232 protein-coding genes, 8 tRNA genes and 1 riboswitch (2 of these 241 running past the window's edge) are annotated in these 230,686 nt (G+C 46.8%); of the genes, 152 read left to right on the forward strand and 88 right to left on the reverse strand.

Annotated elements, in window-relative coordinates:
- The 10 genes from grpE to ACN0TF_RS01080 all read left to right on the forward strand — a co-directional run.
- Positions 1–528: the 3' portion of a nucleotide exchange factor GrpE gene (gene grpE / locus ACN0TF_RS01035; protein WP_417440408.1), read on the forward strand. The gene continues 138 nt to the left of window position 1, outside the view; the window shows 528 of its 666 coding nt (coding positions 139–666); its start codon lies off the left edge, out of view; the stop codon is at positions 526–528.
- Positions 529–633: 105 nt separating this feature from the next.
- On the forward strand, positions 634–2,562 hold the full coding sequence (gene dnaK, locus ACN0TF_RS01040) for a molecular chaperone DnaK (RefSeq protein WP_153848979.1): 1,929 nt from the start codon (positions 634–636) through the stop codon (positions 2,560–2,562).
- A gap of 102 nt (positions 2,563–2,664) precedes the next feature.
- Entirely contained in the window at positions 2,665–3,819 is a 1,155-nt protein-coding gene (gene dnaJ, locus ACN0TF_RS01045; RefSeq protein ID WP_417440409.1) for a molecular chaperone DnaJ, read from the forward strand.
- Between the two features lie 51 nt (positions 3,820–3,870).
- On the forward strand, positions 3,871–4,707 hold the full coding sequence (locus ACN0TF_RS01050; RefSeq protein WP_417440410.1) for a M48 family metallopeptidase: 837 nt from the start codon (positions 3,871–3,873) through the stop codon (positions 4,705–4,707).
- 129 nt (positions 4,708–4,836) lie between these two features.
- Positions 4,837–6,069 carry a dicarboxylate/amino acid:cation symporter gene (locus ACN0TF_RS01055; protein WP_417440411.1) on the forward strand — a complete coding sequence of 411 codons (1,233 nt, stop codon included), beginning with the start codon at positions 4,837–4,839 and terminating at the stop codon, positions 6,067–6,069.
- Positions 6,069–6,875 (forward strand): 4-hydroxy-tetrahydrodipicolinate reductase, encoded by an 807-nt coding sequence (dapB, locus tag ACN0TF_RS01060; protein ID WP_417440412.1) that lies wholly within the window; start codon positions 6,069–6,071, stop codon positions 6,873–6,875. The genes ACN0TF_RS01055 and dapB overlap by 1 nt, the downstream gene beginning before the upstream one ends.
- 158 nt (positions 6,876–7,033) lie before the next feature.
- A complete protein-coding gene (gene carA / locus ACN0TF_RS01065) occupies positions 7,034–8,179 on the forward strand; it encodes a glutamine-hydrolyzing carbamoyl-phosphate synthase small subunit (protein ID WP_417440413.1) in 1,146 nt (381 codons plus the stop codon).
- A 58-nt stretch (positions 8,180–8,237) separates the two neighbouring features.
- On the forward strand, positions 8,238–11,462 hold the full coding sequence (gene carB / locus ACN0TF_RS01070; protein ID WP_417440414.1) for a carbamoyl-phosphate synthase large subunit: 3,225 nt from the start codon (positions 8,238–8,240) through the stop codon (positions 11,460–11,462).
- Positions 11,459–11,935 (forward strand): transcription elongation factor GreA, encoded by a 477-nt coding sequence (gene greA, locus ACN0TF_RS01075; RefSeq protein ID WP_417440415.1) that lies wholly within the window; start codon positions 11,459–11,461, stop codon positions 11,933–11,935. Before carB ends, greA begins: the two co-directional genes overlap by 4 nt.
- Positions 11,936–12,093: 158 nt before the next feature.
- Positions 12,094–12,642, forward strand: a complete 549-nt coding sequence (locus ACN0TF_RS01080; protein ID WP_417440416.1) for a hypothetical protein — start codon at positions 12,094–12,096, stop codon at positions 12,640–12,642.
- Here ACN0TF_RS01080 and yhbY read toward each other — a convergent pair.
- Positions 12,617–12,913, reverse strand: a complete 297-nt coding sequence (gene yhbY / locus ACN0TF_RS01085; RefSeq protein WP_011234228.1) for a ribosome assembly RNA-binding protein YhbY — start codon at positions 12,911–12,913, stop codon at positions 12,617–12,619. The genes ACN0TF_RS01080 and yhbY overlap by 26 nt on opposite strands.
- A gap of 91 nt (positions 12,914–13,004) precedes the next feature.
- Here yhbY and rlmE point away from each other — a divergent pair, with 91 nt between their 5' ends.
- The 17 genes from rlmE to ACN0TF_RS01170 all read left to right on the forward strand — a co-directional run bounded on the left by rlmE (position 13,005) and on the right by ACN0TF_RS01170 (position 30,321).
- Positions 13,005–13,631: a 23S rRNA (uridine(2552)-2'-O)-methyltransferase RlmE gene (gene rlmE, locus ACN0TF_RS01090; RefSeq protein ID WP_414018511.1), complete on the forward strand. Its 627-nt coding sequence runs from the start codon at positions 13,005–13,007 to the stop codon at positions 13,629–13,631.
- A gap of 41 nt (positions 13,632–13,672) precedes the next feature.
- Positions 13,673–15,619 (forward strand): ATP-dependent zinc metalloprotease FtsH, encoded by a 1,947-nt coding sequence (ftsH, locus tag ACN0TF_RS01095; protein WP_417440417.1) that lies wholly within the window; start codon positions 13,673–13,675, stop codon positions 15,617–15,619.
- A gap of 70 nt (positions 15,620–15,689) precedes the next feature.
- Positions 15,690–16,505 (forward strand): dihydropteroate synthase, encoded by an 816-nt coding sequence (gene folP / locus ACN0TF_RS01100; protein WP_417440418.1) that lies wholly within the window; start codon positions 15,690–15,692, stop codon positions 16,503–16,505.
- On the forward strand, positions 16,502–17,842 hold the full coding sequence (gene glmM, locus ACN0TF_RS01105) for a phosphoglucosamine mutase (protein WP_110012621.1): 1,341 nt from the start codon (positions 16,502–16,504) through the stop codon (positions 17,840–17,842). The genes folP and glmM overlap by 4 nt, the downstream gene beginning before the upstream one ends.
- Before the next feature lie 87 nt (positions 17,843–17,929).
- Positions 17,930–18,688: a triose-phosphate isomerase gene (gene tpiA, locus ACN0TF_RS01110; RefSeq protein ID WP_417440419.1), complete on the forward strand. Its 759-nt coding sequence runs from the start codon at positions 17,930–17,932 to the stop codon at positions 18,686–18,688.
- Positions 18,689–18,692: 4 nt separating this feature from the next.
- Positions 18,693–19,028, forward strand: a complete 336-nt coding sequence (gene secG / locus ACN0TF_RS01115; RefSeq protein WP_417440420.1) for a preprotein translocase subunit SecG — start codon at positions 18,693–18,695, stop codon at positions 19,026–19,028.
- Between the two features lie 6 nt (positions 19,029–19,034).
- Positions 19,035–19,121 (forward strand) — tRNA-Leu (locus tag ACN0TF_RS01120).
- Positions 19,122–19,196: 75 nt separating this feature from the next.
- Positions 19,197–19,273, forward strand: a tRNA-Met gene (locus tag ACN0TF_RS01125).
- 176 nt (positions 19,274–19,449) lie between these two features.
- Positions 19,450–19,908: a ribosome maturation factor RimP gene (rimP, locus tag ACN0TF_RS01130; RefSeq protein WP_253619683.1), complete on the forward strand. Its 459-nt coding sequence runs from the start codon at positions 19,450–19,452 to the stop codon at positions 19,906–19,908.
- Positions 19,909–19,934: 26 nt separating this feature from the next.
- Positions 19,935–21,431, forward strand: coding sequence for a transcription termination factor NusA (gene nusA, locus ACN0TF_RS01135; RefSeq protein ID WP_417440421.1), 1,497 nt, complete (start codon positions 19,935–19,937; stop codon positions 21,429–21,431).
- A gap of 29 nt (positions 21,432–21,460) precedes the next feature.
- Entirely contained in the window at positions 21,461–24,151 is a 2,691-nt protein-coding gene (gene infB / locus ACN0TF_RS01140) for a translation initiation factor IF-2 (RefSeq protein ID WP_417440422.1), read from the forward strand.
- An 18-nt stretch (positions 24,152–24,169) separates the two neighbouring features.
- A complete protein-coding gene (gene rbfA / locus ACN0TF_RS01145) occupies positions 24,170–24,556 on the forward strand; it encodes a 30S ribosome-binding factor RbfA (protein ID WP_034820154.1) in 387 nt (128 codons plus the stop codon).
- The gene (gene truB, locus ACN0TF_RS01150) at positions 24,556–25,488 is read left to right on the forward strand and encodes a tRNA pseudouridine(55) synthase TruB (RefSeq protein ID WP_417440423.1); all 933 of its coding nucleotides are present in this window, start codon (positions 24,556–24,558) and stop codon (positions 25,486–25,488) included. The genes rbfA and truB overlap by 1 nt, the downstream gene beginning before the upstream one ends.
- 97 nt (positions 25,489–25,585) lie before the next feature.
- The gene (gene rpsO / locus ACN0TF_RS01155; protein WP_011234216.1) at positions 25,586–25,855 is read left to right on the forward strand and encodes a 30S ribosomal protein S15; all 270 of its coding nucleotides are present in this window, start codon (positions 25,586–25,588) and stop codon (positions 25,853–25,855) included.
- Between the two features lie 180 nt (positions 25,856–26,035).
- Positions 26,036–28,186: a polyribonucleotide nucleotidyltransferase gene (gene pnp / locus ACN0TF_RS01160; RefSeq protein ID WP_417440424.1), complete on the forward strand. Its 2,151-nt coding sequence runs from the start codon at positions 26,036–26,038 to the stop codon at positions 28,184–28,186.
- Between the two features lie 124 nt (positions 28,187–28,310).
- A complete protein-coding gene (nlpI, locus tag ACN0TF_RS01165; RefSeq protein ID WP_114981542.1) occupies positions 28,311–29,195 on the forward strand; it encodes a lipoprotein NlpI in 885 nt (294 codons plus the stop codon).
- Between the two features lie 10 nt (positions 29,196–29,205).
- Positions 29,206–30,321, forward strand: a complete 1,116-nt coding sequence (locus tag ACN0TF_RS01170; RefSeq protein WP_417440425.1) for a peptidase — start codon at positions 29,206–29,208, stop codon at positions 30,319–30,321.
- 10 nt (positions 30,322–30,331) lie between these two features.
- Here the strand turns inward: ACN0TF_RS01170 and ACN0TF_RS01175 are convergent, their stop codons facing one another.
- From ACN0TF_RS01175 to ACN0TF_RS01280, 22 genes are all read right to left on the reverse strand, one after another.
- Entirely contained in the window at positions 30,332–30,724 is a 393-nt protein-coding gene (locus tag ACN0TF_RS01175) for an MAPEG family protein (protein WP_414018503.1), read from the reverse strand.
- 16 nt (positions 30,725–30,740) lie between these two features.
- Complete coding sequence (lipA, locus tag ACN0TF_RS01180; RefSeq protein WP_417440426.1) at positions 30,741–31,709, reverse strand: lipoyl synthase; 969 nt, start codon at positions 31,707–31,709, stop codon at positions 30,741–30,743.
- On the reverse strand, positions 31,693–32,358 hold the full coding sequence (lipB, locus tag ACN0TF_RS01185) for a lipoyl(octanoyl) transferase LipB (RefSeq protein WP_417440427.1): 666 nt from the start codon (positions 32,356–32,358) through the stop codon (positions 31,693–31,695). Before lipB ends, lipA begins: the two co-directional genes overlap by 17 nt.
- Positions 32,359–32,402: 44 nt before the next feature.
- Entirely contained in the window at positions 32,403–32,669 is a 267-nt protein-coding gene (ybeD, locus tag ACN0TF_RS01190) for a DUF493 family protein YbeD (RefSeq protein ID WP_011234209.1), read from the reverse strand.
- A 12-nt stretch (positions 32,670–32,681) separates the two neighbouring features.
- A complete protein-coding gene (locus ACN0TF_RS01195; protein WP_417440428.1) occupies positions 32,682–33,839 on the reverse strand; it encodes a serine hydrolase in 1,158 nt (385 codons plus the stop codon).
- 62 nt (positions 33,840–33,901) lie between these two features.
- Complete coding sequence (locus tag ACN0TF_RS01200; protein WP_417440429.1) at positions 33,902–34,729, reverse strand: septal ring lytic transglycosylase RlpA family protein; 828 nt, start codon at positions 34,727–34,729, stop codon at positions 33,902–33,904.
- Positions 34,716–35,687, reverse strand: a complete 972-nt coding sequence (mltB, locus tag ACN0TF_RS01205; protein ID WP_417440430.1) for a lytic murein transglycosylase B — start codon at positions 35,685–35,687, stop codon at positions 34,716–34,718. Before mltB ends, ACN0TF_RS01200 begins: the two co-directional genes overlap by 14 nt.
- Positions 35,688–35,701: 14 nt before the next feature.
- A complete protein-coding gene (gene rodA / locus ACN0TF_RS01210; protein WP_417440431.1) occupies positions 35,702–36,820 on the reverse strand; it encodes a rod shape-determining protein RodA in 1,119 nt (372 codons plus the stop codon).
- Entirely contained in the window at positions 36,807–38,702 is a 1,896-nt protein-coding gene (gene mrdA, locus ACN0TF_RS01215) for a penicillin-binding protein 2 (protein WP_417440432.1), read from the reverse strand. The genes rodA and mrdA overlap by 14 nt, the downstream gene beginning before the upstream one ends.
- 8 nt (positions 38,703–38,710) lie before the next feature.
- Complete coding sequence (rlmH, locus tag ACN0TF_RS01220; protein WP_417440433.1) at positions 38,711–39,181, reverse strand: 23S rRNA (pseudouridine(1915)-N(3))-methyltransferase RlmH; 471 nt, start codon at positions 39,179–39,181, stop codon at positions 38,711–38,713.
- A gap of 3 nt (positions 39,182–39,184) precedes the next feature.
- Complete coding sequence (gene rsfS, locus ACN0TF_RS01225; RefSeq protein WP_011234202.1) at positions 39,185–39,502, reverse strand: ribosome silencing factor; 318 nt, start codon at positions 39,500–39,502, stop codon at positions 39,185–39,187.
- A gap of 63 nt (positions 39,503–39,565) precedes the next feature.
- On the reverse strand, positions 39,566–40,195 hold the full coding sequence (nadD, locus tag ACN0TF_RS01230; RefSeq protein WP_417440434.1) for a nicotinate-nucleotide adenylyltransferase: 630 nt from the start codon (positions 40,193–40,195) through the stop codon (positions 39,566–39,568).
- On the reverse strand, positions 40,192–41,274 hold the full coding sequence (holA, locus tag ACN0TF_RS01235) for a DNA polymerase III subunit delta (RefSeq protein ID WP_417440435.1): 1,083 nt from the start codon (positions 41,272–41,274) through the stop codon (positions 40,192–40,194). Before holA ends, nadD begins: the two co-directional genes overlap by 4 nt.
- 12 nt (positions 41,275–41,286) lie before the next feature.
- Complete coding sequence (gene lptE, locus ACN0TF_RS01240) at positions 41,287–41,772, reverse strand: LPS assembly lipoprotein LptE (protein WP_417440436.1); 486 nt, start codon at positions 41,770–41,772, stop codon at positions 41,287–41,289.
- A 3-nt stretch (positions 41,773–41,775) separates the two neighbouring features.
- On the reverse strand, positions 41,776–44,352 hold the full coding sequence (leuS, locus tag ACN0TF_RS01245) for a leucine--tRNA ligase (RefSeq protein ID WP_417440437.1): 2,577 nt from the start codon (positions 44,350–44,352) through the stop codon (positions 41,776–41,778).
- Positions 44,353–44,388: 36 nt separating this feature from the next.
- Complete coding sequence (locus ACN0TF_RS01250) at positions 44,389–44,586, reverse strand: hypothetical protein (RefSeq protein WP_011234197.1); 198 nt, start codon at positions 44,584–44,586, stop codon at positions 44,389–44,391.
- 88 nt (positions 44,587–44,674) lie between these two features.
- Positions 44,675–46,186 carry an apolipoprotein N-acyltransferase gene (gene lnt / locus ACN0TF_RS01255; RefSeq protein WP_417440438.1) on the reverse strand — a complete coding sequence of 504 codons (1,512 nt, stop codon included), beginning with the start codon at positions 46,184–46,186 and terminating at the stop codon, positions 44,675–44,677.
- The gene (gene corC / locus ACN0TF_RS01260) at positions 46,186–47,073 is read right to left on the reverse strand and encodes a CNNM family magnesium/cobalt transport protein CorC (protein ID WP_417440439.1); all 888 of its coding nucleotides are present in this window, start codon (positions 47,071–47,073) and stop codon (positions 46,186–46,188) included. Before corC ends, lnt begins: the two co-directional genes overlap by 1 nt.
- On the reverse strand, positions 47,070–47,561 hold the full coding sequence (gene ybeY, locus ACN0TF_RS01265; protein ID WP_417440440.1) for an rRNA maturation RNase YbeY: 492 nt from the start codon (positions 47,559–47,561) through the stop codon (positions 47,070–47,072). The genes corC and ybeY overlap by 4 nt, the downstream gene beginning before the upstream one ends.
- A complete protein-coding gene (locus ACN0TF_RS01270; protein ID WP_114981534.1) occupies positions 47,561–48,550 on the reverse strand; it encodes a PhoH family protein in 990 nt (329 codons plus the stop codon). The genes ybeY and ACN0TF_RS01270 overlap by 1 nt, the downstream gene beginning before the upstream one ends.
- A gap of 15 nt (positions 48,551–48,565) precedes the next feature.
- On the reverse strand, positions 48,566–50,005 hold the full coding sequence (miaB, locus tag ACN0TF_RS01275) for a tRNA (N6-isopentenyl adenosine(37)-C2)-methylthiotransferase MiaB (RefSeq protein WP_417440441.1): 1,440 nt from the start codon (positions 50,003–50,005) through the stop codon (positions 48,566–48,568).
- A 79-nt stretch (positions 50,006–50,084) separates the two neighbouring features.
- Positions 50,085–50,954, reverse strand: a complete 870-nt coding sequence (locus ACN0TF_RS01280) for a DMT family transporter (RefSeq protein ID WP_417440442.1) — start codon at positions 50,952–50,954, stop codon at positions 50,085–50,087.
- 106 nt (positions 50,955–51,060) lie between these two features.
- On the opposite strand from ACN0TF_RS01280, the gene ACN0TF_RS01285 reads away from it, so the two are divergent.
- The gene (locus ACN0TF_RS01285) at positions 51,061–52,203 is read left to right on the forward strand and encodes an FAD-dependent oxidoreductase (RefSeq protein WP_417440443.1); all 1,143 of its coding nucleotides are present in this window, start codon (positions 51,061–51,063) and stop codon (positions 52,201–52,203) included.
- 77 nt (positions 52,204–52,280) lie between these two features.
- On the opposite strand, the gene ACN0TF_RS01290 is transcribed toward ACN0TF_RS01285, so the two are convergent.
- From ACN0TF_RS01290 to ACN0TF_RS01320, 7 genes are all read right to left on the reverse strand, one after another.
- Positions 52,281–52,367, reverse strand: a tRNA-Leu gene (locus tag ACN0TF_RS01290).
- 14 nt (positions 52,368–52,381) lie between these two features.
- Positions 52,382–52,456: transfer RNA gene (locus tag ACN0TF_RS01295), tRNA-Gln, on the reverse strand.
- 37 nt (positions 52,457–52,493) lie between these two features.
- Positions 52,494–52,568 (reverse strand) — tRNA-Gln (locus ACN0TF_RS01300).
- 20 nt (positions 52,569–52,588) lie between these two features.
- A tRNA-Leu gene (locus tag ACN0TF_RS01305) sits at positions 52,589–52,673 on the reverse strand.
- A gap of 19 nt (positions 52,674–52,692) precedes the next feature.
- Positions 52,693–52,769: transfer RNA gene (locus ACN0TF_RS01310), tRNA-Met, on the reverse strand.
- Positions 52,770–52,913: 144 nt separating this feature from the next.
- Entirely contained in the window at positions 52,914–53,582 is a 669-nt protein-coding gene (locus ACN0TF_RS01315; RefSeq protein WP_417440444.1) for an SDR family oxidoreductase, read from the reverse strand.
- 24 nt (positions 53,583–53,606) lie between these two features.
- The gene (locus ACN0TF_RS01320; protein WP_417440445.1) at positions 53,607–54,989 is read right to left on the reverse strand and encodes a class II fumarate hydratase; all 1,383 of its coding nucleotides are present in this window, start codon (positions 54,987–54,989) and stop codon (positions 53,607–53,609) included.
- A gap of 195 nt (positions 54,990–55,184) precedes the next feature.
- On the opposite strand from ACN0TF_RS01320, the gene ACN0TF_RS01325 reads away from it, so the two are divergent.
- Genes ACN0TF_RS01325 through ACN0TF_RS01340 form a run of 4 tightly spaced genes read left to right on the forward strand, consistent with a single transcriptional unit; the run spans position 55,185 to position 59,410 of the window.
- Positions 55,185–55,841, forward strand: a complete 657-nt coding sequence (locus ACN0TF_RS01325; RefSeq protein ID WP_417440446.1) for a methylamine utilization protein — start codon at positions 55,185–55,187, stop codon at positions 55,839–55,841.
- Complete coding sequence (locus ACN0TF_RS01330; RefSeq protein WP_417440447.1) at positions 55,841–58,132, forward strand: EAL domain-containing protein; 2,292 nt, start codon at positions 55,841–55,843, stop codon at positions 58,130–58,132. The genes ACN0TF_RS01325 and ACN0TF_RS01330 overlap by 1 nt, the downstream gene beginning before the upstream one ends.
- A 6-nt stretch (positions 58,133–58,138) precedes the next feature.
- Positions 58,139–58,993 (forward strand): DUF3034 family protein, encoded by an 855-nt coding sequence (locus tag ACN0TF_RS01335; protein ID WP_417440448.1) that lies wholly within the window; start codon positions 58,139–58,141, stop codon positions 58,991–58,993.
- Between the two features lie 9 nt (positions 58,994–59,002).
- The gene (locus tag ACN0TF_RS01340; protein WP_417440449.1) at positions 59,003–59,410 is read left to right on the forward strand and encodes a group I truncated hemoglobin; all 408 of its coding nucleotides are present in this window, start codon (positions 59,003–59,005) and stop codon (positions 59,408–59,410) included.
- Positions 59,411–59,454: 44 nt separating this feature from the next.
- Here the strand turns inward: ACN0TF_RS01340 and ychF are convergent, their stop codons facing one another.
- The 6 genes from ychF to lolB form a co-directional block, all read right to left on the reverse strand.
- Complete coding sequence (gene ychF / locus ACN0TF_RS01345) at positions 59,455–60,546, reverse strand: redox-regulated ATPase YchF (protein WP_253619648.1); 1,092 nt, start codon at positions 60,544–60,546, stop codon at positions 59,455–59,457.
- A 6-nt stretch (positions 60,547–60,552) separates the two neighbouring features.
- The gene (pth, locus tag ACN0TF_RS01350; RefSeq protein ID WP_034820237.1) at positions 60,553–61,149 is read right to left on the reverse strand and encodes an aminoacyl-tRNA hydrolase; all 597 of its coding nucleotides are present in this window, start codon (positions 61,147–61,149) and stop codon (positions 60,553–60,555) included.
- Positions 61,150–61,163: 14 nt separating this feature from the next.
- Positions 61,164–61,829 carry a 50S ribosomal protein L25/general stress protein Ctc gene (locus ACN0TF_RS01355; RefSeq protein ID WP_417440450.1) on the reverse strand — a complete coding sequence of 222 codons (666 nt, stop codon included), beginning with the start codon at positions 61,827–61,829 and terminating at the stop codon, positions 61,164–61,166.
- Positions 61,830–61,967: 138 nt separating this feature from the next.
- Positions 61,968–62,915 carry a ribose-phosphate pyrophosphokinase gene (locus ACN0TF_RS01360; RefSeq protein WP_016341307.1) on the reverse strand — a complete coding sequence of 316 codons (948 nt, stop codon included), beginning with the start codon at positions 62,913–62,915 and terminating at the stop codon, positions 61,968–61,970.
- Between the two features lie 15 nt (positions 62,916–62,930).
- On the reverse strand, positions 62,931–63,791 hold the full coding sequence (ispE, locus tag ACN0TF_RS01365; RefSeq protein WP_417440451.1) for a 4-(cytidine 5'-diphospho)-2-C-methyl-D-erythritol kinase: 861 nt from the start codon (positions 63,789–63,791) through the stop codon (positions 62,931–62,933).
- The gene (gene lolB, locus ACN0TF_RS01370; RefSeq protein WP_417440452.1) at positions 63,782–64,408 is read right to left on the reverse strand and encodes a lipoprotein insertase outer membrane protein LolB; all 627 of its coding nucleotides are present in this window, start codon (positions 64,406–64,408) and stop codon (positions 63,782–63,784) included. Before lolB ends, ispE begins: the two co-directional genes overlap by 10 nt.
- A 132-nt stretch (positions 64,409–64,540) precedes the next feature.
- Between lolB and hemA the strand changes: the two genes are divergently transcribed.
- From hemA to ACN0TF_RS01420, 10 genes are all read left to right on the forward strand, one after another.
- On the forward strand, positions 64,541–65,812 hold the full coding sequence (gene hemA, locus ACN0TF_RS01375) for a glutamyl-tRNA reductase (RefSeq protein WP_011234177.1): 1,272 nt from the start codon (positions 64,541–64,543) through the stop codon (positions 65,810–65,812).
- Between the two features lie 4 nt (positions 65,813–65,816).
- The gene (gene prfA / locus ACN0TF_RS01380; protein WP_011234176.1) at positions 65,817–66,911 is read left to right on the forward strand and encodes a peptide chain release factor 1; all 1,095 of its coding nucleotides are present in this window, start codon (positions 65,817–65,819) and stop codon (positions 66,909–66,911) included.
- On the forward strand, positions 66,908–67,753 hold the full coding sequence (gene prmC, locus ACN0TF_RS01385; RefSeq protein WP_417440453.1) for a peptide chain release factor N(5)-glutamine methyltransferase: 846 nt from the start codon (positions 66,908–66,910) through the stop codon (positions 67,751–67,753). The genes prfA and prmC overlap by 4 nt, the downstream gene beginning before the upstream one ends.
- Before the next feature lie 2 nt (positions 67,754–67,755).
- Positions 67,756–69,228 (forward strand): DUF3369 domain-containing protein, encoded by a 1,473-nt coding sequence (locus ACN0TF_RS01390; RefSeq protein WP_417440454.1) that lies wholly within the window; start codon positions 67,756–67,758, stop codon positions 69,226–69,228.
- Between the two features lie 24 nt (positions 69,229–69,252).
- Positions 69,253–69,627, forward strand: coding sequence for a SirB2 family protein (locus ACN0TF_RS01395; protein WP_417440455.1), 375 nt, complete (start codon positions 69,253–69,255; stop codon positions 69,625–69,627).
- A 15-nt stretch (positions 69,628–69,642) separates the two neighbouring features.
- Entirely contained in the window at positions 69,643–70,914 is a 1,272-nt protein-coding gene (locus tag ACN0TF_RS01400; RefSeq protein WP_114981524.1) for a DUF819 domain-containing protein, read from the forward strand.
- A gap of 15 nt (positions 70,915–70,929) precedes the next feature.
- Complete coding sequence (kdsA, locus tag ACN0TF_RS01405) at positions 70,930–71,772, forward strand: 3-deoxy-8-phosphooctulonate synthase (RefSeq protein ID WP_417440456.1); 843 nt, start codon at positions 70,930–70,932, stop codon at positions 71,770–71,772.
- Between the two features lie 10 nt (positions 71,773–71,782).
- Positions 71,783–73,270: a TrkH family potassium uptake protein gene (locus ACN0TF_RS01410; protein ID WP_417440457.1), complete on the forward strand. Its 1,488-nt coding sequence runs from the start codon at positions 71,783–71,785 to the stop codon at positions 73,268–73,270.
- 116 nt (positions 73,271–73,386) lie between these two features.
- On the forward strand, positions 73,387–74,013 hold the full coding sequence (locus ACN0TF_RS01415) for a TetR/AcrR family transcriptional regulator (RefSeq protein ID WP_011234169.1): 627 nt from the start codon (positions 73,387–73,389) through the stop codon (positions 74,011–74,013).
- Positions 74,014–74,076: 63 nt separating this feature from the next.
- On the forward strand, positions 74,077–76,416 hold the full coding sequence (locus ACN0TF_RS01420) for an acyl-CoA dehydrogenase (protein WP_417440458.1): 2,340 nt from the start codon (positions 74,077–74,079) through the stop codon (positions 76,414–76,416).
- 31 nt (positions 76,417–76,447) lie between these two features.
- Here the strand turns inward: ACN0TF_RS01420 and ACN0TF_RS01425 are convergent, their stop codons facing one another.
- Positions 76,448–77,785 carry a S41 family peptidase gene (locus ACN0TF_RS01425; protein ID WP_417440459.1) on the reverse strand — a complete coding sequence of 446 codons (1,338 nt, stop codon included), beginning with the start codon at positions 77,783–77,785 and terminating at the stop codon, positions 76,448–76,450.
- A gap of 130 nt (positions 77,786–77,915) precedes the next feature.
- On the opposite strand from ACN0TF_RS01425, the gene nagZ reads away from it, so the two are divergent.
- Positions 77,916–78,908: a beta-N-acetylhexosaminidase gene (gene nagZ / locus ACN0TF_RS01430; protein WP_417440460.1), complete on the forward strand. Its 993-nt coding sequence runs from the start codon at positions 77,916–77,918 to the stop codon at positions 78,906–78,908.
- Between the two features lie 15 nt (positions 78,909–78,923).
- Here the strand turns inward: nagZ and queC are convergent, their stop codons facing one another.
- Positions 78,924–79,580 carry a 7-cyano-7-deazaguanine synthase QueC gene (gene queC / locus ACN0TF_RS01435; protein ID WP_417440461.1) on the reverse strand — a complete coding sequence of 219 codons (657 nt, stop codon included), beginning with the start codon at positions 79,578–79,580 and terminating at the stop codon, positions 78,924–78,926.
- 62 nt (positions 79,581–79,642) lie between these two features.
- Here queC and queE point away from each other — a divergent pair, with 62 nt between their 5' ends.
- From queE to ACN0TF_RS01510, 15 genes are all read left to right on the forward strand, one after another.
- The gene (queE, locus tag ACN0TF_RS01440) at positions 79,643–80,314 is read left to right on the forward strand and encodes a 7-carboxy-7-deazaguanine synthase QueE (protein ID WP_153849269.1); all 672 of its coding nucleotides are present in this window, start codon (positions 79,643–79,645) and stop codon (positions 80,312–80,314) included.
- Between the two features lie 155 nt (positions 80,315–80,469).
- A complete protein-coding gene (locus ACN0TF_RS01445) occupies positions 80,470–80,709 on the forward strand; it encodes an addiction module protein (RefSeq protein WP_417440462.1) in 240 nt (79 codons plus the stop codon).
- Positions 80,706–81,005 carry a type II toxin-antitoxin system RelE/ParE family toxin gene (locus tag ACN0TF_RS01450; protein WP_417440463.1) on the forward strand — a complete coding sequence of 100 codons (300 nt, stop codon included), beginning with the start codon at positions 80,706–80,708 and terminating at the stop codon, positions 81,003–81,005. The genes ACN0TF_RS01445 and ACN0TF_RS01450 overlap by 4 nt, the downstream gene beginning before the upstream one ends.
- A 155-nt stretch (positions 81,006–81,160) precedes the next feature.
- A complete protein-coding gene (locus tag ACN0TF_RS01455; protein WP_417440464.1) occupies positions 81,161–81,439 on the forward strand; it encodes a Flp family type IVb pilin in 279 nt (92 codons plus the stop codon).
- Positions 81,436–82,659, forward strand: a complete 1,224-nt coding sequence (locus ACN0TF_RS01460) for a TadE/TadG family type IV pilus assembly protein (RefSeq protein WP_417440465.1) — start codon at positions 81,436–81,438, stop codon at positions 82,657–82,659. Before ACN0TF_RS01455 ends, ACN0TF_RS01460 begins: the two co-directional genes overlap by 4 nt.
- Entirely contained in the window at positions 82,649–83,185 is a 537-nt protein-coding gene (locus ACN0TF_RS01465; protein WP_016341304.1) for a hypothetical protein, read from the forward strand. The genes ACN0TF_RS01460 and ACN0TF_RS01465 overlap by 11 nt, the downstream gene beginning before the upstream one ends.
- A gap of 2 nt (positions 83,186–83,187) precedes the next feature.
- Positions 83,188–83,688 carry a hypothetical protein gene (locus ACN0TF_RS01470; RefSeq protein ID WP_417440466.1) on the forward strand — a complete coding sequence of 167 codons (501 nt, stop codon included), beginning with the start codon at positions 83,188–83,190 and terminating at the stop codon, positions 83,686–83,688.
- A 106-nt stretch (positions 83,689–83,794) separates the two neighbouring features.
- Positions 83,795–84,301, forward strand: a complete 507-nt coding sequence (locus ACN0TF_RS01475) for a hypothetical protein (protein ID WP_417440467.1) — start codon at positions 83,795–83,797, stop codon at positions 84,299–84,301.
- Positions 84,302–84,485: 184 nt separating this feature from the next.
- Positions 84,486–85,193, forward strand: a complete 708-nt coding sequence (gene cpaB / locus ACN0TF_RS01480) for a Flp pilus assembly protein CpaB (RefSeq protein ID WP_417440468.1) — start codon at positions 84,486–84,488, stop codon at positions 85,191–85,193.
- Positions 85,178–86,392 (forward strand): type II and III secretion system protein family protein, encoded by a 1,215-nt coding sequence (locus ACN0TF_RS01485; protein WP_417440469.1) that lies wholly within the window; start codon positions 85,178–85,180, stop codon positions 86,390–86,392. Before cpaB ends, ACN0TF_RS01485 begins: the two co-directional genes overlap by 16 nt.
- Positions 86,389–87,612: a CpaF family protein gene (locus ACN0TF_RS01490; RefSeq protein WP_417440470.1), complete on the forward strand. Its 1,224-nt coding sequence runs from the start codon at positions 86,389–86,391 to the stop codon at positions 87,610–87,612. The genes ACN0TF_RS01485 and ACN0TF_RS01490 overlap by 4 nt, the downstream gene beginning before the upstream one ends.
- Before the next feature lie 131 nt (positions 87,613–87,743).
- Positions 87,744–88,445, forward strand: coding sequence for a type II secretion system F family protein (locus ACN0TF_RS01495; RefSeq protein ID WP_417441101.1), 702 nt, complete (start codon positions 87,744–87,746; stop codon positions 88,443–88,445).
- Positions 88,442–89,230 carry a type II secretion system F family protein gene (locus ACN0TF_RS01500; protein WP_417440471.1) on the forward strand — a complete coding sequence of 263 codons (789 nt, stop codon included), beginning with the start codon at positions 88,442–88,444 and terminating at the stop codon, positions 89,228–89,230. The genes ACN0TF_RS01495 and ACN0TF_RS01500 overlap by 4 nt, the downstream gene beginning before the upstream one ends.
- Positions 89,227–89,619: a DUF192 domain-containing protein gene (locus ACN0TF_RS01505; protein WP_417440472.1), complete on the forward strand. Its 393-nt coding sequence runs from the start codon at positions 89,227–89,229 to the stop codon at positions 89,617–89,619. The genes ACN0TF_RS01500 and ACN0TF_RS01505 overlap by 4 nt, the downstream gene beginning before the upstream one ends.
- Positions 89,573–90,085, forward strand: a complete 513-nt coding sequence (locus tag ACN0TF_RS01510) for a hypothetical protein (RefSeq protein WP_417440473.1) — start codon at positions 89,573–89,575, stop codon at positions 90,083–90,085. Before ACN0TF_RS01505 ends, ACN0TF_RS01510 begins: the two co-directional genes overlap by 47 nt.
- On the opposite strand, the gene smpB is transcribed toward ACN0TF_RS01510, so the two are convergent.
- Entirely contained in the window at positions 90,027–90,506 is a 480-nt protein-coding gene (gene smpB / locus ACN0TF_RS01515) for an SsrA-binding protein SmpB (RefSeq protein ID WP_034820895.1), read from the reverse strand. The two genes, ACN0TF_RS01510 and smpB, sit on opposite strands and share 59 nt — an antisense overlap.
- Positions 90,507–90,613: 107 nt before the next feature.
- Here smpB and ACN0TF_RS01520 point away from each other — a divergent pair, with 107 nt between their 5' ends.
- From ACN0TF_RS01520 to sixA, 3 genes are read left to right on the forward strand one after another with little or no spacing between them, the layout of a single operon-like run.
- Entirely contained in the window at positions 90,614–91,057 is a 444-nt protein-coding gene (locus ACN0TF_RS01520; RefSeq protein ID WP_417440474.1) for a type II toxin-antitoxin system RatA family toxin, read from the forward strand.
- A complete protein-coding gene (locus ACN0TF_RS01525; protein ID WP_417440475.1) occupies positions 91,050–91,415 on the forward strand; it encodes an RnfH family protein in 366 nt (121 codons plus the stop codon). Before ACN0TF_RS01520 ends, ACN0TF_RS01525 begins: the two co-directional genes overlap by 8 nt.
- Positions 91,412–91,894 carry a phosphohistidine phosphatase SixA gene (gene sixA / locus ACN0TF_RS01530; protein ID WP_114981509.1) on the forward strand — a complete coding sequence of 161 codons (483 nt, stop codon included), beginning with the start codon at positions 91,412–91,414 and terminating at the stop codon, positions 91,892–91,894. The genes ACN0TF_RS01525 and sixA overlap by 4 nt, the downstream gene beginning before the upstream one ends.
- A 3-nt stretch (positions 91,895–91,897) precedes the next feature.
- On the opposite strand, the gene smrB is transcribed toward sixA, so the two are convergent.
- Complete coding sequence (smrB, locus tag ACN0TF_RS01535; protein ID WP_153849008.1) at positions 91,898–92,461, reverse strand: endonuclease SmrB; 564 nt, start codon at positions 92,459–92,461, stop codon at positions 91,898–91,900.
- An 86-nt stretch (positions 92,462–92,547) separates the two neighbouring features.
- On the opposite strand from smrB, the gene prmB reads away from it, so the two are divergent.
- Genes prmB through ACN0TF_RS01560 form a run of 5 tightly spaced genes read left to right on the forward strand, consistent with a single transcriptional unit; the run spans position 92,548 to position 96,404 of the window.
- Complete coding sequence (gene prmB / locus ACN0TF_RS01540) at positions 92,548–93,477, forward strand: 50S ribosomal protein L3 N(5)-glutamine methyltransferase (protein ID WP_417440476.1); 930 nt, start codon at positions 92,548–92,550, stop codon at positions 93,475–93,477.
- Positions 93,477–94,565: a chorismate synthase gene (gene aroC / locus ACN0TF_RS01545; protein WP_417440477.1), complete on the forward strand. Its 1,089-nt coding sequence runs from the start codon at positions 93,477–93,479 to the stop codon at positions 94,563–94,565. Before prmB ends, aroC begins: the two co-directional genes overlap by 1 nt.
- Positions 94,566–94,571: 6 nt before the next feature.
- A complete protein-coding gene (locus ACN0TF_RS01550; RefSeq protein WP_417440478.1) occupies positions 94,572–95,120 on the forward strand; it encodes an elongation factor P hydroxylase in 549 nt (182 codons plus the stop codon).
- A gap of 10 nt (positions 95,121–95,130) precedes the next feature.
- Complete coding sequence (locus tag ACN0TF_RS01555; protein WP_110012565.1) at positions 95,131–95,259, forward strand: entericidin A/B family lipoprotein; 129 nt, start codon at positions 95,131–95,133, stop codon at positions 95,257–95,259.
- Positions 95,260–95,261: 2 nt separating this feature from the next.
- Positions 95,262–96,404: an ATP-NAD kinase family protein gene (locus tag ACN0TF_RS01560; protein ID WP_417440479.1), complete on the forward strand. Its 1,143-nt coding sequence runs from the start codon at positions 95,262–95,264 to the stop codon at positions 96,402–96,404.
- Positions 96,405–96,416: 12 nt separating this feature from the next.
- Here the strand turns inward: ACN0TF_RS01560 and ACN0TF_RS01565 are convergent, their stop codons facing one another.
- Entirely contained in the window at positions 96,417–96,737 is a 321-nt protein-coding gene (locus ACN0TF_RS01565; protein ID WP_417440480.1) for a 2Fe-2S iron-sulfur cluster-binding protein, read from the reverse strand.
- A 108-nt stretch (positions 96,738–96,845) separates the two neighbouring features.
- On the opposite strand from ACN0TF_RS01565, the gene ACN0TF_RS01570 reads away from it, so the two are divergent.
- On the forward strand, positions 96,846–98,138 hold the full coding sequence (locus ACN0TF_RS01570; protein WP_034820332.1) for an NCS2 family permease: 1,293 nt from the start codon (positions 96,846–96,848) through the stop codon (positions 98,136–98,138).
- Positions 98,139–98,145: 7 nt separating this feature from the next.
- Complete coding sequence (gene gpt / locus ACN0TF_RS01575; RefSeq protein ID WP_034820335.1) at positions 98,146–98,631, forward strand: xanthine phosphoribosyltransferase; 486 nt, start codon at positions 98,146–98,148, stop codon at positions 98,629–98,631.
- Between the two features lie 80 nt (positions 98,632–98,711).
- Here the strand turns inward: gpt and ACN0TF_RS01580 are convergent, their stop codons facing one another.
- Both ACN0TF_RS01580 and tsaA read right to left on the reverse strand, forming a co-directional pair.
- Complete coding sequence (locus ACN0TF_RS01580; RefSeq protein ID WP_417440481.1) at positions 98,712–100,415, reverse strand: proline--tRNA ligase; 1,704 nt, start codon at positions 100,413–100,415, stop codon at positions 98,712–98,714.
- Between the two features lie 78 nt (positions 100,416–100,493).
- Positions 100,494–101,201, reverse strand: coding sequence for a tRNA (N6-threonylcarbamoyladenosine(37)-N6)-methyltransferase TrmO (gene tsaA, locus ACN0TF_RS01585; RefSeq protein WP_417440482.1), 708 nt, complete (start codon positions 101,199–101,201; stop codon positions 100,494–100,496).
- 211 nt (positions 101,202–101,412) lie between these two features.
- Between tsaA and ACN0TF_RS01590 the strand changes: the two genes are divergently transcribed.
- Positions 101,413–102,054, forward strand: coding sequence for a hypothetical protein (locus tag ACN0TF_RS01590; RefSeq protein WP_417440483.1), 642 nt, complete (start codon positions 101,413–101,415; stop codon positions 102,052–102,054).
- On the opposite strand, the gene rcsF is transcribed toward ACN0TF_RS01590, so the two are convergent.
- The 11 genes from rcsF to ACN0TF_RS01645 all read right to left on the reverse strand — a co-directional run bounded on the left by rcsF (position 102,051) and on the right by ACN0TF_RS01645 (position 116,051).
- Positions 102,051–102,419, reverse strand: coding sequence for an Rcs stress response system protein RcsF (gene rcsF, locus ACN0TF_RS01595; protein WP_417440484.1), 369 nt, complete (start codon positions 102,417–102,419; stop codon positions 102,051–102,053). The two genes, ACN0TF_RS01590 and rcsF, sit on opposite strands and share 4 nt — an antisense overlap.
- 110 nt (positions 102,420–102,529) lie before the next feature.
- A complete protein-coding gene (locus ACN0TF_RS01600) occupies positions 102,530–102,946 on the reverse strand; it encodes an H-NS family nucleoid-associated regulatory protein (RefSeq protein ID WP_417440485.1) in 417 nt (138 codons plus the stop codon).
- A gap of 324 nt (positions 102,947–103,270) precedes the next feature.
- On the reverse strand, positions 103,271–104,920 hold the full coding sequence (locus ACN0TF_RS01605) for an electron transfer flavoprotein-ubiquinone oxidoreductase (RefSeq protein ID WP_417440486.1): 1,650 nt from the start codon (positions 104,918–104,920) through the stop codon (positions 103,271–103,273).
- Between the two features lie 17 nt (positions 104,921–104,937).
- Positions 104,938–107,154, reverse strand: coding sequence for a putative bifunctional diguanylate cyclase/phosphodiesterase (locus ACN0TF_RS01610; protein ID WP_417440487.1), 2,217 nt, complete (start codon positions 107,152–107,154; stop codon positions 104,938–104,940).
- 3 nt (positions 107,155–107,157) lie between these two features.
- Positions 107,158–109,101, reverse strand: coding sequence for an acetoacetate--CoA ligase (locus tag ACN0TF_RS01615; protein WP_417440488.1), 1,944 nt, complete (start codon positions 109,099–109,101; stop codon positions 107,158–107,160).
- A 22-nt stretch (positions 109,102–109,123) separates the two neighbouring features.
- Positions 109,124–110,023: a hydroxymethylglutaryl-CoA lyase gene (locus ACN0TF_RS01620; RefSeq protein WP_417440489.1), complete on the reverse strand. Its 900-nt coding sequence runs from the start codon at positions 110,021–110,023 to the stop codon at positions 109,124–109,126.
- Between the two features lie 32 nt (positions 110,024–110,055).
- Positions 110,056–112,026 (reverse strand): acetyl/propionyl/methylcrotonyl-CoA carboxylase subunit alpha, encoded by a 1,971-nt coding sequence (locus tag ACN0TF_RS01625; RefSeq protein ID WP_417440490.1) that lies wholly within the window; start codon positions 112,024–112,026, stop codon positions 110,056–110,058.
- A 14-nt stretch (positions 112,027–112,040) separates the two neighbouring features.
- Positions 112,041–112,826, reverse strand: coding sequence for an enoyl-CoA hydratase-related protein (locus ACN0TF_RS01630; RefSeq protein WP_417440491.1), 786 nt, complete (start codon positions 112,824–112,826; stop codon positions 112,041–112,043).
- A 16-nt stretch (positions 112,827–112,842) separates the two neighbouring features.
- Entirely contained in the window at positions 112,843–114,450 is a 1,608-nt protein-coding gene (locus ACN0TF_RS01635) for a carboxyl transferase domain-containing protein (RefSeq protein ID WP_417440492.1), read from the reverse strand.
- Positions 114,451–114,465: 15 nt separating this feature from the next.
- The gene (locus tag ACN0TF_RS01640) at positions 114,466–115,635 is read right to left on the reverse strand and encodes an isovaleryl-CoA dehydrogenase (RefSeq protein WP_417440493.1); all 1,170 of its coding nucleotides are present in this window, start codon (positions 115,633–115,635) and stop codon (positions 114,466–114,468) included.
- On the reverse strand, positions 115,632–116,051 hold the full coding sequence (locus tag ACN0TF_RS01645; RefSeq protein WP_417440494.1) for a MerR family transcriptional regulator: 420 nt from the start codon (positions 116,049–116,051) through the stop codon (positions 115,632–115,634). The genes ACN0TF_RS01640 and ACN0TF_RS01645 overlap by 4 nt, the downstream gene beginning before the upstream one ends.
- Positions 116,052–116,129: 78 nt before the next feature.
- Between ACN0TF_RS01645 and ACN0TF_RS01650 the strand changes: the two genes are divergently transcribed.
- Complete coding sequence (locus ACN0TF_RS01650) at positions 116,130–117,311, forward strand: acetyl-CoA C-acyltransferase (protein ID WP_417440495.1); 1,182 nt, start codon at positions 116,130–116,132, stop codon at positions 117,309–117,311.
- Positions 117,312–117,319: 8 nt separating this feature from the next.
- Here ACN0TF_RS01650 and ACN0TF_RS01655 read toward each other — a convergent pair whose 3' ends face one another.
- Complete coding sequence (locus tag ACN0TF_RS01655; RefSeq protein WP_417440496.1) at positions 117,320–118,198, reverse strand: EamA family transporter; 879 nt, start codon at positions 118,196–118,198, stop codon at positions 117,320–117,322.
- Between the two features lie 68 nt (positions 118,199–118,266).
- Between ACN0TF_RS01655 and ACN0TF_RS01660 the strand changes: the two genes are divergently transcribed.
- The 9 genes from ACN0TF_RS01660 to rlmM all read left to right on the forward strand — a co-directional run bounded on the left by ACN0TF_RS01660 (position 118,267) and on the right by rlmM (position 126,882).
- The gene (locus tag ACN0TF_RS01660) at positions 118,267–119,766 is read left to right on the forward strand and encodes a CoA-acylating methylmalonate-semialdehyde dehydrogenase (protein WP_417440497.1); all 1,500 of its coding nucleotides are present in this window, start codon (positions 118,267–118,269) and stop codon (positions 119,764–119,766) included.
- A 12-nt stretch (positions 119,767–119,778) separates the two neighbouring features.
- Positions 119,779–120,936, forward strand: a complete 1,158-nt coding sequence (locus ACN0TF_RS01665; protein WP_417440498.1) for an acyl-CoA dehydrogenase family protein — start codon at positions 119,779–119,781, stop codon at positions 120,934–120,936.
- Between the two features lie 9 nt (positions 120,937–120,945).
- Positions 120,946–122,067, forward strand: a complete 1,122-nt coding sequence (locus tag ACN0TF_RS01670; RefSeq protein WP_417440499.1) for an enoyl-CoA hydratase/isomerase family protein — start codon at positions 120,946–120,948, stop codon at positions 122,065–122,067.
- A gap of 27 nt (positions 122,068–122,094) precedes the next feature.
- Positions 122,095–122,991, forward strand: a complete 897-nt coding sequence (mmsB, locus tag ACN0TF_RS01675; RefSeq protein ID WP_417440500.1) for a 3-hydroxyisobutyrate dehydrogenase — start codon at positions 122,095–122,097, stop codon at positions 122,989–122,991.
- A 20-nt stretch (positions 122,992–123,011) separates the two neighbouring features.
- Positions 123,012–123,776, forward strand: a complete 765-nt coding sequence (locus tag ACN0TF_RS01680) for an SDR family oxidoreductase (protein WP_011234117.1) — start codon at positions 123,012–123,014, stop codon at positions 123,774–123,776.
- A 97-nt stretch (positions 123,777–123,873) separates the two neighbouring features.
- Positions 123,874–124,773, forward strand: a complete 900-nt coding sequence (locus tag ACN0TF_RS01685) for a transcriptional regulator GcvA (RefSeq protein ID WP_417440501.1) — start codon at positions 123,874–123,876, stop codon at positions 124,771–124,773.
- A complete protein-coding gene (locus ACN0TF_RS01690; RefSeq protein WP_417440502.1) occupies positions 124,773–125,396 on the forward strand; it encodes an alpha/beta fold hydrolase in 624 nt (207 codons plus the stop codon). The genes ACN0TF_RS01685 and ACN0TF_RS01690 overlap by 1 nt, the downstream gene beginning before the upstream one ends.
- Positions 125,393–125,773, forward strand: a complete 381-nt coding sequence (locus tag ACN0TF_RS01695; protein ID WP_417440503.1) for a DUF423 domain-containing protein — start codon at positions 125,393–125,395, stop codon at positions 125,771–125,773. Before ACN0TF_RS01690 ends, ACN0TF_RS01695 begins: the two co-directional genes overlap by 4 nt.
- Positions 125,773–126,882 carry a 23S rRNA (cytidine(2498)-2'-O)-methyltransferase RlmM gene (gene rlmM / locus ACN0TF_RS01700; RefSeq protein WP_417440504.1) on the forward strand — a complete coding sequence of 370 codons (1,110 nt, stop codon included), beginning with the start codon at positions 125,773–125,775 and terminating at the stop codon, positions 126,880–126,882. Before ACN0TF_RS01695 ends, rlmM begins: the two co-directional genes overlap by 1 nt.
- A gap of 44 nt (positions 126,883–126,926) precedes the next feature.
- Here the strand turns inward: rlmM and ACN0TF_RS01705 are convergent, their stop codons facing one another.
- The 5 genes from ACN0TF_RS01705 to ACN0TF_RS01725 form a co-directional block, all read right to left on the reverse strand.
- Positions 126,927–127,931, reverse strand: coding sequence for an isocitrate dehydrogenase (locus ACN0TF_RS01705; RefSeq protein ID WP_011234112.1), 1,005 nt, complete (start codon positions 127,929–127,931; stop codon positions 126,927–126,929).
- A 105-nt stretch (positions 127,932–128,036) separates the two neighbouring features.
- A complete protein-coding gene (locus tag ACN0TF_RS01710; RefSeq protein ID WP_417440505.1) occupies positions 128,037–129,560 on the reverse strand; it encodes a hypothetical protein in 1,524 nt (507 codons plus the stop codon).
- Positions 129,557–129,943 (reverse strand): DUF3192 domain-containing protein, encoded by a 387-nt coding sequence (locus tag ACN0TF_RS01715; RefSeq protein WP_034820394.1) that lies wholly within the window; start codon positions 129,941–129,943, stop codon positions 129,557–129,559. The genes ACN0TF_RS01710 and ACN0TF_RS01715 overlap by 4 nt, the downstream gene beginning before the upstream one ends.
- Positions 129,944–129,950: 7 nt before the next feature.
- Positions 129,951–131,306 (reverse strand): nucleotide 5'-monophosphate nucleosidase PpnN, encoded by a 1,356-nt coding sequence (gene ppnN / locus ACN0TF_RS01720; protein WP_417440506.1) that lies wholly within the window; start codon positions 131,304–131,306, stop codon positions 129,951–129,953.
- 74 nt (positions 131,307–131,380) lie between these two features.
- The gene (locus ACN0TF_RS01725; RefSeq protein ID WP_417440507.1) at positions 131,381–132,904 is read right to left on the reverse strand and encodes a GGDEF domain-containing protein; all 1,524 of its coding nucleotides are present in this window, start codon (positions 132,902–132,904) and stop codon (positions 131,381–131,383) included.
- Between the two features lie 151 nt (positions 132,905–133,055).
- Here ACN0TF_RS01725 and ACN0TF_RS01730 point away from each other — a divergent pair, with 151 nt between their 5' ends.
- Positions 133,056–134,843: a M61 family metallopeptidase gene (locus ACN0TF_RS01730; protein WP_417440508.1), complete on the forward strand. Its 1,788-nt coding sequence runs from the start codon at positions 133,056–133,058 to the stop codon at positions 134,841–134,843.
- 4 nt (positions 134,844–134,847) lie between these two features.
- Here the strand turns inward: ACN0TF_RS01730 and queF are convergent, their stop codons facing one another.
- Positions 134,848–135,672, reverse strand: coding sequence for an NADPH-dependent 7-cyano-7-deazaguanine reductase QueF (gene queF, locus ACN0TF_RS01735; protein ID WP_417440509.1), 825 nt, complete (start codon positions 135,670–135,672; stop codon positions 134,848–134,850).
- A gap of 59 nt (positions 135,673–135,731) precedes the next feature.
- On the opposite strand from queF, the gene syd reads away from it, so the two are divergent.
- The 3 genes from syd to ACN0TF_RS01750 all read left to right on the forward strand — a co-directional run bounded on the left by syd (position 135,732) and on the right by ACN0TF_RS01750 (position 137,381).
- Complete coding sequence (gene syd / locus ACN0TF_RS01740; protein WP_417440510.1) at positions 135,732–136,283, forward strand: SecY-interacting protein; 552 nt, start codon at positions 135,732–135,734, stop codon at positions 136,281–136,283.
- Positions 136,284–136,380: 97 nt separating this feature from the next.
- Complete coding sequence (locus ACN0TF_RS01745; protein WP_417440511.1) at positions 136,381–137,061, forward strand: GNAT family N-acetyltransferase; 681 nt, start codon at positions 136,381–136,383, stop codon at positions 137,059–137,061.
- A gap of 5 nt (positions 137,062–137,066) precedes the next feature.
- Complete coding sequence (locus tag ACN0TF_RS01750; protein ID WP_417440512.1) at positions 137,067–137,381, forward strand: Mpo1-like protein; 315 nt, start codon at positions 137,067–137,069, stop codon at positions 137,379–137,381.
- Here the strand turns inward: ACN0TF_RS01750 and ACN0TF_RS01755 are convergent.
- Complete coding sequence (locus tag ACN0TF_RS01755) at positions 137,355–137,663, reverse strand: DUF3301 domain-containing protein (protein ID WP_417440513.1); 309 nt, start codon at positions 137,661–137,663, stop codon at positions 137,355–137,357. The two genes, ACN0TF_RS01750 and ACN0TF_RS01755, sit on opposite strands and share 27 nt — an antisense overlap.
- Positions 137,663–138,694: a DUF3549 family protein gene (locus ACN0TF_RS01760; RefSeq protein ID WP_417440514.1), complete on the reverse strand. Its 1,032-nt coding sequence runs from the start codon at positions 138,692–138,694 to the stop codon at positions 137,663–137,665. The genes ACN0TF_RS01755 and ACN0TF_RS01760 overlap by 1 nt, the downstream gene beginning before the upstream one ends.
- Before the next feature lie 93 nt (positions 138,695–138,787).
- Between ACN0TF_RS01760 and ACN0TF_RS01765 the strand changes: the two genes are divergently transcribed.
- Positions 138,788–139,132: a YqcC family protein gene (locus ACN0TF_RS01765; RefSeq protein ID WP_011234101.1), complete on the forward strand. Its 345-nt coding sequence runs from the start codon at positions 138,788–138,790 to the stop codon at positions 139,130–139,132.
- 2 nt (positions 139,133–139,134) lie between these two features.
- On the forward strand, positions 139,135–139,845 hold the full coding sequence (gene truC / locus ACN0TF_RS01770) for a tRNA pseudouridine(65) synthase TruC (protein ID WP_417440515.1): 711 nt from the start codon (positions 139,135–139,137) through the stop codon (positions 139,843–139,845).
- 3 nt (positions 139,846–139,848) lie between these two features.
- On the opposite strand, the gene dapD is transcribed toward truC, so the two are convergent.
- Genes dapD through map form a run of 3 tightly spaced genes read right to left on the reverse strand, consistent with a single transcriptional unit; the run spans position 139,849 to position 144,131 of the window.
- Positions 139,849–140,673, reverse strand: a complete 825-nt coding sequence (gene dapD / locus ACN0TF_RS01775) for a 2,3,4,5-tetrahydropyridine-2,6-dicarboxylate N-succinyltransferase (RefSeq protein ID WP_417440516.1) — start codon at positions 140,671–140,673, stop codon at positions 139,849–139,851.
- Positions 140,674–140,682: 9 nt separating this feature from the next.
- Entirely contained in the window at positions 140,683–143,322 is a 2,640-nt protein-coding gene (glnD, locus tag ACN0TF_RS01780) for a [protein-PII] uridylyltransferase (RefSeq protein WP_417440517.1), read from the reverse strand.
- 20 nt (positions 143,323–143,342) lie between these two features.
- Positions 143,343–144,131: a type I methionyl aminopeptidase gene (gene map, locus ACN0TF_RS01785; RefSeq protein ID WP_417440518.1), complete on the reverse strand. Its 789-nt coding sequence runs from the start codon at positions 144,129–144,131 to the stop codon at positions 143,343–143,345.
- 285 nt (positions 144,132–144,416) lie between these two features.
- Between map and rpsB the strand changes: the two genes are divergently transcribed.
- The 16 genes from rpsB to ACN0TF_RS01865 all read left to right on the forward strand — a co-directional run bounded on the left by rpsB (position 144,417) and on the right by ACN0TF_RS01865 (position 160,128).
- Positions 144,417–145,145, forward strand: coding sequence for a 30S ribosomal protein S2 (gene rpsB / locus ACN0TF_RS01790; RefSeq protein WP_011234096.1), 729 nt, complete (start codon positions 144,417–144,419; stop codon positions 145,143–145,145).
- 15 nt (positions 145,146–145,160) lie between these two features.
- Positions 145,161–146,039, forward strand: a complete 879-nt coding sequence (gene tsf / locus ACN0TF_RS01795) for a translation elongation factor Ts (RefSeq protein WP_417440519.1) — start codon at positions 145,161–145,163, stop codon at positions 146,037–146,039.
- A 103-nt stretch (positions 146,040–146,142) separates the two neighbouring features.
- Positions 146,143–146,877, forward strand: coding sequence for a UMP kinase (gene pyrH / locus ACN0TF_RS01800; RefSeq protein ID WP_016341299.1), 735 nt, complete (start codon positions 146,143–146,145; stop codon positions 146,875–146,877).
- 31 nt (positions 146,878–146,908) lie between these two features.
- Complete coding sequence (frr, locus tag ACN0TF_RS01805) at positions 146,909–147,466, forward strand: ribosome recycling factor (RefSeq protein WP_011234093.1); 558 nt, start codon at positions 146,909–146,911, stop codon at positions 147,464–147,466.
- 82 nt (positions 147,467–147,548) lie between these two features.
- Entirely contained in the window at positions 147,549–148,322 is a 774-nt protein-coding gene (uppS, locus tag ACN0TF_RS01810) for a polyprenyl diphosphate synthase (RefSeq protein WP_011234092.1), read from the forward strand.
- A 3-nt stretch (positions 148,323–148,325) separates the two neighbouring features.
- Positions 148,326–149,189: a phosphatidate cytidylyltransferase gene (locus tag ACN0TF_RS01815; protein ID WP_011234091.1), complete on the forward strand. Its 864-nt coding sequence runs from the start codon at positions 148,326–148,328 to the stop codon at positions 149,187–149,189.
- A gap of 4 nt (positions 149,190–149,193) precedes the next feature.
- A complete protein-coding gene (gene ispC / locus ACN0TF_RS01820) occupies positions 149,194–150,387 on the forward strand; it encodes a 1-deoxy-D-xylulose-5-phosphate reductoisomerase (RefSeq protein WP_417440520.1) in 1,194 nt (397 codons plus the stop codon).
- On the forward strand, positions 150,384–151,739 hold the full coding sequence (gene rseP / locus ACN0TF_RS01825; protein ID WP_417440521.1) for a sigma E protease regulator RseP: 1,356 nt from the start codon (positions 150,384–150,386) through the stop codon (positions 151,737–151,739). The genes ispC and rseP overlap by 4 nt, the downstream gene beginning before the upstream one ends.
- A gap of 31 nt (positions 151,740–151,770) precedes the next feature.
- Positions 151,771–154,272, forward strand: a complete 2,502-nt coding sequence (gene bamA, locus ACN0TF_RS01830; protein WP_417440522.1) for an outer membrane protein assembly factor BamA — start codon at positions 151,771–151,773, stop codon at positions 154,270–154,272.
- A gap of 44 nt (positions 154,273–154,316) precedes the next feature.
- Positions 154,317–154,832: an OmpH family outer membrane protein gene (locus tag ACN0TF_RS01835; protein ID WP_417440523.1), complete on the forward strand. Its 516-nt coding sequence runs from the start codon at positions 154,317–154,319 to the stop codon at positions 154,830–154,832.
- A gap of 3 nt (positions 154,833–154,835) precedes the next feature.
- A complete protein-coding gene (gene lpxD / locus ACN0TF_RS01840; protein WP_417440524.1) occupies positions 154,836–155,861 on the forward strand; it encodes a UDP-3-O-(3-hydroxymyristoyl)glucosamine N-acyltransferase in 1,026 nt (341 codons plus the stop codon).
- 14 nt (positions 155,862–155,875) lie between these two features.
- Positions 155,876–156,331, forward strand: coding sequence for a 3-hydroxyacyl-ACP dehydratase FabZ (gene fabZ / locus ACN0TF_RS01845; protein WP_011234085.1), 456 nt, complete (start codon positions 155,876–155,878; stop codon positions 156,329–156,331).
- On the forward strand, positions 156,332–157,099 hold the full coding sequence (lpxA, locus tag ACN0TF_RS01850; RefSeq protein ID WP_417440525.1) for an acyl-ACP--UDP-N-acetylglucosamine O-acyltransferase: 768 nt from the start codon (positions 156,332–156,334) through the stop codon (positions 157,097–157,099).
- Complete coding sequence (lpxB, locus tag ACN0TF_RS01855; protein ID WP_417440526.1) at positions 157,099–158,238, forward strand: lipid-A-disaccharide synthase; 1,140 nt, start codon at positions 157,099–157,101, stop codon at positions 158,236–158,238. The genes lpxA and lpxB overlap by 1 nt, the downstream gene beginning before the upstream one ends.
- A 94-nt stretch (positions 158,239–158,332) precedes the next feature.
- A complete protein-coding gene (locus ACN0TF_RS01860; protein WP_417440527.1) occupies positions 158,333–159,295 on the forward strand; it encodes a glutathione S-transferase family protein in 963 nt (320 codons plus the stop codon).
- Complete coding sequence (locus tag ACN0TF_RS01865; protein ID WP_417440528.1) at positions 159,292–160,128, forward strand: pirin family protein; 837 nt, start codon at positions 159,292–159,294, stop codon at positions 160,126–160,128. Before ACN0TF_RS01860 ends, ACN0TF_RS01865 begins: the two co-directional genes overlap by 4 nt.
- Here the strand turns inward: ACN0TF_RS01865 and ACN0TF_RS01870 are convergent.
- The gene (locus ACN0TF_RS01870; RefSeq protein ID WP_417440529.1) at positions 160,125–161,768 is read right to left on the reverse strand and encodes a response regulator; all 1,644 of its coding nucleotides are present in this window, start codon (positions 161,766–161,768) and stop codon (positions 160,125–160,127) included. The two genes, ACN0TF_RS01865 and ACN0TF_RS01870, sit on opposite strands and share 4 nt — an antisense overlap.
- Before the next feature lie 84 nt (positions 161,769–161,852).
- Here ACN0TF_RS01870 and ACN0TF_RS01875 point away from each other — a divergent pair, with 84 nt between their 5' ends.
- Complete coding sequence (locus ACN0TF_RS01875; protein WP_417440530.1) at positions 161,853–162,821, forward strand: NAD(P)H-quinone oxidoreductase; 969 nt, start codon at positions 161,853–161,855, stop codon at positions 162,819–162,821.
- 37 nt (positions 162,822–162,858) lie between these two features.
- Here the strand turns inward: ACN0TF_RS01875 and ACN0TF_RS01880 are convergent.
- A tRNA-Tyr gene (locus tag ACN0TF_RS01880) sits at positions 162,859–162,943 on the reverse strand.
- A 111-nt stretch (positions 162,944–163,054) separates the two neighbouring features.
- On the opposite strand from ACN0TF_RS01880, the gene ACN0TF_RS01885 reads away from it, so the two are divergent.
- From ACN0TF_RS01885 to ACN0TF_RS01915, 7 genes are all read left to right on the forward strand, one after another.
- The gene (locus ACN0TF_RS01885; RefSeq protein WP_417440531.1) at positions 163,055–163,540 is read left to right on the forward strand and encodes a VC2046/SO_2500 family protein; all 486 of its coding nucleotides are present in this window, start codon (positions 163,055–163,057) and stop codon (positions 163,538–163,540) included.
- 100 nt (positions 163,541–163,640) lie between these two features.
- Positions 163,641–164,543 (forward strand): site-specific tyrosine recombinase XerD, encoded by a 903-nt coding sequence (gene xerD, locus ACN0TF_RS01890; protein ID WP_417440532.1) that lies wholly within the window; start codon positions 163,641–163,643, stop codon positions 164,541–164,543.
- A gap of 55 nt (positions 164,544–164,598) precedes the next feature.
- The gene (dsbC, locus tag ACN0TF_RS01895; protein ID WP_417440533.1) at positions 164,599–165,330 is read left to right on the forward strand and encodes a bifunctional protein-disulfide isomerase/oxidoreductase DsbC; all 732 of its coding nucleotides are present in this window, start codon (positions 164,599–164,601) and stop codon (positions 165,328–165,330) included.
- A gap of 3 nt (positions 165,331–165,333) precedes the next feature.
- Positions 165,334–167,046 carry a single-stranded-DNA-specific exonuclease RecJ gene (gene recJ, locus ACN0TF_RS01900; protein WP_417440534.1) on the forward strand — a complete coding sequence of 571 codons (1,713 nt, stop codon included), beginning with the start codon at positions 165,334–165,336 and terminating at the stop codon, positions 167,044–167,046.
- 39 nt (positions 167,047–167,085) lie between these two features.
- A protein-coding gene (gene prfB, locus ACN0TF_RS01905; protein ID WP_417440535.1) for a peptide chain release factor 2 occupies positions 167,086–168,184 on the forward strand; the annotation gives its coding sequence in 2 pieces (ribosomal slippage) (positions 167,086–167,160 and positions 167,162–168,184; 1,098 coding nt in all).
- A 36-nt stretch (positions 168,185–168,220) separates the two neighbouring features.
- The gene (gene lysS, locus ACN0TF_RS01910; protein ID WP_417440536.1) at positions 168,221–169,732 is read left to right on the forward strand and encodes a lysine--tRNA ligase; all 1,512 of its coding nucleotides are present in this window, start codon (positions 168,221–168,223) and stop codon (positions 169,730–169,732) included.
- Between the two features lie 107 nt (positions 169,733–169,839).
- Entirely contained in the window at positions 169,840–170,322 is a 483-nt protein-coding gene (locus ACN0TF_RS01915) for a methylated-DNA--[protein]-cysteine S-methyltransferase (RefSeq protein WP_417440537.1), read from the forward strand.
- Between the two features lie 81 nt (positions 170,323–170,403).
- Here the strand turns inward: ACN0TF_RS01915 and slyD are convergent, their stop codons facing one another.
- Both slyD and ACN0TF_RS01925 read right to left on the reverse strand, forming a co-directional pair.
- Complete coding sequence (gene slyD, locus ACN0TF_RS01920; RefSeq protein WP_034820491.1) at positions 170,404–170,886, reverse strand: peptidylprolyl isomerase; 483 nt, start codon at positions 170,884–170,886, stop codon at positions 170,404–170,406.
- A 4-nt stretch (positions 170,887–170,890) separates the two neighbouring features.
- Positions 170,891–171,784, reverse strand: coding sequence for a YgfZ/GcvT domain-containing protein (locus tag ACN0TF_RS01925; protein ID WP_417440538.1), 894 nt, complete (start codon positions 171,782–171,784; stop codon positions 170,891–170,893).
- A gap of 80 nt (positions 171,785–171,864) precedes the next feature.
- On the opposite strand from ACN0TF_RS01925, the gene ACN0TF_RS01930 reads away from it, so the two are divergent.
- Positions 171,865–172,137 carry a succinate dehydrogenase assembly factor 2 gene (locus ACN0TF_RS01930; RefSeq protein WP_417438136.1) on the forward strand — a complete coding sequence of 91 codons (273 nt, stop codon included), beginning with the start codon at positions 171,865–171,867 and terminating at the stop codon, positions 172,135–172,137.
- A gap of 11 nt (positions 172,138–172,148) precedes the next feature.
- Positions 172,149–172,418 carry a hypothetical protein gene (locus ACN0TF_RS01935; RefSeq protein WP_417440539.1) on the forward strand — a complete coding sequence of 90 codons (270 nt, stop codon included), beginning with the start codon at positions 172,149–172,151 and terminating at the stop codon, positions 172,416–172,418.
- Here the strand turns inward: ACN0TF_RS01935 and nadB are convergent.
- Positions 172,415–174,016, reverse strand: a complete 1,602-nt coding sequence (nadB, locus tag ACN0TF_RS01940; protein WP_417440540.1) for an L-aspartate oxidase — start codon at positions 174,014–174,016, stop codon at positions 172,415–172,417. The two genes, ACN0TF_RS01935 and nadB, sit on opposite strands and share 4 nt — an antisense overlap.
- Positions 174,017–174,161: 145 nt before the next feature.
- Between nadB and rpoE the strand changes: the two genes are divergently transcribed.
- The 14 genes from rpoE (at position 174,162) to mazG (ending at position 187,413) form a co-directional block, all read left to right on the forward strand.
- The gene (rpoE, locus tag ACN0TF_RS01945) at positions 174,162–174,740 is read left to right on the forward strand and encodes an RNA polymerase sigma factor RpoE (protein WP_011234067.1); all 579 of its coding nucleotides are present in this window, start codon (positions 174,162–174,164) and stop codon (positions 174,738–174,740) included.
- A gap of 18 nt (positions 174,741–174,758) precedes the next feature.
- The gene (locus ACN0TF_RS01950) at positions 174,759–175,337 is read left to right on the forward strand and encodes a sigma-E factor negative regulatory protein (protein ID WP_417440541.1); all 579 of its coding nucleotides are present in this window, start codon (positions 174,759–174,761) and stop codon (positions 175,335–175,337) included.
- 4 nt (positions 175,338–175,341) lie between these two features.
- Positions 175,342–176,307, forward strand: a complete 966-nt coding sequence (locus tag ACN0TF_RS01955; RefSeq protein WP_417440542.1) for a MucB/RseB C-terminal domain-containing protein — start codon at positions 175,342–175,344, stop codon at positions 176,305–176,307.
- Complete coding sequence (locus ACN0TF_RS01960; protein WP_417440543.1) at positions 176,307–176,750, forward strand: SoxR reducing system RseC family protein; 444 nt, start codon at positions 176,307–176,309, stop codon at positions 176,748–176,750. Before ACN0TF_RS01955 ends, ACN0TF_RS01960 begins: the two co-directional genes overlap by 1 nt.
- A 103-nt stretch (positions 176,751–176,853) precedes the next feature.
- The gene (gene lepA / locus ACN0TF_RS01965; RefSeq protein WP_417440544.1) at positions 176,854–178,665 is read left to right on the forward strand and encodes a translation elongation factor 4; all 1,812 of its coding nucleotides are present in this window, start codon (positions 176,854–176,856) and stop codon (positions 178,663–178,665) included.
- Positions 178,666–178,668: 3 nt separating this feature from the next.
- Positions 178,669–179,589 carry a signal peptidase I gene (lepB, locus tag ACN0TF_RS01970; RefSeq protein WP_417440545.1) on the forward strand — a complete coding sequence of 307 codons (921 nt, stop codon included), beginning with the start codon at positions 178,669–178,671 and terminating at the stop codon, positions 179,587–179,589.
- Positions 179,586–180,275, forward strand: coding sequence for a ribonuclease III (gene rnc, locus ACN0TF_RS01975; protein WP_417440546.1), 690 nt, complete (start codon positions 179,586–179,588; stop codon positions 180,273–180,275). The genes lepB and rnc overlap by 4 nt, the downstream gene beginning before the upstream one ends.
- A complete protein-coding gene (era, locus tag ACN0TF_RS01980; RefSeq protein ID WP_011234060.1) occupies positions 180,272–181,189 on the forward strand; it encodes a GTPase Era in 918 nt (305 codons plus the stop codon). The genes rnc and era overlap by 4 nt, the downstream gene beginning before the upstream one ends.
- A 3-nt stretch (positions 181,190–181,192) precedes the next feature.
- The gene (gene recO, locus ACN0TF_RS01985; RefSeq protein ID WP_114981460.1) at positions 181,193–181,897 is read left to right on the forward strand and encodes a DNA repair protein RecO; all 705 of its coding nucleotides are present in this window, start codon (positions 181,193–181,195) and stop codon (positions 181,895–181,897) included.
- A 38-nt stretch (positions 181,898–181,935) separates the two neighbouring features.
- Entirely contained in the window at positions 181,936–182,664 is a 729-nt protein-coding gene (gene pdxJ / locus ACN0TF_RS01990; RefSeq protein ID WP_011234058.1) for a pyridoxine 5'-phosphate synthase, read from the forward strand.
- Positions 182,664–183,044, forward strand: coding sequence for a holo-ACP synthase (acpS, locus tag ACN0TF_RS01995; RefSeq protein ID WP_114981458.1), 381 nt, complete (start codon positions 182,664–182,666; stop codon positions 183,042–183,044). Before pdxJ ends, acpS begins: the two co-directional genes overlap by 1 nt.
- 27 nt (positions 183,045–183,071) lie before the next feature.
- Complete coding sequence (gene rlmD / locus ACN0TF_RS02000) at positions 183,072–184,424, forward strand: 23S rRNA (uracil(1939)-C(5))-methyltransferase RlmD (RefSeq protein WP_417440547.1); 1,353 nt, start codon at positions 183,072–183,074, stop codon at positions 184,422–184,424.
- 3 nt (positions 184,425–184,427) lie between these two features.
- Positions 184,428–186,617 carry a GTP diphosphokinase gene (relA, locus tag ACN0TF_RS02005; protein WP_417440548.1) on the forward strand — a complete coding sequence of 730 codons (2,190 nt, stop codon included), beginning with the start codon at positions 184,428–184,430 and terminating at the stop codon, positions 186,615–186,617.
- A 22-nt stretch (positions 186,618–186,639) separates the two neighbouring features.
- Positions 186,640–187,413: a nucleoside triphosphate pyrophosphohydrolase gene (mazG, locus tag ACN0TF_RS02010; RefSeq protein ID WP_417440549.1), complete on the forward strand. Its 774-nt coding sequence runs from the start codon at positions 186,640–186,642 to the stop codon at positions 187,411–187,413.
- Positions 187,414–187,462: 49 nt separating this feature from the next.
- Here the strand turns inward: mazG and ACN0TF_RS02015 are convergent, their stop codons facing one another.
- The gene (locus ACN0TF_RS02015) at positions 187,463–187,954 is read right to left on the reverse strand and encodes a DUF2938 domain-containing protein (RefSeq protein ID WP_417440550.1); all 492 of its coding nucleotides are present in this window, start codon (positions 187,952–187,954) and stop codon (positions 187,463–187,465) included.
- A 79-nt stretch (positions 187,955–188,033) separates the two neighbouring features.
- On the opposite strand from ACN0TF_RS02015, the gene ACN0TF_RS02020 reads away from it, so the two are divergent.
- From ACN0TF_RS02020 to ACN0TF_RS02040, 5 genes are all read left to right on the forward strand, one after another.
- Entirely contained in the window at positions 188,034–188,429 is a 396-nt protein-coding gene (locus tag ACN0TF_RS02020; protein WP_417440551.1) for a helix-turn-helix domain-containing protein, read from the forward strand.
- A gap of 30 nt (positions 188,430–188,459) precedes the next feature.
- A complete protein-coding gene (locus ACN0TF_RS02025) occupies positions 188,460–188,861 on the forward strand; it encodes a GFA family protein (protein WP_417440552.1) in 402 nt (133 codons plus the stop codon).
- Positions 188,862–189,089: 228 nt separating this feature from the next.
- Entirely contained in the window at positions 189,090–189,692 is a 603-nt protein-coding gene (locus ACN0TF_RS02030; RefSeq protein ID WP_417440553.1) for a hypothetical protein, read from the forward strand.
- Positions 189,693–189,709: 17 nt separating this feature from the next.
- Positions 189,710–190,144: a GNAT family N-acetyltransferase gene (locus tag ACN0TF_RS02035; RefSeq protein WP_417440554.1), complete on the forward strand. Its 435-nt coding sequence runs from the start codon at positions 189,710–189,712 to the stop codon at positions 190,142–190,144.
- A gap of 142 nt (positions 190,145–190,286) precedes the next feature.
- A complete protein-coding gene (locus ACN0TF_RS02040) occupies positions 190,287–190,607 on the forward strand; it encodes a hypothetical protein (protein ID WP_417440555.1) in 321 nt (106 codons plus the stop codon).
- A gap of 88 nt (positions 190,608–190,695) precedes the next feature.
- Here the strand turns inward: ACN0TF_RS02040 and ACN0TF_RS02045 are convergent, their stop codons facing one another.
- Positions 190,696–191,589 (reverse strand): ZIP family metal transporter, encoded by an 894-nt coding sequence (locus ACN0TF_RS02045; RefSeq protein ID WP_417440556.1) that lies wholly within the window; start codon positions 191,587–191,589, stop codon positions 190,696–190,698.
- Complete coding sequence (locus tag ACN0TF_RS02050; protein ID WP_417440557.1) at positions 191,586–192,194, reverse strand: superoxide dismutase; 609 nt, start codon at positions 192,192–192,194, stop codon at positions 191,586–191,588. The genes ACN0TF_RS02045 and ACN0TF_RS02050 overlap by 4 nt, the downstream gene beginning before the upstream one ends.
- 96 nt (positions 192,195–192,290) lie before the next feature.
- Here ACN0TF_RS02050 and ACN0TF_RS02055 point away from each other — a divergent pair, with 96 nt between their 5' ends.
- Positions 192,291–192,734, forward strand: coding sequence for a hypothetical protein (locus tag ACN0TF_RS02055; RefSeq protein WP_417440558.1), 444 nt, complete (start codon positions 192,291–192,293; stop codon positions 192,732–192,734).
- Between the two features lie 78 nt (positions 192,735–192,812).
- Here the strand turns inward: ACN0TF_RS02055 and yiaY are convergent, their stop codons facing one another.
- Together yiaY and ACN0TF_RS02065 are read right to left on the reverse strand one after the other, a co-directional pair.
- Entirely contained in the window at positions 192,813–193,961 is a 1,149-nt protein-coding gene (gene yiaY, locus ACN0TF_RS02060; protein WP_417440559.1) for an L-threonine dehydrogenase, read from the reverse strand.
- A gap of 190 nt (positions 193,962–194,151) precedes the next feature.
- Positions 194,152–196,323, reverse strand: a complete 2,172-nt coding sequence (locus ACN0TF_RS02065; protein ID WP_417440560.1) for a TonB-dependent siderophore receptor — start codon at positions 196,321–196,323, stop codon at positions 194,152–194,154.
- 169 nt (positions 196,324–196,492) lie between these two features.
- Between ACN0TF_RS02065 and ACN0TF_RS02070 the strand changes: the two genes are divergently transcribed.
- Positions 196,493–197,671 (forward strand): DUF3179 domain-containing (seleno)protein, encoded by a 1,179-nt coding sequence (locus tag ACN0TF_RS02070; protein ID WP_417440561.1) that lies wholly within the window; start codon positions 196,493–196,495, stop codon positions 197,669–197,671.
- Positions 197,672–197,690: 19 nt separating this feature from the next.
- Here ACN0TF_RS02070 and ACN0TF_RS02075 read toward each other — a convergent pair whose 3' ends face one another.
- A complete protein-coding gene (locus tag ACN0TF_RS02075; RefSeq protein WP_417440562.1) occupies positions 197,691–198,179 on the reverse strand; it encodes a hypothetical protein in 489 nt (162 codons plus the stop codon).
- 122 nt (positions 198,180–198,301) lie between these two features.
- Positions 198,302–200,632 (reverse strand): glucose/quinate/shikimate family membrane-bound PQQ-dependent dehydrogenase, encoded by a 2,331-nt coding sequence (locus tag ACN0TF_RS02080; RefSeq protein ID WP_417440563.1) that lies wholly within the window; start codon positions 200,630–200,632, stop codon positions 198,302–198,304.
- Between the two features lie 114 nt (positions 200,633–200,746).
- On the opposite strand from ACN0TF_RS02080, the gene ACN0TF_RS02085 reads away from it, so the two are divergent.
- The 20 genes from ACN0TF_RS02085 to ACN0TF_RS02180 all read left to right on the forward strand — a co-directional run bounded on the left by ACN0TF_RS02085 (position 200,747) and on the right by ACN0TF_RS02180 (position 221,483).
- Positions 200,747–201,613, forward strand: a complete 867-nt coding sequence (locus ACN0TF_RS02085; protein ID WP_417440564.1) for a delta-class carbonic anhydrase — start codon at positions 200,747–200,749, stop codon at positions 201,611–201,613.
- Positions 201,614–201,706: 93 nt separating this feature from the next.
- The gene (locus ACN0TF_RS02090; RefSeq protein WP_417440565.1) at positions 201,707–202,636 is read left to right on the forward strand and encodes a hypothetical protein; all 930 of its coding nucleotides are present in this window, start codon (positions 201,707–201,709) and stop codon (positions 202,634–202,636) included.
- 28 nt (positions 202,637–202,664) lie between these two features.
- A complete protein-coding gene (locus tag ACN0TF_RS02095) occupies positions 202,665–203,693 on the forward strand; it encodes a DUF2157 domain-containing protein (protein ID WP_417440566.1) in 1,029 nt (342 codons plus the stop codon).
- Between the two features lie 5 nt (positions 203,694–203,698).
- A complete protein-coding gene (locus ACN0TF_RS02100) occupies positions 203,699–204,196 on the forward strand; it encodes an arsinothricin resistance N-acetyltransferase ArsN1 family B (protein ID WP_417441102.1) in 498 nt (165 codons plus the stop codon).
- A gap of 20 nt (positions 204,197–204,216) precedes the next feature.
- Positions 204,217–205,269: an alpha/beta hydrolase gene (locus ACN0TF_RS02105; RefSeq protein WP_417440567.1), complete on the forward strand. Its 1,053-nt coding sequence runs from the start codon at positions 204,217–204,219 to the stop codon at positions 205,267–205,269.
- Between the two features lie 198 nt (positions 205,270–205,467).
- A complete protein-coding gene (locus ACN0TF_RS02110) occupies positions 205,468–205,833 on the forward strand; it encodes a cupin domain-containing protein (RefSeq protein WP_417440568.1) in 366 nt (121 codons plus the stop codon).
- Between the two features lie 186 nt (positions 205,834–206,019).
- Complete coding sequence (locus tag ACN0TF_RS02115; RefSeq protein ID WP_417440569.1) at positions 206,020–206,646, forward strand: HAD-IB family phosphatase; 627 nt, start codon at positions 206,020–206,022, stop codon at positions 206,644–206,646.
- A gap of 28 nt (positions 206,647–206,674) precedes the next feature.
- The gene (locus ACN0TF_RS02120) at positions 206,675–207,319 is read left to right on the forward strand and encodes a class I SAM-dependent methyltransferase (protein ID WP_417440570.1); all 645 of its coding nucleotides are present in this window, start codon (positions 206,675–206,677) and stop codon (positions 207,317–207,319) included.
- Positions 207,320–207,366: 47 nt separating this feature from the next.
- Positions 207,367–207,771 (forward strand): SecDF P1 head subdomain-containing protein, encoded by a 405-nt coding sequence (locus ACN0TF_RS02125; protein WP_417440571.1) that lies wholly within the window; start codon positions 207,367–207,369, stop codon positions 207,769–207,771.
- A 196-nt stretch (positions 207,772–207,967) separates the two neighbouring features.
- On the forward strand, positions 207,968–208,678 hold the full coding sequence (locus ACN0TF_RS02130; protein WP_417440572.1) for a hypothetical protein: 711 nt from the start codon (positions 207,968–207,970) through the stop codon (positions 208,676–208,678).
- Between the two features lie 37 nt (positions 208,679–208,715).
- A complete protein-coding gene (locus tag ACN0TF_RS02135; protein ID WP_417440573.1) occupies positions 208,716–210,686 on the forward strand; it encodes a hypothetical protein in 1,971 nt (656 codons plus the stop codon).
- A 25-nt stretch (positions 210,687–210,711) separates the two neighbouring features.
- Positions 210,712–211,713 (forward strand): hypothetical protein, encoded by a 1,002-nt coding sequence (locus tag ACN0TF_RS02140; protein WP_417440574.1) that lies wholly within the window; start codon positions 210,712–210,714, stop codon positions 211,711–211,713.
- Positions 211,714–211,768: 55 nt separating this feature from the next.
- A complete protein-coding gene (locus tag ACN0TF_RS02145) occupies positions 211,769–212,095 on the forward strand; it encodes a hypothetical protein (protein WP_417440575.1) in 327 nt (108 codons plus the stop codon).
- Positions 212,096–212,144: 49 nt separating this feature from the next.
- On the forward strand, positions 212,145–213,392 hold the full coding sequence (locus ACN0TF_RS02150; protein ID WP_417440576.1) for a TolC family protein: 1,248 nt from the start codon (positions 212,145–212,147) through the stop codon (positions 213,390–213,392).
- Positions 213,389–214,294, forward strand: coding sequence for an efflux RND transporter periplasmic adaptor subunit (locus ACN0TF_RS02155; RefSeq protein ID WP_417440577.1), 906 nt, complete (start codon positions 213,389–213,391; stop codon positions 214,292–214,294). Before ACN0TF_RS02150 ends, ACN0TF_RS02155 begins: the two co-directional genes overlap by 4 nt.
- A 10-nt stretch (positions 214,295–214,304) precedes the next feature.
- Entirely contained in the window at positions 214,305–217,436 is a 3,132-nt protein-coding gene (locus tag ACN0TF_RS02160) for an efflux RND transporter permease subunit (protein WP_417440578.1), read from the forward strand.
- Positions 217,437–217,592: 156 nt separating this feature from the next.
- The gene (locus tag ACN0TF_RS02165; RefSeq protein WP_417441103.1) at positions 217,593–217,730 is read left to right on the forward strand and encodes a DUF6404 family protein; all 138 of its coding nucleotides are present in this window, start codon (positions 217,593–217,595) and stop codon (positions 217,728–217,730) included.
- A 152-nt stretch (positions 217,731–217,882) separates the two neighbouring features.
- Positions 217,883–219,520 (forward strand): CTP synthase, encoded by a 1,638-nt coding sequence (locus tag ACN0TF_RS02170; RefSeq protein WP_317496729.1) that lies wholly within the window; start codon positions 217,883–217,885, stop codon positions 219,518–219,520.
- A 39-nt stretch (positions 219,521–219,559) separates the two neighbouring features.
- Positions 219,560–220,852, forward strand: coding sequence for a phosphopyruvate hydratase (gene eno, locus ACN0TF_RS02175; protein ID WP_417440579.1), 1,293 nt, complete (start codon positions 219,560–219,562; stop codon positions 220,850–220,852).
- The gene (locus ACN0TF_RS02180) at positions 220,806–221,483 is read left to right on the forward strand and encodes a hypothetical protein (RefSeq protein ID WP_114981418.1); all 678 of its coding nucleotides are present in this window, start codon (positions 220,806–220,808) and stop codon (positions 221,481–221,483) included. The genes eno and ACN0TF_RS02180 overlap by 47 nt, the downstream gene beginning before the upstream one ends.
- Here the strand turns inward: ACN0TF_RS02180 and thiH are convergent.
- The 10 genes from thiH to ACN0TF_RS02230 form a co-directional block, all read right to left on the reverse strand.
- Complete coding sequence (thiH, locus tag ACN0TF_RS02185) at positions 221,434–222,576, reverse strand: 2-iminoacetate synthase ThiH (RefSeq protein WP_417438106.1); 1,143 nt, start codon at positions 222,574–222,576, stop codon at positions 221,434–221,436. The genes ACN0TF_RS02180 and thiH overlap by 50 nt on opposite strands.
- Positions 222,573–223,343 (reverse strand): thiazole synthase, encoded by a 771-nt coding sequence (locus tag ACN0TF_RS02190; RefSeq protein WP_417440580.1) that lies wholly within the window; start codon positions 223,341–223,343, stop codon positions 222,573–222,575. The genes thiH and ACN0TF_RS02190 overlap by 4 nt, the downstream gene beginning before the upstream one ends.
- Before the next feature lie 3 nt (positions 223,344–223,346).
- The gene (gene thiS / locus ACN0TF_RS02195) at positions 223,347–223,547 is read right to left on the reverse strand and encodes a sulfur carrier protein ThiS (RefSeq protein WP_417440581.1); all 201 of its coding nucleotides are present in this window, start codon (positions 223,545–223,547) and stop codon (positions 223,347–223,349) included.
- Complete coding sequence (locus ACN0TF_RS02200; protein ID WP_417440582.1) at positions 223,531–224,289, reverse strand: HesA/MoeB/ThiF family protein; 759 nt, start codon at positions 224,287–224,289, stop codon at positions 223,531–223,533. The genes thiS and ACN0TF_RS02200 overlap by 17 nt, the downstream gene beginning before the upstream one ends.
- Positions 224,279–225,799: a thiamine phosphate synthase gene (thiE, locus tag ACN0TF_RS02205; protein WP_417440583.1), complete on the reverse strand. Its 1,521-nt coding sequence runs from the start codon at positions 225,797–225,799 to the stop codon at positions 224,279–224,281. Before thiE ends, ACN0TF_RS02200 begins: the two co-directional genes overlap by 11 nt.
- Positions 225,799–227,505, reverse strand: coding sequence for a phosphomethylpyrimidine synthase ThiC (thiC, locus tag ACN0TF_RS02210; RefSeq protein ID WP_417440584.1), 1,707 nt, complete (start codon positions 227,503–227,505; stop codon positions 225,799–225,801). The genes thiE and thiC overlap by 1 nt, the downstream gene beginning before the upstream one ends.
- A gap of 83 nt (positions 227,506–227,588) precedes the next feature.
- Positions 227,589–227,707, reverse strand: a riboswitch (TPP riboswitch).
- A gap of 40 nt (positions 227,708–227,747) precedes the next feature.
- Entirely contained in the window at positions 227,748–228,392 is a 645-nt protein-coding gene (locus ACN0TF_RS02215; protein WP_417440585.1) for a DUF6488 family protein, read from the reverse strand.
- Entirely contained in the window at positions 228,385–229,137 is a 753-nt protein-coding gene (locus ACN0TF_RS02220; protein WP_417440586.1) for a formylglycine-generating enzyme family protein, read from the reverse strand. Before ACN0TF_RS02220 ends, ACN0TF_RS02215 begins: the two co-directional genes overlap by 8 nt.
- A gap of 10 nt (positions 229,138–229,147) precedes the next feature.
- A complete protein-coding gene (locus tag ACN0TF_RS02225; protein WP_417440587.1) occupies positions 229,148–230,305 on the reverse strand; it encodes a multicopper oxidase domain-containing protein in 1,158 nt (385 codons plus the stop codon).
- A 33-nt stretch (positions 230,306–230,338) separates the two neighbouring features.
- Positions 230,339–230,686, reverse strand: partial view of a c-type cytochrome gene (locus ACN0TF_RS02230; RefSeq protein ID WP_417440588.1) — the 3' portion only. The gene runs 45 nt beyond the window's last position; the window shows 348 of its 393 coding nt (coding positions 46–393); the start codon falls outside the window, past its right edge; its stop codon occupies positions 230,339–230,341.

The raw sequence follows: 230,686 nt of genomic DNA on the forward strand, positions 1-230,686 counted from the left end.
ACTGCGGGACAGTCATCGGATCAAACAGATCGCATTGCTGAACTGGAGCTGGCTTTGAGTAAAGCCGAAGCTAAAGTGAATGATCAGCGCGACTCGGTACTGCGCACTCAGGCTGAAATGGAAAACGTGCGTCGTCGTGCCAGTCAGGATGTTGAAAAAGCACATAAGTTTGCGCTGGAAAAGTTCGCTAATGAGATACTGACTTCGGTAGATAACTTAGAGCGTGCTTTACAGCTGGCTGATAAAGAAGACGAAGCGAACAAAAACTTTGTTGAAGGCATTGAGCTTACCTACAAAAGTTTAACCTCAACTCTGGAAAAGTTCGGTGTAAAAGCAATTGGTGCAGAAGGCGAAGCCTTTAATCCGGATCAACACCAGGCCATGTCGATGCAGGAATCTGATGAGCATCCGAACAATACTATTATGGCGGTAATGCAAAAAGGGTACGAGCTGAATGGACGCCTGTTGCGTCCGGCAATGGTGATGGTTGCGCGTAACTCGAACTCGGGTGTGGATACAAAAGCGTAACAAAATCGAAAATTATCCCTGTGTTGGGTATTGAAATTCGAACATAGGCACCCCAGATAAGGGGTAACGAAACAAATTACATGAATCAGAAGTTGGAGACGAATCATGGGTAAAACGATTGGTATAGATTTAGGTACAACAAACTCTTGCGTTGCTGTACTCGATGGTGGCAAAGCTCGCGTTATTGAAAATGGCGAAGGCGACCGTACAACGCCGTCAGTAGTTGCATTTACTGACGATGGCGAAATTTTGGTAGGTTCACCGGCAAAACGCCAGGCAGTAACCAACCCAAATAAAACCTTGTTTGCGATTAAGCGCCTAATTGGCCGTCGCTTTCAGGACGAAGAAGTACAGCGTGATATCGGCATTATGCCTTACAAAATTGTTAAGGCTGACAACGGTGACGCATGGGTAGAAATTGATGGTGACAAAAAAGCGCCACCACAAATTTCTGCGGAAGTCCTGAAAAAGATGAAAAAGACCGCCGAAGAATTTCTGGGCGAGAAAGTAACGGATGCGGTAATTACTGTACCGGCATACTTTAACGATGCTCAGCGTCAGGCGACAAAAGACGCCGGTAAAATCGCGGGTCTTAATGTCAAACGTATTATTAACGAGCCAACAGCCGCAGCTTTGGCATACGGTATGGACAAGAAGTCCGGCGACAACGTGATTGCTGTGTATGACTTAGGTGGTGGTACATTCGATATCTCTATTATTGAGATTGACGAAGTTGAAGGTGAGCATACCTTCGAAGTACTGGCAACTAATGGCGATACGCATTTAGGTGGTGAAGACTTTGATAACCGCTTAATCAACTACTTAGTTGAGCAGTTCCAAAAAGATCAGGGCATGGACTTACGTAAAGATCCGCTGGCGATGCAGCGCTTAAAAGAAGCTGCAGAGAAAGCGAAAATTGAACTGTCATCTGCGCAGCAGACCGAAGTGAACTTGCCGTACATTACGGCAGACAACGCTGGTCCTAAGCACATGGCCATTAAAGTGACCCGTGCGAAGCTGGAATCACTGGTTGAAGACTTGATTAAGAAGTCACTTGAGCCACTGAAACAGGCGTTAGCCGATGCGGATCTGTCTGTCAGCGACATTCAGGATATCATCATGGTCGGTGGTCAGACTCGTATGCCGAAAGTACAGGCTGCGGTAACGGACTTCTTCGGTAAAGAACCACGTCGCGATGTGAACCCTGACGAAGCTGTTGCAGTGGGTGCTGCGGTTCAGGCTGGCGTATTGCAAGGTGACGTTAAAGACGTATTGTTGCTGGATGTTTGTCCTCTGTCGCTGGGTATCGAAACCATGGGCGGCGTAATGACGAAACTGATTGAGAAGAACACTACGATTCCGACTAAAGAATCGCAAACCTTCTCAACGGCTGAAGATAATCAGTCCGCGGTAACCATTCATGTTATTCAGGGTGAGCGTAAACGCGCAGGGGATAATAAATCTCTGGGGCAGTTTAACCTGGAAGGTATTCGTGCGGCATCGCGTGGCGTACCACAAATTGAAGTGACTTTTGACATTGATGCGGACGGCATTCTGCACGTATCAGCCAAAGATAAAGACACAGGTAAAGAGCAGAAGATTACTATCAAAGCTTCTTCTGGTCTGGATGAGTCTGAAGTCGATAAAATGGTTAAAGATGCCGAAGCGCACGCTGAAGAAGATAAGAAGTTTGAAGAAATGGTGCAGGCGCGTAACCAGGCGGACGGTTTGGTTCATGCAACCCGTAACCAGCTGAAAGAAGTTGGCGATGCCTTGTCTCAGGAAGACAAAGACGCTATTGAGAAAGCTTGTGAAGAACTTGAGCAAGCGTCTAAAGATGGCGACAAAGAAGCCATTGATGCGAAATCTCAGGCGTTGATGGAAGCATCACAAAAACTAATGGAAGCAGCTCAGCAGCAACAGGCACAACAAGGTGCTGAAGGTGCCGCTGGCGGTGAACAGCAGTCTTCCAAAGCGGATGACGATGTCGTTGATGCTGAATTTGAAGAAGTCAAAGACGACGATAAGAAGTAAGCATTAAGGCAACTTCGCAAAAGCACACGGGTGTTGCCGCAAGGTAATACCCGTGTATTTGTATCAGGCTGACAAACAGCACAGATAGAAGACGAAGAAATTATGGCGACGCAAGATTTTTATCAGGTTCTCGGCGTATCGAAAGACGCCAATGAACGTGACATTAAAAAAGCCTACAAACGTATGGCGATGAAGTATCACCCGGACAGAACCGAGGGTGATAAAGATATGGAAATTAAGTTTAAAGAGATTAAGCAGGCGTACGAAGTTCTTTCTGATCCCCAGAAACGCCAGATGTATGATCAATATGGGCATGAAGCTTTCGAACAGGCACGCCAGGGCGGAGCTGGTCATGGTGCCGGCGGATTCGGCGGTGGTGGTGCTGATTTTGCTGATATCTTTGGTGATGTCTTCGGTGATATTTTTGGCGGCGGCAGACGTCAGCAAGCCCGCGCGCAACGTGGCGCTGATTTGCGCTACAACCTGGATATGTCGCTGGAAGAAGCGGTTCGCGGTAAAACCGTTGAGCTTGAAATTCCTACCTTAGTGGAATGTCGAGACTGCAACGGCAGTGGCGCGAAAAAAGGCAGCAAGCCTCAGACTTGTGGTCATTGTCATGGCTCAGGTCAGATTCAGATGCGCCAGGGCTTTTTCGCTGTGCAGCAAACCTGTCCTCAATGCCGTGGTACGGGTACTATTATTAAAGATCCTTGCCGTACATGTCATGGCCATGGCCGTAAAGAAGAAACTAAAACGTTGTCGGTTAAAATCCCGTCGGGGGTAGATACCGGTGACCGTATTCGTTTAGCGAATGAAGGTGAAGCCGGTGAACACGGAGCGCCTGCGGGTGATTTGTATGTTCAGGTTCACGTACGGGAGCATCCTATTTTTGCCCGTGATGGCAATAACTTGTTCTGTGAAGTCCCTGTAAGCTTTACTAAAGCGGCTCTTGGTGGTGACATTGAGGTGCCAACTCTGGAAGGTAAAGTGAAACTGAAAGTGCCTAAAGAGACGCAAACGGGTAAACACTTCCGGTTACGTGGTAAAGGCGTTAAGTCAGTTCGCACGGGTGAAGTTGGCGACTTAATTTGCAAAGTGGTGATTGAAACCCCGGTCAACCTGTCATCTAAGCAACGTGACATGCTGGAAGAGCTTGAAGATTCAATGGGAACGGGTGATGAAGCTGCAAAATTTCGACCCAAAGAGAAAGGTTTTTTCGACGGCGTGAAACAATTCTTTGATGACTTACGTAGCTAGATTGTCTATCACTATAGTAAGTGTATGAGATAAAAAAATCGGAGGCAGTCAATGAATTGGAAGACCGTGACGTTAAGTGCCTGCATGTTGGTAGTATTGGCCAGTTGCGCTAAATCTCCGACGGGACGCTCGCAGTTGCAACTTTATTCAAGTAGCGAATTGAATAAAATGGGGGCTGCCTCCTACGAAGAAATGCGCGAAGAACAGAAAATTAATGACGATGCTGAGGTCAATGCTTACGTGCGTTGTGTCAGCGATGCTTTAATAGAAAATTTGCCAGGAAATTATAGTCAGATGGACTGGCAAGTTACTGTTTTTGCAGAGCCTACGGTCAATGCTTTCGCTCTGCCCGGTGGTTATATTGGCGTATACGACGGCCTGATAGAGGTTGCCGAAAACCAACACCAGCTTGCTGCGGTTATCGGGCATGAAATTGGCCACGTGATTGCTGAACACAGTAATGAGCGTATCTCCAGTAATATGATGGTCGGACTTGGTTTGCAGCTTGGTGGCATTCTTGCCAGTACTCAGTTGGATAACGATAAAGCCGGCCTATTAATGGCTGCTTTAGGTGTAGGGGCTCAGGTTGGTATCCTGCTACCTTATTCACGTACCCATGAATCAGAATCGGATGAACTGGGTATGGAATATATGGCCGATGCTGGGTTCAAACTGGAAGAGGCGCCTGAGCTTTGGCGCAATATGCAATCGGCTTCAGACGGTGAATCGCCTCCTGAACTGTTGTCGACTCACCCGAATCCCCAAACTCGGATTAAAGACCTTGAAGCGCTGATTCCGTCGTTGCAAGAGCGTTATTCTGCGGCTCGTGCCGCGGGGAATACGCCAGACTGTCAACGTCCGGCATCGGTTGGCAGTTCAGACACATAAAGTAACAGAGGGAATGACTCCGTTCCCTCTGCCTTTCAAAAGGTTATAACCTAGTTCAATTTATTCTTTTTGACCTTCTCTTTAACGTTTTACCCTAGCTCCCATTTTTTATAAAGCGGCTGGGGAATTATGTTTAAAGCGTGGTTTGCAATTCCATTTTGGCAACGAGTTTTAGGTGCCTTTGTATTAGGCATGCTTATAGGTGGGCTGGCTCCCGAAGTTGGCGTTGCGCTTAAGCCTCTTGGTGATTTATTTATAAAAGCGATTAAGATGCTGGTTGCGCCGCTTATTTTCTGTGCCATTGTTAGTGCCATTACGGATCTGAATGATGGGAAGAAATTAGGTCGCTTGGGTGCTAAAACCATTGGTTTATTTATGCTGACGGCAGTGGTAGCCAGTGCTATTGGCTTAACTCTGGCCAGTTTAATTGACATGAGCCCTGCAGCTACGTTGACCGCAACTGAGCAAAACGAAAAGCAAATTCCTGGTATAGCCCAAGTCTTCCTCAATTTTGTGCCCAGTAATCCTTTCGCGGCTTTAACCGAAGGTAATGTACTGCAAATAGTTGTTTTCGCTGCTTTGGTCGGTATTGCTATTCAGCGCTTAAAAGACAAGGGTGAGCCTTTGCGCAGAACGATAAAATCAGGCGCCGAAGTTATGTACGAAATTACCCGTATGGTGTTGCAGTTAACACCTGTTGGTGTACTTGGTTTAATGTCCTGGGTTATCGGTGAATACGGTTTTAGTACCTTGCTACCACTGGCGAAATTTGTTGGTGTTATTTATTTGGCTTGTCTCATCCATATTGTGGTGGTTTACGGCGGTTTAATTCGCACCGTAGGCGGCATGAGTCCCTGGCAGTTTTTCAAAGCTATATTTGATGCACAGATTGTCGCCTTTACCACTTGCAGTTCGTTTGGCTCATTACCGGCAGCGCATCGGGCTGTCACCGAACGTTTGGGTGTCTCGAAGGATTACGCCAGTTTTGTTTTGCCTTTAGGCGCCACCATTAATATGGATGGTTGCGGTGGTATTTATCCGGCTGTTGCTTCTATTTTTATTGCACAGCTCTACGGAATACCGTTAGAGTGGATGGATTATGGTTTGATCATGCTAACAGCGACGCTTGCTTCGGTGGGAACTGCGGGCGTACCGGGTACTGCTCTGGTAATGTTAACTGTTACCCTGAATGTTATTGGATTGCCCTTAGAAGGCATTGCGTTTATCGCTGCTATTGACCGCATCATTGATATGGCCCGAACCCTGACCAATGTGACTGGCGATATGATGGTTTCCCGAGTTGTTGCGCGTAGTGAAAACCTGTTGCAGGATCAAACTCATTTAGCGACGGAGTCAAAATAATGATCAATGTGGGCGTATTCGGAGCCTCTGGAAGAATGGGGAAAGCGGTTATTCAGGCTCTGGCGGATGATAACGAAGCTAAGCTGGGTGCAGCCATTGTCAGAAAAAGTAGTAGCAGTTATGGTGACAGTGCGACAGAGAACGAGCCCGTTCACTTCATTAGTGCCGATGAGCTGCAGCCCGAGCAGGTAGATGTTCTTATTGATTTCTCTTTGCCTGAAGCACTCACTGAAAACCTGAAACGTGCTGAACAATATCAGTTACCTATTGTTGTTTGTACGACGGGGTTAAACGACGAACAGAGAGAACGTCTGGCTCAGGCGGCCGAGACCGTGCCGGTACTGTATGCCAGTAATACCAGCATCGGCATTGCTTTACTGGAACAGCTGGTTGGTTTAAGCAGTGCTGCATTACCCAATGCTGATATTGAGATCTTTGAGGCGCATCATCGGCACAAAAAAGATGGCCCGTCAGGAACGGCGCTCAGTTTGGGGCAGGCAGCAGCAAAAGGCCGGCAGCAAAACTGGGAGCAGATTAATGACGGTATCCGCGCCGACGGGCTTCGCAGCGACAATGGCATTGGCTTCTCTGTAATGCGGGCAGCGGATATTATCGGTGAACATCAAGTCACTCTGGCGGTTGCGGGTGAACGCATTGAGATTGGACACCGTGTCAGTAATCGAAAAACTTTTGCCGACGGAGCCTTACGTGCCGCTAAGTGGCTGGACGAACAAGCGCCCGGTTTATATAGCCTGCAGGACACCTTGAATTTGCAGGACATACTGCAACGCATGCTCAAGCAATAAATACCGCTGGACGGTTTTCGTAATATTTCGTAGAATGGCGGGAATTTGCCTGAATCAGTCCGAAGGCCGGCGTGATTTGGCAAAACGCGCGGTTCAGGACGCAAGACGGGGAAGTCAAATTATTGATTTACCCGTTTTTTTATGTACGGAGGTTGCCCTTGAGTATTCTAGCGAGTCAATCCGCTAAACGAGCGATTCTGGTGCTTGCTGACGGGACCGTGTTTCGCGGAACCGCTATCGGAGCCGAAGGCTCTGCAGTCGGCGAAGTGGTCTTCAACACGGCCATGACAGGTTACCAGGAAATTCTTACTGACCCATCTTATACAGAACAAATCGTTACTCTCACTTATCCCCATATAGGCAATACCGGTATTAACTCTGAAGACGCAGAGTCTGATCAGGTTTGGGCGAAAGGACTTATCATTAGAGATTTGGCAATGAAAGCCAGCAATTTCCGTAGCGAGGAAACGCTAAGCGCTTACTTGCAACGTCACAATGTGGTGGGTATTGCAGATATTGATACGCGTCGTTTAACTCGCATTTTGCGCGAAAAAGGTGCGCAAAATGGCTGCATTATGGTTGGCGAGCTGGATGAAAATAAAGCGCAGGAACTGGCTCAGAAGTTTCCGGGCTTAAAGGGAATGGACCTTGCAAAAGAAGTTTGCTGCGATAAGCCCTACGACTGGCAGGGCGGCAGTTGGCAGCTGGGCGAAGGCCACACCAAACCAGAGCAGAATAAATACCATGTAGTCGCTTACGATTATGGTTGTAAACACAACATTCTGCGTTTGCTGGCGGACCGAAACTGTAAGATTACAGTCGTACCGGCTCAAACGTCGGCCGAGGATGTACTGGCATTAAAACCCGACGGTATTTTCTTATCTAATGGTCCGGGCGACCCCGAGCCTTGCGATTACGCGATTACAGCAATCAAAGCTTTATTGGATAAAGATATTCCAATTTTTGGTATTTGTCTTGGGCATCAGCTATTAGCTATTGCCAGTGGTGCCCGCTCAATAAAAATGAAGTTTGGTCATCACGGTGCTAACCATCCGGTACAAGATTTAAAAACGAAACGGGTGATGATTACCAGCCAGAACCATGGCTTTGCCGTTGATGAGAAACAGCTGCCGGATAACCTGGAAGTGACTCACGTGTCTTTGTTCGATGGAACACTGCAGGGTATTCGCCGTAAAGATAAGCCGGCCTTTAGTTTTCAGGGGCACCCTGAAGCAAGCCCGGGGCCGCACGATGCCAGTGAACTGTTTGACCAATTTATTGAATTGATGCAGGCCAAAGCCTGATTCGTCGAATGATATTCGATGCCGTCATCCGTAGCGAAAGGACAGATAGAGCGACTTTATGCCAAAACGTACCGACATTAAAAGCATTCTGATTCTGGGTGCAGGCCCTATTGTTATCGGCCAGGCCTGTGAGTTTGATTACTCCGGCGCTCAAGCGTGCAAAGCGCTGCGCGAGGAAGGTTACCGAGTCATTTTGGTTAATTCTAACCCTGCTACCATTATGACTGACCCTGAAATGGCCGATGCAACTTATATCGAGCCAATTCACTGGGAAGTAGTAGAGAAAATTATTGAGCGTGAGCGTCCTGATGCGGTGTTACCGACCATGGGTGGTCAAACCGCTTTGAACTGTGCGCTGGATTTAGACCGCCACGGTGTGCTGGAACGCTACAAGGTTGAAATGATTGGCGCTAATGCCGATGCGATTGATAAAGCGGAAAACCGTGATCGCTTCGACAAAGCGATGAAAGCGATTGGTCTGGAAACACCAAATGCTGAAATGGCTCATAGTCTTGATGAAGCCTTTGATGTGCTTAGCCGACTGGGTTTCCCTTGTATTATCCGACCGTCCTTCACTATGGGCGGCAGTGGCGGTGGTATTGCCTATAACCGCGAAGAATTTGAAGAAATTTGCCGCCGGGGTCTGGACTTGTCGCCAACCAATGAGTTGTTAATTGACGAATCGCTACTGGGCTGGAAAGAGTACGAAATGGAAGTTGTGCGCGACAAAAGCGATAACTGCATCATTGTTTGTACTATTGAAAACTTTGACCCTATGGGTATTCACACCGGTGACTCAATTACGGTTGCGCCTGCCCAGACTTTGACAGACAAAGAATTCCAGCTAATGCGTGATGCGGCAATGGCCGTTCTGCGCGAAATTGGTGTGGAAACTGGTGGTTCAAACGTACAGTTCGGTGTTAACCCTGATACCGGGCGTATGGTCATTATCGAGATGAACCCACGGGTTTCCCGTTCATCCGCTTTGGCATCAAAAGCTACAGGCTTCCCAATTGCTAAGGTTGCAGCGAAACTGGCGGTTGGTTATACGCTGGATGAACTGGAGAATGAGATAACTGGTGGTAAAACACCGGCATCTTTCGAGCCAGCGTTAGATTACGTAGTCACCAAAATACCGCGCTTTAACTTTGAAAAGTTTGCTAACTGCAATGACCGGCTGACCACGCAAATGAAGTCGGTTGGTGAAGTCATGGCTATTGGCCGTAACTTCCAGGAGTCGGTGCAAAAAGCGCTACGTGGTCTAGAGCTTGGTGCCTCGGGTTTTGACCCTATTGTGGACTTAGAAGCTAAAGATGCCCGTTCAAAAGTTATCCGTGAATTAAAAGAACCGGGTGCAGAGCGTATTTGGTATATCGCCGACGCTTTCCGCTTAGGTATGACGGTACGCGAAGTCTTCGAGCTAACGCGTATAGACGAGTGGTATCTGATTCAAATTGAAGAGCTTGTAAACCTTGAAAAAGAGGTTGATGAACTTGGTTTAGCCGGGCTCACCGCAGACGTTATGACGGTGTTGAAACGCCGTGGCTTTGCTGACTCTCGTATAGCCGATGTTCTGCATGTGAGTGAAGCAGAAGTTCGTAAAAAGCGTTATAAGTATAAAATTCATCCCGTTTACAAACGTGTTGATACCTGTGCGGCTGAATTCGCCTCTGGCACAGCTTACATGTATTCAAGCTACGATGAAGAATGCGAAGCGGCACCGACGGACAATGACAAAATTATGGTTATTGGTGGCGGACCAAACCGTATAGGGCAGGGCATTGAGTTCGATTATTGCTGTGTGCATGCCTCGCTGGCGCTGCGTGAAGACGGTTACGAAACCATAATGGTCAACTGTAACCCGGAAACAGTATCTACTGATTATGACACGTCAGATCGTCTTTACTTTGAGTCTATTACACTCGAAGACGTCCTCGAAATTGTTCGTATTGAAAAGCCTAAAGGGGTTATTGTTCAATACGGCGGTCAGACTCCGTTGAAGCTGGCGCGTGAGCTTGAAGCTAATGGTGTGCCAATTATCGGTACTTCGCCTGACGCTATTGACAGAGCGGAAGACAGGGCGCGTTTTCAGACCGCCGTACGCCGTCTGGGATTAAAACAACCCGAGAACTCAACAGTTACAGGTTTCAACGAAGCTTTGACGGAGGCTAAACGTATTGGTTATCCGTTAGTCGTTCGTCCATCCTATGTTCTGGGTGGCAGGGCAATGGAAATTGTCTATGACGAAGCGGATTTGCAACGTTATCTGACTGATGCGGTCAAAGTTTCAAATGACGCGCCGGTACTGCTGGATCGTTTCCTTGATAACGCGATAGAAGTTGACGTTGATGCTATCTGCGATGGTACTGACGTTCTGATTGGCGGCATTATGCAGCATATAGAGGAAGCCGGGGTTCACTCGGGTGACTCTGCGTGTTCATTGCCTCCGTACTCATTGAGTGACATTATTCAGGCTCAATTACGTGAACAAATGCGTAAATTAGCCTTTGAATTGAATGTGAATGGCTTGATGAACGCTCAGTTTGCGGTTAAAGATGATGAAATTTATCTTATTGAGGTAAACCCAAGAGCTGCGAGAACCGTACCTTTTGTTTCTAAAGCGACAGGTGTGCCGTTAGCCAAAGTGGCAGCCCGAGTAATGGTTGGCCAGTCACTGCAAGAGCAGGGCTATGTAAAAGAAATTATTCCACCTTATTACTCGGTGAAAGAAGTGGTCATTCCTTTTGCTAAGTTCCAGGGGGTCGACCCTATTCGCGGACCTGAAATGCGTTCAACCGGCGAAGTTATGGGTGTGGGTGAAAGCTTTGAAGAAGCTTATGCTAAAGCGAACCTGGGGGCTGGCGAAGCGCTGGCTAAAAAAGGTAAAGCACTCATTTCTGTAAAAGACAGTGACAAGCAACGTTTGATGGACTTAGCTCGCGGCTTATTGGCATTAGGCTTTAGTTTAGAAGCAACGCGCGGTACGGCGAAAATGCTTGCTGAAGAAGGTATTGACTGCAGTATTGTAAATAAACTGCAAGAAGGCCGTCCAAATATTGTTGATGCGATTAAAAACGGCGAATATTGCTATATTATAAATACAGTAGAAGGCCGCCAGGCGATTGAAGACTCGGTCTATATTCGCCGCGAAGCACTATTGAATAAAGTTATTTACACGACGACATTGAATGCTGCGTTTGCGACAGTAAAAGCAAATACAGCGGATGATCGGGCTCGGGTGAGCTCGGTACAAGAATTACATAAAAGGGTATCGTTAATATGAACCAGATTCCAATGACGGAACATGGCGCGCAATTATTACGTGATGAGCTTAAACGTTTAAAAACGGTAGAGCGTCCGCGCATTGTTGAAGCTATTGCTGATGCTCGCGAGCATGGCGATTTAAAAGAAAATGCGGAATATCATGCCGCCCGTGAGCAGCAAGGTTTTTGTGAAGGTCGTATTCAGGAAATTGAATCTAAGCTTTCCAACGCGCAGATTATTGATGTAACCAAGGTGCCAAATAACGGAAAAGTTATTTTTGGCTCTACGGTTACCATTTACAATACGAAAACGGACGAAGAAGTTACCTATAAAATAGTCGGCGATGATGAAGCGGATATTAAATCAAATTTAATTTCTGTGAACTCACCCATTGCGCGTGCACTTATTGGCAAAGAAATTGATGATATTGCGACAGTAACGACACCTAACGGTGAAGTTGAGTACGAGGTGGTTGCAGTACAATATAAGTAATATCAAAAATAAGTTTGTAAAAGGCTGGAAACGTAAGTTTACCAGCCTTTTCTTTTTATTGGCTTTTGAAATATATTCTTGTTTGTTTTTTATACGATATATTGTATAGTTTGCTCTTAACTTATTTTCTAACATTAAATTTACAAGAGAAGATGACAATGGACAAGGAACAGTCACTATCATTTAACACTCTTCAACATACACCTCTTGATGAACTTACTGTCACGGAGTGCTTCGAACGTTTAAAACTCATCTCACAAAAGGCAACTTATAAAGATGTTTCTGTCTGGTTAGGCCGCAACGCCAACGATTATGCCAACTGGAAACGTAGTAACAAACTACCTTTTGCCGAAATTATCCGGAAGCTACTGCAGGAAAGAATTTCTCTTAACTGGTTTTTCGCTCCGGGGTATACCTTGCACGAACCCAGCTACGCTTATACTCAGGGCGATTATGTTAAGAGCAGCGTGGTAGAGGAAGAACGCAAACGCCGAATTGAATTTTTAAAAGCACACAAAAAGATAGAGCCGTTATTGAAAGCCTACGGGCTGCAAGATGATGAACAATGTATGACTTTGATGCTGGATGCTTATTTTTCCACTACAGACAAGTGGATGGAGAAATCGCAGGCATTAGAGTTAGTAGCGAAAGCATTAGCTCTTAAGCCTGCGATTCAAAAAGTTAACCGCGTGGAAGACGAATCTTAGGTTCTTCTGCCGCGCGGTATATCACTTGTGTTTTACCGATAATTTGCACTTCAGCGGCACCTGTTTCATGTACAATGGTTGCCATAATTTGCTTTCTGAGCTCGCGGTCTTCTTCCGGAACTTTTATTTTAATCAGTTCATGGTGGTCAAGTGCTTGCTCGATTTCTGCAAGAACACCTTCAGTAAGGCCGTTAGCCCCAAGTAGTACGACGGGTTTAAGCGGATGTGCTAAACCTTTTAAATGCTGTTTTTGCTTATTACTTAATGACATTCGATAATATCCGTTTTAGAGCTTGATTTTTTAACATTGTAACGCCAGATCAGGTATTCAGGCCAGACAATTAAGGAAACTTCGTTAAATCATGGGAAAAAAACGCAGTGTGAGTAGTCAGCGCTGGCTGAAAGAACATTTTGACGATCAGTTTGTCCAAAAAGCACAGAAGAAGGGATTACGCTCCCGCGCTGTTTTTAAATTGGAAGAAATACAAAAACGGGACAAACTGATCAAAAAAGGTCAAACCGTCGTTGATCTAGGAGCGGCCCCGGGCGGGTGGTCACAATACGTTGCCGACTACTTTAACGGCGACGGTCAAATCATTGCTTGTGATATTTTAGCGATGGACCCAATCGCCGGAGTCGATTTTCTTCAGGGCGATTTTCGTGAAGAATCGGTACTGGAAGCTTTATTACAACGTATCGATGGTAAAAATGTTGATGTGGTACTGTCTGACATGGCACCTAATATGAGTGGTAATGGCACGGTAGACCAGGCGCGCTCTATGTATCTGGTAGAGTTGGCTCTGGATATGTGCCATCAGGTTTTGAAACCCGGCGGAAGTTTCGCCGTCAAAGTGTTTCAGGGGCAAGGTTTTGAATCTTTCCTGAAAGATGTACGAGCAGCGTTTAACGATGTGAAAACGAGAAAACCAGAGTCCTCGAGAGCACGTTCGAGAGAGGTCTACTTGGTAGCGACAGACTATAAACTGTAGTACCCTGTTGGGTAGTTGATTTTTAATAGAGGTAATAGGCTTTGAGCGATATGGCAAAGAATCTCATCTTGTGGCTTGTAATAGCCGTCGTACTGATGAGCGTTTTTCAGAGCTTCAGTCCGAGCGGAACGTCATCATCAACCATGGTATACAGCGAATTTGTATCTCAGGTTAATAATGGCAACATTCGTCGTGCTGAATTTGGTGATGATGGACGCACTATTTCAGGTATGACTCGCAATGGTCAGTCTTATAAAACCGTTGTACCAACTCAATATGATCCAAAAATTCTGGATGATTTGTTGGCAAACGATGTAGAAACACAAGGTACTCCGCCGGAAGAGCAGAGTATTCTGGCATCAATCTTTATTTCGTGGTTCCCGATGCTGCTATTAATTGGTGTATGGATATTCTTCATGCGTCAGATGCAGGGCGGTGGTGGCCGTGGGGCTATGTCGTTTGGTAAAAGCAAAGCCAAGCTGATGAATGAAGAGCAATCAAAAACAACGTTCAAAGACGTTGCTGGTTGTGATGAGGCCAAAGAAGAAGTCTCAGAGCTTGTGGATTACCTGAAGGATCCTTCTAAGTTTCAGCGTCTGGGCGGAAAAATACCGAAAGGCGTTCTTATGGTCGGCCCTCCGGGTACGGGTAAAACCTTGCTGGCAAAAGCTATTTCGGGCGAAGCCAAAGTACCGTTCTTTAGCATTTCAGGGTCTGATTTCGTTGAAATGTTCGTCGGTGTTGGTGCTTCCCGTGTTCGTGACATGTTCGAACAAGCGAAAAAAGCCGCGCCATGCATTATCTTTATTGATGAGCTTGATGCAGTGGGTCGCCAACGTGGAGCCGGACTAGGTGGTGGCCACGATGAACGTGAGCAGACACTGAACCAGATGCTGGTTGAAATGGATGGCTTTGAAGGTAATGAAGGCATTATCGTTATTGCCGCTACTAACCGTCCAGATGTCTTAGACCCTGCATTATTGCGTCCGGGCCGTTTTGACCGTCAGGTTATTGTTGGTTTACCGGATGTTCGTGGTCGTGAGCAAATTCTTAAAGTGCACATGCGTAAAGTACCACTAGGCGATGACGTTAAACCGTCAGTAATTGCTCGTGGTACACCGGGCTTTTCTGGTGCGGACTTAGCCAACTTAGTAAACGAAGCTGCATTATTTGCTGCACGAGGCGACAAGCGTGTGGTTTCAATGGAAGAGTTCGATAAAGCAAAAGACAAGATCATGATGGGGGCAGAGCGCCGCTCAATGGTAATGACGGATGATGAAAAAGCGATGACAGCTTATCATGAAGCCGGCCACGCCATTGTTGGTCGCCTTGTACCGGAACATGATCCAGTCTACAAAGTCTCGATTATTCCACGAGGCCGCGCACTGGGTGTGACCATGTACCTGCCAGAACAGGATCGTGTCAGCCACAGTAAGCAGCATCTTGAAAGTATGATTTCAAGCTTGTTCGGTGGACGTCTCGCAGAAGCCATTATTTATGGAAACGATAAAGTGACCACTGGCGCTTCTAACGACATTGAACGTGCAACTGAAATTGCTCGTAAAATGGTTACCCAGTGGGGGCTTTCAGAAAAAATGGGGCCGTTGCTGTACGCCGAAGATGAAAATGAAGTATTTCTCGGACGCTCGGTAACTCAGCACAAGCACATGTCAGATGACACGGCGCGCGCTATTGATGAAGAAGTTAAATCAGTTATTGATCGTAATTACCAGCGTGCAAAAAAATTGCTGGAAGAAAACGAAGATATTTTGCATTCAATGAAGGACGCATTAGTTCGATATGAAACTATTGATGCCGACCAAATTGATGATTTGATGAACCGTCGCGATGTTCGTCAGCCAAAAGACTGGGATGACAGAGACAGTGGTGGTAACGATTCTGACGGTGGGGCTGCTAAGGCAGAGAACACCGAAGAACGTCCGGATCGCCCCATCAATGTTGATAAACCCGGGGATGCAACTTCTTAACGTTGATTCTTTTAAAAAGCCACCGAGAGGTGGCTTTTTTGTAGGACACAGTTATTAGTGGAGCTAAGCCATGCCGAAAAATCCAAAGCCGTTGCGAGTTATGGGAATTGTTAATGTCACTCCGGACTCATTTGCAGACGGAGGGCAGTATAACCGGCTAAATGATGCAATAGATCACGTTGCACAGCTGATCAAAGACGGCGCTGACATTGTGGACATTGGAGGGGAATCAACCCGCCCTGGAGCTTATTCGGTTGCTGAACAGGAAGAATTGGATAGAGTTGTTCCTTTGGTAAAAGCGGTAAGAGAGCGCTTTGATGTTGCTATTTCAGTGGATACAACCAAACCCAAAGTAATGACTGAGTCGATAGAAGTCGGTGCAAACATAATTAATGATGTGAATGCTTTGCGTGAGGAAGGTGCTTTGGAATCGCTGGCTGCGACAAACGCAGAAGTGTGTCTGATGCACATGCAGGGTGAGCCACGAAGTATGCAGCACAACCCTAATTACGATGATGTTGTTTGCGACGTTAAGACTTTTTTACAAGAGCGTGTCATAGCGTGTGAAAAAGCAGGTATAGGACGCGAGAGGATTTGGTTGGATCCTGGCTTTGGTTTCGGCAAGTCGCAGCGACATAACTATCAGTTATTGCAACGCTTGCAGGCGTTTCACGAGTTGCAGTTACCGTTATTGGTGGGAATGTCACGAAAAAGCATGATAGGTCATATTACTGGACGTGAAGTAAAAGACCGCTTAGCAGGCAGTTTAGCGGCTGCAACCATTGCAGCTATGAAAGGAGCACGTATAATTCGCGTTCATGATGTTAAGGAGACGGTTGATGCGATGAAAGTGGTTGCAGCAACTATAGAAGGAGAACACCTTTGAGTGAGCGTAAATATTTCGGCACCGATGGCGTGCGCGGACGTGTCGGGCAATTCCCGATAACCCCTGAATTTGCTGTGAAGCTTGGCTGGGCCGCCGGGCGCGTACTTGCTGCTAAAGGTACCAGTCGCGTATTAGTGGGCAAAGACACCCGGGTTTCTGGTTATATGCTTGAGTCTGCACTGGAAGCCGGTTTAGCCGCTGCTGGTGTTGGCGTGGACTTCTTAGGTCCTATGCCCACCCCGGGAATTGCTTACCTTACACGCACGTTCAGAGCCGCTGCCGGAATTGTGATCAGCGCCTCTCATAACCCATATTATGACAACGGTATTAAGTTCTTTGCTGATAACGGACATAAGCTTCCAGACGCGGTTGAGCTGGAAATTGAACGTTTGTTGGACGAGCCTATGGACTGCGTTATTTCCGAAGAGTTAGGGCGGGCAAAACGCATTAATGATGCCGCAGGCCGTTATATTGAGTTTTGTAAAAGCGTATTCCCCAACGAAATGACGCTGGAAGGGCTTCACATAGTGGTTGACTGCGCTCATGGCGCTACTTACCACATTGCGCCTAATGTGCTTCGGGAACTCGGTGCTGAAGTGACCGAAATAGGCACGCAGCCCAATGGACTGAATATTAATAAAGAGTGTGGTGCAACGCACTTAACGGCATTGCAGAATAAAGTACTGGAAACCAAAGCCGACCTTGGTATAGCGCTTGACGGCGACGGTGACCGCATCATGATGGTGACTGAGAACGGACGCCCCATTGATGGTGACGAAATTCTTTATATGCTCGCTGTTACTGCGCAGAACCAGGGACAGCTTCAGGGCGGGGTTGTTGGTACTTTGATGACTAACTTTGCTTTGGAGAAGGAGCTGGATAAACGGCGTATTCCCTTTGTTCGCGCGAAAGTCGGCGACCGTTATGTTATTGAGGAGCTAGTTAAACGTGACTGGTATCTGGGTGGAGAGAATTCCGGCCACGTTATAAACCGTCAACATCACACTACTGGAGACGGTATTATCGCCGGCCTGCAGGTACTAGCGGCGATGTATCAGGAACAAAAATCTCTGGAAAAACTGAGCTGCGACTTTCATAAATTGCCTCAAGTACTTATTAATGTTCGGTTCGAGAGCGATAAACAGCCTCTGGAATCTGCAAATGTAAAAAGTGTTGTTCGCGAAGTGGAAGCTGCTCTTGCGGGTAGCGGACGAGTGTTATTACGTAAGTCTGGTACTGAACCTTTAATTCGCGTAATGGTTGAGGGCGAGAACGAAGCAAAGGTAAAAGCTTTTGCTCAACAAATTGCGAATGAGGTCGAAGCGGCCACAAATTAAACAGTTAGCGGGTAGTGATGAAAATCTCGCTTGTAAGTTGGCGAGTGTTTCGCTACTATTCCCGCGCTCTGGAGTAGAGGACAAACTATGCCTAATGCATCACTAGTGATTGCAAATTGGAAAATGAACGGAAATCGCGAGCTAACGAAAACAATGTCGGCGGCTTTGCGAGAAAAACTTAATCAGCTTCAGCAAGTTAAGTTAGTTATTTGTCCTCCGTTCACCCTTATTAGCGAGCTGGCTAATCAATGTTATTACGATGACATTGCCATTGGTGCTCAGAGTGTATCTGAACACACTGGCGGCGCCTTTACCGGTGAAATTTCAACCGCGCAGCTACAGGAATTTGGTGTTAGCTACGTGCTAGTGGGACATTCAGAACGTCGGCAGTTGTTCGCAGAAACCGACAAAATGGTGAATGAGAAAACCCTGGCTACGGTTAATGCCGGTATGACAGCGGTAATTTGTGTTGGTGAGAATAAAGCACAACGCGATGAGGGAAACACCTGGGAAGTTGTAGCAGAGCAAGCGCAAGCGGCTTTGGCAGACATTCCTAAAGAGCAAGCCGGTAAAATTGTTTTGGCCTATGAGCCAGTTTGGGCAATTGGTACCGGAGAAACGGCTTCACCAGAACAAGCACAGGACGTTCATGCAAAATTAAGAGCGTTACTGGTAGAGCAATTTGGCGCGATTGGTGAGAAAATGCCGTTATTGTACGGCGGCTCAGTTAAAGCTGACAACGCTGCCGAATTATTTGCGCAAAAAGACATTGATGGCGGCCTGATAGGTGGCGCAAGTTTGAAAGAATCAGACTTTGTTGCTATTTGCCAAGCTGCTCAAGGGTAAAATTATGTACGAAATTTTGATGATCGCATTTCTCGTTGTCGCTTTGGTCTTAATTGGCTTTATCATGCTGCAACAAGGCAAAGGCGCAGACATGGGCGCATCTTTTGGTTCAGGCGCATCGAACACTGTTTTTGGTTCATCAGGTTCAGGTAACTTCCTGACCCGCGCAACAGCCGGGTTGGCGGTAGTGTTTTTCATTCTGAGCCTGGTATTAGGTAACTTATCGACCTCTACTGATGAGTCGTCAAATGACTTTTCAGACCTTTCAGTTCCGGCTGAAGAGCAAGAGTTACCTCCAGCGGATGATAAGTCAGAATCTGACGTGCCGCCAATTGACTAAGATTTTGCAGAAGTGGTGGAATTGGTAGACACGCTACCTTGAGGGGGTAGTGCTCTTACGGGCGTGCGGGTTCAAGTCCCGCCTTCTGCACCAAAATTAGCTCTCTGATTGTTGCCTCAGAGGTTGAAAATAAACGAAAAATACGTATAATGTGCAACAAGTTTCGGACGCGGGGTGGAGCAGTCTGGTAGCTCGTCGGGCTCATAACCCGAAGGTCGTAGGTTCAAATCCTGCCCCCGCAACCAATTTTAGTAGCAGCGTTTCGCATTAAGACGTCGCTTTTGCTAAAATAACTGACAAAGGGTCCAGTGTTCAGAAAGCCCCGCAGCAGCTCGGGGCTTTTTGCTATGCGGCCTTAGCTATCTTAGGATAGCCAGAACACTGGGCGCTTGCGCCCTTTTTTTGTTTCAGGAGGCAGTAATTGGCAAATTTGCAAGAACGGTTAACCGATATAATTCGCCCAGCGGTAGAAGCGCTGGACTTTGAATTGTGGGGCGTAGAGTTTATTCGCGCCGGTAAGTTTTCAACATTACGGGTATATATCGATCATCCGGAAGGTATCAGTGTGGATAACTGTGCAGACGTGAGTTATCAGGTCAGCTCACTACTGGATGTTGAAGACCCTATTAATGTTGAATACAACCTGGAAGTGTCCTCTCCGGGAATGGAAAGACCGTTTTTTAATGCCCAACAAATGCAGCCTTATATCAATGAAACCGTTGCTTTTGAGTTAGTAGCGGCGCAAAAAAACAAAAGAAAATTTAAGGCAGAATTGATTGCGGTTGAGGGCGAAGAACTGACCCTTGCCGTTGATAACGATACCCTTCAGGTGAATATGCGTGATGTGAAAAACGCTCACCTGGTTCCGGCATTTGATTAAAAGATTGCGTTGGCGAGGCAGCACTCATGAGTAAAGAAATACTGTTAGTCGCAGAAGCGGTTTCAAACGAAAAAGCAGTACCACGCGAAAAAATATTTGAAGCGTTAGAGTCAGCATTGGCTCATGCGACCAAAAAGAAGTACGACGGCGATATTGAAGTTCGTATTGATATCGATCGTACCACCGGCGAATTCGATACATTCCGTCGTTGGTTAGTCGTTGAAGACACGGATACCGGATTGGAACATCCTTACCGTGAAATTAGTTTGTCAGCAGCGCAATACGAAGATCCATCGGTACAGGCCGGTGACTACGTAGAAGAGCAAATTGATTCGATACAGTTCGACCGTATTACGACCCAGACTGCAAAACAGGTTATTGTACAGAAAGTACGTGAAGCCGAGCGAGCTCAGGTTGTTGATGAATACCGCGAACAAGTGGGTGAAATGGTCAGCGGTATTGTGAAGCGTGCGAATCGGGAACACGTTATTCTGGATTTAGGTAATAACGCAGAAGCGATTATTTATCGTGACGAAATGTTACCGCGTGAGTCGGTACGTCCAGGTGACCGCATTCGTGGCTTGCTTTATGACGTTCGTCCAGAAGCTCGTGGTGCACAACTATTTGTAAGCAGAACCAATCCTAACTTCTTGTTGGAATTGTTCCGTATCGAAGTGCCTGAAATAGGTGAAGAGATGATTGAGCTACGCGGTGCTGCCAGAGACCCGGGGTCGCGTGCTAAAATTGCAGTTAAGAGTAATGATAAGCGTATAGATCCTGTTGGGGCTTGCGTTGGTATGCGCGGCGCACGAGTTCAGGCGGTATCCGGTGAGCTTGGTGGCGAGCGCGTAGACATTGTGCTTTGGGATGATAACCCGGCACAGTACGTCATTAACGCGATGGCACCTGCTGAAGTAGCGTCTATAGTTGTGGATGAAGATGCACACACTATGGATATTGCGGTTGCGGCAGATAACCTGGCTCAAGCTATTGGTAAAGGTGGACAGAATGTTCGCCTTGCCAGCCAGCTAACAGGCTGGACGCTGAACGTTATGACCGAAGACGAGTTCAACGAAAAAAATGAAGCTGAAACTCAGCGTCTATTGAACTTGTTCGTATCGACTTTAGATATCGATGAAGATTTTGCAAATGTACTGGTTGATGAAGGCTTCTCTTCACTTGAAGAAGTGGCTTATGTCCCGGTTGCAGAATTCCTTGATATCGAAGGGATGGACGAAGATATCGTAGAAGAATTACGTAGCAGAGCACGTGCTTATTTAACCACGAAAGCTTTGGCTACCGAAGAATCTCTGGAATCGGCTGAACCAGATGACACACTGTTGAACCTGGAAGGAATGGAGCGTCACCTGGCTTATGTATTAGCCAGCAAAGGCGTGACAACTCTGGAAGAGTTAGCGGAACAGGGCGTTGACGACTTAGCCGATATTGAAGAATTAAATGAACAGCAGGCTGGCGATTTAATTATGAAAGCCCGCAATATTTGCTGGTTCAATGAAGAATAGTAGAACGATCAGCGGAGGTACAACAGACTATGGAAGAAGTAACGCTCGATAAGCTGGCCAAAGATGTCGGTACAACAGTTGATCGTCTGGTTCAGCAGTTCGCTGAAGCGGGCATGACCAAGAAAGCGGGTGATTCTGTTAACGAAGATGAAAAACAGAAATTACTGGCTCACTTGAATCGTCAGCACGGTGGTGGCGGCAGCTCTGAACCCAGCAAAATGACTTTAAAGCGTAAAACAAAAAGTACGTTAAGCGTTGGCGGCGGAAGAGACTCTAAATCCGTTCAGGTAGAAGTGCGTAAAAAGCGTACTTACGTGAAACGTTCAGCAAGCGAAGAGCAGGAACGTGAAGAACAAGAACGCTTAGCACAAGAGAAAGAAGCGGAAGAAGCGAAGCTTCGCGAAGAAGAAAAACAGCGCGAAGAAGAGCAGCAGCGTAAAGAAGCCGAAGCGAAAGCTAAGGTTGAGCGCGAGAAAGCTGAGAAAGAAAAAGCTGAAAAAGAGAAACTGCGTAAAGAAAAAGAGAAAGAGCGTCAAAAAGCAGAAGCTGAAAAGCGCGCTGCGATGACTCCTGAAGAGCGTGAAGCGGCAGACAAAGCGAAAGCCGATGCTGAAAAGCTGAAGCGTCAACAGGAAGAAGAAGCTCGTAAAAAAGCGGAAAAAGAAGCGGAAGCGCAAGCGGAAGAAGCTCGTAAACTGGCGGAAGAGAACGCAAAACGCTGGGAAGAAGAAGAGCAGAAACGTAAACAGCAAGAAAAAGAAGACGTGCACTTTACAACGTCATCTACTGCACAAGAAGCTGAAGACGCACAGGACTTTGACGAAGAGCGTAAAAGCCGTAAGCGCGGTAAAAAACGTCGTCGTAAAGATGAAGAAAGCGATGATACTCCACGCCGCGAGAAGCGTCGTAAAGGTGCTCGTCGCGGCTCGTCGCTGCAACAGGGCTTTAATAAACCAGCTCAGCCAGTTGAACGTGATGTGAAAATTGGTGAGACCATTACCGTTGGTGAACTTGCTAACCGTATGGCAGTTAAAGCCAGTGACCTTATCAAGACCATGATGAAAATGGGCGAGATGGTCACCATTAACCAGATTCTTGATCAAGACACAGCTGCTCTGGTGGTTGAAGAGCTGGGTCATAAACCTGCGTTAGTGAAAGATAATGCGCTGGAAGAAGAAGTGCTTTCTGACCGCCAGGAAGGCGGAGAAGAGGCACCTCGTGCACCAGTCGTTACTGTTATGGGTCACGTTGACCATGGTAAGACATCGTTGCTGGATTACATTCGTAAAGCCAAAGTTGCATCAGGCGAAGCGGGTGGTATTACTCAGCACATCGGTGCATACCACGTTGAAACGGGTCACGGCATGGTGACTTTCCTGGATACTCCGGGACACGCCGCCTTTACTTCTATGCGTGCACGTGGTGCAGGCGCAACAGATGTTGTTATCCTGGTAGTTGCTGCGGACGATGGTGTTATGCCGCAAACCAAAGAAGCGGTTCAACATGCTAAAGCCGCTGGTGTACCTCTGGTTGTCGCTGTGAACAAGATGGATAAAGAAGGCGCAGATCCAGATCGTGTTAAAAACGAGTTGTCGCAGCTGGAAGTTATTCCGGAAGACTGGGGTGGCGATGTGCAGTTCATTCCACTGTCTGCTCACACCGGTGAAGGTATTGATGAACTGTTAGAAGCCATCTTGCTGCAATCTGAAGTATTAGATTTACGTGCAGAAAAAACTGGCATGGCGTCAGGCATTGTTGTTGAATCACGTCTGGATCGCGGTCGTGGTCCGGTAGCAACAGTATTGGTACAGCGCGGTCTGTTGAAGCAGGGCGATGTTGTACTTTGTGGTCTTGAATACGGTCGTATTCGTGCGATGCGCGATGAAACCGGTAAAGAAATTAAAGAAGCTGGCCCATCTATTCCAGTAGAAATACTTGGTCTGTCCGGTGTTCCTCAGGCAGGCGACGAAGCAACGGTTGTCAGAGACGAGCGTAAAGCGCGTGAAGTTGCTAACTACCGTCAGGGTAAATACCGTGACGTGAAATTAGCCAAGCAACAGAAAGCGAAACTGGAAAACATGTTTGCGGACATGGCCGAAGGTGATGTTGCTGAGCTTAATATCGTACTTAAGTCTGACGTACAAGGGTCACTGGAAGCGATTTCTGATGCCTTAACCAAACTGTCGACTGATGAAGTGAAAGTGAACATCATCGGTAGCGGCGTTGGTGGTATCACCGAAACCGATATTTCTCTGGCCAGTGCTTCAAATGCCATTGTTGTTGGTTTTAACGTTCGTGCTGAAGCTGCAGCCAGAAAACTGGTTGAACAGGAAAGTGTCGACTTACGCTATTACAGCGTTATTTATGACTTAATTGACGAAGTTAAAGCGGCAATGAGCGGTATGCTTCAGCCTGAGTTTAAACAGCAGATCATTGGTTTGGCCGAAGTTCGTGATGTCTTCAAATCACCTAAGATTGGTGCGATAGCTGGTTGTATGGTTACTGAAGGTATTGTTAAGCGTTCAGCACCAATTCGTGTATTGCGTGATAACGTTGTTATCTACGAAGGCGAGCTGGAATCTTTACGTCGCTTTAAAGATGACGTTCAGGAAGTTCGTAACGGCATGGAATGTGGTATCGGCGTTAAGAACTACAACGATGTCAAAGAAGGCGACCAAATCGAAGTCTTCGAAACCATTCAGATTGAACGTACGCTGTAATCAAGGACACAGTAATTTATGGCTCAAGAGTTTAGCCGTACCGAAAGGGTACGGCATCAGCTACAACGAGAAATCGCTATGATCCTGCAACGTGAGATAAAAGATCCTCGCGTTAGCATGGTCACAGTATCCGACGTGGAAGTTTCTCGTGACTTAGCTTATGCCAAAGTGTTTGTTACTTTTTTCCAAGATGACCCTGAGCAAATAAAACAGGCGTTAAAAGTGTTGAATGAAGCCTCAGGTTTCATTCGCTCTTTATTGGGTAAGCGCATCAAAGCACGCATTGTTCCGCAACTAAAATTCCAGCACGACGCTTCTTTAAATGAGGGGATCCGTATGGGCAAATTGGTTGCGGAAGCTCGTGAACGAGATAAGAAAAGCAGCGAAAACAGCGGAGACGATTAATGTCTAAAGCTCGTCTACGCAAAGGCCGTGCTGTCACGGGCGTAGTATTATTGAATAAACCGCAGGGCATGAGTTCAAACCATGCCCTGCAGCGTGTTAAGCGCCTGTATAATGCTCAAAAAGCGGGTCATACTGGTGCGCTGGATCCTCTGGCAACAGGTATTCTGCCAGTTTGCCTGGGAGAGGCGACCAAATTCTCGCAATATCTGTTGGATGCCGATAAAGCCTACTGGGTTGAAGCTACGCTGGGGATAAGAACAACCACCAGTGATGCCGAAGGTGAAGTTGTAGAGGAAAAGTCTGTTGCAGTTGATGCCGCTACTGTTGCTGATGCAATAAAGCAGTTTATTGGTGAACAGGAACAGTCTCCCTCTATTTACTCGGCACTGAAGCACGAAGGTCGTCCATTATATTATTATGCGCGGCAAGGCATCGAAGTCCCGAAGAAAACTCGCACAATTACCATTCACTCTATTGAGCTGTTGGATATTCAGAATAATAAAGTGACCCTGCAAGTGAGTTGCAGCAAAGGTACCTATATTCGTACTTTAGTTGATGACTTGGGTCAGTTATTAGGCTGTGGTGCGCACGTCTCCATGTTACACCGTAACGCCGTGGCCGATATAGATGAAGCCGTTATGGTGACTCTGGAACAACTGGAAGCGATAGCACAAGAGGGCTATGAAGCTCTCGATGCGTTATTGCACCCGGCTGACTTGCTACTGGGAGAGTTGCCTGAGGTAACAGTGACTCAAGCCCAAACTCGCGACTTTTTGCATGGACAACCCATTCCTTTACCTGAAAAAAATGGGAATGAAGCCGAAGAATGGCGCGTTACCACGGAAAACTCACTCTTTCTTGGCGTCGGACGGGTGAAAAATGCGGAATTATGGCCGCGCCGCGTTATTGCACGAGAGCATGTGGATTTATAGTTGTTTTTATGGCGGTCGACGAGTATAATCGCCGCCTTCATATCGATGCTGAATTAGTGATTGGCGTCGATCATTTTGACAAAACTTAGGAGTTAGCATGTCACTAACTGTTGAACAGAAAGCTGAGATTTTAAAAGAATTTGGTCAAGGCGAGAACGATACCGGTTCTCCTGAAGTGCAAGTTGCACTTTTAACTAAAAACCTGGCTGAATTACAAGACCACTTTAAAGAACATAAGAAAGATCATCACTCACGTCGTGGTCTGTTACGTATGGTTAGTCGCCGTCGTAAGCTTCTTGATTACCTGAAGCGTAAAGACGAAAAACGCTACGTAGCTATCGTAGAACGTCTAGGCATCCGCCGTTAAGACAAACGTTCTGAAAAGAATAAAATAAAAAGGGCCTTCAGGCCCTTTTTTTGTATTCTTTTTTAGGCTTATGGGTCTTAATTTCGTCACAATTCCCCTATACTATGCTGTGAGATAAATAAAGAGAGAAGACGAGTATCAATCCGGGTACTCTATATTTTGAAGGTAAAGGAAAGCAACGTGAATCCAATAACTAAACAATTTCAGTACGGTCAGCATACAGTCACATTAGAAACTGGCGTAATAGCACGTCAGGCGACTGCTTCTGTGCTTGCCAGCATCGATGACACAACAGTTCTAGTCACTGTGGTTGCGAAAAAAGAAGCTCGCGAAGGGCAAAACTTTTTTCCATTAACGGTAAATTACCAAGAGAAAACTTACGCAGCCGGTAAAATTCCAGGTGGCTTCTTTAAGCGTGAAGGCCGTCCAAGCGAAAATGAAACTCTGACTTGTCGTTTAATCGACCGTCCAATTCGCCCATTATTCCCTGATGGTTTCATGAACGAAGTGCAAGTTGTCGCAACTGTTGTTTCTGTAAACCCTCAAATTAATCCTGATATTGTTGCCTTAATTGGTACTTCAGCAGCGCTGTCTATTTCTGGCGTTCCTTTCGCGGGCCCAATCGGCGCAGCTCGTGTTGGTGTCGTGAACGATGAATACGTATTAAACCCAACCGCAGATGAGTTAGAAAACTCGAAGCTGGACCTTGTGGTTGCTGGTACTGATAAAGCTGTCTTAATGGTTGAATCAGAAGCTGAATTGCTGTCTGAAGACCAAATGCTTGGTGCTGTTATGTACGGTCACGAAGCAATGCAGGACGTTATTAAAGCCATTACTGAATTTACTGCAGAAGCAGGCAAAGAGAAGTGGAACTGGCAGGCACCTGCAAAAGATGAGAGCTTACAGACCAAAATTCGTGAATTGGCAGAGCAAGGTATTGGCGAAGCCTACCGCACTACCGACAAAGCTGAACGTAAAGGTAAGCTTGACCAGGTTAAAGAACAGATGGTTGAGAAGCTGACTGCTGAAGATGAAAATGTCGATTTAGAAGAAGCCGGAAAAATCTTCCACGATCTGGAAAGTGATATTGTACGTAGCCGCATTATTGCTGGTGAAAAGCGTATTGATGGCCGCGACCCTGACATGGTTCGTGCTATTAGCGTGGCGACTGGTGTATTACCGCGTACTCACGGTTCAGCATTGTTTACCCGTGGTGAGACTCAGGCGTTGGTAACTGCGACTTTAGGTACCGATCGTGATGCTCAGATGATTGATGAGCTGACTGGTATGAACACGAATCGCTTCATGCTGCATTATAACTTCCCTCCATACTGTGTTGGTGAAACGGGTATGGTTGGTTCGCCAAAACGTCGTGAAATTGGTCATGGTCGTTTGGCTAAGCGTGGTATTCAGGCCGTTATGCCTAGCCACGACGAATTCCCATACACTATTCGTGTGGTTTCAGAAATTACTGAATCAAACGGTTCAAGTTCAATGGCCTCAGTTTGTGGTTCTTCACTGGCGTTGATGGATGCGGGTGTGCCAATCAAGTCTTCTGTAGCGGGTATTGCTATGGGCTTGGTCAAAGAAGGCGACAAGCATGTTGTTCTGTCTGATATCCTTGGTGACGAAGATCACTTGGGTGATATGGACTTTAAAGTAGCCGGTAACACCGATGGTATTACTGCGCTGCAAATGGACATTAAAATTGATGGTATCACTCGTGACATCATGGAAAGCGCATTAGCGCAGGCTAAATCAGCTCGCTTACACATTCTGAAAGTGATGGACGAAGCTATAGGCGGTCACCGTGAAGAGCTGTCTACTTATGCACCTCGCTTTACCACCATCAAAATTGATCAGGACAAGATCAAAGACGTTATCGGTAAAGGCGGAGCGGTTATTCGCGAGCTGACTGAGTCAACTAATACCAACATTGAGATTGGTGACGACGGTACTATTAAAGTTGCAGCAAGCGACCAGGCTGATGCCGATGCCGCTATTGAGAAAATCAAGCAGTTAACGGCTAACGTTGAAGTAGGAAAAATTTACCAAGGTAAAGTAGCGCGTATCGTAGACTTCGGTGCCTTTGTTACTGTTCTTCCAGGTAAAGATGGCTTAGTTCACATTTCTCAAATTGCAGAAGAACGTGTTAACGACGTAAACGAATACCTGAAAGTTGGTGATGTTGTTCCGGTTAAAGTACTGGAAATTGACCGTCAGGGTCGCGTGCGTTTAAGCATGAAAGAAGCAGCTGAGAAAAAAGAAGAACCAGCAACTGAAGCGCCGGCAGAGCCAGCAACTGAAGAAGAAACCAAAAGCGAAGAATAATCGTAAAGATTTTCTCAGCTTTATTGAAAACCCCGTGTAAACGGGGTTTTTTTATGTCTGCTTTTTGCCTGAATGGCGTTGAATGTGCTGTAATAGAGGCCAGTGTTTATTTAAGGATAAAATTATGCAAGAGCGCAGAAGTGTTAGGTTCATTGGAGCTTTGTTGTTATTAGGCGCCATGACGGGGTGTGCCTCGCAAAGTTCATTTAACCAGTTACCTGATACTGTGGTACTCGCTGAGCCTGAGCGAGCTGAATTCCGCTATGAAATTGAGCTGGCACGCATTGCGCAAATGTTAAGAGAAGACTTAACCGAAGAACAGCGCGGAGAGTTATACTACCGTCGCGGCGCGCTATACGATGCAGTAGGCTTAAGAACTCTTGCGAGAATGGACTTTACCCGGGCTTTAGAATATAACCCGAGACTGGCCGATGCGTATAATTTCTTAGGTATTCAATATACGCAATTAGAAGAGTTTGATTACGCCTACGAGGCTTTTGATTCAGCAATTGAACTAAACCCCGAACATCGCTACGCCTATTTGAACCGTGGTATAGCTGAGTATTACGACGCCAGAACGAAACTGTCTCAGGAAGACTTAGAATACCATCTGGAAAAAGAACCCGATGATCCTTATCGTGTTATTTGGCTGTTTCTCGCCGAACATGAAAATGATGCCGAACTGGCACAAGAAAGTCTGAAGCAAAACGCTGAGAAACTGGATAAGTCCGACTGGGGGTATCAGATTGTACAACTGTATGCCGAGAAACTTTCTGAAGAAGAGTTTTTACAGCGTATGACTCGTAACTTAGGCGAGTCGGAAAAGCTGACTGAACGTTTGTGTGAAGCCTATTTTTACCTTGGCAAATACATGCAAATGAAAGGAGAGCAACTGCAGGCTGTTAACTATTTTAAATTGGCTTTAATGACCAATGTGTATGGCTTCGTTGAACACCGTTATGCGTCGGTTGAGTTAACCCGTATTCGTGAATCGTTACTTAGTCGCTAAAGAGAAAGGAGTGAAAGCCGGACTCTTAATTGTGTTGTTTCTGCTGGCTTTAAGTGGGTGGTCTCATCAGGTTCATAACCACCAACAAGAGCTCAGCAGGTTAGCGCATCAGGGTAATGCCCGGGCACAACACCAACTGGCAAATCATCATTGGAAACTTAATAACCGTACCGCTGCTTATTATTGGTGGCAGCGGTCGGCAAAGCAGCATTATTTCCCTGCCATAGAAAGTTTAATCAACGAATTTCCAAGAGCAAATGACACCTGGCTTGAACTGGCCGTTGCTGCAGGCGACCCGGCGGCTCAACGGCAGGTAGCTAGTGCTGAATTAACCGATCAGAAAACATCAATAAATCAATGGCAGAACCGCTGGGGCGATTCGAGAGAACCTTGGTTGCAGAGCAAGCTTGAATTGATAGAACGCTATAAGAATAATGGTCAGTGTGATATGGAAATTAATGTCGTTGCAGCGGATTCTGGGGAAAAACGACGTTATCTTAACTTTTTGTCCGCGGTACAAAACGCTCCTTTTGATACGCAGAATTGGTGCATTAGTTTTACTCTGGACGAAAGCTTATCTTGTGTAACCGATACGCAAAGAAAGCGAGCCAGTTGCCGTTCCGAACAGCAATTTGATAAGCAAGTGATATTAGCTGACCAAGGTATTGCCAGTGCAGATAGTCAGACACTGACTTTAACTCCTGACAGTTCAGAAGCGGTGATTCAACATGAGCTGGGACACTGGATGGGATTTGCTGATGAATATGAAATGTCAGACGCACTTGCTCAAAAGTTTTGTTATGGCTACTACGACCATGATAACTTGAATATTATTGTGACAGAAGCTCATAACGAGTATTCGGCACGGCAGATTAAAGCGATTTATAAAAGCCTGCCGTGGAAATATGAGCTCAGTTCATGGCAGGATATTGCGATTAACAAGCAAGGGAAGTGGCGTTTAGGAAGCTCAGGGGAAGCCACTGCGGGCCTTTTTAAGGCGGATACCTGTAATGCCATAGATGACAGGCAAGCATGGCGTCCTGTCAATGTCAGAACCGCTATGGAACAGCACGACACCAAACTATGGCCAGAACTTTACTTAAGGTTGCTGAAGCACAAAAACTGATGCTTTTTATTTAGACGCTAATAGCGACTTGCGCCAGAATCAACACAGGGCAGAGTGTTGCCAGAAACCAAATAAGTGACCGAAGTTTGTCATAGTTGCTTAAATAAGCAATGTGATAGAGCACTCTAAGCACAATAAAAGAAATACTCAAAAACTCAATGCGCTCGGTAACCTGAGAGGTTGCCAGGGCTGCTAATACGGCCGCGGCAAATAACGGGAAAGCTTCATAAGCATTATAGTGACCGGCAACGGCCCGGGCTCCACGCCCAAGTAACCGTTGCTGTTGAGCTCTGGGGTGTTTATTGTCATAACCGTTATCCCGGTTCTGAAAGTAAACCACAGGCGCCTTAGCCAAAATTGGCAAGACTCCGGCAATTAGTAAACACCACAGTAAAAGGCTCATGGTCATTATTCCCTAATTAACGTACGGTTTCGCCCGCAGCCTGTAAGTCAGCATGATAAGACGAGCGTACCAGTGGTCCACTGGCAATGTGGCTAAAGCCCATTTCTACACCAGCAACACGCAGCTCTTCAAACTCGTCAGGATGCACGTAGCGCGCTACCGGAATATGGTGGCGGCTAGGCTGCAAATACTGTCCGATAGTTAACATGTCGACATCGTGCGCACGAAGATCTTTCATGACTTCCAGTATTTCTTCTTTGGTTTCGCCAAGGCCGACCATAAGTCCAGACTTAGTCCGGATATCAGGACGAACTTCTTTGTATTTTTGCAGCAAGTCTAAAGACCACTGGTAATTTGCACCAGGACGAGCCGCCTTATACAGGCGTGGCACGGTCTCAAGGTTGTGGTTAAATACGTCAGGCGCTTCGCCTTTCAGAATATCGAGCGCAACCTGCATACGACCACGAAAATCCGGTACCAATACTTCTACCTGAATGTTGTTCTCACTGTGCTCACGAATTTCACGAATACAGTCCGCAAAATGTTGAGCACCGCCGTCGCGTAAATCATCGCGGTCAACCGATGTAATTACGACATACTTCACTTTCATATCGCGGATGGTTTTGCCCAGCTTTTCAGCTTCTTCCGGATCGGGAGGAAGAGGGCGACCGTGAGCAACGTCACAGAATGGGCAACGACGTGTGCAAATGTCGCCCAGGATCATAAAGCTGGCTGTACCGTGATTAAAACATTCCGGTAAATTTGGACAGGATGCTTCCTCACAAACAGAGTGCAAACCATGGCTGCGCATTGCTTGCTTAATCTCATCAATACGCTCACTTGAAGAAGGCAACTTAACCTTCAGCCACGACGGCTTGCGCAACATCTGGTCGCGTTCGGTGGGAATAATTTGTACTGGTATCAGTGCCATTTTATCGGCGTCACGCATTTTGACACCAGGTTCAACTCTAACTGGCTTTGACATAATCTTGAGCGAGTCCCGTTTGTTGAAGAATGTTGCTGTAGGAAAGAGAGCTGGTAAAGTGTTTTATCACTGCATCAGCCGCTTCACTAAAGCTATCAGGACCATTGAGATCCTTAGTTTGAATCATTTCTATGCCCGAAAGGCCACAGGGGTTTATTCGGGAAAAAGGTTCCATATCCATATTGACGTTCAACGCCAATCCGTGAAAAGAGCAGCCTTTACGAATACGTAGCCCCAGAGAACAGATTTTATCTGCGTCTACATAAACGCCTGGGGCATCTCGACGTGCTTTGGCATCAATCCCGTAATCGGAAAGGGTGTCAATTACGGTGTTTTCAATATGATTAACCAATTGACGGACACCATAGTTAAGACGGCGAATATTAAGGAGAAAATAGATAACGAGCTGACCCGGACCGTGATAGGTAACCTGTCCGCCTCTGTCGACCTGGATAACCGGAATATTACCCGGAGCGAGAATATGCTCAGCTTTGCCGGCTTGTCCTTGAGTGAAGACAGGGTCGTGCTCGACCACCCACAGCTCGTCGGCAGTGTGTTCGTCGCGTTGGTCAGTGAACTCCTGCATAGCATGCCATACGGGTTCGTATGGCTGCCTGCCCAATTCACGGATAATTAGGGTATCGTTCATGCCGCCATTATAACGTTTGTCAGCAACAACGGCTAGTCCTGCAGCTACAGAACGTAACGAACGTCCTCAATATCAGAGAGTGAACGATACAGTATTTCGATATGCTGCTGGCTTTCAACACGCACAGCCACAGAGATTGAGTGGTAGTTACCTTTGCTGCTGGGCTTTACAGAAGGACTGTAGTCGCCCGGAGCATGTTCTTGTAAAACTTCTACAACCTGATCGGGAAGACTGTCACTGGCAACCCCCATCACTTTAAACGTAAAGTGACAGGGAAAGTCGACCAGTTCGTCAAAACGAGTTTTTTGCATCTATCTAAACCTTTACTCTTCGCTAAACTGCTGTTTGATGTAATCCATCATTTTCTTGAAGAAACCACCTTCCTCTACGCTTTGCAGTGTTACCAGTGGGAAAGAAGCAACATCTTCACCATTTAACTGAAGATATACTGTTCCTACGTGCTGGCCTTTTGAAAGCGGAGCCTGAAGTTGTTCATCAAGTTCAAAGTTAGCATTCAATTTATCGCGCTGGCCTTTAGGTAAAGTAATTACGACATCTTCACTAATACCCAGCTCAACTTCGTCTAAATCACCGCCCCAGATACGCTGAGAAATAAAGCTTTCACCTGCACCGTAAGCTTTGACGGTTTCGAAATAGCGAAATCCGTAGTTAAGTAATTTTTTACTTTCAACTTTACGAGCTTGCTCGCTACCAGTTCCCATTACTACTGCAATTAAACGGGTTCCGTCTTCAACTGCAGAAGAAACCAGACTATAACCTGCTTCATTAGTATGGCCGGTCTTTATACCATCAACATTCAAGCTACGATCCCATAACAATGAGTTACGGTTATATTGCTTAATATTATTATAGGTAAAGGATTTTTCTGCGTATAGCTTATACTCGTCCGGGGTTTCTTCTATTAAAGCGCTGGCTAAAGTGGCCATATCGCGGGCGGATACGTATTGCTCGGAATCGGGTAGACCATGACTATTAGCAAAATGGCTGTCTTTCATGCCAATTTGTTCGGCATAGTTATTCATTAAGTCGGCAAAAGCGTCTTCACTTCCGGCGATATGCTCAGCCATAGCTACACATGCGTCGTTACCGGAAGAGATAATAATACCGCGGTTTAAGTCTTTAACACTGACCTCTTTGCCGACCTCTATGAACATTTTAGAGGATTCAGGAAAATTTTTGGCCCAGGCATTGTCGCTGACCGTAACAATGTCTTTTTCGCTAATGCGGCCAGACAACATTTCTTTACCAATAATGTAGCTGGTCATCATTTTGGTCAGGCTGGCAGGAGGCAGGCTTTCGTTCGAATTACTTTCTGCTAATACCTTGCCGGTAGTATGATCGATAAGGATATAAGCCTTGGCATTTACTGACGGCGCATTGGGAACCAATGACTGAGCCGCAAAACTTGCTGAGCTGAATAATAGGGTTACAACGGTAAAGAGGTGACAAATTTTTTTCATTGGGATTATCTTTATCTTATCGGTCAAAAAGTGAAACATGTGCTTAAGGAAGCCGGATTATATCAGTTCTGTTGCACAGCGTCAGGAGTATCCGTCTGACTTTGCGCTGCCTTTACGCGAAAAGCTTCAGGGTATCCGGAAGATCGTATCTGCTCGAGTAAATCGTGACTTTCATCTTCAGAAACCGGTCCCAGCATGAGTTTATGTAGACCATGAGTTTGTTCAGTAGTTGCAATTTCCTGGAACTTGGGCGGTAAGTTGTGTTTTAACTGCGATAAACGGTCGATATTTGACGAGGCAGCTAATTGAATATGATAGCTGGACTGGCTCGTCGATAGAGGTTGTTCTTCCGCGCGCATGGGAGTGTTTAAGTTGATGGCTTCGATTCTGACTGGTGCAGTACCATTATCCAGCATATCGAGTTTATAAGCAGCAGCAAATGATAAGTCGATAATACGCTCAGAATGGAAGGGGCCCCGGTCATTCACCCGCACAATGACTGTACGGTCATTGTTTAAGTTAGTGACTTTTACGTAAGTTGGCAGCGGAAGCCGAGTATGGGCGGCCGACATGCTGTACATGTCATAGTACTCGCCATTGGACGTCAGGTGACCGTGAAATTTATTACCATACCAGGAAGCATAACCTTCCTCGACATAACCAATAGCACTGTCCATTACCTCATAATCATTACCTAAAACCCGGTAGTCCCGGTTTCCCTGAGGGCTAATAGGCTCGTGAACGGGAACGGCACTGCGTAACTCTGACTCGTTAGGTAAACGAGTCGGTGCACTGTCTTTATGTTGAGAGTAGCGGCCGGAGGGGCCGCTGGAACAACTGCTGAGTAAAAATACGCTCAGCATTATGGTTAATAAACTATTCCACTTCATTTTTCAGTTGCTCGCTAAACTGGTAAACAGCCATCGCGTACAGTGGGCTATGATTATACCTGGTAATGACATAGAAGTTTTCGTATCCCAGCCAGTATTCATGAGCTTCTTCTGTTTCAAACTCAAATACTCTAACTTTGGTGTCATCATTAACCGCTTGGTGTTGCGGAAGTTCATAGCCCTTGCGCTTAATTTCAGAACGTGTGGTGTTGGGTTTCATACCGTCGCTGACTAACGCTTTCCAGTCTTGTTCGTTACTAACCGCTTGTGCCACAGGTTGGCCTTGCTGCCATTTATGTCTAGCAAAGTAATTAGCCACACTGCCGATTGCATCAACCGGATTCGTCAGGATGTCTCTGTGTCCGTCGTTATCAAAGTCAACTGCGTAATGGCGATAGCTGGAAGAAATAAACTGACCGAACCCCATAGCACCGGCGTAGGAGCCTTTTGCTTCGGCTACGTCCCAACCTTCTTCAGCAGCTAACTGAAAGAATTCGCCCAGTTCGGAACGGAAGAAACTTGAACGGGGAGGGTAATGGAAACCTAAAGTGTAGAGTGAATCCAGAACAGAATATTTGCCCATGTAATTGCCATAAAAGGTTTCGACACCAATTATTGCCACAATGATTTGTGCTGGCACGCCGTACTCTTTTTCTGCGCGCTCCAGTGTTTCTCTGTGTTTTTTCCAAAATTTAACGCCGGCGTCTAAGCGTTTTTCAGTTAAGAAAATAGGATGGTATTGATACCAGGGTTTAGCCTCCCATGGGCGCTGAATAGCTTCCAGTACATCGTCATTTTTTTCTGCCTCCGATAGCCATTGACGTACCTGAGCTTCGTCCAGTTGATGCTCTTTTACCTGCTGTTGAATAAACTCTTCAACCTCAGGCGTTTGCTCCTGAGCATATGCCGACAAGCTGGTTGTTGCGGTTAGCAACGCTAATCCAAATAAGGTGCGCATAAAGTTTCCCTGTTTTAGCCATTTTTCATAACTAAGCGATGGTGGGTCGCGATAGACATAAGCATGCCGAAGCCTGCCATAAGCGTTACCATCGACGTTCCACCATAACTGATTAAAGGCAATGGTACCCCAACCACCGGTAATAGTCCTGAAACCATACCAATATTTACAAACACATAAACAAAGAAGGTGAGTGTCAGTGAACCAGCCAGTAATTTACAAAAGATATCCTGTGTTTGCAGAGCAATAATTAGACCCCGCAAAATAATAAAGCCATATAGCGCAAGCAAAAGGATAACTCCGGTAAGACCAAATTCTTCACTAAAAACAGAGAAAATAAAGTCGGTATGACGCTCAGGTAAAAATTCGAGTTGAGACTGGGTTCCCTGAAGCCAGCCTTTACCGTCAATGCCGCCTGAACCAATGGCAATTTTTGACTGGATAATGTGGTAACCGGAACCCAGGGGATCGCGCTCGGGGTTTAAAAAAGTCAGCACTCGTTGACGCTGGTAGTCGTGCATTAGATAAAACCACAGAACCGGCGTAAATGCCGCCACGGCAAGACTTGCTGCGGTAACCAGTTTCCAGCTAAGGCCGGCCAGGAAAATAACGAAAATACCGGCACAGGCAACTAATAACGAGGTGCCTAAATCAGGCTGTCGCGCAATAAGTAGTGTGGGAATAATGACCAGAACTAAAGCACCAAATAACCGATAAATAGATGGTGGTATAGGGCGCTGATTCATATACCAAGCCAGCATAAGGGGCATGGCGAGCTTCATTATCTCTGACGGCTGTATTGTTAAAGGACCTATGTCTAACCAGCGTTGAGCACCTTTGCCCATTTCACCAAAGACAAGTACCGCAATTAGTAGCAAGACACCGACGACAAACGCAGGAACGGCGAACCGTGACAAAGCTCTCGGCGGAATTTGTGCAACTACAAAAAGCACAACAAAAGACAGACCTATACGTACAGACTGCCTTTCTACGACTTCCAGATCCTGACCTGCTGCGCTATAAATAACAAACAAACTAAGAACTGAGAGCACAATCAGAGGAATAAGCAGTGGCCCGTCTATGTGTAGCTTTTTAAGTAGCGGGCTTCTTTGGCGTTCTTCAGTCGTCAGCATTAGTTTCTTCCTGCTGTTTTTTGCCATTGTTAAATCGGGTGTGCCAGACGTCTAATATTTTTCTTGCGACCGGCGCCGCGATACTCCCGCCACCCCCTAGAGAGTTTTCTATTGCAACTACCACAACAACTTTAGGGTCGTCTGCCGGGGCATAACCCACGTACATTGCATTATCGCGATAGCGTTCTGCAATATCTTCTGCGTTATATTCTTCTTCCTGACCGAGGCTTCTTACCTGAGCCGTTCCGGTTTTTCCGGCCGAGGAGTAGGGTGCATCTTTAAACGCTCTATGAGCTGTGCCTTTTTGCGCCATATTCACATTACGCATTCCCCTAGTAATAACGTCCCAGTTATTACTATCGGATAAGGTTAATTTTTCCCGGTGAGCAATTAACGCTTCTTCAAATACACCATCTTGTATTTTCCCGCGCAGCAATCGGGGAATAAGGTGCTCGCCTTTATTTGCAACCATGGCAGTGGCAACAGCGAGTTGCATAGGGGTTGCTGTCCAATAACTCTGGCCAATACCAACAGAGAGCGTTTCGCCTGCATACCAAGGCTGACCAAAACGAGCTCTTTTCCACCCGCGTGACGGCATCAATGCAGGAACTTCTTCATGAATGTCTATTCCTGTTTTTTCACCGAAACCAAACTGGGCCATAAAGCTGGATATCTTATCAACACCGAGCTTAAGGGCTAAATCGTAATAAAATGTATCACAGCTTTCAGTAATGGCTCTTTCTACATCGACCCAGCCGTGCCCCCAGGCCAGCCAGTCGCGGTAGCGCCGGTCAACGCCTTTTATTTCAAACCAGCCGGGATCCCATATGCGAGTATCTTCTTCAATGGTGCCATCTTCTAAACCAAGTAAACCTATCTGAGGTTTGATAGTTGAGGCAGGAGGGTATGCTCCTTGAGTTATGCGGTTAAGTAGCGGGCTCTGGGTTGAATTCAATAACGACTGATATTGCTTAACGGAAATGCCATTGACGAACCAGTTTGGATCGTAGCTGGGAGTGCTGACCATGGCTAAAATTCCACCGGTGGTGGCGTCCATTAATATAATAGAGCCGCGTTGCTCTCCCAGTAACTCTGCGGCTTTTCTTTGTAATTCAAGGTCGAGTTCTAAGACGATATCCTGTCCTGGCTTGGGTGCTTCAATACTCAGAGTTCTTACTGCACGTCCGCGGTTATTAACCTCAACACTTTGATAGCCAACCTCGCCATGCAGGTCTTTCTCGTAGTATCTTTCGATACCGAGTTTCCCTATTGTCCGGCTGGCGGCGTAATTAGGCAACTCACCACTTTCACGTAATTTCTCGACATCTCTACGGTTAATTTTCGCAACGTACCCCACGGCATGAGTCAATAGTTCTTTATGCGGATAGTTTCGAATTAAGCGCGCTTCGATACTGACTCCCGGATACTTATGTTGTTGTGCTGCAAAAACCGCGAGCTGTTTTTCATTCAGCTCATCAAGTAAGGGCACATTATTAAAACGCCGCTGGTTTTTTAGATTCCGGTAGAAGCGCTCAATAGTGCTGTCGGGGAAGTCCAGTAACTGCTGAAGTTGACTTAGAGTCTGCTCAAGGTTGCCGATTTCTTCGGGGGTAACATCGAGACTGTAAATTGGTGTGTTTTCCGCTAACAAAATACCGTTGCGGTCATAGATTAAGCCTCGATTCGGCGCCAGGGGAAGTAATTTTATCCGGTTATCGTTAGAGCGTGTTTGAAGCTCATTGTGTTCACTTACCTGTAAGTGATACATATTCGATGCCAGAGCTATAAAAGCTGCGACAACAATCACCATAGCAACAAGCACGCGTCGTCCAAAAACGGCCGCTTCGGAATCATGATCACGTATGTGGGTGCGGTGACGCATTATTATTCTTATTCTCTATGGTACGGATGATTGTTATTCAGGCTCCATGCCCGGTAAAGACTTTCTGCGACGATTAATCTGACCACCGGATGGGGCAATGTTAATTTAGACAAAGACCAGCGTTGCTCAGCTGTCGCCAGGCATTCATCAGAAAGGCCTTCAGGCCCGCCGATTAATAGAGTGACATCTCTGCCGTCCATTTGCCACTTTTCTAATTGCTGAGCAAGCTTAGGTGTGTCCCAGGCCTGACCTGTGACCTCTAAAGTGACAATTCGGTTCCCTTTGGGTATTGCTTGCAGCAGTGATTTGCCTTCTTGTTGCATAACGCGATTTAAATCTGCTTTACGCGTCCGCTTTTGGGCGGCTATTTCATGCAGCACTAGCTTACAATCCGCCGGGAACCGTTTTTTATATTCGTTGAAGCCTTCAGTAACCCACGTGGGCATTTTCGTGCCAACGGCGAGTAATTGAATTTGCACTGACTAGCCCCAGAGTTTTTCTAATTGATAGAAGTCGCGGATGCTGTCTTGCATAACGTGTATAACAACATCACCAAGGTCAACTAAAACCCACTCCGACTGTTCTCCACCTTCTACGCCAATAGGCGGCGTGCCAGCATGTTTTGCTTCTGTCGCCACATGTTCAGCAATGCTTCTTACATGCGTTTTCGAGCTGCCAGAGCAAATGATCATGTAGTCAACAACGTCGGTTTTATCATGAACATCTAAAATTTGAACGTCACGACCTTTAAGATCATCGATTTTATCAATGACAAATTCACGCAATTCTTCTGCCTGCAAAAGATTTTCTCCGATTTAAGGATTAAAACCCGAAGTTTAACAGAAATTAGGAAAAGTGTTCAGTTACAAATACAGCTGATGTTGTCTTATATAGTCATAAACATTGGAAGGCAGTGGCAGGTTTTTTTCACGTTTCTGAAGTTGGTTACGGAGTTCAGTGGCGGAAACATCGACCATTGGAGTTTCTGCAATATAAAGCAGACCCTGGCGTTGTTCATTCAAGGCGTTTCTATCGCGGGTCATATGCGCTGAAATAAACGCTTTCAACTCGTCATCCTGAGGGTTAAAAGGAACCCCGGCTCTTGGCATCACGACAAGGTGAGCGTACTCAATAAGCTGGTGCCACTGATGCCAGTGGTGAAGACTCATTAATGAATCCATCCCCATCACAAAAAGTAGGGTGTCATCAGGAGATTGGGTTTTAAATTCACTTAATGTATTGGCGGTAAAGGATGGTCTGTCCTGTCTTAACTCCCAATCCTCGACAGTGAAAGCTGGGTTTTTCTGAGATGCGAGTTTAACCATGTCCAACCGCTGCTCGGGACTCGCATCTGGTTGCGGGCGATGTGGCGGTACCGCGCTTGGCATTAGCGCTAAAGTCGAAATATCGAGCTCTTTTACCAGAGCGGCTGCCGTTTTCAGGTGTCCGTTATGAATAGGGTCGAAAGTGCCGCCAAAAATTGCGCGTATCATAGCTGAATAAATTTTTCGGTCGGTTCAATGCCGTGATTAAACACCGAGAGCCCGTCATTAATGGCGTCGGCATTATTACAGCAAAGTAAACTGAGTAGATGAGTCGTGAGTATAAGAGGGGATTCCCCGCTATCAAGCTTAAGCGCTGCTTCTATTCTCTCAATCAACTGCTGTGCACTCAATAGAGTTTGCTGGCTCAATTGATTTGCGCGCTGGTGATAACCCGGTTGTTGATTAGGCCAAATCATAAATTGACGGAAAAGTGCGTTTGTATCGGTTTGTGTCTGCTTAGCTTTTTTCAATGCTGTCAGCAGTTGCACTTCGCGCTGCAAAATCCAGATGAGTCTGTGAAAATCATTCTCTTCGTCCAGTAAACGCTCCAGCCGATGCAACGCACCTTCAAAGTCTTGCTGCTGGATACTTTCCTGCAACGCAAACACGCTAAAGCGACTGACATCATCAATGGAGGTTTTCAAAAAGTCTTCCGTAATGACGCCATCGTTGCTCAGCAATTGCCATTTACTCAGCTCCTGATCCAGAGCAAGTAAGTTTCCTTCAAACCAGTCTGATAACTTTTCCGGAACACCCGCGGCGAGAGTGAGTTGGTAACGCTGAGCACGCTGGTGAATAAAGGCGGGCAACTGTGACTTATCCGGGCTTTGGGTACGAACCAGCGGGCCGCGCTCTGCCAGTGCCTTAAACCAACGACTGTTCTGCGTCTCCTTTTTTAGCCGGTCGCCAATTACAACCAGAATTTCGCTATCGGCCTGATTCTTTGCGTACTCGGTCAATGCCGAAGAACCGTCCCGACCGGGTTTGTTTTCGGGCAATTCAAGTTCTACCAGTCGCATATTGCCAAACAGGCTCATTGACTGTTCACCGGCGGACAGTTGCTGCCAGTCGAAGTCTTTACTTTGTAACCAATGCACCCGCTCGAGGTCATCACTGGCTAAGCTTTTTCGAATGCTGGCTAGTGCGTCGTTCCTGAGTAAAAGGTCATCACCAAACACAAGCAGGACAGGGGGCACCCCATTCTGTTGCAAGTAAGGTTCAAGCTTTTCAGGGTAGATAGTTTGCATTGGCTAAGGATTCTATTCCGACATTTCGGAGATGATTTGTTGCAGAATAAGGCGTGACGCTTCAGCTCTCATTTCATCGACCAGCATTTCCCGTTCACGGGTTTTAGCCAATACAAAGTTAGGGTCGTCCTGATAGTCCCGCGCCACCTCAACAGTTCGCTCAAGTAGCAGCTTTTCATTGTTGAACAACTGATAATTGACCTGATACAGAAGTTCGTATTCCGCAACTTGGCCACTTTCAAACAACGACAGTGTTCTTCGTTCTAACTTATCTGAAAGAAGCCGAACGACAACGGGCTGTTCTGCTGTAGATACCTGAATGCCCGAATGAATAAAGCGCTGTTCCATATGCTCACTTAATTCCTTTGAAACCTGGCTTTGCAAAGAAACCGACTGCAGTGTTTCTGGTAGCTGGTAGTTTCCGCGCAGCTGAAAGCCACATCCGTTAAGAGTGGCTATCAGCAGCAGGGTGAGTAAAAGGTTTAAGGTAACGCGCATGGGTTATCCAACAACAATATTGAGAATTTTTCCGGGCACGTAGATTTTCTTACGAACTTCTTTGCCCTCAGTATGCTTTTGTACGGCTTCTTCATCAAAAGCAATTTGCTCAACTTGTTCTGCGGAAGCGTCGGCAGGTACGGTTAATTTAGCCCGAACTTTGCCATTAATTTGCACCACAATAAGTTTTTCGTCTTCAACTAACGCACTTTCATCAACGGTTGGCCAGTCAGCGAAAGACAGCGGCCCCTGATGTCCCAGTTCCTGCCATAACTGCTCACAGATATGCGGCGTGATAGGCGCAAGCATACGCACCATAGCATCGATAGACTCAGCTAATACCTGCCGGTCGGCCTTGCTTTCCAGTGGCGCTTTTTGTAAGTGGTTAAGCAGCTCCATAATGGCTGCTATTGCTGTGTTAAAGTGCTGGCGGCGTCCCATGTCATCGCTGACTTTGGCAATGGTTTTATGCAACTCGCGACGCAGCTGCTTTTGGTTTGCATTTAAGCTTTGACCTGAACAAGCGCCACCGGCGTTATTTAAGTCGTAAGTCAGTTTCCACAGACGGCGTAAAAAGCGTTGTGCACCTTCAACACCGGAATCTGACCACTCCAGCGTCATTTCTGGTGGTGCGGCAAACATCATAAATAAGCGCACGGTATCCGCGCCATAGCGTTCAACCATGGTTTGCGGGTCAATACCGTTATTCTTAGACTTTGACATTTTGCTCATGCCGCCGATATTAACCGGTTGGCCGTCTTGCTTATGTTTAGCTCCGGCGATGGCGCCTTTTTCGTCACGCTCAATGTCAACTTCAAGAGGTGACACCCACTGCTTACCGCCTTTTTCATCTTCGCGGTAATAGCTGTCTGCCAGCACCATGCCCTGGCATAGCAAGCGTTTGAATGGTTCGTCAGACTCCACTAAGCCTGTGTCGCGCAATAATTTATGGAAAAAGCGAGCGTACAACAAATGCAAAATGGCGTGCTCAATACCACCAATATACTGATCAACCGGTAGCCAATAGTTGGCTTTTTCCGGATCCAGCATGGCATCATCAGTTTGTGCGCTGCAGTAACGAGCGTAGTACCACGACGACTCCATGAAGGTGTCGAAGGTATCGGTTTCGTGTTCTGCCGGCTGGCCGTTATATTCGGTTTTACGCCATTCGGGGTCAGATTTTATCGGTGAATTCACACCGTCCATAACGACATCTTCAGGCAGTTTAACCGGTAGCTGATCTTCCGGCACTGGCACGGACTCACCATTTTCCAGATTCAGCATTGGAATTGGAGTTCCCCAGTAACGCTGACGAGATACCCCCCAGTCGCGTAAACGGTAATTAACTTTACGCTCGCCAATACCTTTTTCTTTTAGCTCGGTTGCAATAGCGTCAAAGGCTTGAGCCGAACTCATACCGTTATATGGCCCCGAGTTAATAACGGTGCCTTTCTCAGTAATGGCTGCTTTTTCAATGTCACTATCGCCACTAAGAGGTTCAATTACCGGGCGAATTTCCAACTGGTATTTCGTTGCAAATTCCCAGTCGCGTTGGTCATGTGCAGGCACGGCCATAACGGCACCGGAACCGTAATCCATTAAAACAAAGTTAGCGACCCACACCGGAATTTCTTCGCCGGTCATTGGGTGAACGGCTTTAATACCGGTGTCCATACCCAGCTTTTCCATTGTGGCAATATCAGCTTCTGCAACTTTGCTGTTTTTACACTCTTCAATGAATTTAGCCAGTTCAGGATTCGTTTTAGCGGCTTCCGTAGCTAAAGGATGCTGTGCTGCAACGCCCATGTAGGTAACACCATAAAGTGTATCCGGACGGGTGGTATAAACGCGTAAAGTCTGCTCAGAGGAGGCGACTTTAAAATCGATTTCGACGCCTTCTGAGCGGCCGATCCAGTTACGTTGCATAGCTTTGACTTGCTCTGGCCAGCCATCAAGCTGATCCAAGTCATCTAGCAGTTCTTCAGCGTAATCGGTTATTTTAATAAACCACTGAGGAATTTCTTTTTGCTCGACTTTAGCGCCTGAACGCCAGCCCCGGCCGTCAATGACTTGCTCATTGGCGAGCACGGTCTGGTCTACCGGGTCCCAGTTAACCGTCGCATTCTTCTTATACACCAGGCCTTTTTCATAAAGCTTAGTGAAGAACCACTGTTCCCAGCGATAATAATCCGGCGAGCAAGTTGCCAGCTCACGGTTCCAGTCGTAGCCAAAACCTAAGCTTTTTAACTGCTCGCGCATATAGTCGATATTTTGGTAAGTCCATTTCGCCGGTGCCGTTTTATTTTGTATGGCGGCATTTTCAGCAGGAAGGCCAAAGGCATCCCAGCCCATAGGTTGCATAACATTTTTCCCGAGCATACGCTGATGACGGCTAATGACATCACCTAAAGTATAGTTACGAACATGCCCCATATGCAGTTTCCCGCTGGGGTAGGGGAACATGGACAGGCAGTAGAACTTGTCTTTGCCCGGCTGTTCTTTTGCCGTAAATACGTCTTGTTCCTGCCAGCGTTTTTGCATGGCAGATTCGATTTTGCTCGGGTTGTATTGTTCTTGCATAATTCCTGCTGATTCCGTTTGAATTTAAATATCGGTTTAGCTAATTGCGTACCACATAAGAAGTACAACGACGATGCCGGCCAGACCAAAAAAACCGTTTTCAAAAACAGCGCGTTGTTTGACTTCGGCAGGTTCTGACTTGTCAATGGCGAACAGCATGAGCCAGGAAGTTAGTCCCAGGCCGCCTGCAGCAATAAGCACAGCAAAAAGAATGGCGTCAAATATATTTTCCATAATGAGATCCCTGTGAAAAAATGGAAAAGAACAGCAACAGAATAGTTCTGCTAAGCCTTTATAGTGTACTGATTTTCGCGCCCGATGACTATGTCTGAGCGCGTTTCTTAGTACGTTTTGTAGCGATTACAGGTAACAGGCCAAACAGAGCCAGAATTATAGCTCCCCAGTTACCAATTTTATTAAATAACGTTGAACCACTAACCGGGTAGACATCCGCTGATAACGCCGTTGCCGTAAACTGCGGAGCCAGTTCTATATATTGGCCATGTTCGTCTACGGCCGCTGTAACGCCATTATTCGTTGCCCGTAACAAGGGTTTACCAAGCTCCATCGCTCGCATTCGCGCTATTTGCATGTGCTGCCAGGGGCCGTGTGAATCACCAAACCATGTGTCGTTACTAATGGTCACAAGGTAATCGGTATCGTCATAAGTATTGCTGCGAACTTGACCTGCAAAGGCTATTTCATAGCATATAGCCATGGCCAGATTGCTACCGTTGGCCTTGAGGTTAGGTTGTTGATATCCCCCTCGGCTAAATGACGACATAGGTAGGTTAAATAGCGGAGCCAGCGGGCGTAAAAGGTCTTCAAAAGGGACAAACTCGCCAATTGGCAGCAGTTGGTGTTTTTGGTAACGGTTAGCGTTGCCATAATTGTAGCTGTCGTCGTCCAGCACAATAACGGAGTTGTAAAAATCATCGTTGAGTCTGTCGTAATCAATAATGCCGGTAACTAAGGCTGAGTCGTTCATACTCGCGGACTGTTCTACCGTATTAAGGACATCACTGGCATAAGGCTCAAGCGCGGTTATCGCGGATTCCGGCCAAATAACCAGGTCGTGATTAAATTTGGGGCGGGTTAAATCCAGATAGCGCAAAATATTTGGCCATTGCTGTTCAGCCTGCCATTTTAAAGACTGTTGAATGTTGCCCTGAACCAGCAGTACCGACATGGATTCTGCTTTTCTCTCTGTGGGTTGTATTTTAGGAAATACGACAGAGCAAGAGAGAAAAATAAGTGGAATTAAAAGCGAGGCTGGTTTTTTGAACCTAAACGCCAGCACCATGGTGATAGCAGTAAACCAAAGCGCTACCGTAATACCAGTTTCACCAATAACCGGAGCCAACCCGCCGAAAATGCCATCGGTTTGACTGTAACCCAGGCTTAGCCATGGGAAGCCGGTGAAGAGCCAACCTCTGAGTAGTTCAGCGATAAGCCAAAAGAAAGGCAGACTGAAGCGCCAGGCAAATTTTCGGTGAGAGAGTTTCTGCCAACACCAAAATGCAATTGCAGGAAACAGTGCTAAATAAGCAAACAGCAATACTAACAAAAGCAGAGTAACCGGAACTGGAACGCCACCATACTGATCGATGCTAACGTAAATCCAGCTTAAACCGGCGCCGAACCAACCCATACCGAAGAGAAAGCCTGCTCTGAATGCCCGTTTAGGAGCGAGTGGCCATATCAGTCTTACAACTATGGGAAGTATGATAAATGGCAGCCAGTGCCAGTGAAAAGGTGAATAAGACAGCGTCAGGAGAGCGCCGCAAATCACTAATAGCAAAGAGCGCGTAACGCTTCCTGAAGGTTTTATCATTACTGTGCAGGCTCCGGTGCGTTCTCTGTAGCAGAGTCCAGACTGACTTGCAGTTGCTGAATACGTCTTTTATCTGCATTAGTGACCCGGAAGGTCATGTTGCCAAGCGTTACTTCTTCACCTGCTTGCGGTAAATGGCCAAAGCCGTGCGCAACAAGGCCACCAACAGTATCGTGTTCTTCATCACTGAAGTTGGTGTCAAAGTATTGGTTAAAGTCTTCAATGGTAGTTAAAGCTTTTATCGAATAGCGGCTTGGGCTAAGGCGACGAATATTGTTTTTTTCATCGTTACCATGAGCGTCGGTTTCGTCTTCAATTTCGCCAACTATTTCTTCCAGAATATCTTCAATAGTTACCAGGCCAGATACGCCGCCATACTCATCAACAACAATAGCCATATGGTAACGGTTGGAACGAAACTCTTTTAGTAACACATCAACGCGTTTACTCTCCGGAACGATAACCGCCGGGCGCATAACTTTGTCCAGCGAAAAGGCTTCATCGGTCATATTAAAGCCGTAGCTGAGCAAGTCTTTTGCTAACAGAATGCCCTCAACGTGATCTTTATTGTCAGTAACAACCGGATAACGACTGTGTTGAGAATCGATAACGATAGGCAGGAATTCGTCTACACCTTGATGGATATCAATGGTGACCATTTGTGAGCGTGGGATCATAATGTCGCGGACTTTAAGCTCAGCGACATCGAGCACTCCTTCAATCATTTCTCTGGTATCGTTGTCTATCAGGTCGCGATCTTCAGCGTCCTGAATCAAATCGACGAGTTCTTCTCTGCTTTTCGGCTCACCAGCGAATACTTGCAGCAGTCTCGCTGCCCAGGATTTTCCCGATGAGCCGTTGGCTGAGTGGGGGTTGTCGTCGCTCATTGAGTGTTAAGCTCCATATTGTCTTCAGTTTGATACGGGTCTGATATTCCCAGACTCGCTAAGATGTTACGTTCAATTTGTTCCATTTCTTCGGCTTCGCCGTCTTCAATATGATCGTAACCTAATAGGTGGAGAGTACCGTGTATCACCATATGCGTCCAGTGGTCGATGGCTGACTTTTGTTGCTCTTCAGCTTCACGTTCAACGACGCTCTGACAGATAACCAAATCACCTAACAAAGTGACGGGTAATTCTACCGGGCTATTGAATGGGAAAGACAAAACGTTGGTGGCGTAATCTTTATTGCGGAACTCATTATTCAGCTGTTGAGCTTCTTCTGATGCAGCAATGCGCACCGTTAGCTCAACCGCCTTATCATTTTTTTTCAGGTAATTCAGAGTGGCGGCGACCCAGTTATGGACAGCGCTTTCCTCTGGAGCTTTAGTAATACCGTCAGCCAGTTGATAATCTAGTGTTAAATCAGCCATTAGCTTTTATCGAATTCCTCGTAGGCTTGGACGATACGCTGCACTACGGGGTGGCGTACGACATCACCGGCCTGAAAAAAGGTAAAGCTGATGTCCGTGACTTTATTCAGCACTTCAATAGCGTGCCTTAATCCTGAGCGTTGGCCACGGGGTAAATCCACCTGAGTGATGTCGCCGGTAATAACGGCTCGTGAATTAAAGCCAATACGGGTCAGGAACATCTTCATCTGTTCACAAGTGGTATTCTGGCTTTCATCTAAAATAATGAAGGCGTCATTCAGCGTACGTCCGCGCATGTAAGCCAGCGGAGCCACCTCAATGACGTTACGCTCAATCAGCTTTTCAACTTTTTCAAAGCCGAGCATTTCGAATAAAGCGTCATAAAGAGGGCGTAAATAGGGGTCTACTTTCTGAGCTAAGTCTCCCGGTAAGAAACCGAGTTTTTCACCCGCTTCCACTGCCGGGCGAGTTAAGAGAATACGGCGCACTTCCTGACGTTCCAATGCATCTACTGCACAAGCTACCGCCAGATAAGTTTTGCCGGTACCGGCCGGTCCAATACCAAAATTCACATCATGAGCCAGAATGGCACGAACATAACCAGCCTGATTATGATTGCGAGGCTTAATTAAGCCGCGTTTGGTCTTAATGTGAGTCATTTTTTCAGCGGCAGGGTCGCCTTGATCGTCGCTTTGCTCAAGCACTTTTGCCTGCTGAATGGCCAGGTGCACTTGTTCGGGTTCAATCTGGCCTTCTTTGCCTTTTACGGTTGCCGTCTCAATGTAGAGATCGAGTAACAATTTGTGCACGGCCGCAACGCTGGCTGCGTGACCTATCAACTGAAACTGATGACCGCGGTGCGTTATTTCTACGCCGAGGCGACGCTCTATATGCTTCAGATTCTCGTCTAAAGGGCCGCAGAGATTGGAAAGCCGACGTGAATCCGTCGGCTCTAGCTCAAAATCAAGTGTCTGTGTTTGTGGACTCAATCGTTTCCTCTTTACTTAACTGGCTTGTCGAGGCATTCGAACAACGCCTAATTCATCCGGCTCGCTCGATTTTCCTCTTTGCAAAATAATTTCTGGTGCCGTATCTACACGAAGCCCCATATCGGCTTCTTCCCGAATTAACTCACCGCGTAGCGAGTTAGGAAGAACTTCGGTAATACGTACATCAACGAACTGTCCAATCATATGGGGTTGACCAACAAAATTTACAACCCGATTGTTTTCAGTGCGTCCGGTAAGCTCCATCGGATTCTTTTTCGATGGTCCGGTAACCAATATGCGTTGCTCCGTTTCCAGCATACGACGAGCGTGCGCCATAGACTGCTGGTTCAAACGTTGCTGTAATAGCTGCAGCCGCTTTTTCTTGGTTTCTTCACTAATGTCGTCAGGTAAATCAGCCGCTGGCGTTCCCGGGCGAGCACTATAAATAAAGCTGAAGCTCATGTCGAAGTCAATGCTCTGGATAAGATCCATGGTTGCTTCAAAATCGGCATCGCTTTCGCCGGGGAAACCGATGATAAAATCGGATGACATGGCGATATCAGGACGCGCTTTTTTCAAGGCGCGAATTTTCGATTTGTATTCCAACGCCGTGTGACCACGCTTCATCATGGTCAATATACGGTCTGAACCACTTTGTACTGGTAAGTGTAAATGGCTGACCAGCTCCGGAATGGTTTTATAGGCTTCGGTAATGTCGTCTGTAAATTCAACCGGATGCGATGTGGTATAGCGGATGCGATCAATCCCATCAATTGCCGCAACCATGTGCAGCAATTCAGCAAAGCGGCACACTTCGCCGTCGTAATGCTCACCGCGATAGGCGTTAACGTTTTGTCCTAACAGGTTTACTTCACGGACGCCTTGTTCCGCCAGTTGTGCAATTTCATAAATGACATCATCAACTGGGCGACTGACTTCTTCACCACGAGTGTAGGGAACAACACAGAATGAGCAATACTTGCTGCAGCCTTCCATGATAGAGACAAAAGCACTGGCACCGTCTGCTTTAGGTTCGGCTAAACGGTCAAACTTTTCAATTTCAGGAAAAGAGACGTCAACCATAGGCGCATGAGTCTCGCTGACCTGATTCACCATTTCCGGTAATCGGTGCAAGGTTTGAGGGCCAAAGATAATATCGACAAAAGGCGCGCGGGCGCGTATTTCATTGCCTTCCTGAGAAGCAACGCAGCCACCAACACCAATCAATAAATTCGGATTGTTCTTTTTCAGGTTTTTCCAGCGACCTAACTGGTGAAAAACCTTTTCCTGCGCTTTTTCGCGGATGGAACAGGTGTTCAAAAGAATGAGATCGGCATCTTCGGCTTCTTCGGCAACATCGTAGCCGTGGGTTGAGTGGAGCAATTCCGCCATTTTGGTGGAATCGTACTCGTTCATCTGGCAACCCCAGGTTTTGATATATAACTTCTTACTCATGACCACTCGATGGTTGATGGATTTCGTATAAGGCGCTTATTTTATCGCGTATTGGAGCAGATTGCCAAGTTTGAAATGATTAACTTTTGCGCCGTGTTCGTATGGCAAAATAGCCTGCAACAACAATGATTAACGCGCCCCACAGCATGTGCCAGGCAAGTTCCTCTCCAAATAACCAGTAGCCGAGTAAAGCGGCGAACAAAACCGAACTATAAGTAAACACCCCAACCTTTGCCGGCGGAGCTATAGAAAATGCTTTGGTCATAGCCAATTGCCCATAAACTGCCAGCAAGCCCATAACGATAACACCCAGCCAGTGTTGCGTTGGAATAGGCTGCCACAACCACAGCAAAGGAAGCCCCGAAGCAATGGTGGCCAGAGTAGAAAAATAGAATACGATTTTACTTGTTGATTCGGTGTCCGACATACGGCGAATAACAGTTTTGGTGAAGGCTGCTAATGCTGCGGCTAAAAAGGCTAACCCGATGACAGGTGAAAGCTCGCTGTTCATAGGGTCGAGAAAAATAAAGACACCAATAAAACCCAGCCCAATAGCCAGCCAGGTTTGTTTAGCCACATAGTCGCGTAGCCAAAGCCAGCCAATAACTGGAATTAAAAAGGGGGACAGCAATAGAACTAGAGTAGCCTGCGCCAGCGGAATTGTCGCAATAGCGTAGAAAAACAAGTACATAGCGGCAATGCCCGCAGCACCACGAATAAGGTGCAGTTTCAGGCGTTCTGTTTTTAAGTTGCCAAGACCTTTTCGCCATAACCAGGGAAGCAGAACGAGAAAGGCCATCAGGTTACGAAAAAAGACCAATTGCTCGAAAGGTTGATCCTGACTGATGTATTTAACCAGGGCACTGACGCCTGCAAAACTGGCTTCGGCACTTAAAATAAGCAAAGAAGCAATAATGACCGCTTTTTGTGAACTTTCCCTGGCCTGCATAAAAAACACTCTGAACATCGTCTTATTGACTATGATAACGGAAATTCACAACGAGATGTGTTATTTATAAGGGCTAGCAGGAATGTAAGGAGTGAGGGCGCGGTACATGAAACAGCTATCAGTATTAATAAATGGCGGCGGAATGGTCGGCGCTGCGGCCGCACTAGCATTAGCGCAGCAAGGTGCAAATGTGACCTTACTTGAACCATTTCCTCCAGGAGAAGGTTGCAGTACAGATCCTGATTGGGATTTACGTATATCGTCTGTGAATAACAGCAATTGGGAATGGTTGCTGGGTTTAGGCATAGGTGTTTGTGTGCGTCAGCAGCGAGTCTTTGACTATCAGAAACTAAGCGTGACATCGCTAAGTGGTCATAATCTGAGCTTTCAGGCGAGTGAAGCGGGCTTATCCAAACTGGGCGTTATGGTAGAAAATAATGCTTTGCAGCTGGCTCTGTGGACAAAATTGCGCACTCTTAAAAACGTCGAATTACGAATAGGCGACACGCTCGATAAATTCAATGCTGGAACAAAAACGGTGGTTGTAAGTCAGGGAGATACGCTCAGCTATGATCTGTTGTTGGGCTGTGACGGAGCCAATTCTAAAGTGGCGCAGCTTGCCGGTTTTCATTATCGAGGCTGGGATTATGACCAACGTTGTTTATTAGCTAATGTCAGTCTGGAAAAGCCAATAGAACCCGAAACCTGGGAAGTTTTTCGCCCGCAGGGGCCTTATGCTTTGCTACCGCTGACCGAACAACAAGCTTGTCTTATAGACTACGGCTTACGTGACAACATCAATTCCCTGCAGAAAGACAAGGCGGGCCTTGAAGCTTATTTGCGTGAGACTTTTTCTCCCCATATCGGTAATTTCCGAGTGCTTAAAAGTGCCAGTTTTGCGCTGCAGAGAAAACATGCTGCACACTACGTTAAAGAAGACTCTATTGTTTTATTAGGCGATGCTGCTCACAGTATTCACCCAATGGCCGGGCAGGGCGTTAACCTGGGGTTTGCCGATGTTCGCTGTCTGGTTGAGGTACTACAGGAAAATACTCCAAGCGTAGCTTTGGATAAGTACGAAAAGACCCGGCAAGGCGAAAATGCGAAAATGATGCGGATGATGGATGCCATACAGTTTGGTTGGCGCAGTCGTAATCCCGTTATGCAGTTTGCAACCGCAGCATCCTTGAAAGTAGCGGCTATGCCGTGGGTTAAGCGTTGGTTGTTAAAGCAGGCTGTGGGCGAGTAACAGGCACAAAAAAACCACCTTAAGGTGGCCTTTCTGTTTTTCCACTCTTACTTGAGCAGAACGACACTCGAGTAATGTGGTGCGGAGGGGGGGACTTGAACCCCCACGTCCTTACGGACACTAGCACCTGAAGCTAGCGCGTCTACCAATTCCGCCACCACCGCAACAGTAGTTAGTATGGCTGGGGCACCAGGGATCGAACCTGGGAATCGCGGGATCAAAACCCGCTGCCTTACCGCTTGGCTATGCCCCATCCTACTAAGATGGCAATCACTTTTGGAAACAACTAATGGCTGGGGCACCAGGGATCGAACCTGGGAATCGCGGGATCAAAACCCGCTGCCTTACCGCTTGGCTATGCCCCAATTTTAGCTGCTCTGAGAGTTGGTGCGGACGGAGAGACTTGAACTCTCACGCCGTGAGGCACTGGAACCTAAATCCAGCGTGTCTACCAATTCCACCACGTCCGCATCATAATCAGTTAAAGGTTGGTGGCTACGGCGAGATTCGAACTTGCGACCCCAGCATTATGAGTGCTGTGCTCTAACCAGCTGAGCTACGTAGCCATACCTTTTTACTTACCGCTCTCTGTGAGTGCGGCGCGTATTATGCAAATCGCTCCGCAGCCCGTCAACCTATTTTTGAGAAAAAACGATATTAACGGGCGCGTTTGAGCAAAAAAACAGTGATTTGCTTAAAAAGGCAGCAAATCACCAGGGCAGGCTTTCTCCGTTACTATGGAAAAACTGTCCGGTGGTGCTTAAGCTTAATTCCTCAATACGTTGCATTAAGCGTTCCGCTGCAGTTTCTGCAGGAATATCGCCAGCATGATTCACCATATCGGTTTGTACAAAACCCGGATGGAGTAATACCACAGGAATTCCTTGTTCTTTTAAGTCAAGCGCAAGGGATTTTCCGGCAGCATTCAATGCCGCCTTTGACATTCTATACCCGTAGCGGCTGCCTGAACCATTATCTGCAATAGAACCCATGCGGCTGGTAATTAAGGCAACCTTGCTGCCTTTCTTTAAGTTCTTCAGCAGCGCTTCGGTGACTCTTAATGGCGCTAACGCGTTAACTTCAAACTGAGCCCGTATATTACCAGCGTCAATTTCACCTAATACGTCTTTATGCAGAAGCCCGGCGTTATTAATTAAGATATCAATCTTTTTATCGCCGATGGTCTCAGAAAGACGTAGTAAATCGGAGGCTTTGGTGACATCAATGCCCTCAATAATTTCAACGTCCAGCTCTGTTAATTGCTTTGAATTGTTGCGGCAAACGGCGATAACTTTGTGGCCTTGTTCGGCATACTGTCGGGCAAATTCGTAGCCAATGCCCCGGTTAGCACCGGTAATTAAAACCTGTTGTTGACTCATTTTGTACTCCAAATACCAGAGGCGTTATTCGCTAACGCCACCTTTAGTTAGTTTTTTCGGGTCCAGCAACTGCTCAAGCCGGTCACGACCTAAGTCGGTCATCTCATCAGCGACATCGATAATGGCTCGTCCGTCTTTGTACGCTACTTTGGCAATTTCGGCGGCTTTATTGTAGCCAATGACCGGGTTAAGAGCTGTTACCAGAATAGGGTTTTTCGCTAAAGCTTGTTGCAGCCGCTCTTCATTGACCTCGAAGTCGGCAATGGCTTTAGTTGCCAGAGCGTCACAACTGTTACTGAGTATATTAATGGACTGTAGTAAGTTGTAACCAATAACTGGCAGCATAACGTTTAGCTGGAAGTTGCCTTGTTGGGCTGCGGTCGTAATTGTGGTGTGATTACCATTTACCTGAGCGGCAACCATAGCTACAGCTTCCGGAATGACCGGGTTCACTTTACCCGGCATAATACTGCTTCCGGGTTGTAATGCGGTTAGCTGAATTTCGCCTAAGCCCGCCAGTGGTCCACTGTTCATCCAGCGTAAGTCGTTACTGACTTTGAGTAAGGTAGTCGCCAGCGTATTCAGTTGTGCGGAGAGTTGTAAATTGATTTCCTGTCCGGCAATACCCGTAAAAGGGTTGGCTGAGTGTTTAAAGTCACTGCCGCTAAGCTGAGTCAACTGCTCGGCAAACTCAGCTGCGAATTCTTTAGGGGCATTTATTCCTGTGCCTATTGCTGTACCGCCCTGCGGAAGAACTCGGCTGCGTTGCAATAACTGTGGAAGTTGTTCAGCGGTAATTTCCAACTGACCCGCCCAGGCTTCAAGTTCTTGTGCCATGGTCATTGGCATGGCATCCATTAAATGGGTTCTGCCGGTTTTTACCACATTACGCAGCTCAATGGCTTTATTGCGAATGGTATCAATAAGGGCTTTTAAAGCCGGTGCTAACTGTTTCTCTACAGCCAGCACACTCGCTACCTGAATGGCGGTAGGTATAACATCGTTGCTCGACTGGCTTTGGTTCACATGGTCATTAGGGTGAATTTCAACACCGTTTTGTTTAGCTAAACTGGCAATAACCTCGTTCACATTCATATTGGAACTGGTGCCTGAACCGGTTTGAAATACATCAATAGGGAAGTGCTCTAAGTGTTGACCGTTAATGATTTCTTTAGCCGCTTTAATAATGGCGTCAGCCTGTTCCTTTTCTAACTGACCTATTTTAGCGTTTGCTCCGGCCGCACTGGCCTTAACCATTGCGATGGCTTGTATCAGTTGAGTGGGTAAAGTTAACCCGCTGATGGAAAAGTTATCAACGGCACGCTGTGTTTGTGCGGCATAAAGTGCTTTTTGGGGGACTTTGACCTCGCCCATACTGTCTTTCTCTGTGCGATAATCCTGACTCATGAATATCCCTCCTGTCATAAGCTAATAGTAAAAGCTTAGTGTCGAAATTCGTATGTCGACACTGAGTATTTCAAGTACCAATAATGAACCATAGTGGATCATTAATACGTACTCCAATCATAGCGCAGTTTCGTTTTTTCGGTTACGGTTGACTGATGTGCGCGTGCCTAAAGGTGATTTTGTGGAGGATCCTGTGTGAAGCGATTTTTTGTTGGTGTTTTTTTCATGGTAGTTGCGGTTCAAAGCGTGGTTGCAGATACCGTACGGGTTGAGATTTTGGCCGCAGATGGTCAGCCGTTGGCAAACGCGGCACTATTAATTGAAAGTAGAAGCGCGCCTGCGAAAGTCTCTTCGAAGCAGGCCGTGGTTGACCAGGTGGATAAGCAGTTCACTCCCACGGTTAGCGCAGTACAGCCGGGCACCGACGTTGTGTTTCCTAATAGCGATAACATTCGACATCATGTTTACTCTTTCTCTGAGGCTAAGAATTTTGAGTTAAAACTCTATTCAGATAAAGAAAAGCCAAGCGTTAATTTTGATAAAGCTGGCATAGTGACTCTGGGCTGTAATATCCACGATCAGATGGTTGCCTACGTGCTGGTAAGTGACGAATACGATATTGTTGTAACGAATGACCAAGGTATTGTTGAGCTCAATCTGCAAGAAAGTGAAACTCCCGCCGAAGTCAGGGTGTGGCACTATTGGATGGGGGACGAACTGTCTAAAGCACAGAACGTGCAATTAACCTCAGACTCAGGGAAGCTGACCGGGCAGGTGCAAGTATCACCTCCGATGCAGGAAGATAAAGAGCCATCGCGTCTGGAACAGCGATTTAATCGCAGAGGGAATTGATGATAACACGGTTCAGAACCCGTTTAATTCTCATCCTTGCAGGACTTGTAGCTGGCGCTTTGTTGGTTGCTTTGGCTGCAGTTTGGATCGCTACAGAGAATCAGTTAGATCGCTCCATTGAGCGTGAGCTTAGTGTCAGTGAAAGAGTTTTTCGGGAGCTTCTGGATAGTCGCAGCGATCAGTTGTTGCAAGCGGCAGAAGTTCTTACCGATGATTTTGGGTTTAAACGCGCGGTGGCTTCAAAAGATCGGGAAACCATAGTGTCAGCTTTGGTCAACTACGGCGAGCGTATTGAAGCCGAGTTGATGGTGCTGCAAACTCCCGAAGGTGAAGAAATTGCATCATCTCATGCTTTTGATCAGCTACGCATTAACCATAGTGGGGCGGGCTCAAACAGCGAACTGGCGGTTGTCGAAGGAGAACTGTTTCAACTGGTTACGGTACCGGTTAATGCGCCTAATCTTATTGCCTGGGCAACCCTGGGTTTTGAAGTGGATTCGGGTTTAGCAGAAGAATTAAAAAACCTGGCTAATGCCGATATCACCCTGTGGCTGGAGAACTCAGGAAAAGTCATTGCTTCCAGTCTGGAGGCCCGACAAGTGTCCTCGTTTGCAAAAGCCCTGAACAAAGACGGTCATACTCTTGATAACTGGCTGTTAAACCAGGAACTGGCGGGGAGCGAAGTGGTGCTTGATGCCGGTTCCGATGACGCCGTTCATGTGGCATTGACAACGTCACTTGAAACGGCGGCCGCCGAGTTCACACGGCTGCATTGGCAAATTGCTTTAATTGCAATTGTCGCTCTGGTTATAGCGATGCTTTTAGCGGCGATTATAGCCCGAGGGGTTTCTCGTCCGTTACAGCAGTTATCGGGAGCGGCTAGGAAATTACAGCAAGGCGACTACAGCGAATCCGAGTTGTCGCTGAACGACGATGAGTTCGGAGAGCTGGCCAATACCTTTGGCAGCATGCGCAAGGCCATTTCCGAACGTGAAAAAAGAATTTCTTATCAGGCATCTCATGACCATTTAACCGATTTACCGAATCGCTCATTTTTTCGTGAGCAGTTGCAGTGCCTGTTAGACGAGAAGACCAGCTCCGGGTGTCTTTTATTGTTGAATATTCATCAATTCAGAGTTCTCAATGACAGTGTGGGTCAGGAAATTGGTGATGACATCCTGCGTCAGTTATCCGTTCGGCTGAAGTGGTGTTGTGACAATGCTGAGTTATTGGCTCGAATTGGCGGTGACGAATTTGCAGTTCTATACGCTTCTGATAAACCCACATTCGACCTCGATGGTAAAATTAAAGAGCTTCACTCTTTCCTTGATACGCCCTTTAAAGTTGGCGACAGTGATTATCGTCTGGCCTTTAATATCGGTGTTGTTTATTTTCCTGAGCAGGGCAATGAAGTCGATTCACTTATTCGCCGCGCGCAAGTGAGTGTTCAGCAATCCAAACTCCAGAAGAGCTTTTATGTTGAATATAAAAGTGGGTTGGACGAACAATACATGCGGCGCCTGCAAATTATAGAGTCACTTAAAGGTGCGGTAGCGGATCAGGAGCTACATCTTGTACTGCAACCTAAAATTAATTGCCAGACGGGATCAGTCGTGGGGGCTGAGGTATTGTTGAGGTGGCAAAGTGATAAGCTTGGATTTGTCGGACCGGATGAATTTATTCCGTTAGCAGAGCAATCCGGAGCCATTACAGAGTTGACCAACTGGGTGTGCAGAGAGTCGACCAAGCTGCTTCAGAGCTGGCATGAGCAGGGGCGGACTCTAAAACTGAGCATCAATTTGTCGACAGTCGACTTATTGAGCGACGCCTTACCTTTGCTGTTTGAACAACTCATTATTGATTTTCCTGAATTACCGAAGTTACTGGTACTGGAAATTACAGAAAGTGCAGTAATGAAAGACCCCGATAAAGCCATTGCCCGGCTGGAAACATTGAAGCGTCTTGGGTTTTCAATATCAATTGATGACTACGGTACCGGGCACTCCTCATTGGCGCAATTGCGGCGTTTACCGGTAGAGGAGTTGAAAGTAGACAGGGCCTTTGTACAGCATTTGAGCGAAGAGTCTAAGGACAAGTCTATTGTTCGTTCAACCATACACTTAGCTCACGAGTTAGGCCTTCGTGTCGTTGCCGAAGGTGTGGAAAATGAGGACAGCTGGAGAGTGTTGCAGTCGATGCATTGCGATGAGCTGCAAGGCTATTTCTTTAGTAAGCCCTTACCGATTTCAGGCTTTATAGAGTACTTAAATAACCATGAAACCAATGGATGATAACGAATGATGAATAGGTGTTTATATGGCGGCGGGTTTTTGCTGACCTGTGCTTTAGCTTTAAGCCCTCCTGCAGCCGCAGAGCAGGGAGCCCGGCTACTGGCAACCGGTGGCACCAGTAGTCTTGAAGGCTCTGGTGGTGGAGGCATCGTGCCCTGGGCTACGTTAAGCAGTTATGCCGGTGAAGGTCAGTTTGGCGCGACGGTTAACTTAAGTGAAGTTTCAGTTGATGATTTTCGCTTAAGTGTTCAGGGCGCCAGTTTGAGCTGGAACAACCGTATTGAGCTTTCGTATGCTGAACAAACCTTTGATCTCTCCACTATTGGCGGCGAATTGAGCCAAAGCATTGTTGGTGCAAAAGTACGTTTAGCTGGCGATCTAATTTATGGTGACCTACCGCAAATAAGCCTGGGTTTACAACACAAGAAGAACAACGATTATGAGTTGCCAGCGGCGGTAGGCTCTCAGGATGACAGTAGCACCGACTGGTATGTCAGTGCGGCAAAAGCCTGGCTAGACGGGCCTTTCCACCGTACCTGGGTTGCCAATCTGACATTGCGTTCAAGTAAAGCTAACCAATTGGGCTTACTGGGCTTTGGCGGCGATAAAGAAGATGGCCGCGAGTGGCTGGCTGAAGCTTCCATAGCTGCGTTTATTAATCGTTATTGGGCTGTAGGCGTTGAGTACCGACAGAAACCAGACAACTTAAGTTTTGCTCAAGAGCAGGATTGGAAAGATCTTTTTGTTGCTTATTTCCCGAATAAACATGTATCGGTTGTTGGAGCCTACACTGATCTGGGCTCGATTGCGGGACTGGATGATCAAACTGGCTGGTATTTATCGGTTCAGGCGGCCTTTTAAGGAGAGATTATGAAAATCGTTTTGTTATTGGCGGTACTGTTTTTCTCGCCGCTGATTTTTGCTCAGAGTTTGTATCAGCAACTGGGTGAGCAGCAGGGCATAGAGACTATTGTCGAAGAAATGCTTTATCGAGTGGGTGGTGATGATCGTATTGCGCATCATTTTGATGGTGTTGATATTATGCGCGTGCATAAGCTCATCAGTGAACAAGTGTGTGACTTAAGTGGTGGTCCTTGTGATTACAGCGGCGAGGATATGAAAACTTCCCATCGTAATATGGGAGTCGACAATGCGGATTTTAACGCTTTAGTCGAACACTTGATTGCCGCAATGGAAAAAGAGGATGTTCCGGTTTCAGCGCAGAATCAGTTATTGGGCGTGCTGGCGCCAATGCATAGCGATATCGTTGAAGAGTAATGGGTGAAAAAATGGCTCGCTGAGAGCGAGCCACTAATTGCTATTTAAACGTTAAAACGGAAGTGAATGACATCGCCGTCTTTCACAATGTACTCTTTCCCTTCCAGACGCCATTTACCGGCATCTTTTGCACCTTGTTCACCGTTGTTGGCTATATAGTCGTCATAACCAACGATTTCGGCACGAATAAAGCCTTTTTCAAAGTCAGTATGAATGCGTCCGGCAGCCTGCGGTGCAGTTGAACCCACTTTAACAGTCCAGGCGCGAACTTCTTTTACGCCAGCAGTGAAGTAAGTGTGCAGGTTTAGTAGTTCATAGCCGCCACGAATAACGCGGTTCAGACCGGGTTCGTCCTGACCCAGCTCGCTCAAGAACTCTTCTTTATCGGCTTCGTCCAGCTCGGCAATTTCCGATTCAATAGCGGCACATACCGGAACGACTACCGCATTCTCGGTTGCGGCAATTTCACGAACTTTGTCAAGATGAGGGTTATTTTCAAAGCCGTCTTCGTTGACATTAGCAATGTACATAGTCGGCTTTAAAGTCAGCAAGTTGTATGAACGAATAGTGGCACGCTCATCTTTGCTTAGCTCAACAGAACGAGCCATTTTGCCTTCGTCCAATGCCGGTTTCAGCTTTTCCAGCACGGCGATTTCGGCTTTAGCTTGTGAATCCCCACCTTTCGCTTTTTTACTTAAACGGTATAGAGACTTATCAACCGAATCTAAATCGGCCAATGCCAGCTCGGTGTTAATAGTGTCAATGTCATCGGCAGGGTCGATACCACCGCTGACATGCACGATGTTGTCGTCTTCAAAACAGCGAACAACATGGCCAATAGCGTCAGTTTCACGAATGTTTGCTAAAAACTGGTTACCTAAGCCTTCGCCTTTTGAAGCTCCTTTAACTAATCCGGCGATATCCACAAATTCCATGGTTGTTGGAATAACGCGTTCAGGGTTAACAATAGCGGCTAGCTTATCAAGACGAGGATCAGGAACAGGCACAACGCCAGTGTTTGGTTCGATGGTACAAAATGGAAAGTTTGCAGCTTCAATGCCTGCTTTGGTCAGTGCGTTGAAGAGAGTGGATTTACCTACGTTAGGTAAACCAACGATACCACATCGAAATCCCATGAGAGTTTAGCCTTTCTGTTCAGGGCGGTAGCTATGCAGGCGCTGCAACGCAGTTCCCCAGCCTTCCGCCATTAATGTGTCGATACTGCGGCTGGCTTCATCGATACAGTCATCAATAAGCCGCTGTTCATTTGCTGAAGCTTTGCCTAAGACAAAGCCAGTAACCTTTGTTTTATCGCCCGGGTGGCCAATACCAATGCGTAACCGCATAAAGTCCTGGCTGCCTGTCTGAGCAATAATGTCTTTAATTCCGTTATGCCCGCCGGCACCTCCACCTTTTTTAAATTTAGCAACGCCGGGTGGTAAATCGAGCTCATCGTATGCCACTAAAATTTCGTTAGCCGGTATTTTATAAAAGTTAGCCAGAGCCGCAACAGAGAAGCCACTACGGTTCATAAAATTTTGTGGTAATACAATGCGCAGGTCATGAGCGCCTTGTTGCCAGCGTCCAATCAGAGCTTTGCTTTTTGCATCAGGGGAGAGCGTAATCGCGTGGCGTCTGCAAAAGTCATCGACTAACCAGAAACCAGCGTTGTGGCGAGTTCGTTCATACTCGGGGCCCGGATTTCCCAGGCCCACAAGTAGTTTCACTTCAGTTCCCATAACAGGAGACTGACTTATTCTTCGTCAGCGTCTTTGCTGTTTTCAGCAGGAACGTCACCAGGTGCTACTGTATCTTCTTCGGTCTCTTCTTTCTCGACGCGAGGAGCAGTAATAGACACAACCGCCTGGTCGTGGTCATCACCTTTAGTCAGTTCAACTAACTCAACGCCTTTAGGCAGTTTTAAGTCAGTCAGGTGAATGGTGTCACCAACGCTGAGTTCAGCAATATCAACTTCCAGATATTCTGGTAAGTCTTTCGGTAATACAGTAATTTCCACGTCATTAACGTGGTGAACAACAACACCGCCTTCTTCTTTAACGCCCTTCGCAGTTGTTTCATTTAAGAAGTGCAGAGGTAAGTTAGTGTGAAGCTTGTGGCCTTTTTCTACACGCTGGAAATCCAGGTGAGTCAGTTTAGGCTTATACGGGTGGCGCTGCATGTCTTTCAGAATTGCCTGATGTTTCTTACCATCAAACTCCAGCGTCAAAATGTGCGAATAAAAGGCTTCGTAGTCGGCCATGTTATTCACTTTGTTGTGGTCTAACGCTAATGCGATTGGCTCGCCCTGACCACCGTATAAAATCGCTGGTACTTTGTCCTCATGACGCAGGCGGCGGCTCGCACCTTTCCCTTTGTCCGTGCGGACAGTAGCTTGGATGTTAAAATCTAATTCAGCCATGATTTGGCCTCTCAATGTTTAAAGTTTTTATTTGTCAGCACTCGCGACCAAGAGCTGACCCAGAAACTTAGAAACCGACAACAAGGCCGGTTTCTAAGGGCGCGCAATACTAGCACTGGGCAGGAATAATTACAACAATCAGTAATCGAACATTGCTGAAATAGATTCTTCATTACTGACGCGGCGCAGTGCTTCTGAAAGCATACCGGACAAGGTTAACTGAGTAACTTTACCTGTGGCTTTCATCGCATCGCTCAGCGGAACACTGTCGGTAACGATAAATTCGTCAATTTCAGAGTCTTTAATGTTCTGCACCGCATTACCGGAAAATACCGGGTGGGTAGCGTAAGCAAACACACGCTTTGCACCGTGAGACTTCAGTGCTTCTGCGGCTTTGCAAAGCGTTCCGCCAGTATCAATCATGTCATCGACAATAATGCAGTCACGGCCTTTAACATCACCAATTATGTGCATAACCTGCGATACGTTGGCTGACGGACGGCGCTTATCAATGATGGCTAAATCGGTGTCGTCCATAAGCTTGGCAAAAGCTCGGGCACGTACAACACCACCAATATCAGGAGAGACCACAACCGGATGGTCGAAGTTTTGCTGACGCATGTGTTCTAGCAATACCGGAGTACCAAAAACGTTATCGACAGGTACGTCAAAAAAGCCCTGGATTTGCTCTGCGTGTAAGTCGACAGTCAGTACACGGTCAACACCCACACTGGATAAGAAATCGGCAACAACTTTAGCAGTAATAGGAACACGAGCTGAACGAACCCGGCGATCCTGACGAGCGTAACCAAAATAAGGCATCACTGCAGTAATACGACCAGCAGACGCACGACGTAATGCGTCCACCATAACAATGAGTTCCATTAAATTGTCATTGGTCGGGGCGCAAGTAGATTGAAGAATAAAGACGTCGGAACCGCGGACGTTTTCATTGATGGCGACGCTAATTTCGCCGTCACTAAAGCGACCAACGGAAGCTTCACCAAGTTTGATATAAAGGCGATCGGCGATTTTCTGGGCTAGCTCAGGAGTGGCGTTGCCGGCGAAAAGTTTCATGTCAGGCACAACATACCTCGACTTTTATTGGGTTAATGTCTGGATAAGTGGTGAACGGTTCTGGCCTTGAGCGATAAATGAGCAAAGTTCTTTGGGAACCTGCTGTTGCGCTTCCTTTGCGGCTTGTCTGGTTTCAAATACTGAAAAAAGACATGCTCCACTGCCAGTGAGCCGAGTCGGGGCGTATTCTAGCAAGGCACTGCGTAACATAGCAACTTCGTTGTGTAGATCGCAGACCACCGGTTCAAACACATTTGCGACTTTTTGCTGTTGCCAGTTTTCAGCGGTAACCGGCGAGCAGTTGCGCTGTAGCTTAGGGTGAGAGAATAGCGCAGCCGTACTGATAGAAACATTTGGTTTAACCACTAAATACCACGGAGTCGGTGGTGTTATATTAGTGAATACATCGCCGATACCTTCAGCGAAACAAGCATGTCCATGAATAAACACAGGCACGTCTGCACCAAGTTTGCGACCTATTGCCTGTAATTCAGTGCTATTTAAATGACTACCCCAAAGCTGATTCAGCCCCACCAGTGCGGTTGCCGCATTAGATGAACCACCACCCAGTCCGGCTCCCTGAGGAAGTCTCTTAATTAATTCAATCGAGCAGCCAGGAAGTTGCGTAATGCCTTTTTCTTCGTATTCTTTTCTTAGCGCTGTTAACGCCTTCCAGACTAAATTCTCGTCGCGGGGAATGTGGCTATCGTGGTCAATTAAATCAAACTTGTCGTCGGCGGCGGTATAGAATTTCAGAGTGTCGGCGTAGTCCAGAAACTGAAAAACAGTCTGTAAATTGTGGTACCCGTCGGAGCGGCGTCCGATAATATGCAAAAATAGGTTGAGTTTCGCCGGAGCTGGGAGCGTTAAGGTGTTTACTGCCATTCGTTCACTTGTACCTTTATCAGTAGGTCCGGACTTTCCAGGTGGATTTGTTCCGGCAAGGTTACTGTTTGTACTTTGTCCTGATCATAGAACCAGCTGAGCTGCCAGTTTTGACCCCGGTGAAATATCGTCGACTGAGCTAAGGTGCCATCTTTATGATAACTCACAGACTTTAGTGAGTTTGTTTTTCTGCCCAGAACCCAGTGGTGTAATTGCTCAAAGGGAACGGCTGCACCCAGTAGGCGGTATAATAAAGCGTCTGCTGAAGGAGCCCAGCGTTCCTGATCATCGGAGTCAGTTAACAAGGCGCCGCTGTCATCGACGGTCAGCTTAGCCAGTTGGCCTTTTAGCGGGTGAGAAAAACGAATAACCTGCTGGTGAGGCTGGTAGTGCCAGTTAATGTAAAAACTGTCCCTTTCCTTATTTTGCTTTTGAATAACCGCCATGCGGCCACTTAACGACCACTGTTGCAACTGCTCCAGCTTTTGTTGATGAGTGTCAATAATACGTTGATTAACTTCGGTACTGCTTGCTTGCTCTGATGGCGTCGGCAGCGCGCACCCGGTTAACGATGTGATAACAACCAGGCAAACCCAGAATAGTCGGCGTTGAATCATATTTCTCAATTGCTGCAATCGGAATGTAATTAGTTGACCAGAAAGCGCTGTCACTTTCAATGACTAAGGCTTTCACGTACAATCGGGCAACTTAGATTTTGGCCGCGTTGGGATAACGAGTTTCACAGTCAGATGACCATTTCAGCTCTCGGAATTAATCATAAAACCGCATCAGTCGATTTGCGCGAGCAAGTCGCGTTTAGTGCTGAACAGCTTGATGCTGCGCTGCAGGCCGTGCGTAATCTTCAAGGTGTTGAAGAAGCCGTTATCGTCTCTACCTGTAACCGAACCGAGCTATATTGCCGGGGGGAAGTGTCTGGCGACTTGCTCCTGGGCTGGTTAACCGGTTTCCACAAATTGGCCCCCAATGCGCTGGAAAATCATCATTATCACTTTCAGGGCGAGCAGGCCATTACCCACCTTATGTCGGTTGCCAGTGGTTTAGACTCACTGGTGCTTGGCGAGCCACAAATTCTTGGCCAGGTAAAACAAGCGTATCAGGCCGCGAAACGTCAGGCCTCTGTCGGCGGTATCCTTGAACGCTTATTTCAGCAAACCTTTCGTGTAGCAAAAACCGTTAGAAATGAAACGGCGGTAGGTCAAAACGCGGTTTCGGTTGCATATGCTGCGGTTTCTATGGCGCGTCATATTTTCGCTAATTTGCAGAAATCGAAGGTGCTGCTGATTGGAGCCGGTGATACTTCCGAGCTGGTTGCTCAGCATTTGAAACAACAAGGCGTGACTGAAATTCTGGTGGCAAACCGGACTTTGCAACGAGCTAGCGAAATGGCTGAACGAGTCGGTGCAACGGCTCACAGCTTGTCTGAGTTATCAGAGTTATTACCACAGGCCGATATTGTCGTCAGTTCAACCGCCAGTACTTTGCCTATTGTGGGCAAAGGAAGCATCGAAAAAGCACTGAAAAAGCGTCGGCACAGACCCATGCTGTTAATTGACCTGGCTGTGCCGCGGGATATTGAAGAGCAGGTTAATGAACTCGATGACGCTTACCTTTATACCGTTGACGATCTGCAAAGTATTATTAGCGAAAATATTCGTAACCGTGAGCAGGCAGCTCGTGAAGCTCAGGTTATTATTCAGCAGCAAACGAAAGAGTTTAATGACTGGCTGAAGTCACTGAATAGTGTCGAGCTGGTGCGGGAATACCGTACGCACACAAAAACCTTAGCTGACGAGCAGTTAAAAAAAGCGTTAGCGCAAATAGAGCAGGGCAAAGACCCGGCTGAAGTGCTGCAACGATTCAGTCACAGGCTGGTGCAGCAGTTAACGCATAAACCGACAAGCTTATTGAAATCTGCCGGCGAAAATAATGACCAATATACGCTGGCCGTTTTGCAACAACTTTGGTCAGAGCCATCCTCTGACTCATCAAAAGGCAAATAAAAACATGTTGAATCCATCCATTGAACGCAAACTAGAAGGATTAGTTGAGCGTTATCAGGAAGTGCAAGCTTTATTGGGTGAGCCCGATGTGATCAGTGATCAAAACCGTTTTCGCTCATTATCGCGTGAGTACTCTCAATTAGAAGAGGTGGTTGGTTGCTTTGAAGAGTACCGCCAGAATCAGGATGATCAGGCAGCCGCAAAAGATATGGCTGAAGATGATGACGCTGAAATGCGCGAAATGGCGGAAGAAGAGCTAAAAGAGGCAAGAAAAGCCGAAGAAGAGCTGGAGAACCGCCTACAACTTCTGTTGCTACCTAAAGACCCGAACGATGATCGTTCATGCTATTTGGAAATTCGGGCCGGAGCTGGCGGTGATGAAGCGTCGATATTCGCCGGCGATTTATTTCGTATGTATAGCCGCTACGCTGAAAAAAATGGCTGGAAGGTCAACATTGTCAGTGCCAGTGATGGCGAACACGGCGGTTATAAAGAAATTATTGCTCACATGAGTGGCGATGGTGTTTACGGACGCATGAAGTTTGAGTCTGGTGGGCATCGGGTGCAGCGTGTTCCTGAAACTGAATCGCAAGGGCGTATTCATACTTCAGCTTGTACTGTTGCCGTGTTACCGGAAATTCCAGAAGCCGAGGCCGTTGAAATTAACCCGGCGGATTTACGTGTTGATACTTACCGCGCCTCGGGGGCTGGTGGTCAGCACGTTAACCGAACCGATTCTGCTATTCGTCTTACCCATATACCAACCGGTGTGGTGGTTGAATGTCAGGAAGAGCGTTCGCAGCATAAAAACCGGGCTAAAGCCATGTCGGTTTTACAGGCAAGAATACAACGCCTGGAAGATGAAAAACGTCAGGCAGAAGAAGATAGTACCCGTCGTAACCTGGTAGGAAGTGGTGATCGTTCGGAGCGTATTCGCACTTATAATTACCCGCAAAGCCGGGTAACAGATCACCGCATAAACCTGACGCTGTATCGGTTAGATGAAGTACTTACCGGCGATATTGATTTGATACTGGATGCCATTATTACTGAGCATCAGGCGGATCAACTGGCGGCTCTGTCTGAAGGACAGCAATGACGCTGGAGCAAGCCATAAAGTGGGGGCGGGAGCAGTTAAAGCAGAGTGAAGATGCTGCTGCGGATGTTTCTGCCTTACTTTGCTTTGTGCTGGATAAAGAAAAAACTTACCTTATGACCTGGCCGGAAAAGCAACTGACAGAAGATCAGCAACGGCATTATGAGGAATGTATTTTAGCCCGGCAGAAAGGCAAGCCCGTGGCTCATATCACTGGTCGCCGCGAGTTTTGGTCATTAATGCTTGAAGTAAACGACAGCACGTTAATTCCCCGTCCCGATACTGAAACGTTAGTTGAAGCGGCGCTTAGCCTTGAACTTCCCGAACATGCGCGCGTGCTGGATTTAGGCACAGGTACGGGCGCGGTTGCGCTGGCATTAAAGTCGGAACGTCCCGGCTGGCAAGTTTGGGCGTGTGATAAAAGCCGCGATGCAGTGGAACTGGCACACCGAAATAGTCAGGCTTTAGGTTTAAATGTTGAAATTTTGTGCAGCAACTGGTTTCAATCTGTGCCAGAGTCTCTTAAATTTGATTTGATTCTATCGAACCCTCCCTACATTGATGCAGGCGATCCGCACTTGAATATGGGAGATGTCAGATTTGAGCCCCAGACGGCGTTAATTGCGGAAAATAATGGTTTAGCCGATATAGAGACTATTATAAAAGAAGCTAACAACCATTTAGCAGACCAAGGGTGGTTACTACTTGAGCAGGGATGGCAACAGGCTGACAGTGTGGTGGAGCTACTGTTTAAAAGTGGTTACAAAAAGGTTAACCGATGGCAGGATTATGCTAGGGTAGAACGAGTTACCGGCGGGACAAAAGCCAGGGCGGGGAGAGACTAATAATGAGCAATCAGTTTATGTTTGCTGACGAAGCCAGCCAGCAAACCACAAAATTACCGACAGAATACTGGAAAATTCTGATTGTCGATGATGAACCAGAGGTGCATGCGGTAACCAAACTGGCACTCAACGACTTTAATTTTTTAGGTCGTGGTTTAAAGTTTTACAGTGCTTTTTCTGGTGAAGAGGCAAAGAAGTTAATTGATGAGCATCCTGATGCAGCCATATTACTGCTGGATGTTGTTATGGAAACCGATGATGCCGGACTGCAGGTGGCACGTTATATTCGGGAAGAAGCCGACAACCACTTTACCCGTATTATTTTGCGAACAGGGCAGCCTGGTCAGGCACCTGAGCGCACGGTTATCGTTAATTACGACATCAACGACTACAAATCCAAAACCGAACTTACTGCACAGAAACTCTTTACTGCAGTAATGTCATCGCTGCGTTCGTACCGCGATATCATGTCCATTGATCAAAGTCGTCACGGGCTTGAGAAAATCATCGCCGCTTCGGCTAACCTTTATGCTCTGCAACCAATGAACAGTTTTGTTGATGGTTTAGTGCAGCAGTTGAGCTGGGTAATCGGCGGTGCCAAACAAACCTTGTATGCTACTTCAAATGAAGACGGCTCATCTTATAAAGTGTTGGCCGCTCACGGAGAGGACTCCGGTGTTTGCGTTGGTCAGACTTTGCGTTCGGTTATTCCGTCAAAAGCCTTAGCCGAGCTAGAGCATGTTATTGCAAACCACGGCTCGTATTATGGTGACGATTTTGTGTTGTTATATTGCCGCAGTCATTGCCGGTCGCACGGTTCTGTTTTGTTTATCGGCGGCTTATCCAGAGCACTTACGGCCGATGATCACCATGTGCTTCAACTATTTTCTGAAAATGTACAACTGGCACAGGATAACGTGGTCTGTCTGGAAGATTCCGATCAGTTTCTGGCGCGTTTAGCTGACCAACTTATGCTACACCATGCCAGCCACTTTAACGGCATTCTGGAGCAAAATAGCGAAGTCCGTCTGGCGTACGCTGTAGCTCAAAAAGTTTCGGCAGAAGACGCTGAAACAACAGCTTTGGCCTGGTCTTTATTTGCGCAGGCACGACCGTTGCTTAACTGCGCTTCGGATGCGGCTGCAGCGGTAGAAACTACGTGTCAGCAACGAGTTGCCCGCTCATTACGAGCGCTGGGTCACGGTGAACACGAAGCAACACAAAGTGCGCACAGAGCACTTATTGAAAGATTGGAACGCTGGGACGGCCTGGGTTTGCCTGAAGGTAAACAAGGCTCGGATATTGCGATAAGTACTCAGGTTCTTCTGTTGACCGAGCAGTTGCTGGATTGGTGGGAAAGTGGCATTAGTGACAGCGATATTGCTGTGCGCCTGAAAGATGAACGGGGCCGCTATTATTCACCTAAGTTTCTTGATGTTGTTATAAAATCCCTGCCTGAGTTGAGAACCATTTAATTAAATTAAAAATAAGAGGTTACTGTGTACGCTGCTTTTAAACACCTGCATGTATTATTTGTGCTGATTTCGATCAGCCTTTTTTTATTCCGTTTTGTGCTTCTGCTTCTTGACTCACCTTTATTAAAAAAGAAGTGGTTGAAGATAGTTCCTCACATTAACGATACCTTATTGTTACTCAGTGCGGTCGGTATCATGGTGACATTAAGCATGTACCCAATTCAGGTTCCTTGGTTAACTGATAAAGTCATAGGTGTTATTGCTTATATTGGCTTTGGTGTCTTAGCTATGAAAGGAAAAACAGCTGGTGCGCGCTGGCTTGGTTTTATTGGTGCTTGTGGCTGGATAGCCTTCCTGTTGCATGTGGCCGTGTCCAAACAAGCACTTATTGCCGGTTAAGTTAAGGGAGTACCTATGTTAGCGCCTGAGTCTGTTGTTTCGGAAACGAATGCCTTAATCACTAACGATGGGGTTGTTATTGGTTTATTGCTGACCATCCTTGGTTTTGTATTTTACACCAATAGCAGCGAGCATCCTTTCTTCAAGAAGTTCTATCGCTTTGTTCCGGCTTTATTGCTTTGCTATTTCATACCGTCTTTACTGAATACTTTTGGTATTGTCGACGGAAATCAAACCGCCGTAACAGATATAGCAATGGATTATCTGTTACCGGCCTGTATGGTATTACTTACCTTAAGTCTGGATTTAAAAGCCGTAATGGGCCTTGGGTCAAAGGCTCTTATTCTATTTTTAACTGGTACTTTCGGTATTGTCATTGGCGGCCCTATTGCTTTGCTACTGGTGTCTGCCATATTCCCTGAAATGCTTGGTGGTGCGGGCCCCGATGCTGTTTGGCGTGGCATGACAACCATTGCCGGAAGCTGGATTGGTGGCGGCGCAAACCAGGCTGCCATGAAAGAAGTTTATGAAGTTGGCGGTGATATTTTCTCAGCCATGGTGACAGTAGACATTATTGTTGCCAACTTATGGATGGCTGTACTGCTTTATATGGCAGCAAATGCTAAGAAAATTGATGCCCGCACCGGCGCTGATACATCCGCTATCGACAACATTCGTCGTAAAGTGGAGCAGTATGAAGCCGAGCATGTCAGAAACCCGAGCTTACGCGATTTAATGCTGATTCTGGCTGTTGGTTTCGGTATTGCCGGGTTAGCGCATTTGCTGGCTGACTGGATAGCTCCGGGAATAGCAACGAATTATCCTGCATTAAGTAAATTCAGTCTCGACAGCTTGTTTTTCTGGGTCATTGTTTTAGCCACTGCTGGCGGTATTGCACTTTCTTTTACCCGGGCTCGTTCTCTGGAAGCTGCCGGGGCGTCAAAAATAGGCTCCGTTTTTGTTTATATTCTGGTGGCCAGCATTGGCCTGCATATGGACGTAACCAAAATAGTAGAGGCGCCTAAGTACTTCTTAATTGGTGCTATCTGGATGCTGATCCACGCCGGGCTTATGTTACTTGTGGCCAAACTGCTTCGTGCTCCTGTGTTTTATATGGCTGTGGGCAGTCAGGCTAATGTGGGTGGCGCTGCGTCAGCACCGGTTGTCGCTTCAGCTTTTCATCCGTCATTGGCGCCGGTTGGTGTATTATTAGCGGTAATGGGTTATGCGCTTGGAACCTATATGGCGTATTTCGCCGGACAGATTCTACGAGTTGTCGGTAGTTAACCGCGGGAGTTTATGATGATTAAAGAGTTACAGCTTGGTGACGTTCAAATAGCAAATGATAAACCCTTTGTTTTATTTGGTGGGATGAATGTGCTGGAATCCCGTGATTTAGCCTTGCGAATTGCTGAGCATTACGTTGAGGTAACCAGTAGGCTTGGCATACCTTACGTGTTTAAGGCGTCGTTTGATAAAGCCAACCGGTCATCCATTCACTCTTTTCGCGGACCAGGTCTGGAAGAAGGGCTGCGCATTTTTGAAGAAGTGAAACAGCAGTTTAATGTGCCTTTAATTACCGATGTACACGAGCCGCATCAGGCAGCTCCGGTCGCTGAAGTGGTTGACGTATTGCAGTTACCGGCGTTTCTTGCCCGTCAGACTGACCTGGTGGTAGCCCTGGCTGAAACCGGGTCTATGGTTAATATTAAAAAGCCACAATTTCTTGCGCCACAGGAAATGAGGCACATTCTTAAAAAGTTTGCCGAGGCCGGTAATGAAAAGTTAATGCTGTGTGAGCGCGGCTCAAGCTTTGGCTATAACAATCTCATTGTTGATATGCTTGGTATGGACGAAATGAAGCCCATGGCGCCGGTTATTTTTGACGCAACTCACGCTTTGCAGCGTCCTGGTGGCCGAACCGACTCCGCTGACGGACGCCGCGCACAAGCAGCGCAACTGGCTCGTTCTGGTATGTCGCTGGGTATTGCGGGATTGTTTATTGAAGCACACCCGAACCCCGATGAAGCGAAATGCGATGGTCCCTGTGCGTTGCCTCTACACGCTCTGGAGCCGTACCTTCAGCAGATGAAAGCGATTGATGATTTAGTAAAATCATTTACTCCTTTAGACACGTCTAACTAGAACAATGTCAATGCAAGCCAGCCAGTCATTGCGTCAGACACCGCTTGATAAGCGTCAGGCTGTTAAGCTATTGCTGAAAGCCATTGGCGGGCTCATTGCCTTGCTTTCTGTCGCTTTGCTGGCGCCTTTTGTTATGGCGGTGGTTAATGGCGAAAAAGAGCAGTGGACTTACCTGACGCTATCCAGCTTAGGGCTGGTTTTTGGTTTAGTTTTGTTCCTGCAGCCGGCGGGTGACGCCAAACTGCGGGCAAGACAAGTTTTCCTGTTAACTTCATTATGCTGGGTTTCGGCGAGCTTATTCGCAACCTTGCCCTTTATTTTTGCACGACCTTATCTGGACTTCTCCAGTGCCTGGTTTGAAGCCATGTCAGCCATTACCACAACTGGAGCTACCGTTATCTCGGGGCTGGACGATTTACCCGCAAGTGTTCTGTTGTGGCGGGCTATGTTGCAATGGTTAGGCGGAATTGGAATTATCGTTATGGCTATGGCCATTTTGCCGTTTTTGCAAGTTGGCGGCATGCGCCTGTTCCAGGCTGAATCTTCGGATATGTCGGGTAAATTTATGCCGCGTTCCAGCCATATGGTTTTGGCAATAGGGCGGGTTTACCTCATTCTAACGGCTGCAGTTATTAGCTTGTATTTAATTGGCGGCATGGGCAGTTTTGATGCCTTTGTGCACGGCATGACCACCATAGCGACAGCCGGCTTTTCTAACTACGATGCGTCTTTTGGGCATTTCTCTGATACACCGTTTTTGGTGATAACGGGCACTATTTTTATGGTGGCAGGCGCCTTGCCTTTTGTGCTCTACATTCGCTTTGTAAAAGGCGACTTTGGACCACTTTGGAAAGATAGCCAGGTACGAGCCTTTGTTACCTTCCTTTTGATTGTTATTGTATTGATTACTCTGGTTCAGATAGTTAAAGGGCGGGAGTTCGGTGATGCGTTAATGCATACGGCATTTAATGTCGTGTCAGTTGTGACCACAACTGGTTACGCAACCGAAGACTACGGAAATTGGGGAAGCTGGTCGTTAATGGCTTTCTTCTACTTGATGTTTATTGGTGGCTGTACCGGATCAACTTCCGGCGGCATGAAAATTTTTCGTTTTCAGTTGTCGCAGTTGTTATTAAGAAAACAGTTCAGTCAATTAATTCACCCCAACCTGGTTAGTGTCCAAACCTATCAGGAGCGTCGAGTAAATGACTCTTTACTTGGCTCAATGGTCGCTTTTTGCTTTATGTACTTTTTGCTGATAGCCGTTATTGCATTGGGTTTGTCATTATTTGATCTGGATTTTATGACGGCAATATCTGGTGCAGCTACTGCGGTGGGTAACGTCGGTCCTGGCTTAGGTGAGATTATTGGTCCATCGGGTAACTTCGCCAGTCTTGATGCTGGTGCTAAGCTGTTGCTAATTTTTGCTATGCTGGCAGGTCGTCTGGAAATTATGACCGTACTTATTTTGTTCCACCGTCATTATTGGCGCCACTAATAGTGTAGCCTACTAAGGTTTACACTCTTACCAAAAATAAATTCAGCGAACACTTGCACGCTGAAACCACATGAATTAGATTAAACGCATGTTTAAATCATGCGTTTATTTATTTCATGGCAGCCCGAATTCCGACTCAAAAGAAAATACTTAATGCCGCAGAAATGCTCTTTTCCCGCGATGGATTTGAGCAAACTTCGTTACGGCAAATTACGCAGGAAGCAGGCGTTAACTTAGCTTCTGTAAACTATCACTTTGGCTCAAAAAAAGCACTTATTCAGGCCGTAATGGCGCGTTATTTGGTTGTTTTTATGCCAGTGCTGGAAGAACAGTTAAAACTGGCAGAGCAGCAGAGCGAGCTAAAAACGGAGGAGCTGTTCAAGCGCTTTAAAATACCTTTGGCAAAGTTAACCGAGGTCAATAAACACGGCCCCGATATCTTTTTAAGATTACTGGGCTTTGCTTACTCTGAAATTCAGGGCCATTTACGCAAATACACTCAGCAGGAGTTTGGTGAGGTATTACAGCATTTAATGGCTTTATTAAAGCGCGCAAATCCGCATTTGGATGAGCAACAAATGTTCTGGCGTCTACACTTTATTTTGGGAGCGGCAGTTTTTGCCCAGGTATCGGGACAAGCTCTGATTGAAATTGCGGAGGCAGAATTCAATCAAAAAGTGGGTGCGCAGGACGTTATCGATCATTTGATCCCATTTGTTTCCGGCGGGCTGGAAGAAGCGTAAACAACCTGTCGTAAGTTTGAGATTTGACTACACTTTTATTGTGATGGTGCACTGGAGATACCCATGGAAATTTTTATTCTGTTAGTGGTTTTAGTGGTACTGGTGTTTGCAGTCGGAGATATCCGTCGCAGCCTGGTGACTAAGCCCGTTTTTGCTATTTTTAAACGCATTTTGCCACCTATGTCTGACACAGAACGTGAGGCCATGGAAGCGGGGGATGTTTGGTGGGACGGAGAACTGTTCAGCGGACGTCCGGACTGGCAGAAATTGCTGGATGTACCTGAACCTAAGCTCACCGTCGAGGAACAGGCGTTTGTCGACAACCAGCTGGCTAAGCTGCTGGACATGCTGGATGATTTTAAAATTGTTCAGCAGGATCGTGATTTGCCTAAACAAGTTTGGGATTATCTGCGTAAAGAACGCTTCTTCGCCATGATTATTGGTAAAGATTACGGCGGCCTCGACTTTACCCCGGCGGCAAACTCCTACATTGTTTCGCGAATTGCCAGTCGTTCTATCAGTGCTGCGGTATCTGTTATGGTTCCAAACTCTCTGGGGCCGGGCGAATTACTAACGCATTATGGTACCAAAGAACAAAAAGACTATTGGTTGCCGCGTCTTTCTGATGGCACCGACATTCCGTGTTTTGCCTTAACTGGACCGGAAGCTGGCTCCGATGCTGGTTCAATTCCGGATGAAGGTATTATTTGTAAAGGCGAGCACGAGGGTGAAGAAGTTGTTGGTATTCGTCTTAACTGGTCGAAGCGTTATATTACCTTAGCGCCTTCAGCAACAGTTCTGGGTTTGGCATTTAAACTCTATGACCCGGAAGCCTTATTAGGTGATAAGAAAGAAATTGGTATTACTTGTGCGTTAATTCCGACATCGCACAAAGGTATTGAAATTGGCGACCGCCATTTCCCTCTGAACCAGGCGTTTCTGAACGGTACAACCTTTGGTAAAGACGTCTTTATTCCGCTGAAATGGATTATTGGTGGTTCAGATTACGCCGGTAAAGGCTGGCGTATGCTGGTTGAATGTTTGTCAGCAGGGCGCGGTATTTCATTGCCGGCACTGGCTGCTGCATCAGGCCACGTAACTCAGCGTATGACCGGTGCTTACGCTTATGTGCGTCAGCAATTTGGCATGCCAATTGGTATGTTTGAAGGCGTGCAGTCATCAATGGGTAAAATTGGTGGTACCAACTACATTCTGGAATCTATGCGTCGCCTGACCATTTCGGCTTTATGTCAGGGGCAGAGTCCTTCAGTAGTAACGGCCATGACCAAATACCACATGACAGAAATGGGTCGTGAGGTATTAGAGCATGCAATGGATATTCACGCCGGTAAGGGCATTCAATTAGGTCCGCATAACTATTTAGGCCATGCCTACATGGCGACGCCAGTGTCTATTACGGTTGAGGGCGCAAATATTCTGACCCGAAATCTGATGATATTTGGTCAGGGCGCAACGCGTTGTCACCCCTATGTACTTAAAGAAATGAAAGCTGCGGCTAACCCTAATGAAGATGAGGGTATGCGTGAGTTCGACGGTCTGCTGATGAAACATATCGGTTTTGCCGCCAGTAACGTCTTTGGCAGCTTATGGCTGGGTCTGAGCGGCGCACGCTTTGGCGAGTCTCCAGTTAGTGGTGAAACTGCTCATTATTATCGTAAGCTGGGTCGTATGAGTCGTGGTTTAGCTTTAGCGTCAGATATTTCTATGCTGATGATGGGCGGCGATTTAAAACGTAAAGAAATGATTTCAGCCCGCTTAGGTGACATTTTAAGTCATTTATATATGGGCTCGGCAGTACTGAAGCGCTTTGAAGACGAAGGCCGTCAGGTAGCTGATTTACCTTACGTTCATTATGCGCTGAAGCATCATTTATACAGCATTGCCGATGCGTTCTATGGCTTCTTTGATAACTTCCCGAATCGCTTTATGGCGTGGGTAATGCGTATTCTGATATTCCCACTGGGCAACCATTTCAAAAAGCCGTCTGATGAAATTTTACAGGACATCAGTGTCAGCATGATGGAGCCGGGCGTTACCCGTGACCGTCATACTTTCCTGTGTTACTGGAAAGACAGTATTGGTGATGCCACCGGACACATGGAAAAAGCCTTTATTTCGATGCTGGAAATGAAGTCGGTTTACAAAACGCTGCGTAAAGCGCAAAAACGCGGTGAATTGTCCTCTAACCTCAATGGTAAAGAGCTTGCCGATGTGGCGCTTGAGAAAGGCTTGATCGATAAAGATACAGCTGAAAAACTCGCTGAAACTGAAGAGCTTCGTTTAACCGCTATTGGAGTGGACAGCTTTGCCCCCGGTATTATCGAAAATAACCAGTTTTACACGGCTAAAGGCGACATAAGAAAAGCAGCGGTTAAAGACTAACCACTGCTGTCTCGGGTTCCTGCGTATAATCTTACTGCAGGGACTCGCGCTTATCCTTCATGTTGTGAATAGGTTTAACAAAAGAGCGCGCCTGAGCGCTCTTTTTCATTTCTGCGCTGGCGGGGCTTACCGGGCAACTGCCCGTGCTAATATAACTATTTGCCGCCGCCGTGAGAGGATCTTCTGAGCTACCCCAGTCACCCTGAATTTCGTCGTTAACCGAACAGTTTGGTGCAATACCGTCGTAGTATTTACCTTCCCCTTCAGAATTAACTGTCTCAAAGTTAATGGCAAAAGTGACTTTATCGCACAGCTCTTCCGGCATTTGACCTACAGGTTTACCACAAGTGGGTTCGCCTATCGTAACCACATCAATGTGAGGGCTTAGAGAGTTAATAATAATTTCTGAAGACGAGCAACTGCTGCCGGTGGTCAGTACAAATACACGGTCTAAATCAAGTTGCTCAACACCGTCAACTAGGCTGAAGGCTATGGTTTCGTTTTTATCACTGTTTTGCTCATTAAAACGGTATTGTAAAAAGGTTTCCCCCTGAACATTGGTTCCTCCAACCTGCGTTGCTGCCTGGTTGGCGTAGCGAATCAAGCCGCCGCCGTTGTAGCGTACATCAATGACTAAATGGTCAATGTTGTCGGCAGCAAACTGGTCAAATGCCGTGTTTAAGTCTGAACCCGTACGGTTAATGAAGGAGTCCAGAGTAAAATAACCTACGGTTTCGCCGTTAACAGGGTAAGTTTGGGTTCCCATAACGGTATTGGTTTCTACTTCAACTTTACTCAAAACTTCAGTTGCCTGTGTTCCATCTGGTTTCTGCCAGGTAATTTCTTTATCCACGCCTTGCTCGTTAGCTCCCAGGGCGTCATCAAACTGTCCGTTAGCTAGCAGCTCAGAGACTTCTACGCCGTCAATAGCCAGGAGTTCATCACCGCGCGCAATACCGGCGTTTGCGGCTGGGGAGGCGTCATAAACAAAACGAATTTTTACCCGGCTTGCGCTAATTTGTTCCATGGAAAAACCAAACCCGAAATAAGTCGCACTGACAAAAAGCTGATCATATTCTTCTTCTGTAAGAATGTAGCTGTAGGTATCCTCTGGTGCTCGCAACTCCTCAAGAACCGCATAAACGTCGTCAAAGGCCTCGGGGTCTAAGCTGTCCTGTAGCTGACTTGCCCAGAAGTAGTCCTCTTTCATGTACTCGAAAAACTCTTCATTTTGATATTCAGCGGAACAAAACGCGTAGTCATTGTCACCACCACCGGCAGAGCCACCTGAGCTGCCGCTGTCCGAGCCGCCACAGGCCGACAGTGCCAAAGTAATACCAATACATAAAAGCGATTTCTCGAGTTTCATACCACGTCTCTCTTGTTGTAATAATGTTAATTTAGCACAGCGAACGAAAAGATAAACAGGGAACATGGCGTCTTTACTGAACTCATGGCAAACTGCTGGTTGTTGAAAACGAAATGAGACAGCCGCTGTTATGGCACAATTAATGATAGACATTGCGGGCACAGAGCTGACCGCCGACGACAAAAATCTTCTTGCGGCACCGGCCGTTAACGGGCTAATTCTGTTTACACGAAATTTTGCGTCGCTGGAACAACTGCAGGAGTTAATACGCGAGGCACGAGCCGCCGCTGCTAAGCCGTTGCTTATTGCAGTAGACCATGAAGGCGGGCGGGTACAACGTTTTCGTGAAGGCTTTAGCGCCATTCCTTCTATGGGCTCGCTGCAAAAAATTGAAAATGACGATGAACGTCAGCGTGCCGCGCGCGACTTAGGCTGGTTAATGGCAGCAGAAGTTCAGGCTGTGGGAATTGATATCAGTTTTGCCCCGGTACTGGACGTAGACGACTGCAGTGACGTTATTGGTGACCGCGCATTTTCTGCTGTGCCGTCGGAAATTTCTAAGTTAGCGTCTTCGTTTATTGAAGGTATGCATGAGGCCGGTATGGCCTGCACCGGCAAGCACTTCCCTGGGCACGGTTCTGTTCAGGCAGATTCTCACATTGCCATTCCGGAAGACGACCGTACCTTAGAGCAAATTCGCGCGCACGACTTAAAGCCGTTTTTGTCATTAAGCCAGAAACTGGACGGCATAATGCCGGCTCACGTTATTTACCCGCAAATAGATCCTCAGCCTGCCGGTTTCAGCGAGTTCTGGTTACAGCAAATACTGCGCAGCGAACTGCAGTTTAATGGCACTATCTTTAGCGACGACTTGTCTATGCAGGGCGCAACCGTTGCCGGCGACATGCAGCAGCGTGCTATGGCAGCCTTAGAAGCAGGCTGCGACATGATACTGGTATGCAATGACAGAGCCGGAGCGGTGCAAGTGTTAGATGCTGATTTGCCAGCAACAGAGCCAGAAAGCGCACAACGCGTAAATAGAATGCTGATGTCATCGTCGGCGGTATCGCTTGAAGAGTTAAAACGCACCCAGCGCTGGGAACAAGCCCAACGCTGGCTGTAGGTTATTCGTAAACTATCATTCGTAGCTAAGAGGGTCTTCAATGCCGTTGGCGGCGAAGGCCTCTAAACGTTCCTGACAGGCACCGCATTTACCACAGGCTTTGTCGCGGCCGTTATAGCAAGTCCAGGTTTGGCTGTAGTCCAGCCCCAGTTTAATGCCGTCGGCTAAAATGGCGTTTTTATCCACGTCTAAATAAGGCGCATGAACCGCTACCGGCTCGTAGTTCGCCATTTTACTCACTACGTCCATTTGCCGCACAAACTCCGGCCGACAGTCCGGGTAAATAGCGTGGTCACCCGAATGCGCGCCGTAATACACCGCAGAAGCCTCTTCAGACACCGCATAACCAATGGCCAGCGACAGTAAAATCATATTGCGGTTAGGCACCACAGTGGATTTCATTGACTCTTCTTCGTAGTGGCCTTCAGGAATGTCGATGTCGTCGGTTAGCGAACTACCCGATAGCAGCGAGTTAATAGCGGTAATGTCCACCACTTTGTGGGGTATTCCATGCTGTTTACAGACGTTAGCCGCAACTTCTAATTCTTTTACATGGCGTTGTCCGTAGTTAAACGACAGTGCCAGTACCTCTTTTCCCTCGGCCAGGGCTTTGTGCAAAACGGTAAAAGAGTCCATTCCGCCTGAATAAATAACAACGACCTTTTGCGACATGCTGTAACTCCCCGTATAATCCGCATTCACTCATGTTAACCAAAGCCATTTTAACGGAAGCTATGTCTTACCGCATCAACGAAATTTTTGAAACCTTGCAAGGCGAGGGCACCTTTACCGGCGTGCCATCTATTTTTCTGCGTTTGCAGGGTTGTCCTGTGGGCTGCCCCTGGTGCGATACCCAGCACACATGGGAAACCAACCCCAGCGACCAGGTAAGCATAGACGCATTAATGGCAAAAACCGAAGCCTCAGCAAAATGGTCAGAAATGACTGCCGAGGACATTATCGCGCGCTTTGAACAAGAAGGTTACTCCGCCAAACATGTAGTGATAACCGGCGGTGAACCCGCTATGTTTGACTTACTGCCGCTTGGCAAAGCCTTAGAAGCCAAAGGCTACCAGCTGCAAATAGAAACCAGCGGTACCTTTGAGCTAAAAGTAACCGACAGCACCTGGGTAACAGTATCGCCCAAGCTGGATATGCCCGGCGGCTACCTAGTGCGCCCTGACTGCATGGCACGCGCTAATGAAATAAAGCACCCCATAGCCATGCAAAAGCACATAGATGCGCTAGATTCCTTACTAGAACGCTGCCCGCCCAAAGCAGATGCCATTATTTGCCTGCAACCTATAAGCCAGCGCCCACGCGCCACCGAGCTGGCCATGAAAACCTGCATAGCGCGCAACTGGCGCCTTTCCGTGCAGATGCATAAATATCTTAATATTGAGTAACTTGCTAAAAAAGCGATGTTCCCATCTATGGCATTATAATTAACGTTTATATCGCGTGCTGTTTAGGCGTCGAAATATTTTGTGGGGTATGCTGGTTTCATTTCAGCTTTCTCGTATAGTAGGGTGTTATAGAGCCAATATTAACCGAGGTGGTTATGACGATACCTGCAGAAGTTCTCGAAACTGAAGCGCTTTCTCTTCCCAAAGAGGAGAAAACCCGATTGATAGTTCACTTATTGGAGAGTCTTGAGCCGCGCTCTGGGTCGAATCCGCAACAAGTGGAGCAAGCCTGGGTGGCTGAAGCAAATAACAGGTACGAAGCTTATACTCGAGGCGAAGAGCAAGCTATTCCATCTGAGGACGTATTTAAAGATCTTAAGGCAGATGATCGTTGAAACCTGTTCGCTTTCTTGAATCTGCCCGCGAAGATGTTCGGCGAGAAAAGAGCTATTATCAGAAAATTAGCCCTGACTTAGCTAGAAAGTTTCAAAGTGCAGTAGAAACAGCCGTTAAAGCTGCTGCAAACCAACCTTTGGCGATGCAAATTCTTGAGCATAAGGTTCGCCGTTGGCCTTTAGAAACATTTCCTCACGGAATACTCTACCGCGATGAAGCTGAGTTTATTCTCATATTGGCCGTCTTTCATCCAAAGCAAGCGCCAATGAAGTGGCACAGTAAACTAAGCACCTAAAAGATCTGAGCTGTTCGTAAACTTTCTACGCAGATGCATAAATATCTTAATATTGAGTAAGACATTTGCTACTTCTGATCTGACCCTCTAAAACTCGTTCTATACTTCCTGACGTCAACGCCAATTGTGGTGTTGACTATTGCCAGGAGGGAATTATGAATACGCATTTAACTCGGCGTTCTCGTGGTCAGGGAATGACGGAATACATCATTATTGTCGCTTTGATTGCCGTTGCAGCAATCGGAGTCTATTCACTTTTTGGTAAGTCCATACGTAACCAGGTGGCTGGACTTGCTCAAGAAATGACAGGTCAATCATCTACGCAACAATTAAACAGAGCTCGGCAGTCTTCAAGACGCGCTGGAACTGTGGCCAATACTGAAGTAAACCTCGGCAATTATGACGAGGCCACTGAGCAAGGCAAGAAGAAATGATTGCTTTGGAAAAATCCAACACACGAATAAAAGGACAAACCCTGATTTTAATGGTCGGGGTTTTGTTACTCGTTTCGATGTTGCTTTTCGCTGTGACGGACATGGGCAAACATGCCCGGCGTCAATGGTACTTGCAAAGTGTTGCTGATAACGCGGCTTATAGCGCAGCTGTCGCTATGTCCCGGCAAATGAATTTCTTGGCTTTAACAAACCGTGCGCTTATTGGAAACCAAGTAGCAATAGCTCAGTGGGTTGGCCTAGCGAGCTATATGTCTATGTTAGACCGAACTGCGGACAATTTAGAAACAGTGACGTCATTTATTCCGTATCTGGGACAACTAACCAGAGTGTTATCCACCATTCTCGACCGAGTCGAGGAGGGTTATCAGCAATTGGCGCGTGTCTTAATCCGTTTTCAATCGGCTGTGATACAGGGAATATCAGCGGCACAGAGACTTTTAGATGCAAGTTTCGTCATGGAGCTACCACTTCTTATTAAAGATATCGTTTCTAAGCATTCAGGAGATCTAAGCTGGGAAGCGTATCAAGGAGGTGGTGTTGTGCCATTTCCAACTCTTTGGTGGCGCAAAACAGAAGTCCGTAAAACCAGTAACGAAAGACAATCAAAAGAACTAGAAGAGTTGACACTGAAAAGTCTGGATCCCTTCAGCAAATCCAGAGGATATAACTGGATAGACGTATTCACTCATAAAATAATAAAGCGTGGAGGAACAGAATTATCAAGAAACAGAAATGGAGGCTGGGATTGGCACGCGCTGGATTCAGTTTCTCTTCACGGACGAAAATGGTTTGTTGGAAGTTATAGGGAGCAATTGCCATTAGGCTGGGGCGCTAAAGCGCAGCAGCAAAGACGTAACCGTCGTTCTGGTTATGGTGCTGCCTTTCGAAGTAACTCGATGTCTTCCAGACTTGGTTTGGCACAGATGGAGTCGTTTAATTCGAATCCACAAAAATTTAGCTATATGCGGCTAAGCAACTTTTTAAAGATGGGCATGGATACGGTGATAATAAAAGTGGGGGACAGTAACCAAGTTGCATATGCTAAAGCAAAAACGCATTTTAGTCGTCCAGACAAAATCTTCTCTAGAAAAGATGATCTTTATGAAACGGATAACTTGTTTAATGCGCTCTGGGAGCCTCAGCTAACTTCAATATCTTATAAAGATAAAACAGGAATTTTAGGTCGTGATGCGCTTTAAATGTAAAGGTCAAGCTACTGTGGAGGTCATGTTATCAATTGGTATTTTGCTAGCTATTTACTTGTCGTTGTATCAAGTCCTTATACCTGCGATTAACAACAGTACCGTTAACCTTATTGAGGCTCGTAAAATTATTTGGAGCAGGGTTATGGATGTTGATCGAGCTCAATTATCGGGAGAGTATCGGCTAAATAAACATACAGAAAAGTTATTTATCCCTCTAAATAGACTTCTTCCAGTAAAGCTCCAAGGGAAAAACTTAAGAGAGTTGAAGAAACTGGATAAAAAACCTTTTTATCCAATGAGTAGGTTAACAGATAGTTGGCAGGCGAGAAGCAGCGAGGAGCTATCGACTAGGCCCGCGTCTTTAGTTGTAAATAACTTACTCTCGGGAGAAATAACAGAATTAATCCAAGATGGGCTTAGCTCACTTTTTTTGGCTAAAGAGCTTAGTTCCGATTATTTAGTTTTCGGTACGATATCTCCAGATGTCGTGCCCGAGGAAGTACTTCAAAAAAAGGAATAGTTATGGATTTACCCGTAGTTTTAGAGGACTGGAGCTGGGCTGAGCAACCGATTAGTTCATCCATCAATATTGATGCTCTTTTTTTGAGAAAACCAGAAATTCCTGACTGGAAAGAGTTGAGCCAATTTTATCCATATTGTCCCGGAGGGGAAATAATTTTTTGGCTTTGTCCCATAGAAGATACTGAATGGACGTTGTTTGAGGGAGAAAACGGACAATGGATACTTATGCCACTGACTAAGTCTCCAGCACATGAAGAATCTTTAAAGGGACCCATTACTCCAATTTCAGGATATGAAAGTAATGGAGAAAAGATATGGATTTATTTAGCTAGATATCCGCTTAAACCATTGCAAACGGCAATGATGTCTTATTACAGCCAAAAAGTAGACTCTTTTCAATCTATTGAGAAAGAAAATGATGTTTGGATATTAAAAGAAGATATGGGGCGCGTAGTTTTTTCTGAACAAGGTGAATATGTGATTTTGGCACATTATTTATGACTGGAATACTAAAGATTTATCTACATAAAAATGGAAATTACTTTTCTAAAAATCTGTGGGTTTAACTGTAACAAACTCTTAGTAAATCTTTAATTAAGGTGCGTATATGATTGCTGATATTCCTGCAGGGTTTGATAAATGGGAATGGTCTGAAATGCCAATTTCTCAGAATGCGACGGCTACTGCTTATTTTTTACAAAGTCCTAATGTTCCAGACTGGAGCGTTATTGAAGACTTCTACTCCTACTGTCCAGCTCCTCATGGAGATTTTTGGATCTGCCCAATTGGAGAAGACAACTGGACTTTCTTCAAAGGAAAAGATGGTTCATGGATTTTAAGTAAAATAATTCTTCCGTATATGGAAAAGCCTAAACTTGACGGGCCTTTTCATGCCATTTCAAAAAACCAGAAAAATGGAAAAGAGGTCTGGGTTTATTTATCGACATTCAAATTAAAAGATATAAAAAACGTATTAAAATTAACTTACAGCCAAAAAATCGATTCTTTTCAATCGATTGAGAAACCTCATGACTTTTGGATCTTTAAAGAAGATATGGGACGCCTAATGTTCTCCGAGCAAGGTGAGTATGTGATTTTGGTTCATGTCCTATGAGAAGAAAGCAGAGTGGGCAGGCATCGATAGAGTGGTTATTGCTCTCTCTCTTAATAATGACCATTTTATTTGTTGTTGAAGAGCAACTTTCACTCATTGACTACCTAATTGAAGTGGGTCGTGAGGCGAAAGAGTTTTATTATTTTATTTGGCGCTATTTAGTACTAATACCAGGAGGAGGATCATGAAAAAAAAGGCGAAATGGATTTTTGCCGTGATTTTTAGCTCAATAATTTCGATGGTGACGATTTTTCTAATTAATCAATATCTACAGCAAGAAACTTCCCGACGACTTCAAGAGGCGTCAGGAAATGCTGATAGTGTTGTTGTTTTTTCCAAAGATCTTAATGTCGGGGATATTTTAGAAGTAAGCGACCTCTTGGTTCGAAAATATCCGCACGAACTTATCAATGAGCATTGGTATTTGGAGAGCGCCGCTAATTTGATTATCGGTAGGAAACTGCGAAGTTCTGTTAAATCTGGTGAACCGGTTTCTGAACGCGTTCTATCGAATAATCAGAACAATGGTTTGTCGGAAGTTCTGCCTAACGGTTACTACGCTATTACGGTCACTACGGACAATTTAGGCCACCACAATGCGCTGCTGAAAGTCGGAGATCTGGTCGATATTGTATTTGTCGGGGAGTCTTTTGAAAGCTCAAGACAATACGTTTCATTTGAAGAAATTGAGGTTTTTGATATCCACGGCTTGCAGGAGGGATATGGTTCATATTCGCTGACATTGTTGGTGGAGCCCGAGAAGGTAGCCGCATTTACAAGAGCTATTGAAAGTCCAATGTTGGTCTGGGCGAGAGGCCGTCATTTAGAGCAAGCAAGTATTTGGCATCAAGATTCTAAACAAAGCAAGGTGCAACCATGGAAGGTTCAGTAAAGTTCAAACATTATCTAGTCGTGACTCTGTTATTGTTCGTCGCTATTAGTGTTCGGGCCGAGGTTAATCATAGCTCCTATCATCTTGAAGAAGGTGAGACTCGAATTATCAGTATAGAACCCGGAAGCGATATTCTTATCAGTGACGAGAGTGTTGTAGATGTTCACGTGCTCGATAATAGCCGGGCAATTCTAAGAGGGGTGGGAGTTGGCAAAGCAGATATCTGGTTCAACTCCGAAGAGGTATTAAAAGAGTTAAAGATTATGGTAACAGCGAGCCTGGAGCTATCCCTGGAGGGGCGTTTAGAAGCTATATCTGAGGCAGAAAAAAACCTTAACAAGACAGAAAAGTCCGGGCTTACAGTTTTATCGGGCAAGGTATCCAAAAGGCATTACGGTGAATTAGAGAGAATTTCCGAGAATCATGAAGAGATTTTAAATTTAACTGAATCTTTTCAGGAAGAGCCACCTATGTTGACCTTAAGAGTCAATATTCTGGAAACCAAGCGCCAGTATCTCGAAGACCTTGGAATTAGATGGCAAGGGACAACGAGCGGCCCTACATTTTCGAGCTCTTTATCTGGTTTGTTCGAGTGGGACGCCGAAATTAATTCCCAACTGATGCTTATGCAGCGGCGCGGTCTCGCCAAACTATTGGCAAATCCTGTTTTATCTACCCAAAGCGGTGAGAAGGCGACGTTTCTGGCGGGAGGAGAACTGCCTATTCCTCAAGTTGTCGCGCAGGGTATGCAGGACGTTACTTTCCGCGAATACGGTATAAGGCTTGTCATTCAGCCGGTCGTTTTAGATGACAACAGAATAAAAACTCAGCTTCACGCCGAATTAAGCAATATTGATCCTGCGGTTTCCGTTTCAGGTGTACCCGGCATACTTAGTCGTCGTACAGAATCGGTGTTTCTTTCAAATGATGGAGATACACTGGTTTTGTCTGGTCTTTTAAGTATAGATGAGTCGGCTCAGGAAGACGGTATACCGGGGTTAGGTTCATTGCCGATTCTGGAAAATGCCTTCAGAAGTCAGCAGAGCAGAGAGCAAACTACAGAATTAATTATTATGGTTACTGCTGAGCGTATGGATACGGCTAAAGAGCGGTTCAATGATAAGCAAAAACGGTTAGCACAAAAACACGACTGGTATCAGAAAGACTCCATTTTACAGCTAAGGGAGACATTTCGATGATATCAGTTAATTTAATTAACAGCCTCAAAGAGCATTTAGATACCAGAGATCCACGTTTTGAGGCTATGAGTGAATGTGAGCTGAGACGCTATGCTGAATCCTATTTAAAGGAAACTACAGGTGAGTCTGGAAAAGATATAGCAGATGCAGTGGCTGAAGTCATTGGCCTGGGCCCTATTGAGCGCCTTTTAGAAGATGACTCAGTAACTGAAATTATGGTTAATAGCTATGATCAGATCTATGTTGAACGCTCAGGTAAGCTGAAAAAAGCGGATGAACAATTCAGTAACGAGGTTTCCCTGCGGCGAACCATCGATAAGATTGTTCTGCCTTTAGGTCGTCACGTTGATGATGCATCCCCCATGGTCGATGCTCGTCTACCAGACGGTTCTCGTGTAAACGCTGTTCTAGCTCCTTTAGCAACCAAAGGGTCGTGTCTCACTATTCGGAAGTTCACCAAGAAATCGCTAACGATCGAGGACTTGGTAGATAGTGGCTCGTTAACGGAGCAATCTGCTGAATTCTTAAGGCTTGCTGTTCGTTGTCGCCAAAATATTATTGTTTCTGGTGGAACAGGAACAGGTAAAACAACCTTATTAAATATTCTATCTCAGGAAATTCCTGAAGGTGAAAGAATTATAAGTATCGAAGACGCGGCTGAACTGCAATTAGCTCACAATAATCTGATAAGTCTTGAGGCCAGACCTAAAAATCAGGAGGGAACAGGGGCTATAAATATTCGTGAACTCGTTATCAATGCACTGCGAATGCGTCCTGATCGACTTATTGTAGGTGAGTGCCGTGGGTCGGAAGCTTTAGACATGTTACAGGCTATGAACACGGGTCATGCGGGATCTTTGAGTACCGTTCATGCGAACAGCGCTCGCGATGCTTTAAGACGTTTGGAAATTATGGTCTTGATGGGTGGAATAGAGCTTCCGATTTCTGCGTTACGACAGCAAATAGCCAGTGCTGTTAATATTGTGGTTCAGATAGCGCGTCTTTCTGATGGCCGAAGAGCCGTGCTTAGTATCAGTGAAGTTACGGGAATAGACGATAATGTTTTACAGCTGTCACCACTATTTGAAAGACGCAATACGACTCAGTCATTAATAAGTAATAAGACGTTATGTAAGTTCGCTGATGAGCAAGGGGACGACATTCGCCAGGAGGTCTGGGAGTCACTTATGGGAGATGGGTTATGTTCATCTTCGGATTAGCGTTCTTAATCGTTTGCAGCGGGCTTTGCTGGCTATGGATCTTTTCGCATTTAACACCAAAACGATATCAGCAACTTGAAGAGAAACTGACGCTATCAACAGTACGCTCTTTAGAAGAGTTTTTCTTGAGAATGCCGGTAATAATTTTGGTCAGAAGTTATCTGGTAGTCACGCTTTTATCGCCCTTAATCGTATGGTTTTATGTTAATAGAACCTGGGCAGTAGCGACGTTTATTCTTACTTTGTTGGCTCCGCCATTTGTTTATCGTCAACTTAAAAAGCAACGTTACATAAAAATTGAAAAACAGTTGCCCGGTATGTTGATTGGGCTCAGTAACCAGTTAAGAAGTGGTACAAGTGTCGGAGCAGCTTTGAAGAATTTAAAAGGAACGTTATTAGCTCCTTTAGGACAAGAGGTTGACGAGCTATTGAGGCAGGAAAAAGTGGGTAAACCCTTAACAGATTGCCTGGAAGACTGGCAGCGGAGAGTTCCTGTTTTCTCCATTAAACTGGTGGTTCAATCTTTAGTTTTAGGTTTGAAAAGTGGAGGACAACAATCAGATTTATTTCTAAGATTGGCTGACAACCTCCAACAACAGCAGCACATTAAAGAGCGACAGATAACGCTGACTTCACAAGCCAGAATGCAGGCTAAAATTCTCGTTATGATGCCAGTTGGATTGTATTTTCTTTTAAGTTGGATGAAACCAGAACATACAGCGCTTTTCACTGAGTCACGCGTTGGTATTTTTATGCTTATAGTGGCTCTTATATTGATGGTTATTGGTGGATGGATGGTTAAGCGAATTATGCATCCGGAAGATGAAAAATGATTATAGTTGCCGTCTTAGTATTTCTAGCTACTCTTTGTTTTTCGTTCTTAGCTCTCGCGGTCTGGCAAATATTGGCGCTTGGGCAAAAGCTTGATTATGCAGTATCAAAAATTTGGTCCGTTTTACCAGAAAATGTCAAAAGATGGACTGCTCGTTACCTGGAAGTAGATTTTCTAAAAGGAGCCGCGCGATCATTTTTCTTCTGGGTTTTTATGGCATGTGTATCAGTCTCTGTCTCTCTGCTTTCTGGGGTTTGGCTTTTAAGTATTGCTTATGTTCTCTTACTACTAATGATAATAAATAAGAGAAGACAGTTAGTTCTAAAAAATAACAAAGCGATAGTTCGCCAACTTCCTGATTTTTGTGATCTGATTTCTATGATGATTGCTTCAGGTATTCCGTTAATTTCCGCTTTAGAGAAAGTAGCTACGTCATGCAGCGATCTTCTGCTGGCGCAGGAGATCACTTCGATGCTTAGTCGACTAAGGCGAGGGGGAAGTTTTGCTCAGTCAATGAATGAACTGTCTGAACGGTATGACGCAAAGCAGCTCCATGAGTGGAGTTCTATGCTAATAAAAGGGTATCAGCAGGGAAGTAGCTTGACCAAATCGTTGAGGTTTTATGCCAATCAATTAAGGCAGGAGCTACTCAACTCAGCGGAGAAGAGAGCGCAAGAAGCACCTGTAAAGCTTCTTTTTCCATTGGTAACCTGTTTTTTCCCGGTAAATTTTCTGGTTATTCTGGGGCCAGTAATTGTTCAAATAAGCCAAGGAGGGTTTGGATGACGAATGACAAAGAAATTATTTTATGGCCTAAAGTAAAGGCCATGAAAAAGTTTCATCAAAGGTTGATTGGCATGTTGGGCGAGCAGCAACCAACGCCAGAGATGGCTTTTTGGTTTCCATTTTGTAAATCAATACACACTTGGGGAATGAAAGAGCCAATTGATGTTGTGGCCTTTGACAAAGGAAACAAAATTATAGAGGTCCGTCGATTCATTTGTCCCAATGAAATTGCTCGCTTTAAAAGGGCTCACGGATTAATTGAAATGGCCGCTGGAAACTTTTGGCCTTTAGAAAAGTGGATTGGGAAGAAACTAAGGTTTATTAATAAGCATGGAGAACTAAATGAAAACAAGCATTTTGATTGCTGTATTGCTATTGAGCTTAACTAATCAAGGCTGCAGCGCGACAGTAGAAGAGAGGCAAGTTAGGGAACAGAGTCTGGAGACCGCCATTAACTGGTATAAAAATGGGGATCTTTTATCAGCAGAACAGCACTTACAATGGTTACACCGTAAAGGGTTAGGAACGGATAAAAGTTGGGCTCTACTCGGAAATATTTACTTTAGACAGTATCGTTTTAAAGCTAGCGAATCAGCTTACGGGCAATCTCTGAGACTTAACTCTTCTGATCGGAATGTGTGGTTCAATCTGGCATTACTTAGTTTACGTCAGACTACCAACATTTTGATGGATGCTCGTGTCGAGTTGGATACTTTTGATGGAGAGCTTGAAAGGTTGCTTGATCAGCTATTGAAACTTCAACAGGCACGCCTGAATGACGTACCTGAAGTTCCAATTAACGCACCGAATGCTTCATTATCCGAGCCTTCTGGCGTTGCCAGTCGCGCTCTTTAATGGTGTCGCGTTTATCGTGTGACTTTTTACCCTGGGCTAAAAATATTTCCAGTTTTGCCCATGGGCCTTTCCAGTACATGGTTGTGGCAACTATGGAATAGCCTTCACGCTCTGAGGCGCCAATAAGCTTATCCAGCTCGCGGCGCTTCAGCAGCAGTTTGCGGCTGCGGTCTGGCTCGCAATAAACATGGCTTGAGGCTTGGTTAAGAGGCTGAATTTCGGCACCCAAAAGGTAAGCCTCGCCATTTTTAATAATGACGTAGCTGTCGCTAATGTTGACCTTGCCAGCCCGTATGCTCTTAATTTCCCAGCCCTGCAAACTGACACCCGCCTCGAACTTGTCTTCAAGGAAGTATTCATGCCGCGCTTTTTTATTACGAGCTATGGTATTGGATGATTGTTGTGGTTTCTTTTTACTCATGACAGCCATTATACCTATGCGCACTGAAAAGAAAATTGCTTTAAGGGCTTCAAAGCGTTTCTGGTTGCGTTATTATTGCGCAGTTGATTTTAGTCGTAGGTAAAAAAATGCCGAGTATCGAGAAAAGTGCTTTAGTTTCGTACAGCGCAAAACAAATGTTCGACCTCGTTAACCACGTTGAAGCTTACCCGGAGTTTGTACCCGGATGTGCTGCTGCGCGGGTGCTGGAGTCGTCCAGCCAACAAAAAGTGGCTGCGTTAGACATAAGCAAGGCGGGTATCAGCAAAACCTTTACTACCCGCAATACGCTGCACGAACCCGAACGTATAGACATGGACCTGGTAGACGGGCCATTTAAAAAATTAACCGGTGGCTGGGTATTTACGCCACTGGCCGACGACGCCTGCAAAGTTGAGCTTAAGCTGGACTTTGAGTTTTCCAGTCGCTTGCTGGGCATGGCCTTTGGTAAAATATTTAAAGAAGTGACTTCACGTATGGTCGATGCCTTTGTGAAAAGGGCAGAGCAGGTATATGGAAACCAGCATGGGTAATAAATTAACCATTGAAGTGGCTTACGCTACCCCTGACAAGCAAGTGCTGCTAACGGTGCACCCGCAAGAGGGGGCAACGGTGGAAGAGTGCATACGCATGTCGGACGTGTTCGAGCAGTTTCCGGAAATTGATCTTGAACAGCAAAAAGTGGGTATCTGGAATAAGACGGTGAAGTTAAATGCACAACCGCGAGACGGTGACCGCATTGAAATTTATCGCCCATTAATTGCCGATCCAAAAGCCGTACGCAAACGTCGTGCGGAAGAAGCCAAACAGTCCGGCCGGGCTAATCGGGTTACCGGTGGCCGACCTGACACAAATCGCCGAACGCAGGCCGAGGAGTCTAAGCCAGAATGAAGCTGTATATCATGCGTCATGGTGAAGCAAACTACCCACAGGGCAGTTATTCCGATCGCGAGCGCCGTTTAACCACTAACGGTGAACACGAAGTTATAACCACGGCGAAATGGCTGATAGACAAACAGCCGAAGGTTGACTGTGTTTATGTCAGTCCTTATATACGCGCTCAGCAAACGGCTTCTATCTTATTGTCGCATCTGAAAACCGGGCAGAAGCAAAATTGTGACGACATTACCCCCGATGGTCATGCCGGTTCGGTTGTCAGTTGGCTTGCTGCAGAAATACAGCAGCATGGCTATGAAAGTGTGGTGTTGGTGTCGCACATGCCGCTAGTGAGTTATTTAGTGCATGAACTGGATGCCAGCGTGCAGCCTCCTATTTTCCCGACAGCGGGTATTGCGGTTGTCGACTTTTCTCCGGAAACCTTACGCGGTAAATTTCAGCAGCTGTTAATAGCAGAGCGGTGTGCTGGCTAACTGCTAGCTCGCAACTTTTAACAGTACTAATAGCGACGCCGCGCCACCCCATTCCAGCGGCGCCTGATGAAAGGCCCGAACATGCGGATGCTGTACTAACCAGTGCGGCAATTGTTGTTTTAATTTACCACTGCCGTGCCCGTGCATAATGCAGCAACAGTCTATGTGTTCGCGCTCACATGCCAGTAATAACGCCGCTAACTCCTGGCGTGCCGTGGCTAATGTCATACCGTGTAAGTCCAGTAGCAACTCGGGCGTGTAGTCTCCCCGGCGTAATTGCTTAACCAAATACCCCGACTCACCCTCCGCGGCAAAACGTACCGGGCCGTCAGCAAAGTGCGCTTCAAAATCATCGGAAAAATAATGGCTGGCCGAGCGACTGGCGTCGGCAATTTGCTGGGCGCTGGGGTCTTGCGATAGCTGTCGGCGCTTCCGTAATTCAGCAATTTTGGGTGGTTCCGGAGGCAGTTTGTCCTGCTTTATACGGGCAGCACCTTTTGCGGCTTCACGAAAAAGCTCGATATCGTCTTCAGAAAGTGATGATGACTGACGTTTGTTTGCGACCATGATTGATGAAAACCGCGCTGAATTAAGGTATCTTTAAGGCATTAAGTTAATTCAGTATAAAACATTCAGTGGTCGGGAGACAGCCTTTGCAAGTGCGTAATCTGGAACAAGCCATTCAAGAGTTAGTAAGCATTGACGACATTACTCGCTGGAGCGTTACTCAGCTAAACCAGTCTGACGTGTATTATGGTCATGGCACCGACAACCCAATTGATGAAACCCGGGCTTTATTAAGCTTCGTGTTACAGCTAACAACGGCTCAGTTAGCCGCTATGGGTCATTGCCGTATGCTCAACTCTGAGAAACAAGAGTTTGCCGAGTTATTAAAGCAACGCATTGAGCAGCACATTCCGGCTGCGTATCTGACTCATCAGGCCTGGTTTGCCGGATTACCATTTTATGTCGACGAACGGGTTCTGGTGCCACGCTCTCCAATAGCCGAGCTTATTGAAAATGGCTTTCAGACTTGGTTAGTCGAAGCCCCGCACCGTGTTCTGGATTTGTGCACCGGCGGCGGCTGTATTGCTATAGCCTGTGCCTATGCCTTTCCTGAAGCCGAAGTCGATGCGCTGGATATTTCCACCGAAGCGCTGGAAGTGGCTGAGTTCAACATTGAACAGCACGGTTTAACTCATAGAGTGACGCCCATTCAGTCGGACTTATTCGATGCAGTAAAAGCCGAAAAATACGATTTAATTGTTACCAATCCTCCGTATGTCGATGCCGAAGATATGACTGATTTACCACCTGAGTATCACCACGAACCGGAACTTGGGTTGGCAGCCGGTGAAGATGGTTTAATTTTGGTAGACAAAATGCTGATGCAGGCTTCGGACTTGTTGAACGACGGCGGTCTGTTTGTTTGTGAGGTGGGCAATTCAATGCCTGCTTTAGCTGAAAAGTATCCGAAAACGCCTTTTATGTGGCTTGAGTTTGCTAATGGCGGTGACGGGGTATTCTTACTGACAAAACAGCAACTAATTGAACATAAACAACGGGAAACTAAGGCCAGCTAATGCCAGGAAACAGTTTTGGGCAGTTATTCAAAGTTACCACCTTTGGTGAAAGCCACGGACCTTCGCTCGGTGCCGTTGTTGACGGTTGTCCTGCTGGGTTAGAACTAACCGAAGCCGATTTACAAGAAGCCTTAGACCGGCGTAAGCCGGGGCAGAACCGCTATACTACAGCACGTCGTGAGGCCGATCAGGTCAAGATCCTCTCCGGGGTATTTGAAGGCGTGACAACCGGTACCTCAATTGGTTTGCTGATTGAAAACACCGACCAGCGCAGCCAGGATTACTCTGACATAAAAGATACCTTCCGGCCCGGCCATGCCGATTACACCTACCAGCACAAGTACGGTGTACGTGATTATCGCGGGGGCGGTCGCTCTTCAGCGCGTGAAACCGCAATGCGGGTAGCGGCTGGTGCTATAGCCGATAAATTACTGCAACAGCAGGGCATACAGGTTCAGGCGGCATTAACCCAAATGGGCGATATTGTTGCTAGTAACATTGACTGGCCGCAGGTACGCGAGAATGAACTGTTCTGCGGCGATGCCAATGCGGTTGAAGCTATGCAGGAGCTTATTCGTCAGCTGAAAAAAGAAGGCGACTCAATTGGCGCAAAAATTCGGGTGCAGGCTACTGGTGTGCCCCCAGGCTGGGGGGAACCGGTTTTTGACAGGCTGGATGCTGATTTAGCCAAAGCACTGATGAGCATTAATGCAGTAAAAGCAGTGAGTGTTGGCGATGGTTTCGAGGTTGTGAGCCAGCGTGGCAGCGAACACCGTGATGAAATGACGCCGGACGGCTTTTTGTCGAACCACGCGGGCGGTGTCTTAGGCGGTATTAGCAGCGGTCAGCCGATTTTTGCCGATATCGCACTGAAACCAACCTCAAGTATTGCTATTAGCGGGCGCACAATTGACCGCTGGGGTAACGAACAGGCCATAGTAACGAAAGGCCGTCACGACCCTTGTGTCGGTATACGTGCGGTACCTATTGTTGAAGCTATGACCAGCCTGGTTTTAGCCGACCACTGGTTACGCCAGCGTGCGCATAATTTAACAGCGCAAACTGAAACACCGGATATTAGTCGCTAAGCGAATATGAGTCAGACGTCAGAACACCATTATGAGCGCTTAATTAGGGTTTTTGAGCACTGTTTCGGCGAAGATTGCAACACAATATTGGTTGCTGGTGACGAAGAGCCTTATTATCAGCCTGCCTCGGAAGAGGGGGAACCGCATAAAGTGGTATTTGCCCATGGTTTTTTTGCCTCAGCGCTACACGAGACCGCGCATTGGTGTATAGCGGGTGAAGCGCGGCGCAAGCTGTTTGACTATGGCTATTGGTATGAACCTGACGGGCGCAACGAAGCCCAGCAGAAATCCTTTGAGCAGGTTGAGCAAAAACCACAAGCGCTGGAGTGGCTGTTCTCTTTGTGTTGTGACTTTCCGTTTCAGGTAAGTGTGGATAATTTGAATGGCGTTGAAGTAGACAGGCAGGCGTTCACAGAAAAAGTGGCTGCACAGTTAAACCGTTTACTGGAAGAAAACACCATACCTCCACGTGCGGCAAAGTTTGCAAAAGCACTCTGTCACGACTTTAATTGTAGCTGGCCAAACGGCCAGTCCGTTATTTTTAGTCATGAATAAGGAGGTATCTATGTTTTTAAGAGCATTGTTAGTAACCGTTGCAATACTAGGGTTAAGCGCTTGTGAAACAATAGAAGGCGCTGGCCGCGACTTGCAAAATGCCGGTGAAGCGATAGAAGATGAGGCTGATGACGAGTAGTAATGGAAATAAGTAGTAGATTAACCGTTGGTTTTATTATTAACCCGTACGCGGGTATTGGTGGCGCTTTAGCTTTAAAGGGAAGCGATGGCGCCGATATTCGGGAAAAAGCATTAGCGGCCGGGGCTGAGAAAAAGGCCGCTAAAAGAGCTGAAACCGCATTAGAACTTTTGCAGCCATACAAACAACAACTTCATTTTGTTACTGCCGACAATGAAATGGGCGCTGATAGCCTAAAAGCCCTGGGCTTTTCATTTGATTCGGTCTACAAAGCTGCTGAGACTCCATCCTCACCAGAAGACACTAAAAAAGCGGTGTCTGAAATTGTGACTCATAACATCGATATTCTTTTATTCGCCGGCGGAGACGGCACTGCGCGCGATATTTATCAGGTGGTTCCCGAACAACAGTTAGTTCTGGGTATACCGGCTGGCGTTAAAATTCATTCGGGTGTTTATGCTATTAGTCCAACCGGTGCCGGGCGGGTTATTGAAAAGATCCTGCAGGGCGAGTTATCCAGCATTCATAATGCCGATGTAATGGATATTGATGAAGATGCTTTCAGAAAAGGCACAGTAAAAGCACGGCGTTTTGGTGAAATGTCGGTACCGGCCGAACTTGAATACGTTCAGGCGGTAAAAATGGGCGGCAAAGAAAGCGACGAGATGGTACTGGATGATATTGCTGCTGAAGTCACAGAGCGCATTGACGACGAACTTTTAGTCATGGGGTCTGGCTCTACAGTAGAAGCTATTATGCAGTCCATGGGGCACGAGAATACTTTGCTCGGTGTCGACTTAGTCCAACAGAATAACCTGTTAGCCAGCGACGTAACAGAAAACCGTTTATACGAAGAAGTGGGTCAGCGCGAAACTGGAAGCATTAAATTGGTTATAACCTTAATTGGCGGGCAGGGGCATTTATTTGGTCGTGGAAATCAGCAATTAAGTCCACGGGTTATTCGGCATATTGGTAAAGAGAACATTTGGGTGGTTGCCACTAAAACTAAGTTGCAGGCACTGAATAACAAACCACTACGAGTCGATACCGGCGATTCGGAACTAGACCGAGAACTCTCAGGCACCATTCGGGTTATTACCGGCTACCACGACGAAGTTCTTATGCCGGTGGCAGCCGTATATTAATTTCAGGCTTACTTAGAACTGAGTTTTTGGCATGTGTACAACTAATCCGTCTAATTCGTCAGTTACTTCTATCTGACAGCTTAAGCGGCTATTGTCCTGCGGCTCTAAAACCATATCTATCATGTCTTCTTCCTGCTCCGATGGGGCAGGAATCTTGCTTTGCCATTCTGGCGGTATGTAACAATGGCAAGTTGCGCACGACATAACGCCGCCACATTCGCCAATAATGCCGTCAATAAAATTTTCGACAGCGGCTTCCATGACGTTGGTTCCTGCATCGACAGTAGCTTCAAATTGGTTACCATCGGCATCAACAAAGTAAACGGTTGGCATGATAAATTCTGTGTCCTGTTAAAAAATAAAAAGTGAGCAACAAATTCTGTGGCGGTTAGGATAAAATACCTGCCCTTTAACCACAACGCTAAACTTTCAAGGTTCCTCATGCTGGAAAAGCTGTTTTCAATTAAAGCTAGTGGTAGTTCGGTTAAGTCTGAGGTTATTGGCGGGCTCACAACCTTTCTGACTATGGCTTATATTATCTTTGTTAATCCGTCCATTTTAAGTGAAACCGGTATGGATTACGGCGCCGTATTTGTCGCTACCTGTCTGGCTGCGGCTATTGGCTGTCTGGTAATGGGGCTGTGGGCAAATTATCCGGTGGCACTGGCTCCGGGTATGGGGCTAAACGCTTTTTTTACCTACACCGTTGTTTTTAGCATGGGCTACACCTGGCAGACGGCCCTTGGAGCGGTGTTCTTTTCCGGTTGTTTATTTTTCTTGCTGTCGGCTTTGCGTGTGCGTGAGTGGATAATAAAGTCCATTCCAACCACATTGCGTTTGGCTATTGCCGCAGGTATTGGGGCTTTTCTGGCATTAATTGGTTTGCAGAATGCGAATATTATTGTGGCAAACGACGACACCATGGTAACTCTAGGTTCTTTGTCTGAGCCTTCAGTACTGCTCGCCGCAGCAGGCTTCTTTCTCATTATTGGGTTAGTCGCACGGCAAATACAGGGTGCGGCTTTAATCAGTATTTTGCTGGTAACGGTTATTGCCTGGGCAACCGGGCTGGTTGAATATAATGGTATTGTGTCTGCACCACCGAGCTTGCTGCCAACCTTTATGCAAATGGATTTAGCGGCGGCTTTTGATATTGGCATGCTGTCGGTTATTTTTGCTTTCTTGTTTGTGGATTTGTTTGATACGTCCGGCACTTTACTGGCGGTGGCGCAAAAAGCGGGGCTGGCAAAAGCCAATGGCGAAATGCCGCGCTTGAATAAAGCATTAATGGCAGACAGCACTGCAACCGTTGCCGGGTCCATGCTGGGTACCTCAACCACCACCAGTTATATCGAGTCAGCCGCAGGAGTGGCATCAGGTGGTAAAACGGGGCTTGCCGCGGTGGTTGTTGGCATTTTATTCTTATTGGCAATGTTCTTTGCGCCGTTGGCTGGTATGATCCCTGCCTACGCAACCGCAGGTGCAATTATTTATGTTGCGGTGTTAATGCTGTTTACGCTGAAAGACGTAGAGTGGGACGACATTACTGAGGCCGCCCCGGTAACAGTAGTTTTATTGATGACACCACTGACATTTTCGATAGCCGACGGCATTGCATTAGGGTTTATTAGTTACGTTGTGGTGAAATTACTGGGCGGACGCTATCAGGATTTAACACCAAGCGTCGTTTTCTTGGGCGCACTTTTTGTCGCTAAATTTATTTGGTTAGGGTAACGAAATTATGGGATGGCATTCAAACCGCGAGTTTTTTGTATCATGGGAAGAGTTGCACCGCGCAACGCGTGAACTAGCGCGTCGGCAATTACCGGCGGAGCAATATAAAGGTATTATTGCGGTTAGCCGTGGTGGTTTGGTTCCGGCGGCAATTGTGTCGCGCGAGCTTAATATTCGTGTTGTCGACTGTGTTGCTGTTAGCTCATATGACCACACAGAACAGCGTGACGACTTGCAGGTAATGAAAGACGTAACGGCAACGGAAGACGGCGAAGGTTTTCTGGTCGTTGATGACTTAGTGGATACCGGCAATACGCTTAAGTTTTTGCGGGAACGCTTACCGAAAGCTAAGTTTGTGACGGTTTACGCAAAACCCAGTGGTATGGAAATGGTCGACGATTTTGTTGCCGACTTAGCCCAGGATACCTGGATCCACTTTCCGTGGGATATGCACTTACACTACATTGAGCCTTTAGCGGGTCAGGAGTCTTAAGACTCTCTCGTTAAAAAAATTAAGGCAAAAAAATGGCCTGATAGCGAAAACTATCAGGCCATTTTTATTAATAACGTCAGTTAGAGTTGTTGCTGTATGAAGCTAATGCAGTCATCTAAATTGATTTTCTGCTTCTCTCCGCCTTTACGGCTTTGGTACTCAACCTGGTTTTCATCAAGGTTACGCTCACCAACCACAACCTGATGAGGAATACCTATGAGCTCCATGTCGGTAAACATCACCCCGGGGCGTTCCTTACGGTCATCAAACAGCACATCAATACCTTGAGCCTTTAAGTCGGTATAAAGCTTCTCAGCGGCTTCCTGTACCCGTGCTGACTTGTGCATATTCATTGGCACAATAACAACCTGGAAAGGCGCTAAAGCTTCCGGCCAGCAAATACCGCGTTCGTCGTTATTTTGCTCTATGGCAGCAGCGACTATGCGCGAAACACCTATGCCATAGCAGCCCATGGTTAAAGTTTCGTGTTTGCCGCTTTCAGACAACACACCAACTTTCATAGCGTCGCTGTATTTTTTTCCCAGCTGGAAAATATGGCCCACTTCAATACCGCGAGCAATCTTGACTTTGCCCTGACCACAAGGACTCGGGTCACCGGCAACGACGTTGCGAATATCGACAACGCTGAAATCACCCGTGTCACGTTTCCAATTAACGCCGGTTAGCCATTGGTCGTTCTCATTTGCACCACAGGCAAAATCGGCAAGGTGCGCTGCACTGCTGTCAACTAACAGAGGCAATTTCGCGTTCACGACACCAATGTAAGGTGCTTCTACGCCAGTGGCTTTCTCGGTTTCAGTCAGTATTTCCAGCGGAGCCGCAACCTGAGCCAGTTTCTCGGCTTTTACTGTGTTCAGTTCATGGTCAGCGCGAAGAACTAGCTGAACGTATTCAGAATCAATGTCGTCCGCTGCTTTAACAATAAAAGACTTGGTTGCTTGCTGGCTTTCTACAGACAAAGGCTGTAATACAGCAGCGAGTTCGTCGCCTTGTACTTCATGCTTTTCTACTTTTTGATTAGGAGCAGGGCGCTCACCAGCAGGAGCCAGAGCTTCTGCCATTTCCACGTTCGCGGCGTAATCTGAAGAGTCAGAAAACGCGATGGCGTCCTCACCGGAGCTTGCCAGCACATGAAACTCGTGCGAGTGGCTTCCGCCAATAGAGCCTGTATCGGCTATAACCGGACGATAATCTAAACCAAGACGTTCGAAAATACGGCAGTAGGCCTGATACATATCGTCGTATGTTTTCTGCAGAGATTCGTCGGTCAAATGGAAAGAGTAGGCGTCCTTCATCAGAAATTCGCGCGCACGCATCACGCCAAAACGAGGGCGTATTTCATCACGGAATTTGGTCTGGATTTGGAACAAGGTTAATGGCAGTTGTTTGTAGCTGCTCACTTCCTTACGTACCAGTTGGCTGATAATTTCTTCGTGGGTTGGTCCCAGTAAAAAGTCACGTTGGTTGCGATCTTTTATACGCAGTAATTCCGGGCCGTAGTCGTCCCAGCGTCCTGACTCCTGCCAAAGATCGGCGGGTTGTACCATAGGCATTAAAATTTCCAATGCGTTAATGGCTTCCATTTCTTCGCGCACAACATTTTCAACTTTGCGCAGTACACGCAAACCGGTTGGCGTCCAGGTATACAACCCAGCGGCGACTTTACGGATCATACCTGCCCGCAACATCAGCTGATGACTCACGATCTCAGCATCAGAAGGTGTCTCTTTAAGCGTTGATAATAAATATTTGCTGCTGCGCATAGTCCGGCATCTCTGCAAGTTATAGTGGTCAAAAATTAGAGCGAAGTTTAGCAGTGTCTGACTCAGCCCAAAAGCCTTTTACAGCTGTTTTAGTGAGATTTCTTCAACAAAAACGGTGTTTTGTTGTACATACCAGCGAATATTGTAGTTCAAAAGCGCTGTGCCGTAATTTCTCTGGTTTTCCTGTGACTTGTGGTAAGCCGGTCTGGGGTCCTGTCTGAGTACCTCAGTAATCAGTACTTTAAGCTCAGGAGTGCGCTCTGACTCTCTGATAAGAGTCGATTCCGCAGCCTCCAAAAATTTCACCTTTAAGCTTTCTTCCGGTTTCTGCTGAGCAAATCCCGCACGAGCGTCACTAATGGCGTCTACGTAGGGAATATAAGGCTTTATATCAACAATAGGGGTGTTATCCACTAAGTCCGCTCCGCGAACCGTCAACACCACTTTAGGTTCGGTTTCTACTGCAACTAACTCAACCACAGATAAGCCTAATTGATTCGGCCGGAAGGGTGAGCGTGTGGCAAAGACGCCCAGTTGTTCATTACCGCCAAGCCGCGGCGGGCGAACGCGCTCCTGCCACGAACTGTGCTGATGAAACTCGAAGGTTAGCCAAAGATGAGAGAACTGCTCTATTCCCTCTATGGCTTGTGCATGCTGGTAACTTCCGACTAACTCAACCTTAGCCAATGCAGAGGGCGTTAGGCCGGGTTGCCGGGGAACGCTAAACTTTTCGGGAAAAGGCGTACGAATGATAGCTATGGGTGTTAATTGCTGCTGGCTTTTCATTCTGCCTCCGTTAGTGAATACCCAGAATTGTGGTAGCCAATTTGACCACATAGTTTGCGAATTCACTAACCTATAAAATTAAAGGTAAATTAACCCCATGATTTTAAATGACTTTTATTTTTGGCACAGGCGTTGCAAAAGCTAGGCATAAGCAACTTTTAGTGCTTTAGGGTTTGCCATGAATCGTTTTAATAACAATAGGAAAAGAAAAATGATGAAACACAAAATTTGGCCTTTAACTTTAGGCTTTATTGGTTTGGTTACGGTAAGTACAGCCGCGTTTTCTGCTGAAAGTGAACGCACGTTAAGTAGCAGTTACATCGTTAGCGACGACACAGAAATTCATTTAGACGCAACGGTGGGAACGGTTGAGCTAAATGTAACAGAGGGTGATACGGTCGGAATTGAGCTTCGTGTAGAGTCAGATGATGACGGCTGGTTTGTCAGTGGTGGTGAGCTCGACAAAGTGATTATAAAAGGTGAGCGAGACGGGAATCGTCTGGAGATTTCTGCTACGCCCGATGACGATATGTCACAACACTGGATTGTATCCGTGCCGCGTAGCCGGTTGCTGGAGATAGACCTGGGTGTTGGGCAGATTGAAGGTGAGGTACCATTTAACGACTTAAAAGTTGATTTAGGTGTTGGTGATGTATCTTTGAATCTGGCGAAGGGCGACTACAAGCACGTAGAAGCTTCAGTAGGAGTCGGTGATACCAGCTTGAAGAACTTCGGAAATACTCAGGAAGACAGAATGATTGTGACATCTGAGTCACGTTATCAGGGGAATGGCTCTGTCAGAGTTCAGGTTGAAGTTGGCGTTGGAGACGTGACATTGAAACAAGGTCATTAGTCACGCCACTGAATAGCACGGCCTACGCAGCTGACTTCACTGTAACAGATGGAGTCGGCTTCTGGTTTAAAAGAGAAGCACTGAGTACCGATAACGGCATGAGCTTTAAACCGGGCAGCGTCTTCCTGCAGGGCCTGAACTGCGCTGTTAGCTGAGGCTTCTGCGCCTTTAAACTGTCGCTGGCAGCTTTCACCATTTACAATACTTATTAACTCGTATGCGCGCGACGGCTTTTCATCACCACGATAAATTTTAATATCACCTGAGTCGATCTGATGAGAGCCCCCTGACATCTGAGGTAAGATGCTACAGGCAGAAAGGCCGAATAATGGCGTTAATACGAATGCTATGAAACGATAGCGCAATGTCGATCCTTGCCAGTTTGAATTTTCTATAGCCTAATCAAGCTGAGCCTATTGTTCAACAAAAAGCGTAATCAATACTCTCTATTAGCACCGATCACGCTTTATATACGCTATTTAATTAAAAAAGCTTCTAGTGATTTGCCATTATCAATTGCCGTTTTCATGGCTTTTGGCATGCGCCCCTGACCGGTCCAGGTTTGTTTCTCGCCGTTTTCGTCATTGTATTCGTATTTAGGAGGCTTAGGTGCTCGTTTTTTACGAGTAGTTTTAGCTATAGGCTCTCCACCCAGCTCTTGCTCCAATATATCGGACAACTCAATGCCGGCATCAGCCATGGCACTTTTAAATTCTTTAATTTTTTTCTGCTTCGCTTCGTTCTGACGTTGCTTTTCAGCTTCTTCTTCACGACGCTGAGAAATTACTGAATCAAATTTAGCTTTAACACTTTCTAGTTCATTTAAATCCAGTTCTTTTAATGCTGCTTTTAAACGGCGTTCGTGACGAAGAATGTTAATAAATTCACTCATTTTTTGCTTACCTTATTTGATTGCTTAAATATTGGTTTGTCTCATTATAGCTGTTATTACAGTTTAAGTTGAAACTTCTTTTTATTGAATAAGTACATAGAAATAGAGAAAGAGGATTAAAACCACTGTCTAGCGTTACTTATTAACAATTACTTATAATTACTATCAATACTGCTCTCTTTTTACTTCTTGTTATATGACCCGTTTAAAAGTGCATTTACGACTTAATAAGTCGATAAACTTATAATTTTCAGTTCCTAAAACGAAAAACACCAAAACATTTAACATGCTTTGGTGTTTTTTGTTATTAACTTTACGAAGTGTTTACATATTAGGGTAGGTAGGTCCGCCTCCACCTTCAGGTACGACCCAGGTAATATTTTGACTGGGGTCTTTAATATCACAAGTTTTACAATGTATGCAGTTTTGCGCATTAATTTGAAAAACTTGTTTGCCGTCTTCTTCAACCACTTCATAAACCCCGGCAGGGCAATAGCGCTGCGCCGGTTCTGCATATTTCGGCAAATTGACCTCTAATGGAATATTAGCGTCACTGAGCTTTAAATGGCAGGGTTGATCTTCTGCGTGATTGGTATTGGATAAAAATACCGATGACAGACGATCAAATGTCAGTTTATTATCAGCTTTTGGATAGTCGATTGCCGTATAGTTTTCGGCTTTACCTGTCGCTTTATAATCTGGTGTCCACTCTTTAAATTTAAAGGGTAATTTACCACCAAACCAATTTTGATCGACCATATTATAAGCGCCGCCAAGTATTGTGCCCAATTTATGCACAGCACCACCGAAATTGCGTGAACGATACAATTCATCAAATACCCAGGACTTTTCAAACGCCTCTTTGTAGCTGGTAATGTCGTCGTTGGCTTTACCATTTTTCAGCTGTTCAAATACACATTCAGCAGCCACCATACCCGACTTCATTGCGGTATGGTTTCCTTTAATTTTGGCAAAGTTCAAGGTGCCTGCGTTACAGCCAACCAGCAAACCGCCGGGGAAGGTCATCTTAGGTAACGAATAATAGCCACCTTTAGCAATAGCACGCGCGCCGTAGGACACCCGTTTACCATTTTCTATGACTTGCTTAATAGCCGGGTGAGTTTTGAACCGCTGAAACTCCTGAAATGGATTCAGGTAAGGGTTAGCGTAGTTAAGATCCACAATAAGGCCTAAGTACACTTGTCCGTCTTCGGCATGATAAAGATAACCGCCGCCAGTGGCGTCACTGTCGGTTAGCGGCCAGCCGGCGGTGTGAACCACTTTGCCGGGCTCGTGCATGTCTTCCGGTACATCCCAAATTTCTTTAAAGCCTAAACCATAATGTTGCGGGGTGCTGTCTTTATCCAGTTCAAACTTGCTAATCAGCTCTTTGCCTAAATGACCGCGACAACCTTCTGCGAATAAAGTGTATTTAGCACGCAGCTCCATTCCCGGCATATAACCGTCTTTTTCGCTGCCGTCTTTAGCAACGCCCATGTCACCGGTTTGAATGCCAGCAACGCTGCCATCGTCGTTATACAGAATTTCAGAAGCCGCAAAGCCCGGGAATATTTCAATGCCCAGTTGTTCGGCCTGTTCTGCCATCCAACGGCACAGGTTACCCATACTGGCAATGTAATTGCCTTTATTATGGAAGGTTTTAGGGACACTAAAGTCTGGCAGGCGACTGTGGTTATTTTCGTCTTTTAGCAATAAAACATCATCGCCGGTAACTTCGGTATTGAGCGGAGCGCCGCGCTCTTTCCAGTCTGGAAAAAGCTCGTTCAGGGCTCGTGGTTCAAACACCGCGCCGGATAAGATATGAGCGCCAATATCAGCACCTTTTTCAACCACGCATATCATGAGCTCTTGCTCATTTTCCTGTGCGAGTTGTCCGAGTCGACAAGCGGTAGCCAGCCCTGACGGGCCTGCACCAACTATAACGACGTCAAATTCCATGCTTTCGCGTTCCACGTTAACCTCCACTATATTCAGGCTATCTGGATAGGGATAAGCCCTTTATACTGCTGTAATAGTTCAGTGATTTGCCGTGCCGGAACGGGTCTACTGAAAAGAAAGCCTTGTCCGGTACTGCATTCACGTTGTAATAAAAATTCCACTTGTTCTTCGGTTTCAATACCTTCGGCAACCAATTGCAAATTTAAATTACGTGCCAGACTAATAATGGCCTGGGTAATGGTTGCGTCGTCTTCGTTGAGTGGTAAATCCCTGACAAAAGAGCGATCTATTTTTAACGAAGTAACCGGAAAGTTTTTCAAATATGACAGTGATGAATAGCCCACACCAAAGTCGTCTATAGCCAGCGACATTCCTTGTTCACGCACCGAATGCATAAAACGGGTATGGGATTGAATGTTTTCAATAAACACTTGCTCAGTTAGCTCTAGCTCTACTTTGTTTGGCGGTATCTGGGCTTCGTTCACCCGTTCCATAATGTCATCGACTAAATCAGCTAAGTGTAGCTGCTTTCCTGATATATTGATGGCAATGCTCAATTCTTCGAAGCCAAGTTCGTGCCATTGCTTTAATTGTAGAAAGGCTTCTTCCATCACGTATTCCGATATTGGAATAATGAGACCGGTGTCTTCAGCCAGTGGAATAAACTCATCCGGAGGAATGATACTGCCGTCGTCGTCAACCCAGCGAACCAGAGCCTCTAAGCCACTGATACGGCGGCTACCGAGTTCAACTTTAGGTTGGTAATAAACCGTTAGTTGCTGCTTAGAAACGGCGTGGCGCAGCCGTTTAACCAGTTCCAGTTTTTTGGTCAAGTCACGATGAATGGCTTTATCATAAACTTTATAGGTATTGCGGCCATGTTCTTTTGCCTGATAAAGCGCAGTGTCGGCGTTACGAATAAAGTATTCAGCGTTAAAATCGGCATCATCCGCGAAAGTGACCCCAATAGAGGCACTAATAAAGAGCTCATAGACGTCCACGAAAAAATGCGTGTCGAGCGCCTGAAGCAGTTGTTCCGACAGTTTGATAACACTTTCACGACTATCAGGTTTTGCTATTGCCAGTAAAAACTCATCACCGCCGGCTCGTGCCAGAACGCTACCTTTAGGCGCTAATTTTGTAATGCGTCGCGCAACCCGGCGTAGCAACTCGTCACCAACAGTATGGCCCAGCGCATCATTGACCTCTTTAAACCGATCCAAATCGATAAATAATAAAGCGGCTTTTTTATGCGGCGACTCGGTTTCCAGCCACTCACCCAAAATACGTTTTAAGGCGTTTCGGTTTACAAGGCCGGTAAGAGAATCATGCTCGGCAAGGTAAGCCATTTGCTTTTCAATGCGCTCGCGTTCATCAATTTCACTATAAAGTTCAATATTGGAATCGGCCAGTTGCTGCGCTTTAAAGCGGCTCTGGCCTAAAATATAAAGGACAAAAGTCAGCATACCGGTTACGAGTAAACCGGCGATTAACGCAGCTACTGAAATGCCACCACGGAGTTGCTCCAGGTGACCAGCGGTTGGCCAGACTGAGAGCTCCCAGCTATTTCCTACCAATTGTAGTGAATGCAAATGTGACCACTCTTCGCGTAATGAGGTATCGCCGGCAAATTGATACAGTATATCGTTGTTACTGCGAACACTGAGTTGGAAGCCTTCACTGATGTTGCTGCGTACCACATTATTAAAAAGGCTTTGCAGGCTTATCACAAAACCCAGAAAGCCGTGGGTTTGTTCTTGCTCTACACGGACAAAAATAGCTATGTCGCTGCTAATACGTCCCAAATTTCCGGCGGCTCCCATCATTGCGTGACGGTTTCCTTCAGAAGCCTTCAGTTTTTCCAGCAATGGAGTTTTAGCGAAAGGCGTTCCCAGTAGCTCGGGCTGTTCGTTCTGAGGATAGATAAGCTCAATATCCAGCTGGTCATTGAGCCAGGTGATGCCTTGTACATTTTGATAGTACAAAGTAACGATGTCAGCATTTTCCTTCCAGCGTTCCTCTATCGAAAGATCACTGCGTTCCCACTCGCGCGCTAGCAATTCAGCGACAAATAAATGGGAGACCAGGCTTTGCCGAATGTCGCGTTGCAAGTTATAAGTTTCCGCTTCCAGGGCATCGTGGACAACTTGATTTTCCTGATAACGCAAATAGCTAAAAGCGGTAACAGTAATGACCAAACCAACAATGGCTGCTATAACAGCCTGCCGTGATCCGTGCAGGAACATCATGGATTAACGCAACTCCTCTCTATCACGGAAGTAATCCAGTGCTTCTGGGTTTGCCAGAGCATCCGTGTTTTTCACGGGCTCGCCGTGAACCACATTACGTACCGCTAATTCGACTATCTTACCGCTTATAGTACGGGGTATGTCGTCAACCTGCAAAATTACAGCAGGTACGTGCCGTGGAGTCGCGTTAGCACGAATAGTTTTCGCAATGGTTTGGCGAAGTTCGTTATTAAGTTCTATGCCGTCTCTGAGTTTTACAAAGAGAACGACGCGCTCGTCATCTTGGTATTGCTGACCGACAGCAATACTCTCCAGCACTTCATCAACCTTTTCTACCTGACGGTAAATTTCAGCGGTGCCAATACGTACGCCGCCCGGGTTAAGAACGGCATCGGAACGGCCGTAAATAATAACGCCGTTGTTCTCGGTGAGCTCAGCAAAGTCACCATGTGCCCAGGTATTTTTAAATCTATCGAAATACGCGTTGAAGTAGCGTTCGCCATTCTCGTCGTTCCAGAAGCTTACGGGCATGCAGGGGAATGAGTTTTCACAAACCAGTTCGCCTTTTTCGCCTTTAACCGGCTTTCCGTTCTCGTCATAAACGTTAACGGCTAAACCAAGGCCCCGACATTGTAATTCGCCCCGGTAAACCGGCAGAATAGGGCAGCCAAGGGCAAAGCAGGAGACAATGTCCGTACCGCCTGATATTGAGGACAGACACAGGTCTTTTTTAATGTCGCGGTAAACGTAGTCAAAGCTTTCTGGTGGTAGTACCGACCCAGTGGTTAAGATGCTGCGCAGCTTTTCCAGGTTATGGCTTTCTCCCGGTTTAACGCCTTCTTTTTCAAGCGCTGCTAAATATTTGGCGCTGGTACCAAATACGGTAATGCCTTCTTCGTCAGCCACATCCCATAAAAACTCAGGTTTAGGTGCAAAAGGTGAACCGTCGAATAAGGTTAGGGTTGCGCCCACAGCCAGACCACTGACCAGCCAGTTCCACATCATCCAGCCGCAGGTGGTGAAGTAAAACAGATTGTCGTCACGATCTAAATCGGTATGCAGACCGTGCTCTTTTAAGTGCTGCAATAAGGTACCACCCGTACCATGAACAATGCACTTAGGTACGCCCGTAGTACCTGATGAAAACATAATATAGAGCGGGTCATTAAAGTTGCGTGGAGCGAAATCTATCTGGGTCTTTTCAGCGTCGCCAAAATCACTCCATGAAAATATTTTGTCGCCTTTTATGCGATCTTTTTGTTCGCTGAAATTAACCAACACCGTGGCTTCAATGCTGGGAATTTGTCTAATGATATCGGCGGTTTTGCTCTTTATGTTGAGGTTTTTGCCGTTATAAAAATAACCATCAACAGTAATCAGAACTTTAGGTTCTATTTGACCGAAACGGTCAAGCACGCCCTGAACGCCAAAGTCCGGCGAGCAAGACGACCAGATAGCGCCGATACTGGTGGTTGCCAGCATACCAATTATGGTTTCTATGCAGTTAGGCATCATGGCGGCAACACGGTCACCGGCTTCAACTCCGCGTTGGCGTAAACCTTCGGCAAAAGCGGCAACTTCGTGGTTGAGTTCTGCATAAGTTAACTGCTGGCGTGTGCCATTCTCACCGCGAAAAATTAAAGCAATATGGTCGTCTTTATGACGCAGCAGGTTTTCGGCAAAATTCAGGCTGGCTTCAGGAAACCATTGAGCTCCGGGCATTTTTTCTTTATCGGTGACTACCGTAAAGCCTTTTTCACCAATAACATCAAAGTAATCCCATACCATAGACCAGAAACTTTCGTCGTTGTCGACGGACCACTGATAAAGGTCGTGATAATTGGCCAGCGCTACGTTTTTATCTTTATTCACTTGTTGTAGGAAGTCTGTCATGCGGGCATTAGCAATGGTATCTGCTGACGGTTGCCATAAAGCTTCTGAAGTCATTTTAATCCCCTTATTTTGCTAATTAAGCTTTTGCCAATTCTGCTACTGCGACCTGAGAGCGGGGGCCATGCGCTAAATGCTGACAAATATCGGCTCCGGCCGTGATTAACTTGTTCAGGTCAATACCGGTTTTAATGCCCATACCATTTAACATGTAAACCACGTCTTCGGTGGCAACATTGCCACTGGCGCCTTTAGCGTATGGGCAACCACCCAGGCCAGCTACGGCCGAGTCAATGGTGGCAACACCTAGTGGCAGGCAGGCTATGATATTGGCCAAAGCTTGTCCGTAGGTATTGTGAAAATGCAGAGCCAGTTTGTCCATGGGGACTTTTTCCGCTACCGCAGCAAGCATTTCCTGAGCTTTTAACGGTGTACCGACGCCTATGGTGTCACCCAGCGATACTTCATAACAGCCCATGTGGTATAAAGCTTCTGCAACTTTAACTACATTTTCTACCGGAACATCACCCTGATACGGGCAACCCAAAACGCAGGAAACATAGCCTCTGACAGGAATGCCTTTTTCTTTAGCTGCGGCAATCACTGGCTTAAAACGCTCCAGCGACTCGTCGATACTGCAGTTAATGTTCTTTTGGGCAAAAGCTTCCGACGCTGCACCGAATACCGCTACCTCGTCCATGCTGGCTGCTACTGCCGCTTCAAAGCCCTTCAAATTTGGCGTTAAACCGGCGTAAGTAACTCCCGGGCGACGTTTAATCTGCTCCATAACGGCAGTGCTGTCGGCCATTTGCGGCACCCATTTGGGGCTAACAAAGCTGGCACTTTCAATATAAGAAACGCCGGCTTCTGCCAGCGCTTCAATTAAGGCAACTTTTGCATCAACAGAAACAGCAGTTTCATTTTGCAAGCCGTCACGAGGACCAACTTCGACGATTTTTATCTGTTCTGCAATAGCCATAGTCACTCCTGATTACTTCTAATAATGTCTTATTATTCGTCTTCGCTCACTGTAAGCAGTTCATCGCCGTCACTGACTAAATCTCCTGCGGCGAAAAAGACGTCGGTGACTTCACCTTCATGGCCAGCTTTAATGGTGTACTCCATTTTCATGGCTTCCATAATGACAAGCGGCTGATCTTTCTTGACTGTGTCACCTTTTTCAACCAGCACTTCCATGATAGTACCGTTCATTGGTGCAACGTGACCACCGTGAGCCACTTCGTCCGACAGAGTATCAGCCACACGGTGTCGATGGAAAGTCATAGGGCCGTTATCGGTGAATACCGTAATTTGTTGGTCGTCGGCACTAACATAGCGATGATAGCGCATACTACCGGCAGTCAGCGTGAGTTTGTCGTCGGTTAAAGACGCCTGCCATTGTATGCTTTCTTCATCAACGATCTGAAGGAACTCTTCGTTAGCGGTTTCTATTAGTGAAATAGGGTAGGTTTCTTCGCCAAACTGCAGTGGAACCGTATGTGTCGCCGCTGAGTTCATTCTAAACGCGTTACCACTTTGCCATGGTGAACTGCCACGTTGCTGTTGGCGCTGACAAATATCAAACAAAGCCGCTTCAGTCGCAATTTGCTGGTAATTTACCGAGCTATCGGGCAGCAGCTCTTCCTGATGTTGCTGGATAAATTCGGTTGTCAGGTTAGTTTTCACAAACTCAGGATGCGAAGCCAAACGATGCAAAAAGTCGACGTTAGTCGTTAACCCGGTTAAACGATATTCACGCAAAGCTTTTTGTAGACGCAGCAGGGCGCGGGTACGGTCGGTGTCCCAGACAATCAGTTTGGCGATCATTGGGTCATAGAAAGCAGAAATTTCGTCACCTTCTTCAATACCGGTGTCAATGCGAATACCGTTTTCTTCTGCAGGCGTACGTAAATGCTTAATGGTGCCTGTGCAGGGTAAGAAATCGTTGTCCGGGTCTTCGGCATAAATACGTGCCTCAAACGCGTGACCGTTTACCTGAATGTCATTCTGCGCCAGAGGAAGCGGCTGACCGGAAGCAACCAGTAACTGCCATTCGACCAAGTCCTGTCCGGTGATCATTTCGGTAACCGGATGCTCAACCTGTAAGCGGGTGTTCATTTCCATGAAATAGAACTCGCCACTCTGATCGAACAAGAATTCAACCGTACCGGCGCCAACGTAATCTATTGCCTGCGCGGCGCGAATGGCGGCCTCACCCATTTCAGTACGTGTTTTCTCGGTAAGTGCCGGAGCGGGCGCTTCTTCAAGCACCTTTTGGTGACGGCGCTGCACTGAACAGTCGCGTTCCGCCAGGTAAACAGCGTTACCGTGCTCATCGGTAAACACCTGAATTTCTACGTGGCGAGGGTTACGAATAAAACGCTCCATCAGCATTTTATCGTTGCCGAAAGAGGACTTAGCTTCGCGTTTGGCGGAATTCAGGGCGTCATCGAATTCGCCCAAGTTTTCTACCACACGCATGCCTTTACCACCGCCGCCGTACGCCGCTTTTAGTAGTAGTGGGAAGCCAACTTTTTCAGCTTCGGCTTTTAGCGTTTCAATATCCTGTTCGCTGCCGTGGTAACCCGGAACCAGAGGTACACCGGCGTCCTGCATAATGGATTTAGCCGCGCTCTTAGAGCCCATAGCGGCAATAGACGATACCGGCGGTCCCACAAAAATGATGTTGTTCAGCTGACATTGGTCAGCGAAGTCTTCGTTCTCTGAGAGAAAGCCATAACCCGGGTGAATGGCTTCAGCACCGGTTTGCTTAGCGGCGGCGATAATTTTATCGGCACGCAGATAACTGTCAGTGCTTGCTGCAGGACCAATGTGTACAGCCTGATCCGCCAATTTAACGTGGCGTGAGTTGCGGTCGGCATCGGAGAATACCGCTACGGTGCGAATTCCCATTTTCTTTGCTGTGGCAATAATACGACAGGCAATTTCACCACGGTTCGCAATCAATAATGTTTTGATCATAATGAGACCTGTTGTTAACTCTGTTTAAGCCAGGCGGCGGGGCGTTTTTCAAGAAACGCACTGAGTCCTTCCTGACCTTGTTCCGACACGCGAATTTCGGCAATGGCTTTAATGGTGTGTTCACGTACGTCTTTATCAATTGGACGTGAACCAACATTGCGAATCAGTTGCTTACAGGCGTCTACCGCTTGTGGACTATTGGCTAGAAGAGCTTCTAATAACTTATTCAGTGGCTCCTCGAAATCTTCTACAACTTCGTTGACTAAACCTAGCTCCTGCGCTTTGTCGGCAAAGAAACGCTCGGCGGTCAGCATATAGCGGCGTGATTGACGTTCACCAATAGTACGCACAACATAAGGGCTGATAACTGCCGGAATGAGCCCAATTTTGACTTCACTCAGGCAGAAGCTGCTACGCGGTTGCGCCAGGACTATGTCGCAGCATGCGGCAAGGCCTACGGCACCGCCGAAAGCAGCGCCTTGCACTAACGCAATACTGGGCTTACTGAGCAAATCCAGACGCTCCATTAATAAGCCAAGCTCACCGGCGTCATCCACGTTTTGCTGATAGTTTTTATCAGCCATGGAGCGCATCCAGTTTAGATCCGCACCGGCAGAAAAGTTTTTACCCTCTGAGCGAAGCACCAGCACTCGAGCGCTGGAACTTTCTTCAACCTCTTTTAACGCCTGCAGCAGTTCCGCAATCATCACGTCGTCAAACGCGTTGTGAACGTCAGGCCGGTTTAATGTCAGTGTGGCAACGCCCTGGTCGTTAATATCAAGCTTTGTGTATTTTGCCATTATTAATAACCTCCGATTACATGCGGAAGACGCCGAAGCGGCTGTCTTCAATCGGTGCATTCAATGAAGCGGCAAGGCTCAATGCCAGAACTTCGCGCGTTTGTGCCGGGTCGATAATGCCGTCGTCCCACAAGCGCGCTGACGCATAATAGGGGTGGCCTTGCTTATCGTATTGCTCAACAATGGGCTTTTTCAGTTCTTGTTCTTTTTCTTCGCTTAAGCTTTCGCCTTTGCGCGCTAAGTTGTCTTTAGTCACCTGAGACATAACACCAGCGGCCTGTTCACCACCCATAACTGAGATGCGGGCATTCGGCCACATGAACATCATGGTGGGGTCATAAGCGCGGCCACACATGCCGTAGTTACCTGCGCCGTAGCTACCGCCAATTAATACGGTAAATTTAGGTACTTTGGCACAGGAAACGGCCATAACCATTTTCGCACCGTGTTTAGCAATACCTTCGGCCTCGTATTTTTTACCGACCATAAAGCCGGTAATGTTTTGCAGAAACACCAGTGGAATTTTGCGCTGTGCGCAAAGCTCAATAAAGTGAGCGCCTTTTTGTGCCGACTCAGAGAACAAAATACCGTTATTGGCCACAATGCCGACTGGATAGCCATCAATGCGGGCAAAGCCTGTAACCAATGTATTGCCATAATTAGCCTTAAATTCGTCAAAGTCTGAGTCATCAACAATGCGCGCAATCACTTCGTGAACGTCATAAGGCTTACGCAGATCGGTACCGACAATGCCGTACAGCTCTTTTGCATCGTAACGCGGTGGTTTAGCCGGTTGGCGATCCAGTTTGGTCGGTTCACCGCGGTTAAGGCGTGCTACCGAGCGGCGTGCCAAGGCTAAAGCGTGTTCATCGTTGTGAGCGAAATGATCCGCAACACCGGAGATGCGTGTATGCACATCGGCACCGCCGAGCTCTTCGGCTGAGACTTCTTCGCCCGTTGCTGCTTTAACTAACGGCGGACCCGCAAGGAAAATGGTGCCTTGCTCTTTGACAATAACGCTTTCGTCGGCCATTGCAGGTACATAAGCGCCACCGGCAGTACACAGGCCCATAACCACGGCAATTTGCGGAATGCCTTTGGCAGACATATTTGCCTGATTAAAGAAAATGCGACCAAAGTGTTCTTTGTCCGGGAATACCTCATCCTGACGGGGCAGGTTGGCACCGCCGGAGTCCACCAGGTAAATGCAGGGGAGGTGGCAACGCTCGGCAATTTCCTGAGCGCGCAGGTGTTTCTTAACGGTCAGAGGGTAATAGGTGCCGCCTTTAACTGTAGCGTCGTTGGCGATGATCATGCACTCAGTGCCTTCAACCTGACCAATACCGGCAACCACACCAGCAGAGGGAACGTAGTCTTCGTAACATTCCCAGGCCGCAAACTGACCTATTTCCAGAAACGGTGAACCCGCGTCCAGTAGTTTATTAATACGGTCGCGGGGCAATAACTTACCCCGGGACAAATGGCGCTCCTGATATTTAGGGCCGCCACCTTGATGAATTTTTGCCGCTTTTTCCTGCAGGTCGTTAACTACGGTCTGCATAGACTCGCTGTTAGCTGCAAATTGTGCATCGCGGGTGTTGATTTTACTGGATAAAATCGCCACGGCGTTGCCTCCTTATTATTTGGATTCAGTGAACAGTTCGCGACCAATGAGCATACGGCGAATTTCCGATGTACCAGCGCCAATTTCGTATAGCTTGGCGTCACGTAGCAGGCGTCCTGTGGGGTATTCGTTAATGTAACCATTACCGCCCAATAACTGAATAGCGTCCAGTGCTAGCTGAGTGGCCAATTCTGCGGCGTAAAGAATCGCTCCGGCAGCATCTTTACGGGTGGTTTCGCCACGGTCGCAAGATTGAGCCACTGCGTAAACGTAGGCACGCGCCGCATTAGTACGAGTGTACATATCAGCTACTTTGCCCTGAATTAGCTGGAATTCGCCGATCTCTTTACCGAACTGTTTACGATCATGAATATAAGGTACGCAAGTATCAAGGCAGGCTTGCATAATGCCTAAAGGACCAGCTGCAAGAACAGCGCGCTCGTAATCAAGGCCACTCATCAACACTTTAACGCCTTCGTTTAGCTCTCCCAGAATGTTTTCTTCGGGGATTTCTACGTCTTCGAAGACCAGTTCACAGGTATTTGAGCCACGCATACCCAGTTTGTCGAGTTTTTGCGCCTGGCTGAATCCTGGTGTGTCTTTTTCAACGATAAAGGCCGTAATGCCCCGTGAATTCTTCTCGGGTTCGGTTTTAGCGTAAATTACGAAGACATTAGCTTCCGGACCGTTAGTAATCCACATTTTATTGCCGTTCAGAACGTACTTGTCGCCTTTCTTCTCTGCACGCAATTTCATGCTGACTACATCAGAACCAGCATTAGGCTCACTCATAGCTAAAGCACCAACGTGTTCACCGGTACACAGTTTCGGTAAGTATTTTTTCTTCTGTTCTTCGTTACCATTACGGTGAATTTGGTTAACACAAAGGTTTGAATGGGCACCATAACTTAAGCCAACCGAGGCAGAAGCGCGGCTAATTTCTTCCATAGCAATAACATGTTCGAGGTAGCCCATGCCGGAACCACCATATTCTTCAGCAACGGTTAAGCCAAGCAGACCCATGTCGCCAAGTTTTTGCCATAAATCGCCGGGAAATTCATTTTTTTCATCAATTTCGGCGGCGCGTGGGGCTATTTCATCACGCGCGAAGGCATTAACCTGTTCACGGATCATATCGGCTGTTTCGCCGAGACCAAAGTTAAAGGTGGTATATTGACTGATCATAACGACTCCTGAGAATGAATTTCTGAAACTGACGACTGAATATTCTCGAGCTCGTCTTGGCAACGTTGCTCCAGACCACTGAGTTCGGTTAGTAACACATTAATATCTTCCATTTGTTGCTTGAGTGAGTGTTTTTTCTCACTGACCAGCTCAAGTACCTTTTCGAGCTGGGCCGCACTGCTATTATCCGCGTCGTAAAGTTCGAACAAACGACGGGTTTCGGCCAGTGAAAAACCGAGTCGTTTGCCGCGTAGAATCAGCTTTAAACGAACCCGGTCTTTGTTGGTATATATGCGCTGTTGCCCCTGGCGTCTGGGGGAAAGCAAGCCTTCGTCCTCATAAAAACGAATGCTGCGGGTGGTAATGTCAAATTCTTTTGCCAGTTCGCCAATACTGTAGGTCACTTTATTGTTCATCGGTACTTGCTTTTTGGTTGTCCTAAGATCTAAGCTTAGAGGAAGTTTACGTTAACGTAAAGTGCATTTGGAGGAAAAATGTCGAGCGATTCTATCGTTATAGTAGCGGCCAATCGTACGCCAATGGGCGGTTTTCAGGGCAGCTTGAGTGAAGTTACTGCTCCTGATTTGGGCGCAACAGCTATAAAAGCAGCGCTGAGTAACAGCGGTTTAACAGCCGATGATATTTCAGAAGTTATCATGGGCAATGTGTTACCTGCCGGCTTAGGTCAGGCACCAGCGCGTCAGGCAATGCTGCATGCCGATTTACCTCGCTCAACGGGCGCGACAACCATTAATAAAGTATGCGGCTCTGGCTTGAAAGCTGCAATGATGGCGCACGATTTAATTAAAGCGGGCTCAGCAGACGTGGTGCTGGCCGGTGGCATGGAAAGCATGTCGAATGCACCTTACATGCTGCCAAAAGGCCGCAGCGGTTATCGTATGGGGCACGGACAAGTGCTGGATCATATGATGCTGGACGGTTTGGAAGACGCCTACGAGCATAAAGCTATGGGGTGTTACGCACAGGACACTGCTGACGAATACGGTCTGGGTCGTGAAGCAATGGATGAGTTTGCCATTCATTCACTTACCAAAGCTCAGGCAGCTATTAAAGATGGCTTTTTTAAAAACGAAATCACTCCAGTTACATATTCTACTCGTAAAGGCGACGTCACTGTCGATACTGACGAGCAACCGGGTAAAGCGCGTCTGGACAAAATTCCTCAGTTGCGTGCGGCATTTAAAAAAGACGGCACCATTACTGCGGCTAATTCCAGTTCCATTTCTGATGGCGCAGCAGCACTTATTTTAATGCGTGAGAGCGATGCAAAGGCCAAAGGCCTGCAGCCGCTGGCGCGAGTTATGGGTCATACTACGCACTCTCAGGCGCCGTCTGAATTTACCGTTGCCCCAATTGGAGCAATGAATTCTTTGCTGAGTAAGCTGGACTGGACCAAAGACGACGTCGATTTATGGGAAATTAATGAAGCTTTTGCCATGGTCACCATGCTGGCTATTCAGCAAATGAAACTGGATCCGGCTAAAGTGAATGTCCATGGCGGAGCTTGTGCTTTAGGGCATCCCATTGGCGCAAGTGGGGCGCGGTTATTGGTTACTTTGCTGCATGCACTGAAACAAAAAGGCCAGAAACGGGGCATCACCTCACTGTGTATTGGTGGTGGTGAAGCCGTTGCTCTGGCCGTAGAAATGATCTAAAGCGCTGGTTAGTGGGCGGGTTTAAGTTTGTTAACCCGTCCTGCCAGCCATACGGCAAGAATAATAATAAGAGCGCCAATGCTTAACCGGGTATAGTCGAAAGACTGTTCCCAAAACACGACATTAACCAAAATGCCCGCGGGAATTAACGCATTGTTCATAGTGGCCAGTTGCCCGGTATTGACTCGTTTTCCGGACAGGTTCCAACCAAGGTAACCAAGCCCGGAGGCAACAATACCGAGCCACAATAAAATGCCCCATTGAAGATTGGTGGTCGGCATTTTGGTTAAGTCGCCAAATAATAAAACACCAAGGCCGGCAACGACGCTGGCGCCAAAGAAAAAGGCGGCAAATTGCTGGCTTTGTTCTAAGGTTTTACCCGTGGGTAAACGTTTATAAGCAACTTGACCGGCGGCAAAGCACGCATTGGCTGCCTGAATTAAAAAGAAGCCGGTGATGAAATCATCGGACAAGGGTTGATAGCGAATGATGGCGGCGCCGCATACCGATACCGCAGCGGCTATCCACCATAACAGCGGCAGATGCTTGCGGTTAAGTATCAGCTCGTCAATTAGCGTTATGTAGAGTGGTGTAAAGATAGTGAACAAAAGCACTTCGGCAACGCTCAAATACAAAAACGCATGATAAAGAAACAAATACATGGCGCCAATTTGTACAGCGCCAATAACGGCCAGTTTAGCTAGTTGAGGTAGTTGCCCATTTTGTGGTGACAGATGCCTCCAGCGGAATAACGGCAAAACCGTTATTAAGGCTAAAACCATACGGATAAAGACAACAAGATAACCGTCAACCTGGCCGGCAAGATAAACGCCGATTAGCGAAAAGCTGGCGGCCCAAAGTAAAGTAATCAGAATTAAGAGGGTCACGTTAAGGCTCACTTAACTAAATTTAGCTCATCAATAGATGACAAAATAACACAATAAGAAGGTGAATTATGTCTAAGAAAGTGCCTCTGTATATAGATGGCGAATTTGTCGCCTCGAAGTCAGAACAGTGGATCCCTGTCACCAACCCGGCAACTCAGGAAGTTATCGCTCAAGTGCCAGTTGCTACTCAAAGCGAAATGGACGCAGCGGTTGAGAGTGCCCGTGAAGCCTTTAAAACCTGGAAAGAAGTGCCTGTTTCTGAGCGTGCTCGCGTAATGATGCGCTATCAGGCCTTGCTAAAAGAACATCAGGAAGAAATTGCAGAGACTCTGGCGCAAGAAACTGGTAAAACTTTTGAAGATGCCAAAGGTGATGTCTGGCGTGGTATAGAAGTGGTTGAACACGCAGCGAATATTCCTTCGTTATTAATGGGCGAGACGGTTGAAAACGTTGCCCGTAAAATTGATTCTTATAGTTACACTCAGCCATTAGGTGTTTGCGCTGGTATTACGCCGTTTAACTTTCCGGCGATGATCCCACTGTGGATGTTCCCGCTGGCCATTGCTTGTGGTAATACCTTCATTCTGAAGCCTTCCGAGCAAGATCCGTTAACGCCAACCCGTTTGGCTGAACTGTTCGAAGAAGCTGGCGCACCTAAAGGCGTACTGCAGGTATTGCACGGCAATAAAGAACAGGTCGACTTTCTGTTAGACCACCCGGACGTTCGTGCCTTGTCTTTTGTAGGCTCAGTGCCGGTTGCTGAATATATTTACCGCCGTGGTACGGAAAATGGTAAGCGTGTACAGGCTTTTGCTGGTGCGAAAAACCATTGCGTTATTATGCCTGACGCCAATAAACAGCAAGTCATCAACAATATGGTTGGCTCTTCTGTCGGTGCGGCGGGTCAACGTTGTATGGCTATTTCTGTCGCGGTATTTGTTGGCGCGGCAAAAGAGTGGATCCCTGAAATAGCGGAAGCTATTGCTAAGGTTCGTCCGGGCGCATGGAATGACGAAGGTGCCGCTTATGGCCCGGTTATTAGTCCACAAGCGAAAGAACGCGTTGAAGCGTTGATTACTCAGGGTGAGAAAGAAGGCGCTAAATTGCTGGTTGATGGTCGTAATTGCAAAGTTGACGGTCTGCCAAACGGCAACTGGGTTGGCCCTACGGTCTTCTCTAACGTAACGCCGGATATGGAAATTTATAAAACGGAAATTTTCGGTCCGGTATTGTGCACCACAGAAGTGGACAGCCTTGAAGACGCTTTGGAATTGGTTAACAACAACCCTTACGGTAATGGTACTTCTATCTTTACCGCAAGTGGTGCTGCGGCACGTAAATATCAGCACGAAGTTGAAGTGGGTCAGGTCGGTATCAACATTCCAATTCCGGTACCACTGCCGTTCTTCTCATTTACTGGCTGGAAGCGTTCATTCTTTGGTGACCTTCACGCTTATGGTAAGCAGGGCGTTCGTTTCTACAGTGAAACGAAGACAGTAACGGCGCGTTGGTTTGAGAGCGACCTTGAAGATCCAGCGGGTCCAAACATGTCAATTAACCTAAGGTAGTAGGGGATAGCGATGAATTTCGAATTGACAGAAGACCAGCAAGCCTTTGTCGATACAGCCAAAGCTTTTGCTGACAAAGAGCTGGCGCCTAATGCGGCTAAGTGGGACGAAGAGCATTACTTCCCAGTTGAAGTGTTCCGTAAAGCTGGTGAAATGGGCTTTATGGGCATGTACACGCCGGAAGAGGCTGGCGGCTTCGGAATGAGCCGTCTGGACTCGGCGCTCATTTTTGAGCAATTGGCGGGTGGTTGTACAGCAACCACGGCCATGATGACGATTCATAACATGGTCACCTGGATGATTGGCTCCTTCGGCCAACAGTCTGTGATTGACCAGTGGGTACCAGAATTGGTTACCGGCGAGAAGCTGGGCTCTTACTGCCTGACTGAACCTGGTTCAGGTTCAGACGCTGCCAGCTTACGTACCAGTGCGAAAAAAGACGGCGACGAGTACGTCCTGAACGGCTCTAAGATGTTTATCTCAGGTGCCGGTGAAACGGATGTTTTAGTGGTTATGGCTCGTACTGGTGAAGACGGACCTAAAGGCATTTCTGCCTTTGCTGTACCGGCGGACGCCAAAGGTGTTATTTACGGTAAAGCCGAAGATAAAATGGGCTGGAATGCGCAGCCTACCCGCTTAGTGACTTTTGAAGACGTTCGCATTCCGGCAGAAAATCTTCTGGGTAAAGAGGGCGAAGGTTTTAAGTTTGCCATGATGGGCTTAGACGGCGGACGTATTAACATTGCGGTGTGTTCTGTGGGTACAGCGCAAGCGGCCTTAAATACTGCCAAAGCTTACATGCAGGAACGTACGCAATTTGGTAAGCCCCTCGCGGCTTTTCAGGCGCTACAGTTTAAGTTAGCCGATATGGCGACTGAGCTGGTTGCAGCCCGTCAAATGGTGCGTCTGGCAGCCAGTAAAGTCGATAACAACGATGCTGATAAAATTACCTATTGTGCTATGGCAAAACAGTTTGCGACCGATGTTGGTTTTAAAGTGTGTAACGACGCACTGCAGCTGCACGGTGGTTATGGCTACATTAAAGAGTATCCGTTAGAGCGCCATGTGCGTGATGTTCGTGTGCACCAGATCCTGGAAGGCACAAACGAAGTTATGCGCATGATTATTGGGCGTCGCATCTTAGCGGATAACGATCGCGAAATCTTGTAAGGAGATTCCATGCAAGACGTTGTACTTTTTGAAGAACTGAACGCCGGTGACAAAGTCATCGGCGTTGCTACGTTAAATTCCGAGAAATCATTGAATGCCCTAAGCCTGGCAATGGCTGAAAAGCTGTTACCGCAGCTGAAAAAATGGGCAGAAGATGACAAAGTTGCTTGTGTCTGGTTACAGGGCGCGGGTGAAAAAGCATTCTGTGCCGGTGGTGACATTGTGGCTATGTATAAAGCCATGCAGGCAGAGCCGGGCAAATTAGTGGAAGAAGTCGAAAACTTCTTCACCCAGGAATATCAACTGGACTACTTTATTCAGACCTTCCCTAAACCTCTTATTTGCTGGGGTGATGGCATTGTGATGGGCGGCGGTATGGGGCTGATGAATGGCGCCAGCCACCGTATTGTGACCGAACGTTCGTTACTGGCTATGCCGGAAGTGACTATTGGTTTGTACCCGGATGTTGGTGCGACCTACTTCCTTAATCGCATGCCACAAGGTTGCGGTTTGTTCTTAGGTATTACCGGCGCAACGATGAATGCGAACGATGCACTGTATCTGAACCTGGCCGATCACTTTGTTGGTCATGAAAGCAAAGAAAGCATTCTGAATCAGTTGAAGGAAGTTCAGTGGGGCAATACCGAGGCACTTAACAAACAAAAAGTGACGGATTTACTAAGTGACGTGGCAAGTAGTGACCCAACGGCATTACCCACTCCTCAGGTAGAACCGCATCAGAGGTTAATAACAGATCTGACAACGGGCAATGATATTGGTGAAATTGTTGAACGTGTTGTCAATGACGAAACTGATGATAAATGGCTGGCGCGGGCGCGTAAGAACCTGGCAAACGGCTGTCCGTTTACATCGCACCTGGTCTGGAACCAGTTGCAGCAAGGCTCTGATTTGTCCTTGGCTGACTGTTTCCGTTTAGAGCTAACCTTGTCCTGTAACTGTGCGGTTCGTGGTGACTTTGCCGAAGGTATTCGGGCACTGCTGATTGATAAAGATAAGAATCCACAATGGCAGCATAGCTCGGTAGCCGAAGTACCAGCGGAAGAGATTGATGCATTCTTTTTACCGCCCTGGGGCGAGCGAACGCATCCATTAGCCGATCTTGATAAATAAAACGAATTAACAAGAAGGAGTGCCTGTATGGCAACCGTAGGATTTATTGGACTGGGAAACATGGGTGGCCCTATGGCCAGCAACCTGGCAAAAGCAGGCCACACAGTTAAGGCTTTTGACTTATCGGAAGAAGCACTTAAAGCAATAGTTGCTGATGGTGCACAGGCCGCGAAAACAGCAGCTGAAGCAATTGACGGAGCTGAGTTTGTGGTTTCTATGCTGCCTGCAGACCGTCACGTAAAAGGCGTTTACCTTGGTGACGATGGTCTAATCAACAAGCTGAATAAAGATCAGTTGGTCATTGATTGCAGTACCATTTCTTCTGAAACTGCTATGTATGTGGGTGAACAGTTAGAGAAAGCTGGTATTGCCTTTATCGACGCCCCTGTTTCTGGTGGTGTTGGTGGCGCGAAAGCGGGTACCTTAACCTTTATTTGCGGTGGTACAGAAACTAACGTTGACAGGGCTCGTAGCGTGCTTAACGACATGGGCAAAAATGTTTTCCGCGCCGGTGATGTCGGTGCCGGACAGATTGCAAAAATCTGTAATAACATGTTGTTGTCAGTATTAATGGTGGGGACTTCTGAAGCACTGCAATTAGGTAAGGCTAACGGGTTGGACCCGAAAGTTTTATCGGAAATTATGCTGGCAAGCTCGGGTAGTAATTGGACATTACAGGTATATAATCCGTGCCCGGGGGTAATGGACAACGTGCCTTCAAGTAACGACTACCAAGGCGGCTTTCTGGTTGACTTAATGGCTAAAGATTTAGGCCTGGCGCAGCAAACTGCACTTGAAAGTGGTGCCGCAACGCCTATGGGATCACTGACTCGCAACCTTTACCACAGCTGGTCTGAGCAAGGCCATGGTCGCCAGGACTTTTCCAGTATTTTTAATTATGTGGCACCTAAGTCACAGAAGTAACCTAAGAATTGGGGAAACACATGCAAATTAAAGACAGTGTCATTGTTATTACCGGTGGTGCTCAGGGGCTGGGCCTTGCGATGGCTGAAGATTTCGCCAGACAAGGTGCCAAACTTGCGCTTATCGATATTAACGGCGACGTATTAGGTGAAGCTCAGGAGCAATGCGAAAAGCTGGGCGCAGCCAAAGTGGTTGGTTATGAAGTTGATATTACCGATGAAGAATCGGTAGAAACCGTATTTGAGCAAATTCAGCAAGAGTTTGATGGCATCGATGTGTTGGTGAACAACGCAGGCCTATTGCGTGATGGCTTGCTGATTAAATTCAAAGATGGCGAACTGAAACAGAAAATGCCTTTGCAACAGTTCCAGTCGGTACTGGATGTGAACCTCACCGGTACTTTCCTATGCGGACGTGAAGCCGCAGCGCAGATGGTAAAAGCTGGCAAGAAAGGCGTTATCATCAATATTTCCAGTGTCGCTCGTGCTGGCAATATGGGTCAGACCAACTACTCAGCAACCAAAGCCGGTGTGGTTGCCATGACAGTCACCTGGGCTCGTGAACTGGGTCGTTACGGCATTCGCTGTGGTGCCATTGCGCCTGGCTTTATCGAAACCCCAATGACCGCACAGATGAAACCTGAAGCGGTTGATCGTGCACTATCTATGGTACCGCTGAAACGCTGGGGGCAGCCCAATGAAATAGCTCACAGTGCGCGCTATATTATTGAAAATGACTTTTTCAGCGGCCGTGTGGTCGAAATTGACGGCGGCGTTCGGTTGTAAGTCACATTAGATAAAGTAATGATAAATAGCCGAACAAAGGGCGTCTCTGTTATAGTGGTGGCAATATACTAAACAGAGACGCTTTTTAGTTAATGGCATGCGGAAATTACCTCCCTTAAACGCGCTTAAATCATTTGAAGTGGCAGCGCGTCACCTCAGTTTTACCAAAGCAGCCGAAGAGTTATTTGTAACTCAGGCGGCAGTTAGTCACCAGGTGAAAGCGTTAGAAGATTTCCTTGAACTTAAGCTTTTTATTCGACGTAACCGTTCGCTGTTGCTGACCGAAGAAGGGCAGGAATATTACTTAGAATTACGGGATATTTTTGAGCAACTGGCGCAGGCCACCGATAAACTTCGGCTAGTGTCTGAACGCGGTGCTTTGACCGTGTCGGTTCCGCCCAGCTTCGCTATTTTATGGTTTGTTCCACGGCTTAGTAGTTTTCGCGAAGAACATCCGGATATGGATATTCGCATTAAAGCGGTGGATGAAATTAGTGGTTCGTTAACCGATGACGTGGACGTTGCTATTTACTATGGCGATGGCCGCTGGCCCGGGGTAAAAGCTTACCAGCTACACGAAGAGTATTTGTGGCCGGTTTGTTCGCCGTTGTTATTGAATAAAGCGAATATCAAAGAGCCGATAGATTTATTCAAGCAAACGCTGTTGCACGATGAAACCCGTAATGCATGGAAGGATTGGTTTCAACTGGTTGATTTACCTCAGTATAAAGGCGATAACGGACCGGTATTCAGCCATTCGAGCCTGGCTTTACAGGCCGCGGTTCACGGGCAGGGCATTGCATTAGCCAATAACGTGCTGGTGAAGTCCGAAATTGACAGTGGCCACCTGGTTCGTATTTTTCCTCAGGCACTGCAGCGGAATAAAGCGTTTTATCTGGTTTGTCGTGACAATCAGGCGGAGATAGGTAAAATCGCGACCTTCCGTCAGTGGCTGCTAAACTTAGTTCAAAAAGAAGAGCAAGAGTTTAACCAATAATGCGTTATCAACAACAGAACCCGGAAGGAGCGTTCCGCATCGTGTTTTTGCACGGTTCAGGTGGCGGTCCCGACACAGCTTTTATGGATTTCTTTGCGGAGCAGGGCATAGCGCTTGGTGCGGAGCTTGTGCGTCCGGACTTTCCGTATTGGGAAAAGGTTCGTGAAACTGGTAAGCCACGGCCGCCGAATAAAATGCAGGCATTGGCCGATGCGATTGATGAACTACTTAGCGAATTACAGCAAGATAATAAGCCGTTAGTTTTGATGGGTAAGTCATTAGGAAGCCGGGTGATGTTGCGTTTAGCCGATAAATACGGCGTGAAAGCAGTAATTGCTTTGGGCTTTCCGTTCCATCCGCCGCAAAAACCTGAGAAGTCACGTCATGAAGAATTGGAAATGACGCAGGCGCCCGGCCTTATTTTGCAGGGAACACGGGACCCGTTCAGTAAACCGCTTTTAAAAAGAGCGGAGCAGGGGCGATGCGTGGAGGTACCGCACAACTGGCGGTTACAATGGATAGAGGGTGCCGATCACGGTTTTGCCGCCACAAAAGCCAAAGCGGCGAATACGCCTAAGCTTTGGCAACAGGCCGCAGATGCCATTAAGGAGTTTATTCAATGAGTCAGATATTTTTAATTGTGGCCGCCATTTTAGGCGGTATCGGCGTTATGTTGGGCGCTTTTGCTTCGCACGGTTTAAAATCAAAGTTAAGTGAGAGTTTGCTGAGCGCTTTTGAAACCGGCGTCACTTATCAGTTTTATCACGCGTTGGCATTGTTTGCCTTAGCGCTTTGGTTAAAGCAGTCACAGTCGGTCTGGTTTGTTGCCAGTGGTTATTTGTGGCTGGCGGGCGTGATTCTATTTTCCGGCAGTTTGTATGCCTTAGCACTTACCGGTGTTAAATGGTTTGGACCTATAACGCCTATTGGCGGGGTATTATTTATTGCTGGCTGGGTCAGTTTATTAGTTGGCGCAATGAAGTTAGGAGCAGGTAGTTAATGAGTGAGATTGTTAACGGCAGAGGTAGTGGCATTGTATTGCTGTGTCGTGCTGGGTTCGAAGGTGATTGCGCGGCCGAAATTCAGGATAAAACCGCGGAACTGGGTGTTTATGGTTATTGCCAGACACAACCCGAGCAAGCTTACGTTACCTACCATTGTCAGCACGAAGAAGCAGAGCATATTGCCCGCAAACTGACACTGAAAGACCTGGTCTTTGCGCGCGAAATGTTTGCCTTGCTGGGGCCTGTTAAAGTGGCCGGTATTGAAGACCGTGCCAGCGAAGTCATTAAGGTATTAAAACCTCACCAGGAAACGTTTGGCCTGGCTGGTGAGTTACGGGTGGGAACTCCAGATACTAATGAAGCTAATCAGCTATCCAAATTTTGCCGAAAATTCAGCGTGCCGCTGCGTCAGGCGTTGCGTAAAGAAGAGCTTTTAAGTAATAAACCGCTAGCTAAACGACCGATGCTGCATGTGTTATTCGTCAACCCGGCGCACGCCTTGGTGGGCTATTCATACAGCTATAACCAAACCGTACATAACGGTGGCATTCTGCGTTTGCGTATGCCAAAAGAGGCACCAAGCCGTTCAACGTTGAAACTGGATGAAGCCTTTCAGGTGTTTGTTCCTGAAAACGAGCATGAAAAACGTGTTCATTCGGGCATGAAGGCGGTAGATCTTGGTGCAGCTCCGGGAGGCTGGACTTATCAGCTGGTACGCCGCGGTATGATGGTACAGGCTGTGGACAACGGGCCAATGGCAGAATCCTTGATGGAAACCGGTCAGGTTAAGCACATTCAGGAAGACGGCTTTAAATTTCGCCCGAAACGTAAAAATGTTACCTGGCTGGTGTGCGATATGGTTGAAAAACCCGCACGTGTCGGCGAGCTGATGACCAGTTGGTTACTCGAGGGCGATTGTGAAGAAGCCATCTTTAACCTTAAGCTACCAATGCGTCAGCGCTATGCCGCAGTTAAAGGCTACCTGGATCAGATTAAAGAACAGCTACAAACCGAGGGGACTAAGCCGTTTGAAATTCAGGCCAAACACCTTTACCACGATCGTGAAGAAATTACTGTACACTTGCGCTGGTTGCCCCGCAGCTAGCTTTAAGGCATAGCCTGAGTCCATTCATGGCTATGCCGCTTGCTTTAAAGCCGCTCAATAACTGCCTGAGTAAAGTCAGTGGTACCGTGCGAACCGCCTAAATCACGAGTGGTGCGGTCGCCACTGGAAATAACATCTTCTAGTGCTTTGGTGATTTTTTCGGCTTGCTCTTGCATGCCTAAGTATTCCAGCATCTGAATTGACGCTAAGATAACCGAGGTTGGGTTTGCCAGGTTTTTCCCAGCAATATCCGGGGCTGAGCCGTGTACAGCTTCGAAAATGGCGCAGTCTTTACCAATGTTAGCGCCGGGTGCCATACCTAAGCCGCCGACCAAACCTGCGCACAGGTCTGACAGAATATCGCCAAACAGGTTGGTGGTAACAATAACGTCAAACTCTTCCGGGTTCATAACCAAGCGCATGCAGGCCGCATCAACAATCATTTCTGTCGATTCAATGTCTGGGTACTCTTCAGCAATTTCACGCGCTACTTTTAGGAATAATCCGGAAGTGGACTTCAGAATATTGGCTTTATGCACCGCGGTGACTTTCTTACGGCCTTCGCGGCGTGCGGTTTCATAGGCGAAACGAACAATGCGCTCAGCGCCTTCGCGGGTAATTTTGCTTACTGCTTCGGCTTCATTACCGTCTTCAGACACTTTCTGGCCTAAGCCGGAATACATACCTTCGGTATTTTCACGAATGGTAATAATATCAATGTTTTCGTAGCGCGCTTGTGTGCCAGTAAAAGACAAAACAGGGCGTACGTTAGCGTATAACGAAAAATGTTTACGCAGGCTGACATTAATAGAGGTGAAGCCTTCGCCAACCGGAGTGGTCAGTGGACCTTTTAATGTAACACCGTTACGTTCAATCGCATCAAGAGTATTCTGAGGTAATAACTCTCCGGTTTTTTCCAAAGCAGTTAAACCAGCGTCGACGTATTCATATTCAAAGTCACAACCTGCTTTATCAAGAATGGCTGTTGCAGACTCGACAATATCCGGACCGATGCCGTCCCCTGGAATTACTGTGATAGTTCTACTCATGAATTGATTCCTTTAAACCGTGTTACAACAAAAACAGGAATGGTAATTCTACCATTGCCGCGCTAATACTGACTAGCAAAGCATTATTCAGCCAGTGAATGTAGGTTATAACGGTGAGTAACAGTGACTTTCAAAAGCCGATTTAGCTTTAATTCGGGTCAGTTGCTCACTGTTTATTTGCAGTTGCTGACAGTAAGACTTTAGCATCGATTTTACTGAACTGCTTAACAACACATCAGGGTAATAAGTGCTTAGCGTTAAATAATGAGCTAAGAAAAATAGCGCACTTAATTTGCTGGCTTCGGCTTTATCCGGGTTTAATAAATTCTCGGTAGCCGGGGGCAATTGCCAGCGTTTAACTAATTGCCGACTGCGACGAAAGTCACTGATATCCAGTGCAGAGCCTACCCAACTTGTACTGTAGCAGTGCTCTATTTCGCGCGGACGAGGCCACTTTGCAGATTTAAGCAGCTCCGGGTGACGAAAAAGATCGGAGCCTGAAAGTAGGGCAAGTAGTGGTGCCGGGGTTGGCAGGCTAACCCCGGTTTCTGTCGATAAGTGCTGTAGGGTTGTGGTCAGTAAGCCGAGCTTTTGCATTAATGCGTTATGCAGAGGAATTGTATTTAATGAAAATTGGTGCTGTAAAAAAGCAGTAGCAAGAATAACTGAAGATCGTTTAGAGCCTAGCCATAAATAAGACTGTTTCAAGTCCATACGGCTGGCTTCGCTGTAGCCAATGCGTTCGCTCTGATGCACGGCAGCATGAAGACTGCTGGCTAAAAAAGGCAGTTGGTTAATTTGCTGAATTACTGCGTTTAAGGCGCCACTGGCATTGGCGTAACGGTTTATTGCCCGTAACAGTTGTCTGGGCGTTTGTTGTGTTGCACTTTTTTGCTCGTGTTTTAGCAATTGGTGCTGGGCCAGAGCGTTGATCTGTTCCTGAGTTAGAGGCTTGTCGTTAACGTCCCAATTCTGTGCCTCGTCCGGGCTGACATAAAATGGGCTGTCCAGCTTATGTAATAGGGCCAGAATCTGGTGCTTTCCTTCAAAACCTAAAAGTACTGCGGTCTGCTGGTTCTTATGATGTGAGAACTTCTGACCGGTTAGTCTTACCGGAAGCGCATCCTGCTGATTTAACAGCGTCCAGAAGCGATAGCGGAATTCGCTGTTCAATAAGGGGAAAAAAGCTTGAGTAGGCTCACAGCGTTGCAGCTGAACCTGAGTTAAGGCGTTAACCCAATAGCGAAAAACGACAATGTCAGCAGATTTTAGCGTTAAAGACTCTAAAGCAGAAAGCCACAGCGGCTGTCTTAAATGCAGCTGCTTCCAGTGGGCAGGGTCGGGGTTAAGCTTTTCACTAACACAAGCAGCGGCCAGAATCCGGCGATAATGTGAGTGCAAAGACCATTGGTAACCACAATGCAGCGCGTTCACACAAACCGCGAGCAACTCACTTATTATCTGATTATCCGCAGGAGCGTATTGCTGAGCGTATAGGGGAAGCAATTCAGGCCAGCGGTTTTGCTGATACTCTTCATCAATAAACTGAACCAGACGATAAAGCTGACGAACGTCGTGTTGTTTCAGTAAACTTGCCGCTTTTTCACAACACTCAGTCAGCTCTCTCATTCTCGCCTCTGATAATTCTGATAGTCACGATAAGAGTCGTTGCCCCAGGCGATAAGTTTATTATCGCGAAAAACCAAAGGGGTACATTCGTCTTTAGTCGTTATTCCGTCAGAAGTCACGTGATGAGTCCGATAAAACAGAACTTGCATGTCACCTTCAGATGACGCTTTCGCTTCGTTGATATCGGGTGAGCCTAAAATACGAATAACACTGTCTTTGGACATACCGAGATCCAACTGGCCAATTTGTCTGGCGTTGTAGGTCTCTCGTTCCTGCCACTGTAAATCAGCAGGATCAGCCTGATAAAGCATCAGCACTGCTCCTACTATGGCTAGATAAGAAACAGCGCCAATGGCGAGTATGACAAAGACTTTATTTTTCATAAATCCTTCAGTCAGTAACAACCTTATAACAAGGATGATACACCGAACCTGGCAATTTCATACGTCCTTGTTCGACGAATGCTCTTAACAATACGTCCAGTCGTTTCATTAACTCTTTTTCACCGTGAATGGTAAATACGCCTTTTTCCCGAATTTGGCGAATGCCGCCATCTTTCACATTCCCGGCAACAATAGCTGAGAACGCACGGCGTAAGTCCGCTGCTAACTGTTCTTTAGGCTGTTCCGGGTGCAGGTTCAGTGACGCAACATTCTCGTGAGTCGGGTAGAACGGCCGCTGGAAGTTTTCATCAATAAACAAGGTCCAGTTAAAGTAGTAAGCGTCACCAGAATCACGGCGGTATTGTTTTACTGCTGCCATGCCTGCGTGCATGTGCTGCGCAACACCTGAGGGGTCAGCAATAATAATACGGTAAAAGCCTCGAGCCTCTTCACCCAGAGTTTCAACAATAAAGGTATCCAGCGCATCAAAGTAATCTTTAGACGCTTCAGGGCCTGTCAATATAACCGGTAAGCTTTGTTGTTGGTTTTTCGGGTGCATCAGTATGCCAAGAAGATATAACAGCTCTTCAGCGGTACCAGCGCCACCCGGGAAAATAACAATACCGTGCGCACAGCGAACGAAAGCTTCCAGGCGTTTTTCAATATCGGGCAAAATAACCAGTTCGTTAACAATAGGGTTAGGTGGCTCGGCAGCAATAATGCCAGGCTCAGTAAGACCTAAGTAGCGACCACCACTAATACGCTGTTTAGCATGACCAATAGTCGCGCCTTTCATCGGGCCTTTCATTGCACCCGGACCACAGCCGGTACAGATATTTAAGCCACGTAAACCCAACTGATAACCCACTTCTTTAGTATATTTGTACTCAGCTTCGTTAATCGAGTGACCGCCCCAGCAAACTACCATGTCGGGCTCTTGCATGGCCTGAATAGTACGGGCGTTGCGTAAAATATCGAACACCACGTGGGTTAGGGTAGCGCTGTCAGCGTCTTTCAGTTCTTCTTCTGAGTAGCGCTCTCCGGTAAAGAGAATATCGCGCAATACCGATTCCAGTAATTCACGAATACCGACAATGAGTTCGCCATCAACAAAAGCTTCTGCTGGTGGTTCAATCAACTCAATTTTAATACCGCGCTCCTTGCGGATAATATTAACGGCGAAGTCTTTATACTTATCGTAAATTTCAGCGCTGCTGTCGGTATTACTTCCGGCATTTAGAACCGCGAGACAGCAGTTGCGAAATAATTTATACAGTTGGCTGTTTGAGGATTGCTTTAAACGTTCTATTTCCAGTTGTGACAAAAGAGACATGGTGCCTCTTGGAGAAATACTTGCTCTCATTATTTTTTCATACTCCTGTAATAACGATGACTCGGCGTCATCCTTGGGCCGGCGGCGCTCATCAGCTTTGATTTCTATTTTGCTGTGATGACTTTATTGCGCCCACTATTTTTCGCTTCATAGAGCGCCTTATCGGCTCTTTCAAAAACCGCCAGCGGTGTATCTTCATTGTTTTTAAATTGTGCTATTCCCGCAGAAATAGTAATACGTATGTCTTCGTTTTTGAATTTAAACGGGATATTCGCTACTTTCTCCCGCGTATTCTCTATATGTTGGTAAGCATCTTGCTCATCCGAACAGAATATAATAGCAAACTCCTCACCACCATAGCGACAAACAAAGCCTGAGTCCCGTAATGATTTGCTTAGAGTCCCTGCGATAACTTGTAAGGTTTTGTCGCCGGCAATGTGGCCGAAGCTATCATTAATATTCTTAAAATGATCCACGTCGATAATCGCTATGCTGAGCCGGATTTCATCGTTAACCCAGCGCTGAAATTCGAGATTCAGTCGTTCATCAAAAGCAGAGCGGTTAGGCAGTTTGGTCAGGTTGTCCTGTAAGCTGCGGAACTTTTGTTTAGCCAGCTCCTGCTTATAGTGTAAAACCTGCTCTTCGGTTTCACGAAGTTTCTGCTCCATGGCCTGTGTGTTGCTGTGGAAACTTTGACGTTCTTCGTCATGCAACTTGAGGTGCTGATTCAAGGTTTCACCTAAACGGTGCAACTGCAAACCGACTGACTCTTTTAAATCGTTCAGTTCATACGCGTCAGTGACGCAAGCCTTTATCTCGGAAACGCCACTTTTTAGTTGTTGGTTCAGATGCAGTCGCTGATCAGCAAAGTCCGCAGAATGATTTATGGTTTTACCTAATACACTCTGAACAGATTCTAAAGAAGCATTTAATTGTTGCAGAAACAACTGTGCTGAGCGGCGTTCATCGTTAATATTGTTAAATACCAACCGCATAACTTTTAGGGTGATAACTAACAAGGTTTCGATGGTTTGCGGCTTTTGTAAAGCTACTTTCACTTGCTGCAAGGTGTCAGCGGCACTTCCCAGAAACTCGACTTCACTTAGTAAATCAACCAATTGACTTTGATATTGGGTTACTTGAGTTTCTGTCTGAGTACCTTGTTGCTGGTAGGATAGTGCCAGTAATTGATTAACCAATGGCAAATAATGAGAAACCGTCATTGTTGGTTGCTCAAACTCATTTGCTACTTTTTGTAGTTGGCTTCTGCCACTGCTATCGCGCGGCTTAATGGACTGTAATGCCAGATGAATGCTTTCGTTGGTTTCTTTCAGCAGAGTTTGCATGCGAACAGTATGCTGAGAAATCACCTCACCCACCTGTTGCATCATGGGCTCTAAGACTGCAGCGGATGCATTTTGCTGCAGGTGACCACGTAATTTATGTAGTAAACCGTCTAACTCACTGTCAACACCATTTAATGCCAGACAAAGGTCATTCACAAAGTTTGAGTAGCGTTGCGAGTCGCGTTGATAGTCGTCTTCTATCTGCTTACGCGACTGGATGCTCTGCCGTAGCTTCTTGCTAAGGTGTTGAACCTGTTCTTGCGGCGTTTCTGGTATAGCCAATGCTCACCTACCAAATGTTGAAGTCAATACGCATAATACGAAAAATAATCCCATAAAGTCTAACCTATCTGAATTTATTTACTATTGGTGAATTGTGGTAGTCTTTGAACAAGTTAACTAACAAATAAAGCGAAACTAACGGAGATAAACTGTGCGCAAGAGCTTATTAGCTGTTGGTGTTATGTTGGCACCTTCCATTGTATTGGCAAATACTGATTATAAAATTGATTTAACGCAACCAGAACACCACAAAGGCGAAGTGTCGATAACCTTCCCGGCCAGTGATGCTAAGTTTCTGGATGTAAAGATGCCAGCCTGGAGAACAGGTTATTATCGCATTTTAAATTTGGCCAATGGCGTTCGTGATTTTGAAGTTCAGAGTAATGGCGAAGAACTTCGCTGGGAGAAAATTGATAAAAGCACCTGGCGAGTTTACTTACCTGAAAACAGCGGCGAAGTGACTGTAGATTACGAAATTTACGCGAATCAACTTGGGCGCCGCAGCCGTCATATTGATGACAGCCATGCCTATTTAGATGCATCCGCTGTTTTTATGTATGCAGACGCCTGGCGTGATGAAACTGTGTCAGTTTCTCTGGATGTCCCGGGCGAGTGGAAGAGTTATTCAGGTATGGACAGAGACGGTGCGCACCAGTTTTCGGCTGCAAACTGGGATGTCTTAGTTGACTCGCCAATAGAAACAGGCATTAGCAAACACTATGAATTCACTCAGGATGCCCGCGATTATGAAGTCGTATTCTGGGGTGAGGGTAACTACGATGCGGAAAAAACGGTCGAAGACTTACAAAAGCTAGTGGCCACCGGTGACTCGATTTGGAGCAGCTATCCATTTGAGCGCTACGTTTTCATGATCCACGCGACAACCGGGGCTGGTGGTGCAACTGAACACAAAAACTCAACTATTATCCAGCGACCCAGATACAGCTTTGCCAGTCGCGATGATTACTTGTCGTTTATGTCGACAGCGTCGCACGAATTTGTGCATACCTGGAACGTGAAAGCTTATCGCCCCGACGGGCTGGTTCCATACGATTATCAAAAAGAGAACTACACCGATTTATTCTGGATTGCGGAAGGTTCAACCAGCTACTTCCAGAATCATTTGTTATTACAGGCGGATATTATGGAGCCGTCTGAGTATTTTGAACGGGTAGCAACGGGTATTGATCGCTATCGTTCAAAGCCGGGTCGGGAGGTTATGTCAGTGGCAGAAGCCTCTTTCGAAGCCTGGATTGATCAATATGGAGACCGTGCGCACAACGATTCCGTCAATATTTATTCTGAGGGAGCGTTGGTTTCCTGGATGCTGGACAGCGAGTTGTTGAAAACAACCGATGGGGAAGTTAGCTATCGTGACGTGCATAATGAGTTGTATGAGCGCTTCGATGCTGACGAGCAGGGCTTCACTTCGGCCGATGTGTTAGCCATTTTGAAAGACTTAACAGGTAAATCCTGGCAGGACTGGTGGCAGGAAAATGTTCAAAGCCCGGCGGCAGATATTCCGTTTGAAAGTATGCTGGAGCAAGTTGGATTAGAGCTGGTGTATGAGCAGGACGAAGACAGCGTTGAAAAAGCCTGGGCTGGCTGGAGTGCCAATGAAGCCAGTGGCGGCATGGAACTGACCCGGGTTAGTAAAGGCAGCCCCGCCTGGGAAGCGGGCTTTACCCCGGGTGATGTCATTGTTGCTTATGACGGACACACTGTTGTTGATGGTCGCTTTAAAGAAGCTTTTGCTGAATATCAAGCGGGTGATTCTATTGAAGTGACATTCTTCCGTCGCGACCAGTTGCACAAGAAGACCTTAACGGTGCAACCAACTCCTGCAACTGACGCGAAAATAGAACCATTAGACGAGCCTACTGCTGAACAGAAAGCTCGTTTCCTGCAATGGTTACAAATTCCGCACCCTAACGCTTAATTAGTTATTGTCGGGCCATGCGTTGCATTTGCAGCGCTGGCTCGAAGTCTGAACGAAATGGGTTTATGTCCAGGCCGCCACGACGAGTGTAACGGGCATAAACCGTCAACTTCTTCATTCCTAGTGCTTTCAAGTCCTGATAAATGCGCTCAACGCATTGCTCGTGGAATTCGTTATGGCGTCTGAACGACACCAGATAAGCCAGCAGCGCAGCGCGATTCAACTTCGGTCCCTGATAATGAATGTAAACTGAACCCCAGTCGGGTTGATTGGTTATCAGACAGTTCGATTTTAACAGATGACTGTGTAGCTCTTCTTCTGTTTCATTTTGTTCTGTAGCAAGTAGTGACGGCTGATAGTCGTAATGCGAAATACTAATATCCTGATGGTCGATGCAATGACCCGGGAAAGTCGCTACGGATTCACCTTCCAGCTCAGATAAATGTTCCAGTTTGACTTTAACCGGGGCACCGGCACAAGAGGACAGGTCGGTTTCCATCAGTTGTTGCACCTCCTCCCATGTGTCAAAACGCGAGTCATTGAAGCTGTTTAAATAAAGCTTAAACGACTTGGATTCGACCAGGTTAGGACTTTCGGCAGGCACTACAAAATAACCTACCGCAACCTGTGGCAGTCCGTTTGCATTTAGCCAGGAAATTTCATAACCGGTCCATAAATCCACACCCGAAAAAGGTAGTTTTTCGTTAAGCCCTATAGGTTCCCGATTCAGTGAGCGGGGTACTGGTTGCAGCTGCTTCGGGTCATATTCATTCGGGTAGTCGGTGTGCTGACCCAGAGATAAGTGGTCTAGTGCGTCCTTCTTTGGCATTTAAGTCGCTCCGTAAGTACAATGGCTGTATTGTAAATTTTCTTAGGTGTAAGTACCAGATGAAGACGTTAGAAGAATCAATCGATGCACTAATGGCGCGCTACCAGGAAGATGTTCCTGTGCGCTATACAGAGTACGTGGAAGAGTGGAATAGTCCAATTTATGGAACTGTTATTGATGAGAATACGGTTGAATGGACGCCGTGCCGGCAACCCGAAGCGTTAAACTTTGATGATCTTGAGAGTGCTCTGGAAATGAGTTTCCATCAGAGTATTAAAACTTTGTTTGGCCGCTGGTATGCAGGAGATCTTGCTCTTGATTATCAAGGGCATCCAATTAGCTTGCTACAGACGCAGAGTGCAGAAGATGGTGAACGTTTATTAGAGAATATTACTGGTCACATTTTAATGAAGCGTCGTTTAAAACAGCCTGAAACGGTCTTTATTGGTTTAGGTAGCGAGGATGACGGCTTGTTGGTAACCATAGATAACCAAAGTGGTTCGGTTGGACTTGAATGGGTAGGTAAGGAACAACACGAAGTTCTGTCTGACTCATTGGCTGACTGGCTTGAGAATTGTCAGCCTCAAGTTGAGACTGATAAAAACTCTTGATGACAGTCTTGCCGGAACAGCGGATAAATGACTCTCGACAGAATTCCGAAAAATGGTTAAGTTGGTGTTATGAAAAACTAACAATTGGCTATTCAGTATGCAGGGTCTGACGGAAAAAATGGAAAGCGAAATTGATGACGCAGGTGAAAACAGCAGTGAGCATGTTCAGGGCGAGCTGGTTTATCTTGTTGCTGAAGATCTGAAATTAGCGGCCTCGCTTTTGTTTAAGACTTATTACGATGATGAGTTGCTGCAAAAGATTTTCCGGTCGGACAAGCCTGACTACGATAAGCGTTTACGGGCGGCTATCCGGGAAGACTTGAACGCTTTCTGGGAAAGCGGACAACCTATTATTGGTATTAGAGACGGTGGCACATTATTGGGTGTCGCGTGTCTTACCCGTCCTGGCAAAAGTTTTGGCCCGGGGCGTTTCTGGCACTGGCGAATAAGCATGTTATTAACGGCTGGTTTTTTGAGTACTAAGCAGGTGCTTGAAAAGGAACGCTTAATTCAGGAAGCGATGCCGGATGTGCCTTACCATATGCTGGCATTTATTGCGGTAGCACCACAATATCAGTCGCAGGGCGTGGGGCACTTACTCGTTGAAGCTGCCAAAGCGGTTTTCGAAGAAGACCCGGAATCACAAGGGATAGCGGTTTACGTCACTCGTTCGGATTATCAGGCTTTCTTTAAAAAGCGCGGCTATCGCATACAAGCTCAGATAGAAGTTGAAAAGCTGCCCGGTGAAGTCCTGTTCTATGAACGGCAGCAAGGCTGAGCAAAATGAGTTATTCCAGTTTTAAGGAGTTTTATCCTTATTATTTACAGGAGCACAGCGATAAGCGCTGCCGGGTGCTGCACTATATTGGGAGCACTTTGGTTTTAGTTGTACTTTTTTATGCGCTAGTTAGTGCAAATTATTGGTGGTTGTTAGCCGTGCCGATTATTGGTTATGGCTTCGCCTGGCTCGGCCACTTTATTTTTGAAAAAAATAAACCAGCCACTTTTCAATATCCTTTGTACAGTTTAATGGGTGACTGGGTTATGTATAAAGACGCTTGGGTCCGGTTATTAAGCGGGAATTCTAAACGGCGGTAATTCAACGCCGACCAAACGCTGGTTATGAAGGGTTAAGTCGCCTTCATAACGAGTTTCGCCGTCGCTGCTAAAGCCCATTTTAAAAGTACTACGCCAGCCTGGTTGACTGCCTTTAAATGACCAACGTGTCTCCTCGCGACGAATATCCAAAAACTGAAGCCCTTGCTGCTTACAGTAAAATACCGCATGTTTTTGCGCACTTTCTGACTGTTGGCGGTGTTGCCAGAACACCCATATTGCCGTTGCCAGCGCCAGTAAAACAATGACATCGAGTAAATTCATTAGCTTCCCTGAGTCTGTTGTTTTAGTCGGTTTAATGCTTCATTAACCGCCACAGACTGTTTTTGTTGAGCAATAATGGATAACAGTAACGGACGTATGCCCGGCAGGGCAATAATATCCTGGAATAAGGCATCAAACAGTGAATTATCAAGCTCTGCTATGGCGTCTAAGTAGCGCAACAAATTTGGTTCTTCGCAAAGCACCGGCCATAAACGCGCAGCAATAACAACGAGCTGATCGGCATTGGCATTTGGAACCAGCTTGTTTATTGCTTTTTGTACCCGAGGATGAGCTGAAGCGGAGGCCAGCGCGCGCAAACTGTCAGTGCACAGTTGAGCATTACTGTTCTCGAGGTTCTGCAGAAGAACGTCTCTTACCGGTGGAGTCAGGCTTTGTTGCTCAAGCGCAACCGCCAACGGCTGGCGCACAGCACTCGGATAATGAGAGAAATGCGTTGCTATGGCTTTGCTCAGTTCCGGCAATTGCTCTAACCGGGCAGCGCAGTCATGTAACCCCTGCAAGCCCATTTGTTGCCAGTCTATGCCGCTTTCAGGTTGCCTCAAATACGCTTCTGCCGTTTCAAAATGTATAGACGGCGACAATTTTTGCTGGCGCTGAACCCGGGCATGCAAAGCTGCGCGTTGTTGCTCATTCGGCGTTAATAAATACGGATTTTGCTGCAGTTGTTTCTGCTGCTCCTCGGTCATTTCTCCGGTAATTTCGTGGCCCAATGCATTGACCACATATTCCAGGTACTGATTACGTGCGGCTATATTTAAAAGTCCGCGCTCGTCTAACGGAAATTGCAAAAACCAGATAAAAGGCTGTTGGTCATGTTGTTTATGCTGGAACAGTATTGCCAATTGAGCCTGCCGCGCTATGGGGTAGGGGTACGGACGTTGTTGTTGCTCAATGGCTGCAAACTCTTCTTGAGACAGCTCCGTCAGGCATCTGCCAATATCAAAAATTTTGTATTCGGCTTGGCCGGCTTGCAAAAACTCACCCAAGGTGGTGATGGTCGGTGCTGACACAGGCGCTCCCTTTTTGCTTGAATTTTAAGGCGTATTAAATCACTATGGCGCCATTATATCGGTTTATACAATGATGTGGTAACGGAGTCTGATATGGAGCAGTATCAGAAAGCCGCTCGATTGCTGGATAGAATAGAGCGTGAACTGAACAGTCTTGGCTTATGGCAGTCTCACCACCCGCCGGTGCAGGCGTTGGAGAGTCAGCAGCCTTTTGCTGTCGACACGCTGGAATTTCACCAGTGGCTGCAATTTATTATGCTTCCCCGAATGTGGGCGTTAGTGGATAGCAAGCGCCCTCTGCCTGAGGGGATTGCCGTTAGCCCCATGGCTGCGCATATATACCGCAGCGAGCTGGAACAATACGAACAGCTTATTGCACTGATACGTGAATTTGATGTGTTGCTCAGCGGAACTGACCCCTTGCAGGAAGATGTCTAACGGTGAGTCAGTTAGATCTTGTTTACCTGGATGAACACCTTGCCGTTATTAATAAGCCCAGTGGTTTATTGGTTCACCGAAGCCGTATAGCAAGCGGTGCCCGTGAGTTTGCAATGCAAATGCTGCGTAATCAACTTGGCTGCCACGTTTACCCTGTTCATCGTTTAGATCGCCCGACATCCGGTTTGTTGATCTTTGGCTTAAACAGTGATGTCGCCCGTACCATGACAGAGCAACTGACCGCGCGCGAAGTGAGCAAAACTTACCACGCTGTGGTAAGAGGTTACGTACCAGAAAACGGCACTATCGATTACGCACTGAAAGAAGAACTGGATAAGCTTGCTGATAAAGACGCGGATCCGGATAAAGATAAGCAGCCTGCGGTAACGCATTATCAGTGTTTAAAGCAGATTGAGCTGCCTTATAAAGTCAGTAAAAAACATGACACCACGCGCTACTCATTGGTTCAGATGCAACCGGAAACGGGTCGTAAGCACCAGTTACGTCGGCACATGGCACACATTCGGCACCCCATTGTCGGTGATACTAACCATGGTGATGGACGGCATAATAACTTTTTTCGCGAGCACTTTAATTGCCATCGTTTATTACTGGCAGCGACTGGGCTTAGCTTTAAACATCCGGTCAGTGGCGAATCCATAAACCTGGAAACACCACTGCCGGAAGAGTTTCACCAGCCATTTCTTAAGTAAAAGTTATTCCGCGCTGCGTAGCAGGGCATTGATACCCACTTTGGCACGAGTTTTAGCATCAACCCGTTTAACAATGATAGCAGCGTAAAGACTGTGCGTTCCGTTTGCGGAAGGCAAGGAACCGGGTACGACAACGGAACCTGAAGGTATGCGACCATAAAGAATGCGGTCATTTTCGCGGTCATAAATGCGGGTGCTCTGGCCAATGTAAACACCCATGGAAATCACCGCGCCTTCTTCAACAATAACGCCTTCTACAATCTCTGAGCGCGCACCGATAAAACAGTTATCTTCAATAATAGTCGGATTAGCCTGCAATGGTTCTAAAACCCCACCGATACCAACACCGCCTGATAAGTGAACATTTTTTCCAATTTGCGCACAAGAACCTACGGTAGCCCAGGTATCCACCATAGTGCCTTCACCAACGTAAGCACCAATATTGACGTACGATGGCATTACGACAACATTGCGGCCGATAAAGGCACCTTTACGAACCATCGCGGGTGGTACAACCCGCATGCCTTCGGCACGGAAACGGGCACTGTCATAGTCAGCAAATTTGGCCGGCACTTTGTCCCAGAAACGGGTTTCTCCGCCTTCAATCAGGTCGTTGTCGTTTAAGCGAAATGACAAAAGAACCGCTTTCTTAAGCCATTGATGAACAACCCATTCACCGGAAACTTTTTCCGCAACCCGTAATTCGCCACGATCAATTTCATCGATAACGTAACGTACGGCTTCGCGCAGGTCGTCGTTTTCGGTTCGGGCATTGATTTGATCACGTTGTTCAAATGCATCAATGATGCGCTGTTTTATGTTTTCCATGATAAGAATTTAAAACTCCAGGTCTTTGATAATTTTTGCTTTCAATGTTTTTTTCTGTTTGTCGCTAAGAGCGGTTTGTTGCTCGGTAGTGACAATAAATAAATCTTCTGCCTGCTCGCCTATGGTGGTGATTTTCGCCGCCAGCAGGATAACGTTCTGTTGCTGCAAAATAGCGGCAAGTTTAGCAATAAGCCCCGGCCTGTCCAGTGTTACCAGCTCGAAGGTGGTACGGCCGTGGTGTTTACTGGGTATAAAAGTGACCTCAGTTGCCACCGAAAAGTTCTTCATGCGACGCGATAATGGCCGTTTAGTGCTGGGAACGGGTATCCGTTTATGCAGGACATCCAGCAATTGTTGTTTTACCTCTTCAATACGATGAGGCTCTGTTAGCGGTTTGCCGTCTCGCTGTAGTACCACAAAGGTATCCATAACAAAGCCGTCGCGGGTAGCCAGAATTTGTGCATCCAGAATGTTGAGTTGCTGGCTGTCCAGAACGCCGGCAACCGAGGCAAATAAATGACCCTCTTCGTGGTGGTAGATAAACAACTCAGTTGTGCCGTAGTTGTTTTCGTCTCCAATGAGAATGAGCGGCAATTGCTCGCTTGGCAGGTTCAGAATATGCTGTGAATGCCAGCTGATTTGCTCTGCCGTATGGCGGAAGAAATAATCCGCGGTAAAACGCCCCCATAACGCCAGAATTTCTGCTTTTTCAAAGCCTGCGCTTAGTAGTAAGGCCATTGCACTGGCTTTATTTTCATTAATTTTTTGGCGAATATCCAGGGTAGGCTTATTACTGTCCTGCTGCAGTAAGTAAGAAGTGGCGTTATAAAGCTCTTCCAGTAAAGTTGCTTTCCAGTTGTTCCACAGCGACTGGTTCGTTGCCCGAATATCTGCCACCGTAAGACAGTAAAGGTAGTCTAACCGCTCGAGCGTAGAAACTTGATTCGCAAAGTCCTGGATGACTTCGGGATCATGAATGTCCCGCTTTTGCGCGGTAACCGACATGGTTAAATGGTGCCGCACCAGCCAGGCCACTAGCTCTGCGTCTTCTTCACTGTAACCGTGTTGGTGGCAAAAATTACGCGCATCCATTTCGCCAAGCTCTGAGTGATCGCCGCCGCGACCTTTAGCTATGTCATGGAAGATACCCGCCAGATACAGGCAATAGCGGCGATCCATTTGCGCAACCAGCTTTTCGCACAGCGGAAACTGATCCTGATAATCCTCGTCGCTAAAGCGGTACAAATTTCTTACTAAGCGAAAGGTGTGTTCATCCACTGTGTAGGCGTGAAAAAGGTCAAACTGCATTTGTCCGACAATCTGTTGCCACTGCGATAGGTAGCTTGCCAGCACACTGTGGTGATGCATCAGTGCAAAGGACAAACCACAGCCTCTGGGGTGCTGAATCAACTGATTGAATAAGTCCCGGCATTCTGGGTCATGGCTTAGCGGTTCGCTTAATTGGGCTCGGGCATTTCTGAGTAAACGTATGGTATTTGAATGTATGCCCTGTATTTGCGGATGTTCTGCAATGCAGACAAAAGCGCGGATAATATTGCAGTGATTATCGAATACATTGTCATGTCGTGCCGTTAACAGTTTATTCGCAACCGCAAAGTCATCGCTAATATGTTCAGCGTGTTGTAAGTCCTGTGTTCCTAATATTGCCTGATGAAAAAACTGCAGAAGCATCTGGTTAAGCTCGCTTACACGTAAAACCACTTTAAAGTAATCTTTCATCATGGTTTCAACGGATGCCTTACCGTCATTACCGTAGCCTAGGCGAACAGCAACGCCTGGCTGAAAGTCAAAGAGTAAGCGGTCTTCGCGTTTACCTGCTTCCAGATGAAGGGCAAAGCGTATGCGCCATAGCCAGTTCATGCAGTCACGCAGTTCAACGAATTCATCGGCTGTCATATAACCGTATTCAACCAGGTTTTCATCTGAGTGAGTACGGAAATGACGTTTAGCAATCCAGCCTACGGTCTGGATATCACGTAGCCCACCGGGGCTCGATTTAATATTCGGCTCCAGGTTATAAGATGTACTGTGATATTGCTGGTGGCGCTGCTTTTGTTCATCCAGCTTGGCTTGATAGAAATCCCGGCTTGACCAGGGGAAGTCATTTAACAACTGTTGATGAAATTCATTGTAAAGCGACTCAGCCCCTGAGAGGTATCGGCTTTCAATAAGGTTTGTGGCTATCGTGATATCGTTTTCTGACTGAGCGAAGCAGTCTTCGATAGTACGTACCGAATGGCCGATATCCAGGTGCAGGTCCCATAAAAAGGTAACAAACTGTCCGAGCTTTTCAGACAACTTAGCTTCGGCTTCAGCATTTTCCGGACCCACTAAAATGAGCAGGTCGATATCTGAACCCGGGTGCAGAGTCTCACGACCATAGCCACCCACAGCTAAGATACTTGCTGGCTCGTCTTCAAGCTGAAATTGCTGCCACAATTGGCTAATTAACTGGTCAAAGAAGGTCGCACGGTGATGAACCAGCTCATCGATATCGGCGGTGACAAAACGTGCTGCAGACCAGTTTTGGTAACTTTCTAAAAGCGCTTTGTAGTCTTTTAGGCAAGGTTGCAGGGTTCGGTCAGGCCAGCGCCCGTGAAAGTCTTTATCTTCTTGAACGTTAGCCATAGGCTCCCCCTGCAAATGCGTTAGCTGTGCTCGATAACTCGCGCTAAGTCTGACTCATCACTGCGCAGTGTCAGTACTTCAACACCGTTATCGGTAACTAATAATGTATGTTCCCATTGTGCACTTAAACTGCGGTCTTTAGTCAGTACGGTCCAGCCGTCCTTCATCAGTTTAGTATGACGCTTACCCACATTTACCATAGGCTCAATAGTGAAACACATACCGGCTTTCAGCTCTTCGCCGGTACCAGCCTCGCCGTAATGCAGAATTTGTGGATCTTCATGGAATACGGAGCCAATACCGTGACCGCAATACTCACGAACAATAGAGTAGCCATGACCCTCGGCGTGTTTCTGAATAACTTCAGCAAAGTCACCCAGCTTGATACCCGGCTTAACCATTTCTATGGCTTTATAAAGCGATTCCTGAGTTACCTTAATTAACCGCTCGGCCATTATTGAAGGTTTACCAACAACAAACATTTTCGAAGTGTCGCCATGGTAACCATCCAGTTTAACGGTAACGTCAATATTCATGATATCGCCGTCTTTCAGTTTTTTCGGGCCAGGAATACCGTGACAGACACAATGGTTAACCGAAGTACATATCGATTTAGGGAAACCGTGATAGTTTAATGGTGCTGGATAGGCGTTATGATCCGTAATGTACTTATGGCAGATATCATCCAGTTCTTCCGTGGTTACGCCGGGTTTGACGTACTCACCAATCATTTCAAGCACACTGGCGGCGAGCTTGCCTGCGGCGCGCATTTTTTCGATTTCTTCGGGTGTCTTAATTGAGATGGTCATTCTCTTCCTGTCCATGACTGCTGGAAAAGCCGACAGTTTAACAGTGACTGATAAAATTCGCTATCTTTGAGGTGGGTCAAAGCAGAAGTTAGCGAAGGTTTTTTGTTGTGCAGGGCTTGGCTTTATGGTATAAAACGCACGCTTTTTTGGCCTTATGCCAACAAAGTACACTTGTATGTAAATTATAATCCACACATACATCGACACATAAGGCGGGGTGCTTGTCCAAGAACAGGTCGGCTTATGGGATGTATGGAGGCTTAACCCCCTAAAAAGGAAAATATTATGGCTAACGTGTCAATGCGTGACATGCTGAAAGCGGGTGTCCACTTCGGTCACCAAACTCGTTTCTGGAACCCAAAAATGAAACCTTACATTTTTGGTGCTCGTAACAAAATTCATATCATTAACCTCGAAAAAACTGTGCCTATGTTCAACGACGCGTTGAGCTATATGCAGCACGTTGCTTCTAACAAAGGTAAAATCCTGTTTGTTGGTACTAAGCGCGCAGCAGCTGAAGCGGTTAAAGAAGCAGCCATTAACTGTGGTCAGTACTATGTAAACCACCGTTGGTTAGGCGGCATGTTGACTAACTGGAAAACAGTTCGTCAATCAATCAAGCGTTTAAAAGACCTTGAAACAATGAGCCAGGACGGTACTTTCGAGAAACTGACCAAGAAAGAAGCTTTGGTTAATACTCGTGAAATGGAAAAGCTGGAGAAAGGCTTAGGCGGTATCAAAAACATGGGCGGTTTACCTGACGTTCTGTTTGTTATCGACGCTGACCACGAACACATCTCTATTAAAGAAGCAAATAACCTGGGCATTCCAGTTGTTTCTGTTGTGGATACAAACTCTAACCCTGACGGTGTGGACTACATTGTTCCAGGTAACGATGACGCAATCCGTGCGGTTCAATTATACTTGAACACTGCTGCTGAAGCGGTAAAAGAAGCACGTACAGCGCAAGTTGAAGCGAAAGACTCAGACGATTTCGTCGAAGCAACTGAATAATCGAGGAATAGAATCATGGCTATTACAGCAGCTCTAGTTAAAGAACTGCGCGAGCGCACAGGCGCTGGCATGATGGACTGCAAAAAAGCATTGCAGGAAGTCGACGGTGATATGGAAGCGGCAATTGAACTGATGCGTAAAAGCGGTCAGGCAAAAGCAGCTAAAAAAGCAGGCCGTGTTGCGGCTGAAGGCGTTATCGTAGTGAAATCTGAAGGTAACCAGGCGACTTTGGTTGAACTGAACTGTGAAACCGACTTTGTTGCTCGCGATGACAGCTTCCTTGCATTCGGCGATAAAGTTATCAACGCAGCATTTGCTAATAAAGAAAATGACGTTGAAGCATTAAAAACAACTGACATCGATGGTCAGACTGTAGAGAAAACTCGCGAAGACTTAGTGGCTAAAATTGGTGAGAACATGAACGTTCGTCGTGTTCAAACTCTTGAAGCTGGCGACGTTGTTGCGACTTATACTCACGGTGCCCGAATTGGTGTTGCGGTTGCTTTAACCGGCGGTGACGAAGATCTGGCTCGCGACCTGTGCATGCACGTTGCAGCAAGCAGCCCGCAGTTCGTTAAGCCTGAAGACGTTGCAGCTGAAGTTGTAGAAAAAGAGCGTTCTATTCAGGTTGATATCGCAATGCAAAGCGGTAAGCCGAAAGAAATTGCTGAAAAAATGGTTGAAGGCCGTATGCGTAAGTTTACCGGCGAAATCAGCCTGACAGGTCAGCCTTTCGTTAAAGATCCATCAATGACTGTTGGTGAGTTACTGAAGAAAGCTGGTGCTGATGTTGTTACTTTCGTTCGCTTTGAAGTGGGTGAAGGTATTGAACGTAAAGAAGAAGATTTTGCTTCTGAAGTTCAGGCACAAGTGGCGGCAGCGAGTAAAGGCTAATAGCGTGGTCTCGACCAGCCCCATGAAATAGAAAATTATAAACCGCGTCTTGAGCGTTCAGGACGCGGTTTTTTTTAAACTAAAGGAAAGAGTAGAGGCAATGATGAGCACCCATCCGAAACCCAGTTATCGACGCATATTGTTAAAACTCAGTGGTGAAGCCCTTATGGGAGATGAGCCATTTGGTATTGACGCCAAAGTACTTGATCGTATGGCGCAGGAAATTAAAGAATTAGTTGAACTTGGGGTTCAGGTTGGTTTAGTCATTGGGGGCGGTAACTTATTCCGCGGAGAAGGCTTAGCAAAAGCGGGTATGAATCGTGTTGTGGGCGACCACATGGGCATGTTGGCAACCGTAATGAACGGCCTGGCTATGCGTGACGCTTTACACCGTGCCTTTGTTAACGCACGTTTAATGTCAGCTATTGAATTGACCGGTGTTTGTGACAGTTACAACTGGGCAGAAGCCATCAGTTTGCTAAAATCAGGACGTGTAGTGATATTTTCTGCAGGAACCGGTAATCCGTTCTTTACTACAGATTCTGCCGCTTGTTTGCGCGGTATCGAAATTGAAGCTGAAGTCGTACTTAAGGGAACCAAGGTTGACGGAGTATATTCTGATGACCCGGTGAGTAACCCGGATGCTACTTTGTATAAGCACATTAATTACGATGATATACTGGAAAAACAGTTAAAAGTAATGGATTTAGCGGCATTTACTCTGGCGCGTGATCACGCTTTGCCTATCCGGGTGTTTAATATGAATAAGCCGGGTGCCTTACGAGCCGTGATAATGGGTGAAGAAGAAGGTACACTTATCAGCAAGAACGCAGAGTAAACGCAGTTATTGAATAAAAGGGTATAAGACAGTGATAAAAGAAACTATAGAAGACGCTAAAGATCGCATGGAAAAAAGTGTTGAGTCGCTGCGCAGTCAAATGTCAAAAGTGCGTACAGGCCGTGCTCATCCAAGCATACTGGACAGTGTCATGGTGAACTATTACGGTACTGACACGCCTCTTAAGCAGTTAGCTAATATCACCACGGAAGACTCCAGAACTCTGGCTCTGACAGTGTTTGATAAGTCAGCTTCAGCGGCAGTTGAAAAAGCCATTATTAATTCTGATTTAGGTCTGAATCCGGCCTCAGCAGGCGCAGTTATTCGTATTCCATTACCTCCGTTGACAGAAGAGCGTCGTCGCGACTTAGTTAAAATTGTTCGTGCCGAAGCTGAGAATGGACGTATTGCGGTACGTAATATTCGTCGCGATGCTAATGGCGATATTAAAGATCTGCTGAAAGAGAAAGAAATTACTGAAGACGAAGAACGTAATGCTGAAGAAGAGATTCAAAAACTGACCGATAAATTCGTGAAGCAAATTGATGAAGCTCTGAAAGCAAAAGAAGCGGATTTGATGGAAATTTAACCATCAAACCGTCCCTACGTTGGTCTATGACGCCGTGTCAGGTATACTCGCACGGCGTTTTTTAATGTTTACGGCAGATTGAATGAAAGAATTACCGTCAATTGAGCAGTTAGTACCCAAGCATGTTGCCATTATAATGGATGGTAACGGGCGCTGGGCGAAACAACGCGGTAAAATAAGAACCTTCGGGCATAAAGCCGGCGCGGAAGCAGTGCGCAAGGCAGTTGCTTTTGCTCGCCGTAACGGTATTGAGTCACTGACTTTGTTCGCATTCAGTAGTGAAAACTGGAAGCGTCCGGCAACAGAAGTCTCGGTATTGATGGAATTGTTTATGTCAGTACTGAAAAGCGAAATTAAAAAATTAGATGACAACGATATTCGCTTGCGCATAGTTGGTGACAAAGAGGCTTTTTCAAAACGTTTGCAAAAGCGCATGAGCGAAGCAGAAGAGCAAACGCGAAGTAACAGCGGACTCAATCTAAACATAGCAGCGAACTACGGCGGCCAGTGGGATATTACACAAGCCAGTCGTAGATTAGCTGAGAGAGTGAAAGCGGGTGAAATAGAACCGGCGGAAATTACTGAACAGACAATAGCCGGCGAATTGATGATGGCAGACCAGCCTTTGCCGGATTTACTCATTCGTACAGGTGGTGAACATCGTATCAGTAACTTTCTTTTATGGCAGTTGGCTTATGCCGAACTGTATTTCACCTCCGTATTATGGCCTGACTTTGACGATACGGCCTTTGCTCAGGCAATTACAGATTTTGCGCAACGGGAACGCCGTTTTGGTTTAACGAGCGAACAATTAACCGTGCTAATGCAAGGCATAGAAACTCGGATAGAGGAATAACACTTGCTAAAACAACGTATTATTACAGCACTATTGCTGGTTCCGGTGGCACTGTACGGTGTTTTTATGCTGCCGTTGTGGGGCTTTGCTCTTTTCATTCAGGGGGTCCTTATGCTGGGCGCCTGGGAATGGTCTCCGCTAATGGGCGTGCGTCGCATTTCAGCGCGCATCGCTTACACCTTATTTGTCGGTGCCATAATTGGCGTGTTGTCCTGGCTGGCTCCCTACGAGCATTTGTGGGAGGGCGGTGAGCTCTCTAAACTCATCTATTACACCATTTTAGCCGGTGGTGTCTGGTGGGTCGTTGCGCTGGCAATGATCGTAAATTATCCCTCCAGCCGACGTATGTGGTCGCGAACCCGCGCCATTGTCGGCGTATTCGGTTTGTTAATTTTTATTCCTACCTGGGCGGCATTAGTCACGGTTCGCTCAATTGATATTGATGAGTCGCGCTTCTTTGGTGGCTGGGTTGTTCTCTTTATTTTACTGCTGGTTTGGGCTGCTGATGTTGGTGCGTATTTTGCCGGCGTGCGTTATGGCCGTAATAAAATGATGCCAGCGGTAAGCCCGGGTAAAACAATGGAAGGCCTTTGTGGTGGTGTGACCTTAGCTTTTGTAGTGATGATGGTTGTGGCGCACTGGACCAAAGTGCCGGCCGATCAATTTACCGGTTATTACTTAACCGGATTGTTTACCGTGGTTGCCTCAGTATTTGGTGATTTAAACGAAAGCATGTTTAAACGCAGCGCAGGGGTTAAGGACAGCGGCTCAATTTTACCCGGGCACGGGGGAATTCTAGACCGTATTGACAGTCTTACAGCTGCAGTGCCTATTTTCACCTTAGCTTATCTGGAGTTTTTGCATTAAACCTATGCGTCGAATAACAGTTTTGGGAGCAACCGGCTCCATTGGTCAAAACACATTGGATGTTGTTTCACGGCATCCGGATGACTTTCAGGTTTTTGCCTTAACTGCCCATAGCCAGGTTGGCGCTATGGCTGAGCTTTGTGTAAAGCATAATCCGCAATATGCGGTTATGGGCTCACAAAATGCCGCTGCTGAGCTCAAATCGCTGCTCGGTCAACAGACTTCAACTCAGGTTATGTATGGAGAGCAGGCTTTAGCTGAAGTCAGTTCAGCCAGTGAGGTGGATGTGGTCATGGCGGCTATAGTCGGTGCGGCCGGACTATCACCGACACTGGCTGCAATTGATGCAGGCAAAGACGTACTGTTGGCCAATAAAGAAGCCCTGGTCATGAGCGGTCAGTTGTTTATTGATCATGCTCAACGTTCCGGCGCTAGAATTATCCCGGTCGACAGTGAGCACAACGCTATTTTTCAGTGTTTACCCCAGGCTGCGCAGCAACAGGTTGGTACTATGGCGTTAGCGGAGCATGGCATACAGTATTTACTGTTAACCGGCTCCGGCGGTCCGTTTCGCGATATACCTCTTGAGGAGTTGCCGCAACAAACTCCGGGTGCGGCATGCAATCACCCAAATTGGTCCATGGGTCGGAAAATTTCAGTGGATTCCGCCACCATGCTGAACAAGGGGCTGGAATATATTGAAGCCCGCTGGTTATTCAATTGTTCACGCGACCAACTTAAAGTTGTTATTCATCCGCAGAGCGTTATTCACTCTATGGTGCAATACACCGATGGTTCCGTACTTGCTCAAATGGGCGAGCCGGACATGCGCACACCGATAGCCCATTCGTTGGGTTATCCCGAGCGTTTAGAAAGCGGTGTTGCGGGCTTAGATTTTACTCAAATAGCCGAACTGACCTTTAAGCAGCCCGAAGCGCAACGTTATCCGTGTTTACAGTTAGCGATAGAAGCGTGTTGGGAAGGGCAGTGGGCCACTACGGCTTTAAACGCGGCGAACGAAGTTGCCGTTGCGGCATTTTTACAAGAACAGGTTGGTTTTACTGATATTGCAAAGGTTTGTGATTCGGTATTGCAGTCAATACAAGCTGACGAGGCCGACAGCTTAGAGACGCTGTTAGCCATAGATAAACAAGCGCGTTTAGCGGCCAATAAGTGGTTGCAGGAGTACGCACAGTGATAGACGCAATTTGGTATTTCTTTTCCTTCGTTGTAACTCTCGGTATTTTAGTTGCTTTTCACGAGTTTGGGCACTTTTGGGTTGCGCGCCGCTGCGGTGTAAAAGTGTTAACTTTCTCGGTTGGTTTTGGCCGGGCGATATGGAAACGTGAAGGCAAAGACGGCACGGTTTATCAACTGGGGATTATTCCCCTTGGTGGCTACGTTCGCATGCTGGACGAACGTATTGATGATGTCAGCGAGGAAGAGCGAGATGTTAGCTTTAACGCGCAATCAGTATATAAACGTTTTGCGATAGTTGCTGCCGGTCCAATCGCGAACTTTGTTTTAGCGGTCGCTGTTTTATGGTTAATGTTTGGCATTGGTGTTCCAACGGTGAAACCGGTTATAGGCGATGTAAAAGCCGGCTCTGTTGCAGCCGAAGCTCAGCTTGAAAGAGGCAGCGAAATTCTCTCAGTTGATAATGTTGAAGCCTATGACTGGCAACAGGTTCAGCTGGGGCTTATGTCGGCAATTGGCGACGATGAAACAGTACTCACATTAAGAACGCCGGACGGTGATGAAGTAAAACGCACACTGAATTTAAGTGGCTGGCAGTTTGATCCGGAAACGGAATCGACCTTTGGCAGTTTGGGAATTGAGGTTTATCAACCCGCTGTTTATACCGAACTTAGCCAGGTAGAAAGTGGCTCCCCAGCCGAGGCCGGCGGATTAAAAGAAGGTGACACAATCACCCGAATTGGTGATGAAAATGTCGAAAGTTGGACTGAAATACGTAAAATAATCGCTGAATCGGCGGGACAGGACGTTTTATTTACGGTTCAGAGGAATCAGGTTGAGCAGCAAATTTCTGTTCAAATAGGGGAACGGGAAAGCCAAAATGGTGTCATAGGCTACCTTGGCGTAGTTCCGGTAACAGAGCCTTTGCCAGAGGATTACGTTTTCACGCATCAATATGGTTTTTTTAGCGGCTTAGCGAAAGGCGCAGAAAAAACTTGGGAATTGATGGTTGTTAGCGTGAAAATGATAGGTAAACTGCTGACCGGAGATGTTTCTGTAAAGAACCTGGCAGGGCCTTTAAGTATTGCCGAAGGTGCTGGAGTTAGTGCCAGCAATGGGTTCGTTTATTTTTTAAGTTTTTTGGCGCTGTTAAGTGTCAATTTAGGGATAATTAATTTATTACCTTTACCGGTATTAGACGGCGGTCATTTGATGTTTTACAGCATTGAATGGGTGCGCGGTAAGCCGGTATCCGAAAGAGTGCAAGACGTTTGCTATAGGATTGGTGGGGTGCTGGTATTCGCGTTGATGGCGTTAGCAATATCAAATGACATCGCCCGTTTCGCATTCTGAGTCACGAATTAACAATAAGTAGCTAGTGATAATGACGTTTAAAAAGCTGTTAGTGAGTGCCATGATTGCAGGTGCAGTAGCACCAGCCTACGCACAAGATGAATTTGTTGTCGAAGATATTGAAGTTAAAGGGTTACAACGTGTTGCGTTAGGCGCAGCGTTAACCTACATACCTGTGAGAGTCGGTGACGAAGTTAGCGAGTTGCAAATTCGCAGCGCTATTCGTTCACTTTATTCTTCTACTCATTTCGACTATATCGATGCGCGCAGAAGTGAAGACACTTTGATCTTCACCGTTAGTGAACGGCCAACCATTGCCGAAATCACCTTTGAAGGTAACAGCGATATTAAAGACGAGCAGCTTCAAGAGAGCCTGGTTGATAATAATATTGTTACTGGTGAGCCTTTAGACAGAACCACTATTTCAGGCATAGAAAAAGGTCTGGAAGACTTTTATCACAGCGTTGGTAAATACAATGCGTCGGTAGAAGTGCAGGTTGTGGACTTGCCGCGTAACCGTGTTGAGTTGCGTATGAATTTTGAAGAAGGCGATGCCGCTGAAATTGCACAAATCAACATTGTGGGCAACAAGGCGTTCGCTGATGAGCTATTACTGGATACCTTTGAACTTCGGGATAGCCTTCCATGGTGGAACTTTATAGGTGAAAAGCGTTACCAGAAACAACAGTTAAGCGGTGACCTGGAAACCTTAGAGTCATTCTATCGTGACCGCGGTTATTTGCGCTTCCGGGTGGAGTCTGTACAGGTTTCTATGACGCCGGATCGTGAAGGTATTTATATCACCATAAATGTGAATGAGGGTGATAAATACAATATTAGCGAAACGGACGTTATCGGCGACTTGAAAGGGCATGACGAGCTGGTTGGAAAAATCGCTAAAATAGAAGAAGGTACGCTTTATAACGCGGCACAGGTTACTTACATTGAAGATATGATCAGCCGTTTTTATGGGCGCTATGGTTATGCGTACCCAGAGGTTAAGGCTATTCCTGAGCACGATGACGAAGATAAAACTGTTAAAATTACGTTTTCAATAAATCCCGGAAAACGTGTCTATGTTCGCCACATTAACTTTGAGGGCAATGGCGCGACCAAAGACAGGGTGTTACGCCGCGAAATGCGCCAACTTGAAGGTGCCTGGTTGTCTGATAGCAACATTGAACAAGGTAAAGTTCGTCTTCAACGTCTGGGATATTTCGAAACCGTAGAAACCTCTACTGAACGGGTTGAAGACAGTGATGATCAGGTTGATGTGACTTACAAGGTTAAAGAGCAACCTTCAGGTTCCTTTAATGCCGGTATCGGTTACGGCGATTACTCTGGTTTGCAGCTTAATGCCGGTGTTCAGCAAAACAACTTTTTAGGTACCGGTAACCGGGTTGGTTTCAATATCAGCACCAGCCGGTTTAATAAAAACGTCAGCTTGTCGTATTCTGACCCTTATTTCACCATGAATGGCGTTGGACTTTCAGGTCAGGTTTATATGAGTGAGTTTGACGCGGGTAATGCGCAAAACCTCGTAAACTATAACCAGAAAACCTATGGGGTATCGACTGGACTTAATTTCCCAATTGATGAAATTAACCGCTTAAACTTTGGTATTGGTTATAAAAACCAGGAAGTGAGCGTAAATTCACAGAACCAGAGTATTGAGCAAATTCAGCAGTTTTACCGGTCTTATCTGGATGACCAGAATCCCGAAAGGCCGATTAGTTTCGACATTTATGAACTGAACGCAGGGTGGTCACGGGTAACATTAAACCGAGGACAGTTCCCGACAAGTGGTTCGTCGCAGCGTGCCAGTGCTGAAGTTTCAGCGCCATTTAGTGACGTAAAGTATTTTCGTTTAAACTATGAATACAAACATTATTACCCGCTAAGTCGTGACCAGCAGTGGTCATTTCTCACCAGACTGAATTTAGGTTATGGTAACGGTTACGGTGAAGACAATGCAGGAAATGATTACCTGTTGCCGTTCTGGGAGTACTTCCGTATTGGCGGTCAGGGCGACTTACGTGGTTTCGAACCGAATACTGTCGGTCCCAGAGCTGTGTATGTTGTACCTGAATCGGTCAACTCAGAGGGTATCCCGGACTTTACCGGGTTGCCGACACCGAACTACAGTTCAGAAACGGGTAATCAGCAGTTGTTTGTGCAAAACAACTATTCTTTAGGCGGTAACGCTAAAGTGTCTGGTGGACTGGAACTAATTGTACCGACGCCATTTGTTGACGAAGGTATGCGTAATAGCATACGAACTAGTGTCTTTGTTGATTTTGGTATGGTTTGGGATACTGAATTCGACTACGATAGATACAAGGACTTGGAAAATACCAGTCCACAACCGTTAACCGACTATAGTTCGCCGGGAGACTTCCGTGCATCGGCTGGTGTGTCAGTGCAATGGATATCTCCAATGGGTCCATTAACTTTCTCGTTAGGTCGGGCTTTGAAAGAAGTTGAGGGTGATGAAACCCAAGTGTTCTCATTTAATATCGGAACCACATTCTGATTATAATAATCAAATATAGTAATAAAATTTGAAGGAGTTTTACCTTGAAAAAGTTAATTAAATCTACAGCTGCAGCGGTTGCTGTTTCCACAGCGCTTTTTGCTGGTGCCGCACAAGCACAACAAAAAATTGGTGTGGTCGATATGATGGAAGTATTCCAGCAGTTACCACAACGTGAGCAAATTTCCGAGCAACTGCAAACTGAGTTTCAGGATCGCTTTGAAGAAATGCGTCGCCTTGAACAGAAAGTTCAGGAGCTGCGTCAAAAGCAGGAACGCGATGCGTCAATCATGTCTGCTTCTGAGAAAACTCAGTTAGAGCGTGATCTTGAGCAAACTATCTCTGAAGCACAGCTGAAGAGCAAAGCGTTACAAGAAGATACTCGTAGTCGCCAAAATGAAGAACGTAACAAGTTACTTGGAAAAGTTCAGGACGCGATTACTGCTGTTGCAGAAGCTAAAGACTACGATATGGTTCTTGAAAGCAACGCAGTTACTTACATGAAAGCCGATAATGATTTGTCTGGTGCTGTTGTCGAGAAAATGACCTCAGGTAACTAATTTATGGCTGAGTACACATTGCAGCAGTTGGCTGACCATGTGGGTGGGGAGGTGCGAGGTAATTCGCAGCTCCCCATTTTGCGCGTGGCAACCTTGCAGTCTGCTACTGGTGACGCTATCGCGTTTTTAGCGAATAACCGTTACAAAAGCCAGTTAGAAACAACCTCTGCCGGCGCAGTTATTGTCTCTGAAAGAGACGACAGCGAGGCGATTGATAACGCGATTCGGGTGTCCAACCCTTACGCGGCTTTTGCTCGAATAGCGCAGCTATTAGACACCACGCCGAAACCTGCGAAAGGTGTCGCTGAATCTGCGAAAATCGCGCAGTCAGCCAGCATAGGCAAAAATGTTAGTATTGGCGAATATACGGTCATTGATGATGGCGCTATAATTGGTGATAACACCAGTATTGGACCACATTGCTATATTGGCCCTGAAACGCAAATTGGCTCTGGATGCACACTTTGGTCAGGCGTTAAAATCTACCATCGCTGTATTATTGGCGATGATTGCCTGTTTCATTCCGGTTCTATTATTGGTGCGGACGGTTTTGGCTGGGCACCTGATAATGGGAAATGGCTAAAAATCCCTCAGTTGGGTCGTGTTGTTATTAAAAACAACGTTGAAATTGGTGCCAGTACAACGGTCGATCGTGGAGCGCTGGACGACACCATTATTTCGTCGGGTTGTATTATTGATAATCAATGTCAGATAGCACATAACGTTTTCATTGATGAAGACACGGCTATTGCAGGCTGTACTGTACTCGCAGGTAGCTGCCGCATTGGTAAGCGCTGTATGATAGGCGGAGCTTCGGCTATTAACGGTCATATTAGTGTGTGCGACGACGTGCAAATTATGGGATTTGCTATGGTGATAAAAGAAATCACCGAGCCAGGTGTTTATGCGTCAGGTATTCCTGCCAGTGGACACCGCGAATGGCGACGTAATGGAGCGAGATTCCGTCAGCTGGATGATCTTTTCAAGCGTGTCAAAGAGTTAGAAAAACAAGCTGACGATAATAATTGAGTAAGGTGAAAGGTTTGAAAATTACGGAATCAGGGTTTGATATTCAGGGCGTATTAGATTTACTGCCTCATCGTTATCCGTTTTTATTAATAGACAGAGTTATAGAAACAAACTCTAAAGACTCGTTGCACGCGATTAAAAACGTGACTTTTAATGAGCCTATGTTTAATGGGCATTTTCCGGCGAAGCCTATTTTCCCGGGAGTGTTATTGCTCGAAGCTATAGCTCAGGCTTGCGGTTTATTAGGCTTTAAAATTACCGAAAGCAAGAAGAATGCAAACGATTTGTACCTTTTTGCCGGTATCGATAACGCCCGCTTTAAACGTCAGGTTATCCCGGGTGATACCGTTGATTTCTTTGTTACCTTCGAAAAAGAACGTCGTGGTATCTGGAAATTTACTGGTCGCGCGGAAGTCGACGGTGACGTTGCCTGTACTGCTGAAATCATTTGTGCAAGAAGAGAAGTTTAAGTGATTCACGAAACCGCAATTATCGACCCCAGCGCCAAACTCGGTACTAACGTTAGTGTCGGTCCATGGACGGTTATTGGCCCCGATGTTGTTATCGGCGACAACTGCGATATCCGCTCACACGTTGTTTTAAAAGGCCCGACAACCATTGGTAAAAACAATACCATTTATCAATTCGCGTCGGTTGGTGAAGACTGTCAGGATAAGAAATACGACGGCGAACCGACTGAGCTTGAGATTGGTGACAACAACGTCATCCGCGAGTCGGTAACCATTCACCGTGGTACGGTGCAGGATAACTCGTTAACCAAAATTGGCGATAATAACCTGTTTATGGCTTACGTACATGTTGCTCATGATTGCGTCATAGGTAATGACAATATCTTTGCTAATCAGGTCACTCTGGCCGGCCATGTTCACGTAGGTGACTGGGTTATTCTGGGTGGCATGAGCGGTGTGCATCAATTTTGTCATATTGGTTCCCATTCTTTTGCCGCGGTTAATTCTATTATCGTTCAGGATATTCCTCCCTTTGTGATGGCGCAGGGCCATAACGCCAAGCCTAGAACAATCAATGCCGAGGGCTTAAAACGTCGCGGCTATACACCCGAACAAATCCAAAATGTGCGTCGTGCCTATAAAATATTGTACCGCTCCAGCCTGACTGTAGACGAAGCTCTGGAAGGTATTTCTGCATTAAATGAACCGGCGCTGGATGGCTTTAAAGCTTTTGTTGAAAACAGTTCACGAGGCATTATTCGTCCGTAATGAACCGCAACCAGCCGCCTAAAATAGCTATTGTTGCCGGTGAGCACTCGGGTGATCTGTTAGGCGCCGGGCTAATGCAGGCCATTGCTAAACGTCACCCCAATGCAACTTTTATTGGGGTCGGCGGGCCTTTAATGGCAGAGCAGGGGATGAACTCGTTCTTTGCTATGGATGATTTGGCTGTTATGGGCATTGCTGAGGTTTTTCAGCAGCTTCCTAAGCTGCTAAAACACAGAAAAAACCTGGTCAACTATCTCATTTCTGAGCAACCGGATGTGATGATAGGCATTGATGCCCCTGATTTTAATCTGACGGTTGAAGCTCGCCTTAAAAAAGCCGGTATTTCTACTATTCATTATGTCAGTCCATCTGTCTGGGCATGGCGTGAGGGGCGTATCAAAGGAATAAGAAAGTCCGTAGATCACGTACTGTGTTTATTGCCTTTTGAGAAAGACTTCTACGACAGACACCAGCTACCAGCAACTTTTGTTGGTCACCCTCTGGCGGATGATATTCCTATGCAGTGGCAACAAACGGAAGCACGTAGCGAGCTGAAACTTGAACCTGATGCTACGTATCTTGCCATTTTACCTGGAAGTCGTAAGGGTGAGATTGCCCGTATGGCGCCGGTATTTTTGAAGGTGGCGAACAAGCTAGCAAAAAAATATCCAGAACTACGCTTTGTTGCCCCTATGATAAGCGAAGCTCGCGCCACACAATTCCGGGAATTAGTTGATCAGTACAGCCCCGATCTGAATATTGCATTACCTGTTGGTGAAAGCCGAAAAGTCATGGCGGCAGCCAATTATTTACTGCTAACGTCGGGAACTGTTGCGCTTGAAGCCTTGCTGATTAAACGGCCAATGGTGGTAGCTTATCGTTTTCATTGGTTATCTTATCAAATCATTAAACGTTTATTTCACGCACCTTTTTTCTCCTTACCTAACCTCTTAGCGGATAAAGAAATTGTGCCGGAACTGGCTCAATCAGAAGCCTCGGAAGAAGCAATCGAACAAGCGCTAGTGCGGTTGATTGAGCAAGATAACCAGCCGCTGCTAGATCAGTTTACGAATATTCACCAGCAATTGAAGTTGTCGGCGAGCGAAAAAGCCGCTGATGTGGTTGAATCCTTTCTATAGTTCTATTTTTTAGAATAATAAATAGAAAATAATGCGCTAATAATTCCAAAAAATAGACTCTATTATAAGGGTATACCAACTTAAGGAGTTTATTATGGGTTTATTAGTTGATGGTCAATGGCACGACAAGTGGTATGACACCAAAAAACACGGTGGCCGCTTTGTTCGCAGCGAATCACAGTTTCGCAATACCGTAGCTCAGGGCACTGAGTTCGAGCCTGAATCAGGGCGTTACCACCTTTACGTTTCTTACGCCTGTCCGTGGGCTCACCGGGCGCTTATCTTCCGTAAATTAAAAGGCCTGGAAAGTCACATTGATGTTTCCGTTGTGCACCCGCTGATGCTGGAGAATGGCTGGGAGTTTTCAGACGCACCGCTTAACGAGCCATTGTATGATGCCGACTTTCTTTATCAGCTGTATTTAAAAGCCGACCCGGAATACACCGGGCGAGTAACCGTTCCGGTGCTATGGGATAAGAAAAATCAGACCATAGTGAACAATGAATCAGCCGAAATTATCCGTATTTTCAATTCAGCGTTTAACAAGCTGACCGGGAATACGCTGGACTTCTTTCCTGCAGATAAGCAAAAGCAGATAGAAGACGTTAATGAGTGGGTTTACAACGACATTAACAACGGCGTTTACCGTAGTGGCTTCGCGACTACACAGCAGGCGTATGAAGAAGCGTATGAATCGCTATTTGCTGCCTTAGACAAAGTAGAGAGTATTCTTAGTCAGAGCCGATATTTAGCCGGTGACGAGTTAACCGAGGCGGACTGGCGCTTATTTACTACTTTGGTTCGTTTCGATGCCGTTTATTTCGGGCACTTTAAAACCAATAAGAAGCGCATCGTTGATTATCCCAATATGTGGAATTACTTGTTGGAGCTATACCAGCACCCGGGCGTAGAAGAGACCGTCGTGATGGACCACATTAAGACGCATTACTATGCCAGCCATAAAACCATTAATCCGACACAAGTAGTGCCTAAGGGGCCGGAAATCGATTTTCACCAAGCACATAACCGGGGTAACAAAGGGAGTAGCCAGTCATGAGTGTTATTTTAGCCAAACACCGGGGAATGCCGGCGCAGGATGGCGCGGGAGTTAAACTTACTCGTATTATTAATCAGCCGGGGCTAAAACATCAGGATCCGTTTTTAATGCTGGACGAGTTTCGTTCTGATAACCCTGACGATTATATTGCTGGTTTTCCGCCGCACCCACACCGTGGTTTCTGTACCCTGACCTATATGTTGGCAGGTACTATGGAACATAAAGACTCTGTGGGTAATAGCGGTGAAGTTGATGCTGGCGGTGTGCAGTGGATGAAAGCGGCGAAAGGTATTATTCACGCGGAAATGCCAAAGCAAATTGAGGGCCTTATGTGGGGTTTTCAGCTATGGGTTAACTTGCCGGGCGATGAAAAAATGAGTGATCCTGAGTGGCACGACTATCCGGCAGCCAGCATTCCTGAAGTGAAAAATGGTGATGCTCTGATCAGGATTATTTCAGGGAAATACCAGCAGCAGGAGGGTCCAGTAAATGCTCCGGGACGAGACTTTCAAATGCTCGATGTTCACTTAGAAAGTGACAGCTTCAGTTTGCCGTCACAAGGGCAAAAACGACGCTTGGTTTATGTTTATCAGGGTGAGCTGACAGTGAATGGTGAGGCCGCGAAAGAGGGCGAGTTGATCTTGCTTGATCCTGCTGAAACATTAGATTTTTCCGCTATTGAAAATGCGCGCTTTATCTTATTGGCCGCTAAACCTATTGAAGAACCCATTGCCCAATACGGTCCTTTTGTCATGAATTCGTCGGATCAGATTGAGCAGGCTATTAAGGATTATCAATCAGGTCAGTTAGCCGCTAACCAAAAACTAAGCTAGCGCAGTTCCAGCCCTTCAGTTTGCTCCAGTAACCGCTCATAGCGGTTACTGTGGCTACTGGATAATTGCAGTCCTTCTAAGACTTTAAAGCAATTATCACATTCTTTCTTAAGCCGAACTCGCTCTCCACCCGGTGTTTCTTCAACATAACGGACGGCGGCCTGAATGAAGTTAAGCGCGGCGCCGCTGTTCATTGGCGCGGCTTCCATGGCTTTACGAAACAGCTCCAGTGCACGAATGTAGTCGCCTTGCTGGTATGCATCTAAGCCTGCTTTGTGAACCTCAAAGAAGTTATCCTGCTGTTTTTGAGCAGCAGCTAAGCGCGCCTGTAAAATTTTAGAGGTGTAACTGTCAAGAGTCGGGTTTTCGTCCTGATTCTCTGCCAGGGCATTTGCTTTTTCATACTCTCCGACATCCAGCAAAATGGCGATAACGTCAGGTAATAAGTCTTTATTGATAGGCTGGTTGTGCGCCAATTTTTCGCCAACAACTTCGTTTAAGCGTTGCTGAGCCTCGCGTAAACGACCATTAAATGAATCAATACGCGATAATAAAATGGATTCCAAATCCTCAAACGAAATATCGGCATGCAACAGATGCTCGTCATAGCGGGCACGCTGTAGCTCCATTGTTGCTTCTGTCTGATACTTACTGATTTGCTGCGGTGTATCACTATTTTCGGCCGCATCTAAAATACTGCGTAAATAGTTACACAAGTGATGCGCGTTACGAAAAACCGATTTACGGGCTATTTGCAAAACGTTGTTCATGGCTTGCTTGGCAATATCAAAGTCGCCGTTGTCGCGGGCAATATGAGCCAGCTTAGTTTGTCTTTCAATTGAAAATGGCGCCATAGTAATGGCATCACGGGCGCTCTCCAAAGCGTCTTCCAACTGTTGCTGTTGAAGATAACACTCGGTTTTCAGATCATAAGCTTCAACAGCATTAGGCATGCGCTTAATTAAATGATTAAGAATATTCAGCGCTTCTTCGGGAGAGTTTTGTAATAACCGTGTTTCAGCCAGTTTTAGAAAGACCCAACTGTGGGAGTTTTCTTCCAGCAATTCTTTAATTGCCGTTTCCGCTTTATCCAATTGCCCGGTTTTGTTGTACAACTCAATTTGCAGTTTGCGGCAGTAATTACTGTAACGGCTGTTAGACTGAATATGTTTCTGGCAGGCATCAATACAGGCTTCATAATCATGATTGGTCAGCGCTTTGAATACGTCTTTTAACCACATGCGGCGTTTATAAGCCCGCACCAGACGGGAGCGCAACACACGATGTGAAAACGGTTTCATCAAATAATCATCGGGTTGCAGTTCCAGTGCGCTGAGTACCATAGGGCGAGTGTTGTCGCCGGTAATAATAAAGAACAGAGTGTGCTCTTTCATTAACCCACGAACTTGCAGTTCTTCTAAAACCTGACGGCCATTGCGCCCCCGCCCTAAGTTATAGTCTACCAGCAGAATATCGTGCGGATTTTTGATGTAAGCGGCAATGCCGGCTTCGCCAGTGGTCTTGACTTGTACGTCCTGCGCCCCCAAGTTTAACAGCAAGCCTTTGAGCATGACCTGAAAGGGCTTCTGGTCATCTATTAATAATACGCGTTTATTATTGAGCTCTAAGGTTTTGTCCATTTGTGTCAAACAGTATCCTGATCTTATTCATACCGACAGCATACTGGCTAATTTCAATAATGTTAAGCGGCAACGGAGGCTGATATGAAAGCAATTGCTATTTCCGAACAAAAAGTACACTGGAAGAACCATCCTGAGCTGGACGAACCTCAAGCTAATGAAGTTCAGCTGCGGGTATTAAGTGCCGGTCTGAATCGTGCCGACTTAATGCAAATAGCCGGGAAATACCCACCACCTAAAGGCGCGTCAGCTGTTCCCGGCTTAGAAGTCTGCGGTGTTATAGAAAAAGTGGGTAGCGAGGTCAATGGTTGGCAAACCGGGCAACGTGTTAGCGCGTTATTGGCTGGCGGCGGCTTTGCTGAGCAGGTGAATGTTTCCGCTGAACAAATACTGGAGGTGCCAGAAAGCTGGAGTCATGAAGAAGCTGCGGGCTGGCTGGAAACCTTTGCTACGGCTTATCTTAATGTCTATCAACTAGCTGGCTTAAAACCCGGAGAGAGGGTATTAGCTCATGCGGGTGCAAGTGGCGTAGGCTCATCATTAACACAGCTGTGCCGGGAAAGCGGTAACGAACTTATCGCCATAGTGGGTAGCGGAGAGAAAGCAGAGTTTTGTCTTAAACTGGGTGCAAAGCATGCAATTAACCGCCATAAACAGAACATTGTTGAAGAAGTTAAAGACTTGGGTGAAGTTGACGTTATTCTGAATCCTGTTGCCGGTGAGTCCATAGCAAAAGACCAGCAGTATCTGGCACAGGATGGTCGTATTATTTTAATTGGCTTAATGGCTGGCTTGACTGGTGAAGTTGATTTCGGGCGAATGCTGATGAAGCGTCAAAAGCTGATTGGTTCAACCCTTAGAGCATTATCACCGGAACGCAAAGGGCAAATTTTACAAGGTTTGTGGCGTGATTTTGGTGATAAGTTTAAAAGCAGCACCATAAAACCCATTATTGATGAGGTTTTTGCAGCTGACGATATTCAGCAGGCAGTGGATTATGTTGCAGATAATAAAACTCAGGGTAAGGTGGTTATAACGCTTTCGGAAGAGTAATTCAGGCTGAGAGCTAACTGGCGGTGCAGTAAAGAAATGGTGGAGGGGGCAGGATTCGAACCTGCGAAGGCTGAGCCGTCAGATTTACAGTCTGATCCCTTTGGCCACTCGGGAACCCCTCCACTCAAGAGGCGCGTATAATAACAGTCTTAGCTTAGCTGTAAAGAGAAAACTTAAACTTTTAGGACTTTGGCCGATACAGAAGTATCTGTAACCGATTATCCAGAGTCTTAATGAGTCAATTTTCAGCTGTACAGAATGCTGCTGTCGAAAACCAGGCCGCTCATTTCTTTGAGCAACACGCGAGCGAAGCAGTTAACCACGGCTTCGCAGGCGAGTTTGCTTATTGGGTATCTGCGTTGGGTGACGACCCGGTTATTTCTGAACGCCCTGCGCAAGTTAACTGGCAAAGAAGCATTGGTGCAGGCAGGGCGCGACCTTTAGATGCAAAGCCGGGTATGGTGCTTGCTAGCGGTGTCTATGCAACAGTCAGCCAGTTGTCAGACTTTAAACTACAGGACGCAACTCATCCTCAGCCGCTTATTCCCGACGCAACACCTGATCGTTTGCCCCTGGAGCTTCTTCACAACCTGGACTGGCGTGTTCGTCAGCGGCTGGAAAAGAAAAAGCAGCCACAAACGGAAGAAAAAGACGAGTACAAACACAAAGGGCCCGCTGGCCTATACGATGTTCTGCAAAAACTGGGCATTACTCATTAGCGCTTAACTTGATTCTTTTCGGAGAGTTTCGCACAAGCAGTTTCAGCTGCTCTCGCTATGCGGCATAATGGTATTATCATTTCGCTAATTTCCAAAACCCATGAAGCAACTCCGCCCAGAGGATGAAGACCGTATTGATGCTTTTACTGAGCATCTCTGGCTGCATCATGGTTCCAGTAATAATACTCAAGCCGCGTATCGCAGTGACTTACGCCGTTATTGTGAATATTTGCTATCGCTTAAAAAATCCTTAATGGACACCGATGAAGTGGTGCTGCAGGACTACCTGTTGTGGCGGCGTATGCAAGGCTTATCGCCACGAAGCACCTCGCGTTTTTTAAGTTCGACGAAGAAATTCTTCCAGTTTGCTGTAAAACAGCAGTGGGTGGCAGTAGACCCAACCGCACGCTTAAAACGCCCTAAATTACCGCAAAGCATTCCACATTCGTTAAGCGAAGACGATGTGATTTCTTTATTGGAACAACCTGATACAGAAACTCCGATTGGTCTGCGTGACCGGACGATGTTGGAAGTGCTCTATGCCACCGGATTACGGGTAACCGAACTTATTCGCCTGCAATATGACCAGTTGAGCCGCCAGCAAGGCTTAGTTCGGGTTGTCGGCAAAGGTAATAAGGAACGCTTAGTGCCTTTGGGTGAGGAAGCGCTGGAGTGGCTGGACAATTATTTAAAGCACGGACGTCCGGCAATAACGGATAAGAGCAGTCCCTGGATATTCGTTACACAGCGAGGCTCGTTATTAACACGTCAGGCATTTTGGTACAGATTAAAGCATTACGCCGAACAAGCCGGCATTTACGCACATTTGTCGCCACACACTTTACGCCATGCTTTTGCCACGCATTTGCTGAACCATGGTGCCGACTTACGTGTCTTACAGCTATTGTTAGGTCACAGTGATTTATCTACCACACAAATTTATACCCAGGTTGCACGTGAACGTCTGCAGGCCTTACATGCTCAGCATCACCCGCGCGGCTAATTGCATTTTGGCTGGTAACAGGGTAGGGTTCGGACAGTTAATTTAAGAGGTATTTATGCGCAATTTAATGTCTGTAGTTGGATTAGTAGGGCTGGTTGGTGCGAGTTTTAGTGCGCCGGCAATTAGTGCTGAACAAAATGAAGTTGACACCCGGCACCTGAGTAAAGTTGGTATTGAAGTGTTGTCGACAGAGCCCGGTGAAATTGATGGCTATGTCCGTGCGGTGACTAATCAGGGCATGTTTTATGTGTCAGATGATGGTGAACGGCTTATTAGTGGCAATGTGTTTGATATAACCGGTAGTGAACCAGAAAACTTAAGTGAAGCGGGTATGGCTAAAGTTCGCCTGAAAATGCTGAAAGGCTTTGAAAACGATATGATCGTGTACCCGGCTGAGAATGAGAAATATCAGGTAACGATTTTTACTGACACTACCTGCGGTTATTGTCAGCGCCTGCACGAGAACATGGACAGCTATCACGCCGAAGGCATTACTATAAAATACCTGGCCTTTCCCCGTGGCGGCATGAGTAGCAAAGGTGGGCAACAGCTACAAACGGTTTGGTGCGCCGATGATAAAAAAGCGGCCATTACCGCCTTTAAAGAAGATGAAAATTACCGTGGCGACTCAAGTTGTTCCAATCCGGTTGCTGATCACTACCAACTGGGCAAATCTTTTGGGGTAAGTGGTACTCCGGCTATTGTTCTTCCCGATGGTCGTTTAGTACCGGGAGCGCTACCTGCATCACGTTTAATTGCTGAAATTAAAAAAGGTGAGTCACAGTAATTCATGAGTGATTACGAAATACGTCGTTATCAAGTCGTTGACGATGACTTTTTGCCGCAACAAATACCGCCTTTGTTGCGGCAAATTTATGCCCGCCGGGGTGTCCGTCGTGCTGACGAATTATCTTTGAAAGCCTCCGGGTTACTGCATTTTTCTTCGTTAAAAGACATCAGTAAAGCCGTTGAACTGCTGCAAAATGCGTTAAAAAACCAAGAAAAGGTTTGTATTTGTGGTGATTTTGATGCCGATGGCGCAACCAGCTCGGCATTAATGGTGTCGGCCTTGCAAGCCTTTGGTCTGCACCAAGTGGGGTATCGTGTACCGAATCGAATGACTGACGGCTATGGTTTGTCTGTTGCCATGGTAGAACAACTGGCTGTAGAGAATGTGCAGTTAATTGTAACTGTCGATAACGGCATTGCGGCGCATGAAGCTATTGCACTTGCTCGTGAAAAGGACATACAGGTGCTGGTTACCGACCACCATTTACCGCCTGAAGAGCTGCCTCTGGCTAATGCGATAGTGAACCCGAATCAGCATGGCTGTGAGTTTCCCAGTAAAAATTTAGCGGGTGTGGGTGTGGCGTTTTATGTCCTGCTTGCGTTGCGTTCAGCGTTACGTGAACAAGGTGTTGAGCCTTTACCTAACCTGGCCGACTGGCTGGATCTCGTTGCTCTTGGTACTGTAGCTGATGTTGTGCCACTGGATTATAACAACCGCGTATTAGTGCAGCAGGGTATAGCCCGTATTCGTAAAGGTATGAGCCGCCCCGGAATTAAGGCGTTGCTGGAAGTTGCGAACCGTGACGCCAGTCAGCTGGCTGCCAGTGACTTAGGGTTTGCTCTTGGTCCGAGAATTAATGCTGCTGGCCGTTTAGACGATATTGGGCTGGGAATAGAATGCTTATTAGCGGGTGATTCCCGGGCGCAGCAGTTAGCACAGCAGCTTAACGATTTAAACCAGCAGCGTAAATCGATTGAATCTGAAATGCGCGAGCACGCCGAAAGCGCTGTCGCGAAGCTGCGTTTTGATCAGGGGCAGGTGCCTGATTTAGTCACCTTGTATCAGCCCGACTGGCATGCGGGGGTTATCGGTATTGTCGCGGGCCGGGTAAAAGAGCAGGTGAACCGTCCGGTTATTGCTTTGGCAAACGATGACGACGAACTGTTAAAAGGCTCCGCACGTTCAGTTAGTGGTCTGCACATGCGCGATTTACTGGAACGCGTTCATAGTCTACAGCCGGGCATTATGGAACGTTTTGGGGGCCATGCTATGGCCGCAGGCTTAACCATGAAAAAAGAAAATCTGACGCGCTTTTCCGAACTGGCGGAGCAAGTTGCGTCGGAGTGGTTGTCAGAAGAACAGAAGCAGCGTGTATTCTGGTCTGATGGCGAACTCACAACACCGCAACTCTCGCTGGATAGTGTGAATATGCTGCAAAGTGCAGGTCCCTGGGGGCAGCAATTTCCTGAACCTATGTTTGACGGCCAATTTGAATTGGTGGATCAGCGTATTGTCGGAGAGCGACATTTAAAATTGGTGGTACGTCATCCGCAAGGCGAGTTATTAGATGCCATTGCCTTTAACGTCGATACACAACAATGGCCCGCGCGACAGATCTCGGTTGTTGAACTTTTATACAAGCCACAACTTAATCACTTCCGCGGGCGAACAAACGTTCAGTTGTTGGTGGAGCAAATACGCGCAATACGTTAAACTACGCCCCTTTTAGAACTAACAAAATTAGGCAGTGGCATGTTTGAGACCAACGCAACCTACAACAACATAAAAGAAATGCGTGAGCGTAGTAATTCGCTTAGGGGGTATCTTTGACTACGATGCTAAGTTAGAGCGTCTGGAAGAAGTGACCCGTGAGATGGAACAACCCAATGTCTGGGATGATCCGCCAAAAGCGCAAGCGTTAGGTAAAGAGCGTGCGGCATTAGAGCAAGTGGTACAAACCCTGGATAAACTTCAGCAGGGACTGGATGATGTCGAAGGTTTGGTTGATCTTGCGGTAGAAGCAGAAGACGAAGATACCTTTAACGAAGCCCATGAAGAGCTGTCCGGTTTAGTAAAACAGCTTGAGGCGTTAGAGTTTCGTCGTATGTTTTCAAAAGACAACGACTCGGCAGACTGTTACTTGGATATTCAGTCAGGCTCCGGCGGAACCGAAGCTCAGGACTGGGCTAATATGCTGCTGCGCATGTACTTGCGCTGGGCAGAAACGCATGACTTTAAAGCGGAAATCACTGAGCTGTCAGAAGGCGATGTCGCTGGTATTAAATCGGCGACAGTGCGTGTGGTTGGAGAATACGCCTACGGCTGGCTGCGCACCGAAACCGGTGTGCACCGTTTGGTACGTAAATCACCCTTTGACTCAGGTAATCGCCGTCATACGTCATTTGCCTCTGTGTTTGTTTACCCGGAAGTAGATGACGATATTGATATTGAAATTGATCCGTCCGACCTGCGGGTGGATACCTATCGCGCCTCTGGTGCCGGTGGTCAGCACGTTAACCGTACCGACTCTGCTGTTCGTTTAACGCACGAACCGACGGGTATTGTGGTGCAATGTCAGAGTGACCGTTCGCAGCACAAGAACCGCGACTCAGCAATGAAACAGCTGAAAGCGAAATTGTACGAATTTGAATTACAGAAACAGAACGAAGAGAAACAGGCATTAGAAGACTCAAAAGCTGATATCGGCTGGGGCAGTCAAATTCGCTCTTATGTTCTGGACGATGCGCGTATCAAAGATTTACGTACTGGTATCGAGAACCGTAATACTCAGGCTGTGCTTGATGGCGCACTTGACCCATTTATTGAAGCCAGCTTAAAAAGCGGGCTGTAAGTTTAATTTAAGTATCCCGACAGAGGAAAATCGATAATGACTGATAAATCGCAGGCACCTGAAGTAGATGTAAACGAACAGATCGCGCAGCGAAAGGCGAAACTGTCGGCGCTTCGCGATAAGGGCATCGCATTCCCGAACGATTTCCGTCGGGATTCGTTAGCTGCTGACTTACACGCTGAATACGATAACCTGAGCAAAGAAGAGCTGGCAGAAAAAGGCATTCGCGTGAAAGTTGCGGGCCGTATGATGACCCGCCGTATTATGGGTAAAGCCAGTTTCGCAACCATCCAGGATATGAGCGGCAAAATTCAACTGTATGTTGCCCGCGACAATCTGCCTGAAGGTTATTACAACACTGAATTTAAAAAATGGGATTTAGGCGATATTCTCGGCGCCTCTGGTACCTTGTTTATTACCGGGACCGGTGAGTTAAGCGTGCAAGTTGACGAAGTACGTTTGCTGACTAAAGCTCTGCGTCCTTTGCCGGATAAATTCCATGGTTTGTCAGATCAGGAAATGCGTTATCGTCAACGTTATTTAGACCTGATTACCAACGAAGAGTCTCGCAGTACTTTCGTGGCCCGCTCTAAAATCATTGACTATATTCGTCGCTTTTTAAGTGATCGCCAGTTTCTGGAAGTTGAAACACCGATGATGCAGGCCATTCCTGGTGGCGCAGCAGCTCGTCCTTTCAGCACGCACCATAACGCCCTGGATATGGAGCTGTTTTTACGTATTGCACCAGAACTTTACCTGAAACGTTTAGTCGTTGGTGGTTTTGAGAAGGTGTTCGAAATTAATCGTAATTTCCGTAATGAAGGTCTGTCAACGCGCCACAACCCTGAATTCACCATGCTGGAGTTCTACTGGGCGTACGCGGATTATCACGACTTAATGGATTTAACCGAGCAAATGTTACGCGGTGCGGCTGAGTCGGTGTTAGGCTCTGCTCAGTTTACCAGCCAGGGCGTGGATTATGACTTTGGTAAGCCGTTCGAGCGCATGACAGTGCTTGAAGCTATTATCAAATACATGCCTGAAGTGAGCCTTGAACAGCTTAATGATATGAATCGTGCTACTGAAATTGCAGAGCAGGTTGGTGTCAGCGTTAAGCCGTCGTGGGGCTTAGGCAAAGTTCAAATCGAAATTTTTGAAACGGTTGCCGAGCATCGTCTAATTCAGCCTACGTTCATTACAGCGTATCCGGCTGAAGTTTCACCCTTGGCACGTCGTCACGACGATAATCCGTTTGTGACTGACCGTTTTGAATTCTTTGCCGGTGGCCGTGAACTAGCTAATGGTTTCTCAGAGTTGAACGACGCTGAAGATCAGGCTGAACGTTTCCGCGAGCAGGTTGAGCAGAAAGAAGCGGGCGATGACGAAGCCATGTTCTACGACGAAGATTACGTTACCGCACTGGAGCACGGCATGCCGCCAACAGCCGGTCAGGGTATTGGTATTGATCGTCTGGTTATGCTGCTAACGGATTCTGCGTCTATTCGCGACGTATTATTGTTCCCCCACATGCGCCCAAAAGCGGATTAATTTAACCGGCTAAAAATGGCACAGAAAACGCGTTAACTGCTATAGTCATTTTCTATAGAGAGTTAACGCGTTTTTTATGGGCGCAGTGCGGGCAAGGCGAGGTGGGTATGTACTATTCTGAATTTTCGACTCCGATGGGTAAGATGTATGCTGTTGCGGATAACCATTATCTGCTCGGTTTGTATTATGAAGGGCAAAAGTACTGCCCTGATATGAGCCAGTTTGAATGTAATCCCTCGAACGACTTACTACAAGCCACTACCCATCAAGTTCAAGCCTACTTCAGTAACTCTAATTATCAGTTCGATTTGCCGTTAAACCCTCAGGTTTCAGAGTTTCAACAGCGGGTCTTATCGGTATTGCGGAACATTCCTGTCGGGAAAACTTTGAGTTACCAGCAGGTCGCTGATGAGCTGAATCAACCCACAGCAACACGCGCTGTAGCCAGCGCCATTGCAAAAAATCCGCTTATTATTGTTATTCCGTGTCACCGGGTTATTGGTCAGGACGGTTCGCTGCGTGGGTTTGCTGCCGGACTGGAGCGTAAACAGCAACTGTTAGAGTTAGAACGTGAGGTCGTCGCGGCTTAAAAGATCTCTTAAGTTAAGCGCTAGAAAAGAAAAACCCGGCTGATTAGCCGGGTTTCTTTTATCAAAATCAAAAAGCAGGGCTTAGTGATCTTCGCCGTCAGTGTGAACGTGACCGTGCTCAAGTTCTTGCTCAGTCGCTTCACGGACTTCAATAACTTCTACGTCAAAGTTCAGGTTAACACCGGCTAATGGGTGGTTACCGTCAACAGTTACTTCGTCGTCTTTTACTTCAACGATAACAACAGACTGCTCGCCTTGATCCGTGCTGGCACGGAACTGCATGCCCGGCTGCACTTCGTTCTCGCCGAACAGGTTACGTGGTACAGTCTGGATTAAGCCGTCATGACGTTCGCCATAAGCTTCTTCTGGTTTAACTTCCGCAGTGAAGCTATCGCCAACTTTTTTGCCTTCCAGTGCATTTTCCAGACCAGGAATCAGCATGCCACGACCGTGGATGAAGTTCAGTGGGCTGCCATCTTTTGACTGGTCCAGGGTCTGGCCATCTTCCGTTTTAACGGCATAGTTGATAGCCACGACTTTGTTTGGTGCAATGGTTTCGCTCATAAATTTAACCTAATTGATAAGGCAGTGAGTGTATTTCCAGAAGACTTGCGTCGTCATCCCGAACTCGTATAGCCGTGTCAGTGTCTGTGTCACTGGGTAAAACAGCTAATAAGTCCACTTGGGTGTCGGTGCGGTTCACTGCCATAATGACCGTACCTGCACGACGCCAGTTATCGCCAATGGCTTTCTCTAATTGCGTACCAGCAGTAACTTGAGCCGTTACTTTACCGGATAAGCGAAAGAGCGCCCGTTTCTGTTTGCCCAAATATTTCATCCGGGCAATAGTCTCCTGGCCGATATAACATCCTTTGTCAAAACTGATTCCATCCCACGCCTGCAAATTCATCATTTGCGGGACAAACGCCTGGATGTTCTCAGACGTAAGTTGTGGACGAACCCGTTCAATTTCCAACGCATCCCAGTAGGGTTGCGGATAATCCGTAGAAATTGGTTGTTGGCTAAGTAACAGATATTGGTCGGGACTGGTCCCAACCTGTACTACCCGGCCATCAAATTCTGCTGCCACGCTGGCTGCTTTGCTACCGAAAACACCGGCTATGCTCCAGTCGTCGCTTACATCATCAATAGCGACTTTACTAAAGACTCCAAATTTCTTTAATTGTGCCAAGGAGCCTTCAATTGCACTGCGATGCATCACTAAAAAAACGGTGTCGTCTTCGCGATAAAGCCAGAAGATACTAAATGCTTTTCCGGTTTGATCGCAATGTGCGCCATATAAGCAATTATCCTGGTCGAGTTTGCGTAAATCACATGTCAGCTGACCCTGTAAAAAACTGTCAGCATCTTCGCCAGAAACCGAGAGGATACCATAGTCCGTCAGTTGAACGGAAAGGTGATCCTGATTTGCGTCAGTAAAATGCTGCGTTAACTCAACCACAATGACTCCTTATTAAATGGCTTACGTGGTAATATTAGGGCACATTATCGAATTACAAGGGCAATTGCTGCGGAGATTTTATGTTGCCGTTAAAACAATCGGAAGAAGCACTAAAAGACAAGCGTCGTCTACGCTGGGCCTGCCGCCGGGGCATGTTGGAGCTGGATGTATTGTTTGAACCTTTTGTCGATCAAGCTTACGACGAGCTAAGCGAAGAACAAAAAGCGGTATTTCGCCGTTTAATTACCTGCGATGACCCGGATCTTTTTGCCTGGTTTATGGGTCACCAAAAGTGCGAAGACGAAGAACTTGCCGAAATGATTCAGTTTATGTTGTCGCGCGTTAAGGTATAGATCCGCGCGCGGTGGCTCCTGACAGTTATTTCCGCTTACAGCGACCTATGCGCGTGTTGTCGGTGTCGGCTTGTGGACGTTACTGGTGGTGGCAGAGTGAGCGTTGCCAATTATTCAGTAAGGCACTGGTCGTAGGCGGGATGTTGGTTTTACTGCCGCTTGCCTATAAAACAGAAAAAGGTCAGGAAAAGCGGCGCTGGCTCAGGGTTTGGTGGTTTCAGTTGTCAAAGGCGCAGCAGATAAAACTGCGGCGCCAGTTACAACAGCTATCAGAGCCCTAACTTTTAGGTGTCAGCACCGTAGGCTGAGGATCCGGCAATGTGTCAGGGTAGTCCAGAGTATAGTGTAAGCCGCGACTTTCTTTACGACTAATAGCGCTTCGTACGATAAGCTCTGATACCTGCACTAAGTTACGTAACTCCAGTAAATTGTTACTCACGCGGAAGTTCGAGTAATACTCGTGAATTTCGCGCTGTAACAACTGAATTCGGTGAAGGGCCCGTTCCAGACGCTTGGTGGTACGCACAATGCCAACGTAGTCCCACATAAACAGTCGTAGCTCATGCCAGTTATGTTGAATTATAACTTCCTCATCGGAATTGCCTACCTGACTTTCATCCCAACCGGGAATATGATTCAAGGCCTTCTGATGAGGGCGTTTAGATAAAATATCCTTAGCCGCCGCGCGCGCAAATACTAAACATTCCAGCAGTGAATTGCTGGCCATGCGGTTAGCACCGTGCAGACCTGTGCAGGCAACCTCACCAACGGCATACAAGTTGGGTAAATCGGTCGCTGCGTTCATATCGGTTTTAACTCCGCCACAGGTATAGTGAGCCGCAGGGACTACCGGCATCGGCTGTTTGCTGATATCAATACCAAGCGACAAGCATTTTTCCATAATGGTAGGGAAGTGATGCTGAATGAAGTCTTTCGGTTTATGAGAAATATCCAGATACATGCAGTCCGCACCCAGGCGCTTCATCTCAAAGTCGATAGCGCGGGCAACAACGTCGCGCGGGGCCAGCTCAGCAGACTCATGAAAGTCCGGCATAAAACGAGTACCGTCCGGCCGTTTCAGCAAAGCGCCTTCGCCACGTAAGGCCTCGCTTAATAAAAAGCTCTGCGCATTGGGGTGAAATAAACAGGTTGGATGGAACTGATTAAATTCCATATTGGCAACACTACAGCCTGCACGCCAGGCCATGGCAATACCGTCGCCGCTGGCAATATCCGGGTTACTGGTATACTGATATACCTTACTTGCCCCGCCTGTTGCCAGCACCACGCAACCTGCGGCAACGGTTTCCACTTGTTCTTTCTGACGGCTCCAGACATAAGCTCCATAGCAACCGTCAGGTTTACCGATACGTGAACCCGTGATCAAATCGACCGCGTTGTATCGTTCCAACACCTGAATATTTGGATGCTCCATTGCTTTTTTCTGCAATGTTGTTTGCACCGCCTTGCCGGTGGCATCTGCTGCGTGCAGAATGCGACGATGGCTGTGCCCGCCTTCACGGTTCAGGTGGTAGGTCGGGCTGCTGTCTTTAGATTCAACTTGATCAAAGCCTACTCCGGCGTCAATCAGCCATTGCAGACTTGCACGCGCGTTTTCTGTGGTAAACTTAACGGCTTCGGGATCGCAAAGGCCGGCACCGGCAATTAAGGTATCCTCGATGTGACTCTCAATACTGTCGTTTTCGTCGAATACCGCTGCTATGCCGCCTTGCGCATAAAAGGTTGAGCCTTCAGTCAGCGGGCCTTTACTTAGTACCGTAACGTTTAAGTTATCGGCTAACTGTAAAGCGGTAGTTAAACCCGCGGCTCCCGAACCAATAATCAGTACATCGCATTGATAATTTGCAACAGGTTCCATAAAGTACTCAATGTGAATTTTGAACGATTTTACGCATTTGGCGATATTTTTGCGAACTTTTTACATGCGGCCCTGTCACAGTCAGTAAGAAACAGGACGGGCCGCCAGTTCCAGCAGTTCCTGGGTTAAGGGAGAACAGGCTCGGATGAGCGAACAGGTGAGTGACCAACAGCTGGTCGAAAGAGTACAACAAGGTGATAACCGAGCTTTTGATCTGCTGGTGAAAAAGTATCAGCATAAAGTCATGAGTTTGATATCGCGTTATGTCAAACAACAGGGCGACGTAGCTGATGTTGCACAGGAAGCGTTTATAAAAGCGTATCGGGCGTTACCGAACTTTCGTGGCGACAGTGCTTTTTATACCTGGCTGTACCGAATTGCGGTTAATACGGCGAAAAACTATTTAGTTTCGCAAGGTAGAAAGCCGCCCGCATCTGACATTGATGCAGAAGACGCAGAGTTTTATGAAGGAGCCGGTGCGCTAAGAGACAGCGCCTCTCCGGAAAGACAAATGCTCTCTGATGAGATTCGAGATGTGGTACTAAAAACAATTGATGAATTGCCGGATGATTTACGCCGGGCAATTACGTTAAGGGAAATTGAAGGTCTCGGTTACGAGGAAATTGCGCTAGAAATGGACTGTCCTATAGGTACTGTCCGCTCTCGCATCTTTCGCGCTCGGGAAGCAATAGATAATCAACTCCGACCGTTGCTGGAACGGTAAACTAACAGAGGGGCATCTATGTCTCGGAACAAATCAGAATCAACATCCGCGTTGTTTGATGAACAACTCATCAATGCCGATGAAATTGAAGCACTGTTGAAAGATGAACAGGCTCAGCAGGAGTGGCACCGTTACAGTGTTATTCGCGCGGCAATAAAAGGCGACTTAAACTCCGATATCAGCCTTGATATTAGCGAGCGTGTTCGTGTCAGCGTAAGCCAGGAGTCCAATGTCGTTAAGCCAGGTTTTGGTCGCTCTAAGAGCCAGAATAAAGCGGCTTCACGTTGGTTCCAGCCTTTCGCCAAAGTTGCCGTTGCAGCAAGTGTCGCCGTGGTCGCGGTGATGACAGTGCAAACTTATCAGCAACCCGCGACACCTGATGGTAGCAGCGCAGAACCTACTCTGCTGACCAGCCCCATTGGTGGTGGCCGTGAGCCGGTGAGCTTGAATCGTGTTGAGCCAATGTCGCAAATCAGCGATCAGCAAAGACGCCGTCAGGTTCAGTCATACCTGATTGATCACCAGCAACAACTTATGTTGCAACAAAAAGCAGAAAAAGATGAGCAGTCAGAGCAGGAGCTCAACAAAGGTAATTAAGGCTATGAAAACTCGGTTGTACCGGTCTATTTTATGTGGCGCTGTTTTATTCGCCGGAACCTTTTCGGTAAGCGCACAGCAGACTAACGAACAAGCAGAAAGTGGTGCTGACTGGTTCAACCGTATGGCAGACGCCTTAACTGAACTGAATTTTGAAGCTTCGTTAGTTCATGTACATGGTGACCAAATTGAGCCTTATCAGTGGCTACAGGGCAACGACCCGGAAACAGGAAGTACCGAACTATTAATTCAAATGAATGGTCCGGACTTTCGTATCTTAAGAGTAAATAACAAGGTTGCCCACTTTAATACTTCAGCCAGTAACTACGCATTAAAATCCGATACTATTACCGCTATTTTCCCGGCTGCATTTTCTCAACCCTTTGAACAACTTAGCCATAGCTATAAGGTTACTGTTGGCGGTGGTGCAAGAGTTTTAGGTCGCAATGCTCAGCATATTCGTATTTTAAGCCGCGATAATCAGCGTTACAGCTACGCACTATGGATTGATCGCAAGCACGGTATGCCGCTTAAAATGATCATGATGAATCAGTCCGGCGATGTTGTGGAGCAAATGCAATTAACCAGTTTATCGGTTCGCAATACCGCGCCTGAAATAACCAAAGAAATAAGCAATATTGAAATGCCTCCACTGCTAAAAGATCTGCGGGTGCAAAGTGCAACAAATTACGGTGTTGAGCCACAATGGGCGCCGCGAGGGTTCAAATTATTAAGCCAGCAAAGCCATACTCTAGTTGTCGATTCAACGCCGGTTGACCACTATTTATTTTCCGATGGTCTTGCCGAGTACTCGGTTTATGTAGCTGAACTAACTGAGGGCATGGAAACTGATCTCGCGCTATCTTCTTCACACACTTTGTTCTCAAAGCGTTATAATAACTTTCTTGTGACAGTGGTGGGTCAGGTACCTTTAGCCATGGCTCAACGCATAGCGGCAGAAGTTAAATAATGAAAGAAATAGCAGAAGTAACAGCGGTTGATGGCAACCGCGTAACCGTAACCACTCAGTTAAAAACTGCCTGTTCGGGTTGTGCGCAGGTATCTAACTGTGGTGCCGGCATTTTAAGTAAAGTTTTTGCTGACCGAAATGCGCAGTTTACGGTGGTTACCGAACAAGCCTTTAATCCAGGCGACCAGGTGCAATTAGAAGTACCGGAAACTGCGGTAACACGCTTTGCTTTATTGCTTTACGGTTTACCCATACTGACACTTTTGCTATTAGCTGTGCTACTGGAAAATACAGGCACGTTACCCGAAGGTTTTGTTATCTTACTGTCCTTTGCCGGCTTTGCTTTTACCTTCTGGGGACTAAAACGCTGGTTCCGTAAACGTGACATTCAAGTCAATGCAATGGTCAAACTGGAAAGCGTTGCGGCTGAAGTTCAGCACTGAAACCCCTGAACTGTCATAAAGTCCTTTGTTCTTGCCGCTAACATGAGTATGATCGGGACTAATTTTTTAAGTTCCAGAATTCAGTTTTACAGAGGTATCATCAATGCCGAATAGGGCGTTCAAGCAAAGTAATATTCGTAACTTCTCGATCATCGCTCACATTGACCACGGTAAATCCACCTTGTCCGATCGCTTGATCCAGCATTGCGGTGGACTGACTGACCGTGAGATGGCTGAGCAAGTACTCGATTCCATGGATTTGGAGCGGGAGCGGGGTATTACGATTAAAGCACAGAGCGTAACCCTTTATTACACGGCTAAAGATGGTGAAACCTATCAGTTAAACTTCATTGATACTCCGGGGCACGTTGATTTCTCTTATGAAGTTTCGCGTTCGTTGGCGGGTTGTGAAGGCGCACTGCTGGTTGTTGATGCAGCTCAGGGTGTTGAAGCGCAGACTTTGGCAAACTGTTATACCGCTATTGAAATGGATCTGGAAGTTGTTCCGGTACTGAACAAAATTGACCTGCCACAGGCCGATGCAATGGGCGTGGCGCAGGAAATAGAAGACATTGTGGGCATTGAAGCGGTGGATGCGGTTCAGTGTTCGGCTAAAACTGGTTTAGGCATTGACGACGTGCTTGAACGCATAGTCCGGCAGATACCGCCACCTAAGGGCGAACCAGAAGAGCCATTACAGGCACTGATTATTGACTCCTGGTTTGATAATTATCAGGGGGTTGTTTCTTTGGTTCGCGTACGCAATGGAACGTTGCGTGCCGGCGAGAAAATGACAGTAATGTCCACTGGTCAGTCGTATCAAATTGATAAAGTTGGTTATTTTGACCCGAAACCTCACGAGACCGGCATTTTGCACACCGGCGAGGTGGGCTATGTTATTTCGGGTATCAAAGACATTCTGGGCGCACCGGTCGGTGACACCCTGACCAATACACGTAACCCGGCAAAAGAGCCGGTACCCGGCTTTAAAAAAGTAAAGCCTCAGGTTTACGCAGGTATGTTCCCAATCAGCTCAGAGGACTATGAGTCGTTTAGGGATGCTTTGGGTAAGTTGTCGTTAAATGACGCGTCGCTTTTTTATGAGCCGGAAAATTCTGCGGCACTTGGTTTTGGTTTTCGTTGTGGTTTCCTTGGCATGCTGCACATGGAAATTATTCAGGAACGCTTAGAGCGTGAGTACGACATAGACCTGATTACCACTGCACCCACGGTTGTTTATGAAGTTGAAAAGACCGATGGCAGTATAGTCAAAGTGGATAACCCGGTGAACTTGCCAGCGGTTAACGATATTGAAACCATTTATGAACCTATTGTGGAAGCTAACATTTTGGTTCCGCAAGAGTTTCTCGGTAATGTTATTACCTTATGTGTTGATAAGCGTGGCGTACAAACGGCTATGGCTTATCACGGTAAACAAGTTGCGGTAACTTACGAACTGCCTATGGCAGAAGTGGTTATGGATTTCTTCGACCGGTTGAAATCGACCAGTCGTGGTTACGCTTCACTGGATTATCAGTTCAAGAAATTTGAACCTGCGGACATGGTTCGTGTCGATATACTGATTAACGGCGACCGGGTAGATGCGCTGGCAATGATCACCCACCGTGATCATGCTGAAGGGCGCGGCCGCCTGTTAGTTGATAAAATGCGTGAGTTAATTCCACGACAAATGTTTGATATTGCCATTCAGGCGACCATTGGCAACCATGTTATTGCGCGCTCGACGGTCAAGCAGCTGCGTAAAAACGTAACAGCTAAGTGTTATGGCGGTGACGTTAGTCGTAAGAAGAAGCTTTTACAAAAACAAAAAGAGGGTAAAAAGCGCATGAAGAACCTGGGTAACGTAGAAGTACCTCAGGAAGCCTTCCTTGCGGTTTTAAAAGTAGGCAAATAGGAAATGGCCAATTATTTTTCAATTATTTTAACCGTTATTACGGTTCTGTCCGGGTTGTTATGGCTTTACGATGCGCGAGTACTGAAGCCAAAGCGTAAAGCGGTTATTGCGGAGGTTGAGACAAAAACAACCAAGGCTTTAACCGAACAGCAAATTGACACTCTGGCGCCTCAGCCTAAACTTATGGAGCTGAGCGAGTCTATTTTTCCGGTTATTGCCTTAGTACTGGTGGTACGTACTTTGTTATACGAACCGTTCCAGATACCCTCAGGCTCAATGATGCCAACGTTGCTAAAGGGCGACTTTATTTTGGTAGAAAAGTTTTCCTACGGCATTAAAGACCCAGTTTTTCAGGAAACACTGGTCGATACATCAATGCCGGAACGCGGTGATATTGCAGTGTTTAAATATCCGGAAGATCCGAATATTGATTTTATAAAGCGTATTGTTGGCTTACCCGGCGACCGTATTATCTACCGTAACAAAGCCCTGTACATTCAACCGGCCTGTGCGGTAGGTCAGAAAGACTGTGAAGAAATGAAGGTGGTATCCACCTCATTAAAAGAAGATGGTGAATACTTCTCTGGTTCATCGCCATTGCGTACCTATGAAGAAAAGTTAGGCGATGTAAACCACGAAATTCTTATCGACCCACGTGTTGCGCCAAGGACTATGTCGTATTTTAATCAGCCGGGCACACAGAAAGACGAATGGGTGGTGCCGGAAGGCCAGTATTTTGCTATGGGTGATAACCGCGATAATTCTCGTGACAGCCGCTACTGGGGCTTTGTTGACGAAGAACTGCTGGTTGGCAGAGCGGTATTCATCTGGATGAGTTTTGAAATGGATCGCAGTAGCGATAGTTGGTTGCCGTCGTGGGTTCCTACGGGAGTTCGATTTGAAAGGCTAGGGAGTATTGAGTGAGTTTGCCCAAACCACCTTTAACGGAACTGGAAAAAATTGTTGGTTATAGCTTTGAACAGCAGGATTTCTTGCGTCAGGCAATGACCCACCGTAGTGCTTCATCAACGCACAATGAACGCTTGGAGTTTCTGGGCGATTCTATTTTAGGTCTGGTAATAGCTGAAGCTTTGTATCAAAAATTTCCCAAAGTCGCAGAAGGCGATTTAAGCCGCATGCGCGCCGCGATAGTTTGTGGTCGTTCTTTGGCGAAGCTGGGTAAGAAAATGGGGCTAGGCGATTTTTTGTCGCTAGGCCAGGGCGAGTTAAAAAGCGGCGGTTATCGCCGTGAGTCCATTCTTGCCGATGCAGTAGAAGCCATTATTGGTGCCATTTATCTGGACAGTGACATGGATACCATTCGGCAGGTCATTCTTAACTGGTTTGAACCCCAGTTAACCTTGATTGAGCCCGGCACTAGCCAGAAAGACCCAAAAACACGCCTGCAGGAGTTACTGCAGTCCCGTCAGAAGCCTTTACCTGAGTACGACGTGGTCGCTACGCAGGGGCAGGCGCATAATCAACAATTTACCGTAAACTGTTCTGTAGAAGGTATCAAAAGTCCTTTTAAAGGCACAGGTACCAGCCGCCGTAAAGCCGAACAGGCTGCAGCAACGGCCGCATTAGAACATTTGCAGGAGAGCGCATGACGCTGGATATAGAACTGGACGAGAATAAACACAGCGGCTTTGTCGCCATTGTTGGTCGTCCGAATGTGGGGAAATCCACACTGATTAATCGGTTGCTGGGGCAGAAGATCAGCATTACCTCGAATAAGCCTCAGACTACCCGCCACCGTATTTTAGGTGTGGACACTGACGATGGCTGTCAGGCCATTTATGTCGATACGCCGGGTATGCATAAACAAGAGCCTCGTGCCATAAACCGCGTGATGAACCAGACTGCTTCCTCTGCGTTAAAAGACGTAGACTTAGTGCTGTTCGTGGTTGAAAACTTAAAGTGGTTAGAAGACGACAAAATGGTGCTGGAGAAAATTCAGCGCAGTAAAGTGCCGGTAGTGTTATTGGTTAATAAAGTTGACCAATTGAAAGACAAAGAGCGCTTATTACCGCACTTGCAGTGGCTGAATGAACAGCATAAGTTTGATGCTATTCTGCCCATATCGGCAACACACGGCGACAATGTTGACGAGCTAAGAAAAATTGTTCGTTCGCATTTGCAGCCAGGCTACCACTATTATCCGGAAGACTACGTAACGGACCGTTCTGTGCGCTTTATGGCGGCAGAAATTGTGCGTGAAAAGCTTATGCGTTTTACCGGTGACGAACTGCCATATGAAACGACAGTAGAAATTGAGCAGTTTGGGCAGTCTGAAAAAGGCACCACTCATATTCATGCCTTAATACTGGTTGAACGCGAAGCGCAGAAGCGGATGATTATAGGGCAGGGTGGTAGCAAATTGAAAACCATAGGCACTGAAGCCCGGCGCGATTTAGAAAAACTGCTGGACAACAAAGTCATGATGAAACTTTGGGTGAAGGTAAAATCTGGTTGGTCGGACGACGAACGAGCGTTGAAAAGTCTGGGCTACCGGGAAGATTAACCGGTGGCGCAGCGGGCACTGGTGTTGCATCGTTGGGACTATCAGGAAACCAGTCTCATTCTGGATCTGTTCACTGAAGATAAGGGACGGGTTCGGGTGGTGGCAAAAGGCGCTAAGCGCCCGAAAAGCCCCTGGCGCGGTTTAGCACAACCTTTTATGCCACTGTTGGCCGAGTTTCAGGGGCGCAGCGACTTAAAAACCTTAACCTTGCTGGAGCCGCAGCAGACAACCCAAAAGCTGCTGTTGCAGGGCGATAAACTCTACAGTGGCTTTTACCTCAATGAGTTAATTCAACGGCTGGTGCCGGCAGAAGCTGAAGCCCCCGAGCTTTTTGAAAGCTATTTGTCAGCCTTACAAAACATGACCAACAGCGAGCGTGTAGAGCCTGCTTTGCGTCAGTTTGAATGGCAGTTATTGCAGCATTTAGGAGCGGCATTTGACTGGCATTATGACGCCGACACCGGTAATGTGCTGTCCGACTCGAAGTGGTGCTATTTTATTCCAGATCATGGCTTTGTGACCCAAGCCAGAGACAATCAACAACGAGCGTATTCGGTGGTGGATATTCAAAAACTGGCCGCGTGGGATGTTGACGACGAAAACCGCTTAAGACTGCTAAAATATATTATGCGTGACGCCTTAGCGGTTTACTTAGGTGATAAACCGCTGCGCAGTCGTGAATTGTTCCGAGGCACTAAGCGTCAGTGAATTACGAAGAACTAGCCGAAAGCGAAAGGAGCTGAATAATGAAAGGTTTACGCCTGGGCGTTAACATTGACCATGTGGCCACGTTGCGTAACGCGCGTGGAGTTCGTTATCCCGACCCGGTAGCTGCGGCAGCTATTGCCGAACAAGCTGGTGCCGACGGCATTACCATTCATTTGCGTGAAGACCGCCGCCACATTACTGACCGCGACGTTGCCATGCTGAAGCAGACACTGAACGTTCCCATGAATCTGGAAATGGCTGTTACCGAGGAAATGCTCGATATAGCGATAAAGACGCAGCCTACTTACAGTTGTCTGGTACCTGAAAAACGCCAGGAACTGACTACGGAAGGTGGCCTGAATGTTGCCGGTCAGTTAGAAACCATCACCGATGCCACTCGTCGCTTAAGTGATGCCGGTATTCAGGTGTCGTTGTTTATTGACGCCGACCATGAGCAAATAGACGCCGCTAAAAAAGCCGGTGCACCCATTGTGGAGTTACACACAGGGCAATACGCTGAGGCCGAAACTGAAGAGCAGCGTACTGTTGAACTGGCACGCTTAATGGAAGCGTCAGAATACGCGCATTCTATTGGTTTGCAGGTGAATGTAGGTCACGGTCTGCACTATCACAACACATTAGAAGTGGCGGAAATTCCACAAGTTTGTGAACTGAATATTGGTCATTCGATTATTGCCCGTGCGGTATTGGTTGGCTTGGATCAGGCTGTGCGCGATATGCGCAATATTTTAGATAAGGCACGCTAATGGCAATTTGGGGCTTAGGTACTGACATTGTTGAAGTAACCCGTATAGAGCAGTCGTTAGCGCGTGGCAACAGTTTAGTGAAACGCGTGTTAACACCAAAAGAACAGGAAGAAATGACAGCCTCGGTTGACGAAGCTGCTTTTCTGGCCAAACGTTTTGCTGCCAAAGAAGCCTGCTCCAAAGCTTTTGGTCGTGGTATTTCTGCCGGATTGTCTTTTCAGCATATGCAGGTAGTGCATAACGAATACGGTAAACCGGAGTGGCATTTCACCGAAACCGCCGAACAATGGATAAAAGAGCAGGGCATTACTGGCAGTCATTTATCCATTAGTGACGAAAAGCACTACGCGGTAGCAACGGTTATTTTAGAAACAGATTAGAAATAAATTAGGTAAAGCAAAACCAACATGGCGCAATTTTTTAAGCCGCAGAAGCGCAATAAGTCTGTAAGTAAAACCCTAAAAGGTCAGGTGTCAGCACTTGACCATCAGGCGCGTGCGGTTGTTCGTGCAGTTATAAAAGGCCAGCCCACTCGTTTTATTATGGGCGCCTTGCCGGGCGAGGTTATAGAATACAAAACTGCCGGCAAGCACAGTGGTCATTTAGAGCGCATTCTGGAGCCCAGTAGCGACCGTCGGGAAGCTCCTTGTCAGTATTATGCTAGCTGTGGAGGTTGCGACTTTCAGCACATAGACGAGAAAAAACAGCTGGCTCATAAGCGGCAAGTGGTGGAAGAGCTGTTTCAGAAGTTCGGCGTATTTAATCCCCAAACCAGTATTCTGCCGTGGCAGGAACCACTTGTCAGCGAACCGACGCGTTACCGTCGCAGAGTGAGGCTGGCAACGCGCTGGCTGGGCAAAGAGCAAAAGCTGCTGATTGGCTTCAGAGAAGCACAAAGCCACCATATTGTCGCCATACAGGACTGCCTGGTAGCCGATGAAATTCTGCTGCAACGTGTAAATGCCTTATATCCTTTGTTAAATACAGCGGCTGTAGCCAGCAAACTCGGCCATATTGAGGCTATTAATACCAATACCCCCATTATTTTGCTGCGTATAACGGAAGCGCTGCCAGTCGATGCTATGCAGGCGTTGCAGGAGTGGCAAACGGCCAATGAAACCGATATTTGGTTGCAGAGCGAGAACGATCTGCAGCCTTTAGCCGGAGCCGCAATGCCTTTTGATACGAGCATTGACGGTGACAAACTGTATTTTCAGCCGGGTGACTTCCTACAAGTTAACGACGGTATTAACCAGCGCATGGTGCAACAGGCTATGGACTGGCTGAGGCCAGAAAAAACACAGCGCGTGTATGACTTTTTCGCCGGTATTGGCAACTTCAGTCTGCCTTTGGCGCGCCGGGCAAAGTCTGTACTGGCGGTAGAAGGTGTTTACCGCATGGCCGAGCAGACGCGCATTAACGCCGAAAACAACGGTATGGATAACCTGAGTTCACTTAGCGCCGACTTAAACGAAATTACCGCTTCAGACTTAGGCGAACCCGCCGATTTGTGGTGTTTAGATCCTGCAAGACCGGGGGCTGAAGGTGCGGTGAAGTTGCTGCATAAACTGAAGCCCGAACACAGACCACAACGCATTTTGTATGTTTCCTGCGCACCGGATACTTTGGCGCGGGATATTGCCGGCATGCTAACCGAAAGCAAAGGTTGCAATTACCGCATAATTGGCCTGAGTACAGTTGACATGTTTGTGCAAACCCATCACATTGAAACTATGGTTTGTCTGGAGAGAGCGTCGTAAATCATGGTCCATGTACGCAGTACCCACGTGGATGACCCCAAATACAAAGACAGTGAACAGCATTGGCTGAACGCTGTGAGTGATCCTGAGCCGTTAGAAAGTACTTTTCAGCAACTGAAGCAGCAGTTTCCTGAGGAAGCTGAAGCCTTGCTGAAAGGCCAGGAAATGGTCGAAATACTGGCACCGCTAAAGCTGGATGCAGAATCCTTGCTGGCGGCGCTGTATGTTCCTTTGCTGGAAGCCGGCAAGCTCGATTTAGACAAACTCGCCGGTAAACAATCGAAAACCCTGATTGTGCTGCTACGTAACGTGCAGCAAATGCAAAGCATTGGTGACTTACAACACTTCCAACACGGTCAGCCCGACGGCAGCCAGATAGATAATGTGCGACGCATGTTACTGTCTATGGTGGAAGATGTGCGCGCGGTGCTGATAAAACTGGCCGAACGCATTTGCTACCTGCGCGAAGTGAAGAAAGCCGACGAAGAAACCCGTGTACTGGCCGCTAAAGAGTGCGCGGAAATATACGCGCCGCTGGCTAACCGGTTAGGCATAGGGCAGCTGAAGTGGGAACTGGAGGACATTTCTTTCCGTTACCTGCATCCTAAAACCTACAAAACCATTGCTCAGCGTTTAGATGAACGCCGTACCGACCGGGAACTTTACATAGATAACTTTGTGTCGGGTCTGCAGGAGTCACTGAAGCAGCAAGGTATTGATGCCGATGTCTATGGTCGCCCAAAACATATTTATTCTATTTGGCGCAAAATGCAGAAAAAGCATCTGCAGTTTGATCAGCTGTTCGACATTCGTGCCGTACGGATTCTGACGCATAACCTGAAAGACTGTTACGCCGCACTGGGCGTGGTGCATTCCAGTTGGCGCCATATTGCATCCGAGTTTGACGATTATGTGGCAACGCCTAAACCGAACGGCTACCAGTCCATTCACACCGTGGTTATAGGGCCTGAACACAAGAACGTTGAAATTCAGATACGCTCGCACGACATGCACGACGACGCCGAGTTGGGCGTGGCCGCGCATTGGATGTACAAAGAGGGCGCAGCCGCCGGTAAACGTCACGGTTTTGAAGACAAAATAGCCTGGCTGCGTAAGCTACTGGCCTGGCACGAAGACATGGCCGGCAGTGAAACTCTGGTAGATGAAATTCGCTCGCAGGTGTTTGAAGACCGTGTGTACGTGTTTACCCCGAAGGGCGAGGTGGTCGATTTGCCAATGGGCTCAACCCCGCTCGATTTTGCTTACTACATTCACAGTCAGGTAGGGCACAAGTGCATTGGTGCTAAAATCGACAGCCGTATTGTGCCTTTTACTTACCAGTTGCAAAACGGTGACCGGGTTGAAATTCTGACTCAGAAAAACGCCCAGCCAAGGCGCGACTGGTTGAACCCGCAACTGGGTTACCTACATTCGTCACGGGCACGAGCCAAGGTTCATACCTACTTCAAAAAAGAAGACAGAGAAAAGAACCTGCAGGCCGGTAAAGAGTTATTGGAAAACGAACTGCAGAAGTATCAACTTCATGTGCAGGACGCTAATAAAGCGGTCGAGCGCTTTAACGTGCCGACGCTGGACGATTTGTTAGCCGCTATTGGTGCCGGCGACGTACGCTTGCACCAGGTGGTGAACTTCCTGAAACCGCAGGAAACCGAAGCCGACAAAGTCGAGCGCTTAACTAAACGTCGTAAAGCCAAGCAGTCACCAAAAACGCCGAAGTCTGACGTTACGGTAGAGGGTATTGGTAACCTGATGATGCACTTTGCTAACTGCTGCGAGCCGTTGCCGGGTGAGCCTATTACCGGGTTTATTACTCAGGGGCGGGGCGTGTCCGTGCACCACAGCGACTGCGATCAATTGAAGCATTTATTGCATCAGCACCCCGAGCGCGGTATTGAAGTGTCCTGGTCGGGGCATTCCAAACAGGAATACCGGGCAAGCCTGCGTGTGTCGGCTTTAGACCGTAACGGTTTGTTGCATGACATTACCAGCGTATTGTCGAATGAGAAGGCGGCGGTGGCGCAAATGGACAGCGAAAGCGATGCGCAGTCACAGTCGGCGACTGTGGTGTTAACTCTGACTGTAAAAGACAGCGACGCGCTTAGTCGCATTACAGATAGATTGCGCCAGGTTCATGGTGTTGAGCAAGTTCAGCGCATTACTTTAAAGCTTTAGTTGAAACAATAGAGGTACCTCAGTGAAAGGCATGCAACAACTGCAACAGGTTATGACTCAGCTACGCAACCCAGAAAGCGGCTGCCCCTGGGATTTAAAGCAGAACATGACTTCGTTAATTCCTTACACCATAGAGGAAACCTACGAAGTTGTGGATGCCATTCAGTCGGGTAACTGGCAGTCGATAAAAGATGAGCTGGGCGATTTACTGTTTCAGGTAGTGTTCTATGCTCATTTAGCGCGCGAAGAGCAGCAATTTGAGCTGGATGACATCGCTGCACACACCGCTGAAAAATTGATAAGTCGCCACCCGCATGTATTCGGCACCGATGCGGAGCGCAACCTGTCTGACGCTGAAATTAAAGCCCAGTGGGAACAGATAAAACAGCAGGAGCGTACAAAGAAAGACGCCAAAGGCTCTGTGTTTGACGACATACCCAGCCAATTGCCCAGTATTTTAAAAGCCGCCAAACTGCAAAAGCGCGCTGCATCAGTAGGTTTTGACTGGACCGAAGCCGAACCGGTTTACGCCAAAGTTGATGAAGAAATTCAGGAAGTAAAAGAAGCCACCGACCAGGACCACATTGAAGAAGAAATTGGCGACCTGCTGTTTGCTGTAGTTAACCTCGCCCGCCACAAACAAGTCAATCCCGAAGCCGCGCTGCAACGCGCCAACGAAAAGTTCAAAAGCCGCTTTCAGCACATAGAGCAAAGCTTAAGCCAGCAAGGCAAACACCCAACCGACTGCAACCTCGACGAACTCGAATCCCTCTGGCTGCAAGCTAAGAAGGCGTAAGGGCAAGCTTTCGAACGGAAATCCTGCTGAACGGTCGGTCTGGGTATTTCTACATTGAGTAAAAAAGTTTAACTGCCCAGCCGGATACATATAAGCCGAGACCAAAAACTGTATGTGTTATTAAGCTCTGTAGTCGGGCAGAGGCAGGATTGTGGGCTTTGGATGCAGCAAAGCCTGCCCCCATACCTGGCTGCATAACTAGAAAAGGGGCTAAAACGGTAGCTATACCGACTAGTAGTGCAGGGGTAATTGTTGGATTATGAACCCATGATTCTCCCCAAATAGTAATGAGTAATGCAGCGAAAATCGTGCCTATCAGATAGTGGGCTGTCCATCCTATAATATGCTCCCCGGTTACCTGGCGGGACTCCGCAATGGAGTTATGTCTGAATTGACCGTGAGTGATGTGGGCAATCCAGCGCCCAACCATTCCATAGTTTGGAAGAGGAATACCAAACAGCGATTTACGCGCGATACTCCATAAATCCATAACTGCAGTTGCTCCAAATCCGATGAATACTATAATTAGCAAATTGTTCATAATTATCCTTTTTGTGCGTCTTGATTTTGAACCAATGACAGCGTACAACTTAAAGTTAACTTGAGGTCAAGAGGAATTTATGGATATTGCTAAGGTCGCCAAACTTTCTGGAGTGCCAGCTTCTACTTTGCGATTCTATGAGGAGAAAGGGCTGATCAACTCTGTCGGACGGCAAGGGTTGCGTAGGGTTTTTAACGCGAACATACTAGATCAATTGGCATTGATCGCTCTTGGGCGGGCGGCAGGTTTTTCACTTGATGAAATTGCACGCATGATCGGCTCGAAGGGAAAACCCAATATAGACAGAGAATTATTAGCGAATAAGGCCGATGAACTGGATAGGACGATCAAAAAACTAATAGGGATGCGCGACGGTCTTCAGCATGCTGCCGCTTGTTCTGCGCCAAGCCATATGGAGTGTCCGAAATTTCGTCGTCTACTGGGACTAGCGGCAGAAGGGGCATGGTCTAAATAACCGTTTTAGTGGCGAAAATTAAGGATATTTATGTACCAAGGTAGCTGTCTTTGCGGAGCTGTTAAATTAGAAATTCAGGGCGAAATAGACTCAATTATTCATTGCCATTGTTCCAGGTGCAGAAAGAGTAGCGGCACGGCATACGCAACGAATGGGTTTATAGCCACAAGTGACTTAGTTATCAAAGCGGGAAAAGACTTCATTACTTATTACCAGAGCGCACCTGGTAAAAGACGACATTTTTGTAAAAGGTGTGCTTCTCCAATTTTCAACAGTAATGAGAATTCGCCGGAAAGACTGCGCCTTAGGCTGGGTATTTTGGACTCAGACATAGCTGAAAAGCCAATATCTCACAATTTTGTCTCATCAAGAACTAGCTGGGACGATTTAGATGCCCATTTACCACGTTATGACGGTAATGAGCCAAGCTGAAACGTACCTGACCTTCCAAGTTATGTGCGCTTTATAACTTATCAATGTGCCAAAATAACAACCCACTTCCCGGCTCTTACTTCTCTTATCAGTGTTCGCTTAAAATGAATTTCCTAAACCAAAATTGAAACTTTACTGCATAACCATAGTCAGTTATTTGCAGGAGTTACATTTTTTCAACAATATGAGGTGTAATTCAACATTTGGTTTTTATAATTAGGACTCATTGTGAATAAAATAAAAATAATTTTACTAGCCAGCATTCTAACTCTGGCAACGGCATGCAGTAACATTCCACTTAGCACCATGATAAAACTGATGGATCTAAATCCTTTAGAGACTGATCCAAAACAGTTGGTTGTTGCGGTAAAGGCCCCGGAAGGCGTTGATGTGCGCGATGGCGACGTGGTTATTGATTTTGATTTTCGAACTGATGATCCTGAATACAGTTTTAGTCATAATTTTCCGGTAATAATTAATGATGACTACCTCGTTCCTGATAACTTAAAAGAAGATATTGAGGACAACGAGAAAATAACGATCATGCAGTTATCAAAACAAGACGCACAGACAATGTATGAAGGGCAGAAAGCTGTAAAAGAGTATCGCAGTAAGAATGAGGCCGGAGGAGCTGGCAGTATGAACGTGAGATTAGTCTCTGCCTGCCGTGACGATAACTTCTCATGGAGTAATTCAGAGTTGGATGTTTATTTAAAGACTCAAGACGATGAAGATTTTTTCTTATTCCTTGAGGACATGGATATCACTAAATTAGACGGCGACATACAGCGCAATATTAATGCTATTCCTAATTGTGGGGAGGCCGGGTAGACGGTTAAAAGCACACAATGAAAAAACTAAACTACACAATAGTCAGCGAACCACCCACAGCGGACGAATACATCGAGTTAAGATACAAAGTCGCTTGGGACAGCGTTGAGCAGAGTGTGGCGCAAAATAGCTTAGATAATTCATTGTTCAATGTTTCAATCCGGCACGCGGAAAACCTTATAGGCATGGCACGAGTTGTTGGTGATGGCTTCATCTACTTTTATATTCAGGACGTTTTAGTCAGTCCTGAATACCAAGGCTATGGTATTGGCCGTGCGCTTATGGAAAGAGTCGAAAACTATTTAAGTAAAGCATGCCCCGAAGGTTCAACGGTCGGTCTACTCGCAGCTAAAGGAAAAGAGGCTTTTTATCAGAACTACGGGTTTATTGCGCGAGACGGCGAAAACCTCGGGAAAGGTATGTGTCGCTTTGTTCGAAAGCAGTCTATTTAACGAAAAACGATACCGCCATCAATTAACAGAGCTTGCTGTCTCTTTAAGCTGATAAATAATGTAAAGGTATCTGTATTCCCTCACCAAAACAGGTACTCTTGATTATCGGCGATGTTAATTATTGTAGTTGAAGGAACGACTAATGGTTCAGAAAATATGGATGATTCTGGCTTTCTTGGCTGCTGTAGGCGGGCTCTTTTTTCTCGGCGTTGCTGGCAAATACACACTAGGGTATTACGCTAACCCCGCTGCTGAGTATCGCCATGAATATATGCAGGTTGTGGTTTTAGCATTGATTGCGGCATTGCCTTGTTGGTTGGCTGCATCAGGCTTCCTTTGGCTAGCCAGAGAGATAGTACCCAAAATGGTACTGTTTTCAGTTTATTCTGTGGCGCTGTTTTTGTGCGCTCTTTATCTCCTTTCTAACTTGTACGCCTTTGTCATGTGGTTACTTAATAAGTAAAGTTCATATGGAATCGCCTTTTGAAAAGGGCCGTAACCGGATGCTTATGTCACAGCCACCTTGATGTCGCGTTAATTTAAGGGAATAGCTAATTACCCAAAGCGGTATCGAGTACAAACATCAGCACAAAACCCAGCATCAGGCCATTCGTTGCAGACATTTCGTGGCCTTGTCTGTGTGATTCGGGAATCATTTCATGACTGATGACGAACAGCATAGCGCCCGCGGCCATAGCCAGCCCCCAGGGCAGCACAGATGAGTTGCTCAATGCAATGGCGCCAATAACAGCCATTAAAGGCTCTACTAGCCCCGATAACATACCTACTCCAATGGAAAGTTTACGGCTGTAACCAGCGGCCAGTAAGGCCATGGCTACGACAAAACCTTCCGGTATGTCTTGCACCGAAATACCGGTTGCCAGAGTTGAAGCTCCAACCGTATCTTCGCCAGCGTATGCGACGCCTATTGCCAGGCCTTCGGGTATATTGTGCAGGATAATAGCAATGACAAATAACCAACTGCGTTTCAATATCAATGCCTGATGCCCTTCAGTACCTTTAATAAAGTGCTCATGCGGTACACTGCGTTCCAGAGCCATCATCAAAAAAGAGCCCAGGAGAATAGCAGCAGCTACTTTTAGCGGGCCTTGCCAAGCGGTTTGTGCGGCCACTTCAAACAAGTTTAACGCAGGTACAATGAGAGAGAAAATACTGGCCGCCAGCATGACACCAGCGCCAAACCCCAGCATTGCAGCATGTAAACGACTAGATAACTGATTGGAGAACAGAGCAGGCAGAGTGCCTAAAGCGGTTGCACCGGCAGCCACCATTCCTGCATAAAAGGCGTAGCGCACATGCTCTTGATTCTGCATTAACAGAATGAGTTGCTGCAGACCATAGCCCGCGCCCAGCAATAGGGCGCACCAGACAAGCAGCTTGCTTCCAAGCCGCCAGCCAGGTTGAAATAATTCCATTACCTTCATTCATGTTCCTCAAAACGCCTGGCAACTTCCGGCCAGTGAATCACTTCATAAAATGCTGCAATATAGTCTGCACGTTTGTTCTGATATTTTAAATAGTAAGCGTGTTCCCAAACATCCAGCCCGAGTATGGGAGTCAGTCCATCCATTAATGGACTATCTTGATTCGCTGTACTGGTTATTTCAAGTTGTCCGTTAGCATTAAGCACTAACCAGGCCCAGCCGCTACCAAACCGACTGACCGCTGCCTGAGTGAATTGCTCTTTGAAATTCTGAAAGCTACCAATGTCGCTCTCTATGGCTTTAGCCATTTTGCCCGTTGGCTCGCCACCGCCTTGAGGTGACATAACTTGCCAGAACAATGAGTGGTTAGCATGGCCACCACCATGATTACGCACAGCAGACTGCATATTACTAGGTATACTCTCAATTTGTCGTAACAGTTCAGATAAGCTCCATTTTTCGTAACGGGTGTCGGCCAGTGCATGGTTCAGACCGTTGACATAGGTCTGGTGATGTCGCTGATGGTGAATTTCCATCGTCATGGCATCGAGATGAGGTTCAAGTGCATCGTAAGTATAGGGTAACGCAGGTAATTCAAAGGACATAGTTTACTCCTGATTAAGTTGGAGTTAACGGTAATCATTATCATTTGCATTTAATTAAATTGCAAGGCATGCTGATGAGTAACGCAGGAGGTTATTATGGAACTGATACAGAATTGGAAAATGTTACAGCGTATGGGGAATTATGAGTTTGAGCAGGGACAATGGCAAAATGCCAATTATTACTATATGAATAGTATTCTCCTGCTACGGGAACATTTGAGTGATATCCTGAAACACCAGCATGAGCAGGCTGGCGAGGTTATTATTTGCCTGTCAATTGGGGTGCAGAATCTGTCTGAGACATATAATCGTCAAAATCGCGTGAATTGCTGCGTTTCTCTGTTAAGCCGGGCTTTACACAACTTTCAGCAGTTACAGAGTACGCTCTCGTCCGATCATCCGGCGGCTATAGCTCTGCTTCGCGAAGCCTGCAAGTTACGCCAGCTTATGTTTACGTATAAGGAAGAGGAGCAAACTATGCCTATGAATGGGACTACCGTTGCTGGGCATGATACATCAGCGTGTTCGCGGCTACATTAATGTAGCCGCGGGTATAGGGGTTGTTTAGTACAGTATAACAAACGTTATAAATGGACGGCTAAGCGCAAAAGACTCCGGTTAAAAAGCCGCTTTAAATATAGCAACAACGTCTTCGTGACTAGGTTGAATTGGATTGGTCAAACCACAGGCGTCTTTCATCGCATTGTCTGCCAATGTATTAAAGTCCTCTTCTTTTGCCCCTAATTCTTCCAAACCAGCCGGAATATCGACGCTTTGAGACAGCTTTACAATGGCGGCAATAGCTGCGTCAGCACCTTCTTTGTCTGTTAAGTTCTGTACTTCTGCGCCCAGTGCTTTACCAATGTCTTTCAGGCGTGGTGCGGCAACCTGACTGTTGTAGCGTTGCACATGAGGCAATAAAACCGCGTTACAGACTCCGTGCGGCAAATCATAGAATCCACCAAGTTGGTGCGCCATGGCATGCACATAACCCAGAGACGCATTGTTAAACGCCATACCCGCCAGGAACTGTGCGTAAGCCATATGCTCACGAGCTTCCATATTTGTTCCGTTATGAACCGCCTCGTGCAGGTTGTCCCGGATAATCTCTATGGCTTTGATGGCACAGGCATCGGTAACCGGTGTAGCATCGGTAGATACATAGGCTTCAACGGCATGGGTCAGCGCATCCATGCCCGTTGCTGCAGTCAAGCTGGCAGGCATACCGACCATTAACCTTGGGTCGTTAACCGACAGAATAGGCGTCACATTTTGGTCGACAATTGCCATTTTAATATGGCGTTCCGGGTCGGTAATGATGCAGAAGCGGGTCATTTCGGACGCTGTGCCTGCGGTTGTATTAATACTAATGAGTGGCAGTTGTGGCTTTTTCGAGACATCAACACCCTCATAGTCACCAATATGCCCGCCATTAGTGGCAACCAGGGCTATGCCTTTGGCGCAGTCGTGAGCTGAACCTCCACCTAATGAAATAACACAATCGCATTGATGCTTTTGCAGAACATCTAATCCGGCTTTAACGTTCGTTACTGTCGGGTTGGGTTGTACGCCATCGTAAACTAGGCTGTCTATTCCATGCTCTTTGAGCAGGGCTTCGATTTCGGCAGTAACGCCCAGTTTGGTCATGCCGGGGTCGGTGACTATCAAGGCTTGTTTAAAGCCATAGTTATCAATTTGCGTGGCCGCATCTTTAAGGGCGTTCTCGCCGATAATATTGACTGCTGGAATATAAAAAGTACTGCTCATGGCATTAGCCTTTTCTGTCAGTGAATTTATATTCTCTTATTGTGTTCCTTTGTTCCGTCAAATAGCTTGATCTGAATCAATAATTTGGCGTAAAGATAAAATCAGCACACCAGAGAGTCTGCATATAGCCCCGCTATCATAGGTAGTAGCGGGGCTATATCCATTTTTTAGATCATAAAAGGACAATACCTTAGAAGTCCCAGCGCACACTGGCACTGATATTACGTGGTTCGCCATAAGAACCGTAGTTGTATACGCCGACACTTTCAAAGTAATTCTTATCAAAAAGGTTATTAATATTTAATGACGCAGTAAGGCTGTCAGAGATCTGATAGCGCGCAAACAGGTCAGCAACCGTATAACTTTCCTGACGGGGGATTTCACCATTAGGGCCCACGCCTTGGTTTCTTGAAGGAAATACTTCACTTTGCCAGCGAAGCCCACCACCTAGAGTAAGCCCCGGCAAATTCTCTGCAAAGCTATAAGAACTGGTTATTCTTACCATATCTTCAGGCGCCTGACGGCTGACTTTTTCACCGTCATTGTTGCGGGCTACCCGGTGTGTATAACCGGCGTAAACTTGAAGTCCGGTCATAAGTTCACCTGATAGTTCAGCTTCATAACCTTTTGTTTCTACGCCGTCTTCAGCTTTATAGCGCTGTTCTGGCTGACCGTTAACAATAACTTCAATATCCGGAATAGCGACATTCTTTTGTTTAACCTGAAATACAGCGGTTGAAAAATTTAGTCGTTGGTTAAAGAATTCACCTTTTAGACCTATTTCATAGTTTTCGCCATGCACAGGGTCAAGCAAATTACCATTCCGATCTTTTTGAGTTTGAATGTTGTAGATATCGGTCAGGCTTGCGTAGGTAGAGAAATGTTCATTAATGTCGTAAACAATGCCTGCGTATGGGGTAATAACACCCGAGTCAGATTCATCCACCGCGGTGACAGGGGAGCTCATAGCCTCGGGAGTGTAGTTGTACTCTTCATGCGACCATGAGCTGGTGCGAAGTCCTACAATTAGGGACAAAGGCTCCGCTAAGTCAAATTGCGCACCACTGTAAAATCCGCTTTGCTTAGTTTCCCAGCCCCAGATATAGTCAGATGCCGATGCAAATTCTGGTTCAGGGACAGAATCCCATTCGTAAAAGCTCCATGGCTCAATTGCTGACAGTGCAGGTCGTCTGCTTCGGTCATTTTCTTCAAGGTTACTGTTCCAGCCGACAACCATTTGATGTTGGCGTCCTAAAAGCTCAAACGGACCGCTCAGCCTGAAGTCCAGAGTATATTGATTCCAGTCACCTCTGGTCGAGCTGGGGCTGGCTCCAAGTCCGAGGCCGGTGTCTCGATCAAGAAATCCGGTTACATACATTCTTTTGTCATCATAATGCCCGTCAATATGGCTGGCGTAGAAATCAAATTGCCAAAAGTTGGCAAAACGGTGCTCCAGAGAAGCAAACGTAATGTTGCGGTTGCGGTCACGATACGTCCAGTCGCTTCCGGTATTACTGGAGCGGGGGAGATCAGTACGTGTACCGTCGTTGTAATATAAAGGTACAGGCTCACCGTAACTTATCCCATCGACATGATGCTTCTGGTAGTCGACACCGAAATTGACTTCGGTATAGGGCGTGATATCAGCTTCCAGAATACCGTAAAGAATCGTTTTATCACGCTCTACGCTGTCCATGTAAGAACCGGCATCCTGATAAGCCGCAACAAAGCGTCCCCGTAACTTATCGTCAAAACCAAGACTTGAAGAGACATCGGCTTCCGCTCGGGTTAAATCCCATCGACCGGTTTTAATGTTAATAGAAGAGCGCAGGTCTTCCGTTGGTTTTTTACGAATTAAATTGATAGCGGCTGATGGATTGCCCGCCCCTTGTAGTAGACCTGCAGCGCCCCGAATCACTTCTACACGCTCATAAACTGCCATGTCAGAAAGAAAGTCGCCTTCAACGCCACCGTAAGCACCGCGCACATTAGCACCGTCAAACTGTACGTTATCAATAGAGAACCCGCGTGCGGTCGGGAAAATGCGATCTGTTTCGGCTCGGTTGACGTTAATGCCGGTGGTGTATCGTAGTGCCTGAGCAATTTCTGTTATTGCTAAGTCGTCAATCTGCTGCTGGGTAATTACGGTCATAGACTGAGGGGTTTCTCGAAGAGAAAGGTTAAGCCCGGTGGAGTAATCCATAACACGTGTTGTGTAAGAGTTTTTAATTTCAATTCTTTCCATTTCTTCGCTTTTGTTGCTGGCTTCTTGCGCGTAAGACGGCAAAGCAGCTGAAGTAGCGCCTATGCCCAGTAATACTGCTAAGTGAAGAGGGGACTTTCTTAAATGCTGAGTTATCACCTTTTTATCCTCGCCTGTAGAAAATGTCGGGAAGTTAGTATAATGTTAATGATAACTATTATCAATCGTGTTTAAGGGGGCGCTATTGCTGCTATGGCTTTACTCAATGAGATGGTGTTTACTTCGGTAATGGCATGCGCCGCTTTTTTGCTCTAACTGAGAGAACGCTATGGTATTTATCTTTTATGCACTCGCTGTTTTGTCTTTGGCAGTGGGGTCTGCGGCTATTTACATGACGCTTATTCAGGCGCTTCCTGTTCAGTGGTCGTATTATCATTATTTCATCAGAAAGCCTTTTACCTGGGCTGTGCTGGTTGCTGGTGTTATCGGTACTTTGCTAATGAGCTGGCAAATTGACGAGCTGCCTTTATGGACGTTTCCTCCTCTTATCCTAATGGCCTTGGCCGTTGTATTAGCGCATCGAGTGCATCAGGAAAACGCGTTTAAAGCTGTTGATTTCCCCTCCATGGCAGATGATCCGCTGAAGCTTCCGCTTCAGGACAACATGGAGTTGGCTGTTATTGAGTACGATGGTGTTACTAAGGCTTTCCCGCTGGACTATGTAATACATCACCATATTATTAATGATCGTTTTGATGACAAACTGGTAGCATTAACTTATTGCGCTATGTGCCACAGTATTATTCCTTTCGATGTCACCGATATTGGTCCTTTGTTTGTCGGTTCGTTTAAAAATGCGAATATGATTGTGGCTGACAAAAAAACTAGAACCTTTTTCCAGCAAGCCAGTTGTGAATCGGTTATTGGCAAGTTACACCCGTATACACTAACAATGATCCCGTTTCAGGTTTTAACCTGGAGTGAAGTGAAAAAGCTAAACCCTTGCCCTGAGGTAGTAAAAGTAACGAAACAGGACTTTAAAGCGTTTGAGCTTCCCGTTAAGGGCCTTTGGAAAAAGGTTATAGCGAATGGTTTGACCCCAGGACTGTCATCAAAAAACCGGGATAATACCTTTTCGCCCCGAACGCATGTGGTGGGCATTACCGATAAAATTGCTAACCCGCAGGTTGTGTACCTTAAAGACGAGTTACTAGAGCAGGGCGTGGTTAACAACGAAGAGTTAGGTGTTGTGCTTGTCGCTGTGAACGGCTCAGTTCTTGGTTTTAAAAGCTCAGTCGAGGGAGAGCCGGTGAGCATTGAACCCGGTGCTAGTAGCACGCTTTGCGACACAAAAAGCGGAACGGTATGGAATGTTTGCGGTAAGTTTATAAAAGGCGAAATAGAATCGAACCTGGTTCCGGTAGCTATTTCCGATGAATATTGGTTCTCCTGGAAGCTGTTTCACCCGGGAAGTCAGCTGGTTCGATTGCGAGAGAAGAAGAGTTGAATGCCAGAAATAATCATTTTTAGGACATAATCAAGGACATAACTTCCGCAACTGCTTTGTCATCTAAGTCCATTTGATCAACCGTTTCGCTGAGTTGGAGCATGGCCTGGCTAAGTGCGGTATTATAGCTACTGATTTCCTTTTGCAGAGCGTCTATTCGAGCCTTGCGTTCTTCATCGCTCAGGGCGCTATCGTTCATAACATCCTGCAATTCCTGTTGTTTTTCCTTAAGCTTTTCTCTGTACTCCGCTATCCGTTTTAGTAAGTCTTTTAGCCCTGTGGGAAGGCTACTTTCGTCAATTTTTTCCTTCTTAGAAAGAAGCGAGCTTTCCCCTTTTTCAGAGGCAGAGGTAAGTTCTTTAACCAAAGGTGACAGGTCAACATAAAAACTGGCGCTACTACTGGTTTTGTCGCTCGCAGGTTGGCTATTCGTTGTTGTGCTGAGTGGCTTAGTATTTATAGAAGGCACACTGGAAGAGGCGGTCTTCGTGTATAAAGAGATGGGCATGGCACTCTCTCCAGAAGGTTAAAGGCTATTTCCGTAGGTTTGCCTTAGTATCGGCAACGTTTGCGAATACTTGAGTTCGTCCTTGGAAATAGCCTTTAGCTTACAACTCGCGCCTATATTGTTTAGCGTTTGAGTTTATAGGCAATCACATAATCGCCAATAGTGGTGCCAATAGAGCCGTGACCACCGGCTACCTGAACCACCATTTGTTCACCCTGGCTGTTCAAGTAAGTCATTGGTGTGGCTTGTCCGCCAGCTGGCAAGCGTGCACGCCAAAGTTCTTCACCGGTGGATAAGTCATAAGCGCGCAGATAGTTATCGACAGCGGCTGCCATAAAGACCACACCACCTTCGGTGATGATAGGGCCACCAATACCGGGGACGCCCATTTTAATTGGCAGCGGAAGCGGTGTCAGGTCACGGACAGTACCGTTCTTATGCTTGTATACGGTTTCGCCTGTTTTCAGGTCAACACCTGCCACATAGCCCCATGGTGGCTGCTGACAGGGGACGCCGGCAGGAGAAAGCAAAGGCTTCATATCCACCGCATAAGGTGCACCGTCGTTTGAGTTCAGTCCTTGTTCTCCCTGGTTGGCCGGACCCATGTCGGAGCCGTCTTTTTTAACCAGCGTTTGTGTGAAGGCCAGGTATAAAGGCATACCGAACATAACCTGACGTTTTGGGTCTACTGCAACACTGCCCCAGTTGAAGACCCCGAAGTTACCCGGGTACACCAATGTGCCTTGTTCTGATGGCGGTGTGTACTGGCCTTCATAGCGTAGAGACTTAAACTGAATACGGCACATCATCTGATCCAGCGGCGTCGCTCCCCACATGTCTTTTTCAGTCATGGTAGGAGGACGGAAGGTTAGCGCTGAAATTGGCTGTGTTGGCGAGGCATTATCCAGAGCCACCGTTCCCTGAGGTGCTGATTTTTCGGTAATAGGGAATATAGGTTCACCGGTTTCACGGTTCAGCACATACACATCGCCTTGCTTAGTGGGTACCACAAGAGCTGGTTGTCTTCCGCTTAAAGTGTCTAAGTCGAGCAATACCGGCTGGGCAGGGGTATCCATGTCCCACAGGTCATGATGAACAAATTGTTGTACCCATTCTACTTGTCCGGTTTCAAGGCTTAGCGCAACCACAGAGCTGGAATATTTCTCTTCATTTTCAGAGCGGTACCAACCCAACTGATCGGGTGTGCGGTTACCCATAGGAAAGTAAATAAGACCCAGCTCTTCATCAGCACTGGCTACCGACCAGCTGTTAGGGGAACTGGTAGTGTAAACTTCATCCTCGGCAATAGGAGCGGTTTCATCCGGGGTACCGGAATCCCAGTTCCATACCAGCTCGCCAGTTTTTACGTCATAGGCACGAATAACGCCGGAAGGTGAGTTTTTATCGTAGTTGTCGTTTACGGAGCCTGCAACCACCACTACGCCATTCGCCACAACTGGCGGCGACGTAGAGTAATAATAACCGGCTTGTTTGAACGGCATATTGTGGGTTAAATCCAGTTCACCGTTATCGGCAAAGTTAGCACAACGTGCGCCGCTGGTTGGGTCAATCGCAATTAAGCGGGCATCGGAAGTGGGCAGAAAGAGTTCGGCGTCACACTGTACTGGTGCCAGAGTTTCGGCTGCTATATCCAGCTTTTCCGCAGACGGCGCTTCACCGGAGCTGGGGGGCAGATACGAAACCCCGCGACAGGTCTGATGCTGGCGCTGGCTTTCCGGTGGTACTTTGGCGTCAAATACCCAGCGTTTAGAGCCGTTGTCGGCATCCAGTGCGACTAACCAGTTGTGCGGCGTACATAAATAAAGCGTATCGCCAATTTTCAATGGGGTTGCTTCATAGGTGGTTTCACCCACGTCTTTAGGGCCTTTCATATCACCAGTGCGGTAACGCCAGGCTTCTTCTAGTTGCCCCACATTTTCGGTGGTGATTTTATCCAGTGGCGAATAACGCTGGCCCATATTCGTCCGGCCGTAAGCGTACCAACTGTCTTCCGGGGCGTTGCCCCGTTTAGGTGACTCGCTGTCTACTTGAGTATCCAATTTGCCGGATAAGTCATGCGGGTTCGCGAAAAGGCTGCCTAGTGTCATTAGTGCGAGTATCGCCCACACCGGGAGCAATACTTTTCGCCCGCCATTGTCTGCCACTTTGGAGAGTAGCAAAGGTATGGCCAGCACCAAAAATAAACCTATGCGGGGTGCTAATGCCCACCAGTCATACCCAGATTCCCACAATGACCACAGCATGGTGAGGATCAGAAATACAGCGAACAAAGTGCGGGTAAACGGGTGCCGTTTGTAACCAAGCCAACCATTTAGTAGTAAGACCAGACCCGCCAGAAGGTAATAGGGACTGCCGCCAAGTGTGAGCAGGTAGACGCCACCTGCCGTTAAGGCGAGGCCGAGGAGTGAGACCAGAACAGAGAATAAAATCATAGCTATCATTCCATATATTGAAATGCATACAGATGTGAGCGACTATTCTAGCAGATGGAATACCAACTCACCCCGAAATTTGGGGTGATACCACTCTCATTGAGGAGTAAGCCCATGAAAACGAATAAGCTTTTTACGCTGGCAATTCTAGTTGTATTACCCTTTAGTGTTGCTGCGGAGAACGATGATTCTGACGCTCACGAGCAAGCGTCCGATAAAGTTATTGAGCAACAGCGGCTTAACCTGGCGGAAAATACCAGAGAGGAAGGGTTTGGTCCCCAGTCACCGCGTGATATTGACTCTTTTAGTGGTAGCAATACTCTTAACTTTAACGCGGCACCAGAGTCTTCTGAGATGAGCCTGTGCAATATTCATTTCCACAAGAATGCCGAGCACAAAGGCGGTGAATTTACAAAATACGCTGGTAACGGCGACGGAAAAGGTTATTTTACTGGTTATGAATATTCAGGGCAGTTAACTGAGGATGAACTAGAACCAGAGGATTCGAACGTTTGCCCAAGCGAACATGGAAGCCTTTATTCAGGCGACACTATTGAAGTTCATTACGTTTATTCAACCGCTAAGATAAAACCAGGTTCGACCTTGGGCGCGTGCTTTAACGATGCTGTTGTTAACCCGCAGTTGCGAGTAGAAGCGCAGGTTTTTGTGCTGGTGAATGATGACGACGCCGGTGATTTTGGCGAGCTCAGCGAACATGAATTGGTTGACGGGTTATACCAGGCCGTGAATATTCCAGACGATACCGGAACGCCAGTTGAATACGCAGGTTCAACTACCGGGCCCAACTATAATGAAAAAGGCTCGCCGTTTCAGGTTACCTGGAGCGTTCGCCCTAAGGTCGCCAAAGTTGATATTGAGTCGGTGGGTGACTGGTGCGAAGGTAATGTCTTTGAAGAAGATCATGCTCATGGGGTAAGAAACCTGGTAACGGCTCCTGAGATGCTTTCCGAAATAAAATAATAGCGACAGTGATGCGATTGTGGATGTAAGTTATAGAGTGTAAAGCTGGAAAACTGGAGGCTGAAGATGCCTAATTTTTTATCGGATAAATTAATGTCTACTGCTTTAAAATGCAGTTCTCAGCTTATGCTCGGAGCGCTCCTGATTGGCATTCTTGGCTTTACATCTCAGTCTTATGCTCAGAGTTCTCAGGGCGCCACCCTGGATACAAGCTCACATGCAAAATTAGCACAGTCGCTGGAAGAGCTTTCTTACACGACGACTAAAGCCGACTACGAAGCTATGATACAAACGTTGAACCTGATGGTGATTGATCGGTCCCATGGGGAAGTATTTCGGCCTTTGCCTTATGCAGTAAAAGAGGTAGGTGACATTGTGCACGGTATGACTCCGACTGAGATTATTGAGCTGGGGCAATCACTGGAAAGGCCTACGGGGACTGAATTGGTAGACCAACTCTATTTAATGTCGATACGACCACGCACAGAAGAGCAGAGCGAGAGAATCTACTCGCAAATTTTGCTCATTGCCCTTGCGGGTTCTGCGTCAGACCTTAAGTTTTCCGAGGACGTTTCAAGTGATATTTCTCTCTATAGCGGTTCTTCGTCCCCTAACAAGAAACTGCAAGGAAATGTAAAAAAAGTGAGTCGCACTCTGATACCCACATTAGAGAAATGCTCTTTAGCGGCTGAGGAGTTGAGAGCTAGTGGCCAGGATAATCTTAGTGACTTTCCTAAACTTGTGACTATGAATAGTATTATTGATGTGATGGCTGATCGCCTGAGTAACATGGAAGAATTTAAACGCTACAGGGATACGCTTTACTCTTATTTCTCGGTGTATTTTTCCAGTCGGTCAGATCGACGAGTTTGTAAGAATACTCTTTTACCAGGACTGGGACTGGAAGAAGAGGATGAAAAATCACTCCTTTTGTGCGCAGTATACGACTCATTGAATACTTGTATGACCGAATTGCGTCATGAACAAAGAGTAATAAGAGGGGCGGTTTCAGAAACGCCGTGAATAAAACTGAATAAAAAAGAGATGGACTATGAACATTACAAGGAAGAACTTAAGCGAAGCGGCAGATAAAAACATCATCTCGACTTCGCAAGCTGACGCTCTTTTTGAATTCTTTAAAGAGCGACATCAGGACAAACCTCAGTTTACCTTTAATCATGTGCTGTATTATCTGGGCGGGCTGATTGCTATTGGCGCAATGACGCTGTTTATGAACCTGGGGTGGGAATCTTTCGGTGGCGCCGGCATTGTTCTGATATCCGTTCTTTATGCCGCTATTGGCTTAAAGCTTACTCATGTTTTCTCCGCTAAAAGCTTATCTATTCCCGCAGGAATCTGTGCCACCTTTGTGGTTTGCTTAACGCCGTTGGCTATTTATGGCCTCCAGCAATGGTTGGGAGTGTGGCCCGACGAAACTGTCTATCGTGAGTATCACCGGTACATAAAGTGGCACTGGATATACATGGAACTGGCTACCTTGGCTGTCGGTGTCATCATGGCGTGGAAGTACAAATATCCGTTTTTAGTTATGCCTATAGCTGTGACACTTTGGTATATGACTATGGATATTACAGTCATGATTGCTGGCGGTGACATCAGTTGGGAACTAAGAAAACTCGTATCGCTGTACACCGGGCTATTAATGATAGGTCTTGCATTCTGGGTGGACATTCGTGCGCGTGATACCGCCGACTATGCTTTCTGGATTTATATCTTCGGTGCTTTGGCTTTTTGGGGCGGTCTATCCTTTATGGAATCGGACAGTGAACTGTCAAAATTTGTCTATTTCTGCGTAAACCTTCTGATGATAGGTGTTGGTGTATTGCTGGTTCGCCGGGTATTTGTGGTGCTTGGAGCCCTTGGCAGTTGCTTCTATCTTGGCTATTTAGCTCAGGATGTTTTCCAGGATAGCTGGCTATTTCCAGCCGCTTTAACGGTTATTGGTCTGGGTATTATTTATTTAGGCATTCTCTGGCAAAAGCACGAAAGAACCATTACTAAAAAGTCACGTGCGATGCTTCCTGTGGCGTTACGGGAGTTGTTGGAGGCAAGGTCTTGACGGTTATGATTAGAGATGCGAATCAAGGTGACTCAGATGCTATTGCCGATATTTATAATTATTATATCGAAAATACGTCGATTACATTTGAAGAAACACCGGTTTTAGGTTCCCAGATGCAGCAGAGAATTGACGACGTGCAGGGAAGTAACTTGCCCTGGCTCGTTGTGTTGGACAACGAGATTATCGTTGGTTATGCCTATGCGACAAAATGGAAAGATCGAAGCGCATATCGGTTTTCCGTAGAAATAACAGTTTATCTTGCCCACCAAATGCGAGGGCGGGGGCTTGGTAAAAAGCTCTATGAGGCACTTTTTTTCAGGCTCAGAGAACACGTAATTCATACGGTAATTGGCGGTATAACACTTCCAAATCCGTCAAGTGTCTCGCTACATGAGAAAGTGGGAATGAAAAAAGTGGCTCATTTTGAAAAGGTTGGTTTTAAGTTTAATGAATGGCGGGACGTTGGGTACTGGCAGCTGATACTGAATAGCTCTCGATAAATTTCAATTTAGAAACAAGGATGAGTATTTTGAATATTTCCCTAGTGAGAAAGGCTTTTCTATTATTAACGTGTTTGACGTTTGTATCTGCTTGTTCCTCAATCACAATTAAGGAAGAAAGTTTTCTTAGAGACAGGCAACACAGTACACTTTATCAACTGATACGCTATGAGGGCAGCACTAAAGACGAGGTTTCTGAAAGAACGTATTATTCCGTTGAAGAAATAGATAAATCGTTAATTAAGTTACAGAAAAAAGGGTTTGTGGAGTATCGTTCCGGCGGCTGGTGGATAACGGAAAAATATCGTAAAGAAGAACCTGATTATACTACTTCAATTGAGAAATTTCGTATTCAGGATATCCAGTCTGGCCTTTCTGAGCATGATTTTTCGTTAAAACGCATTGATAATGACCGAATTCAGGTTGCTGCCTATTTATCAAACTCTCCAAAAGAAACTTTGGTTATATTTCCCGGTAATGGCTTTAACATTGTTCCTGATATTTTGGAAGTGAAGAAGTTTCTTGCACCTCACCGTAATGTGTTTGTAATGGACTACCCTGGAATGGGAGACAGTCAGGGAAGGTTAACAATAGAGAGTTTACGAGCGTCGGCTAAGAGTTTTATTGACTACGTAGCCGTTCAAGATTCAGTAAAAAATACAAAACTTATTATCTATGGGTTTTCACTTGGAGGTTTCGTTGCCACCGAAATAGCCTCCCAACTTGAATTAGATGCCCTTATTCTGGACTCTACAGCCCCTGACATGCAAAGTTGGGTAGACGCTAATGTACCGCTGTATGCTAAGGCCATCGTTAATGTTGAGGTCGATGAGAAACTAAAATCTGTTAGTAATCTTGGTGTTATTTCGACTATAGGTTGTCCGATATTATTCATTGTTGGTGCTGACGATGAGATCACACCCCCTGCATTGATGTCTAAACTGGAGAGCTCAGCTAAGAATTCGAAATATACCGAAATGGTAATTCTAGAAGGAGTTTCACATGGAGAGAGTTTAGATCATTCGAAGTTTAAAACAACCATTGGAACGTTTATACACAATGCTTCAAATTAATAGCAAACTTTCCCTTTTGATTGAGGATTTCATGTTTTGATATGAGGCACTTGTTTCATTGACTTAAGTGAATGATAGAAGTTATCTGTGTTCTGTAGCGGTAAATTCATAGACAGATCTGGATTGCGTGGCCGATAGTGTGCTTGTGCTATTCAAACAGATTAGGCGTGGAGCTGTGTAATAAAAAGGGGAATACCAATGCCATCAAACGTCGTTAACTTAGCCGAAAAGCTTAGTCAGTTTTCCGAACACTGGTCGCCTCGAGTTGTTGCTGAAATGAACGACTATCAAATTAAGGTCGTTAAAATTCAGGGTGAATTTGTCTGGCACGATCATAAAGACACTGATGAAGTTTTTCTGGTGCTAAAAGGAAGAATGAGTATTGAGCTTAGGGATAGCGTCGTGCAGCTAGCCGAGGGCGAAATGTATGTGGTACCTAAAGGTGTAGAGCATAAACCCTTTGCTGAGAGTGAATGCCAGGTACTTCTAATTGAACCAAGTGGCGTTATCAATACAGGGGAGGCCGGTGGTGAGCTTAAGGCGAAGAACGATGTTTGGGTTTGAGGTTAATTCGTAACCTGCTACAGTTGAATCAGTCTTTAGGCAGCAAAGAGCTGAGTCTAGATGAAGCCTTCGAATAATAACTGCGCGGTGGTTGCTTCAACGGTATTTAGATTATCGTTACAACGCTTTAGAGCCAAACCTGCAAAAAATTGATTGATGAAAGTGGATTCGGGATAGCTTAACTTAATGAACTTAGCTCTCTTTGACTTTGACGGCACAATAACTAACCAGGACACTTACACAAAGTTCCTGCTTTACGCAACCCCTAAGCACCGCGTTATAGTAGCTCTGATTTTAGCCTCACCAATTATTATTCTGTATAAACTGGGTCTTTTAAAAGCCTCACGAGCGAGGCCTGCTTTATCCCGAATTGTATTCTGGAACCGCCGGGCACCTGAAGTTTTAGAATCGGCAAAAGAGTTTGCCGAACACTATTTGCCCAGTGTTACAAGAGAAGAAGCACTTGCAAAAATTGAATGGCATAAAGAGCGCGGCGACGAAATTTATGTGGTGTCAGCATCGTTAAATTCATATTTATCGTTTTGGTGTAAGGCTCAGGGTATTAAGTTCATATCCAGTGAACTGGAGCTTAAAGACAATAAATTAACAGGCCGTTATGTTTTCGGCGACTGCAGCCTGGGCAATAAGGTGAAAGGGATTAAACGTACCCTCGATTTGTCAGCTTTTGAAACCATATTTGCCTATGGTGATACCGAAGAATACATGCCCATGTTGGCATTAGCGGATGAAAAGTACTTTAGGTGGCAACGTATATCTGAATTAGCAGAGTCTTCTGCTGGTTTGAAAAATTAAAATGTTATTTGTTAATGGGTAACCGAAAATGGATCCACATACTCTGGCTTCACAGCTACGTCACCCTAGTGGAGAGCATGCCGCTGAAGTCGCTTTAAACATGAACAGTGCAAACGGTCAGTTGAACGTAAAATGCATAAATCTTTTAAACCTACAACATTCAGAGTCACTGCTTGAAATTGGTCCCGGCAATGGAGTTTTTGCTGCTGACATAATCAAACGGGCTGATAACCTCTCCTATACCGGCGTTGACTGGTCAGCAGATATGATTGCCGAAGCGAAACGCATGAACGAAGATATAGTGACTTCGGGGCAAGCGACATTTCAGCAGGGCAATTCCTCTCAACTCAATTTTGATAGTAATGTATTCGATAAGGTTCTGACCGTTCATACTCTCTACTTTTGGGACAAACCGCTTGAACATTTAGCGGAAATTCGACGTGTTCTTAAACCTCAAGGGCTATTTTGCCTCGCTTTTGGCGATAGTTCGTTTATGAAAGACTTACCTTTTGTGCCTTATGGTTTTGAGCTATACGATAAAGAACTTGCCTGTAACTTGTTGCAAGAATCGGGGTTTAGATTACTAAATGCGGAGTATTATGTAGAGCAGGGCGTTAGTAATACAGGTGAAGTCGTTGATAAAATAATAAATATCATTATCTGCGAAGCTTAACTAGAAAGCCGGAAACCCTTTTACCGAATCAATTACAGGAGCAAAACTTGGCCAACTTTAAATACATTATGGTTTTTGCTGTGTTGGTAAGTACCTTCACATATGCGGACGATATCGCGATAGCAGAGGACAAAGCAGAACACGAAGAAAAGTACTGTGATTTTAACTTATATTTACCAGCAAAGAGTGAGGGAACCCCGGATACCTTACTCTTAGAGCGTTCCGATCTTAGTTCGTTAAATACAACTACCGACAATAATACGGTTCAATGGACAATAGAAGTGGCCGACCATGCCCTTGCTAAGTGGGAGGCTGCAAGTGCTGACCATATTGGTTTAAGTATGCTGATTTATTGTGGTGATAAATTGATATCAAGCCCTGTAGTCAGAGCTCCTCTCGGAAAGAAGTTTAGAGTGACCGGAATGGACGAAGGCGCTCGTCGCATACGTTAGTTCCTCCAGGCAGTTATGTAGAAACTTAGGGTTAAGTTTCTGTAAAGGTGTCGACAACTGTATTGGAGCTAGGTATTAAGTTGGGTAAACTCAGTTTACAAAATGACAACACGGTACCAATGGAAGGTGCATAGTAAGTTTTCTTCCGTTAGCTGTATTGTGAAGATCCGCGCTATTACTAATAAGGGAATGTCTTATGTCGATGCACGAGTTTGAAGACCTTGTTGAGTCGTCGGTTAACTGCCTGGCTCAGTCGAAAACAAAGACGAGCAAGGAACTGCGCTCGCTGTTCTGGAACCTCTATCAATTTCAGGAATGTTGGGATACTGGTTTCACTCACCTTCGTGTTATCGATACCCTGTTGAAACACAACTTTGTTTACCAATTTAAACTCACCCAACACCCTGACTACGCCGCGCATAAAGCCTTTTTCGATAGCGTACGCGACTTTACTTTTGTTGGACTTCACCCTGAAGAAAAGTGGAACGGCGAGACGAACCCCACCGTCGGTTACATTGAACCACCTTACCTATATTGCGATGCCGGCTCACCGCTCTGGCAGAAATTTGTCGAAGCAGGCTTGCTTACGGGCGACGATGCATTGCCGCCGGTGGAAATGGCTATTCAGGATACGGCAAAAGAAGTCATTGTTGAGGCAAAAGAGCAGAATAACCCTGAATTAATCAGCCTGTGGTATTCCGCATTAGGTTTATATTTATGGTCTTTTCACGAGGAAGCGCAGCTGGAAGAGGTTAAGTCGGATGCATCCATTAAGGCAATTAGAGACATTGTTCAGGAAACCGGGGCGCTTGATCTTGATCCGGGTCATGGCTTTTTACAGCAACCGCCATCGGAAGCTTTAGAAGAATATCCGTACTTGTCCTGGTGGTTTCAAATAAACGAGTAGCGCACAAAGATGTACCAAAAAAATAGGTAGGGAAACAGTGAATATATACAAAGTTTTGGGTGTTGCCGTTGCTAGCGCATTGCTGAGCGCTGGTTGCGCAGAAAGCAAGGAAGCTAAGCAGGAGGGTCGAACCGTGTATGAGCAAATTCAACAACGCGATGAGCTTCACGACACCCGTTTTGAAATATTAAAAGGGCTTGAGGACGAAGAGCTCGGACGTGCATTGTACGGTCAGGAAATGTCTAACTTCCAGTGGATGATGGACGTTTTTGTCTTTTATGCCGGAATAGAAAAAGTTGAATACACTCAGCCGGAGTTTTTCCATTTAAACCGATACAGTGACAGAGACGCAATGACTGAAGCGTACTTGCAGAGCCTGGTAGCGGTAAACAGCTGGAGACACCTCGCCTGCATGCCATATTCAAACGAACAGGGCTTTACTTTGAATCCTGGCTTTGAATTTCCGTTTCGCTACGGCCTGACATACACCAAGTTGGTTTTCGACAACGGTGATACCTTGGACTTTCCTGAATATGCAAGCTTTCCTGATACGGCAAATAATAGGCAGGCATTGGGCGATATTGTCGATACACGAGAAGAATTTTGTTTCACCGATGCACGCGATGAGAAGTCTCCCAGACCAGTTGCTGTAAAAGGAGAGTTTTATGCAGAATTGCCGGGACAGATGATTACATTTGAACTCGGCGCCGAAGATGTTGGAGAAACTCTGGAGCGGGACGGCTTTTTAATTAACGTGCTGGAGTTTGGAGAAAACTATTACGTAGTTGAAATTAGTACTGAAGACGGCACCGACCCTTCTAAATTGTTCGGAAATGAAGATGTTCTTGCTGAGGCCGTTACAGCCAATGGTGATTACCTTGCCTGGCGGTCAACGCGACGTCGGCCTATGTCTGAGGTTTATCAGGAAAACGACTTGCTGGAAGAGGTAATAGCAAAGGCTAAACAGGGAAATATCGATTTAGAAGCTGTAAAAAAGGATTTTGAGGCCTGGCAAAAAGACAGTAAAGAGGCGCGCGCCGGTAAAATTTACTTAGGCAGGGCCTTTAACGGACAAGTAGACAAAGGATTGTTAACGCTATTAGTGTACGGTGAAGAAAGCAAAAAAGTGGAACGTGAGTTAGAGCTTCCTGTGCTTGATATGCCATATTCCCGGACTTACGAGATTAGCCTGGGTGATATACCAGAGATTGAGCTAACAGCTCCGGTTTACAATGATCGTCTGCCTGTTACAGCATCCCGTACCGAATTAAATGCACAAGAAATTTCAGATTTAATGACATTACTGCATTTCCGGGGATATGAGTTCGACGACCCGAAAAGACAGGATGTTGAAACCCCCGGAGTTATAAGGTGGTTTTACCCCAATGTACAAAGCGATGTGTTTATTGAAAGTGGCAACCGGGTCGCGGCATCTGCAATGGCCGGTCATAAGTTCTTTGATGAAAATAATGAGCCAGTGCAGGATGCCGCTGAAGTTGAGTTAAAGAAAAGTGGGAACCTCGAAAACACGGACTTAGAGAGCATTGAGTTTGCTTATGACTTTAAAGCGCACAGTATTGATTATTATCCAAAAAGGTTCACAACTAAACCTGCTCGCTTTAAAGCTGCGCTTCCGGTGCTTATTGCTCCTAACCTGACGAAAGAAAGCTATGCTAAAGACGAATTGCCGCAAGGCGTAAGTCTAAAAGGTAACCGACTCATTATTGACTACGCGGAGTTTGAGCCGCGCGAAACGATAGAAAGAAAAGCGTACGAACAAGAACGTCGTCGGAATGAGGTTTTTGTTAAGGATAGCAAGGGATACCTCAAGGAAGTAACGAGGCAGTCTTTTGTGTATGCTCATGGTCGGAACAAGCCACCGGTAGATGTTTACTATTTTTATGGCGAGCCCGAAACCTTTGAAGTTTGGTATATGGGGGAGGCCAAATTTATCGACTATGACGTAGATATTGACTTGAATTCTAGTGGCACGCAGGACGTAAAGTAGCTTAGATACTTAAAGGATTGATGTTGTGACAGAGTATACAGATAAGGATTTAAAGTCCTGCGTGGAAGCCGGTATTTTAACGGGGCAGCAATACGCAGACGTAAAGGCTTACGTACATCGCGGTGATGAGTCTGATAATAACCGGCGGGAAAGCGAGTACTTTCGGTTAATTTCCGGGTTTAATGACATTTTTGTGGTGGTGGCCTGCGTTCTGGTACTGGCCGCCGTAGGCAGTTTGTTCAGCCATATTACAAGCTTGAACCCTAGTTTGGGAGTTGCAATTGGTGCCTGGATTCTGGCTGAGTATTTTGTTCGCCGGCAACGTATGGCGCTACCGGCAGTTGCGCTAGCGCTGGCATTTGGCGGGGCCTGCCTCTTTTTCTTCTATGAGGCTTTCTATTTTGAGGGTTGGCTGATCGGTGCTCTATCCTTACTCGCTGCTGTGCTGCAAGTGCTTTTCTGGTGGCGTTTTCGGGTACCGGTGACAATTGCCGTGCTTGCGGGCTGTCTTGTTTTTACTGCGCAACTATTAATTGCCGGTACAACTAACGGTGTGCCTGTCAGCATTCCGTTGCTGCAATTAGCAATGGGTATAGCTGTCTTTGCTTTCGCTATGTGGTGGGATCTGAAAGATCCTGAACGTCAGAATTACCGCGCCGACGTTGCCTTCTGGTTGCACATGTTGGCGGCACCATTGGTCGTTTCAGGCGCGTTTTCTTTCGTGACCATGTACGGTAACGAAACACTTTCGCTGTGGCATGCGGCTGGCGTGACAATGGTTTATGTATCCTTGGCTCTGGTGTCACTATGGGTAGACAGACGAGCTCTGATGCTGGCGGCGCTCGGCGTACTGGTTTTTACTTACAGCAATGTGTTGTCGGAATATGGCGTAGTAAGCCTGAACTTTGCCATTACCGGTCTGGTGGTCGGTGTTGGACTGCTTGCGCTTTCTGTGTACTGGCAACGCTGTCGTATCGCAGCGTTAACGCTGTTACCCGGGCGGTTACAACAAAAAATCGCTAAGTAAAAAGGTCATCGTTCTGCGCTAGCGTTTGCGGCTTAAGTTCGATAAAGTAGAGGGCATGAAAATCCCATGGTTACTCATTACAGTCATCCTGATACACAGCTTTTTTACCTGTGCGTCTGTGGTTGGCCATATGGAAGACGCAAGCCACAATAGTGTGGATGTTGTTTTTGATGTCAACCATGGTTTGGAACATAGCCCGAATTCTTCATCTTTAGATCTTGAGCAGGGGCACGACCACCAGTTTCATGCGCACGTTAGTTGCATTACTGGTTATGGCATTAGTGTCTCTGCTTGTCCCGTTATTACCGAAGCTCAACCTACCGCTGTGATTTTTGATAAGGGTTTAGCCCATCAACCGCCGGTTCCCCCACCAAACGCTTAATCTCCATTTCTACCGTCATTTTTAAATAGCGAACAATTGGAGAAAAAACATGAAGCGTTTGAGCTTCGTGGTGGTCTTTCTGGGTGCCATATTGGTGTTTCCGGTTAGTGCTGCCGCGTCAGATTTAACTTTAAGTGATGCATTAAACCGCACACTGAAGAGTAACCCCGATTTACAAAAGTACGATTACCAACAGCAGGCCGCCGAGGCACTGACTCTGCAGGCTGGGTTTTCACCTAACCCGAGAGTTGGACTGGAAGTTGAAAACTTTGCTGGCTCTGGTGAAAGCTCCGGTCTGGATAGTGCGCAGATGACGCTGTCCTTCTCTCAGGTCATTGAGTTAGGTGAGAAACGCCAGCAGCGTATGAATGCGGCTACAGCCGAAGAAAAAGTGCAACAGGCCGAGTTTGAATACCAGCGCATTGAGGTACTGGCACAAACAACACAACGCTTTTACCAAGTACTCAAGTTGCAGGAGTTTATTAGCCTTAGCAAGCAGCAACTCCATCGTACGGATAGTTTGTTAGAAACAGCACAGGAGCGGGCAAATGCCGGCGCAGTGGCAAACTCTGAGGTAACCCGTATCCAACTTCAGCGCGAGAGCCAACGGGCTGATATAGAGGAACTAAAAGGCCAGTTAGCTAAAGCGCAGGCAAAGCTCAGTGCAATGTGGGCTGAGCAGCCAAACTTTAACCAAGTTTCGGGGACTTTTTATTTCCCTTTAAACTTGCCGAAGCAATCTGACGTTCTAAATGCAGTGAATAAGGCACCTGAATATTTACGCCTGTTAGATTCCGAGCGCTTATTGCAGGCTCAGGCAAAGGCATTGGAAGCAGACTCCACCTCTGATTTAAGTCTGGGATTTGGCGTGCGTTACAACAGTCAGTCGGATGATACCGGTTTTGTTGTTGAAGCTTCGATGCCATTGCAACTGCAAGATCCTAATATCGGGCGTATTCAGCAGCGTCGGGTGTTGCATCAATCGAACCTGCAGCAGCAAAAACTAGTGCGAACTCAGTTGCGTTCGCTGGCACTGGCGCTAATAAACAGCCTGCAAACCCACCAAAACTACCGACAAAAAGTGAAAGACACGCTATTGCCACTGGCACAGCAATTGGTCGAACAAACGAACCAGGGCTATGTGCGTGGCACGCATTCGTTATTGCAGGTGCTGGATGCGCAGAATGAGCTAGCTCAGCTCGAGTACCAAAGAGTTTCGCGGGAGCACGCCATATACAGCGATGTCATTCAGCTGGAACGTATGACCGGACAAGCATTTTTAGGAGAACAGCAGTGAAACTATCAACTTACTTTTTAGCAGCTGCTTTGTTGGCTGTCTGTAGTTACCCCAAAAAAATCTGGGCGTCGGAAGATGACCACCATGAAAAGTCGCATACCGAACTGAGCGATAAAGCTATTGAAAACGCCGACCTGAGCATGGGGAAAGTTAGCTCTCAACGCATGGCGGTGACTCAAACCGTATTCGGTGTAATTGCCCCGGAAAATAACAATATTGCGCATATTAGCGCCCGCTATAAAGGCATTGTGAGTTCGCTTAATGCCAACATTGGCGACTCGGTTGAAAAGGGCGATGTACTTGCCGTAGTCGAAAACGTCAGTACAGGTACCAGGTTCAATGTAGTCAGCCCCATTAGTGGCGAGGTTTCTGAACGATTTACTAATGTTGGTGAGTTAGTAGAGCAGCAACCTTTATTTCAGGTAATTAATACCGCTTCAGTTTGGGTAGAGTTGTCAGCTTTTCCCGAAAACGTGGAAGCAATGCAGGAAGGGCAGACTGCCGAAGTATATGACTTACACCACCATAAAACGGTAAGCGGTACAGTATCTTACATTGCACCTCAGATGACCGGCGGTCACATAGCCCGGGCACGCGTCGTGTTGCCCAATAAGTCCGGACATTGGCGGCCGGGAATGCACGTTAAAGCGGATGTCACAACTGACACCTTTACTGCCGATGTCGCGGTTAAGTCCGATGCCATTCAGACCTTGAACGGAGAAACCGTAGTTTTTATCCGCGACGGGAACCGGTTTGAAGCCAGTGAGATCAAAACCGGTCGCAAATCGGGCGACTACGTGGAGGTTCTTTCGGGGCTTGAGCCAGGCGCTGAGTATGTCATTGGCAACAGTTATTTGATTAAAGCCGACATTCTCAAACAGGGTGCAGGGCACAGCCACTAAGGGGACTATCATGATTGATGCACTCATTCGCTTTGCGGTTGAACGCCGCTGGTTAGTGGTGGCTGCGACCTTTTTGATTGCGGCCGTTGGTGTGTACAGCACCATGAAACTGCCAATTGATGCGGTGCCGGACATTACCAATGTACAGGTACAGGTAAATACCGAAGCACCGGGTTACTCACCGCTGGAAACAGAACAACGTATCACTTACCCGGTAGAAACGGCTATGGCGGGTATTCCGAAGCTGGATTATACCCGCTCAATTTCTCGTTATGGCTTGTCTCAGGTGACGGTGGTATTTGAAGAAGGCACTGACATTTATTGGGCCCGGCAACAAATCAGCGAGCGGTTGCAGCAGGTTAGAGGGGAGCTGCCGCAAGGCGTTGAACCCGCAATGGGACCCATAGCCTCCGGTTTGGGAGAGATCTTTAACTACGTTGTCAGAGCAAAACCAGGGGCAACCGACGCAGAGGGTAACGCTTATACTGCGGAAAGTCTGCGCACTATACAGGACTGGATCATTAAACCGCAGTTGGTAAAAGTACCTGGGGTTACCGAAATAAACAGTGTTGGCGGCTATGAAAAGCAATACCAGGTTGCACCTCAACCGGGACGTATGCTGGCTTATAAAGTGACCATGCAAGACTTGCTTCGGGCCCTGGATTTGAACAACCGAAACGCTGGTGCCGGTTATATAGAAAAGAACGGGGAACAGTGGCTGGTGCGCTCGCCGGGTCAGTTACAATCTCTGGAAGATATTGGCAATGTGGTGGTATCCAAGCGGGATGATGCGCCGGTTCGGGTTCGCCATGTCGCTGAAGTCAAACTGGGTAAACAACTGCGTACCGGTGCGGCTACATCTAATCAGGAAGAAGTGGTTCTGGGTACCGCCATGATGCTGATTGGTGAGAACAGTCGCATCGTGGCACAAGCGGTGTCTGAAAAGCTGGAACAAGTGCAACAAAGCCTGCCGGAAGGCGTGGTTGCTGAGCCTATTTATAATCGCACTACCCTGGTGGATAAAACCATTGCCACGGTTGAGAAGAACCTTTTCGAAGGCGCGGTTTTGGTTATTGTGGTTCTGTTTATCTTGCTAGGCAATATACGGGCTGCCTTGATCACCGCATGCGTTATTCCGCTAAGCATGCTTTTCGCGATTACAGGAATGGTTACGAATAAAGTGTCCGGCAACCTGATGAGCTTGGGCGCGATAGACTTTGGCATTATTGTCGATGGGGCCGTTATTGTGGTGGAAAACGCCCTGCGACGACTGGGTAATGCGCAACAGCGACTCGGTCGGGTATTAACTACTCAGGAACGTTTAATTGAGGTCATGAAAAGCACGCGTGAGGTATTTAACCCGGCAGTATTTGGCGTTCTCATTATTATGTTGGTGTATCTGCCTATATTTGCATTAAGCGGTGTGGAAGGGAAAATGTTCCATCCTATGGCCTTCACCGTAGTTGCAGCGCTGCTGGGTGCCTTGATTTTCTCGGTCACTTTTGTGCCTGCCGCTGTCGCTATCTTTGTCCGTGGCAATATTAAGCAAGGCGAGAATAAAGTCATGCGCGGAGCTCGTAAAGCTTATCAACCGGTGTTACGAGGTGCATTAAAACTTCCTGTGTTCGTTATTGCTATCGGTTTCGGTTTATTTGCGGTTTCTTTGTTTCAGGCCAGTCGTATGGGGACGGAGTTTTTGCCGCAACTGGACGAAGGTGATATTGCTATGCATGCCTTGCGAATTCCGGGCACAGGCTTGCAGCAGTCGGTTGATATGCAAAAAGACGTAGAAGCGGTGGTGGCGGAATTTGCCGAAGTAAAGCGCGTTTTCTCTAAAATTGGTACACCAGATGTTGCAACGGATCCGATGCCGCCGAGCGTGGCTGATACCTTCATTATGCTGAAGGAACGCAAAGACTGGCCCAACCCGGATAAAACTAAAGAGCAACTGGTCAGTGAAATTCGTATGGCGGTACAAGAGTTACCCGGTAACAAGTACGAATTTACCCAGCCGATAGAAATGCGGTTTAACGAACTGATTGCGGGAGTGCGAGCTGATCTTGGTGTACGTATATACGGCGACGACCTTGAACAACTCAAACAATTGGGTGACTCAGCGGCGGCTACCATCAGAGAGGTTCCGGGGGCTTCCGGCGTGCGCGTTGAGCAAATGACCGGCTTACCTATCTTGTCTGTTGAACCTAAGCGAGACCACTTGGCGTTGCTGGGACTTACCGTCGCTGATGTACAAAGTACATTGCAGAGCGCTGTAGGCGGCATTCAGGCCGGGGTTATTTATGAAGGTGACAAACGTTTCAAATTATTGGTTCGGCTGGACAATGACTGGCGGCAGAACATTGAAAAATTGAAACAGCTACCGGTAGATGTGCCTGCGGCAAATAATCCAGAGCTACAGTATGTGCCGTTAGGTGAAGTAGCTAAATTGACCTTGGCTAATGGACCTAATCAAATTAACCGCGAAAGTGGTAAACGGAATGTCATTGTCAGTGCCAACGTTACTGACCGCGATTTGGGATCATTCGTTAATGCGGTTCAAGAGAGTTTAAACACAAATCTGGATATTCCGACGGGTTACTGGATTGATTATGGCGGCACTTTTGAGCAGTTGCAGTCAGCTTCACAGCGACTGAGTCTGGTGGTTCCGTTGACGCTGCTGCTTATTTTAGGTCTGCTGTATAGTGCTTTTGGTTCTTTAAGCAGCGCATTGATTATCTTTACCGGAGTGCCCCTGGCATTAACCGGCGGGATTTTCGCTTTGTCATTGCGAGGCATGCCTCTGTCTATTTCTGCGGCGGTCGGTTTTATTGCTTTGTCCGGCGTCGCGGTATTAAACGGGGTTGTTATGCTGTCTTTTATCCGGCAATTGCTTCGGGATGGCCTACAGCTAAAAGACGCTGTATTTGAAGGAGCGCAACAACGTCTGCGACCGGTACTGATGACGGCTCTTGTCGCGAGCTTAGGTTTTGTGCCGATGGCGTTTAATACCGGTACAGGAGCAGAGGTTCAACGGCCTCTTGCTACCGTTGTTATTGGCGGTATTATTTCGTCAACGCTTCTGACATTGGTCGTCTTACCCGCGTTGTTTTATTTGGTAAATCGATTTAAACAGGCGAAAACGTAATTTTATTAATGCTTCTTAATAAGCGCGTTCATTTTGAGCGCGCTTTTTTATTGATTTACTCTTAACAAGTTAGTTTGGTTTTATTAACATGATTAAAACATTAAATTCCGATTATTAAGGAAACACTATGAATTCAGGCGCGAAGGATTAGCTGCTATCGGCGCGCCGCTACTTGCTGGCTTATCAGTTGGTCTTATTATGGCTTGCTACTATAGCTTTAGCGCAAAGCGAAACCAATTATCCCGTTGGGAAGAACTGCCCGAAACACATGAGAGCACTGAGCAATATTCCTGACTCTAATCTATCGCTGCATAGGTTTTGATGCCGACGACTAGCATTTAGGCGTCGCTAACGACAGCTTTTATTTGTTGTTAGGGTCGTCTTTCGGTATACTACTTTCCCGTCTGAATGCAATCCCAAATTTGACCTGACCAACTAGGTATCACATGGCGACAAACTATATTTTCGTAACCGGCGGAGTTGTATCCTCGCTGGGTAAAGGCATTGCTGCAGCCTCCCTGGCGGCAATTCTAGAAGCACGGGGCCTTAACGTTACTATCATGAAGCTGGACCCCTACATTAACGTAGATCCGGGTACCATGAGTCCAATTCAGCACGGTGAAGTTTTTGTCACCGTAGACGGAGCTGAAACCGATCTTGACCTTGGTCACTACGAGCGTTTTATCCGCACCCGTATGACCAGCAGCAACAACTTTACCACCGGCCGTGTCTATGAAGACATTATTCGCCGTGAGCGTAAAGGTGAGTTTTTAGGAGCGACCATTCAGGTCATTCCTCACATTACCAACGAAATTAAGCGTCGTGTTATTGAAGGCAGTAAAGGCTTCGACATTGCCATTATTGAAATTGGCGGCACGGTGGGTGACATTGAGTCACAACCTTTCCTTGAAGCCATTCGTCAATTGGGCACGGAAATTGGTCGTGACCACACCTTATTTATGCATCTGACCCTGGTGCCATTCTTAGGCGCTGCGGGTGAGGTAAAAACCAAGCCAACACAGCACTCAGTGAAAGAACTGCGTTCTATTGGTATTCAACCCGATATATTGATATGCCGTTCAGATCGTTCTTTACCGGCAACTGAGCGCTCGAAAATCGCTTTGTTTACCAACGTAGAAGAGCGCGCGGTTATTGGCCTGCGCGACGTTGACAGTATTTACAAAATACCTTCTATGCTAAAAGCTCAGAGCCTGGACGATATAGTGACCAAACGTTTCCGTCTGGACTGTCCTGAAGCCGACTTGCATGAGTGGGAAGAGGTTCTCTATCAGGAGTCGAACCCGAACGGTGAAGTCACGGTTGGTTTTGTCGGTAAATACGTTGAACTGCCTGACGCTTACAAGTCAGTTAACGAAGCCTTAGCGCACGCTGGTCTTAAGAATCGTTTAACAGTGAACATTCGTTATATAGACTCGCAAGATTTAGAAACCAAAGGCACCTCTAAGCTCGAAGACGTGGACGCTATTTTGGTTCCCGGCGGCTTCGGCGGTCGTGGTATTGAAGGTAAACTAATTGCGGCGAAATACGCTCGTGAAAACAATGTTCCGTATTTGGGCATTTGTTTAGGTATGCAGGTGGCAATGATCGAATTCGCTCGTAATGTTGCCGGTTTAGCTGGCGCTAACAGCACGGAATTTGATGAAAATTGTAGCGATCCTGTAGTGGGGCTTATCACCGAATGGATGGACGCAAGCGGTCAGAAAGAATTGCGCGATAAGCATTCTGATTTGGGTGGTACCATGCGCCTTGGCTCACAAGAGTGTCATTTAGAAAAGGGCTCTAAAGCGCTGAAAATGTACGGTAAAGAGACCATTGAAGAACGCCACCGTCATCGTTACGAAGTGAACAACCATTATGTAGAAGCGCTGGAGAAAGCAGGTTTAAAAATTACCGGTTACTCGCACGACAAACAGTTGGTTGAGATTCTGGAAAACCCGAAACACCGCTGGTTTGTGGCAGTACAGTTCCACCCGGAATTCACTTCAACGCCGCGTGACGGGCACCCGTTATTTAAAGGCTTTATAGAAGCCGCTGGCGAATTTCATAAAGAGCGTTTGGGTTAATAACCCGGCTAATGATTAAGCATTAAACAGGATTTAAGCATGAGTAAGATTGTTAAAGTTGTTGGTCGTGAAATTATGGACTCCCGTGGTAACCCGACGGTTGAAGCCGACGTTTACCTGGAGTCTGGCCACATGGGCCGTGCGGCAGCACCAAGTGGCGCATCAACCGGTTCACGTGAAGCTCTGGAGTTACGTGACGGTGATAAATCGCGTTACTTAGGTAAAGGTGTTGAAACGGCGGCTGCCAATATTAATGGCGCTATTGCTGAAAGCTTAAATGGTATTGATGCGATTAACCAGGAAGCTGTCGACAACATTATGTTGAAGCTCGACGGTACCGATAATAAAGAAAATCTGGGTGCGAACGCTATTCTTGCGGTGTCTCTGGCGGTGGCGAAAGCAGCGGCTTTGAGTAAAGGTATTGAGCTTTACGAGCACATTGCTAACCTGAACAACACCAGCGGTAAATACAGCATGCCACTGCCAATGATGAACATATTAAACGGCGGTGAACATGCGGATAATAACGTGGATATTCAGGAGTTCATGATCCAGCCGGTTGGTGCCGAAAGCTTCAAAGAAGGCCTGCGTATGGGCGCTGAAGTGTTCCATGCTCTGAAAAAGGTTCTGCAGAAGCGCGGTTTAAGCACAGCGGTTGGTGACGAGGGCGGCTTTGCACCCAACCTGGCGTCTAACGAAGAAGCCTTACAGGTGATTGTCGAAGCTGTTGAAAACGCGGGCTATAAAATGGGCAGCGACATTACCCTGGCTTTGGATTGCGCGGCATCTGAATTCTACCGTGACGGTAAATACGAGTTGTCTGGCGAAGGCAAATCGTTTACCGCCGAAGAGTTTGCCGACTACCTGGCAGAGCTTTGCGACCGTTACCCCATTATTTCTATTGAAGACGGCCTGGACGAAAGCGACTGGGACGGCTGGAAAGTCTTAACCGAAAAACTGGGCAGCAAAGTTCAGTTGGTCGGTGATGACCTGTTTGTAACCAATACGCGTATTTTAAAAGAAGGTATCGACAAGTCGATTGCCAATTCAATTTTGATTAAATTTAATCAGATTGGTAGCCTGACAGAAACCTTAGCAGCCATTGCGATGGCGCGTGAAGCAGGTTACTCGGCGGTTATTTCTCACCGTTCGGGTGAAACCGAAGACGCCACTATTGCCGATTTGGCAGTAGGCACCGCAGCGGGTCAAATTAAAACCGGCTCGCTGTGTCGCTCTGACCGGGTTGCTAAGTACAACCAATTATTGCGTATAGAGGGCGATTTGAATGGCCAAGCGCCTTACCGCGGACGACAGGAAGTCAACGCTGGCTAATCAACAGGCGGACATATTTCAGCCGCTGGCTCAGCAGGGCGATTTTGCCGAGCTGTGCTCAGCGCTGTATGAACGTGAATTACCGCAACTGGCGCAGGTTAATGATATGCCTGTTGCGGCTCTGCAACGTCGTTTAGCCAGTCTCCCGCACTATATTCGTCACGCCGCTCATGGTTGCCTCAATGCAGTGCAGTATTCGCCGTTAAAGTTGGATGTTCAGAACGCCAGCTGGCAGGCTCCTCAGCCAACTAAAGCTCCTTCAGCCGGTATATCTGCCGAAGGGCAGAGCCAATGGTTTGCTAAACATGCAGCTTTGGGTCTGGTGGTTCCTGTTCGTTATCAAACTCCTGAATTTACGACCATAATGCTCGACAGCATCGACCGTGTGGATCCTGATAAAAAGCGTCTGCATCTGAATTACCGTGGCTGGTTTGATTTTACCGGGCAGGGTGAACATAGTCAGGATACCTTACTCAAGCCTAATAAGCGTGTTATGACCGCAGCCAGCTGTGGACATCAGTGGAATCATAAAGGGCGCGTTAACCCACGCACCTTAACGCTGCGTGAGTTGTTACTGGTGGCTACTCTGGACTGGAAAAAGTTTCAGGTGGCATTGCGGATAGCTCGTTAAGCCAGTCCTGCCATACCGGTTGTAATCCTTTCGCTTTTATTGCCTGCGCCACTTCACTTACTGGCCTGTCGTCATCTATGGAAAACTGTTCCAGCTCTTGTTGCTCGTTGGCGTAACCGCCGGGCTGAGTTTTCGATTCGGCACTGACCGAGGTCACACCTAGCCGAAACAACCCATCACGAAGCGCCTGCTGTTCGCGCGTGGAAAGGCTGAGTTCTACATCGGGGAACCGCAACCGATAGGCGCAAATTAACTGAACCAGTTGTTTATCAGAAATTGTCCTTGCGTTATCGACACCACCGGCACAGGGCCGTAGCCGGGGAAACGACAGCGAATAACGACTGCGCCAGTAGCGTCGCCGTAAATAATCCAGATGCATGGCGGTAAAGGTGCTGTCGATACGCCAGTCCTCCAGTCCAATCAGCGAGCCCAGGCCAATTTTATCGATACCGCATTCGCCCAGGCGGTCGGGCGTTTCAAGCCGCCAGCGGAAATCGCGTTTTTTGCCTTTTAAGTGATGTTTAGCATACGTGGCGGCCTGATAAGTTTCCTGATACACCATAACGGCGTCCAGACCCAGCGTGCGTAATTCAGCGTATTCATGGGTAGCCAATGGCTGCACCTCAAACATGACATAGCTGAAATAGCGTTTGATAATAGGTAGCGCGTGACGAAAATAATCAATACCTACCTTGGTTTCATGCTCGCCAGTCACTATCAGCAGGGTGTCAAAACCTTTGGCTTTTATGGCCTGACATTCCTGCTCGATTTCAGTTGGTGACAAGGTTTTGCGCTTTAAGCGGTTACTCATGGAAAAGCCGCAGTAGCTGCAATCGTTAGCACACAGATTCGATAAATACAGCGGAATAAACAAGTGCAGTGTGTTACCAAAGCGTTGCCGGGTCAGTTGTTGTGAGCGCTCTGCCATAAGGGGCAGATAGGACTCCGCCGCCGGCGACAGTAACGCCATAAAATCGCCCGTATTCAGATGTTTTTTGCTTAAAGCGGTTTCAACGTCAGCCGCGTTTTTACTGTAAAGCTGCAGGCGGGTATCATCCCAGCTGGTCTGCTCCCAGGTAGTATAAAAGCTCATAGCGACTCCAGAAACTCCGTTAACGGGCTGGATGCGGACGCTTTTAGCGAAGCGTTTTGACTTAAGCCTGCTTCAAAGGCCTGACGCCCAACAATAACCGCATCGCGAAAGGTTTTTGACATAGCGACGGGGTCGTTTGCAGTGGCTATGGCGGTATTCACCAGCACAGCGTCTGCGCCCATTTCCATAGCTTCAACAGCGTGGCTTGGCGCGCCAATGCCCGCATCGACAATGACGGGTAGCGATGCTTGCTCGATAATAATCCGTAGGAAGTCTCGAGTAAGCAGGCCCTGGTTTGAGCCTATGGGGGCGCCTAACGGCATAACTGCCGCACAACCAACTTCCTCTAAGCGTTTACACAATACGGGATCAGCACCGCAGTAGGGCAGTACGGTAAAGCCTTCTTTTACCAAAGTTTCAGCGGCTTTTAGGGTTTCTATCGGATCCGGCAGTAAATAGTTGGGGTCGGGGTGTATTTCGAGTTTAAGCCAATGGGTACCTAAAGCTTCACAGGCAAGGCGTGCAGCAAAAATAGCGTCCTGTGCGGTTTTTGCGCCGGAGGTATTGGGTAGTAGCTGTAAACCCAAATTTTTAATGGGTGTGACAATGTCGTCGGTGGGGCGTTCGAGTTCAACGCGTTTTAATGCCAGTGTCACCAACTCGCTACCGGAAGCTGCCAGAGACTTTTGCATAATGGCAGCGCTGCTGTATTTGCCTGAGCCTATGAGTAAGCGGGAATGAAAATCACGATCGGCTATTCTCAGCATGGTTTAACCTCCGGCCACGGCCTGAACAAGTGTAATGGTATCGTTGTCTTTAAGCTCAGTCTGTTGCCATTGCTCGCGGTGTATAATCTGTCCGTTTAAAGCGACGGCAACGGCCGAGGTATCGATATCCTGAGCAGACAATAGCTGCGATAAATTGGTTTTTTCCGTGATATCAAGATGTTTGTCATTAATTTGAATGCGCATTTTGACCTCCGCATACAGGGCATGAAGCGGCCCGGGGTAAATAGAGTTGTTGCCAGTTTTGCGATAAGCCGTTGAAGGTTTGCAAGTAACCCCAGGCAAGCTCATGCCCGGTAAAATAATTAATTGCCTGTAGCGCCTGACTGGATCCCATAATGCCCACAACAGGAGCGGCTATACCCGCGTTACTGCAGTTCAGTGGCTCGGTAACAGCGTCGGGATAAAGGCACTGATAACAGCCGTGCGATTGCTCCGGATTTAACGCGATGAGTTGCCCGTTAAAGCCGCGCGCCGCAGCAGAAATGAGCGGGGTGTTCAGTCGGTAGCAGCTTTGGTTGATCAGGTACCGGGTCTCACGATTGTCGGTGCAGTCGAGGACTAAATCGGCTTGCTCGACGAGTGCATCCAGGTTTTCTTCACAGGCTTGATCTTCAAGAGCGGTTATACGAATATCCGAGTTTAACCGCGACAAAGAATGACCAGCTTGCCGCGCCTTGGACAAACCAATATCGTCGCTGGAATAGAGTGTTTGCCGCTGTAAGTTGCTGAGACTGACGGTGTCATGATCGACCAGTGTGATTTGCCCAACGCCCGATGACGCCAGATATTGGCTGGCAGGACAACCGAGACCACCCAAGCCAATAATCAGCACATGACTTTTGAGCAAATGCTGTTGTCCAACTTCGCCTATTTCTTTCATCAGTATGTTACTGCTGTAGCGCAGAAGTTGCTCGTTACTCAGCATGAGCAACCTCGTTTTCTTTTTTAACCTCGACTTCAACTTCAGTTTCCATCTCCGTCAGTAGCTGACGAACAGCTTGCTCGACGTCGTTCGCAGCAGTTATCGCACTGACAACCGCTATGCCGTTAACACCGGTAGCTTTCACGGGAGCGACTCGTTCTAAAGAAATGCCACCAATAGCGACTGTTGGTATGTTCGTTGGCGCTAATAACGCTACATAGCGTTGTAATCGCTGCAGCCCTTGCGGTTTAGACGGCATAGCCTTGGTCTGAGTTGGAAAGATATGACCTAACGCGATGTAAGAGGGCTTATACACATGGGCGATCAATAACTCGGTGTAGCTGTGAGTGGAAATACCCAGACGCAACCCTGCTTGCTGAATGGCGTTAAGGTTGGCTTCCGTTAAGTCTTCCTGACCTAAATGCACGCCATAAGCGTTGTGCTTAATAGCGAGTTGCCAGTGGTCATTAATAAACAACTGTGCTGAATATTGCTCCGCCAGCTGAATGCTTTTTTTAATAGCGGTTTCCAACTGAGGAGCATCTGGGTCTTTAATACGCAGCTGAAGCGTTTTAATACCGAGTTTTAAGAGCTTTTCTATCCACTGATAAGAATCTACTACCGGATACAGTCCGGGTTCTTGGTCTAGACTGGGAAATTGGAGGTCAACGCAGGGCAACTCCGGCGTTTCAATATTTGGAAAATGTTCAATTAGCTGTGGCCAGTGTGTATGAGCAACAGGGCCTGGTCCGCGGCCTATACCTTTCGCCTCAATCAGGCCCTGATGCACGTAGGCATTAGCGACTGTTATGGCATCCTCAAGTGCATAGTCATGTGCTAGTGCCGCGGCAATGGCTGAAGACAAAGTACAGCCTGTTCCGTGGCTGTGTTTTGTTTTCAATTTCTGCTGAATGTACTGAATATGCTCATTGGCGCTAAGGTAATAGTCAGATATTTCATCGGCGCGACCAAAATCGGAGCCTGTTACCAGAATTCGGGGCAGTCCGGCATGAAAGAGTTGTTCTGCAGCGCGACACATTGAGTTCTCATCAGTAACCTCTAATCCACTCAACCAACTGAGCTCCTCCAAATTCGGGGTTATAATATCAACCAATGGGAGTAACTCCGCGCAGTGTTCAGGCTTGAGTTCAGACAGCCGATCCTGTTGAGTGCTGACAACCACCGGATCCCAGACCACAAAAGTCTGGGGAAGGGTATCAGGCCATTGCTTTAAAAATTCAGCCACCGCCTGTAGCTGCTGTCTGTTGCTGAGCAACCCAATTTTTATCGCAGCAGGGGGCATGTCCTGTTGCAGGCATTCCAGCTGCTGACGAATGGCGTCAGCAGCTAACGGGAACAACCCAGTGGTTTCAACAGAGTTCTGAGCGGTCACTGTGGTTATGACACTGCAGCCATGTACATTCAGACTGCGGAACGTGTGCAAGTCCGCCTGAATTCCTGCGCCACCACCGCTGTCAGAACCAGCGACGGTCCATACGACAGGTACCGACATTATTCTGCTCCTTCGGTCGCCGCGTCTTTCACTTTTACGTCAATGCGAGTGTCAGGATTGTATTGACGCACCTCGTGAGAAATTTTCATGGAGCAGAACTTAGGACCGCACATGGAGCAAAACTGTGCGGTTTTGTTCGAGTCCTGAGGCAGTGTTTCATCGTGATAGCTGCGAGCAGTAACCGGGTCTAACGCCAGATTAAATTGATCCTCCCAGCGGAATTCGAAACGGGCTTTTGACATAGCGTCATCCCGGGCCTGAGCGCCGGGGTGTCCTTTGGCTAAATCGGCCGCATGAGCCGCTATTTTGTAGGCAATCATCCCTTGTTTTACGTCTTCTTTGTTGGGAAGACCTAAGTGCTCTTTCGGCGTTACGTAGCAGAGCATGGCACAGCCAAAGGCGCCGATCATGGCAGCTCCAATACCTGAGGTAATGTGGTCGTAACCAGGTGCTATATCGGTGGTTAGCGGCCCTAAGGTATAAAACGGCGCGCCGTGACAGTGTTTTAACTGCTCATCCATGTTTTCCTGAATTTTATGCATGGGCACATGGCCGGGGCCTTCTATCATCACCTGCACATCGTATTCCCAGGCAATTTGAGTCAACTCGCCGAGTACTCTCAGTTCGGCGAACTGAGCTTCGTCGTTAGCATCTGCTATGGAGCCGGGGCGCAAGCCGTCACCTAAAGACAGTGATATGTCATATTTCGCACAAATTTTGCAGATATCCCGGAAGTGCTGATAAAGAAAGCTTTCTTGCTGGTGCGCCATGCACCATTTGGCCATGATCGAACCGCCACGGGAGACAATACCGGTAACTCGTTTTGCGGTCAGTTTAATGAAGTCGTGCAGTACGCCGGCGTGAATCGTGAAATAGTCCACACCTTGCTCAGCCTGCTCCAGCAGCACGTCTTTAAATACTGGCCAGTTCAGATCTTCGGCAACACCATTGACGCGCTCTAATGCCTGGTAGATAGGCACCGTACCAATAGGCACCGGGCTGTTGCGTAAGATCCACTCACGGGTTTGGTGAATATTACGGCCGGTAGATAAGTCCATAACGGTATCAGCGCCCCAGCGCGTGGCCCATACCAGCTTTTCAACTTCTTCTTCAATAGACGAACTGACGGAAGAGTTACCAATGTTGGCGTTCACTTTAACTAAGAAGTTGCGGCCAATAATCATCGGTTCAGATTCGGGGTGGTGGGTATTAACGGGGATAATTGCGCGTCCACTGGCGACTTCATCGCGCACAAATTCTGGCGTTATGGGGGTTTCAAGGTGCTCTCTACCCATATTCTCCCGCAGCGCAATAAACTCCATCTCAGGGGTGATCACGCCGCGTCTTGCGTAAGCTAACTGCGTAACGCCGTGATTATATTGCTGGTTCTCGCTATGGCGATGCTGAATCCAGTTTTCACGAACCTTTTCCAAACCTGCTTTCACGTCAATTCTGGAGTTCGGATCACCGTAAACGCTGGAGGTATCATACACATCCACCGGATCGTTCGGTGGTAGCTTCACGCCCGGCGTGGGTTGGTGCAAAGTTTCGCTAAGGTGAATGCGGCGAAAGGGAACCTGGATGTCTTTGTTGCTGCCTGAAAGAAATTCACGGCTGGAATTAGGGTAATAATGACCGGATAGCGATGATAAAAAAGATTCAGCCTGTTGGCGGTTTAAACGATTATTCGATGGTGCAGTTGACATAGCATTCTCTCATTTTGTTGATGTTAGAGATGCTTGTCAGGAGTGTTGAAAGGAACACCAGCGCAGAAACGACGGTCGCGTCATGCTGATGCTCTCTTGTTCCCTTCGCAGGTATTAGCCTGATCAGGTTCAACGGATCCCGCAATTGCGGTCTCAGCCAGTAACTTCATTAAGAAAGCTACCGGCACTCCGACAAGATTCTTTTTTAGTGGAACAAAATCTTAGAGCGAATGCAACCGCTGTTAATCGTTAACCAGTTTAGCGACAACTTTAGCTGGCTTCTCCATTGGCTGGCTTAAGCCTTCTATGCGTTCAACAATAAGCCCTTGCTTATCGAGAATAGTGATCAAATTGCTGTGATCAAAATCACCGTCCGGACGCTGTCGATACCTCACGCCAAGTACTGTAGCTAAGGTTCTGATATCCTGCTCCGAACCGTTCAGAAACAGCCAGTTGTCGTTGTTAAGCTGATACTGCTTAACATAGTCAGCGAGTGCCTCGGGTGTATCGCGATCGGTGTCAAAACTCACTATAACGAGCTTAACTTGCTGTTTAGTGTCTTCGTCCAGCTTGCTGTATAAGCGTTTTACGTCATGGACCAACACTGGGCAGGCGGTGGTGCAACTGCCATAAATCATGGAAACAATAACTGGCTGGCCTTCAAGTTCTGAAAGCTTAAGTTTGCTATTCTTATGTGTGTTCCAGGTAGCATCTACCTGGTATACCGACTCGGAGTGAGAGACCTCTGCTGCGTTCATTGCCGTATGATTGCTGTGGTCGTTAGCTGTCTGATTCTTGTGCATATCGTGATGCGAATGATCCTGCGCAAAAGACTGGGCAACAAAGATCAAAGACGCCAGGGCGGTCAATTTTAGCAATTTATTCATGGTCGTTCTCCAGGTCGTATGCGCAACGAAAACCCATAGTGCTGGTAGCACTTTGCGGGGCGTAATCACTGCGCGACTGATAACGGAAAAATGTGGCGTAATTGGCGTTACTAAAACTCGACATAAAGCGTGCTCCGTCGCCACATGAGCCGGAAAGCAAATCGACGTCATCGCCGTTAGTGAGTAATAATTGATAGTCGTCTACCCATTCGTTGACACGGTCGTGCATGTGCATCAATTGGTCTGCATTTGGGTCGACAGCTTGTTGTTTCGCGCTGTGTGGCTGGCTGTACCAGGCAAACAGGTTACGTGCATAATCATCATCGCTGATGTTCTGTTGTTGCCGATATTTGACCGACGCATACTCCCACTCGTTAAGGCTGGGCAGACGCCCGCCTTGTGCGGAGCAGTATTCGCGTGCGGCAAACCAGGACACATAAGTGACGGGCTCATTTTCTTTGCCTTTAGCAAATCCAGTATTATTATCCCAATGCTTCAGGTAATTTCCGTCATGGAATAGGGCAGCGATGTTGTCTCGCTGCCACTGTGGTTGTTCAATGACAAATTCCAGAAACTCTTGGTTAGTGACCGGAGTTGAGTCCAGCATGAAACTTTCCATCTCTATGCTGAGCCGCTCTTTATCCAGTAATACCGGTGGCTTAAACGTACCACCATTGATCAGAACTGGATCGGCGAGCACTAACGGTGATAATAGAACACCTGCAACTCCAAGCCACTTAACCATAAGTTTCCCCTTATTTCTCTTTACGCGGACCGGCAATTAATGCGCCAGCTGCGCCACGCTCTGCATCAGCAAATTCGTGATCGACCAACTTATAGATTCCTTCTTCCGGAACAATAAATTCAATTGTTGCACTGTTACTGGCACCCAGCAGCACGGTTTGCATGCCATACCACTCGTTACGCGGGTCGCCTTCGTACCAGACGCGGTCGAAAATGGCACCAATTACGTGGAAGCTGGAAGTGCCTGATGGACCTGCGTTTAACACATGTAAGCGCACACGGTCACCTTCGTTCGCGCGTAAAGGGTTGTCGCTAAGTGCTGCAACATGGCCATTAAAGGTCACATGACTTGGCTGACGATCCAGGGCTGCACCGTGGTTATAGATGTAGTTACCTTCCGATGCTTCTTCCAGATAGTGCTCTGACTGAACCAAAACGAATTCTTTATCAACGTCTTTGTCAGTTGGGTAGCCATCTTTAGGAGATACTACAACGGCGCCATACTGTCCCATAGCTGTGTGCATGAGTACGCTGGAAGTACCACAGTGATACATATAAGTACCCGCGTAGTTGGCTATCCATTCGAACTCAATAGTTTCACCCGGAGAAATGGTACGCCATTTGTCTTCAGCAGCGACTGTACCACTATGAAAATCCATAGAATGCGGCATTGGGTTAACTACAGGCTGATTGTTCTGATAACCATTGGCTTGTACTTGCTGGAAGAATGGCGAACCATTTTTGACCGGTTTAGTGATAGTCACTTCTTCGTCAGAGCGGTTTTTCATTTTGAAGATAACACGGTCGCCTTCACGTACGTGTAATACGGGGCCGGGTACTGAGCCACCGAATGTCCAGGCTGAATAGCTTACTCCCGGAGCAACCTCTATCTTCTGAGAGAAAACATCCATGCGTACATCGTGAGTTTTGTTACCTTCATAGTCGAGCTCCGCTATGTTTGGAACTTGAGTAAGGTAGTCGCCAACAACCGCCGGGCCATTGTAGTCTTCACGGTAAACTTTAGCTTCTGGTAAGCCATAGATTTTACCGTCAATGACATATTCGCTGTCGTGTTTAAGGCTGAGTTCTTCAGCATTAACCGGAGCTGATGCAGACGCCATAGCGGCCAGAAGAGATGCACTGATAATTGATAAACTTAGAGTTTTCATAATGATTTTTCCTTTAACTGATAACAAATAGGTTTAACGCAAACTGGCAACGGCTTCGGCTGTGATAGTTTCACTGCCATCTGCAAGCTCGGTATTGATGTAGTTAACTAAGGTCGCGATATCGGCGTCTTTCAGATAACCCATGGGCGGCATAGCGCCGTTGTAGTTAGTTCCATTAACGGTGATAGCGCCTGACTTACCCTGAATTATGGTTTCGGCGATATAGGACGGTTTGTCTTTTAGGTTCGGGTTATTTGCCAGTGGTGGAAAAACACCTTGCATGCCCTTACCATTTGGCTGATGGCACGCCTGACAATATTTTTTGTAAACGTTTTCGCCTTCGCTGGCATCGGCTGCCTGGCTTATGAATAAACCAGTGAG

Origin of the sequence: Idiomarina sp. (assembly GCF_048265525.1) — a bacterium.
Taxonomy (GTDB): Bacteria; Pseudomonadota; Gammaproteobacteria; order Enterobacterales; family Alteromonadaceae; genus Idiomarina.

Coding starts and splice junctions, on each gene's coding strand:
- dnaK (WP_153848979.1), top strand. CDS start 634: ATGGGTAAAACGATTGGTATAGATTTAGGTACAACAAACTCTTGCGTT.
- dnaJ (WP_417440409.1), top strand. CDS start 2,665: ATGGCGACGCAAGATTTTTATCAGGTTCTCGGCGTATCGAAAGACGCC.
- ACN0TF_RS01050 (WP_417440410.1), top strand. CDS start 3,871: ATGAATTGGAAGACCGTGACGTTAAGTGCCTGCATGTTGGTAGTATTG.
- ACN0TF_RS01055 (WP_417440411.1), top strand. CDS start 4,837: ATGTTTAAAGCGTGGTTTGCAATTCCATTTTGGCAACGAGTTTTAGGT.
- dapB (WP_417440412.1), top strand. CDS start 6,069: ATGATCAATGTGGGCGTATTCGGAGCCTCTGGAAGAATGGGGAAAGCG.
- carB (WP_417440414.1), top strand. CDS start 8,238: ATGCCAAAACGTACCGACATTAAAAGCATTCTGATTCTGGGTGCAGGC.
- greA (WP_417440415.1), top strand. CDS start 11,459: ATGAACCAGATTCCAATGACGGAACATGGCGCGCAATTATTACGTGAT.
- ACN0TF_RS01080 (WP_417440416.1), top strand. CDS start 12,094: ATGGACAAGGAACAGTCACTATCATTTAACACTCTTCAACATACACCT.
- yhbY (WP_011234228.1), bottom strand. CDS start 12,913: ATGTCATTAAGTAATAAGCAAAAACAGCATTTAAAAGGTTTAGCACAT.
- rlmE (WP_414018511.1), top strand. CDS start 13,005: ATGGGAAAAAAACGCAGTGTGAGTAGTCAGCGCTGGCTGAAAGAACAT.
- folP (WP_417440418.1), top strand. CDS start 15,690: ATGCCGAAAAATCCAAAGCCGTTGCGAGTTATGGGAATTGTTAATGTC.
- tpiA (WP_417440419.1), top strand. CDS start 17,930: ATGCCTAATGCATCACTAGTGATTGCAAATTGGAAAATGAACGGAAAT.
- secG (WP_417440420.1), top strand. CDS start 18,693: ATGTACGAAATTTTGATGATCGCATTTCTCGTTGTCGCTTTGGTCTTA.
- nusA (WP_417440421.1), top strand. CDS start 19,935: ATGAGTAAAGAAATACTGTTAGTCGCAGAAGCGGTTTCAAACGAAAAA.
- infB (WP_417440422.1), top strand. CDS start 21,461: ATGGAAGAAGTAACGCTCGATAAGCTGGCCAAAGATGTCGGTACAACA.
- rbfA (WP_034820154.1), top strand. CDS start 24,170: ATGGCTCAAGAGTTTAGCCGTACCGAAAGGGTACGGCATCAGCTACAA.
- truB (WP_417440423.1), top strand. CDS start 24,556: ATGTCTAAAGCTCGTCTACGCAAAGGCCGTGCTGTCACGGGCGTAGTA.
- rpsO (WP_011234216.1), top strand. CDS start 25,586: ATGTCACTAACTGTTGAACAGAAAGCTGAGATTTTAAAAGAATTTGGT.
- nlpI (WP_114981542.1), top strand. CDS start 28,311: ATGCAAGAGCGCAGAAGTGTTAGGTTCATTGGAGCTTTGTTGTTATTA.
- ACN0TF_RS01175 (WP_414018503.1), bottom strand. CDS start 30,724: ATGAGCCTTTTACTGTGGTGTTTACTAATTGCCGGAGTCTTGCCAATT.
- lipA (WP_417440426.1), bottom strand. CDS start 31,709: ATGTCAAAGCCAGTTAGAGTTGAACCTGGTGTCAAAATGCGTGACGCC.
- lipB (WP_417440427.1), bottom strand. CDS start 32,358: ATGAACGATACCCTAATTATCCGTGAATTGGGCAGGCAGCCATACGAA.
- ybeD (WP_011234209.1), bottom strand. CDS start 32,669: ATGCAAAAAACTCGTTTTGACGAACTGGTCGACTTTCCCTGTCACTTT.
- ACN0TF_RS01195 (WP_417440428.1), bottom strand. CDS start 33,839: ATGAAAAAAATTTGTCACCTCTTTACCGTTGTAACCCTATTATTCAGC.
- ACN0TF_RS01200 (WP_417440429.1), bottom strand. CDS start 34,729: ATGAAGTGGAATAGTTTATTAACCATAATGCTGAGCGTATTTTTACTC.
- mltB (WP_417440430.1), bottom strand. CDS start 35,687: ATGCGCACCTTATTTGGATTAGCGTTGCTAACCGCAACAACCAGCTTG.
- rodA (WP_417440431.1), bottom strand. CDS start 36,820: ATGCTGACGACTGAAGAACGCCAAAGAAGCCCGCTACTTAAAAAGCTA.
- mrdA (WP_417440432.1), bottom strand. CDS start 38,702: ATGCGTCACCGCACCCACATACGTGATCATGATTCCGAAGCGGCCGTT.
- nadD (WP_417440434.1), bottom strand. CDS start 40,195: ATGATACGCGCAATTTTTGGCGGCACTTTCGACCCTATTCATAACGGA.
- holA (WP_417440435.1), bottom strand. CDS start 41,274: ATGCAAACTATCTACCCTGAAAAGCTTGAACCTTACTTGCAACAGAAT.
- lptE (WP_417440436.1), bottom strand. CDS start 41,772: ATGCGCGTTACCTTAAACCTTTTACTCACCCTGCTGCTGATAGCCACT.
- leuS (WP_417440437.1), bottom strand. CDS start 44,352: ATGCAAGAACAATACAACCCGAGCAAAATCGAATCTGCCATGCAAAAA.
- ACN0TF_RS01250 (WP_011234197.1), bottom strand. CDS start 44,586: ATGGAAAATATATTTGACGCCATTCTTTTTGCTGTGCTTATTGCTGCA.
- lnt (WP_417440438.1), bottom strand. CDS start 46,186: ATGATAAAACCTTCAGGAAGCGTTACGCGCTCTTTGCTATTAGTGATT.
- corC (WP_417440439.1), bottom strand. CDS start 47,073: ATGAGCGACGACAACCCCCACTCAGCCAACGGCTCATCGGGAAAATCC.
- ybeY (WP_417440440.1), bottom strand. CDS start 47,561: ATGGCTGATTTAACACTAGATTATCAACTGGCTGACGGTATTACTAAA.
- miaB (WP_417440441.1), bottom strand. CDS start 50,005: ATGAGTAAGAAGTTATATATCAAAACCTGGGGTTGCCAGATGAACGAG.
- ACN0TF_RS01280 (WP_417440442.1), bottom strand. CDS start 50,954: ATGCAGGCCAGGGAAAGTTCACAAAAAGCGGTCATTATTGCTTCTTTG.
- ACN0TF_RS01285 (WP_417440443.1), top strand. CDS start 51,061: ATGAAACAGCTATCAGTATTAATAAATGGCGGCGGAATGGTCGGCGCT.
- ACN0TF_RS01315 (WP_417440444.1), bottom strand. CDS start 53,582: ATGAGTCAACAACAGGTTTTAATTACCGGTGCTAACCGGGGCATTGGC.
- ACN0TF_RS01320 (WP_417440445.1), bottom strand. CDS start 54,989: ATGAGTCAGGATTATCGCACAGAGAAAGACAGTATGGGCGAGGTCAAA.
- ACN0TF_RS01330 (WP_417440447.1), top strand. CDS start 55,841: ATGATAACACGGTTCAGAACCCGTTTAATTCTCATCCTTGCAGGACTT.
- ACN0TF_RS01335 (WP_417440448.1), top strand. CDS start 58,139: ATGATGAATAGGTGTTTATATGGCGGCGGGTTTTTGCTGACCTGTGCT.
- ACN0TF_RS01340 (WP_417440449.1), top strand. CDS start 59,003: ATGAAAATCGTTTTGTTATTGGCGGTACTGTTTTTCTCGCCGCTGATT.
- ychF (WP_253619648.1), bottom strand. CDS start 60,546: ATGGGATTTCGATGTGGTATCGTTGGTTTACCTAACGTAGGTAAATCC.
- pth (WP_034820237.1), bottom strand. CDS start 61,149: ATGGGAACTGAAGTGAAACTACTTGTGGGCCTGGGAAATCCGGGCCCC.
- ACN0TF_RS01355 (WP_417440450.1), bottom strand. CDS start 61,829: ATGGCTGAATTAGATTTTAACATCCAAGCTACTGTCCGCACGGACAAA.
- ispE (WP_417440451.1), bottom strand. CDS start 63,791: ATGGCAGTAAACACCTTAACGCTCCCAGCTCCGGCGAAACTCAACCTA.
- lolB (WP_417440452.1), bottom strand. CDS start 64,408: ATGATTCAACGCCGACTATTCTGGGTTTGCCTGGTTGTTATCACATCG.
- hemA (WP_011234177.1), top strand. CDS start 64,541: ATGACCATTTCAGCTCTCGGAATTAATCATAAAACCGCATCAGTCGAT.
- prfA (WP_011234176.1), top strand. CDS start 65,817: ATGTTGAATCCATCCATTGAACGCAAACTAGAAGGATTAGTTGAGCGT.
- prmC (WP_417440453.1), top strand. CDS start 66,908: ATGACGCTGGAGCAAGCCATAAAGTGGGGGCGGGAGCAGTTAAAGCAG.
- ACN0TF_RS01390 (WP_417440454.1), top strand. CDS start 67,756: ATGAGCAATCAGTTTATGTTTGCTGACGAAGCCAGCCAGCAAACCACA.
- ACN0TF_RS01400 (WP_114981524.1), top strand. CDS start 69,643: ATGTTAGCGCCTGAGTCTGTTGTTTCGGAAACGAATGCCTTAATCACT.
- kdsA (WP_417440456.1), top strand. CDS start 70,930: ATGATTAAAGAGTTACAGCTTGGTGACGTTCAAATAGCAAATGATAAA.
- ACN0TF_RS01410 (WP_417440457.1), top strand. CDS start 71,783: ATGCAAGCCAGCCAGTCATTGCGTCAGACACCGCTTGATAAGCGTCAG.
- ACN0TF_RS01415 (WP_011234169.1), top strand. CDS start 73,387: ATGGCAGCCCGAATTCCGACTCAAAAGAAAATACTTAATGCCGCAGAA.
- ACN0TF_RS01420 (WP_417440458.1), top strand. CDS start 74,077: ATGGAAATTTTTATTCTGTTAGTGGTTTTAGTGGTACTGGTGTTTGCA.
- ACN0TF_RS01425 (WP_417440459.1), bottom strand. CDS start 77,785: ATGAAACTCGAGAAATCGCTTTTATGTATTGGTATTACTTTGGCACTG.
- nagZ (WP_417440460.1), top strand. CDS start 77,916: ATGGCACAATTAATGATAGACATTGCGGGCACAGAGCTGACCGCCGAC.
- queC (WP_417440461.1), bottom strand. CDS start 79,580: ATGTCGCAAAAGGTCGTTGTTATTTATTCAGGCGGAATGGACTCTTTT.
- queE (WP_153849269.1), top strand. CDS start 79,643: ATGTCTTACCGCATCAACGAAATTTTTGAAACCTTGCAAGGCGAGGGC.
- ACN0TF_RS01445 (WP_417440462.1), top strand. CDS start 80,470: ATGACGATACCTGCAGAAGTTCTCGAAACTGAAGCGCTTTCTCTTCCC.
- ACN0TF_RS01455 (WP_417440464.1), top strand. CDS start 81,161: ATGAATACGCATTTAACTCGGCGTTCTCGTGGTCAGGGAATGACGGAA.
- ACN0TF_RS01460 (WP_417440465.1), top strand. CDS start 81,436: ATGATTGCTTTGGAAAAATCCAACACACGAATAAAAGGACAAACCCTG.
- ACN0TF_RS01465 (WP_016341304.1), top strand. CDS start 82,649: ATGCGCTTTAAATGTAAAGGTCAAGCTACTGTGGAGGTCATGTTATCA.
- ACN0TF_RS01470 (WP_417440466.1), top strand. CDS start 83,188: ATGGATTTACCCGTAGTTTTAGAGGACTGGAGCTGGGCTGAGCAACCG.
- ACN0TF_RS01475 (WP_417440467.1), top strand. CDS start 83,795: ATGATTGCTGATATTCCTGCAGGGTTTGATAAATGGGAATGGTCTGAA.
- cpaB (WP_417440468.1), top strand. CDS start 84,486: ATGAAAAAAAAGGCGAAATGGATTTTTGCCGTGATTTTTAGCTCAATA.
- ACN0TF_RS01485 (WP_417440469.1), top strand. CDS start 85,178: ATGGAAGGTTCAGTAAAGTTCAAACATTATCTAGTCGTGACTCTGTTA.
- ACN0TF_RS01490 (WP_417440470.1), top strand. CDS start 86,389: ATGATATCAGTTAATTTAATTAACAGCCTCAAAGAGCATTTAGATACC.
- ACN0TF_RS01495 (WP_417441101.1), top strand. CDS start 87,744: ATGCCGGTAATAATTTTGGTCAGAAGTTATCTGGTAGTCACGCTTTTA.
- ACN0TF_RS01500 (WP_417440471.1), top strand. CDS start 88,442: ATGATTATAGTTGCCGTCTTAGTATTTCTAGCTACTCTTTGTTTTTCG.
- ACN0TF_RS01505 (WP_417440472.1), top strand. CDS start 89,227: ATGACGAATGACAAAGAAATTATTTTATGGCCTAAAGTAAAGGCCATG.
- ACN0TF_RS01510 (WP_417440473.1), top strand. CDS start 89,573: ATGAAAACAAGCATTTTGATTGCTGTATTGCTATTGAGCTTAACTAAT.
- smpB (WP_034820895.1), bottom strand. CDS start 90,506: ATGAGTAAAAAGAAACCACAACAATCATCCAATACCATAGCTCGTAAT.
- ACN0TF_RS01520 (WP_417440474.1), top strand. CDS start 90,614: ATGCCGAGTATCGAGAAAAGTGCTTTAGTTTCGTACAGCGCAAAACAA.
- ACN0TF_RS01525 (WP_417440475.1), top strand. CDS start 91,050: ATGGGTAATAAATTAACCATTGAAGTGGCTTACGCTACCCCTGACAAG.
- sixA (WP_114981509.1), top strand. CDS start 91,412: ATGAAGCTGTATATCATGCGTCATGGTGAAGCAAACTACCCACAGGGC.
- smrB (WP_153849008.1), bottom strand. CDS start 92,461: ATGGTCGCAAACAAACGTCAGTCATCATCACTTTCTGAAGACGATATC.
- aroC (WP_417440477.1), top strand. CDS start 93,477: ATGCCAGGAAACAGTTTTGGGCAGTTATTCAAAGTTACCACCTTTGGT.
- ACN0TF_RS01550 (WP_417440478.1), top strand. CDS start 94,572: ATGAGTCAGACGTCAGAACACCATTATGAGCGCTTAATTAGGGTTTTT.
- ACN0TF_RS01555 (WP_110012565.1), top strand. CDS start 95,131: ATGTTTTTAAGAGCATTGTTAGTAACCGTTGCAATACTAGGGTTAAGC.
- ACN0TF_RS01560 (WP_417440479.1), top strand. CDS start 95,262: ATGGAAATAAGTAGTAGATTAACCGTTGGTTTTATTATTAACCCGTAC.
- ACN0TF_RS01565 (WP_417440480.1), bottom strand. CDS start 96,737: ATGCCAACCGTTTACTTTGTTGATGCCGATGGTAACCAATTTGAAGCT.
- ACN0TF_RS01570 (WP_034820332.1), top strand. CDS start 96,846: ATGCTGGAAAAGCTGTTTTCAATTAAAGCTAGTGGTAGTTCGGTTAAG.
- gpt (WP_034820335.1), top strand. CDS start 98,146: ATGGGATGGCATTCAAACCGCGAGTTTTTTGTATCATGGGAAGAGTTG.
- ACN0TF_RS01580 (WP_417440481.1), bottom strand. CDS start 100,415: ATGCGCAGCAGCAAATATTTATTATCAACGCTTAAAGAGACACCTTCT.
- tsaA (WP_417440482.1), bottom strand. CDS start 101,201: ATGAAAAGCCAGCAGCAATTAACACCCATAGCTATCATTCGTACGCCT.
- ACN0TF_RS01590 (WP_417440483.1), top strand. CDS start 101,413: ATGATGAAACACAAAATTTGGCCTTTAACTTTAGGCTTTATTGGTTTG.
- ACN0TF_RS01600 (WP_417440485.1), bottom strand. CDS start 102,946: ATGAGTGAATTTATTAACATTCTTCGTCACGAACGCCGTTTAAAAGCA.
- ACN0TF_RS01610 (WP_417440487.1), bottom strand. CDS start 107,154: ATGATGTTCCTGCACGGATCACGGCAGGCTGTTATAGCAGCCATTGTT.
- ACN0TF_RS01615 (WP_417440488.1), bottom strand. CDS start 109,101: ATGACTTCAGAAGCTTTATGGCAACCGTCAGCAGATACCATTGCTAAT.
- ACN0TF_RS01620 (WP_417440489.1), bottom strand. CDS start 110,023: ATGGCTATTGCAGAACAGATAAAAATCGTCGAAGTTGGTCCTCGTGAC.
- ACN0TF_RS01625 (WP_417440490.1), bottom strand. CDS start 112,026: ATGATCAAAACATTATTGATTGCGAACCGTGGTGAAATTGCCTGTCGT.
- ACN0TF_RS01630 (WP_417440491.1), bottom strand. CDS start 112,826: ATGGCAAAATACACAAAGCTTGATATTAACGACCAGGGCGTTGCCACA.
- ACN0TF_RS01640 (WP_417440493.1), bottom strand. CDS start 115,635: ATGATCAGTCAATATACCACCTTTAACTTTGGTCTCGGCGAAACAGCC.
- ACN0TF_RS01645 (WP_417440494.1), bottom strand. CDS start 116,051: ATGAACAATAAAGTGACCTACAGTATTGGCGAACTGGCAAAAGAATTT.
- ACN0TF_RS01650 (WP_417440495.1), top strand. CDS start 116,130: ATGTCGAGCGATTCTATCGTTATAGTAGCGGCCAATCGTACGCCAATG.
- ACN0TF_RS01660 (WP_417440497.1), top strand. CDS start 118,267: ATGTCTAAGAAAGTGCCTCTGTATATAGATGGCGAATTTGTCGCCTCG.
- ACN0TF_RS01665 (WP_417440498.1), top strand. CDS start 119,779: ATGAATTTCGAATTGACAGAAGACCAGCAAGCCTTTGTCGATACAGCC.
- ACN0TF_RS01670 (WP_417440499.1), top strand. CDS start 120,946: ATGCAAGACGTTGTACTTTTTGAAGAACTGAACGCCGGTGACAAAGTC.
- mmsB (WP_417440500.1), top strand. CDS start 122,095: ATGGCAACCGTAGGATTTATTGGACTGGGAAACATGGGTGGCCCTATG.
- ACN0TF_RS01680 (WP_011234117.1), top strand. CDS start 123,012: ATGCAAATTAAAGACAGTGTCATTGTTATTACCGGTGGTGCTCAGGGG.
- ACN0TF_RS01685 (WP_417440501.1), top strand. CDS start 123,874: ATGCGGAAATTACCTCCCTTAAACGCGCTTAAATCATTTGAAGTGGCA.
- ACN0TF_RS01690 (WP_417440502.1), top strand. CDS start 124,773: ATGCGTTATCAACAACAGAACCCGGAAGGAGCGTTCCGCATCGTGTTT.
- ACN0TF_RS01695 (WP_417440503.1), top strand. CDS start 125,393: ATGAGTCAGATATTTTTAATTGTGGCCGCCATTTTAGGCGGTATCGGC.
- rlmM (WP_417440504.1), top strand. CDS start 125,773: ATGAGTGAGATTGTTAACGGCAGAGGTAGTGGCATTGTATTGCTGTGT.
- ACN0TF_RS01705 (WP_011234112.1), bottom strand. CDS start 127,931: ATGAGTAGAACTATCACAGTAATTCCAGGGGACGGCATCGGTCCGGAT.
- ACN0TF_RS01710 (WP_417440505.1), bottom strand. CDS start 129,560: ATGAGAGAGCTGACTGAGTGTTGTGAAAAAGCGGCAAGTTTACTGAAA.
- ACN0TF_RS01715 (WP_034820394.1), bottom strand. CDS start 129,943: ATGAAAAATAAAGTCTTTGTCATACTCGCCATTGGCGCTGTTTCTTAT.
- ppnN (WP_417440506.1), bottom strand. CDS start 131,306: ATGAGAGCAAGTATTTCTCCAAGAGGCACCATGTCTCTTTTGTCACAA.
- queF (WP_417440509.1), bottom strand. CDS start 135,672: ATGCCAAAGAAGGACGCACTAGACCACTTATCTCTGGGTCAGCACACC.
- syd (WP_417440510.1), top strand. CDS start 135,732: ATGAAGACGTTAGAAGAATCAATCGATGCACTAATGGCGCGCTACCAG.
- ACN0TF_RS01745 (WP_417440511.1), top strand. CDS start 136,381: ATGCAGGGTCTGACGGAAAAAATGGAAAGCGAAATTGATGACGCAGGT.
- ACN0TF_RS01750 (WP_417440512.1), top strand. CDS start 137,067: ATGAGTTATTCCAGTTTTAAGGAGTTTTATCCTTATTATTTACAGGAG.
- ACN0TF_RS01755 (WP_417440513.1), bottom strand. CDS start 137,663: ATGAATTTACTCGATGTCATTGTTTTACTGGCGCTGGCAACGGCAATA.
- ACN0TF_RS01765 (WP_011234101.1), top strand. CDS start 138,788: ATGGAGCAGTATCAGAAAGCCGCTCGATTGCTGGATAGAATAGAGCGT.
- dapD (WP_417440516.1), bottom strand. CDS start 140,673: ATGGAAAACATAAAACAGCGCATCATTGATGCATTTGAACAACGTGAT.
- glnD (WP_417440517.1), bottom strand. CDS start 143,322: ATGGCTAACGTTCAAGAAGATAAAGACTTTCACGGGCGCTGGCCTGAC.
- map (WP_417440518.1), bottom strand. CDS start 144,131: ATGACCATCTCAATTAAGACACCCGAAGAAATCGAAAAAATGCGCGCC.
- rpsB (WP_011234096.1), top strand. CDS start 144,417: ATGGCTAACGTGTCAATGCGTGACATGCTGAAAGCGGGTGTCCACTTC.
- tsf (WP_417440519.1), top strand. CDS start 145,161: ATGGCTATTACAGCAGCTCTAGTTAAAGAACTGCGCGAGCGCACAGGC.
- pyrH (WP_016341299.1), top strand. CDS start 146,143: ATGAGCACCCATCCGAAACCCAGTTATCGACGCATATTGTTAAAACTC.
- uppS (WP_011234092.1), top strand. CDS start 147,549: ATGAAAGAATTACCGTCAATTGAGCAGTTAGTACCCAAGCATGTTGCC.
- ispC (WP_417440520.1), top strand. CDS start 149,194: ATGCGTCGAATAACAGTTTTGGGAGCAACCGGCTCCATTGGTCAAAAC.
- bamA (WP_417440522.1), top strand. CDS start 151,771: ATGACGTTTAAAAAGCTGTTAGTGAGTGCCATGATTGCAGGTGCAGTA.
- lpxD (WP_417440524.1), top strand. CDS start 154,836: ATGGCTGAGTACACATTGCAGCAGTTGGCTGACCATGTGGGTGGGGAG.
- lpxB (WP_417440526.1), top strand. CDS start 157,099: ATGAACCGCAACCAGCCGCCTAAAATAGCTATTGTTGCCGGTGAGCAC.
- ACN0TF_RS01860 (WP_417440527.1), top strand. CDS start 158,333: ATGGGTTTATTAGTTGATGGTCAATGGCACGACAAGTGGTATGACACC.
- ACN0TF_RS01865 (WP_417440528.1), top strand. CDS start 159,292: ATGAGTGTTATTTTAGCCAAACACCGGGGAATGCCGGCGCAGGATGGC.
- ACN0TF_RS01870 (WP_417440529.1), bottom strand. CDS start 161,768: ATGGACAAAACCTTAGAGCTCAATAATAAACGCGTATTATTAATAGAT.
- ACN0TF_RS01875 (WP_417440530.1), top strand. CDS start 161,853: ATGAAAGCAATTGCTATTTCCGAACAAAAAGTACACTGGAAGAACCAT.
- ACN0TF_RS01885 (WP_417440531.1), top strand. CDS start 163,055: ATGAGTCAATTTTCAGCTGTACAGAATGCTGCTGTCGAAAACCAGGCC.
- xerD (WP_417440532.1), top strand. CDS start 163,641: ATGAAGCAACTCCGCCCAGAGGATGAAGACCGTATTGATGCTTTTACT.
- dsbC (WP_417440533.1), top strand. CDS start 164,599: ATGCGCAATTTAATGTCTGTAGTTGGATTAGTAGGGCTGGTTGGTGCG.
- recJ (WP_417440534.1), top strand. CDS start 165,334: ATGAGTGATTACGAAATACGTCGTTATCAAGTCGTTGACGATGACTTT.
- lysS (WP_417440536.1), top strand. CDS start 168,221: ATGACTGATAAATCGCAGGCACCTGAAGTAGATGTAAACGAACAGATC.
- ACN0TF_RS01915 (WP_417440537.1), top strand. CDS start 169,840: ATGTACTATTCTGAATTTTCGACTCCGATGGGTAAGATGTATGCTGTT.
- slyD (WP_034820491.1), bottom strand. CDS start 170,886: ATGAGCGAAACCATTGCACCAAACAAAGTCGTGGCTATCAACTATGCC.
- ACN0TF_RS01930 (WP_417438136.1), top strand. CDS start 171,865: ATGTTGCCGTTAAAACAATCGGAAGAAGCACTAAAAGACAAGCGTCGT.
- nadB (WP_417440540.1), bottom strand. CDS start 174,016: ATGGAACCTGTTGCAAATTATCAATGCGATGTACTGATTATTGGTTCG.
- rpoE (WP_011234067.1), top strand. CDS start 174,162: ATGAGCGAACAGGTGAGTGACCAACAGCTGGTCGAAAGAGTACAACAA.
- ACN0TF_RS01950 (WP_417440541.1), top strand. CDS start 174,759: ATGTCTCGGAACAAATCAGAATCAACATCCGCGTTGTTTGATGAACAA.
- ACN0TF_RS01955 (WP_417440542.1), top strand. CDS start 175,342: ATGAAAACTCGGTTGTACCGGTCTATTTTATGTGGCGCTGTTTTATTC.
- ACN0TF_RS01960 (WP_417440543.1), top strand. CDS start 176,307: ATGAAAGAAATAGCAGAAGTAACAGCGGTTGATGGCAACCGCGTAACC.
- lepA (WP_417440544.1), top strand. CDS start 176,854: ATGCCGAATAGGGCGTTCAAGCAAAGTAATATTCGTAACTTCTCGATC.
- lepB (WP_417440545.1), top strand. CDS start 178,669: ATGGCCAATTATTTTTCAATTATTTTAACCGTTATTACGGTTCTGTCC.
- era (WP_011234060.1), top strand. CDS start 180,272: ATGACGCTGGATATAGAACTGGACGAGAATAAACACAGCGGCTTTGTC.
- pdxJ (WP_011234058.1), top strand. CDS start 181,936: ATGAAAGGTTTACGCCTGGGCGTTAACATTGACCATGTGGCCACGTTG.
- acpS (WP_114981458.1), top strand. CDS start 182,664: ATGGCAATTTGGGGCTTAGGTACTGACATTGTTGAAGTAACCCGTATA.
- rlmD (WP_417440547.1), top strand. CDS start 183,072: ATGGCGCAATTTTTTAAGCCGCAGAAGCGCAATAAGTCTGTAAGTAAA.
- relA (WP_417440548.1), top strand. CDS start 184,428: ATGGTCCATGTACGCAGTACCCACGTGGATGACCCCAAATACAAAGAC.
- ACN0TF_RS02015 (WP_417440550.1), bottom strand. CDS start 187,954: ATGAACAATTTGCTAATTATAGTATTCATCGGATTTGGAGCAACTGCA.
- ACN0TF_RS02020 (WP_417440551.1), top strand. CDS start 188,034: ATGGATATTGCTAAGGTCGCCAAACTTTCTGGAGTGCCAGCTTCTACT.
- ACN0TF_RS02025 (WP_417440552.1), top strand. CDS start 188,460: ATGTACCAAGGTAGCTGTCTTTGCGGAGCTGTTAAATTAGAAATTCAG.
- ACN0TF_RS02035 (WP_417440554.1), top strand. CDS start 189,710: ATGAAAAAACTAAACTACACAATAGTCAGCGAACCACCCACAGCGGAC.
- ACN0TF_RS02040 (WP_417440555.1), top strand. CDS start 190,287: ATGGTTCAGAAAATATGGATGATTCTGGCTTTCTTGGCTGCTGTAGGC.
- ACN0TF_RS02045 (WP_417440556.1), bottom strand. CDS start 191,589: ATGAAGGTAATGGAATTATTTCAACCTGGCTGGCGGCTTGGAAGCAAG.
- ACN0TF_RS02050 (WP_417440557.1), bottom strand. CDS start 192,194: ATGTCCTTTGAATTACCTGCGTTACCCTATACTTACGATGCACTTGAA.
- ACN0TF_RS02055 (WP_417440558.1), top strand. CDS start 192,291: ATGGAACTGATACAGAATTGGAAAATGTTACAGCGTATGGGGAATTAT.
- yiaY (WP_417440559.1), bottom strand. CDS start 193,961: ATGAGCAGTACTTTTTATATTCCAGCAGTCAATATTATCGGCGAGAAC.
- ACN0TF_RS02070 (WP_417440561.1), top strand. CDS start 196,493: ATGGTATTTATCTTTTATGCACTCGCTGTTTTGTCTTTGGCAGTGGGG.
- ACN0TF_RS02075 (WP_417440562.1), bottom strand. CDS start 198,179: ATGCCCATCTCTTTATACACGAAGACCGCCTCTTCCAGTGTGCCTTCT.
- ACN0TF_RS02080 (WP_417440563.1), bottom strand. CDS start 200,632: ATGATTTTATTCTCTGTTCTGGTCTCACTCCTCGGCCTCGCCTTAACG.
- ACN0TF_RS02085 (WP_417440564.1), top strand. CDS start 200,747: ATGAAAACGAATAAGCTTTTTACGCTGGCAATTCTAGTTGTATTACCC.
- ACN0TF_RS02090 (WP_417440565.1), top strand. CDS start 201,707: ATGTCTACTGCTTTAAAATGCAGTTCTCAGCTTATGCTCGGAGCGCTC.
- ACN0TF_RS02095 (WP_417440566.1), top strand. CDS start 202,665: ATGAACATTACAAGGAAGAACTTAAGCGAAGCGGCAGATAAAAACATC.
- ACN0TF_RS02100 (WP_417441102.1), top strand. CDS start 203,699: ATGATTAGAGATGCGAATCAAGGTGACTCAGATGCTATTGCCGATATT.
- ACN0TF_RS02105 (WP_417440567.1), top strand. CDS start 204,217: ATGAGTATTTTGAATATTTCCCTAGTGAGAAAGGCTTTTCTATTATTA.
- ACN0TF_RS02110 (WP_417440568.1), top strand. CDS start 205,468: ATGCCATCAAACGTCGTTAACTTAGCCGAAAAGCTTAGTCAGTTTTCC.
- ACN0TF_RS02115 (WP_417440569.1), top strand. CDS start 206,020: ATGAACTTAGCTCTCTTTGACTTTGACGGCACAATAACTAACCAGGAC.
- ACN0TF_RS02120 (WP_417440570.1), top strand. CDS start 206,675: ATGGATCCACATACTCTGGCTTCACAGCTACGTCACCCTAGTGGAGAG.
- ACN0TF_RS02130 (WP_417440572.1), top strand. CDS start 207,968: ATGTCGATGCACGAGTTTGAAGACCTTGTTGAGTCGTCGGTTAACTGC.
- ACN0TF_RS02145 (WP_417440575.1), top strand. CDS start 211,769: ATGAAAATCCCATGGTTACTCATTACAGTCATCCTGATACACAGCTTT.
- ACN0TF_RS02150 (WP_417440576.1), top strand. CDS start 212,145: ATGAAGCGTTTGAGCTTCGTGGTGGTCTTTCTGGGTGCCATATTGGTG.
- ACN0TF_RS02160 (WP_417440578.1), top strand. CDS start 214,305: ATGATTGATGCACTCATTCGCTTTGCGGTTGAACGCCGCTGGTTAGTG.
- ACN0TF_RS02170 (WP_317496729.1), top strand. CDS start 217,883: ATGGCGACAAACTATATTTTCGTAACCGGCGGAGTTGTATCCTCGCTG.
- eno (WP_417440579.1), top strand. CDS start 219,560: ATGAGTAAGATTGTTAAAGTTGTTGGTCGTGAAATTATGGACTCCCGT.
- ACN0TF_RS02180 (WP_114981418.1), top strand. CDS start 220,806: ATGGCCAAGCGCCTTACCGCGGACGACAGGAAGTCAACGCTGGCTAAT.
- thiH (WP_417438106.1), bottom strand. CDS start 222,576: ATGAGCTTTTATACTACCTGGGAGCAGACCAGCTGGGATGATACCCGC.
- ACN0TF_RS02190 (WP_417440580.1), bottom strand. CDS start 223,343: ATGCTGAGAATAGCCGATCGTGATTTTCATTCCCGCTTACTCATAGGC.
- thiS (WP_417440581.1), bottom strand. CDS start 223,547: ATGCGCATTCAAATTAATGACAAACATCTTGATATCACGGAAAAAACC.
- ACN0TF_RS02200 (WP_417440582.1), bottom strand. CDS start 224,289: ATGCTGAGTAACGAGCAACTTCTGCGCTACAGCAGTAACATACTGATG.
- thiE (WP_417440583.1), bottom strand. CDS start 225,799: ATGTCGGTACCTGTCGTATGGACCGTCGCTGGTTCTGACAGCGGTGGT.
- thiC (WP_417440584.1), bottom strand. CDS start 227,505: ATGTCAACTGCACCATCGAATAATCGTTTAAACCGCCAACAGGCTGAA.
- ACN0TF_RS02215 (WP_417440585.1), bottom strand. CDS start 228,392: ATGAATAAATTGCTAAAATTGACCGCCCTGGCGTCTTTGATCTTTGTT.
- ACN0TF_RS02220 (WP_417440586.1), bottom strand. CDS start 229,137: ATGGTTAAGTGGCTTGGAGTTGCAGGTGTTCTATTATCACCGTTAGTG.
- ACN0TF_RS02225 (WP_417440587.1), bottom strand. CDS start 230,305: ATGAAAACTCTAAGTTTATCAATTATCAGTGCATCTCTTCTGGCCGCT.